A 197,175-nucleotide genomic window follows, 5' to 3' on the forward strand; every position below is an offset into this window, starting at 1 on the left:
GAGGCTTCTTCTTCCCCATGCTCTCCATGATGGACATCCTCCCCAAGGGACCGCAGCCCCTCAGCCAGGGTGTCCGTCAAAACGGATCAAGCCCAGTTCCAGGACCGCGAGCCACCACTTGAGGCGGTCCGACGAGGTTGTCGGCATCAGGAGCCGGGTCAGCCTCAGCAGGAACCAGCTCGTGACGACTACGAGGGCCAACAAGAGCCTGCCCCACCATGGCGCGTCGATCAAAGGATCGGTGAAGTTGCCGAACATGTCACACCTGCCAGCGGCGGATGTGGAGACACGCCGTCCCGAGACGGACGTCGTAACTGTCGCGGTAGGTGATGCTTGTTGCGTTCGCCAGTCCTGCGACCGGATCGGTCAAAGCCGCGACGACGTCAGCGGTGTGCGGATACCCCGTCCACACCAATTCCCACTCATCGCCGGCGCCCCAGAGTCTCCGCACGGGACCGTGAGCGTAGTTCCCTTTCGGCCGAGGGAGGTTGCGTCGAAGAGGGTCCCAGTGCCAGTTGCCGGTAGCCCACCGGCCGAACCGGTCCTTAACGGAAAGTCGCACGAACAGGCCTGCGAGCAAGCGACGCATGTCGTCGCTCATGGGGGGAATTTCTGTGAAGGCCCTGGATTCTGTGGTACCCATGGTCTCGCCGAGGAATGGCCGGACGCACGCGTCCGATACGTGTTTCGCTTTGAGTCCGCGTGGCCTCAGCTGCTCGGGCCAGATCCCGGCGAGGGTCAAGCGGGCCCCGGTGTGGAGGTGGATCCCACCGATCCACCACTCGCCCACGCTTACCGATTCGGAGTCCATAAGGCGAATGCCGGGCATACCGAAACCGCCACGAGGGTCCATGCGATCCGCGACGTTGTCAGGGGCGTTCGTATGCAGGAAGAGATAGTCCCAACCCGGTGAGACGGTGATGGTGTACCAGGTCAGAGCACTGAGATCCCAGGCGCTCGGCCACGCCGCGATTGGTCCGCGGTTGAAGAATCCCAAGGCAAGGAGCGCGCGAAACTCCGTCTGCTCCGGCGTGCAGTGGTCCAGGCCGACACTGTCCAGTCCACGGGGTGTGCCCGCCTTGGCGGCGGATGCAGACTCCTCGGTGTACCGAGCGCGTTCTTTCCCCTGGCGGTCACGCTTTTTAGAATTGGACACACTGCACCCATCTGGCCATCCCGGTCTGGCTGACGAGGCGTTGCATCCTTGGCGTTCCCGTGCCGGCGCGATCCGCTCTGCGGATCTTGCTGCGAAGTGGTGCTCCACACCCATGGAATGTGCGCGCCGCAGAATACCGGGATCTGCGGTCGCAGCAGAAACCAAGCTTCGCTGCCGACGGCATCAAGCATACCCAACGGTCCTTCGTATCGCCCGTACCGACGCCGAGGGTGCTGACTTCGATGCTCCGCAGCGCAGAGGGATGGCCCAAATACGTTGTGGAGGAGCCGCGTTGGGCCATATTCCGCTTCCGTCTCCGATGGCTGATTACCCTGAGACCTGGCAGCTACCCCACTGACCAACGAGTGTGCGACGCTCCGGGATAGAGTGCCTCGGCCACGCACCGGGGTGCCCAGTGGTCGAAGTGAGCCGCTGGATGACCGTTGCCGCGGCGATGACGAACCGGCGGACGAACAGGCCGCGGTGAACTGCTCGATGAAGGCGCCTGCCGCCAACTGTGCTTTGGTGTAGGTGACTGTGCCCTGGGTGTCGTGTCCGAAGTGAGCCGCAGTGAAGTGCGTCAGCCGCGAGCGAGGTTTCGTAGCTGTGTGGTCTGGGCTTCGGTCTCCTCGTCGCTCAACTGTGCGTGGTTCGTGGCCGGTTCGGGTTGACGGTGGAGCCGGGCGAGTTCTGCCGGATCCGCAGGTGGCGCGTCCGGCCCGTCGGCGGTGGCGAGGCTCTCAAGAGCGAGTCCGTCGTGGAGTTTGACTTTGCACGAGGCGACCGCCCAGTCTTCCAACTCTTCGCCGGCTTCGAAGATTTGCTCTCCAGAACCTCGTGGGCCACCCCTTCGGCGAACCCCAGCACGGGGCGTCGAGGACGAGGAGTACCAAGGCACCTCAGGGTGAGAGCCGACTCGAAACTCGTCGAGTTGGACGCTCGTGTCGTCCGGACCGGTGATCCCCTCCAAACGTTCCAGCGCTTCGGCGAGCGAGCGCCACACCCACCCGCTGGAGGGCGTCCGGCGGCAGCCGCGACGCAGACGGGGCCGGCAGAGCAGAGGGGCAGGGGCGGAAGGGCTGATGATCCGGCGGTTGGAGGCTCTGGGCACGGGTCATCGGTGGTGTGGGGGACGTTGCCCGACGCTGGTCTGGCGCCGACTGCGGGTCATAGCGCACTTGACTGGCGGTCAAATGGCCTACGGGGAAGCACTTCTCCGAAGCACAGGGTGATGAACATCTGCCGGAGCGTGTCAGAATTGATTGCCAAATCCGACTAAACGGTCAATTCTCGCGGTCTGAAATCTGACCAAGAGGGCTCCTCCAGCCGCATTTGGTCCACAGCTGGTCCACGGCGACTCGGAATGCTTCGCCAGCCTATCCAATGGTCTAAACCAGCAAAAGGCGCTGACCTGGGCTTTCGCCCACGTCAGCGCCTCTTGAACACCGTCGGGACGACAGGATTTGAACCTGCGACCCCTTGACCCCCAGTCAAGTGCGCTACCAAGCTGCGCCACGTCCCGGTGTTCGGCTGGCCGAACACGGAAACCATATCGCACATTGGGGGGTGGTCCGCCACGTGGTTGTTCGGTGGTGTCGGGGGTCGGGAAGGGGGTGGGGTCCGGGAAGATCTTGGGGTGGCTTATCCGGTGAATGTCGATGTCGTGCCGCTCGAGACCTATCCCGATCTGGATGAACTCCAGCGGCTCGGGGTCGGGGCGTTGCTGAGTGATGGGCTCGATTCCGTGGAGGGGTTCGAGGAGGCGGATGGGGTCGGGGTGGACCTCGTGGACTATCGGGTGACGCCTCGGTCGGATGGGGCCGGGGTGTTGTTGTCGGTGGACGCGCCGACGTTGGAGGTGGCCGAGCGGAGCGCGCGGCAGATCGTGTCGGCCGTGTTGGAGGCCAGTGTGCTGCTCGCGGATTGGCGGGTGGTGCGCAGCGAGGTGCAGCTGCACGAGGAGTTGGTGTACGAGAGTCTGCTGGCGGCCGACGGGCCGGATGCGCCGGCGGTGGATCCGGCGTTGCGGGCGCGTCGGCCGATGCCCGAGGAGCGGCTGCGGATCGAGCGGGAGGCCGGGCAGGTGCGGGCGTTCGGCCTCGAGGCGTTCGGCTGCGAGCCGGATACCGCGCAGCCGGACGTACCGGAGGAGAAGGCGCGGCTCGCGGCCGGGGCGGTGGCGAGTTCGATCCCGGTGCTGGTGGACCTGCTGTTCACCGATCTGGTCAATCTTCGGGACGCGGACGGGGCCTCGTTCTTCGTGCTCGACGCGTTGCCGCTGACCGAGGAGGGCTTCGTCCGGCGGTTCGTGGTGGCCGCGGTCACCGTGACCGGGCGGCTCGCCGGGACCGAGTGGGCGCCGCCCGCGTGCTTCGCCGAGGAGATGGCCTTGCGGTTGTTGGTGGATCAGGCGGCGTCGCTGCTCGAGCGGCACGGGCTCTACGACGACGACGTCGAGGCGGCGTTCGTCACCTTCAGCGACGCGGCCTCCGACGATCCGGAGTCGGTCGAGCTGCGGTTGTCCGACCCCGGGCCGGAGGAGTGGTTCGAGCCGATCGTGCCCGGGCGGCCGGTGCACGGATACGTGAGAGCGCATCGACATGAGTGGTGACGCGCGCGTGGGGTGCAAGCGCTCGGGATGCCGGGCCGGGACCACCCTCGCCGAGACCACCCCTGCCGACTCCGCCCCAGCCGACTCCATCCCAGCCGACTCCATCCCAGCCGACTCCATCCCAGCCGACTCCGCCCCAGCCGACTCCATCCCAGCCGACTCCATCCCAGCCGACTCCACCCCAGCCGACTCCATCCCCGCCGTCACCACCCCAGCCGACTCCATCCCCGCCGACTCCACCCCCGCCGACACCGCCGTGTGGACCCGAGTGCACGGTGTCCAGGACGCCCCCCTCGACCTGATGACCGCGCACTTTCGGCGGCACCGATACGCGCCGCACGCGCATGAGGAATACGCGATAGGGGTGTGCGTCGAGGGCATCGAGCAGATCAACTACCGGGGCGCCGTGCACCGCTCCGGGCCCGGGGCCCTGGTGGTCGCCGAGCCGGGGGAGACGCACACCGGCGGGCCGGGCATCCCCGAGGGGTACGCCTACCGGGTCCTCTACCCCTCGGCCACGCTGGTCGGCGAGGACCTGCCCGGCCCCGCTCCGCACTTCCCGTCGCTGATCGTGGCCGACCCGACGCTCGCCGCGGAACTGGTCGCCGTACACGTCCACCTGACCGCGGGCGGTGACGCCTTCGAGGGCGAGTCCCGCGTCGTCGAGGTCCTTCGCGCGCTCGTCGCGCGCCACGCGGTACCCGAACGGGCCCGCCGGACCGGCTCGCCGGACGCCGCCCGGGTGGCCCGCGCGGTCCGCGACCGGCTCGCCGACCAGCTCGTCGAGCCGCCCTCGCTCGGCGAGTTGGCCGCCGGGATCGGCCTGTCCCGCTACCAGACCCTGCGCGCCTTCCGCGACGTCGCCGGGCTGCCCCCGTACGCCTGGCTCGCCCAGCACCGGGTCACCCGCGCCAAGGTCCTGCTCGCCCGCGGCATGACGCCCGCCCAGGCCGCGCTCGCCGTCGGCTTCGCCGACCAGGCGCACCTGGGCCGCTGGTTTCGCCGGGTGCTCGGGGTCACCCCGGCCGGCTACCGCAACAGTGTGCTGCGCCACAACGTCAGCGTGCTGCGCAACAACGTTCTAGACCGATCGGCCACGCGTGGTTGATCATCCTCTTCGATCAAGAGATTGAGGGGACACGGCCGTGAGTCGTCGTGGAGCGTTGTTGTTCGGGTGCATGTGCGTGATCTGGGGGATCCCGTACCTGCTGATCAAGGTTGCGGTGGACGAGGTGTCGCCCGGCGTGCTGGTGTTCGCCCGTACCGGGATCGGCGCCCTGTTGTTGCTGCCGTTCGCGCTGCGCGGCGGCGGGATGCGGGGGCTGACCCCGTACAAGTGGCCACTGATGGTGTTCGCGGTGACCGAGTTCGTCGGGCCGTGGTGGATGCTCTCGGACGCCGAGCGGCGACTGTCCAGCTCGACCACCGGGCTGCTGATCGCGTCCGTACCGATCTTCGGCGCGGTGCTGGTGTACCTCACCGGCGGTACCGAGCGGATGGGGCCGGTGCGCTGGGCCGGCCTGGCGATCGGCTTCGGCGGGGTCGCGGTACTGGCCGGGCCCACCCTCGGCGGCGGGGACCCGTGGGCGGCGGTCGAGGTGCTGGCCACCGCGCTGTGCTACGCCGGAGCGGCGCTGGTGGCCGAACGCCGGCTCAAGGACGTGCCGAGCCTGCCGATGACCGTGGTGTGCCTGGGCTTCACCGCGCTGGTGTACATACCCCTCGCCGCCGCGCAGTGGCCCGCCCACGTGCCGGGCGGCAAGGCGCTGGGCGCGATCGGCGTACTGGCCCTGGTCTGCACCGCGATCGCGATGGTGATCTTCTTCGAACTGGTCCGCGAGGTGGGCGCGGCGCGCGCCACGGTGATCACCTACGTCAACCCGGCCGTCGCGGTCGCCGCCGGGGTGCTGATCCTGGACGAGAGGTTCACCGTGGCGATCGGCGCCTCGTTCGTGCTCATCCTCGGCGGCGCGGTACTGGCCACCCGGCGCAACCCGACACCGGCCGCACCGCCTGCGTCCGCCGCCGACGGACTGCCCGGGCCGGTGGACGCCCACACGTAGCGGTCGGCCGCCGGCCCGGGCCCGAACCCCCGTCGGTCTATGCGAAAAGTGCCTCGGTGTCCTTGTAGGCCACCCCGTCCTTCAACACCGCCAGGATGTTCTCCGGCTCCGCGAGCGCGCCGATGTCGGTCAGCGGGTTGCCCCGCGCGATCACCACGTCGGCGCGCTTGCTCGCCGCCAGGGTGCCGATCTCGTCCGCCAGGCCCAGGAGTTCGGCCGCGTTTGCGGTACCGGCCGAGATCGCCGCCAGCGGGGAGAGGCCGCAGTCGACCAGGTGGGCCAACTCGCGCAGGTTCGTGCCGTGTTCGGCGATGCCGCAGTCGGTACCCATCGCCACCCGCACCCCACGTTCGATCGCGCGCGGGATGTGCGTGCGGGCGATCGTCTGCCAGTGCTTCTTCTTCGCGTACGCCCAGCTCGCCGCCTTGGTCGGGTCCGGGTCGGTGTTGGCCGTGGTCAACGTCGGGACCAGGAACGTGTCGTGCTCCAGCATCAGGTCGATGATCTCGTCGTCGATCGCGTAGCCGTGCTCGACGCTGGCCACGCCGGCCCGTACCGCGTTCAGGATCCCCCCGCGGCCCTGTGCGTGCGCGGCGACCTTCTTGCCCCGGTGACCGCCCGCGATCTCGACGATCGTGCGGATCTCGTCCTCGAGGAAGCCGTCGTCGTCGGGCTGATCGCTCGGGCTCCACACGCCGCCCGTGGCCGCGACCTTGATCACGTCCGCGCCGACCCGCAACACCTCGCGCACCGCCCGGCGGCACGCGTCCGGCCCGTCCGCGAGCCGGCCCATCGTCGGGTCCACCTCGCCGTGCTGGGTCGGCAGCCGGAAGTCGCCGTGCCCACCGGTCGGGCTCAGCATCGCCACCGCGATCTGCAGCCGAGGCCCGACCAACAGCCCCTGCTCGACCGCCAGTTTGTGGCCCATGTCCGCGCCGCCGAGATCGCGCACCGTGGTCACGCCCGCCTCCAGCGTCGCGCGCAGCCGGGGCGCGGCCAGGAACGTCCGCAACGTCGGCGGCAACGCGGCGATCTCGGCGTGACTGAACGCCCCGCCGGGCGCGGCGACATGCACGTGGCAGTCGATGAACCCGGGCAGGATCGTCCGCCCACGCACATCCACGCGCCGCGTACCGACCGGCAGTTCGGCCGGCACGTCCGAGCCCGCCCCCGCCCAAACCACCCGCCCGTCCGCGAGCAGCACCGCGCCCGCGCGGATCGGCTCGCCGCCGCGACCGTCGAACAGCAGGCCGTTGTGCAGGAGTACCGGGGTCTGCCGATCTGACATAACGTCAAATCCCTTCTCTGAATGGATGAATGGGTGAATGGGTGAATGGGTGAATGGATGGATCAATGAATGAACGGGAAAGGGGAAACCGGCCGTCAAGCCGCCGCGGAAACCGCGCCGACCCGCGGCACGGCCACCTCCGTACGCGGCCCCCGGACGAGCATCGCGAACACCGCGATCAGCACGGAAACCCCGGCGCAGCACCACCACACCGCCACATACGCATGCTCCGTCGGCACCTTCGAGTGGCCGATCGTCAACGACGTGAGCAGCGCCGCGAACACCGCGCCCGCCACGCTGCCGCCCAGGGTCTTGGTGGTGTTGTAGACGCCGGTCGCGATCCCGGTACGGTCGGCCGGCGACGCGTCCAGGACCAACCCCGGCAGCGCGCCCAGGGCCAGGCCGGTGCCGAGCCCGATCACCGAGTTGGCGACCAGGAACTGCCACGGCGCACCGTGCCCGAGGGTCAGGAACACATATCCGACGGTCATCGCCGCGCCGCCGAGGCCGAGCACCACCCGTCCGCCGAGCGCCTTCGCCAGACGGGCCACCACGGTCGCCGCCGCGAACGCGAACACCCCGGACGGCAACATCATCCAGCCGATGCCGAGCGTGTCGTAGCCGAACCCGTACCCGACCTTCTCGCGCGGCGACGACAGGAACAACGACGCCGCCGTCTGCGACCCGAACAGCGCCGCGCCCAGGAAGAAGCTCGCCACGTACACCGGCAGCAGGTTGCGTCGCGCACTCAGCCGAATGTCCACGATCGGGTGGTCGACCCGCAGTTCGACGAACACCCACGCCACCAACACCACCGCGCCGAGCGCGAACAGCGCGTACACCGGGCCCGACGTCCATCCCCACTTGGGCCCGCGCGCGATGGCGAGCAACAGCGCGGACAGGCCGACGCTGAGCATCGCCGCGCCGATCCAGTCGACCGTGCCGCCGGCCCGCGTCCGCGACTCGGGGACCAGGAAGAACGCGACCGGTACGCACAGGATGGTCACCACCGCCGGGATCCACAACACGCCGTGCACGTTCGAGATCCACTTGCCGAGCAGGCCGGCCACGATCAGCCCGGCGCTGGCGCCGAACGTCAACGAGCCGACCAGCATGCCGATCGCGGACTTCGCGCCCTGCGCGTCGAGTCGGTCCCGGACGATGCCGATCTCCAGCGGCAGCAGCGCCGCCAGCGGACCCTGCAGCACGCGCCCGAGCAACAACACGCCGAACGAGGGCGACCAGGCGACCAACACCGAGCCGATCGCCAGCGACACCACCGCCACCCGCAACAGCCGGCGGTGGCCGTACATGTCGCCGAGCCGGCCGAAGACGGGCACCGACACGGCGGCGGACAGGAGTTGCAGGCTGCTCACCCAGTTCAGGTCGCCGGCGTCGACCCGCAGGTCGGCGCCGATCTCGGGGAGCAGTACCGGCATCAGACCCTGCAGCACGCCGCTGGTCAGTTCGAGGAACACCAGGAATCCGACGACCGCGGCGACACTGACACCGGTAACGGGGCCGGTTGCCCCGGAGCCCGCCGGGGGCTTGAGGTGGGACACGATGAACTCCAGGGGACGGGACGGGGACGTACCGGGCAGGACGGCGGTACGTGCTGGCACGTGCGGGAGTACGTCAGCCCGCGGGCCGCGGCAGCGGCTCCTCGCGGTCGTACGCGTCCAGGACGGGCACGATCGCGCGCAACCCGGCGGTGAGGGCGGTGACGGCGGCGAGGTCGGCGGGGGTGGGGGTGACGCCGAGTTCCGCCAGGGCCGCGGCGATCCGGTCGGGATCGGCGGCGGGCGCGGGCGGTGCGGCGACGGCGTGGGCGCCGGCGGTGGCCGGCGTCGGGTGGGCGGCGGGTGCCGGGCGGTCGGGGTCGGGGAGCGGGGCCGGTCGGCCGTGCTCGTCGACGGTCGGGCGGCGCAGGTGCCATCGGGTCGCGTGCTGGTACACGTCGCCGACGGCCAGCAGCCGGTCGTCCGCGCCCGCGGGGCCGACGAGCTGCAGCGACAGCGGCAGGCCCGCGTCGTCCACGCCCATCGGCAGGGCCAGCGCGGGGAATCCGGTCGGGTTCCACGCCGCGGTCAGGTTCGGCTCGCGGCCGGGCAGGTTGGCCTCGTCGGCGTAGCGCTGCGCGCCCGAGGGCCAGGTCGGGGTGGCGAGTACGTCGACGCCGTGCTCGACCAGGCGCGTGCCGATCATGTGCGTCGCGGCCGAGCGGGCTCGCCGGGCGCGCAGGTACAGGTGCGCCGGGAGCAACCCGCCGGCCACCGCGAGTCGGCGGAACGAGCGGCCGTGCGCGGCGAATTCCTCGACCAGCCGGCGGCGGTGCGCGGCGAACGCCTCGGCGAGCATGGTCACCGCGTTCACCGCGAGCAGCGCGTCGACCTCCGGCAATGCGAACGGCCGTACCTCCGCGCCCAGTTCGCGCAGCGCGTCGAGCGCCGTCGCGAACGCGGCGGCACACGCGGGGTCGACGCCGGGTCGATCGAGCAACTCGTAGGGCACCCCGACGCGGACGCCGGCCAGATCGCCGAGCCAGGTGCGCGCGGCGAAGTCGGTACCGCGCACGGCGTCCAGGAGCAGCGCGCAGTCGCGGGCGTCGATGCCCATCGGGCCGAGCACGTCCTGCGAGGGGCTCAGCGGTACGCAGCCGGCGATCGGTAGCGCGCCGTACGTGGTCTTGAGGCCGGTGACCCCGCACAGCGCGGCGGGCAGTCGTACGCTGCCGGCGGTGTCCGAGCCGAGCGCGCCCAGGAACAGTCCGGCCGCGAGGCCGGCGCCGTTGCCGGTGCTGGAACCGCCGGTCCAGCGCTCGGGGTCCCACGGGTTGCGCGGGACGGGGAAGGGATGCGCGGGATCGGGCCGGCCCATCGCGTACTCGACCATCGTGGTCTTGCCGAGCACGATCGCACCGGCCGCGCGCAGCCGGGCCACCGCGTCGGCGTCGCGGCCGCGCCACCAGGCCGGGTCGTGGGTGGGGCTCTGCGCGGTGGTCGGGCCCTCGATCGTGGCCAGATTGTCCTTGATCGCGATCGGCAGACCGGCGAGCGGGGGGAGTGGGGCGAGCGGAGTGGCGCCCGCCGCCGCGCGGGTCTCGTCGGCGCGCTTGGCGGCCAGGGCGGCCGGCTCGTCGAACCTGGCCACGTAGACACCGAGCACCGGGTCGAGCGCGTCCGCGGCGGCGAACGCGTCGGCGACCAGCTCGCGACTGCTGATCTCGCCCGTACGCAGGGCGTGCGCGGTGTCGGTGAGAGTGGCGAACGGTGCGGTCATGGCGCGGCCTTCGGGTCGTACGGTCGGGGTCCATGCGAGCGCCGCACCAGGACGAGAGCACTGATCACGGTTCGGATCAACGCTCTCGGTAGAGCGAGAGCATCGGTCACGATCCGGGTCGGTGCCCTCGGCAGAGCGAGAGCACTGATCACGGTTCGGATCAACGCTCTCGGTAGAGCGAGAGCACCGATCACGATCCGGATCAACGCTCCCGCCGGAACGAGAGCACCGATCGCGCTTCGGATCAACGCTCTCGCCGAAGCGAGAGCACCGATCGCGCTTCAGGTCAACGCTCTCGCCGAGGCGAGAGCACTGATCTCGTTTCGGATCGGTGCTCGACCCGAAACGCCGGCCACAGCGGCCGGAACCGGTGCACTTCGTCAGGAGTGGCGCGGCCTTCGCAAGACGCCCGATGGAGTACGCCGATGCTAGGGTTCACCCAGATGTTCGCCTCGGAATGCAGGTTTTTCCCATGACCATCCAAACCACGCAGGAAATTGACGAGCTGGATCTGGCTCTCGTCAACGCGCTCCAGATCAACCCGCGCGCCTCCTGGGCCGTGCTCGGCCGCACGCTCGACATCGACCCCGCCACGGTGGCCCGCCGCTGGGAACGCCTGCGCGCCGCCGGACACGCGTGGGTGACCGCCTACCCCTTCGACCGCAACGGAGCAGGCGTCGGCGCGATCGTCGAGATCGACTGCGAGCCCGGCCACAACGCGGCCGTCGCCCGCGCGCTCTCCGCCGACCCCCAGGCCATCACCGTCGAACACACCGCCGGCGGCCGGGACCTGCTGCTCACCCTGATGGCGCCGAGCTTCGCCGACCTGTCCGCGTACATCCTGGAACGGCTCTCGGTCCTGCCCGGGATCCGGGCCACCCGCAGCCACCTCACCACCCGCAGCTACACCGAGGGCAGCTCGTGGCGCCTGCGCAGCCTGGACCCCGCGCAGCAACACACCGTCGGCGACTCGCGCCGCCCCGCGCCGTCCCCCGGCACCGCCGGCACCGTCGACGCGCTCGAACACCGCGACCTGATCCTCGCCCTCGGCGAGGACGGGCGCATGTCGCTCACCGACCTCGCCGCCGCGATCGGCACCAGTGTGAACACCGCCGGCCGCCGGCTGACCAAACTGATCGACTCGGGCGCGCTGGTGCTGCGTTGCGAGCTGGCCCGGTCGTTGTCCGGATCACCGGTGTCCGCGACGTTCTGGGCCCAGGTGCCGCCGGAACACCTCGACGCCACCGCCCGCGAACTGGCCCAACTCCCGGAGATCCGGATGATCATGGGCATCGCCGGACCACACAACCTGGTGATGACCCTCTGGCTGCGTTCGGTCGCCGAGGCACAGACCCTGGAGACACGCCTGGCCGAACGACTCCTGCACCTGCGCACCGTGGACCGGGCCATCGCGCTGCGCGCGGTCAAGCTGATGGGCCGGCTGCTCGACCCCGAGGGCCGGGCGATCGGCTTCGTGCCCCTGGACATCTGGGCCGACCCGACCGCACCGGGATCCGGGCCGGCGCGCCACTCGGCCGACCCGACCGGCGAGTAACAAAACTCGCCCACGTTACGGACAGACCGCACGCCCCCGTGGCATCGTTACGGGATGACGAGCCGTGGTCGACCCGACGCGCACCCGGGCCCGGGCCCGGGCGAAGCCAAACGTTCGCGCCGACCCGACGAAGCCGAACTGCGGGCCGTGATCGAGCCGTTGGCCGCGATCGAACGACTGCCCACCTCGGCCGGGGAACACGAGGCCGCCGAGCGGATCGCCGAACTGCTGCGCGGCCTCGGCGCATCGGACGCGGCGGTCGAGGAAGAGCCCGCCTACGCCTCCTACGCCCGCCCGATCGGCACCCTCACGGCGCTCGCGACCGTCGCCGGGCTGCTCGCCGGCCGGGCCCGCACGGCGGCCACGGTGGTCGCGACCGCCGCCACCCTGGGCATCGCCGACGACATCTCCTACCGCCGCCAATACGCACGCCGAGCCTTCGGCGGCCGGCGCCGCAGCGTGTCCAACGTGGTCGCCTCCGTCGGCGATCCGAACGCGCCGCGCACCCTGGTGGTGACCGCCCATCACGACGCGGCGCCCACCGGCGCGGTGTTCGACGAGCGCGCCGCCCGCTGGTTCGCCACCCGCTACCCACACCTGCTCGACAAGGTCAGCGAGAACCCGCCGATCTGGTGGCCGGTGGTCGCCGGCCCCGCGCTGATCGCACTCGGCGCGGCCACCGGCGCAACGGCCGTACGCCGGGCCGGGATCGGCCTGGCCGCAGTGTCCACCGCCGCGTTCACCCAGATCGGCCGCAGCCGCGCGGTACCCGGCGCCAACGACAACCTCTCCGGCGTCGCCGTACTGGTTGCGCTCGCCGCCACCCTGCGCGACGAACCGGTGGACGGCATAAGGGTGTTGCTCGTGTCGGCCGGCGCCGAGGAGGCGCTCCAGGAGGGCATCCGCGGCTTCGCCCGCCGACACTTCCCCGAACTCGACCGCGAGCGTACGTGGTTCCTCAACGTGGACACGGTCGGCTCGGGCAACCTCGTACTCCTGGACGCCGAGGGCCCGTTGCGCATGGAGCCCTACGACGTCCCGTTCAACAACCTGCTCTCGGAGTGCGCCACCCGCAACGACATCGCACTGCTGACCGGGCTGCGCTCGCGCAGTTCCACCGACGGTGTGGTGCCCAACCGGCACGGCTATCCCACCGCCACGCTGGTCTCGATCGACGACCAGAAGCTGATCCCGCACTACCACCTGCACACCGACCTGCCCGAACACGTCGACTACGACTGCGTCGCGGACGCGTGCGCGCTCGCCGAGGCGGCGGCCCGGGCGCTGGCTGCGACTCCGGCCGGATAATCCGCGCACCCCCCGGACAACCTGCGCACGCCGGTCAGCCCCCACACCCCGGTCAGCCATCACACCCCTGGACAGCCCTCGCGCCCTGGACAGCCCTCGCGCCCAACGCCGGCGAACCGACATCGGGCGCGAGGTGACGCTACGTCAAACCTTGCCTGACGCTACGTCAGGAGCGCTCGAACAACTCGTCCCACAACTGCTCCAGGCAGTCCAGGAAGTCGTTGCCCGTGCTCGGACGCACCCGCAACACCTGCGGATCGTGATCGCTCGCCTGGTCCGCGAAGGCCGCGTTCACGTGCACGATGTCGTACTCGAACCGGGTCAGCCGCGGGCTGGTCAGGATGTGGTCCAACATCTGGCTGTTGCCGTTGTACACGTACCCCCAACGCTCGTTCGCGGGCAACGTGTCGACCATCGTGCGCAGCGCGCCGCCGTCGGTGAGGGTCTTGACCGTCGGCGAGAAGGCAAAGTCGTTCAGGTCGCCGAGCACCACCAGGTTGGCCCGGGGGTCGGAGCCGAGCAACTGGTCGACGAAGCCGCGCAACACCTTCGCCTGCGCCACCCGCTGCACCTCGGAACCGCGCGTCGGCGGCTGGAACCGGCTGTCCAAGGCCTGGTCGCCGCCCTTGGAGGCGAAGTGGTTCGCGATCACGAACACCGTCCTGCCGCGGAAGCGGAACTCGCCCGCGAGCGGCTTGCGGCTGCTCTGCCAGGCCGGGTCCGCCGGTGCCACCCGGCCCGGGGACTGGGTCAGTTGGGTACGCCCGAGCCAGTCCTTGCGCACCCCCACCGCGCTGGTGGAACCGCCGCCGGGACGGTCGACGAACTCGACGCGCGCAGCGTCGAACAGGAACGCGGTACGAATGTTGCCGCCCGGCTGGCCGCCATCCCGGCCGTCGACCGGGTCGATCGAGCGCCACGAATAGGTCGGGCCACCGGCCGCCGTGATCGCCGCGACGAGCTGGTTCAACGTCTGATCGGCGGCCACCACACCGTCGTTGGTGGGTCCGCTGTTGTCCTGGATCTCTTCCAGGGCCACCACGTCCGGCGTGGACAGGTTGGTGACGATGCCCTTGGCCAGTCGATCGAACTTGGCCTGCGGGTCCTTGGGGGAGAGGTTCTCCACGTTGTAGGTGGCGACCGCGAGTTCGGTCTTCTTCTGGTCGCGCGTGATCTCCGGGGTCAGCGAGCCCTTGACCGGTTTGCCGAGTTTGGTCGCGGCCACCGAGTAGCCGCCGAACTGGTCGTACGTCAGCGGGCCGACGGTCTCCCCACTGAGCGTGTCGCCGACGTTCGCCTGCGGGAACGGCTCCTGGGAGAAGGGGATCAGCGAAGAGACCTTGAGCCGGCCGCCGTTCTGCGCGTCGTAGCCGCCATAGAGCGTGCCGCCCTGCGCGGTCGGGTTCTGCGTCGGCTCGACGGTGACCCACAGTTCGCCGTGCGAGTTGCTCGGGCCGACCACGCGCGTGTCCACCACGCGCGTCAACTGGCCTTCCAGCGACTCGTAAAGGTCCAGCGCGTACTTGGTCGGTTCGAGCGGCAACCCCTCGATGGACGGGTTGCCGGTGGGCGCGTACGCGGCCGGCACGGTCGCCGCGTCGATCAGCACCGGGGCCGGCAACGGCTGCCCAGAGGCGCCGATCACCCAGGTGGCGTCGGCGAGTTGGGTCAGCGACTGGGCGCCGTTCTGGACACCGCCCGGGTAGTACTCCTCGACCCGACCGGTCACCTTGACCGCGTCGCCGACCGCGACCTTCGGGGTGACCGTGCCGGTGAACACGAACAGCCCCTCGGATGTGCGGGGATCGTCGTCCGGCTGGGTGTCCTGGAACCAGAAGCCGCGCGCGGCCCCAAAACTGCGGATGCCGGTGACCACACCCGGCACAGCGGTCACCCGGGTGCCGTTCTTGGGCGACACCCGCGTGGTGCCCTGGATGTCGTGGATCCGCGCACTGGTCGGCTCCGGATCGGTACCGGGACCCGGGTCGGTGGGACCCTGTCCACGCGCGTTGAGCGGCGTCGGGGCGCCCGCGGTGAAGTCCGCGCCGTTGTCGTCGGTGTCGGCGAGCGCGGAACCGCGGGCCACCGAGGCCGAGTTCGAGGCGCCGCTCGCCGGGGTGCCCTCGCGGACCACCGCATCGCCGTAGCCGACCACATCGACGACCCGACCGTCGGCAAGGCAGTCCGCGGCGGTCAGGCAGGTGAGCGCGGTGCTGCCGCGGACCAGGGCCACGGTGCCGCCGGTGCCGGACAGGTTGATCGTGCCCGACGCATCCGGGGCGGGCAGTGCGACGGTGCCGCCGGCGCCCTTGGCCTCACCGATCAGATACCGCCCGCCGGGCGCCACCGCGCCGGTCAGCGGGGTGACCTGCCACGTCGAGGTCGGCTTGGGTGCGGCCGGGAGGTACTGCACGGTCCAACCGTCGATCGCGACCGCGGCCGAACCCTTGTTGGCCAACTCGATGAAGTCGTTGGTCAACGTCGCGCCGCTGTTGCCGCCACCGCCGTACACCTCGGCGAGCAGGACATCCGCGGCCGGGGCGGCGACGGCGGGAGCGGGGGCGAGGACGAGCGCGCTGCCGGCGAGGGCGCCGGCCACGGTCGTGGCCACCACACCGATCCGGCGTCGCCGTGCACCCGGCACGGATCGTCGGCGCGAGGATTTTTGCTGACGGAATGTCACCCGGGGCCTCCGGAAAGCGAAAGGGACAGGTTCGGGACATTCTCGGGACTCCGGGTGAACGGCGTCCATCCTTTGGGCGGCCCGAAAGGGGCCAGGCTTCCCCCGGCGTCCGAATCTTTCCGACGAATCTTTTCCGACGAATCTTTTCCGAGCCGAAACCGCACGTCCCGGACCCGCCGTCGCCCCCGGCACAGGTCGCGGCGGCCCGAGGGCTCCCGGAGGTGGTGATGATTCGCGATCCCGGAGCACGGATGAGCACCTGGACCAACTACCCGACGCTGCGCGCCGTTTCGGAGATGGAGGCGGGATTCGAACCCGCGTACACGGTTTTGCGGACCGGTGCCTATCCTCTCGGCCACTCCATCATTTCCCCCGCACCCGGACCAACGGCCCGGGTTCCTTTCCCCCTTCGAGGTGGAGACGGGATTCGAACCCGCGTGAACGGCTTTGCAGGCCGCTGCCTAACCTCTCGGCCACTCCACCACGTACTGCGTGTCGCGTTCCGCGGGTCGGGTGTGTCCCGGCCAACGGCCCGTGTCTTCTTCCCCTTTCGAGGTGGAGACGGGATTCGAACCCGCGTGAACGGCTTTGCAGGCCGCTGCCTAACCTCTCGGCCACTCCACCACGTACCACCTCGACCGTGCCCCGGGGCCCGGGCGAACCGGTGGGCCTCAGCACCGGATCGCCCGGCCCCGGGATGTGCGTCGCCGGTCCCCTCCGTCCGACGACGCACCCCCGGACCGGACCTACACCTCGGGATCCCCGGCGACACACACGCGTCCCAACGTGTGCGCGCCGCGCCCGAGTGCGGCGGGTTCAGCCCAGCGTCGCGCGGTCCTGCGGCTCGGCCCACTGCTCGGCGGTCGGGGCCGCCGGCAGTTCGGGGCCGCGCCGCAGTCGGTTCTCCGCCAGGACCCCCAGTTCGGTGGTCTCGCGGAACTCCGGCCGGGTATACAGATCCCGCGCGTACGCCCACAGGTTCGGGTAGTCCACCAGGGTCCGCCCGTCCTCGGTGAGCGCCGCCCGGTAGGTCTCCGGGAAACGCACCAGCTTCACCCAGAACCGGATGTCCGAGATGGTCAGCCGATCCCCGAACAGGTAGCGCTTGTCCGCCAGATGCGCGTCGGAGCGCTCCAGCGTGTTGATCGTCTCGCCCTCCTCCGACGTCCACAGTCCGCCCTTGCGCGCGGCGGTCGCGAAGTCGGTGTCGGTGATGTCGATCGCCTCGCGCAGGTCCTCCGGATACAGGTCCGCGGCCTGCTCGCCGACCAGGCCGACGAAGGCCGTGGCCAGGTTGTTCGGGATCGTGTTGTACGCGTTCGCCACGATCCGGCTCGTCGCCCGGTCCCACAGGGTCGGTACCGAGATGTGCCCCGCGTAACCCGGCGCCGTCGCCTCGTACGCCTCGCGCAGCAGGGTGAACCCGTTTACCGGGTCCGGCCCGAACCGCTCCCGGAACGCCCACCCCCGCGCGTCACGTTCCTCGTCCACGTACGACGCCCCGACGATCCCGGTGAGACCGCGCGCATGTCGCACGATCGCCGCGATGTGCGCCCACGGGCAGCCGTGCGACAGATACAGGTGGTAACGCCCGGCCTCCTCGGGGAAATCGGGATCGCCGATCCGGCCGACGAACGGGTAATCCGGGTTCGTGACCGCGTACGGACCGTACGTGTCGACGTCCACGGGGCTCGCGTATCCGAGTTGCGTGGTCACTGGGTGGCTCCTGTCACGAGTGTCGCGTGGGTCGAACGTGGCGCGTGTGTCGTGCGTGCCGCGTGTGGCACGACTTCCGGCCGATCGGCAGCCCGATCGGCGGCGGGTCCGATGTCCCGCAAATGATCCAATACGCCCCGAACCAGCGCGTCGTTGACGCGGAACGACGGCGCGTCGAAGCGGGGCCGGGAGAACCCCGCGCTCCCGGCACCACCCGACACGCCGTGCCCCACCGCGAACCGGGCGGGATGCGCGTCGCCCCGCACGTCGACCAATCGCCGGTCGCCGGCCCGGGTGTACAGCCGACCCGCCGAGTCCGGGGACGCGTCGCCGCGCGCGGCCAACCGGCGCAGCAGCGCGTCCCGGGTGCGGTTGAGCGACGGCTCGGGCAACCGCGCCTCCACCAGCGCCCGAGCGCGTATTCGCACCCCCGGCAGGGTCGGACTGGTCGCCCGCCACCCGCCCGCCGCCTCGTCGGCCTCGATCGCCACGTCCTCGCCGACGAAGCGGACCACCCCGGCCCGGGCCAACGCCAACATCTCCGCCAGCCTCGGCCCCGGCGGACCACTGGCCAGATAGCTGAAGAAGCCGTGCAGGCGCGGCAGATCCGGCACGGTATGACCCGCGTCCTGGAGCCGCAGGACCACCCCGTACACGCTGAGCAACGCGTATATCACGGCCAGATCCTGGCTGTACGCGGCATCGTGACGGCGCCTCAGATCCGCCTCCAGGTGCGCGTGCATCCATTCCTGAAACTCCTGAAACTCCTGGATGCCCTGGAGGCCCTGGAGGCCCTGCAGCTCCTTGAACCCCTGACCTCCCTGAAGTCCCTGCTCGGCCTCCCTGTCGGCGAACTCCCGCCCCCACACCGGTCGATCGAGCCGGGCCAGATCGAACCGGTCGGCCGGATCCGGCACCGCCCGGGCGACCAACTCGCTTACCTCGCCCGGATCGGCCGCCGCCGCGAACGCCGGGTCGAACTCGGCCCAGTCCATCGTGGTGCGCTCGCGATGCGCGGTGAACAACCGGTGATAGTGCGCGCCCGCCAACTCCTTGCCGAGCAACGGCCGGATGTCCGCCGCTTCCCGGGCCGCCTCGACCGTGAAGTAGCGGGGGAGCGGCGGGCGTTCGCCGGTCCAGGCATAACCGGTCTTGGATCGGTACGGCACTCCGCGCCGCGAGGCGGCCAGGAGCAACGGCTCGCGCCCCGACGCCCGATAGCGCAGTACACCCGCCGAATCCCGCTCGAACGTGCCACCCCGGCCATGGCTGAGCCGCACCATCAGGTCGACGAACGCCAACCCGATGCCGCGCACCAACACCGGCTCGCCCGGGCGCAACGCGTCCAGGTCCAGGTCGGCGGTGTACCCGGTGGGAAGGTACGCCAGCCCGTGTCGGCGCGCGAACCGGATCTGCTCGCGCTCCTCCGGCGTCGGCTCGGCGTCCAGATGGCCCTGGGCCAGGATCACCGCGTCCACCTGGAGCGGCGCCCGACGCCCGGCCAACTGCACCCGCTGCCGCCGCGGCCCGTCGGTGACGTCCACGACCGTGGTCTGATGCACGATCACCCGCACGTTCGCCGGCGCCCGCGCCACCGCGGCCCGAAAGAACCAGGACAGGTAGGCGCTCAGCAACGGCCTGGTCGGGAACGAGGTGGGTCCGCACGCGGCCAACTCGTCGGCGAACGGCTCCAGTTCGGCCGAACCCCGACCCGCGCGCAACTCCTCGGCGCGGGCCGCCGCCCACTCGGCAAGCGAGGGCCCCGGTCGGATCGGTCCCTCGATCGTGGACACCTCGTCGGTGAACAGGGTGATGTCGGCGGCCAACGAGTTCGCCCACAACAGCGGCGACTGGGCCCGCCGCCACACCCGGCCCGCACCCGGCGGGTAGGGGTCGACGACGTGCACGTGCAACGGACGGTCACCGAGCAGCTCGGGGACGTTGGCCAACAGGCGTTCGAGGACGGACGTACCGCCTGGACCGGCGCCGACGATGCAGACGGCGACGGGGCGGAGGTGGCCGGACGGATGGTCGGGCATGGCTCTCCCCTCGTGGGGATACTGCGGGAGTGCGCGAACCGGCCCGCCGGCGCCCGGATATCGGGACACCATGCGAGAGCGATTCGACGGATGGAAAGGGCCTTGCGCCACAAGGCCGGGTGCGCAACCCGAGCGGAAGCTCGGGATTCCTCGGCTCGGGATCCTCAGTTCGGGATCCCCGGCTCGGGATTCCTCGGGGTGGCTCAGGATTCCTCTGGGTGGACAACGAACACCGAGGAGCGCGGCGGCGAGATCAGCCGCAGGTACGACACAGCCCGCCGGCCACACGACACAGGTCGATGGGGCGGCACGACACGAGGAAGAGGTCGGGGCTCACGACGTCGACGCTACGGAGCAGCCTGACGAATTGTCAACGTCGAACCTTCCCGGTCGCCTTCGAGCAATTGACCGAGCGCGGCCCGGCGGGTTAAGTTCCGGAACATCTCGCCGTGGCGTTCCGTCACGGCCCAGCGAGGGGATCCCGGTGGCGCACTACGCGCGACACAGCGACGGGGCGGCCGTGTCCGCCGCCGGTTGGCTGCTGTCCGCCCGCCTCCACATCGACCTCGGGCGCGTCACCAGCGCCGCCTGTTGTAGCTGACCGCAGTACGCGGGCGCGGCCCGCGTCGCGCCGTCGGCGCCGTCCCACTCGGGACCCACCCACACCGTCCGGCCGCCACGCCGCGCGTCACGGCCTCCGGGTAGGCGCATCCCACCCCACCCGAGTCCGGACCCGGACCCGGATGCGGACGCGGAACCGGACGCGGACCCGGACGCAGGTGGGACGAATCACCCTTCCACCGGCCGACAACCGCCGCTCCCGACCTCCGCCGAGATCGCTCCGGCGGTGACCCGGACCACGCCCGCGCCACCACCGGACCGGCGCCGGTACCGCACCGGCCAGAGCCCGGCCAGACCCCGGGAAACCCCCCGGGGCAACCCCGGCACCACCCCGGCACCACCCCGGCACAACCCCAGAACCACCCCAGAACCACCCCCGAACCGAGGTAATCCCATGGCAACCGTCCTGACCATATGGGGCAGCCCCTCCGCGACCTCGCGCACCGGCGTCGTGGCCCGTCACCTCGCCGCCCGGCTGACCGCCGACGGACACGACGTGTCCACCCTCGCGGTGCGCGACCTGCCCGCCCGGGCGCTGCTGCACGCCGACTTCGCCGACCCCGAACTGCGCGCCGCACTGGCCCGGGTGGCCGAGGCCGACGCGCTGGTGATCGCCAGCCCGGTGTACAAGGCGGCCTACAGCGGCGTACTCAAGACATTCCTGGACGTGCTCCCGCAGTTCGCGCTGCGTGGCAAGGAGATCCTGCCGGTGCTCACCGGCGGCACCCCCGCACACGTACTCGCCCTCGACTACGCGCTGCGCCCGGTGCTCACCTCGCTCGGCGCCGACCATGTCGCCCAGGGCTGGTTCGTGCACGAGCGGTACGTCGACGCGGACGGTGCGATCGAGGCCGAGGGCGTGGCGCCGCTGGAAGAACTCGCCGACGCGTTCTCCGCCCGGTTGCGCCGCCCGGCCGCCGTGGCCTGACCAGGGCCACCGGCCCCAGGCGCCCCGGCGCCCCGAACCGCGGCCCGACCCGGTACCGATCCGCCGGACCGGCCCCGCACCCCAAGGGAGTTCGCATGACCACCGGCCACCTCCACCTCGGTGTCGCGCTCGACGGCGCGGGCCGCCACCCCGCCGCGTGGCGTTCGCCGCACGCCCGCCCCGCCGAGCTGTTCGAGCCGGGCTACTGGGTCGAGCTGGCGCGGACCGCCGAGGCCGGGCTGCTCGACTTCATACGACTGGACGATTCGCTCGGACCACCCTCCGTACGGATCCCGGGTCGACTCGACGCGGTCTCGGTGGCCGCACGGGTGGCCCCCGCGACCGCGTCGATCGGCCTGATCCCGGCCGCGACCACCACGCATACCGAGCCGTTCCACGTGTCCACCGCGATCGCCACCCTCGACTACGTCGGGCGCGGCCGCGCGGGCTGGTGGCCCAAGCCGTCCCGAACCGCCGCCGAGGCCCGCCACTTCGGCCGCAAACCCGTCGCCCCGGCCGGCGAACTGGCGGACGAACAAGCCGAGTTCGTCGACGTGGTGAGCCGCCTGTGGGACAGCTGGGAGGACGACGCGGTGATCCGCGACGTGGCCACGAGCCGCTTCCTGGACCGGGAGAAGCTGCACTACGTCGACTTCGAGGGCACCTACTTCGACGTCCGCGGCCCCTCCATCACCCCGCGCCCCCCGCAGGGCCGCCCGGTGATCGGGATCACCGTGGACGGCCCCGACACGCTGGAGATCGCCGCACGGTTCGCCGACGTGCTCTTCATCGACGCATCCGGCCCGGACGAGGCCCGCCGACTGCGCGAGCGGGCGCACACGATCGCCGAGGGCAACGACCGCGACCCGGGCGAACTGCGCGTACTCGCCGACATCACCGTGCACCTGGCCGACAGCGAGGCGCAGGCGCGCCGCGAACGCACCGCCCTCGACGCCCGCTCGGACGTCCCGGTGGCCGGCGGACTCAGCTTCACCGGCACCGCGGCGGCCCTCGCGGACCGACTCGCCGGCTGGTACACCGGCGGCGCCGTCGACGGCTTCACGCTGCTCCCCGGCGTGCTGCCGTACGACCTGGACCACGTGGTCGAGGACCTGATCCCGATCCTGCGCGCACACGGCCACACCCGCGACGCGTACACCGCCGACACGCTGCGCGGACACCTGGGCCTGCCGCTGCCCGCCAACCGCTACGCCCGGATCCGAGGAGGGATCACCGATGCCCGAGTCTCGTAATGCCGCGCACCGCACGCGCATCCACCTCGCCGCGCACTTCCCCGGCGTCAACAGCGCCACCATCTGGAGCGACCCGCGCTCGGGCAGCCAGATCGACTTCGCCTCGTTCGAATACCTGGCCCGCACCGCCGAACGCGGCAGGTTCGACTTCTTCTTCCTGGCCGAGGGCCAACGGCTGCGCGAACACCAGGGCCGGATCTTCGAGTTGGACGTGGCCGGCCGCCCGGACGCGCTCACCGTCCTGGCCGCACTGGCCGCGGTCACCGACCGACTCGGACTGGCCGCGACCGCCACCGCCACCTACAACGAACCCTACGAACTGGCCCGCCGAATCGCCTCGTTGGACCACCTGAGCACCGGTCGGGCGGGGTGGAACGTGGTCACCTCGCCGGACGCCTGGACCGGCGAGAACTTCCGCCGGGGTGGCTTCCTGCCGCGCGAGGAACGCTACGAACGGGCCATCGAGTTCGTCGAGGCGGCCCGCACCCTGTGGGACAGCTGGGCGCCGGACGCGCACGTCGCGGACCCCGAGGCCGGCGTGTTCGCCGCCCCGGAGGCCGGGCGATTCGACTATCACGGACGGCACTTCGCCATCGAGGGCCGATTCACCGTGCCGCGCAGCCGGCAACAGCGGCCGGTGCTGATCCAGGCGGGAGACTCCGAGGACGGGCGCGAGTTCGGCGCCGCGCATGCGGACGTGATCTTCTCCCGGCACGGCGAGTACGACCCGGGCCGGGCGTTCTACGCGGACATGAAGGGCCGCGCGGCCCGGCACGGCCGTTCCCCGGACGAGCTGAAGATCCTGCCCGCGGTAACCGCGGTGCTCGGCGCCACCGCCGAGGAGGCCCGGGACAAGGCGGCCTGGATCCGCCGGCAGCAGGTCAGCCCGAAGAACGCGATCCAGTTCGCCGAACAGGTCTGGGGCCGCGACCTGTCCGAACTCGACCCCGACGGCCCGCTGCCGGACTTCGACCCGGTCACCGACGGCGCCTCGATCAGCCGGGGCCGGGTCCGCCCCGGCGGCAACCCCCTTGAGGTGGCCCGCGCCTGGCGCGAACTCGCGGCGGCCAAGGGCGGGTTGAGCCTGCGCGAGGTGGTGATCGAGGTGGCCGCGCACCAGACGTTCATCGGCACCGCGGCGCAGGTCGCCGAGCGGATGGAGGTACACGTACGCGACGGCGCGAGCGACGGCTTCATCCTGGTCCCACACCTGACCCCCACCGGCCTGGACGAGTTCGTCGACCAGGTGGTGCCGATCCTCCAGGAACGCGGCGTCTTCCGGACCGAATACGAGGGCACCACGCTGCGCGAACACCTGAACCTGCCCGCGCCGCGTCCGGCCGCCGTACGACCCGCCGACGTCGCGGTGTGAACCCGGCCGCGCACCCGGGCGCACACCGCCGCCGCGGGCTCAGCTCCAGTCGTTGAGCGCGATCGACACCCCCGAGGCCGCCGGACCACGACAGTGGCTCCGGTGGTTTCGGGCGATGTGGTCCAGACGCAGGTTGTCGCGGAACGCCGGGATCAGGTTGAGCCGCCGGGCGTAGGACCACAGATGCGGATGTGCGGCCAGGCGATGTACGTCCACGGCGTCCAGGTGCCGCTTGTGTACCGCGTCCAGGTGCACCAGCGTGGTCCACAGCTGTACATCGGCCGCGGTCAGCGTGTCGCCCAGCAGGAACGGCCGGGCCGCGAGCCGCCGTTCGGCCACCGCCAGGGTGGCCAGCACGATCTCCATCGCCTCCGCGCGGCGCGGCCCGGCGGGCGCGCGCCCGGCGCGCTGCGCGGCGTCGGTGACGTCCTCCTCGAACAGCGTGTCGAGCGCGCACAGTTCCTCGCGCCGATCGGCGGGATACAACTCGTGCCCGCCGCCGAAGCCGGTGGCCAGATCGCGCAGGATGTGCGGCGCGTGATTACTGACGATCCGTCCGCTCCAGCGGTCCCACAACACCGGTACGGTCACCGGCCCGTCGTAGTGGTACTCGGTGGCCTCGTACGCCTCGCGCAGGAACGCGAACCCGGCGATCGGGTCCAGGCCGTGGCCGTCCCCGTCACGAAACGCCCAGCCACGCCCGTCCCGGACCGGATCCACCAGCGAGGTGCCCATCACCCGGCCCAGGCCCGCCAGATCACGGGTGATGGCCACCCGCAACGAACGCGGGCAGGCCAGGCACAGGTAGAGGTGGTAGCGATTCGGCCCGGCCCGGAAGCCGGCGCCGATCCGGCCGCGAAAGCGCTGCATCGGCGGGCGAATGGTCTCCAGGCCCGGCAGCGGCGAGCCGGGGTGGCGGACGCGGTAGCGCCCGTGGGCGCGGAAGTCGATCGGTCCGGCGGCCCTGGGGGTGGTCATCGACATACGGGTCTCCCTCGCGCGGGTCGTGAGTGTGGCAACGGTCGAGGCGGCACGGCACGGCGTGGTCCGACCCGGATGCGGGCGGACCGGTGGCGTGGAACTCAGACCGCGCGACAGCTCGCGCTGCACACGCGCAGGAAGTCGATGTGACGACGAATCAGCAGGTGGACGGCGATCAGGACCCGCGCCCTCGGCAATCCCGGGCGGGGGCCCACGTGACACACGCAGCCGTCCACGGCTCGAATTATTCGCGCTACGCCCAGTCCCCGCAAGGGGTTCCGCCTCACTCGCCGGCCTGGCCGAATGGCTCGGCGCGCCCTCTGCGCCCGGCTGGCACACTCGCTCCGGGCCGTCCTCAAACGCCGGACGGGCTGTTCGTCGCGCACCGAGCCAAACTCAGCCCGGCCGGAACGGCTCGCCGTGGGTGGCCAGGGTGAACACCGCGAACTTCACGACACCGCTCCCAACAGTTGTGGACGCCGGCGCCCGGGTATCGCCGCGATCAACTCGCGCGTGTACGGGTGCGTGGGCGCCGCCAGCACCTGTTCGCACGTACCCTTCTCGACCAGACGCCCGGCCCGCAGCACGCCCACCCGGTCGGCGATCCGGCGCACCACGGCCAGATCGTGCGAGATGAAGAGGTAGCTGATGCCCAACTCCTCCTGAAGCCGGGAGAGCAGATCCAGGATCTGCGCCTGGACCGACACATCCAGTGCGGACACCGGTTCGTCGCACACCACCAGATCCGGCTCCAGGGCCAACGCGCGGGCGATCGCCACCCGTTGCCGCTGCCCACCGGACAACTCGGCGGGTTTGCGCCGCAGTACGTCCCCCGGCAGAGCGACCTGCTCGATCAACGCCGCCGCCCGGGCCCGCTGTTCGGCCCGGCTGCCGACCCGATACGCGCGCAGCGGCTCCTCGACGATCTCGGACACCGTGAAGCGCGGATCCAGCGAGGCGTACGGGTTCTGGTACACCAACTGCATCCGCCGCCGCAGTGCGCGCAACTCGGCCCGCCCGGGGCGCGTGGTGTCCCGGCCCTCGATCAGGATCCGCCCGGCGGTAGGCGTCTCCAGGCCCAGGATCATCCGCGCCGTGGTCGACTTGCCCGACCCCGACTCGCCGACCAGCGCGAATGTCTCGCCCCGGCGGACGGTGAACGACACGTCGTCCACCGCTCGCACGCTGCGCGGCCCCTCCTTGCTCCGGGGCAGCGCGAACTCCTTGACCAGGCCGGTCACGGTGAGCAACGGCTCGGTACGCGGCACCGGTTCGCGCGCCGGCCGGGTCCGGGCCCGGCGGGCGGTCGGGCCCGCGGCCAGGCTCGGCGCGGCGGCGATCAACTGCCGGGTGTACGGGTGTTCGGGGTCGGTCAGGATCCGCTCGGCGGGCCCCTGCTCGACCACCTCGCCGCGCGACATCACCACGACCCGCTGGGCCCGGTCGGCGGCCACCCCCAGGTCGTGGGTGATCAGCAACATCGCGGTGCCGTGCGCGTGGGTGAGTTCCTCGATGTGGTCGAGGATCTGCCGCTGTACGGTCACGTCCAGCGCGCTGGTCGGCTCGTCGGCGATCACCAGCGCGGGCCGGCAGGCGAGGGCGATGGCGATCAGTACACGCTGGCGCATCCCGCCGGACAACTCGTGCGGGAACTGCCGTGCCCGGGTCGCTGGTTCGGGCAGACCCGCCTCGCCGAGCGCGGCCACGGCGCGTTCGGCGGCCTCCTTGCCGCTCGCGAGCCCGTGCACGATCAGCGCCTCGGCGACCTGATCGCCGACCCGGCGTACCGGGTTGAGCGAGACCAGCGGGTCCTGCGGGATCAGCCCGATCGATCGGCCGCGCACCTCGCGCAGTTCGCGCTCGCGCAGGGTCAACAGATCGCGGCCCCGGAAGAGCACCCGACCCGCGCCGACCCGACCGCCGGCGGGCAACAGCCCGACGATCGCATGCGCGGTGGTGCTCTTGCCCGACCCCGACTCGCCCACCACGGCGACCACTTCACCCGCCCGCACACTCAGATCGGCGGCGGTCACCGCGTGCACCGGACCATTCGAGGTCCGATACGACACCCGCAGTCCCTGAATCTCCAACAACGGCCCGTCCGCCGGCCCCGACGCCGCACCCGCACCCACGACGGCATCCGGCCCGGCCTCTGCGGCTGCCCCGGGCCCCACATACGCCTCGGACACCCCGGACCCCACGTACGCCTCGGACCCCACGTACACCTCGGATCCCGAGGTTGCCGAGACCGCCGCGGCCACCGAAGCCATCGCCGTCACCGCCACCGCCACCGGCGGGTGCGCAGGCCCCTTCGTGCGTCGATTCCGCGTACCGCCGCTCATCGATCCTGCCTCCGTTCTCCGTCCAGGGCCCGGGAGATGCGGTTCGCGGACAACACCGTCGCCGCGATCACCAGGCCGGGAAATGTGGTCAGCCACCACGCGGTGGCCACGAAGTTGCGTCCGTCGGAGACCAGTACGCCCCACTCCGGCGTCGGCGGCGCCGCCCCGTAGCCGAGGAAGCTCAGCGCGGACACGGCCAGGATCGCGATGCCGAACTCCAGCGCGGCCATCACCAACACCGGCCCGGACGCGTTCGGCAGCACATGCCGCACCAGGATCGGCCCCGAGCGCACCCCGCTCGCCCGAGCCGCCTCCACGTACACCGACGAGCGCACCCGCAACACCTCGGCGCGCATCACCCGGGCGAAGCTCGCCACACTGGCCACCCCCACCGCGATCGCCACCTTCGTGGTCCCGAAGCCCAACGCGCTGACCAGCGCCAACGAGAGCAACAAGCGAGGGATGGCCTGCAACACGTCGATCACGCGCATCAGCACGTCGTCCAGCCACCCACCGAAGAACCCGGCCGACAACCCGAGCGCGGAGCCGACCACCAGCGCCACCGCCACCGCGACGACCGTCGCCCGCAACGAGAGCGAACTGCCGTGCACCACTCGGGTGAACAGATCGCGGCCGAGCTGGTCCGTGCCGAACAGGTGGGCCGCGCTGGGCCCTTGCAGCTTGTCCCGAGGTGTGCCGACGAGCGGATCGCCGGCCGCGAACAGGTTCGGGAACAGCGCCGCGAGCAACACCAGTGCGAACACCACCAGGGACAGCGCCAGTCCGGGCCGGCGCAGCACGAACCGCGCGTGTCCGCGCGCGGCGGGCAACACCTGCGCGGTGAAGGCGATCGCCATCGTCACACCGTCCTTCCCACCCGCGGATCCAGCAGCGGATACAGCAGATCGGTGACCAGGGCGACCACGACGAAGACCACCGCCGCGAGCAACACCACGCCCTGCACCATCGCCACGTCCTGGTTGTCCACGGCCGCGGCGGTCAACCGACCGACGCCGGCCCGGGAGAACACCGTCTCCACCACCGTCGCCTCGACCAGCAGGTTCCCGGACACCACCGCGGCCAGCGTCAGCGCGGGCAGCGAGGCGTTGCGCAGCGCGTGCCGCAGATGGATCCGCACCCGGCCGACGCCCTTGGCCCGCGCGGTCTCCACGTAGGGCTCGGCCAGCGCGGTGGTCATGCTCTTGGCCAGCACCTGCGCGATCAGCGCCCCGGCGGGCAGCGCGAGGGTGATCGCGGGCAACACCAGGCTCTCGAAGCCGTCGTTGCCCATCGCGGGCAACAACCGCCACTGGAAGGACACCACCTGGACCAGCAGCAGCCCCACCCAGAAGCCCGGCATGGATATCCCGAGCGCGGGCAACGAAAGCAACACCTGACGCAGCGCCCGCAACCGGGTGAAGGTGGCCGCGAGCGCCACCGCCGTGCCGCCGAGGACGGCCGCCAACATCGCGCATCCGGTCAGCGCGAGCGTCTGCGGCAGGGCGTCCGCGATGGTGCGGGCCACCGGCGCCCCGGTCTGCGCGGACCGACCCAGGTCGCCGGTGAGCACATCGCCCAGGGCGTGCGCGTACTGCACGTAGACCGGGTCGTCCAGCCCGTTCGCCGCGCGTACCGCGTCGATCTGCTGCGGCGTCGCGGTGCCCTCCAGGCCGCCCAGCCGGATCGAGAGCGCATCGCCCGGCAGCAGGTGGAGCACCACGAACGAGACGGTGAACGCCGCCCACAACACCACCACCGCCTGCAACAACCGGCGGATCAGATAGCCGCGCATCAGTTGCCCACCCACGTGTCGTGGAACTGCAACCGCGAGGACGCCTCGAAGGTCAGCCCGTGCACCTTGGGCCCGAGCCCGTGCACCTGGGACAGCTCGAACAGCGGGATCACATAGGCACGTTCGGTGACGATCCGCTGCGCCTCGGCGACCTTCGCGGGCCGCTGCGTCGGATCCAGGTTCTGCGCCTGGTCGTCGAGTACGGTGTCCAACTCCGTGGCCGGCAGCCTGAGTCGGTTGACCGTCTTGGTGCTGAACAGCGTACGCAGGATGTCCGGGTCGGCGCGGGTGACGTTGTAGTAGGCGAAGTCGTAGTCGGCCGCGTTCTGTACCTGGTTCTGCTCACCGGCGGCGAGCTTGCGCAGCCGCAGCTCCACGCCGACCTTGCGCAACTGCTGCTGGACCAGTTCGAGGACGGACTGGCTGGCGTTGAACGCGGGTACGAAGATCACGTCCACGCTCAGCCGGCGGCCGTCCTTGACCCGTACGCCGTCCGAACCGACCCGCCAACCCGCCTCCTCCAGCAGCCGCTTGGCGCCCTCGGGATCGTGGCCCAACTGCGCGGACAGGTCGACGTAGCCGGGGGTGACCGAGGCCAGCGGCGAAGTAGCGGCCCGATACTTGGGGGTGAGCACGGTCTGCGCCAACTCCGGTCGGTTCACCGCCTTTTGGATCGCCCGCCGAACCGGCTCCTCGTTCAGGATCGGCCGCGACACGTTGGCCTGGAGGTTGAACACGACGCCCGGATTGGGCCGGGTCAGCACGGTGTAGCCGGTGGCGAACCGGGCCTCGTCCTGCGGCTGTACGTCGCTGATCGCGTCCACCTGGCCGGACTCCAGGCTGCCCGCCCGCACCCCGGACTCGGGCACGATCTTGAACACCAACCGGTCCAGGTAGGCCTCGCCCGGGTGGGCGAACAACGACGAACCCCAGCCGTAGCCCGCCCGCTTGGCCAACTCCACGCTCTGGTTCGCCTTGTAGGCGCGCAGCGTGAACGGCCCCGAGCCGACCAGGTCGCCCTGGCAGCGCTGCTCGGCGGTCTTGGCCAGTGTCGCGGGGGAGAGCAGGCCGAGCGACATGGTCGAGGTGGCCTGGAGGAACTGGGCACTGGGCGCCGCGAATTCCACCCGCACGGTGGTGGGGTCGAGGACCGTGGTGCCCCGGTACCCGGTCAGGTAGCTGCTCGCGATGGTGGCCTTGGCGCCGAGCGCGACCACGCCGTCCAGGTTGGCCTTGACCGCCGCGCCGTCGACCGGCGTGCCGTCGGAGAAGGTCGCGCCCGGGCGCAGGTGGAAGGTGAAGTGGGTGGCCTGCGGGTCCACCTCCCAGGAGGTGGCCAGCCACGGCTTGATCTCGCCGGTACGCCCGTCCTGGTCGGTCAGCGAATCGACCAGCTGGCGGCCCACGTTCAGGCTCGCGTTCAGCCCGTACTGCTGCGGGTCCAGGCAGGTCGGGTCGGTGGCCAGGGCGAAGGTGAGCGTGCCGCCGGCCTTCGGCGGGCCCGCCTCGGCGGAGTTCGCGGCCGGGTCGCCGCCGGCGCCGTTGCAGGCGCCGGCCAGGAGCGCGAGAGCGAGCGCGGCGGAGCCGGTGCCGATGGTGCGGCGCACTCTTCGGGAATGGGCGAGGACGGCGAATATCGGAACGCGCATGTCGATCTCCGGGCATGGCGAATTCACGCGGCGGCGCGCGTGATTTCGGGCAGGGGATATTCATCGATTCACGCGCGCGGGCGGCGGCGCGGGCGATCCCGTGGGAAATCGCGCCGGCGCGGCACGCGACGAATCGAGAGGAGGGGTCGTGAAACGGCGGGCGGCGGTCCGACCGGTGCGCAGCGCGCTCGATCGGGACCGGCCGGCGGCGGAACAGCCCGGTCCGCGGCGGTCAGCGGGTGCGACAGGCGGAACTGTGCACGCGGCCGAAATCGACATGGCGGCGCGTACACAAGGGAGTTCGCGGACGGCGCACGGCCGCGCCGCAGGGCGCGACGGCCTCGACACGCCGGGAGGAGACCCCGGGCGTGGAGGCGGTGACCGGCACCACGAGCGTCATGACGTCCTTCGACAACAATGGATCGATATCTGCGACGTCGAGAGCCTATCGAGTCGGTCGCGGAGACAACAAGTGGCTATTCCGCTTTTCGGTCGAGTCGGCCGGAAAGCGCCGCCCGGACCGCCGGCCGGAAATCCCGCGCGGCCCGCGGTATTTCCGGCCGATGGCGCGGGGGAGGGGTCTACGGTACGTCCGAGGAATGTCCGGGAAACACGTGCGCCGAGGGATCGACCACGGTCATCGCGTTGTTGACCGCGGTGGCCGCCTCGCCGAACCCGGTGGCGATCAGCTTGACCTTGCCGTCGTAGTCGACGATGTCGCCGGCCGCGAACACCCGGGCCAGATTGGTGCGCATCGCCTGGTCCACCACGATGTGCCGCTTGCGCTGCTCGAGGCCCCAGTGCGTCATCGGCCCCAGGTCGGCGACGAAGCCGAGCGCGGCCACCACCGCCTGGACCGGGAGGGTGCGCAGCGCGCCGTCGGCCTTGGCCACCACGTCGGCCGCACTGACCTGCCCGTTGCCGCGGAGCGCGGTGACCTCGGCGGAGGTGATCACCTCGGCGGTGGAGGCCAACACCCGTTGCACGGTGTGCTCGTGCGCGCGGAACTTGTCCCGGCGGTGCACCAGGGTGATCGACTTGGCGACCGGCTCCAGGCTGGTCGCCCAGTCGAACGCCGAGTCGCCGCCGCCCACGATCAGCACGTCGAGACCGGCCAGATCGGCCAGGCGCGGTACGAAGTAGCGCACCCCCTCGCCCACGTACGCGTCCGCCGCGGGCAGCGCTCGAGGGCTGAACGTGCCGATCCCGCCGCTGATCAGCACCACCTTGGCGCGCACCACCAGGCCGCTCGCGCAGGTGATCGTCACGCCCTCGTCGTCCTGGGCCAACTCCTCGGCGCGGTGGCCGAGCAGGTAGTTCGGCGCGAACGGCGCGGCCTGTTCGACCAGGGCGTCCACCAGGTCCTGGCCCTTGATCGCCGGGAAGCCCGCGACGTCGTAGATCAGCTTCTCCGGGTACATCGCGGAGATCTGTCCACCGGGTTCGGGGAGCGAGTCCAAAAGCGCCGTGCGCAGGCCCCGAAAACCCGCGTAGTAGGCGGCGTACAGGCCCGTCGGGCCCGCACCGATGACGAGCAGGTCGGTGTCGACGGTGGAGGACACGCGCGCTCCTTCCCGAGCCGGATGCCCGGACCCTAACCCAACGCGCCGCGGCCTTTTCCGACTTCGTGCCCCGCGTCACACGAATGGCAGCAGCACGACGGTGCCACGAGCTCGCCCAACCGCGGTCAAATGTCCGTACGCAACCGTATGGGAAGGATGAAACTTGTTCTCATCCGGCTCGCCGATGGTTAGGGTCCGGTTCATGGAGTTCTCCCGCGCCCCGGCCCGCTCGGCGCCCGCCGTGCCGATCGCGGTCGCCGAGGACCCCGGCCACGCCCGGGGCCGGCACCCGACCGTACGCCCCGCCCGGGCCCGAGCGCGGCGCGCGCGGACCGCTCGACTCACCCTCGCCGCCGACCCCGCACCCGGGTGCGGCACACTGGCGGCGCGCGCGAACCGGCGCGGCACCGAGCTCGCCCGCCGGCTCGGTCCCGACCCGGTGTGCGTGCCCGCCGTGCCCGCCGCGGCCGGCGTACCGATCTGATCCACACCCCACCGACCCGTACCGACCCGCCCCGATCCGCTTCGACCCCGTTCGAATCCCGCACGACCGCGAGGACGCACCATGACCCTGTTCCCCGGCAGGGACACCGACGTCACCACCGCCGTCGCCGCTCTGCTGGCGAAGTGCCGACTGTCGATACCCCGCAACTGGATACTCACGGCGCTCGACTACGCGTGGCACGACGAGCGCCCGGTGGTGGTGTTGCGCCACCAGCCCGCGACCCACCCGCGTCCCGGCGGCCCGCACGCCAGCGTGGTGGTCGATCGCGCCGACGGCACGCTGCTCGGCTGGACCCGACTGGATGGGCCGCGCCCGGGCCCGCTGCCCGGCACCGAGGAGGCGCACGCCGCCGCGGAGGCGTTCTGGCACCACGTGGATCCGCTGCACGCCGAGGGGCTGACCGTGCAGTGGGTCGCGCAGCACGACGAGACCATCGGCACCGCCGCCGGCCGGGCCGCGTCGGTGAGCGGCATGCGCGTCAACGCGCGTCACATCAACGGGCTCTACACGTGGGCGGTGCTGGCGGGGGACCTGTCCGTGCTGACCTACGAACGCGACGTGCAGTGGGACGAGCGGGCCGCCCGGCGGCGTACCCAGATGTGGCTGCACGATCGCTGGCGGGCCGCCGTGGACGGCACCGCGCCCGCGCCCGGCGCGCCGTACGCGCCCGCCCGGCGCTGACCCGGATCCGGCTCAAGTCCGGGAAAACTTCGGCAAGTTCGGGAAATCCCCTGCTCACGCGGGTCCTTCGGGGCCCGCGTGCGGCTTTTCCGGCGCCGAGCGTGGCGGTTGGTCCAGACCATTTTGGTACAGACCATTGACCCCTGGTCCAGACCTTTCCTACTCTCACTGGGACCCGCGGTGGGGTGCCGTCGAATCGTTTCCCCACCGGGAGGTGCCACGTCCCCGCATGTCTGGCCCCACTCGAGGAGCACCCTTGAGCACAGGAACCAAACAACGCACCACCCTGTCCCGACGCACCCTGATCGCCCTGATGAGTGCCCTGCTGCTCCCCCTGGCAGCGATGGTCGGCCTCGCGTCCCCCGCACAGGCCGCCGGCACCACCGCCACGTTCGTCAAGACCTCCGACTGGGGCTCCGGCTTCGGCGGCAGCTGGACCGTCAAGAACACCGGCACGGCCGCGATCACCTCGTGGACCCTGGAATGGGACTTCCCCGCCGGCACCGCCGTCGGCTCGTCCTGGGACGCCGTCGTCACCCGCACCGGCGACCACTACACCGCGAAGAACGTCGGCTGGAACGGCACCGTCGGCCCCGGCGCCACGGTCACCTTCGGCTTCAACGGCACCGGCCCCGGCAACCCGACCGGGTGCAAGATCAACGGCGGCTCCTGCGACGGCGGCCCCACCACCCCCGGCGACAACCCGCCCGGCGCCCCCGGCACACCCGTCGCGAGCAACGTCACCGACACCGGCGTCACGCTGACCTGGGCCGCGGCAACCGACGACCACGGCATCAAGAACTACGACGTACTGCGCGGCGGCAGCAGGATCGCCACCGTCACCACGCCCACCTACACGGACAGCGGCCTGGTCGCGGGCACCGACTACACGTACACCGTGGTCGCCCGGGACACCGCCGACCAGACCGGCCCGGCCAGTGCCGCGGTCACCGTGCACACCACCGGTGGCGGCGGAGGCAACCCCGGCGGCGGCAGCACCGTCAAGCTCGGCTACTTCACCGAGTGGGGCATCTACGGCCGCAACTACAACGTGAAGAACATCGTCACCTCCGGCTCGGCCGCCAAGATCACCCACATCAACTACGCCTTCGGCAACGTCCAGGGCGGCAAGTGCACCATCGGCGACGCCTACGCCGACTACGACAAGGCGTTCACTGCCGACCAGAGCGTCAGCGGCGTGGCCGACAACTGGGACCAGCCGCTGCGCGGCAACTTCAACCAACTGCGCCAGCTCAAGGCCAAGTACCCGAACATCAAGATCCTGTGGTCGTTCGGCGGCTGGACCTGGTCCGGCGGCTTCGGCCAGGCCGCGGCCAACCCCGCCGCGTTCGCCGAGTCCTGCTACAACCTGGTCGAAGACCCGCGCTGGGCCGACGTGTTCGACGGCATCGACCTGGACTGGGAATACCCCAACGCGTGCGGCCTCACCTGCGACACCAGCGGCGCGGCGTCGCTCAAGACGCTGCTCGCCGCCACCCGGGCCAAGTTCGGCGCGAACAACCTGGTCACCGCGGCGATCACGGCCGACGCCTCGGGCGCGGGCAAGATGGACGCGGCCGACTACGGCGGCGCCTCCGCCTACGTCGACTGGTACAACGTGATGACATACGACTTCTTCGGCGCCTGGGACGCCAAGGGCCCCACCGCCCCACACTCGCCGCTGACCTCGTACCCCGGCATCCCCAAGGACGGCTTCAACTCCGCCGACGCGATCGCCAAGCTCAAGACCAAGGGCGTCCCGGCGAACAAGCTGCTCCTCGGCATCGGCTTCTACGGCCGAGGCTGGACCGGAGTCACCCAGGACACCCCCGGCGGCACCGCCACCGGCGCCGCGCCGGGCACCTACGAGGCGGGCAACGAGGACTACAAGGTGCTCAAGGTCAGTTGCCCCAGCACCGGCACCGTGGCGGGCACCGCCTACGCCAAGTGCGGCACCAACTGGTGGAGCTACGACACCCCCGCCACCGTCAACGCCAAGATGAGCTGGGCCAAGGCGCAGAACCTGCGCGGCGCGTTCTTCTGGGAGTTCAGCGGCGACACCGCCAACGGCGAACTCGCGGCCGCGGTACACAGCGGCCTGAGCTAGCCCCCCCGAACGCGGCCACGAACGCGGCTGCCTTCACCGCCTCGTGACCGCACGGTCGTGGCCGGGCCCACCGGGGTGCCCGGCCACGACACCCACAAGCGGGCCCGCCGTCCACCGGCGCGGACGACGGACCCGGCACAAACCGAGCGGGCGCGGACCCACGGGTCCCGCCCGCTCGGGCCATTCGACACCCGATGCCTAGTCTGGTGGGCGTGAACGGCGACGAGCGGCAACGACCGATGAACCTCACGAGCCGAGCGCTACCGGACCCGGACCCGGACCCGCAGCCCATCGGCCTCGGCCCCGACCCGCGTTTCGACATCGCCACCCGGGCCGACCTCGAGGCGCTGCTCCGCCGGTTCTACGGCGCGGCCTTCGCCGACCCGGTGATCGGCGCCTTCTTCACCGAGATCGCCGGCACCGACCTGGAAGCACACCTGCCCCGAATCACCGACTTCTGGGAGCGCGCCCTGCTGCGCACCGCCGACTACCGGGGCGACGCCTTCGCCGTACACCACGACCTGCACCGCGCCGCGCCGCTGACCGCCCGACACTTCGGCCGCTGGGTCCAGCTGTGGCGGGCCGGCATCGACGGCGCCCACACCGGACCACGCGCCGAACGCGCCAAGGCCCAGGGCGAACGCATCGCCCGAGCCATGCTCCGCCGCCTATCCGGCCCCGAGGCCCACACCGAACCGGGCACAGGCGGCTTCATCCCCTTGACCACCCTGACCCTGCGCCACCACCCGACCTGAGCCCCCGAACCCACCCAGACCCGTCCGGCGCCCGAGGCCACCCAGGCCGACCATCGCCAAACGGCAGTCAACACGCCCGGGGCAACCGAAATCACCCAGTGCGGCGATCGAAAACACCCAAGCCGGCCACCGGCAAACCGCAGCGAGCATGGTCGGGCCAGCCGAAATCAGCCCGTCCGGCGCTTGAGGACACCCCAGCCAGTCACCGCCAAACTGCAGCCACCACGCCGAGGCAACCAAACTCAGCCCGTCCGGCGCTTGAGGACGCCCAAGGCCGCCACCACCAATCCGCAGCGACCAGATCCACCATCCCCAAATCAGCCCGTCCGGCGCTTGAGGACAACCGGGCCGGAGGCCGCCCGCCACAACCACCCGGCGACCACCCGTCCGCAGCCCGGTCCCTAGGCCCCAGCCCCGCCTCAGGGCCATGCGGCCCGAGCACCGTCCCGTTACCCCTCGCCCTGATCGCCCTTCCGCTTCAGATACCGCTCGAACTCCGCCGCGATCGCGTCGCCCGACGCCTCCGGGAGGTCCTCGGTGTCGCGTGCGGCCTCCAGCGAGCGGACGTACTCGGCGACCTCGGTGTCCTCGGCCGCCAACTGGTCCACGCCCACCTGCCAGGCCCGGGCGTCCTCGGCCAGCTCGCCCATCGGCACGCTCACGTCCAGGAAGTCCTCCAACTTGCGCAGCAGCGCCAGCGTGGCCTTGGGGGAGGGCGGCTGCGCGACGTAGTGCGGCACCGAGGCCCAGAACGTCAGCGCCGGCATCCCCGCGTGCGCGCACGCCTCCTGGAACACGCCCACGATGCCCGTCGGCCCCTCGTACCGGGACTGTTCCAGGCCCACGTTCTGCGCCACCACCGGGTCCGACGTGGTCCCGTTCACCGGCACCGGCCGCGAGTGCGGTGCATCGCCCAGCATCGCGCCAAGGACCACCACCGTCTCCACGCCCAACTCGTGCGCGAAGCCCAACAGTTCGTTGCAGAACGAGCGCCAGCGCAGGTTCGGCTCTATGCCGTGCACCAGCACCAGATCGCGGCGCGGCTCGGTGAGTCGGACCACGGAGAGCCGGGTGGTGGGCCAGGTGATCCGCCGGGTGTCCCCGTCCAGCCATATCGTCGGCCGGTTCACCTGGAAGTCGTAGTAGTCCTCGGCGTCGAGCGCCGCGAACACCTCGCCCTTCCAGACCCGGTCGAGGTGCTCGATCGCGGCGGAAGCGGCATCGCCCGCGTCGTTCCACCCCTCGAATGCGGCCACCATGACCGGGTCGATCAGCTCGGGCAGGTCGTCGAGCTCGATCACCCAGTGCCTCCTTCCGGCCGGGGCCGGGATCCGTGCGCCGCGGGCACCCGTCCCCGGGGCCGCGAGAGCTGTACGGTCCCCACATTACGGGTTGAGGCACGCTCGGCCAGACCCGCCGGCGTCGACTTCGCCCACAGTGAAATCCGGGCCGCACCCGGGAGCGGGACGGCAAACGCGCGCCATACGGCCCGGTGAACGCCGGTGAGCACCAGGTAACCAGTGGGCCACGTCACCCGCGAGTCCCCCAGGTCGGCGTCCTTCGCGCATTAAGCTGGCGCTCTGGCCCGAGCCGTCGAGGCGGCCCCGGGCAAGCCGACAGCCGTCGCACCCATCGGAGACGCATTCTCATGACAGCCACCCCGCAGCAACTTCGCGAAGCACTCGCCACCCGCGTCGTCGTCGCCGATGGAGCGATGGGAACCATGCTCCAGGCTCAGGACCCCAGCCTGGACGACTTCCAAGGCCACGAAGGTTGCAACGAGGTCCTCAACGTCACGCGTCCCGACATCGTGCGCAACGTGCACAAGGAATACTTCGACGTCGGCGTGGACTGCGTCGAGACCAACACCTTCGGCGCCAACCTCGGCAACCTGGGCGAGTACGACATCCAGGACCGGATCTACGAACTCGCCGAAGCCGGCGCCCGGATCGCCCGCGAAGTGGCCGACGGCTACTCCACCCCCGACCGCCCGCGCTGGGTGCTCGGCTCGATCGGCCCCGGCACCAAACTGCCCAGCCTGGGCCACGTGCCCTTCGCCGTGCTGCGCGACGCGTTCGAGGTCAACGCGGCCGGCCTGATCGACGGCGGCGCGCACGCCCTGCTCATCGAGACCAGCCAGGACCTGCTCCAGACCAAAGCCTCGATCATCGGCTCGCAGCGCGCGCTCGCGAAGGCCGGCGTCGACCTGCCGATCTTCGCCCAGGTCACCGTCGAGACCACCGGCGCGATGTTGATGGGCTCCGAGATCGGCGCCGCGCTGACCGCGCTCGAGCCGCTGGGCATCGACTTCATCGGGCTCAACTGCGCCACCGGCCCGGTCGAGATGAGCGAACACCTGCGCCACCTGGCCAAGCACGCCGGCATCGGGGTCACCGCGATGCCCAACGCCGGCCTGCCGATCCTGACCAAGGACGGCGCACACTACCCGCTGTCCGCCGAGGAACTGGCCGACGCACACGACACGTTCACCCGCGAATACGGCCTGGCCCTGGTCGGCGGCTGCTGCGGCACCACCCCCGCGCACCTCAAGGCCGTGGTCGAGCGCGTACACGGGCGCGAGCTGACTCCCCGCCACCCCCGACACGAGCCCGCCGCCGCGTCGCTGTACCAGTCGGTGCCCTTCCGCCAGGACCTGTCCTACCTGTCCATCGGCGAGCGCACCAACGCCAACGGCTCCAAGGCGTTTCGCGAGGCGATGCTCGAAGGCCGCTACGACGACTGCCTCGACATCGCCCGCGACCAGACCCGCGACGGCGCGCACATGCTCGACCTGAACATCGACTACGTCGGCCGGGACGGCGTCGCGGACATGAAGGCGCTGGCCGGCCGGTTGGCCACCGCGTCCACCTTGCCGATCATGCTCGACTCCACCGAGCCCGAGGTACTCGAAGCCGGCCTCGAACTGCTCGGCGGGCGGGCCGTGGTCAACTCGGTCAACTACGAGGACGGCGACGGCCCCACCTCGCGCTTTCGCCGGATCATGCCGCTGGTGAAGGAACACGGCGCGGCCGTGGTCGCACTGACCATCGACGAGGACGGCCAGGCCCGCACCGCCGAATGGAAGGTCCGGGTGGCCGAGCGGCTGATCGGCGCGCTCACCGGCGAGTGGGGGATCAAGGTCTCCGACATCATCATCGACGCGCTCACCTTCCCGATCGGCACCGGCCAGGAGGAGACCCGCCGGGACGGCATCGAGACCATCGACGCGATTCGCGAGATCAAGCGCCGCCACCCCGATGTACAAACCACCCTGGGCCTGTCCAACGTCTCCTTCGGCCTCAATCCGGCCGCGCGCATCGTGCTCAACTCGGTCTTCCTCAACGAGTGCATCGAAGCCGGCCTGGACTCGGCGATCGTGCACGCCAGCAAGATCCTGCCGATGGCGCGCATCCCCGAGGAGCAGCGCGAGGTCGCCCTGGACATGGTCTACGACCGCCGCCGCGAGGGCTACGACCCGCTCCAGCGCTTCCTGGAACTGTTCGAGGGCGTCGACGCCAAGTCCGTACGCGCCACCCGCGCCCAGGAGTTGGCCGCACTGCCGCTCAACGAACGGCTCGAGCGACGGATCATCGACGGCGAGCGGGCCGGCCTGGAGGACGACCTCGACCAGGCGCTGCGCGAGCGCAGCGCGCTGGTGATCATCAACGACACCCTGCTCGCGGGCATGAAGGTGGTCGGCGAACTGTTCGGCTCCGGCCAGATGCAACTGCCCTTCGTGCTCCAGTCCGCCGAGGTGATGAAGTCCGCCGTCGCGCACCTGGAACCGCACATCGAAAAGGTCGAGGGCGAGGACGGCAAGGGCACCATCGTGCTCGCCACCGTCAAGGGCGACGTGCACGACATCGGGAAGAACCTGGTCGACATCATCCTGTCCAACAACGGCTACAACGTGGTCAACATCGGCATCAAGCAGCCGGTCTCGGCCATCCTGGACGCCGCCGAGGAACACCGCGCCGACGTGATCGGGATGTCCGGCCTGCTGGTCAAGTCCACGGTGATCATGAAGGAAAACCTCCAGGAGCTGAACACCCGAGGACTGGCCGCCGGCTACCCGGTCATCCTCGGCGGCGCCGCGCTCACCCGCGCCTACGTCGAGGAGGACCTCTACGACATCTACGCCGGCGAGGTCCGCTACGCCCGCGACGCGTTCGAGGGCCTGCGCCTGATGGACGCCCTGATGGGGGTCAAGCGCGGCGTGCCCGGCGTGGAACTGCCCGCGCTGCGCCGGCGCAAGGTGGCCGCCGCCAAGGTGATCGAGACCGCACCCGAGGAGATGCCCGCCCGCTCCGACGTGGCGATCGACAACCCGGTGCCCACCCCGCCGTTTTGGGGCGACCGCGTGGTCAAGGGCATCCAGCTCAACGACTACGCGTCCTGGCTGGACGAGCGCGCCACCTTCATGGGCCAGTGGGGCCTCAAGCCCACCCGGGGCGGCGACGGACCCTCCTACGAGGAACTGGTCGAGACCGAGGGCCGGCCCCGGCTGCGCTACTGGCTGGACCGGATCGTCACCGACAACCTGCTCGACGCCGGCGTGGTCTACGGCTACTTCCCGTGCGTGTCCAAGGGCGACGACCTGATCGTGCTCGACGACGCGGGCAACGAACGCACCCGGTTCACCTTCCCGCGCCAGCGCCGCGACCGGCACCTGTGCCTGGCCGACTTCTTCCGCCCGGAGGAATCCGGCGAGATCGACGTGGTCGGCTTCCAGATCGCCACCATGGGCCCGCGCCTGTCGGATGCCACCGCCAAGCTGTTCGCCGACAACGCCTACCGCGACTACCTCGAACTGCACGGCCTGTCCGTACAACTCGCCGAGGCGCTCGCCGAATACTGGCACGCCCGGGTGCGCGCCGAACTCGGCTTCGCCGGCGAGGACCCCAACGACCTGGACGGCATGCTCAAGCTGCACTACCGCGGCGCGCGCTTCTCGCTCGGCTACGGCGCCTGCCCCGACCTGGAGGACCGGGCCAAGATCACCGAGTTGCTCAGGCCCGAGCGGATCGGCGTCGAGCTCTCCGAGGAGTTCCAACTGCACCCGGAACAATCCACCGACGCGATCGTGCTGCACCACCCCGAGGCGAACTACTTCAACGCCCGCTGAGGGCCCCGGCCCGGGGACCTGTTCCGGACCCACCCGCACCAAGAACGAGGCACATGCTCGGCGACGTCGTGGAAACCCTCGCCTGCCCGCACTGCGGCGCGGACCTGGCGGGGGACGCCGCCGGGCTGCGCTGCACCGCCGGACACAGCTTCGACGTGGCCCGCCAGGGCTACGTCAACCTGCTCACCGGAACCGGCTCGACCGGCACCGCGGACACCGCCGCCATGGTCGCGGCCCGTGTCGACTTCCTCGGCGCGGGCCACTACGACCGGCTCGGCGACACGCTGGCCGCCGCGTGTGCGGGCGAGGTGCCCGGGGTGCTGGTCGACGTCGGCGCGGGCACCGGACACCACCTCGCGCGCGTCCTGGACGCCCTCGCGGAGCGCCGCGGGCTGGCCCTGGACATCTCCAAGTACGCGCTGCGCCGGGCCGCCCGCGCACACCCCAGGATGGGCGCCGCCGTCTGCGACGCCTGGCGACCACTGCCGGTGCGCGGCGGCGCCGCCGCCCGGGTGCTCAACGTGTTCGCCCCGCGCAACCCGCCCGAACTGCACCGGATCCTGGCCGCCGACGGCACCCTGATCGTCGCCGCCCCCACCCCCCGACACCTGGGCGAACTGGTGCCCGCGCTCGACCTGCTCCAGGTCGACCCGGACAAACAGGAACGGATCGACGCCAAGCTCGCCCCCTGGTTCACCGTCCGCGCGCGCGAGACGGTCACCTGGACGATGGCCCTGGACCACGCCGCCGTCGCCGGCGTGGTGGCGATGGGGCCCAGCGCCTGGCACACCGACCCCGACCTGCTGCGCGCGCGGATCGCGGCACTGGCCGACCCGCTCGCCGTCACGGCTTCGATCAGCGTTTCCGTGTACGACCCCGTCCGGCGGTTGCCCAATTGCTGACGGCGCCGCACAATCGAGGACCCGCCGGACCCAACCGGCGGACGCACCCCCCTGGAGAACCCGCGTGAGGAGATTCACCCACCCCATCCACACCACGATTTCCCCTGCCGGGAGAGAGGCGGCCACGCGATGACGGCAGCGCTGACGACCACCACCGGAGCCCGCCCGGGCCACGGCCTGCGAGCAGTCCTGTTCGACATGGACGGCACCCTGGTCGACACCGAACGCAACTGGTTCGCCACCGAGACCGCGGTGATGGCCGACCTCGGTTTCACCCTCACCGCGCAGCACGCCGAACACCTGCTCGGCAGCCCGATGGACCGCGCCGTCGCCTACCTGCTCGCGGTCTCCGGCCTGGACGTGCCGCCCGCCGAGCTGGAACGCCGAATCAACGCCGGCATGGTCGCCCAACTGCGCGACGGCGTGGACCTGCGCCCCGGCGCCAAGCGCCTGCTCGCCGAGGTCGACGAAGCCGGCGTGCCGTGCGCCCTGGTCACCGCCTCGCAGCGGGTGATCGTGGACGCCGTGCTGCCCTCGATCGGCGCCCACCACTTCCGCTTCACCCTGGCCGGCGACGAGATCGCCCGCACCAAGCCGCACCCCGACCCGTACCTGACCGCGGCCCGCCGGCTCGACGCCGAGCCGTGGGCCTGCGTGGTCGTCGAGGACTCGCCCACCGGCATCGCCTCCGCCGAGGCGGCCGGCTGCGTGGTGCTCGCGGTGCCCAGCATGACGCCGATCCCGCCCGCCCCGACGCGCACCGTGGTGGACTCCCTAGACGACGTCGACCTGACCTTCCTGCGCGACCTGGTCCGGGCCCGCGTCGCCCGCTGACCCGCCCCCCGCGCGCGGCACCCACCGGGCGCATACGGGTGGGAGCGGACGGGCCCGAAGGCCCGCCCGCTCCCACATCCCCGTGTTTCCCCCGTACCGGTACTGCTTTTCCCCGTGTCACTGCTTGTGCTGCCGGTCCTGCTTCCCCCGTGCCGGAGCCCCCGCGCTCCGGCCCGTATTGCTTCCCCGTCGGTCCTGTCGACCTCCCGGCGGCGGTTTCCCCCGTCCCCGTGACCGCCGAGAGGTCTCTCGGTCGTGCTCCGTCCGAACCCCTGAAGGATCGGATCCCCGTACTACCCCCGTAGTACAGCCCCGTGGTTCCCGCTGCCGGGTTCCCCGTGTGGTGTCCAGTGTTGGTGATCGACAAGACCAGGGCTTCAGGGAAGTCCCTCGCGTTGTCCGCACTCCCGCGCCCGCCCCGCCAGAGCGTTGAGTACGGGACCACGACTCCGCCCGGAGGAGGAGATCGCCGCACCACTCCTCCCAGGGGACGAGACCCGGGCCCCAGGGGGTCAAAACCCCCGGCCAGGGGCCCTACGGTAAGAGGCGTGCGCGCCGTGACCCCCGACCCGGACACCCCCGCCGGGACAGCAGTCCGATCCGACCCGAGCGAAGCCGTGCCCCGGGTCGCCCGAGCACGCTCGGCCCTCGCCGACATCGTCGACGAACTCGGCCGCGACGCCCGACAACCATGGCCGCGCCCCACCGTGCTCGACCTGGCCCTGGTGGTACTGCTCTCGGTCTGCGCGGTGGGCGGCCTGTACTTTCGCGAACTGGGCCTGCGCGACGTGCGCGACCCGGACGTGTGGGGCGTCCTGCTCGCACTGCTCACCGCCGTGCCGCTGCTGTGGCGCGGCGCGCAGTCGCTGCGCGTGCTGATCGCGGTCAGCGCCGCCGGACTGCTCCTGGCCGGCGCGCACTACGAATCCGCCGGCGCCGGCATCGGCCAACTCGTCGCGCTCTACGCGGTCGCCGTCGGCCGCTCCCGCGTGCCCGCCGCCTTCGCGCTCGCCTTCACCGAGAGCGCCACCATCGTCTGGTTGGCGCTGCGCGACAGCGACATCGTCTTCCTCGACGTGGTGGCCAACCTGGCCGCGATGTTCGCGGTCTGGGCGTTCGCCCGCAGTGTCGGCTTCCGCCGCGCCTACACCGCCGAACTCGAGGCCCGCGCCGACCGCCTGGAGCGCACCCGCGAGGCGGACACCCGGGCCGCGATCGCCGAGGAACGCGGCCGGATCGCCCGCGAACTGCACGACGTGATCGCCCACCACGTCTCGGTGATGACCGTGCAGGCCTCCGCCGCACAGCGGATGGTCGCGCGCAACCCCGACCGGGCCAAGGAGGCGATGGCCGCGGTCGAACAGACCGGCCGCGGCGCACTGGTCGAGATGCGCCGCCTGGTCGGCATCCTGCGCGACACCACCGACGCGGTGGGCGGCCCCAACGAGGGCCACAACGCCCCCCAGCCCGGCCTGGACCAACTCGACACCCTCGTCACCCAGGTCCGCGAGGCCGGGCTGCCGGTCGAGCTGTCCCTGGAAGGCGCCCCCTGCGCGCTGCCGCCCGGCATCGACCTGGCGGCCTACCGGATCGTCCAGGAAGCGCTCACGAACACGCTCAAGCACGCCGGCCCCGCCGAGGCCCGGGTGCTGCTCCGCTACAGCCGCACCGAGCTGCTGGTGCGCGTCGCCGACGACGGCCGCGGCGGCAGCACCGTACCCACCGGCGACCGCACCGGACACGGCCTGCTCGGGATGCGTGAGAGGGTCTCCCTCTACGGTGGACGCCTGTACGCGGGACCCCGGACCCAGGACGGCTTCGAGGTCCTCGCCCGCATTCCGCTGTCCGCCCCGAACCCCACCGACACCGCCGCGCCGCCGGACGGTGTCGCCCCCGACCGACTGGAGCAGACCCGCCCATGACGATCCGCGTCATCCTGGTCGACGATCAGCCACTGCTGCGCACCGGCTTCCGGATGATCCTGGAGGCCGAGCCCGACATCGCCGTGGTCGGCGAGGCCGCCGACGGCGAACAGGCCGTCGAACAGGTCCGCGCCCTACAGCCCGACGTGGTGCTGATGGACATCCGCATGCCCCGGATGGACGGCGTCGAGGCCACCCGCCGGATCGCCGGCTCCGGCCGCGACGGGGAGAACACCGCCCGGGTACTCGTACTCACCACGTTCGACCTCGACGAATACGTGGTCGAGGCACTGCGCGCGGGAGCCAGCGGCTTCCTGCTCAAGGACGTGCCCGCCGACGACCTGGTCACCGCGATCCGGGTGATCGCCGAGGGCGAGGCACTGCTCGCGCCCAGCATCACCCGGCGACTCCTGGACATGTACGCCGCCCGGCTGCCCTCCGCCGAGGACCCCACCCCCGACACGCTCGCGATGCTCACCGAACGTGAGGTGGAGGTGCTGCGCCTGGTCGCGCGCGGGATGTCCAACGCGGAGATCGCCGCCGAGCTCTACGTCAGCGAGACCACGGTCAAGACGCACGTCGGCCACGTACTGACCAAACTCGGCCTGCGCGACCGGGTCCAGGCCGCGGTCTACGCCTACGAGAGCGGCCTGGTCCGCCCCGGCGCGATCTAGCCCCCGGCCGCGGCCGGGGGCTGCGCCGGCACCACGGGCAGCGGATACACCGGGGGTGTGCCACCGAACTCGGGGCACACCTCCCGGTGGTCGCACCACCCGCACAACTTCGACTTCCTCGGCAGCCACTCGCCGGTCCGGGTGGCCACCTCGATCGCCTGCCACAGCGCCCGCAACTTGCGCTCGACCGCGAGCAGTTCGCTCTCGTCCGGGTCGTAGGTGAGCAGCTCCCCGCTGCCGAGGTAGACCAACTGCAACCGCCGCGGCACGCGCCCGTGTTGCCGCCACAACACCAGCGCGTAGAACTTCATCTGGAACAGCGGCTTGTCCTGGAACATCGGCGACGGCGCCTTGCCCGTCTTGTAGTCCACCACCCGCAGATCACCCGCCGGCGCCACATCGAGCCGGTCCACGATCCCGCGCAGCACCAGGCCGTCGTCCAGCGTCGTCTCGACGTAGAGCTCGCGCCGAGCCGGCTCCAGCCGGTTGGGATCCTCCAGCGTGAAGTAACGCTCGACCAACGTGTCCGCGTCCTGCAACCAGGTGCCGAGCCCCGCGACATCCTCGCCGAACAACTCGGCCAGCTCCGGCCGCTCGGCCAACAACTCGGCCCAGGCCGGCCGCACCAGCGCCACCGCCCGCTCCGGCGTCCGCTCCCCGCTGGGCAGATCGAACAGCCGCTCGAGCACGGTATGCACCACGGTCCCGCGCGTGGCCGCCGCACTCGGCTTCTCCGGCAACTTGTCGATCACCCGAAGCCGATACAACAGCGGACACTGCATGAAGTCCGCGGCCCGAGACGGCGACAACGAAACCGGCGGCCGAGGCACACGTTCCGCGCCGGGCGCGGGAACGGAAGCAGCCTCCGAGGCACTCAAACTCATGCCGCCCACCCTAAGCGCCCACAACGACACCGAGAGCACACCATCCACAGGGCGACAAGGCCCACCAACGCGGCACGTCAGCCGAGTCACCCAATCCGGCCCGGCCGGCGCCCGAGGCCACCCAGCCAAGCCGGCAAGTGCGGCCGACCCCCCGCCCTCAACCCCGCATCATGGCCAAGAACGCATGCTCGACATCCGTCCGGGAAAGCACCCCGTACACCCGGCCGTCCGGCTCCACCACCAGGTACTCGCTCGCCGGCACCGCCCGCATCGCCACCAACAGGTCCTCGCCCGCCAGATCCGCCCGGACCTGCATCCCCGGTACGAGATCCCGCGCCAGCGGCCCCACCGCCACCCACGGCCGCCGATGCTCCGGCGTCGCCAACACCGCGGACTCGCGCACCAGCCCGACCGGATCCCCACCCCGATCCACCACGACCAGCCCGCGCGCGCCCTCCTCGTGCGCCCGCCGCAGCGCCTCCGACAGCGGCACATCCGCCGCCACCGGAATCGCCCGCCGGGTCAACAACCGCACCCGCAACTCCGGCAACCGCTCCCGCAACCGCTCCGCGCGCAGCGACTGGACCGCGCCCGCCCACATGAATCCGGCCACCAGCGCGCCGAAGATCAACGTGTACGTCCGGGCCCCCGAGTCCGCGCCCAGCGACCACGCGAGGGCGGCGACCAGCACCACCACCGCCAGCGCCCGCCCGGCCCAGGACGCCGCGATCGTGCCGGTCAACGGCCGCCCGCTGACCCGCCACACCACCGCCCGCAACATCCGACCACCGTCCAGCGGCAACCCCGGCAGCAGATTGAACGCCGCCACCAGCAGATTGGACACCGCGAGCAACGCGATCATCCGCCCGGCCAGAGTGTCCACGTCCAGCGCGAGCCCGATCACCCAGAACCCGCCGCCCAGCACCAACGAAAGCGCCGGCCCGGCCGCCGACACCAAAAACTCGTGCCGAGCCGTCTCCGGCTTGTCGATCTCGGACACCCCGCCCAGGAACTGGATGGTGATCCGCCGCACCGGCAGCCCGAGCCGCAGGGCCGTCACCGCGTGCGCCAACTCGTGCACCAGCACCGACACGTACAACAACACCGCGAAGCCGAACGACAACACGAACCGCCACGGACCCAGATCCGGGAACAGGCTCTCGAACGTCGGCGCGAACAACACCGTGATCACCGCGGCGATCACAAACCACGTCGGCGCCACATAGACCGGCACCCCGAACGGGCGCCCCATGAGCAGGCCACGCCTCGGCTCCCGACGCGGGGCGTCGTCCTGCCGCATCCGGCGTCCCTGCGGCCTGCTCGATTCAGTCACGTCCAAGATGCTATGCAACCCGGCGCGACTTTGACCCCCACGGGCCCACGACCCACGCGTCGGAGCGTCCCCCGCGACCGACTAGGCTGACCCCCATGTCCGAACCGACCGGTGCCGCGCGCAGGCGCGGACCCTTCCAGGTCGGGGACCAGGTACAGCTGACCGATCCCAAGGGCCGCCACCACACCTTCACGCTCGAAGCGGGCAAGGCGTTCCACACCCACAAGGGCTCGTTTCAACACGACGCGCTGATCGGCGCTCCCGAAGGGACCGTCGTCCGGTCCACCGGGAACACCGACTACCTCGCGCTGCGACCTCTGCTCCCCGACTTCGTCCTGTCCATGCCCCGCGGCGCCGCGGTGATCTACCCGAAGGACGCCGGCCAGATCCTCGCGATGGCCGACATCTTCGCCGGCGCCCGCGTCGTCGAGGCCGGCGTCGGCTCCGGCGCGCTGAGCACGTTCCTGCTCCGCGCCATCGGCGACACCGGGCAGCTCGCGTCCTACGAACGCCGCCAGGACTTCGCGGACATCGCCCGCAAGAACGTCGAACGCTACTTCGGCGCCCCGCACCCCGCGTGGAAGCTCACCGTCGGCGACCTCCAGGACAACCTGGTGGAGACCGACGTCGACCGGGTCATCCTCGACATGCTCGCCCCCTGGGAATGCCTGGACGCGGTCTACAAGGCGCTCGCCCCCGGCGGCCTGGTGTGCTGCTACGTGGCCACCACCACGCAGCTCTCGCGCACCGTGGAGACCATGCGCGTGATGAACTGCTTCACCGAGCCGCAGCCGTTCGAGTCGATGGTGCGCTCGTGGCACGTCGAGGGCCTCGCGGTCCGCCCCGACCACCGGATGATCGGCCACACCGGCTTCCTGGTCACCGCCCGGCGGCTGGCCGACGGGGTGGAACCGCCGCTGCGCCGGCGCCGCCCGTCCAAGGGCTCCTACGGCGACGACTACGCCGGCCCCGGCGCGGAGGCAGGCACCCCGCCGGACTCCTGACCCACCGTCAGGCCGGCGTCCGGCCGGCAGGCAACGGTTGAGACAAGGCGGGCCGGAACCCTATCCCGGGGACCGGCCCGCCGCATATCGTCATCCTCCGTGGCGGACGATCACTCTGAGACCCGGCCCGCGCGCGGCGACAGTACCCGCGGGCTCGCGACCACCGACGGACCACCCACGATCCCCTTCGCGCAGCGCCAGGTTCCCGATGTGCGCAACGGCGTCGCCTACGCCGCCGCGGCCATCGTCTTTTTCCTCATCGTCGTCTCCGGCCTGGTGATCTGGGCCGCGGCCTCGCGTGACGGCGGCATACCGGGGGTCACCGCACCGGCCCGACACCGGGTCAACCAACAGGACCCACCGGCCGCGCCGCGCACCCTGAAGCCGGGGGAGAGCGACACCACCGACCAGGGGCAGCCGGCCCCGCCCGGGCCCGAGGTCGCGCGGACCGTGCCGCTCGCCGGCAGCCGCGGCCGACCCGCCGCCGGCCCCACCGAGGCCGAACTGGCCGCCGTCGCCTTCCCGGTCGACTGCCCCGGGGCGGGCACCCGGCTCAAGGCCGTGCTCGTCGACCCCGACGGCCCCACCGTGGTCCAGGTCCAGTGCGCGGCCGGCTCCGGCAGCCCGCCCGCCGCGCTGCTCGGCTACGTCCGGGACGCCGGCGCGCCTCGCCTGGTGGCCACCCTGCTCGGCACCGGTGAGGGACTCCTTGTCGACGACCTCACCCGGGACGGCGACACGATCACCGCACACACCCTGGGCTGGTCCGCGCCGACCGTCCCGCGCTGCTGCCCGGATTCGACCGGAACGCTCCGCTGGCGACTCACTGCGCTCGGTGCCCAACGGATCTGACACGTCGCCAGACAACGCCGCACAAAGCGCAATTCAGGCCGTATCCGGCCCATATACCTCGACGCCGTCGGAAACCCGACGCATGTGGATGCATTCGCCCGGACACTTGCGTGTGGCGTCGATCACTTCCACCAGGAGCGGCGCGGGCACCGGAACCACCGCGCCGGGGTCGGTGCGCAACTCGTCGTCGGCACCCTTGACGTAGGCCAGCCCATCGATGTCCAGCTCGAAGACCTCTCGCGCGTATTGGACGCAGATGCCGTCCCCGGTGCAGAGATCCTGATCGATCCACACCTCGAGGGGTTCGTTTTCCGCGGACATGCGGCCTCTCTCTTCACCGATTCGTATCGACACGCGACCAACAGACCCTACTCGCGCCTGCTTCCCGACGTGGTCAGGTGGGTATCTGATCCTCACAAGCGTGGGGGCAATCGCACGGGTGAAGATCGGACACGCCCGGACAGTCTTGCTGATCAAGGGGTTTCAACCCCTCCTGCCGTAGGTAGGGTCGGAGACGTCGCAGCTCCCAGGAGGAGGTGAGGGCCGTGGCAGTCCACGACGACGACATGAACCGTGGTGGGAGGCCGGCTCGGGGTACGGACGACCTCGTAAGCCAGGTTTCTTTTCTAGAGCAGGAAGTCGCCGTCCTGCGTCGCAAGCTCGCCGACTCACCGCGCCAGAGCCGTTTGCTCGAGGAGCGGGTCGTCGATCTTCAGACGTCCTTGGCCGGCATGACCACACAGAACGAGCGACTGGTCGCGACCTTGCGAGAGGCCCGCGACCAGATCGTGGCCCTCAAGGAGGAAGTGGACCGACTCGCCCAACCCCCCTCGGGGTTCGGCGTGTTCCTACAGGCCAACGAGGACGGCACGGCGGACATCTTCACCGGCGGGCGCAAGCTCCGGGTGAACGTCAGCCCCAACATCGAGCTCGACGAACTTCGGCGTGGCCAGGAGGTCATGCTCAACGAGGCCATGAACGTGGTCGACGCGATGGAGTTCGAGCGGGTCGGCGACGTGGTGATGCTCAAGGAACTGCTCGAGGACGGCGAGCGTGCCCTGGTCATCGGGCACACCGACGAGGAGCGCGTGGTGCGCCTCGCCGAGCCGCTGCTCGACTCCCCGCTGCGCGCGGGGGACTCGCTGCTGCTCGACTCCCGCTCGGGCTACGTCTACGAGCGGGTGCCCAAGAGCGAGGTCGAGGAACTGGTCCTCGAAGAGGTCCCGGACATCGACTACACCAAGATCGGCGGCCTGCGGAACCAGATCGAGATGATCCGCGACGCGGTGGAGCTGCCCTATCTCCACCCCGACCTGTTCAAGGAACACGAGCTGCGCCCGCCCAAGGGCATCCTGCTCTACGGCCCCCCCGGCTGCGGCAAGACGCTGATCGCCAAGGCGGTGGCCAACTCGCTCGCGAAGAAGGTCGCCGAGGCCCAGGGCAACGAACAGGGCAAGAGCTACTTCCTCAACATCAAGGGCCCCGAGCTGCTCAACAAGTACGTCGGCGAGACCGAGCGGCACATCCGCCTGGTCTTCCAACGGGCCCGGGAGAAGGCCAGCGAGGGCACCCCCGTCATCGTCTTCTTCGACGAGATGGACTCGCTCTTCCGCACCCGGGGATCCGGCGTCAGCTCGGACGTGGAGAACACCATCGTCCCGCAGCTGCTGTCCGAGATCGACGGCGTGGAGGGCCTGGAGAACGTCATCGTGATCGGCGCCTCCAACCGCGAGGACATGATCGACCCGGCCATCCTGCGGCCGGGCCGGCTCGACGTGAAGATCAAGATCGAGCGTCCGGACGCCGAGGCGGCCAAGGACATCTTCGCCAAGTACCTCAAGGTCTCGCTGCCGCTGCACGACGACGACCTGGTCGAGCACGGCGGCAACCGCGATGCCACGGTGACCGGGATGATCCAGGTCGCGGTCGAGCGGATGTACTCGGAGAGCGACGAGAACCGCTTCCTGGAGGTCACCTACGCCAACGGTGACAAGGAGACCCTCTACTTCAAGGACTTCAACTCCGGCGCGATGATCGAGAACATCGTCGGTCGCGCGAAGAAGATGGCGATCAAGGACTTCCTGGAGCACCGGCAGAAGGGCATCCGGGTGGCCCACCTGCTCGCCGCGTGCGTCGACGAGTTCAAGGAGAACGAGGACCTGCCCAACACCACCAACCCCGACGACTGGGCGCGGATCTCCGGCAAGAAGGGCGAGCGGATCGTCTACATCCGCACGCTGGTCTCGGGCAAGCAGGGCGACGAGGCCGGGCGCTCCATCGACACCGTGGCCAACACCGGCCAGTACCTCTGATCCCCATCGAGCACCGATTGACCACCGACGCCGCGGCCCGTGTTCAGGTCGAACACGGGCCGCGGCGCCGTGCCGGGACGACATTTCCGCACAGGGCAATAGTTCCGGCCGTATCCCCAAGGCAATCCAACGGCAATAGGCTCGGCAGCATGACCAGGGTGTACCCGGACCACGGTGAGTGTGGCTCGGGTACCGGCCGGGTGAGGGACGAGGGGGTCGCATGACCGTCCGGCGTGTGATGGGCATTGAGACCGAGTACGGGATCTCCGTACCCGGACATCCGAACGCCAACGCGATGTTGACGTCTTCCCAGATCGTGAACGCGTACGCCGCAGCGATGCAGCGGGCCCGCCGGGCCCGCTGGGACTTCGAGGAGGAGAATCCGCTGCGCGACGCGCGCGGGTTCGACCTCGCGCGCGAGCTGGCCGACTCGAGCCAGCTGACCGACGAGGACGTCGGTCTGGCCAACGTCATCCTGACCAACGGCGCTCGGCTCTACGTCGACCACGCCCACCCGGAGTACAGCGCGCCCGAGACCACCAACCCGCGCGACGCGGTGATCTGGGACAAGGCCGGCGAGCGGATCATGGCCGAGGCGGCGCGCCGGGCCGGCGAGCTGCCCGGCGGACAGCAGATCCTGCTCTACAAGAACAACACCGACAACAAGGGCGCGTCCTACGGCACGCACGAGAACTACCTCATGCAGCGCGCCACGCCGTTCGCCGACATCGTCCGGCACCTGACCCCGTTCTTCGTCTCCCGCCAGGTGATCTGCGGCGCGGGCCGGGTCGGCATCGGCCAGGACGGCTCCGCGCACGGCTTCCAGATCAGCCAGCGCGCCGACTACTTCGAGGTCGAGGTCGGCCTGGAGACCACGCTCAAGCGGCCGATCATCAACACCCGCGACGAGCCGCACGCGGACGCGGAGAAGTATCGCCGGCTGCACGTGATCATCGGCGACGCGAACCTGTCCGAGGTCTCCACCTACCTCAAGCTCGGCACCACCGCGCTGGTCCTGTCGATGATCGAGGACCGCTTCCTCGGCAACGACCTGACCGTGGACCAGCCCGTGCGCACGCTGCACGAGGTCTCCCACGACCCCACCCTCAAGCAGCTGATCACACTGCGCAACGGCCGCAAACTGACCGCGATCCAGCTTCAGCTCGAATACCTGGAACTGGCCCGCAAGTACGTCGAGAACCGATTCGGCAAGGACGTCGACGCGGACACCACCGACGTGCTCGACCGCTGGGAGTCGGTGCTGGCCCGGCTTGAGACCGACCCGATGTCGCTGGCGCGCGAGCTGGACTGGGTGGCCAAGCTGCAGCTCCTGGAGGGCTACCGGCAGCGGGACGCGCTGGAGTGGGACGCGCCGAGGCTGCACCTGGTCGACCTCCAGTACGCGGACGTACGGCCCGACAAGGGGCTGTACAACAAGCTGGAGGACCGCTTCGAGCGGATCGCCGGCGAGGCCGAGGTGCAGCGCGCGGTGCACCTGCCGCCGGAGGACACCCGGGCCTACTTCCGCGGCCGATGTCTGGAGCAGTACGCCGATGAGGTCGCCGCGGCCTCCTGGGACTCGGTGATCTTCGACGTGGCCGGTCACGACTCGCTGCAGCGGGTGCCCACCCTGGAGCCGCTGCGCGGGACCAAGGCCCACGTGAAGGACCTGCTCGACCGCTGCCGCACGGCCGAGGATCTGGTCCGCGCCCTCACGGGTGGGTGACCCCGCTCGTTCGCGGGAACAAAGCGAACGAACGGATAAATCCCCTTCCGGAACACCTGGCATCCGACACTCGTTGGCACTTACACCCCCGATCCTTCGGGATCGGGGGTGTGGATCCTCCGGGGAATGGATAAGCACCGGTTCAAGGAAATGATCACAAGGTGGGGTGAGCGACATGGCCACTAAGGACAGCGGCGGTCAACAGCGCGCGACAAAGCGTTCGGAAGAGGTCGACGAGACCACTGCCGAGGCCCAGTCCGACGTGCAGGAACGGCATGAGAAGTTGACCGATGATGTCGACGCGGTATTGGACGAAATCGACGAGGTGCTCGAGGAGAACGCCGAGGAATTCGTGCGGGGATTTGTTCAGAAAGGTGGGGAATAGCACTAAATGTCCGATTTGAAATCGGGCAAGAACTGCCCTGACTGTAAGGAGTGGAAGCCCGCTCCGGACTTCGGTTCCAATGCGTCGAGTCCCGACGGGCTTTCATTCTATTGCCGTGAGTGCAACCGCAGGCGTAGTGCGGATTCCTATCGGGCCCGGCGCGAGCGCGCGGGTTTCAAGGTCCGGCCCAAGATTGATGTACCGGACGGTCATAAGCGCTGTCCCAAATGTGAGCAGATCAAACCGCATTCCGAATGGCATAAAAGCAGGCGGCAATGGGACGGCCTGGCGGCAAACTGTAAAGCATGTCGTAAAGTCGACGGCCGAGCCGGCTACTTCATGCGCAAATACGGCCTCACCGAGGCAGACCTGCAGCGCATGCGTGCGGATCAAATGGGCGTATGTCCGATCTGTCAGTCCACCAAGCCCGAACACGTCGATCATGATCACGAAAGCGGTAGGGTCCGAGCCGTACTCTGCTTCAACTGCAATGCCGCACTGGGCATGTTCAAGGATCGACCCGACGCGTTGCGCCGGGCCGCAACCTACGTGGAAGGGATCGTGTGGAAGCCAACACTCGTGGCACCGGGCGTCTACCGGCTGCCTTCCTGACCCCCGGGTCGTCCTCGTTCGCCGAATTTCTCGACGCCTACCGGCCCGAACTGTTGCCCGCGCGCCGCACGCCGCCGGTGCAGCCGGTGACGATCGAGGCGCCGCACGGCACCACGATCGTGACCGCGACGTTCGACGCGGGCGTGGTGATGGCCGGCGACCGGCGGGCCACGATGGGGAACCTGATCGCGCAGCGGGACATGGAGAAGGTGTTCCCGGCCGACGAGTACTCGGTCGTGGGCATCGCCGGCACCGCCGGGCTCGCGGTCGAGATGATCCGGCTCTTCCAGGTCGAGCTGGAGCACTACGAGAAGATCGAGGGCACCACGCTGTCCCTCGAGGGCAAGGCCAACCGGCTGTCGCAGATGATCCGGGGCAACCTCGGGATGGCCATGCAGGGGCTAGCCGTGGTGCCGCTGTTCGCCGGCTACGACGTGGACGGCGGGTTCGGGCGGATCTTCAGCTACGACATCACCGGCGGCCGGGCCGAGAAGTACGGCTTCCACGCGGTGGGTTCGGGCTCGATGTTCGCCCAGGGCGCGCTGAAGAAGCTCTACCGCCCCGGCCTGGACGCCGAGGGCATCGCGGCGGTGTGCATCCAGGCGCTCTACGACGCGGCCGACGACGACTCCGGCACCGGTGGGCCGGACCTGACCCGAGGGATCTTCCCGACGATCACCCTGGTGACCGAGGACGGGATCCGGCAGCTCACCTCCGACGAGGTCGGCGACATCGTCCGCGGCGTGGTCGATGCCCGGATGGCCGACCCCGACGGCCCGCACGCGTCGCTGAGCTGACGTCGATGTCGACGACTCCACCAGCCGAACCTTCGGGGCCGGCTTCGACGAAAAGGACTCCACGGTGACGACGCCCTTCTATGTGTCGCCGCAGCAGGCCATGGCGGACCGGGCCGACTATGCCCGCAAGGGCATCGCCCGGGGCCGCAGTGTGGTCGTGCTGACCTATGCGGACGGCATCCTGTTCGTGGCGGAGAACTACTCTCGCGCCCTGCACAAGATCAGTGAGATCTACGACCGGATCGCGTTCGCCGCGGTCGGCAAGTACAACGAGTTCGAGAACCTGCGGATCGGCGGCGTGCGCTACGCCGACATCCGCGGCTACTCGTACGCGCGCGACGACGTCACCGCCCGCGGGCTGGCGAACGTGTACGCGCAGACCCTCGGCACCATCTTCTCCAGCGGTGGGGAGAAGCCCTACGAGGTGGAGCTGATCGTCGCCGAGGTGGGCAGCGCGCCCGAGGACGACCAGATCTATCGACTCACCTACGACGGCTCGGTGGCCGACGAGCACAACTACGTCGCGATGGGTGGCAACGTCGAGCAGATCACCGAGCAGCTCAAGCGCGCGCACCGCGAGGGGTTGTCCCTGGAAGCGGCGCTCAAGGTCGCGGTCGACGCGCTCTCGCGCGACGGCGTCGGCGAGAAGCGCTCGATCACGGCCTCGCAGTTGGAGGTCGCCACGCTGGACCGGACCCGGCCGCAGCAGCGCAAGTTCAAGCGCCTGGTGGGTGGTCAGCTGACCCGCCTGCTCGGCGAGGCGGAGCCGGAGGCCGAGGCGGCGGCGGGCGCCGAATCGGCCGCCGACGCGGCGGCGGAGGGGGCGGCCGAGACCGCGCCCGAGGTCACCCCGGAGACCGACGAGAAGTAGTTGCGCCCGCACGTCACAGGGCCCGTACACCGCCTCGGTGTGCGGGCCCTGACGCGTTTCAGCCCGTTGCCGGCGGCGCGGTGGAGCCGCGGACCAGCAGTTCGCCGGGCAGCACCAGGTCCGGGCCCGCGGTGCCGGTGTCCAGCAGGTCGAGCAGCGTGGTCATCCCGCGCGCGCCCAGTTCGACGGCGGGCAGCCGTACGGTGGTCAGTTCGGGCTCGACCACCCGCGCGTAGCGCAGGTCGCCGAAGCCGGTGATCGACACGTCCGTCGGCACCCGGCGGCCCAGTGCGCGGGCCGCTTTGTAGGCGCCGGCCGCCTGGAGGTCGTCGTCGCAGACGAGCACGGTGGGCCGGGTCGGTCCGGCGAGCAGGGTCAGCGCCGCCTCGCGCCCGCCGTCCAGGGTCAGCGGCGCGGCGGCCTCGGCGACCACCTCGGCGGGGCCGAGCGCGGCCCGGAAGGCGGCGTCGCGCACCTGGAAGGTCCAGGTCTGTACGGCGGAGCGCAGCCGGCCGATCCGGCGGTGGCCGAGGCCGACCAGATACTGGGTCAGCGCGCGCATCCCGTCGGCCACGTCGTCGTTGACGGTCGGCACGCCGCGGCCCGGTTCGCTGTCCAGCATCACCAGCGGCAGGTCGTCGGTGCCGGGGCCGGCCGAGCGCAGCACGTCCAGCGGTTCGGCGGCCATCGAGGAGGCGAGCACGCCGTCGATGGCGGCCGAGGAGAACGAGTTCGGGGCCAGGTCGATGCCGTCGCGGGTGGGGTAGACCACCACGCCGAAGTCGCGTTCGGCGGCCACTCGCGCGGCCCCGGTGTGCACGGCGCCGAAGAACGGCGAGGTGAGCACCGGCACGACCAGCATCACCGTGTGGGTGCGGCCCAGGCGCAACGACCGCGCCGAGCTGTTGGGCCGGTAGCCGAGCGCCGCCGCCGCGCCGCGCACGCTCTCGACGGTCGCGGGGGAGACCCGGCCGCGCCATTTGTCGGCCAGGACCAGGGACACGGTGGACTGCGACACGCCGGCGTGTCTGGCGACGTCCTTGCTGGTCGGACGGCCGGCGGGAGGTGGGGGCGAGGGCACGGCAACCTCGGGCGGGGTGGGGGACGGGGCGGGCCCAGCGTAGAACCCGCTTGCCACGGTGTGCGGCCGGCGGGCACAGTGATACGCGATAGTCATACGTATGACGTGATGACGAGCAGATGTGTCGGATACGGCACGGGAGGGTGGTACCCGCGGATGCGGACCTATCTGGAGCTGCTGCGGGTGCCGTACGCGGCGCGCCTGCTCGGGGGCACGCTGTTCGGCCGATTGCCCAACGGGATGGGTGCGTTGGCGGTGCTGCTCCTGGTTCGCGCGGACGGCGGCGGCTACGGGCTCGCGGGCGCGCTGTCCGCGATCCACGGCCTGGCCGGTGCGGCCGGGCAGCCGGTGCTCGGGCGGTGGATGGATCGGCGCGGGCAGACCGGCGTGTTGCTCGGCTCGGCGGTGGTGTCCGCGCTGGCCTATGCCGTCTTCGCGGTGGTGGGCGCCGCCCCGCTACCGCTCGCGGTCGCCTCGGTGCTGGTCGCGGGCTTCAGCACGCCGCCCCTGGAGGCGGGACTGCGCGCGCTGTGGCCCTCGGTGCTCACCCCCGAGCGGGTGCAGGCGGCCTACGCGCTGGACGCCGCCGCGCAGGAGATCCTGTTCACCGTGGGGCCGCTGATCGTGGTGGTCGTGGTGCAACTGGCCTCGGCGCAGGCCGCGGTGCTGCTGACCGGGCTGATCGGCGTCGCGGGCACCTCGATCGTGGCCACGGCGCGGCCCTCGCGGGAGTGGCGCGGCGAGTCGCACGCCCCGCACTGGGCGGGCGCGCTGCGCTCGGCGGGCCTGCGGGTGGTCCTGGTCGCCTTCACGCTGGCCGGGATCGCCCTGGGGGTGCTCAGCGTCGCGGCGGTCGCGTACGCCGACCACGAGGGCTCCGGCGCGCTGTCCGGGGTGTTCCTGGCGGCGATGTCGTTCGGCGCGTTGCTCGGCGGTCTCGTGCACGGGGTGCGCGCCTGGCGGACCCCGCCGGCCCGCCGACTGTTGTGGTTCACGCTGTGGTTGACGGTGTGTTATCTGCCGCTGATCGCGGTGCCCGGGCCGTGGTTGATGATGCCGCTCGCGGTGTTGTCCGGGGTGTTCCTGGCGCCGGCCATCGCGTGTGTGTTCACACTGATCGACGAGTTGGCGCCGCGCGGCACGGTGACCGAGGCGTTCGCGTGGCTGGTGGCGGCGATCGGGGCCGGTTCCGCGCTCGGCATGGGGCTGGCCGGTTGGGCCGGCGAACTGGCCGGTGCGCGGGGCGCGTTCGCCGTCGCGAGCATCGGCGCCGGGCTCGGTTCGCTGGTATTGCTGGCCGGTCGGGGCCGGCTGATTTCAAACGTGATCCATTTGCTGGAAACCACCGACGCGGAGTTGTCCCGTAACGGCACGTCGTCGGCGTAATGTTGCCGCATGGACCGCCGCATCTTCGGGCTGGAGAACGAGTACGGCGTCACCTGTACGTTCCGGGGGCAGCGCAGGCTCTCCCCGGACGAGGTGGCGCGGTACCTCTTCCGCCGAGTCGTTTCGTGGGGCCGAAGCAGCAATGTCTTCCTACGCAATGGGGCCCGGCTGTATCTGGACGTGGGCAGCCACCCCGAATACGCGACGCCCGAGTGCGACTCGGTGCCGGAACTTGTCGTGCACGACAAGGCCGGTGAGCGCATTCTCGAAGGTCTCCTCGTCGACGCCGAACGGCGGCTGCACGAAGAGGGCATCGCGGGCGACGTGTATCTGTTCAAGAACAACACCGACTCCGCCGGCAACTCCTACGGTTGCCACGAGAACTATCTGGTGGCGCGGCACGGGGAATTCTCCCGGCTCGCCGATGTGCTCATCCCGTTCCTGGTGACCCGTCAGATGTTGTGCGGCGCGGGCAAGGTGCTGCAGACGCCGCGTGGTGCGGTGTACTGCGTGAGCCAGCGCGCCGAACACATTTGGGAGGGCGTCAGCTCCGCCACGACCCGTTCTCGTCCGATAATCAACACGCGCGACGAACCGCATGCCGACGCCGAGCGTTATCGGCGACTGCACGTGATCGTCGGCGACTCCAACATGGCCGAGCCCACCACGCTGCTCAAGGTCGGGTCCACCGATCTGGTGCTGCGGATGATCGAGGCCGGGATCGTCATGCGGGACCTGACCCTGGAGAACCCGATCCGGGCGATCCGCGAGGTCAGCCACGACATGACCGGCTCGCGCAAGGTCCGGCTCGCCAACGGCCGCGAGGCCAGCGCGCTGGACATCCAGCGGGAATACCTGACCAAGGCGCAGGAGTTCGCCGATCGCCGGGGCATCCGCACCGGCACCGTCGAGAAGGTGCTCGACCTGTGGGAGCGCACCCTCGACGCGATCGACTCCGGCAACCTGGATCTGGTCGGGCGCGAGATCGACTGGGTGATCAAGTATCAGCTGATCGAGCGCTACCGGACCAAGCACAACCTGCCCATGTCCTCGCCGCGGGTCGCCCAGATCGACCTCGCCTACCACGACATCCATCGCCGCCGAGGGCTCTACTACCTGATGGAGCGACGCGGCCAGATCGAGCGGATCGGCAACGATCTGAAGATCTTCGAGGCCAAGTCGCTGCCGCCGCAGACCACCCGGGCCCGGCTGCGCGGCGAGTTCATCAAGAAGGCCCAGGAGCAGCGGCGGGACTTCACCGTCGACTGGGTGCATCTCAAGCTCAACGACCAGGCGCAGCGCACCGTGCTGTGCAAGGACCCCTTCCGGTCGGTGGACGACCGCGTGGAGAAGCTGATCGCCAGCATGTGAGCGCCGGGAGCGCCCGATCACCCGACGGCCGGCGGGCTCGACCCGCGCCGGCCGACAGGTGATCGGTGGGTGACCGGCATGTGAGACGAAGTGGCCGCCCGCCCCCTCCCGACGTCGGATGGGGGCGGCTGGCCGGCATGCTGGCTCGATGGTCGATACACCTACATGGGACATCGCTCCACCCGTCTTCGAACTCGACGCGGTGGATGTATGGGCACACGGGCCCGCCGGGCGCACGGACATGCTCGTCGGCGTGGACTGGACGGTGCGCGAGGGTGAGCGCTGGGCGCTGCTCGGGCACAACGGCGCGGGCAAGAGCACGATCCTGGCCCTGGCCGGCGCGCTGCGCTTCCCGGGCAACGGCGCGGTCACCGTGCTGGGCAAGCAGCTCGGCCGGGTGGACGTACGCGAGGTGCGGGCGCAGGTGGGCGCGGTGAACGCGGCGCTGCGCATCCCCGAATACCTGACGGTCACCGACTACGTGCTCACCGGGGCCAGCGGCACCGTACAGCCGCTGTACGGCAAGTACGGACCGGCCGAGCGGGCCCGGGCCGCCGAGCTGATCGCCCTCCTCGGCCTGGAGCGGCTGGCGGCGCGCGAGATCGCGGTGTGCTCGCAGGGCGAGCGCGGCCGGGCCCGGATCGCCCGCGCGCTGATGCCCGATCCGCGCCTGCTGCTCCTGGACGAGCCGGCCAACGCGCTGGACCTGCCCAGCCGCGAGGAACTGCTCGAGGCGATCGACTCGCTCACGCGCGAGTATCCGCGGCTGACCCTGGTGATCGTCACTCACCACCTGGAGGAGCTGCCCAGCGCGGTCACCCACGCGCTGCTGCTGCGCCGCGGTGCGACGGTGGCCGCGGGGCCGGCCCGCGAGGTGATGACCGACGCCAACCTGAGCGAGTGCTTCGGCATCCCGCTGTCGGTGCGCAGCGAGGACGGCCGCTGGGCCGCGCGGCTCAAGCGGCCCGGTCGCGAGGTGGCCTGAGGCGGTGCGGCGACACCGGTTCGACACCGGTTGTCGTCTTCACGTCGTCCACACATCGAGACCCCATAGAGTGTCCCGGTCCTTGTCCATCTCAGTAGAGGAACATCGTGCGCCGTCTCGCTGCGCTCCTTCTGGTCCCCGCACTGGCCTTCACCGCGGTCGCGTGTGGCAGTGACGACGGAGGAAAAACCGTTACACCCATCGTGACCGGGGCCTTCGGCCAGAAGCCGGACATCAAGATCCCCAAGGGGAAGTCCGGCGACACGACGACGTCGAAGGTCCTCATCGAGGGCACCGGTGACGTGATCAAGAAGGACGACTACGTCATCGCGGACACCGTCGGCAAGAACTGGGACGGCACGGACGCGGGCAACTCCTACGACACGAAGACCCCCGAGGTCTTCCAGGCCGGCGACCAGCAGCTCCTGAAGGAGATCGGCCAGGGGATAATCGGCAAGAAGGTCGGTACCCGGCTGCTCGTGGTGGTGCCGGCCAAGGTCACCCAGGAGAAGAACGCCGTCGTGCTGACGGTGGACCTGAAGGCGACCAAGCAGATCGACCCCAAGTCCGAGGCCAAGGGCGCCGCGGTGACCCCGCCGGCCGGTCTGCCGGTGGCCAAGGTCGAGTCCGGCAAGGCCGCGGAGATCTCGATCCCGCCGGGCACCGCCGCGCCGACCAAGCTGACCGTGCAGCCGCTGATCGAAGGCACCGGTCCGGTCGTGCAAAAGGGCCAGACGCTGGTCGCGCAGTACACCGGCGCGCTGTTCGACAAGGGCACCAAGTTCGACTCGTCGTGGGACCACGGCGGCGCGACCGCGTTCAAGATCGGCGTCGGTCAGGTGGTGACCGGGTGGGACGAGGGCCTGGTGGGGCAGAAGGTGGGCAGTCGCGTACTGCTCGTGCTGCCGGCCGACAAGGGCTACGGCGCCGAGGGCAAGCCGCCGACCATCCCGGCCAACTCGCCGCTGGTGTTCGTGGTGGACATCGTCGACGCGCTCGGTGGCCCGGCGGCGTGACGCCGGATCGGGCCGGCGGCCCGGTACGTTGGTCTCGCATTCGGCACTCGAACGGATACGGAAAACGTTGTGAACAAGCTTACGAAGCCCGAGATCGACTTCCCCGAGGGCGGCGTTCCGGCCGACCTGGAGATCACCGAGATCTGGGAGGGTGACGGCGAGGTCGCCCGGGCGGGTCAAACCGTCAGCGTGCACTACGTCGGCGTGTCCTTCTCCACCGGCGAGGAGTTCGACGCGTCCTGGAACCGCAACTCGACGCTGGACTTCCAACTCGGCGTGGGGGAGGTCATCGAGGGCTGGGACCGCGGCGTCCAGGGCATGAAGGTGGGCGGGCGGCGCAAGCTGACCATCCCGCCGCACCTGGCCTACGGCGATCGTGGATCGCGCGGTGCGATCGCGCCCGGCGAGACGCTGATCTTCGTGGTCGACCTGGTGAAGGTGGGCTGACGGTAGCTTCGCCAGGCGCTTGGCGCTTGGCGCTTGGCATTCGGCCTCGGTTCGCGCATCTTGGCGCGGGCCGGGGCCGTCGTCGTTCCCTGGCCGGGCTGGTTGGTCCGGTCCGGTTGTCCTCAAGCGCCGGACGGGCTGGGGCGGTCGGTTGGTCGTTCGGCCAGGCTGAGGGGTCGGCAGTCGCTGGATGCCGAGTGGGCGATTACAGCCCGTCCGGCGTTTGAGGACGAATGGACGGGGCCGATCGATTCGGCTTGTTCGGCGGCGGACCAGGCCGAATCGATCAGCCTGTCCGGCGCTTGAGGACAACCGGACCGGGCCGCCCCCGCCAGCCTGTCCGGCGCCTGAGGACACGCGGGCCGGAGGCCGACTAGCGGGGGAGTAGGTCCGCCGCGAAGAGGCCGGCTGCGGCGGCGGCCAGGAAGTAGGCGTGGTCGGCGTCGAGGGGGCGGCCCATCGTGGAGAGGCGGGCCGGCGACGTGCGTAGGGCGGCGTCCAGGCCGGTCGTGGGCACCACGTGGACTCGGTGTTTGGCGCGGAGGGGTTCGATGTCCGCGGCGACCCGGCCGGCGAGGGGCTCGGGGAGGGTCGGGACGATGACGTCCGCCGGTGCCAGGGCCACTCGGCCGTAGGCGGTCAGGCTGTGGTGCGAGACGCCCCGGTGGCGCTCCCTCGGGTCGGCGTCGGAGATGCGCAACGAGGCCACCGCCCGCCCGCCGAGTGTGGCGATCGTGTTCACCGCCTCGCCGGCCGCGACCCCCGAGAAGCCCCATCGGGTGCCGGTGCCCAGGTTGCCGGGACCCTGCGCGACGATCGCCACGTCCGCCCGCAGCACATGGCGCGCCGCCAGGAGACCCGTGTGCAGCGTGACCGCCTCCAGGTCGCCGCCGAGCGCCTGACCCACCGTCACCGAACCGGCCAGCCGGCCGTGTTCGCGCAGCGTGTCGACCGTCATCGAGAACCACAGCGGCAGGGTGCCGCCGTCGGTCATCACGTAGACCACCCGCGCGTCCGGCCGCACCGCCCGGATCCCCGCGCAGATCGCGGGCAGCGCCGAGTGCAGATCGGCGACCACCACCGGCATCCCGTCCAGGGAATCCGCGTCCCGCAGTGTCGCGTGGTGCGGCGAGTCCTGCTCGTCCACGCCGAGTACGACCGCCTGCATCGGCGTATACCGCGCCTTGACCACGTGTCCCGGCCCCGGCGGCGGATCCGCGGGCAGCCGCTCGGGCAGTGCGACCACCAGCGCGTAGCCGCCGGTGCCCAGGCCCATGTCCTGCGCGGTGGTGTTGAGCAGCACCACGTCGCCGACCACCGGTGTGCCGGTCAGGTGCGGATAGGCGATCGCGCGCAACTCGCGCGCGGGTTCGGGTTCGGGCACCGCCACGGTCAGTTCGACCGCCCCGCGCCAGGCCCGTCGGATCGCCGTCACTTCGCCGCGTCGCCAGGTGATCACGGTCCGGGAGCCTAGCGCCGGCGTCCCGCGCCGGGCCAACCCGGCAGGTAGCCGGCAGGTAGATCGACGGGCGGGACCAACCGATGCGCCGAACGCGGTACGGTCGGGGCTGCGCCTTGTGGGAGGGACTGGGATCTGATGGCGATTCCGAAGCAGGAGCGGTTGGTGAGCCTGGTGATGTGTCTGCTCGCCGCCCGTCGCTACGTCACGAAGGAAGAGCTGCGGCAGTCGATCGAGTCGTATCGGCTGTGCACGTCCGACGAAGCCTTCGACCGCATGTTCGAGCGGGACAAGGACGACGTACGCGAGCTCGGCTTCATCGTCGAGACCGGGGCCAACGACCCGCTGATCGAGTCCGCCGACGGCTACCGCATCCGCCCCGAGATGAACGCGCTGCCGCCGGTCGAGTTGGACCCCGAGGAGGCCGCCGCGCTCGCCCTGGCCGCCGGTGCCTGGCAGCAGTCCGCGCTGGCCGGCGCCGCCACCGGCGCGCTGTACAAGCTCAAGGCCGCCGGCGTGGAGATCGACTCGGCCCCGCTGACCAGCGTTGAGCCCAGGGTGACCGCCCGCGAGCCGGCCTTCGGACCGCTGCTCGACGCGCTGCGCACCCGGCGGCCGATCCAGTTCGCCTACCGCCGCTCCGGCGCCGCCGAGGCCACCGCGCGGGTCGTGGAGCCGTGGGGGATGAGCTGCTGGCGGGGGCGCTGGTATCTGGTGGGCTACTCCCGCGACCGCGGCGAGCAGCGGGTGTTCCGACTCGACCGGATCGCCGACAAGCCCAAGCCGAAGCCGCTCAAGGAGCAGTTCCAGGCCCAGGTGCCGGCGAAGGTGGACGTACGCGGCCAGGTCGCCCGGTTCGCCGGCGAGGGCGGTGAGGGCATCGCCCGGATCCGGGTCCGCACCGGGGCCGGCTTCCCGCTGCGCGCGCGAGCGAGCGCGGTGATTCCCGCCGGCGAGGGCTGGGACGAGCTGGAGCTGAGCCACGGACACGGACTGCACCACTGGCTGGCCGAGTTCGGCCCCGACGTGGTCGTCCTCGAACCCCCGCACCTGCGTGCCGCCGTGGTCGCGCAGCTGCGCGAGGCCGCCGGGGAGACGAGTGCACACGCGAGCGGACAGGTGAAGGTCGGATGAGCAACGCGATCGACGACACCCGGCGGCTGCTGTCCCTCGTGGCCTATCTGCGCGAGCGCCCGGGCACCCAACTCGACGACGTCGCACGCGCGTTCGGGTTGCCGGTCGCGCAGGTCGAGGCGGACCTGGGCACCCTGCACATGTGCGGCACCAGCTTCATGGCCGACGATCTGCTCGAGCCGCACGTCGACTTCGAGGGCCGGGTCTTCCTGGACAACGCGGACGCCCCCGTGCGCCCGGTACGGCTCGCCCCGCACGAGGCGCTGGCGCTGCTTGTGGCCCTGCGGGCGCTGGCCGGCCTGTCCGGGCTGCGCGAGCGGGACAAGGTCGCGCTGAGCCGGGTGACCGCCAAGCTGGAGGACGCGGCCGGCGAGGCGGCGCGCGCCGCCGAGGGGGTCACCGTCGAGTTCGAGGGCGACGACGCCGCCCAGGAATCGGCGTTCGCCACGATGGACCGCGCGGTGAGCGAGAAGCGCCGGCTGCGGCTGCGCTACTACGTGCCGCGTCGGGACGAGATCACCGAGCGCGAGGTGGACCCGATCCGGCTGGTCCTGGTCGACGGGCACACCTACCTGGTGGCGTGGTGTCGACAGGCCGAGGGCCGCCGGTTGTTCCGGCTGGACCGGGTCGCCGAGGCGGTGCTGCTCGACGAGCCGTCCGAGCCGCAGCCGATCGAACCGCTGGACCTGGCGGACGGCTTCGCGCCGACCGCGGCCGACGGCATCGAGGTGGTGCTCGAACTGGGCCCCGGCGGGCGCTGGGTTACCGAGTACTACCGCTACGACAAGGTCGAGGAGCTGGCCGACGGCGGCCTGCGGCTGACCCTGCGCACGCCCGACCCGGCCGGGATCCGGCGGCTCGCGCTGCGCCTGGGCGGGCACGGCAGGGTGATCTCCCCGCCGGAGCTCGTGGACGACGTACGACGGACCGCCTCGGCCGCGCTCGCGGCCTACGCGGATCCGGCCGGCTGAACCGCCGCGGTCGCGGGCGATCGGCCAAAAACGGCACACGCCCCCGATCGCGGCCCGCCGGCACCCTTCCGGTACCACCGACGACAACCTTCCCGACCTTGCGAGGAGGCCCACGGTGTCGACGTTCACGGCGCGCTGCCCGGTTTGCGGACGCGTTGAGCTGACGGCGGATCAGCTACGGCTGGTGGTCCGACCGAACAAGTCCTTCTATCTCTTCCGCTGCCCCACATGCGCGGACTCGGTACGCCGGCCGGCGGGCGAGCGGATCGTCGAACTGCTCACCGACGGCGGCGTGTCGTCCATGCAGGTGGCACGCTGATCGACCGCCCCGCGCAGCCTGTTAGGGTCGCCGCATGTTGCCGTGGGTCCTCGTCTTCATCGTGTTGGTCCTCGCCGGACTCGGTGTCCTCGCCGGGCCGGTCTGGCGGTTGTTCGGTGACGTGCGTCACCTGGGCGCGACGGTCGCGGACGCCTCCGCCCGGCTGTCGCGGGCCGCGGCCGACTTGCAGGCGGCCGGTGACCCGACCCCGCCACCCGCGCCCGAACCCGTATCCGTATCCGTCCCGCGCCCGCGCTCCGCGACGGCCCACCGCCCCTGACCCGCACCCGTGACCCCTGGGGGTTACGCCCGGTGCAGTTGTTCGCCACCATTGCGTTGCACGTGTGTAACACGCACCGGCGTACGATCAACCCCATAACCCCCCGGCCCCGGCAATGAGGTACTGACTATGTTTGGCAAGCTCGGTTGGCCCGAGATCATCCTGATCCTGGTTGTCGTCGTGATCTTGTTCGGCGCCAAGCGTCTGCCGGACACGGCGCGGGCGCTGGGTCGTTCGTTGCGCATCCTCAAGAGCGAGACCAAGGCGATGAAGGAGGACGGGGCGGCCGAGGCCCCCGCGTCCACGCAGAGCGCCCAGCCCGCCGCCGAGGCGCCGCCGCGGACCATCTCGGCCGCTCCGGGCGACGTGAGCGCGCGGCCGGTCGGCGAGCCCGACCACAACCGCCGCTGATATCCGTACGCGCCTTTTAGGAGTCGGCCCTCGAGGTGCTTGACAAGCCAGGGCGCGGACGAGAGTCCGGCCCGAAAAAGAAGAAGATCAAGGACGCCGAGGGGCGCATGCCCCTGATGGAGCACTTGCGCGAACTGCGCAACCGGCTCGTCAAGGCGCTCCTGGCCATCATCGTGGTGACCATCGTCGCCGCGATCTACTACCGGCAGATCGGCGCCTTCCTGGTCCAGCCGGTCTGCGGGCTGGACTCGATCAAGGGCACCGGCACCACCGAGTGTGGGCACGGTGCCCTGGTGCAGTCCGGCGTGCTCTCGCCGTTCTCCACCGCGCTCAAGATCTCGGTGGCCACCGGTGTGGTCTGTGCCGCGCCGGTGTGGCTCTACCAGCTGTGGGCGTTCCTGGCCCCGGGCCTGCACAAGAACGAGAAGAAGTACACGTTGGCGTTCGTCGGCGTCGGCTTCCCGCTGTTCGCGGGCGGCGGCTACTTCGCGTACTGGATCCTGCCGCACGCGCTCAAGGTGCTCACCGACTTCACCCTCGACGACGCCAGTACGCAGATCCAGGTCGACGACTATCTCAGCTTCGTGCTGCGGATGATCGTGGTCTTCGGCGTGGCCTGCGAGTTGCCGCTGGTGCTGATCATGCTCAACGTCGGCGGCATCGTCACCGCCAAGACGCTGGCGAGTTGGTGGCGCTGGGTGGTGATGGGCATCTTCATCTTCGGCGCGGTGGCCACCCCCACCACCGACCCGGTGACGATGATCCTGCTGTCCATCCCGATCACCATCCTGTACGCGATCGCGCTGCTGGTCGCATGGGCCAACGACCGACGCCGCGGCAAGCGGCACGACCGGATCTACGGCCGCGACCTCGACGACGACGAGGCGTCCGTGCTCGACACCTCGGTCGCCCCGGTGGAGCGACCGAGCCGGGTCAGTGCGGAGGAACCGGTGAACCGGGTGGACGACATCACCTGAGCCCGGGTGGGCTACTCTCGCGCCTTGTGTCTCGGGAGATCGCAGTATTCGTCAACCCCACCGCAGGCCGCGGGCGCGGCCTGAAGGCCGCCTCGACCGCGGCCGATCTGCTGCGCGAACGGGGGCTGACACCGCATCAGGTGTCCGCCCCCGACGCCGCGGCGGGCATCGCCCGGCTGCGTACGGTGGTGCGCTCGGGCGTGGCGGCGGTGGTCGCGGTGGGCGGCGACGGCACGGTGGCCGCCGCGCTCCAGGCGGTGGCCGGGACGGACACCCCGCTGGGTGTGGTGCCGATCGGCTCGGGCAACGACTTCGCTCGCGCGCTCGACCTGCCGCTGGGCGACGTGGCCGCGGCCGCGCACGTGGTCGCCGACGCGCACACCCGGCCGGTGGACCTGGGCCGGGTCGGCGAGCGCTGGTTCGGCACCATCCTGTGCACCGGCTTCGACTCGCGCGTCAACGAGCGGGCCAACACGATGACCTGGGCGCGCGGGCGGACCCGGTACAACGCCGCGCTGCTGGCCGAACTGGGCGCCCTGCGCCCGGTCGAGTACGAGCTGGAGCTGGACGGCAAGCCGCACTACGTCGAGGCCACCCTGATCGCGGTGGGCAACGGCCGCTCCTACGGCGGCGGCATGCGGATGTGCCCGGACGCCGACCTCGCCGACGGCCGGTTCGACATAACCGTGGTGGCCGGCTGCGGGCGGGCCGAGTTGTTGCGGGTGTTCCCCAAGGTCTACAGCGGGCGGCACATAAACCATCCGCTGGTCACCGTGCACCGCGCCGCGACCGTGTCGCTGACCGCGCGCGGGCTCAGCGGGTGGGCCGACGGCGAGCGGCTCGGCGCACTGCCGCTGACCGCGGACTGCGAGCCGGCCGCGATACGGGTGCTGGTGCCCGCCGCGTCCGCGCCGGGCGGGCCGCCGGGCAAGATCGAAAAAAGGTGATCACAGCCGTCGGTCCCGGCCGGTAGTCTGCTTGACGAGATGCCTCTCGATCCCGCACGCGGCCCGGACCGCGATACCCAGTTGTCCCCCGCCGAGCGCTACGCGGCCTCGCGCCGCCGAACCGCCGACGAACGGACGAGTCTGCACACGTTCCGCGAGCGATACCCCTTCGGTCTCGACCCCTTCCAGGTCGAGGCCTGCCGCGCGCTGGAAAGCGGCAAGGGCGTCCTGGTCGCGGCGCCGACCGGCTCGGGCAAGACGGTGGTCGGCGAGTTCGCCGTGCACCTCGCGCTCGAACAGGGCCGCAAGTGCTTCTACACCACACCGATCAAGGCGCTGTCGAACCAGAAGTTCGCCGACTTCCAAAGGCTCTACGGAGCCGAGAACGTCGGCCTGCTCACCGGGGACAACTCGGTCAACGGCGACGCCCCGGTGATCGTGATGACCACCGAGGTCCTGCGCAACATGCTCTACGCGTCCTCGAACGCGCTCAGCGGCCTGGGCTACGTGGTGATGGACGAGGTGCACTACCTCTCCGACCGCTTCCGCGGCGCGGTGTGGGAGGAGGTGATCATCCACCTCCCCGAATCGGTCACCCTGGTCTCGCTGTCCGCGACGGTCAGCAACGCCGAGGAGTTCGGCGACTGGCTGGGCACCGTGCGCGGGGACACCACCGTCGTGGTCTCCGAGCACCGCCCGGTCCCGCTGTGGCAACACGTGATCGCCGGAAACCGTACGTACGACCTGTTCACCGACGAGAACCACACCGAGGTCAACCCCGAGCTGATCCGGCTCGGCCGGATGGACAGCGAGCGGGCCGGCCGCCCGCAGGACCGCTACCGGCGCAACCGCGGCCAGGAGGCCCGACCGGTGCGCAGCCGGATCTGGACGCCCAGCCGCGCGGACGTGATCGACCGGCTCGACGCCGAGGGCCTGCTGCCCGCGATCACCTTCATCTTCAGTCGCAAGGGCTGCGAGGCCGCCGTCCAGCAGTGCCTGCACGCGGGCCTGCGGCTCAACGGCGAGGCCGAACGGGCCGAGGTGCGCACGATCGTCGAGGCGCGCACCACCGGCATCCCCGACGAGGACCGGCACGTCCTCGGCTACCACTCCTGGGTCGAGGCGCTCCAGCGCGGCATCGCCGCGCACCACGCGGGCATGCTGCCGACCTTCAAGGAGGTCGTCGAGGAGCTGTTCGTCAAGGGCCTGGTCAAGGCGGTCTTCGCGACCGAGACCCTGGCCCTCGGGATCAACATGCCGGCCCGTTCGGTGGTGTTGGAGAAGCTGGTCAAGTGGAACGGCGAGACGCACGCCGACCTGACCGCGGGCGAGTACACCCAGCTCACCGGCCGGGCCGGGCGGCGCGGCATCGACGTCGAGGGCCACGCCGTGGTGTTGTGGCACCAGGGCTTCGACGCGGCCCATCTGGCGGGCCTGGCGGGCACCCGTACCTATCCGCTGCGGTCCTCCTTCTCGCCGTCCTACAACATGGCGGTCAACCTGGTCGGCCAGGTCGGCCGGCATCGCTCGCGCGAGCTCCTGGAGACCTCGTTCGCGCAGTTCCAGGCGGACCGCTCGGTGGTCGGGCTGACCCGCCAGGTGCAGCGCAACGAGGAGGGGCTGGCCGGCTACCACGAGGCGATGACCTGCCACCTGGGCGACTTCGCCGAATACGGGCGACTGCGCCGCGCGCTCAAGGACCGCGAGACCGAACTGGCCCGCGAGGGCGTCTCGCAGCGCCGGGCCGCCGCCGCCGCGTCGCTGGAGAAGCTCAAGCCCGGCGACATCATCATGGTGCCCACCGGGAAGTACGCCGGCCTCGCGGTGGTCCTGGACCCGGGCACCGACCAGGGCCCGGAGGGGCCGCGCCCGTTCGTGCTGACCTCGGACCGCCAGGCGCGCCGGTTGGCCGGCATCGACTTCCCCGTCCCGGTCACCGCCCTCGACCGGCTGCGCATCCCGCGCTCGTTCAACGCCCGCAACCCGCAGGCCCGCCGCGATCTGGCTGCCTCGCTGCGCACCAAGGCCGGCCACGTGGACCGACCCCGCGCCCGCAAGCAGCGCTCGCCCGGTGCCGACGACCCCGAGATCGCCCGGCTGCGGCAGGAGATCCGGCAACACCCGTGCCACGGCTGCGACGACCGCGAGGAGCACGCGCGCTGGGCCGAGCGCTACTACCGGCTGCTGCGCGACACCCAGGTGATCGAGAGCCGGATGAAGGGCCGCACGCACACCATCGCGCGCACCTTCGACCGGGTCTGCGCGATGCTCACCGACCTGGACTACCTCTCCGGTGACACGGTCACCGAGGACGGGCGCCGACTCGCCCGGATCTACGCCGAGTTGGACCTGCTCACCGCCGAATGCCTGCGCGAGGGCCTGTGGGAGGAGCTGACCCCGGCCGAACTGGCCGCCTGCGCCTCCGCGTTGGTCTACGAGTCACGCCAGCCCGACGACGCGATGGCGCCCAAGCTGCCGGGCGGCGCGGCGACGAGCGCGCTGGCCGACATGGTCCGGCTGTGGGGCCACCTGGACGCGCTGGAGGGGCAGCACCACCTCGACTTCCTGCGCGAGCCGGACCTGGGCTTCGCCTGGACCGCCTACTCGTGGGCCTCGGGGATGAGCCTGGACGCGGTGCTCGGCGACGCCGACCTGCCGGCCGGCGACTTCGTCCGCTGGATCAAGCAACTGGTGGACGTCCTGGGCCAGATCGCCGCCGCCGCGCCGGCGGACAGCAAGGTCGCCGGCACCGCGCGCAAGGCGATCGAGGGGCTGCGCCGAGGGGTCGTCTCGTACTCGTCGGTGGGCTGATCCGGCCCGTCCGGGCGCGGCGGCGCGGTTCGTCCGGGCCGCCGCGCGCCGGAATTTGCCGATCGGTCGACGGGCCGAGGACGGCCGGGTCCGGTCGCGTACGGTGCGGGGCGGACGTGTTTCACCAGCGCTGGAGGTCGTGCCGTGCGGATCGACGAGTATCAGTCCTATGACGCCACCGGGCTCGCGGGCCTGATCGCCCGCGGGGAGGTGACCGCGGACGAGGTGCTCGACGTCACCTACGCGGCGATCAAGGAGCGCGAGCCGGCGCTCGGTGCGGTGGTCGCGCTGTGCGAGGAACAGGCCCGGGCCGGGGTCGCGGATCTGCTGCCCGGAGTGCTCGCGGGGGTGCCGTACCTGATCAAGGACCTGGAGTGCGACGTGGCCGGGATGACCACGAGCAACGGCTCGCGGCTGTTCGCGGACACCGTCGCCACCCGGGACAGCACGCTGGTGACCCGGCTGCGCGCGGCGGGCCTGTTGATCGCGGGCAAGACCAACACCCCCGAGTTCGGCCTGGGTACCACCACCGAGTCGGGCCGGTTCGGGCCGGCGCGCAACCCGTGGCATCGCGAGCGCAGCGCGGGCGGCTCCAGCGGCGGCTCGGCGGCGGCGGTCGCGGCGGGCATGGTGCCGGTCGCGCACGCCACCGACGGCGGCGGTTCGATCCGGATCCCGGCGTCCTGCTGTGGGGTGTTCGGCCTCAAGCCCAGTCGCGGTCGGGTCACCCCGGGCCCCGAGCACGGCGAGTCGTGGGCGGGATTGGGGGTGGCACACGCGATCACCCGCACGGTGCGGGACAGCGCGACGCTCCTGGACATCACCGGTACGCCGGAGCCGGGCGACCCGTACCACGCCCCGCCGCCGGTGCGCCCGTACGCGGCGGAGGTGGGCGCGGATCCGGGGCGACTGCGGATCGGGCTGATCCTGACCCCGGTGGACGCGGACGTATCGGTGGACACCGAGTGTGTCCGGGCCGCGGAGGAGGCCGCGGCGTTGTGTGTGGCCCTGGGGCACGACGTGGAGCCGGTGGGCTGGCCGGACACGCTGACCCGGCCGGGAGAGGTGATCGCGCCGATCAGCGCGGCGCACCTGACCCGGTTGGTGGACCTGCGACTGGCCGAGCTGGGGCGTGAGTTGGCCCCCGGTGACCTGGACGGGGCGACCGCGTTGATCGTGGACAAGGGCCGCCGGTTGTCGCTGGCGCGCTATCTGGCCGCGATCGACACGATGCACACGATCGGGCGGACGGTGACCCGGTTGACCGGGCGCTTCGACGTGCTGCTGACGCCGACGATGGCGGTGGTGCCGCCGATGCTGGGTGAACTCGACCCGAACCGTGACCCGAAGGGCGCGCTGGCCGGGATGCGCGGGATGGCCGCGTTCACGAACCTGTTCAACGTCACCGGCCAGCCGGCCATGTCGGTACCGCTGGGCCGCACCGCGGACGGCCTGCCCGTCGGCGTGCAGTTCGCCGCGCGCTATGGCGACGAGGCGACCTTGTTCCGGCTGGCGGGCCAACTGGAGTCGGCGGCGCCGTGGGCGGGGACCGCGCGGGTGGCGCCGTAGCGGGTGCGCTCGCCGGGCGAGCCGGGTGGGTTGGTCCGGTCCGTTTGTCCTCCAGCGCCGGACGGGCTGGGTGGGTCGGCCCGGTCCGTTTGTCCTCAAACGTCGGACGGCCTGGGTGGGTCGCCCCGGTCCCGTTGTCCTCAGGCACCGGGCGGGCGGGGTGTGGTCAGCGGCGGCACAGGGTGTAGTGGCTGTTGTTCTTGCCCTTGATTTCGGCGCATTCGGCGGTGGTGCCGGGTGGCATCAGTTGGGCGGCGACCGCGCTGGGGACGGTGATGGTCGGGTTTTCGCACCATTTGCCGCCGCCGTTGGCGCACTTGAAGCCCACCTTGTTGTCGTCGGCGCGGAACTCCTTGTTGTCGGCGATCAGCGTCGGTCCGGCCCGGGTGGGCTTGGCCGAGGTCGGCGTGGGGCGGGGCGAGGCGTACTTGGTGGGTGGCGGCTCGGGCGCCGGGGGTGACGCGGGCGGTTCGACGTCGGCGGGTTTGGGCGGTGAGGGCTGCGTCTCGGTGGTGGGCGGCGGCGGTGGTGGCGGCAGCGGGGCCGGCGCCGAGGCGGCCACCGGCGGGGCCGGGCGCCGGGGCTTGGGCTTGTCCGTATCCACCAGGGCGAACGCGGCCACCGCGACGGCGACCACCACGCCGCCGGCGATCAGCGAGGAGCGCCCGGCGTGCTGCCCCGCCGCGCCCGCTCCCTTGGCCGCCGCGCCGCCCACCCCGGCGCCCGCCGCCGCGCCGCCGGCCGCTGCGGCTCCCGCGGCCACCCCGCTCGCCACGCCGCCCGCGCCGGTGGCGCCGACCGCCAGACCCATGCCGCCCGCCACCGCGCCGGCCGCCGCGGCGGTACCTGCGGCGACTGCGGTGCCACTGAGGAAGATCGGCGCGGTGATGCCGATCAGAGCCAGCGCGATCGGCCCGTACCGGTCGCGCACGTCGACCATTTCCGCGTAGGTGTCGTTGCACCTGCTGCACTTCTTCAGATGCGCGTCGATGCTCTCCCGGCGCTTCTCGGAGTCCATCCGGTTGCGGATGTGCCGGCCGTAGTGCCGGGTGAACTTCTTGCAGTTCTCGTCCTTGACCCCGCCGGTGGCGAATGCCACGAAGTAGTTGTCGCGCAACTCCTGCCGGGCCCGCTCCAGGATCTTGCGCACGTTGTCCGGGTTCTCGCCGAGCAACGGGGCGACCTGGACCGCCTGTTCGCCCTCGATGTCCACATGCCACAACACCGTCCGGGAGCGCTCGGGCAGGTCCTGGAACGCCTGCAGCGCAAGGCGCGCGTCGTCGGCCCTCACCACGCGGTCCTGGTTCTCCCATGCGGACTCGAAGACGGTGAAGTCCTCGGTGAGCCACTCGCGGCGATCGCTCCTGGTCCAGTCGCCCGCCACGTGCCGCACGGTGGTGAGCAGGTAGGCCCGGAACGCCTCCTTGGGCCCACGGCCCGAGCGCAGCGCCTGGAGGGTGCGGGCGAACGACTCGGCGCACAGGTCGTCGGCGGCCTCGGGGGTGCGGGTGCAGGTGCGGGCGAAGCGGCGGACCGAGACCACGTGTCGCTGGTAGAGCAGGCCGTACGCGTCGCCGTCGCCGGCCCGCACCAGGTCGGCCAACTCGCCGTCCGCGGGGCCCTCGATCGCCGGCGCGGGCCGGTGCTCGGCGGCCGGGTGGGCGGCCGATTCGGCGGCCTGGTCGAGCCCGGCCCCGACACCGCCCGGGTCGGCCGTGAGGGGGTGGGCCGCTGCGGTGTCGGCCGGCCGGGGTTGGGCCGATTCGGCTGCGGCCGACTCGGGCCCGAGGTCGCCGTCGTAGACCCGAGGGTGATGCACGCCGCGCTGGCCGGGGACGAACGGGGCGCCGGAGCCGGTCGCCTCGGCGGCGCCGCCGGACCCGTCGCCGCCCGGGTCCGGGGTCGCCGCGTCGTCCTCGCGTGCCACCGATTGCCCCCTTGTGCCCGTGCCGTACCCGATCGTCCGGACAGCATCGTGACCATCCGACCACGGTCTGTCCAGAAGCGGTGGGGCCCGGCGAGGCACCCGGAGTGCGCTCCGGCGTGGGTGGTGCGGTGCGGGCGCGGACGGGTGGCATCCGCGCCGGGGTCGATCGGGGGTTCGCGGCGGACGTGACGCTGCGTCATTCGGGTGACGAATGCGTGTACGAAGGGCTGGTTCATCGTGCGCTACCGGCCCGTCGTACCCGGCGCGGTGGTCAAACGTACGCTCGAACGGGGGATCCGCGGCGCGCCACCGGGCGCCCCACCGGGACCGTCCAGCGGGTCCACCGGGGCGCGGCACAACCGATCGAGCCGATCCGGCAGGTCCGGGTCGTCGCCGTCGAGCAGCGCCATCAACCGCCCCGGCGGGACCGCGTAGGCCGGCTCGCCAAGCGCCCGCTCCAGATGCCGGGCGGTCAGCAGCAGGTGGCGCAGATGCCCCCAGATCAGCGATTCGGGCACCTCGAGCCGTACCACCGCGATCCGCACGTGCTCGCCGGTCGCGGCCCGTTCGACCAGCCGCTCCTGGAGCAGCGCGGCCGAGGGCAGTTCGGTGATCGGGTCGGTGCCGGGGGGCAGGGTGCCGGGCGGGTTGGCTCGGGCCCGGGTGTGCAGATAGGCCTGGACCAGCGGGCCGGGCGCGCTGTGCGCGAGGCCGCACAGGAACAGCGCGTCCAGTTCGGCCAGGGCCACGTCCAGCGGGATCTCGGCGGCGGCCCGGTCGCGGGCCAGGGCCAGGCACGCGGAGTGCAGATGGCCGGTGCGGACGAACGCGTCCAGGCACTGTTCGACGGCGTTGCTGTGCCAGGCCACCCGGGAGGGCCAGCCGGCCCGGAAGGTCACACGTCGCCACTCGCCTCGCAGCCAGTCGCGGTCGGGTTGGGCGGTGATGGGGGTGTCACACTCGGTACGCATGCCTGGGAAGAGCCGGATTCCCGGTGAGCGTGACAGATTCCGCCGAACTTTCCGATGTGACCTGGGTCACATTGAACCTCGTGCGCCCGGCGCGTTCGGGAGCGACCCTTTCGAGTGGCCGGCCACCGTCCTTAGGTGGAGATTCCGGGCATCACCGACGGGGGGTGAGCACGTCGAGCAACCGGTGCACGGGACCGCTCAGCCCCCACCGCCGGCGCAGCGCGTCCAGCGCCTCGGGGTCGGCCGGCGCCGTGGGCAGCGGCCGATCCCACCCGGCCGGCGGCGGCAGCGGGACATCCCGCACCACTCGCACCACGCCCGGCGCCACGTCCAGATACGCGCCCGCCTCGACGATTCGCGCCCGCCGCGCCGGGGTCAGCTTCGCGGTCGGATCGGCCGCGGCCCGCCGCACCCCGGCCAGGTCGCCGTACTCGCCGATCAGCTGCGCCGCGGTCTTGTCCCCGATGCCCTTGACCCCCGGCAGCCCGTCGCTGGCGTCGCCGCGCAGGGTGGCGAAGTCGGCGTAGGCCGCCGCGGGCACCCCGTAGCGGGCCAGCACCGCGGCCTCGTCGATCACCTCGTGCGCGGCCACCCCCTTGACCGTGTAGAGCACCCGGACCGCGCGCTTGTCGTCGACGAGCTGGAACAGGTCGCGGTCGCCGGTGACGATGTCCACCGGGATCGTGCTGCGGGTGGCCAGCGTCGCGATCACATCGTCGGCCTCGAAGCCCGCGACGCCCACGCGCGGGATGCCCAGCGCGTCCAGTACGTCCTCGATCACCGGGACCTGCGGGGCGAGGGTGTCCGGGATCTCCTCCTCGTCCGGACCGGCCGCCTCGGCGACCCGGTGCGCCTTGTACGAGGGGATCGCGTCGACCCGGAACTGCGGGCGCCAGTCCGCGTCCATGCAGGCCACCAGGCGGGTGGGCGGGCGGTCCTCGACCAGGCGGGTGATGAAGTCGAGCAGGCCGCGCACCGCGTTGACCGGGGTGCCGTCGGGAGCCTTGACCGACTCCGGGACGCCGAAGTAGGCACGGAAGTAAAGGGACGCGGTGTCGAGGAGCATCAGACGTTCGGTCACGGACTCGATCATGCCGCACCGGACCGACGCGGGCGGGGCGCCGGATCGCCCGCTCAGTCGGCGAACTCGTCCAGTACTTCCTGGAGCGTGTCGCGCACGCCCAGCACGTCGATCAGTCCCGTCATCCGCAACGTCGCACGCACGTTGCGGTCCGGGGCGGCCAGCCGCAGTTCGCCGGAGACGGCGTGCATCGACTTGAACGCGTCTATCAACACACCCAGGCCGACCGAGTCGCAGAAGTTCAGCCCGGTGGCGTCCACCACCACCCGACGACACCCACCGTCGATCAACTCGATCAGCGTGCGATGCAGCAACGGGGCGTTGTGCAGGTCCAATTCGCCGGCCAGGTGGACGACCGCACAACCGCGCCAGATCGTCACCCCGGTGACGGGATGTTCCTGCCCGAGGGTGCCCAAGCGCGCGATCATGGCTGCGACCTTTCACCGGCCGGACGTACCGCCGCGCCGATACGGCACTGGCAATGGGCATTGTGGGCCATCCGGCGTGGTGCCGGACAGCCCCTCAACGAGTCGTTTTTTGCGCGGTGGGCCGAACGGGTGGGTCTTGTCCGATTAAGGACCGGTTCCGTTCGCGCGCGGTCGACCGTGGTCGGCGATACCCCGTCACAGGAATGTGTGACCCTCGCCGCGATAGGTGGGCACGGTGCGTACGATACGATCCCCGTCCACCAGGTGCAGCGCGTCGAAGCGCTCGCACAGCTCACCGGCCTTGGCGTGGCGGAACCACACCGTGTCGCCGATCCGCAGATCGTCGGCCGCCGCGCCGCGCAGCGGGGTCTGCACCTCGCCCGCCGCCTCCTGCGCGTGGTACGACAGGCCCGCCGGCAGGTACGGCTGGGGCAGTCGGTCGGCCCCCGGCACCCCGGACGCGGGGTAGCCGCCGCCGAGTACGGTCACGCAGCCGTGTCCGGGGCGGCGCACCACGGGCAGCGCGAACAGCGCCGCCGGGCGCCCCCGGAAGGCGGTGTAGTGGTCGAACAGGCGCGGTTGGAACAGCCCCGAACCGGCCGCGACCTCGGTGATCGAGGACTCCGCGGCGGTGTGCTCCACACTGCCGGTGCCGCCGCCGTTGACGAACTCCAGCGGCCCGATCGTGGTCACCGCGCGGACGATCGCCGCGCGGCGGCACGCCAGTTCGGCGCCCGACCGGGCCTGCATCGCGCGCAACACCCGGGCGTAGAGTGCGCGGCCCGGCGGCGCGTCGCCGACACCGGCGATGTGCGCCTCGTAGGCCATCAGCCCCACCAGCCGAAACCCCGGCCGCCCGGTGACCGCCTCGGCCACCGCGGCCACCTGGTCCGGGGTGCGCAGCGGCGAGCGGTGCGCGCCGATGTGCACCCGGCCGCCGAACGGTTGCCAGGAGGTGTCGATGTCCACACACACCCGCAACTCGGCCCGGGGGTGTACGTCGGCGATCGCCCGGTCGATCAGGTCCAACTGCGCCGGGTCGTCGACCATGACCGTCACCCGCGCGGCGAGCGTGGCATCCGCCGCGAGTCGGCGATACGCCGCCCGGTCCGCCGAGGGGTAGGCGACCAGTACGTCGGTGACCCCCTCGCCGGCCAACCACAACCCCTCGGGCAGGGTGAAGGCCATCACGCCGCGGAAGCCGTCCAGTTCGAGCACCTCGCGCAGCAGCGGCAGGCAGCGCACCGACTTGCTGGCCACCCGCACCGGCGTGCCCGCCGCGCGCCGCACCAGATCCGCCGCGTTGGCCCGGAACGCGGCCAGGTCCACGATCGCGAACGGCGCGTCCAACTGCGCGGTGGCCCGGTCGTAGCGGGCCCGATCCGCGCTCGCGGTCGGCGTCGGAACGGGAGCGGACATGGGGGGCGCGGCGGTGAGAGGGGCCATTCCCGCAGCCTGCCAGATCGGCGTACCGACCGGTAGGACTCTCCGGGACGCAGGTCGGGCACATCCGCCGGGTCGCGCTGACGGTGCGTTAGCTTGACCGGATGAGTCACCCCGAGCGAGTGCGGGCGCTCGATCTGATCGACGGCGTCCTGGACCCGGGCAGCTTCCGTGCCTGGAACGATCCGCTGCCCACGCTCGCCGCCCCGGACCCGGACTACGCGGCCGAGTTGGCCGCGGCCCGGGCGCGGACCGGCCTGGACGAGGCGCTGGTCACCGGGGAGGGTCTGATCCACGGACGCCGGGTCGCGGTGGTCGCCTGCGAGTTCGACTTCCTGGCCGGCTCGATCGGCGTCGCGGGCGCGGAACGGCTGACCCGGGCGGTGGAGCGGGCCACCGCCGAGGGCCTACCGCTGGTCGCCTCGCCCACCTCCGGCGGCACCCGGATGCAGGAGGGCACGGTCGCCTTCCTCCAGATGGTCAAGATCTCCGCGGCGGTGGCCACGCACCGCGCCGCGGGTCTGCCGTACCTGGTCTACCTGCGCCACCCCACCACCGGCGGGGTGTTCGCCTCGTGGGGCTCGCTGGGCCATGTCACCGCCGCGCAACCGGGGGCGCTGATCGGGTTCCTGGGGCCGCGGGTCTACGAGGCGCTGCACGATCGCCCGTTCCCGGCCGGGGTCCAGGTCGCCGAGAACCTCTACGAGCACGGCCTGATCGACGCGGTGGTGCCGGCGGCGGAACTGCGCGAGGTGGTGATCAAGGTCCTCGACGTGCTCGATCCGGGGCCGGTGCCGACGGCGCCCGCGGTGTTGCCCGCCGCCGCGCCGCCGCCGGACGTGCCGGCCTGGACCTCGGTGCGGCGCTCGCGCGATCCGGGTCGGCCGGGGCTGCGCACGCTGCTGCGCTACGGGGCGCGGTCGGTGACGCCGCTGCGGGGGACCGGCGAGGGGGAGAGCGAACCGGCGCTGCGCCTGGTGCTGGCCCGGTTCGGGACCGGACCGGGTCCCGGCGCGCCGTGTGTGGTGCTGGGGCACGACCGCACGCGGCAGAGCGAACACGGGCCGTTCGGTCCGGCGGGGTTGCGGCAGGCGCGGCGGGGGATGCGGTTGGCCGCCGAGCTGGGGCTGCCGCTGGTGACCGTGGTGGACACCGCCGGTGCGGCGCTTTCGCGCGAGGCGGAGGAGGGCGGATTGGCCGGCGAGATCGCCCGCTGCCTGGCCGAGTTGGTGCTGTTGCCCGCGCCGACGGTGTGCCTGCTGCTCGGACAGGGGTCGGGCGGGGGCGCGCTCGCGCTGCTGCCGGCGGATCGGGTGATCTGCGCGCAGCACGGGTGGTTGTCGCCGCTGCCGCCGGAGGGCGCGGCGGCGATCCTGTACCGGAGCACCGAGCGCGCCGCGGAACTCGCCGGGCGGCAGCGGATTCGGGCCGCCGACCTGTACCGGGACGGGATCGTGGACCGGGTGGTGCCCGAGCAGCCGGACGCGGCGGCCGAACCCGAGGCGTTCGTGCGTCGGGTCGCGGCGGTCCTGGAGTACGAACTGACCGCGTTGCGGGTGCCGGCGGCCGAGGAGCGACTGGCCGCGCGAAGGGCGCGATATCGGCGTTTGGGCCTCTCCTGAGTGACCCGGCTGTCACTCGAATGGGTGAGTCCGCTGGGAGTCCCGGACGGCAAATCCCGCCGGTTCTACGCTGAACCCGGTTCGGGTACCGGACCGGCTACAGCCCGACCCGTCCGAGCACGGGCCAGGACGGGCCGGCTCGGCCCGGCACCTCGGCCGGCCGCCCGCCTCTCGGGCACGGTCCGACCGAGCCGGACCTCGGAAGGAGGTCGCGGGCCGGCAGGTGGTCGCCGACCCGCGACGCTCCCAACGGGGGCGGTTCCGTCGGGTCGAGGCGTCGTGCGGTGGGGAACGGCCGGGATGAGCGACGGGCGCCGCGCGCCGGACCCGCGACGACGCGGGCTCGCTCGGCTGCGACCGCGCCGTGGCCGGGGTGGGTGGCGGTGGGTGTGTCGGCTCGGCCGCGGGCCGGCTTTCGGGGGGCGGCGCGCGGGGTGTGTGGGCGGGGCGGTGGGGGCGTGCGGGGGGATGGTGTCGGTGGAGGCGGGGCTAGAGTCGGTGGGTGGATTTCAGCGGCAAGAGCATCCCGAACACCGGTTTCCCCGACGACGACGGCAGCGCGCATCCGGCGCTGGCCGAGGCCCTGGCGGCCCCGGAGGTGGACGACGAGGCGGTATCGCGGGCGCTGTGCGAGGCGCGTCTGCTGGTACCGGTCGTGGCGATCCTGACCGAGGAGGAGGACGTGGCGCCCGGGGAGTTGCGCCGGGAGAAGTCCAGCGACATGGCGGTGCCCACGATCCAGGGGCCGGACGGGCGACGGGCGTTGCCCGCGTTCACCTCGGTCGAGGCGTTGGCGCGGTGGCGCTCGGACGCGCGGCCGATTCCGGTCGAGGCCGCGCGCGCCGCGCACGCCGCGTACGCGGAGGAGGCGGACACGCTGTTGCTGGACCTGGCCGGGCCGCATCCGTACGAGGTGTCCGGTAGTCGGTTGCGGGCGGTGGCCGAGGGGCGCGTGCATGTTGCTCCGCATCGGGATCCGGAGATCCTTGGCGCGGTGCGGGAGGCGGTGCGGGTCGAGGGGGCGGTGTCGGCGGTCTACCTGACCGAGGGCGGCGGCAACGATCTGACCCTGAGTCTGGTGGCCGCGGCGCCGCCGATGGAGGTCACCGAGGCCGCGCGGCGGATCGTCGGGCGGTTGGCCGAGGACGACGTGGTTCGGGCGCGGCTGGATCGGGGGCTGGACCTGGCGATGCTGGCACCGGGCGCCTCGTTGGACGCGGAGCCGCTGTTCGTGCGGTAGGGGTGGGCCGGGGTTGCTCTTTGGCCGTCCTCAGGCGCCGGACGGGCTGGGTTTGCTTGGCCCGGGCTGGTGGGCTGCGGTCCCACGTGTCCTCAAACGCCGGACAGGCTGGTTTCGGCGGCCCGCGTTGGTTGTCCTCAAACGCCGGACAGGCTGGTTTCGGCGGCCCGCGTTGGTTGTCCTCAAACGCCGGACGGGCTGGATTGGTCTGGCCTGGGCTGGTGGGCTGCGGTTTCGCGTGTCCTCAAACGCCGGACGGGCTGGTTTCGGTGGCCCGGGTCGGTTGTCCTCAAACGCCGGACGGGCTGGGTTTGCCTGGCCTGGGCTGGTGGGCTGCGGTCCTACGTGTCCTCAAACGCCGGACGGGCTGGATTTGCCTGGCCCGGGCTGGTGGGCTGCGGTCCGCGTGTTCTTGGGCGCCGGGCGGGCTGGGTTTCCTGGCCTGGCTGGTGGGCTGCGGTCCGCGTGTTCTTGGGCGCCGGGCGGGCTGGGTTTCCTGGCCTGGCTGGTGGGCCGCGGTCCACGTGTTCTCGGGCGCCGGGCGGGCTGGGTTTCCTGATCCGGGTGGTGGGCTGCGGTCCGTGTCTCCTCGGATGCCGGACGGGCTGGGCTCCCTGGCCTGGGGTGGCGGGCTGCGGTCCGCGTGTTTTCGGGCGCCGGGCGGGCCGGGTTGCTTGGTTCGGGGGCGGTGGGCTGCGGTCCCGGTGTGCTCAAGCGTCGGGCGGCCGGATTTGGCTGGATGCGGGGTGTGCTCGGCTGGGGGCGTTTGGGGGGCCGGGTCGGCCGGCCCCCTTGGGCCTATGCGTAGACCGGGCCGGTCAGGTTTTCGCCGGGGCCCTTGCCGGCTTGGTCGGGGTAGGTGGAGGCCTCTCGGAAGGCCAGTTGCAGGGTTTTCAGGCCGTCGCGCAGGGGGGCCGCGTGGTGGGAGCCGATTTCCGGGGCGGCCGAGGTGACCAGGCCGGCCAGGGCGGTGATCAGCTTGCGGGCCTCGTCGAGGTCTTTGTGCGCCTCGCCGTCCTCGGCCAGGCCGAGTTTGACCGCCGCGGCGCTCATCAGGTGCACGGACAGCGTGGTGATGACCTCGACGGCCGGCACGTCCGCGATGTCGCGGGTCAGCACCTCGACATCGTCGGCTCGGCCGGGTGAAATGGGTGGGGCGCTCTCGCTCATGTGCCCAGTCTCGGGTATGCCCCGGAATCGGGGAACAACGGGGCCCTTCGGCATGTTCGAGCCAGTGGTAGAGTGGTGTATCGACCGACCGGGCATCTGCATGCCCGGCCTGCAAGCGGAGGCTCCGTCTCCCACCCGATCGACCTCACGGACGACGGGTACCGGTCCGGTGCGACGCACTTCGTGTGCGTCCGTTCCACGTTTGCCACCCCGAGGGTGGCTTCGTCAGCCGGTGGTGGAGCCTCGCATGCAACCGTGCGAGGCTTTTTCGCGTTGTCTGGATGGCTCCGTGAAGGCCTGGCCCGGGGGAAGTCACACCGAGACACATGTGGCCGCTTCGCCCGCGGTCGCTTCAGGTATGAGGAGGCCCCATCAGCGCCGAGCCCCGCATCAACGACCGGATTCGCGTCCCCGAGGTGCGACTCGTTGGTCCTGGCGGCGAGCAGGTCGGAATCGTCCCGCTGGCCAAGGCCATGGAACTTGCCCAGGAGTACGACCTCGACCTCGTCGAGGTCGCGGCCAACGCCCGGCCGCCGGTCTGCAAGCTCATGGACTACGGCAAGTTCAAGTACGAGTCGGCCATGAAGGCCCGTGAAGCGCGCAAGAACCAGGCGCACACGGTCATCAAGGAGATGAAGCTCCGGCCGAAGATCGACCCGCACGACTACGACACCAAGAAGGGTCACGTCGAGCGGTTCCTGAAGCAGGGCGACAAGGTCAAGATCACGATCATGTTCCGTGGTCGCGAGCAGTCTCGGCCCGAACTGGGCTACCGACTGCTGCAGCGCCTCGCGACGGACGTCCAGGACCTCGGGTTCATCGAGTCGAACCCGAAGCAGGACGGCCGCAACATGATCATGGTTCTCGGCCCGCACAAGAAGAAGACCGAGGCCATGGCCGAGGCTCGCGAGGCCCAGGCGGCTCGCAAGGACGCGCGCCGTGTGGCCGTCGAGGCCGGGGACGATCACCCCGACGAGACGGACGCTCCCGAGGCCACTCTGGCCGAGGCCGCTCCGGCAGCCGAGGCCCCCGTCGCGAGCGACGCGGAGCCGAAGGCCGAAGAGCAGGTCTGACCCGGAACGGGTCGCCCCGCGCCCGATTTGCAAACACACCTGTGCCTGCCCGGTCTCATGCCGGGCGGGTACGGCACGACGAGGAGACTGCGGCGACATGCCGAAGAACAAGACCCACAGCGGTGCCAGCAAGCGCTTCCGTATCACCGGCTCCGGCAAGGTGCTGCGCCAGCGTGCGGGTCGCCGTCACCTTCTCGAACACAAGCCCTCGACGGTGACCCGGCGCCTCGCCGGTGTCGTCGAGGTGGCCCCGGCCGACGCCAAGAAGATCAAGAAGCTGCTCAAGAAGTAGTTCGGCAGCAAGTCGTCGCACCGGCTGACGAGAACCCACCGGTCGGCGACCGGCGACGGTCCCAGACTTACCCGGGCCGCGGTCGACACACCGCGGTCTGACATCAAGGAGTTCATCAAGTGGCACGCGTCAAGCGGTCAGTCAACGCCCACAAGAAGCGCCGCGTCATCCTCGAGCGGGCGTCCGGCTACCGCGGCCAGCGGTCCCGTCTGTACAGGAAGGCCAAGGAGCAGGTCACCCACTCCATGGTCTACAACTACAACGACCGCAAGAAGCGGAAGGGGGACTTCCGTCAGCTGTGGATCCAGCGCATCAATGCCGCTGCCCGCCTGAACGGGATGACCTACAACCGCTTCGTGCAGGGCCTCAAGGCCGCCGGTGTGGAGATCGACCGCAAGATGCTCGCCGAGCTCGCGGTCAACGACGCCCCGGCGTTCGCCGCCCTCGTCGAGGTGGCGCAGAAGGCCCTCCCGGCCGATGTCAACGCGAAGAAGGAAGACGCCGCGGCCTGATCGTCGACTTGCGTCGTCGATGTGTCGCAGTGATTCCTCTGTCGTTACAGGCCGAGAAGCGCCGAGAAGCAAAGAACGGTAACGCGATGGCGAGCCCCGAGCTGACCTCCACCCGATCACCACGAGTGGCGGCGGCCCGGCGGCTCGCCAAACGCGCTTTCCGGGCCCGGGAGCGGCTGTTCCTGGCCGAGGGGCCGCAGGCGGTCCGCGAGGCGGTGGCGCTGCCGGGCACGCTGCGTGAGCTGTACATCACGCCCGAGGTCGCCGAGCGCTACCCCGATCTGGTCACCGGCGCATATGACGCCCGGGTCCCGGTGTTCACCGCCACCGACGAGGTGGTCGCGGCGATCAGCCAGACCGTCACTCCGCAGGGTGTGGTCGCGCTGTGCCGGTTCGTGGACGTACCGCTGGCGCAGGCGATGGCCGCGCGGCCGGCCCTGGTCGCGGTGTTGGCGAACGTACGCGATCCCGGCAACGCGGGCACCGTGTTGCGCGCGGCGGACGCGGCCGGCGCCGAGGCGGTCGTGCTCACCGACGCCTCGGTGGACCCGTACAACCCCAAGGCCGTGCGCGCCTCGGTGGGCAGCCTCTTTCATCTCCCTGTCGTCACCGGCGCCCGGATCGAGGACACCGTCGCCGCGTTGCGCGCCGCCGGATTGCGGATTCTGGCCGCCGACGGCGCCGGGGACGCCGACCTGGACGACGAGTTGGACGTGGGCGGGCTGAGCGGGCCCACCGCGTGGATCTTCGGCAACGAGGCGTGGGGATTGCCCGCGGAGACCCGGGCTTTGGCGGATGCCGTGGTCCGGGTGCCGATCCACGGGCGGGCCGAGAGTTTGAACCTGGCGACCGCGGCGGCCGTGTGTCTGTACGCGTCCGCCCGCGCGCAGCGCGGATCCGGGGGCTGCCGCTCCGGCGCGCGAAGCGAGCGATGAGCCCGTCGTACCCGGCTTGACCACGGGCTGCGGGGAACGGGTCGGTTGCGTTCGGCGCACCCCGGACGGCACGCTGCGCGTTGGGATAGTGTGTCCGGCCCGGAACTCCCTCGGGCCCGAAACGGGAAGGGGGCCGATGGACGCCGACATGCTGCCCGACGGCCTGGTGGTCGCGGACGAGAGCGGCACGGTGGTCACGTTCAACACCGCCGCCGCCCGGATCACCGGGACGCGTCCCGAGGACGCGCTCGGCAAACACATCGCGGACGCGCTGCCGCTGGAGGATCTCGACGGCCGGCGCTGGTGGGTGTGCACCGACCCGTACGGGGGCCCGGCCATCCGGACCCGGCAACCCGAGCGCAATCTGCTGCTCGCCGGGCGGGAGATCCTGGTCACCGCGACCTATGTGCGCGCCGACGGCCCGCGCGGCCCGCTGAGCAAACTTGTGGTGTCGCTGCGCTGCACCGACGCGCGTAGGCGAATCGAGCGCGGCCACTCCGATCTGATCGCCACCGTCGCGCACGAACTGCGTTCGCCGCTCACCTCGGTCAAGGGCTTCACCGCGACGCTGCTGGCCAAGTGGGAGCGGTTCACCGACGAGCAGAAGCGGCTGATGCTGGAGACCGTCGACGCGGACGCGGACCGGGTCACCCGGCTGATCACCGAACTTCTGGACATCTCCCGGATCGACGCCGGCCGGCTGCAACTGAACCGGCAGGTCGTGGACATGGAGGAGGCGGTCCACCGGCACCTGCGCGCGATGGAGTGCAACGGGCTGCCGGACGAGCGGTTCGTGGTGGTGGTCGACGGGCCGCTGCCGAGCATGTGGCTGGACCCGGACAAGCTGGACCAGATCCTGGGCAACCTGCTGGAAAACGCGGTGCGCCACGGCGCCGGAACGGTCACCATCGAGATGCGCGCGGTCTCCATCGGGGCCGCGCCCGGTGCGCACGGAACGGAGATCACGGTGAGCGACGAGGGCCCGGGCATCCCGGACGAGCTCCTCGATCGTGTCTTCACCCGTTTCTGGCGCGGCAACCGCCGCGGTGGTACCGGCCTGGGGCTCTACATCGTCAAGGGCCTGGTCCAGGCACACGCGGGCAACATCGGCGTGGAGCGCGCCGAGTGCGGCGGGGCCCGATTTCGATTTACCCTGCCGGCCGCGATGCCGGACGTCCTGATGTAGGTATGACGGACGCTCCACCCACGTCGTCGCGGTCCGGCCTATGACCCGCACGCCCATCGGGCGTCAGTAAACTCGGAGCGCGGACGTCGTAGGACGTCATTGCCGCCTCCACCACCGGCGGATCCCCCACAGGAGCACTGGACACAGATGTCGGCACCGAACAAGTCGTACGACCCGGTCGAGGTCGAGGCGTTGAAACCAGAGGAAGTCGAGCGGGCCCGCGACGCGGCGCTCGCGGCGGTGGCCGCCGCCGGCGACCTCGCCGAGTTGCAGGAGGCCAAGGTCGCGCACACCGGCGACCGCTCGCCGCTCGCGCTCGCCAACCGCGAGATCGGCGCCCTCCCGCCGCAGGCCAAGGCCGAGGCCGGCAAGCGTGTCGGGCAGGCGCGCGGCGCGGTCAAGCAGGCGCTCGAGCGGCGGCAGGTCGAGCTGGAGGCCGAGCGTGACGCCCGGGTCCTGGTCGAGGAGGCGGTCGACGTCACGCTGCCGTGGGACCGCGCCCCGCGCGGCGCCCGGCATCCGCTGACCACGCTGTCCGAGCGGATCGAGGATCTGTTCGTCGCGATGGGCTACGAGGTCGCCGAGGGCCCGCAGGTCGAGGCCGAGTGGTACAACTTCGACGCGCTCAACATCCTGCCGGACCACCCCGCGCGGACCATGCAGGACACCTTCTTCGTGCGTGCCGAGGACGGCTCCGCGGACTCCGGCGTGGTGCTGCGCACGCACACCTCGCCGGTGCAGATCCGCACCATGCTGACCCGGACCCCGCCGATCTACGTGATCTGCCCGGGGCGGGTCTACCGCACCGACGAACTCGACGCGACGCACACCCCGGTGTTCGGCCAGATCGAGGGCCTGGCCGTGGACAAGGGCCTGACCATGGGCGACCTCAAGGGCACCCTGGACCACTTCGTCGAGGCGATGTTCGGCGAGGGCATCGTGACCCGGCTGCGCCCGTCGTACTTCCCCTTCACCGAGCCGTCCGCCGAGCTCGACCTCAAGTGCTTCGTCTGCCGGGGCGCGTCGGTGGGCGACCCGGAGCATCCGTGCCGGACCTGCCGGTCCGAGGGCTGGATCGAATGGGGTGGTTGCGGCATGGTCAACCCGCGCGTGCTGATCGCGTGCGGCATCGACCCCGAGGTGTACAGCGGTTTCGCGTTCGGCGTGGGCCTGGAGCGCGCGCTGATGTTCCGGCACAACGTCGAGGACATGCGAGACATGGTCGAGGGTGACGTCCGGTTCACCCTTCCGTTCGGGATGGAGATCTGATGCGGGTCCCGCTTTCCTGGCTGCGGGAGTACGTCGATCTCCCCGCCGGCGAGTCCGGGCGCGACGTCGCCGACAAGCTCGTGGCGCTCGGCCTCGAGGTCGAGACGGTCGAGCAGCTCGGCGCGGACCTCAAGGGTCCGCTCGTGGTCGGACAGGTCCTGGAGATCGAGGAACTGGCGGGCTTCAAGAAGCCGATCCGGTTCTGCCGGGTCGACGTGGGCGATGCCAACGGCACCGGTGAGCCGCAGGAGATCGTCTGCGGCGCGCGCAACTTCGAGGTCGGCGACAAGGTCGTGGTGATCCTGCCGGGCGGCGTGTTGCCCGGTCCGTTCGAGATCGCCGAGCGCAAGACGTACGGCCGGGTCTCGCGCGGGATGATCTGCTCGGCCCGCGAACTGGGCATGGGCGACGACCACGACGGCATCATCGTGCTGCCGATCGAGGCGCAGATCGGCGCGGACGCGATCGAGTTGCTCGGCCTGGTCGACGAGGTGCTCGACATCGCGGTGACCCCGGACCGGGGCTACTGCCTGTCGATGCGCGGCGTGGCCCGCGAGGCGGCGATCGCCTACGGGCAGCCGCTGCGCGACCCGGCGCTGCTCGATGTGCCGGACGCCAACTCGTACGGCTATCCGGTGCTGGTCGAGGACCCGGCCGGTTGTGACCGCTTCGTCGCGCGCACCGTGGTCGGCATCGACCCCGAGGCGCCGTCGCCGCTGTGGTTGCAGCGGCGGGTGCAGATGAGCGGCATGCGGCCGATCTCGCTGGTCGTGGACGTCACCAACTATGTGATGCTCGAACTGGGCCAGCCGCTGCACGCCTACGACCGGGCGCTGCTGCAGGGTTCGATCGTGGTGCGCCGGGCGCGGGCGGGCGAGACGTTGACCACGCTGGATGACGTCGAGCGGACGTTGGACCCGGAGGATCTGCTGATCTGTGACAACCGCGGGCCGATCGGGCTCGCGGGGGTGATGGGCGGGGAGAGCACCGAGATCGGCGCGGACACCGCCGACATCGTGATCGAGGCCGCGCACTTCGACCCGATCGCGATCGCCCGCACCGCGCGCCGGCACAAGCTGGGTTCGGAGGCGTCGCGCCGGTTCGAGCGTGGCGTGGACCCGGAGGCGGCTCGGGCCGCGGCGCAGCGTGCGGTGGACCTGCTGGCCGCGCTCGGCGGCGAGCGGGCGCAGGCCGAGGCGGGTGTGACCGAGGTGGACGCGCCGCGCGAGGTGGTGCGGATCGTGCTCGCGGCGGACCACGCGGCGAAGGTCGCGGGGGTCCCGTACACCCGCGAGACGGTCGCCCAGCGGTTGCAGGAGGTGGGCTGCTCGGTCGAGGGCATCGACGAGTTGACCGTGCTGCCGCCGACCTGGCGGCCGGACCTGACCGACCCGAACGACCTGGCCGAAGAGGTCATCCGGTTGGAGGGCTACGAGCAGGTGCCCTCGACGTTGCCCCAGGTGCCGGCCGGTCGCGGGCTGACCGCCGACCAGCGGCGTCGGCGGCGGCTCGGACGGGCGCTGGCCGGTGCGGGTTACACCGAGGTGCTCAACTACCCGTTCCTGGGGCAGAGCGCGTTCGACGAGCTCGGGCTGGCTGCGGACGACGCGCGGCGGCGCACCGTGGTGCTGGTCAATCCGATCTCCGAGGAGGAGCCGGCGCTGCGTACCACGCTGTTGCCGGGGCTGCTCGGGACGTTGCGGCGCAACCTCGGCCGGGGCAACGGCGATCTGGCGCTGTTCGAGTCGGGTGTGGTGTTCCGGCCGAACGTGTCCACCCCGCCGGCCCCGCAGCTCGCCGTGGACCGGCGGCCGACCGAGGACGAACTGGCCGCGCTGGCCGCGGCGTTGCCGCAGCAGCCGCAGCGGGTGGCGGTCGTGTTGGCCGGGGAGCGCGAGCACTCCGGCTGGTGGGGCAAGGGCCGGCCGCAGTGCTGGGCGGACGCGGTCGAGGCCGCGCGTGTGGTCGCGGACGCGGCGGGCGTTGAACTGACGGTGCGTCAGGATCAGCACGAGCCGTGGCATCCCGGGCGCTGCGCGGCGCTCGTGGTGACCGCGCCGGACGGCACCGAGCGGGTCGTCGGGCACGCGGGTGAACTGCATCCGCGGGTGCTCAAGACGCTGCACCTGCCGGAGCGGGTCGGTGCGATGGAGCTGGACCTGGATCTGCTGACCGCCGATCTGGACGGGGAACACCTGCCGCAGGCCGGGCACATCTCGTCCTACCCGGTGGCCACGCAGGACGTCGCGCTGGTCGTGGACGGGTCGGTGCCGGCGGCGCGCGTGCAGGCGGCGTTGGTCGACGGGGCCGGGGAACTGCTGGAGTCGGTGCGGCTGTTCGACGTCTACACCGGGTCGCAGGTCGCCGAGGGCAGTAAGTCGCTGGCCTACGCGCTGCGGTTCCGGGCGGCGGATCGCACGTTGACGGTCGAGGAGGCGACGGCGGCGCGGGACGCGGCGGTCGCGCTTGCGGCGGAGCGGACCGGGGCGGTGCTGCGAGGGGCGTGATGGGGCGTCTTCGGCGTCTTTTGGTGCCTTTAGGGCCTTTAGGGCCTTTAGTGGTGAACGTGTGGGGCCGCACATCCTTTTGGGTGTGCGGCCCCACACGTTCTCGGGCGTGTGGGTTCGGCGTGCGGGTTCAGGGCCGCGGGAGGACGCCTGGGGCGGGGGCGGGGGCGTCGGTGCCGCAGATTTCCTTGGCGGCGGCCACCGGGTCGTTGGGGAAGCGGAAGGACGTGCGGTCGACGGCGCCGAGGAGGTTGGTGGTGAAGCGGCTCCAGGTCATGGGGGCGCGGACCGAGTCACGGAGTTCCTTCAGTTTGCCGCTGTTGGTGTTGCCGCAGGTCAGGGCGTAGCGGGCGGCGGCGACCCGGATCGGGTCGATCCCGGGGGGCAGTGGGGCGGCCGGGTCGGCGTATTCGGCGAGTACCCAGGCCGGGTCGAGCTGCTTCTCGTGGCCGGGGCGGCCCCTGGCGGTGAGTCGGATGTGCGCGGCCAGCGGGTAGGCCAGGCCCAGTTCGTCGAGCGAGACGCCGGTCAGGGGGGCGGCGACGCCGTTTACGCCCAGGGAGTTCGAGATGGCCACGATCGGGGTGGGCAGGTCCGGGCGCAGCGGGACGACGAAGGAGTGGGCCGCGGTACGGGCGACCAGGGTGTGTCGGTAGGCCGGGCGCGGGCCGCGGATCGACACCGCGAAGTCGGGGGAGTGGTTGATGAAGGCGTCGGCGGTGACGGGGTTGGCCACGCCCATGACGGTGGTGTAGAAGCCGCGCTCGTCGGCGATGCCCTGCGGGCCGATGAGGGCGTAGGGGACGCGGAAGGTGGTCGCGCAGAGCACGGCCCAGGCGGCGAGGGCGGTGACGGCGGGCACGGCGAGCCGGTTCGCGGGGATCAGGAGGATTGGGAGGAGGAGGACGAACAGGCCGGGGAGGAGCATGCGGGCGTGCATGAAGTCGCCGCCGACGCGGATCACGTAGAGGAGCATGGCCGACCCGCAGAGGGTGGGGACGGCGAAGACGGTGATTCGGGTTCGGGCGGCTCGGTCGATGGCGCGTGGGTGAAGGCCGCCGTTGGGTGCCCGCGTGCGCAGGCGTAGGGCGAGGGTGGTTGCGCCGACGGCGGTGAGGATCAGGGTCGGGAGCCATAGGTGGTAGGGGTCGGTGAGGTCGCGGAGGTAGGTCCAGCCTCTGGGCCAGTCGGCGGCGGAGGCTTCCTTGGTGACGGCGGGGAGGGGGAGGAGGACGCCGTAGTAGCCCATCCGGAAGATCTCGTAGGCGAGGGGGATGGCGCCCGCGGCGGCCAGGAGGGTGGCGGCACGTCGGGGGCGTGGCGGGTGGATGATCGCCAGGGCGGCCAGGAAGCCGAGGGTGGCGATGGTCAGGTCGGGGCGGACCATCGGGCCGAGGCCGGCGAGCAGGGCCAGCGCGTGGGCGGTACGGGCGCGCGGGTCGTGCGGGAGGCGGACCAGGAGCCACCAGCAGCCGGCGGTCCACAGTGTGGTGAGGCCGGTTTCCAGGCCGGAGGTGGCGAAGTCCCAGACCGGGGGCAGCGCGAGCAGGACGAGGGCGCCGCAGGGGAGGAGGAGGTTGGTTCGGGGCTGGGGCTGGGGCTGGGGCTGGGGCTGGGGCTGGGGCTGGGGCTGGGGTCGGGGTCGGGGTTGGGGTTGGGGTTGGGTTTCGGGTTTGGGTGAATGTTTGGGTGAATGCAGTCGGCGGGTGGCGTCGGTGGCCAGGAACCAGCCGATGACGGTGCACAACAGGCCGAGGCGGACCGCGAGGGGTGCGGGTTCCTGGCCGGTGAGTTTGGTTGCGGCGACCAGGAGCCACTGCCAGAGGGTGCTGGTGGTGGCCTCGGCGCGGTCGCCGGGGTTGAATACCGGGCCGTGGCCGGCCAGGATCTGGCGTACCGGGCGGGTGAAGATCAGGCCGTCGTCGGACATCCAGCTGCGCCGGCCGCCGAGGACGGCGATGAACACCGCGGGCAGCAGCACCATTGCGAGGTTCCAGCGTGCGACCGGGCGGCTTCGTGGGGCGTGGGTGCGGGCGGGGCCGGCCGGGTCGGTGGGCGAGGGTCCCTGCTCGGGCAGTGTGCTGGTCAGGGTCATCGTCGGCGGGCTCCGGGTGGGCCGGGCGAGGTCGTGGGTCGCGCCGGGCACGCACCTCATAGGGTGGCGACATGAGTACTTATGTGATCACTGGCGCGGGCAGCGGTATCGGTGCGGAGATCGCCCGGCAGTTGCGTGAGCAGGGCCACGACCTGGTCGCGATCGTACGTTCGCAGCGGCGCGCCGAGGCGTTGGCGGGGCCGGGAGTGCGCACGGTGATCGCCGATTTGGAGCAGCCGGAGACGATCGCGGCGGCGTTGGCGCCGTTGGTCGACGAGACGTTCGCGGGGCTGGTGCACAGTGCGGGGGTCGCCGAGCTGGGCACGGTGGCGGAGACGGCGGCGGCCGTGTGGTCGCGCACGCTGAGCGTCAATGTGGTCGCGGTGGCGGAGGTCACACGGGTGTTGTTGCCGGCGTTGCGGCGGGGGCGCGGTGATTTGGTGTTGCTCAACAGCGGGGCGGGGCTGCGGGCGAGCGCGGGGTGGGCGGCCTATGCGGCGAGCAAGCACGCGTTGAAGGCGCTGGCGGACGCGTTGCGGGAGGAGGAGCCGGAGTTGCGGGTGACGAGTGTGTATCCGGGGCGGACGGCTACGGCGATGCAGCGGGCGGTGCGGGAGCAGGAGGGTGGGGCTTTCGAGACTTCGCGGTACAGCGATCCCGGGACGGTGGCGGGGGTCGTGGTGTCGGCGCTGTTGCTTCCGGGGGATTCGCGGATCAACGACGTGACGGTGCGGTCGAAGGGGTGAGGGGGTTGGTCCTCAGTCGCCGGACGGGCTGATTTTGGTTGCGTTGGGCTTGGTCGCTGCGGGTTGGTGGTGGGCGGCTTGGGTGTCCTCAAACGCCGGACGGGCTGAGTTTGGTTGCCTCGGGGTTTGGTGGTTGCGGGTTGGTGGTGGGCGGCTTGGGTGTCCTCAAACGCCGGACGGGCTGAGTTTGGTTGCCTCGGGGTTTGGTGGTTGCGGGTTGGTGGTGGGCGGCTTGGGTGTCCTCAAACGCCGGACGGGCTGAGTTTGGTTGCCTCGGGGCTTGGTGGTTGCGGGTTGGTGGTGGGCGGCTTGGGCGTCCTCAAGCGCCGGACGGGCTGGGGTGGTTGGCCCGGGCTTGGTGGTTGTGGGTTGCCGGTTAGTGGTTCGGGGTGTCCTGGGGGAGGACGTGGGGGGCCAGGACGTCTACGCCGCAGATTTCTTTTGCCGCCGTTACCGGGTTGTTGGGGAAGCGGAATTCGGTGCGGGAGAAGGCGCCGGTGAAGTTTTTCTTGAAGCGGGACCAGGACATGGGTTCTTGGACCGAGTCTTGGAGTTCCTTCAGTTTGCCGCTGTTGGTGTTGCCGCAGGTCAGGGCGTAGCGGGCGGCCTTTACCCGGATCGGGTCGATGCCTGGGGGGAGGATGGCGTCGGGGGCCGCGTATTGGGCGAAGACCCAGGCGATGTCGATTTCCTTTTCGTGGCCCGGGCGGCCTCGGGTGGTGAGTTCGACGTGTGCGGCCAGCGGATAGGCCAGGCCCAGGATGTCGACGGAGACGCCGTCGAGGGGGGTGTTGGCGCCGTTCATGCCCAGGTTGGTCCAGACCGTGGCGACCGGGGCGGGGACGTTCGGGTTGAGCGGCGTGACGTAGAAGCTGTCGTACCAGGGGTAGACGATCACGTGCCTTTGGTCGGCGCGGGCGGCCTGGGCGGCGGCGGGGAAGCGTGGGTAGTTGGCCACGTAGGAGTACGCGGTGACCGGGTTGGCGACCTTGAGCGCGCCGATGTAGAAGGCACGTTCGTCGGCGATGCCCTTGGGGCCGATGCCGTCGTAGGGGACGCGGAAGGCGATCGCGCAGACCACGGCCCAGGCGGTCAGGGCGGTGACGGCGGGCACGGCGAGCCGGTTCGCGGGGATCAGCAGGATTGGGAGCAGGAGGACGAACAGGCCCGGGAGGAGCATGCGGGCGTGCATGAAGTCGCCGCCGACGCGGATCACGTAGAGGAGCATGGCCGACCCGCAGAGGGTGGGGACGGCGAAGACGGTGATTCGGGTCCAGGCGGCTCGGTCGATGGCGCGTGGGTGTAGGCCGTTGGGTGCCCGTGTGCGTACGCGTAGGGCGAGGGCGGTCGCGCCGCAGGCGGCCAGCACGGCGAACGGGATCCACAGGTGGTACGGGCCGGTCAGGTCGCGGACGTAGTCCCAGCCTCTGGGCCAGTCGGCGGCGGAGGCTTCCTTGGTGACGGCGGGGAGGGGGAGGAGGACGCCGTAGTAGCCCATCCGGAAGATCTCGTAGGCGAGGGGGATGGCGCCCGCGGTGGCCAGCAGGGCGGTGGCGTGGAGGGGTCTCGGGCGGCGGATGACGGCGAGGGCGGCCAGGAAGCCGAGGGTGGCGATGGCCAGGTCGGGGCGCACCATCGGGCCCAGTCCGGCGAGCAGGGCCAGGGAGTAGCCGACTCGGGCGCGTGGGTCGTACGGGAGGCGGACCAGGAGCCACCAGCAGCCGGCGGTCCACAGTGTGGTGAGGCCGGTTTCCAGGCCGGAGGTGGCGAAGTCCCAGACCGGGGGCAGCGCGAGCAGGGTGATCACGCCGAGGGGGACCAGGTAGGGCGCCTCGGCGGTGGTGGTGCGGGTGTACAGCCGGCGGGTGGCGTGCAGGGCCAGGGCGTAGCCGAGGACGGTGCACAGCAGGCCGAGGTAGACGGCGAGCCGGCCGACGTCGCTTTGGGTGATCCACGAGGCAAGGACCAGGAGCCACTGCCACAGTGTGCTGGTGGAGGACTCGGCGCGTTCGCCCACGTTGAACACGGGGCCGTGGCCGGCCAGGATCTGCCGCACGGTGCGGGTGAAGATCAGGCCGTCGTCGCTGATCCAGCGTCGATGCCAGCCCAGGATCAGCACGATCAGTGCGGGCAGCAGCACCATCGCGGTGTTCCAGCGGGCGACGCCGCGCGGGCGCGGGCCGTTCGCCGGGGGATCGGCCCGTCGCCCGGAGCGCGAGCGCCCGGACAGCACACTCACGAGGCTCATGGTTCGTTGACTCCAGTCGGGGCGGGCGGGCCGTCCACACCATAACCACTGATGATCGCCTGCCGGGCCGATGGCGGGCTCAGGAGGGGGAGCAGAATTTCTTCTCGGCCTCGATCGGATTGGCGGGGATCCGCAGGTTGGTCCGATCCACGGCACCGGTCAGGTTCTTCCAGAAGCGCGACGCGGACATCGGCTCGGTGACCGAGTCGACCAGCTCCTTGAGATCGCCACATTGCAGCGCGGCCCGGGCGGCCCGGATCTGCGCGGCGGGCGCGGCCTCCTCGGGGACCAGCGCGTCGGCGGCGGGGTCGACGTAGAGCGCGACGTTCCAGGCGAAGGGGAGCAGCTTCTTGTGGCCGGCGGCGACGTGCGCGGTCTCGGTGATGTGTGCGCCGACGGTGTTGGACAGGCCCCACACGTCGACCACGATGCCACCGAGCGGGGTGATCGCGCCGCCCACCCCGAGTCGGCCGATCACCAGACCCCGGTCGTAGGGCAGGTCGCGGCGCAGCGGTAGCGGCGGGAGTTGCTTGATGTAGTTCGGGTCCACGAACAACAAACGCTCTCCGGTCGCCTTTTCGTGACGGAAGGCCTCTTCTATGGTCGGCAGCGTGCGGATGTGCGCGGCCTCGGTGGTGGGGTTGTCGGTTCGGGTCCAGGCCGCGTAGGTGTCGCGTTCGTTCCAGACCTGGTTGCCGTGGCCGTCCGGGGCGGGTGTGGTGAACACGCCCGAGCGCAGGGTGCTGCCGCAGACCACGGCCCATACCGCGACCAGCACGATGGCCGGGGTGACCAGTCGGTCCAGCGGCGCGAGCAGCAGCGGGAGCAGTACCAGGAGCAGTACGGGCAGCCACATCCGGCCGTGCATGAAGTCGCCGCCGACCTTGAGCACGTAGACGGTCTGGCCGAGCGCCGCGACCAGCGGGGCGGCGATGACGATCCAGGTGCGGTGGTCGGCCGGGCGGCGTCGGGTGAGCGCGAGGGCGACCGCGACCAGGATCAGGATCATCGGGATCCACAGGTAGTACGGCCGCATGTAGTCGGTCAGGTAGTCCCAACCGCGGCCCCACAGGGATCCGGATGCCTCCTTGGTGAGTGCGGGCATCGGGAAGATCAGGCCGTAGTAGCCGAGCCGGAAGATCTCGTACGCGGCGGGCAGCAGGCCCGCGCAGACCAGCATCAGCAGGGCCTTGGGCCAGCGGGCCTTGATCAGCAGGAACTGGGCCAGGAGCAGGACCGCCATGGTCAGGCCCAGGTCCGGGCGGACCAGCGGGCCCAGGCCGAACCAGAAGGAGACGGCGAGGGTGCGGCGGGTGGTGTGGGTGCCGACCGGGTGCAGCCAGGTGCCGACCAGGAGCCACCAGGACAGGCCGATCCAGAACAGGATCAGGCCGGTCTCCATGCCGGCGGTGGCGAAGTCCCACACGGACGGGACGGCGATGAACACGAGTACGCCGGCGGGCAGCAGCAGTCGGGTGACCGCCATGCCGCGGAAGAGTCGCCGGGTGCCGTCCAGGGACAACCACAGGCCGGCGACGGCCAGGACCAGGCCGGTGTAGACGGCGGTGGGCGCGTAGTCGAACGGGGTGATCGCGCCGAGCAGCGTCAGCAGCCACTGCCACAGGGTGCTGGTGGAGGTCTCCACGCGTTCGCCGACGCTGTAGACGGGTCCGTTGCCGGCCAGGATCTCGCGTACCGCGCGGGTGAAGATCAGGCCGTCGTCGGTGATCCAGCGCTGGTGCCAGCCCATCACCGCGAACACCAGGGTCGGCAGTCCCAGGGCGAGCAGGTCCGGCAGCGGGACGTGCGGGCGCCGACGGGGGGCCGAGGGGTGGCTGGGCGCGTCGGGAGGGTTCGTGGTGTCCGTCGCGCCGGCCGGGTGCGGCTCGCCGGTGGGGGCCGACGGGTCCGGGTCGGCGGCGGGCGAGGCGTCGGCGGGCCCGGAGGTGCCGGGGGGAGAGGTCACGTGGTCTCGTTCGTTTCCTGGGCGGGGGCGGCCCGCCGTCTGCTGCGCGTCGGTGCCGTCCCGCCGGCGGTCGACCGCCCCGATGGGGGCGCGTATCCGAAGTCGGCTGATCCTAACGCACCGCGCATGCGCCCTTCTGGGGTGGAGGGCGACGCGTCAGGCTTGGCCGCGGCGGCCCGGGACGACTCCCGAATCGGTCGTTACGGAACGTACTTGCATATAGATTCGATCTTCCGTATAGTCATGCTTCTCACGAGGAGGCGGTAATGGGGGCCAAGGCGGCACTGGCCGGGGCGAGCGGTTACGCGGGCGGGGAGATCCTGCGCCTGCTGCTCGCACACCCGGAGATCGAGATCGGCACGCTCACGGCGGGGTCCAACGCGGGCCGACGCCTGGGCGAGCTCCAGCCGCACCTGCTGCCGCTGGCCGATCGGGTTCTCGCCGAGACCACGGCGGAGAACCTCGCGGGGCACGACGTGGTCTTCCTCGCCCTGCCGCACGGACAGTCCGGCGCGCTCGCCGCGCAGCTGGGCGCGGACGTGCTCGTGGTGGACTGCGGTGCGGATTATCGGCTCCGGAAGGCGGCGGACTGGGAGGAGTTCTACGGATCCTCCCATGCCGGGACATGGCCGTACGGACTGCCCGAGCTGCCGGGCGGCCGGGCCGCGCTGGCCGGCACCCGGCGGATCGCGGTGCCCGGGTGCTACCCGACCGTGTCGCTGCTGTGCACGGTGCCCGCGCTGGCCGCCGGCCTGGTCGAGCCGGACTGGGTCGTGGTCGCCGCCTCCGGCACCTCCGGCGCGGGCAAGGCGCCCAAGCCGCACCTGCTCGGCAGCGAGGTGATGGGCTCCGCGAGCGCCTACGGCGTCGGCGGCGTGCATCGGCACACCCCGGAGATCCTGCAGGGGCTGCGCGCGGTCACCGACGACGAGGTCACGGTGTCCTTCACGCCGACCCTGGTGCCGATGTCGCGCGGCATCCTGGCCACCTGCACGGCCAGACTCAAGCCGGGCGTCGGCGCCGAGACGGTGCGCGCCGCCTATGCCGCGGCCTACGCCGACGAGCCTTTCGTACACCTGCTGGCCCAGGGCCAGTGGCCCGCGACTGCCATGGTCTACGGCGCGAACACCGCCGTGTTGCAGGTCACCGTCGACGAGCGGGCCGGCCGGGTCGTCGTGGTCGGCGCGATCGACAACCTCGCCAAGGGCACCGCCGGCGGCGCGATCCAGAGCACCAACATCGCCCTCGGGCTGGCCGAGGACCTGGGACTGAGCAAGACGGGGGTAGCACCGTGAGCGTCACCGCGGCACAGGGATTCCGGGCCTCGGGCGTGGCCGCCGGGCTCAAGAGCACCGGTCTGCCGGACGTGGCCCTGGTGGTCAACGACGGCCCCTCGATCGCCGGGGCGGCGGTGTTCACCTCGAACCGGGTCAAGGCGGCGCCGGTGGTGTGGTCCGAGCAGGTGGTCAAGGCCGGGCAGGTGCAGGCGGTGGTGCTCAACTCCGGCGGCGCCAACGCGTGCACCGGCAGCGAGGGCTTTCGCAACACGCACGCCACCGCCGAGAAGGTGGCCGAGCTGCTCGGGCTCAACGCGGGCGAGATCGTGGTGGCCTCCACCGGCCTGATCGGCCTGCAACTGCCGATGGACAAGCTGCTGCCGGGCGTGGACAAGGCGGTCGCGGCGCTGCGCCCGGACGGCGGCGAGGACGCGGCGATCGCGATCAAGACCACCGACACGGTGCACAAGCAGGCCGCGGTCACCGACCCGGCGGGCTGGACGGTCGGCGGCATGGCCAAGGGCGCGGGCATGCTCGCCCCCGGCCTGGCCACCATGCTGGTCGTGCTCACCACGGATGCCGTGGTGCACGCCGAGACGCTGGACGCGGTGCTGCGCGGCGCCACGCACACCACGTTCGACCGGATCGACTCCGACGGCTGTATGTCCACCAACGACACGGTGCTGCTGATGGCCTCCGGCGCCTCCGGCATCGAGCCCGACCTCGCCGTGTTCGCCGAGGCCGTGCGCACCGTCAGCGGCGACCTGGCGCGGCAGCTGATCGGCGACGCGGAGGGCGCGAGCAAGGACATCCGGATCGACGTGGTGGGCGCCGCCGACGAGGCGGACGCGCTCGAGGTGGCCCGCTCGATCGCCCGGAACAACCTGTTCAAGTGCGCGGTGCACGGCGAGGACGCGAACTGGGGTCGGGTGCTCTCCGCGATCGGCACCACCGCCGCCGCGTTCGACCCCGATTGGCTCGACGTCGCGTTCAACGGCGTGTGGGTGTGCCGGGACGGCTTCGTGGGCGAGGACCGCGAACTGGTCGACATGAGCCCGCGCGAGACGCATATCGTGGCGAATCTGAACGCGGGCGAGGCCGCCGTGACCGTATGGACCAACGACCTCACGGCCGACTACGTCCACGAGAACTCGGCCTACTCGTCATGACCGTCACCGACAGCACGACGAGGGGGAGCGGGATGCAGACGGAATCGGTCGGCAAACAGGGGCGCAACAACGCGGCACTGACCAAGGCGCGCACGCTGATCGAGGCGCTGCCGTGGTTGGCGCGCTTCTACGGCAAGACCGTGGTGATCAAGTTCGGCGGCAACGCCATGGTCGACGACGCGCTCAAGCGGGCCTTCGCCCAGGACCTGGTCTTCCTGCGGTTCGCCGGGCTTCGTCCGGTGATCGTGCACGGCGGCGGCCCGCAGATCAGCGCCCAGCTCGACCGGCTCGGCATCGAGTCCTCGTTCGCGGGCGGCCTGCGGGTGACCACGCCCGAGGCGATGGACGTGGTGCGCATGGTGTTGGCCGGCCAGGTGCAGCGGGAGATCGTCGGGCTGATCAACCAGCACGGCCCGTTCGCCGTCGGGATGACCGGCGAGGACGCGCACACGATGACCGCGGAGAAGCGGCACGCGATCGTCGACGGCGAGGCGATCGACATCGGCCTGGTCGGCGACATCGTCGAGGTCGACCCGGGCGCGATCAAGGCGCTGCTGCACGACAACCGCATACCGGTGATCTCCTCGATCGCGCGCGGCGCCGACGGGCACGTCTACAACGTCAACGCGGACACCGCCGCCTCGGCGCTCGCAGTCGCGCTCGGCGCGGAGAAGCTGGTGGTGCTCACCGACGTCGAGGGGCTCTATGCCGACTGGCCGGTCAGCGACGAGGTGATATCGCGCCTGGACGCCGAGGAGTTGGCGGCGCTGCTGCCGACGTTGTCCACCGGCATGTTGCCCAAGATGGAGGCGTGCCTGCGGGCCGTGCAGGCCGGCGTGCCCGCCGCACATGTCCTGGACGGGCGGGTGGCGCACTCGCTGCTGCTCGAGGTGTTCACCGACGAGGGGATCGGGACCATGGTGGTCCCGGCCCGGGGCAAGTCCGGCGCGTTCGCCGAAGCCGGCCACGACGACCACGACGACCACGACGACCACGCGGAGGGGGCGGCATGACGATCACCGGAACCGGTGCGCTGACGCAGCGGTGGAACCAGTCGCTGATGAACAACTACGGCACACCCGCGATCGAACTGGCCAGTGGTTCCGGCGCCCACGTCGTGGACACCGCCGGCAACACCTACGTCGACTTCCTCGGCGGCATCGCGGTCAACTCGCTCGGCCACGCGCACCCGGCGATCGCCGCCGCGGTCACCGCGCAGCTGGGCCGGCTGGGCCACGTGTCCAACCTCTACATCGCCGAACCGCCGGTCGCCCTCGCGGAGCGGCTGCTCGCCCTGTTCGGCCGCCCCGGCCGGGTCTACTTCGGCAACTCGGGCGCCGAGGCCAACGAGGCCGCGTTCAAGCTCGCCCGGCGCACCGGCCGGCCGCAGCTCATCGCCGCCGAGGGCAGCTTCCACGGGCGCACCATGGGCGCGCTCGCGATGACCGGACAGCCCGTCAAGCGCGAGCCGTTCGCCCCGCTGCCCGGCGGGGTGGACTTCGTGCCCTACGGCGACATCGAGGCGCTGCGCGCCGCGGTCGGCCCGCAGACCGCGGCGGTGATCCTGGAACCCATCCAGGGCGAGAGCGGCGTGGTCACCCCGACCGAGGGCTACCTGGTCGCGGCCCGGGAGATCACCGCCGCGCACGGCGCGTTGCTGATCCTGGACGAGATCCAGACCGGGATCGCCCGCACCGGCACGTGGTTCGCACACCAGCCGCTGGGCATCGAGCCGGACGTGGTCACCCTGGCCAAGGGCCTGGGCGGCGGGCTGCCGATCGGGGCCTGTGTCGCCTTCGGCGCGGCGGCCGAGCTGTTCCAACCGGGCCAACACGGCGCCACGTTCGGCGGCAACCCGGTGTGCTGCGCCGCGGCGCTCGCGGTCCTGGACACCATCGAGAACGACGACCTGTGCACCCGTTCGGCCCGCCTGGGCGAGCGGTTGCGCACCGGCATCGAGAAGATCGCCCATCCGCTGGTCGAGCAGGTGAGCGGAGCGGGCCTGTTGATCGGTATCGTGCTCACCGCACCGGTGGCGCAGGCCGTGCAAAAGGCGGCGCAGGACGCGGGCTTCCTCGTCAACGCCGCCGTGCCCACCCGGGTCAGACTCGCCCCGCCGCTCGTCGTCGACGACGCGGACGTGGACGCGCTGCTCGGGGCCCTGCCCGCCATCCTGGACGCCGGCCTCGCCGCCGCACCCGCCGGAGGAACACCGTGACCCAGATCCGACGACGAGTCCGAGGTTAGGCGAGGTCGTCCCATGAGCAGCGAGCAGAGCAGCGAAGCGACCCCGGCCGAGGGCGTATACGCGGTGCCCAGCACCCGGATCGCCCGGCACCGGCGGATCGTCGACATCCTGACCCGGCACCGGGTCCGGTCGCAGAACCAACTCGCCCGACTGCTCGCCGAGGACGGCCTCGCCGTCACCCAGGCCACGCTCTCCCGGGACCTCGACGAGCTCGGCGCGGTGAAGATCCGCGACGGCGAGGGCTCGCTGATCTACGCCGTACCGGCGGAGGGCGGCGACCGCACCCCCCGCGCGCCGCTCGAGGAGTCCGCGGTCGAGGGCCGGCTCTCGCGCCTGGCCGGCGAACTGCTCGTGTCGGCCGAGGCGTCGGGCAACCTCGTGGTGGTGCGCACACCGCCCGGGGCGGCCCAGTTCCTGGCCTCGGCCATGGACCACGCCGACTCCCGACTGATCCTGGGCACCATCGCCGGCGACGACACCATCCTGATGGTCTCGCGAGACCCCGAGGGCGGCGCGGCACTGGCCGCCCACCTCCTGGCCCTCGCCGAACACAAGGGATAGCCGGGGCAGACCCGGCGGCACACACTTTCGTACCCCGCTAGAGCGCTCGGCTCGGGCGAACCACCGCAGCACATCTGCCCAACCACTCATCCGAAGGAGAACGCTCGTGACCGAGCGCGTAGTACTCGCCTATTCCGGAGGTCTCGATACCTCCGTGTGCATCCAATGGATCGCGGAGGAAACCGGCGCCGAGGTCATCGCGGTGGCCGTCGACGTCGGCCAGAACGGCGAGGACCTGGAGATCATCCGCAAGCGGGCACTGGCCTGCGGCGCGGTCGAGGCCGAGGTCGCCGACGCCCGCGACGAGTTCGCCGACGGCTACTGCCTGCCCGCGATCCGGGCCAACGCCCTCTACATGGACCGCTACCCGCTGGTCTCCTCGCTCTCGCGCCCGGTGATCGTCAAGCACCTGGTCGCCGCCGCCGAGAAGCACGGCGCCGGCACGGTCGCGCACGGCTGCACCGGCAAGGGCAACGACCAGGTCCGCTTCGAGGTCGGCATCTCCTCGCTCGCGCCCGACCTCAAGTGCATCGCCCCGGTTCGCGACTACGCGATGACCCGGGACAAGGCGATCGCGTTCGCCGAGGCGAAGAACCTGCCGATCGCCACCACCAGGAAGTCGCCCTACTCGATCGACCAGAACGTCTTCGGGCGGGCCGTGGAGACCGGCTTCCTGGAGGACATCTGGAACGCGCCGATCGAGGACGTGTACGAGTACACGCAGAACCCGGCCACCCCCCGCGACGCGGACGAGGTCGTGATCACCTTCGAGCGCGGCGTGCCGGTGGCCGTCGACGGCCGCAAGGTCAGCGTGCTCCAGGCGATAGAGGAGCTGAACCGGCGGGCCGGCGCCCAGGGCATCGGCCGGATCGACATGGTCGAGGACCGGCTGGTGGGGATCAAGAGCCGCGAGGTCTACGAGGCCCCGGGTGCGATTGCGCTGATCACCGCCCACCAGGAGCTGGAGAACGTCACCGTCGAGCGCGAACTGGCCCGCTACAAGCGCACCGTCGAGCAGCGCTGGGCCGAACTGGTCTACGACGGCCTGTGGTTCTCCCCGCTCAAGCGGGCCCTGGACGGCTTCATCGCCGAGGCCAACCGGCACGTCTCCGGTGACATCCGGATGACCCTGCACGGCGGTCGGGCCGTGGTCACCGGTCGGCGCAGCGACGAGTCGCTCTACGACTTCAACCTGGCCACCTACGACACCGGCGACACCTTCGACCAGTCGCAGGCCAAGGGCTTCATCGAGCTGTTCGGGCTCTCCAGCAAGATCGCCGCGCGGCGGGAGAACGGCCAATGGTGACCAACAACCCCGACCGGGTGAGCCTGTGGGGTGGCCGCTTCTCCGGCGGCCCCTCCGAGGCGCTGGCCCGGCTCTCCGCCAGCGTGCACTTCGACTGGCGGCTCGCGCCGTACGACATCGCCGGCTCCCGGGCGCACGCCCGGGTGCTGCACGCGGCCGGGCTGCTCACCGACGACGAACTGACCCGCATGCTCGCCGGCCTGGACACGCTCGCCAAGCACGTCGAGTCCGGTGACCTGGTCGCCACCATCGCCGACGAGGACGTGCACACCGCGCTCGAGCGCGGGCTGCTCGAGATCCTCGGCCCCGACCTGGGCGGCAAGTTGCGCGCGGGCCGCTCGCGCAACGACCAGATCGCCACGCTCGGGCGGATGTACCTGCGCGACCACGCGCGGATCCTGGGCCGGCTGCTCGCCGACCTCCAGGAGGCGCTGGTCGAGCAGGCCGCCGCGCACCTGGACGTGGTGATGCCGGGTCGTACCCACCTCCAGCACGCCCAGCCGGTGCTGCTCGCACACCATCTGCTCGCCCACGTACAGGCGTTCGCGCGCGACGCGGACCGGCTGCGCGACTGGGACAAGCGGGCGGACGTGTCGGCCTACGGGTCCGGCGCGCTCGCCGGTTCCTCGCTCGGGCTCAGCCCCGAGTCGGTGGCCCGCGACCTGGGCTTCTCCGCGTCCGCGGCGAACTCGATCGACGGCACCGCCTCGCGCGACTTCGCGGCCGAGTTCGCGTTCGTCACCGCGATGCTCGGGGTGAACCTGTCCCGGCTCGCGGAGGAGATCATCATCTGGAACACGAAGGAGTTCTCCTTCGTGACGCTGGACGACGCGTTCTCCACCGGCTCCTCGATCATGCCGCAGAAGAAGAACCCGGACATCGCGGAGCTGGCGCGCGGCAAGTCGGGCCGGCTGATCGGCAACCTGACCGGGCTGATGGCCACCCTCAAGGCGCTGCCGCTGGCCTACAACCGCGACCTCCAGGAGGACAAGGAGCCGGTCTTCGACTCGTGCGACACGCTCGAAGTCCTGCTCCCCGCGTTCACCGGGATGATCGCCACGCTCACCTTCCACCGCGCGCGCCTGGAGGAGTTGGCCCCGGCCGGCTTCTCCCTGGCCACCGACATCGCCGAATGGCTGGTCCGTCAGGGCACGCCGTTTCGGGTCGCGCACGACGTGGCCGGCGCGTGTGTCAAGTACTGCGAGCCGCGCGGGCTCGAACTGTGGGACCTGACCGACGAGCAACTCGCGGAGATCTCGCCCGAGTTGACCCCCGAGGTGCGCTCGGTGCTGACCGTGCTCGGCTCGGTGGCCTCGCGCGACGGGCGCGGCGGCACCGCGCCGGTGCGTGTGGCCGAGCAACTCGCGGACGTGCGCGCGGATCTGGCCGACCAGCGCACGTGGGCCGGCAGGTAACGGCGCACGGCAACACGTTCGAGCTGAGACGATGGGCCCGCGTCCCCCGGGGGGAGGACGCGGGCCCTTTGTCGCGCCCGCAGCCAGGTCGAGGGGAGGCATCGGATGCTCGATCACCTGCGCCGAATACGAGCCGAGGGGGCAAACTCGGCCGCTCTGCTCTCCGATCTGCCGATCGGCGAACTGCTGCGCGGTGTCCCGCGGTCCGTGGGCCTGGGCGTGCGGTCCTATCTGCGCTCCTCGCGCGCCGAGCAGCGCCGCCACCCGGACCTGCCGACCGGCCGGCCCACCCCGGGACTGGTCACCGCCGCCTTCCTCGACGAGATCGTGGTCGCGCTGCTCGCGGGCGGCCGACTGTCCCCGAACCCCCGGGACGCCGCGCGCATCCGCGACGAGGTCCGCGAAGCGGTGCAGACCCTCCGCACCCGGACCCACCTCGACGACCCGACCCTGTTCCACCCCGCGCCGCCGGCCCTGGTCGAACCGGCGCTGCGCGCGCGGACATACGGCACGATCGGCTACGAACAACTGGCCTTCGACAGCGGCTACCGGCCCTGGGCCGGCCTCCCGGGCGCCACCCGCCGGCAGGCGGCCGGCGCGAATCAGCGGGTGTGGGCGTACGTACTGCGCCACCCCGGTGAGCCGCGCCCGTGGCTGGTGAACCTGCACGGCTTCGGCATGGGCCGCCCCGCCGACCTGGTCGCGTTCCGCGGCCGGCGACTGCACCGCGAACTCGGCGTCAACATCCTGCACCCGGTGTTGCCGATGCACGGGCCGCGCAAGGGCGTCCGGGCCCAGGACACGCCGTTCATCTCGTTCGACTACCTCGGCAACGTGCACGGCCTGGGCCAGGCGGTGTGGGACGTCCGGCGCTGTCTGGACTGGATTCGCCGGCAGGGGCGGGCGCCGATCGCGGTGCACGGGGTCTCGCTCGGCGGCTATGTCGCCGCGCTGCTCGCCGGCCTCGAGGAACTCGACTGCGTGATAGTCGGCGTGCCCTCGGTCGACCTGGCCTGGGTGATGGCGCACCACGCGCCCGAGGACATCCGACGCCGGGTGCGCGCGGCGGGCCTGCTCGGCGCCGAGGCCGAACTGGTGCACCGGGTGGTCTCGCCGCCGGCGGTGACCCCTCGGCTGCCGGTGGAGCGCCGCTTCGTCTACGCCGGCCTGGCCGACCGCATGGCCACGCCGCAGCAGGCGTATCGGCTCTGGAAGCACTGGGCGGAACCATCCGTCTGCTGGTACCGCGGCTCGCATCTGGGAGCCATGTGGAACCGGCAGGCGCGCCGCTTCATCGAGGATGCCCTGACCTCGTCGGGCATCGGGAGGAGGAACACCTGGTGAAGCTCTCCGGTCTGGATTCGGCCTTCCTGGCCCTGGAGGCGCAGGAGTGGCCGGCGCACGTCGTGTGCCTGACCGTCGTCGACGCCTCCACCACCGGGGGCCGGGTCGATCACGCCGCGTTCAAGCGCACGTTGGCCGCCCGGCTGCCGCGGCTGCCGCTGCTGCGCCGCAAACTGGTGCAGAGCCCGTGGGGGCTGGCCCGGCCGTACTGGGTCGAGGATCCCGAGTTCGACCTGGACGCGCACCTGCGCCGGGCCACCGTGGCCGCGCCGGGCGGTCGGCGCGAACTCGCCGCGCTGGCCGAGGAGATCTACCGACATCGGCTCGACCGCGACCGGCCGCTGTGGGAGTGGTGGATCGTCGACGGCCTGGAGCACGGGCGGATCGCGCACCTGTGGAAGGTGCACCACGCGTGCATCGACGGCCGCTCCGGCGCGGCGATGCAGGAGATCTTCTTCGACCCGGACCCGGACCTCGGCCCGGCCCCTGACCCCGACGCTTCGGCCGGGGAGGCGGCGCGGCGGCCGTTGCCCGCGCCGGTCGAGCCGCCCGCCGTGCCCACCGCCTTGGCCGCGCTCCGGGACGGTGCGTTGTCGTTGGCCGGCACCCCGATGCGGGTCGGCCGGCAGCTCGGCCGCCTGGGCCAGGGCATGGCGCAGGCCGCGCTGACCGGACGGTTCGGGCGGGCGCTGCCGCTGAACGTGCCCAGGACGCGCTACAACGCGCCGGTCGGCAAGCACCGGTCGTACGGCTTCTGCACCGTTTCGCTGTCCGACGTCAAGCGGGTCAAGAAGGTGTTCGGGGTCAAGGTCAACGACGTGGTGCTCGCCATCGTGGCCGGCGCGCTGCGCGAACAACTGGGCGCGTTGGGCGAGTTGCCCGCCCGGGAACTGGTCGCCACGGTACCGGTGGACGCCACGCGCGGCGGCGAGCGGGCCGGCGGCAACCTGATCACCGGGATGCTGGTGGGATTGGCCACCGATGTGGCCGAGCCCGCCGAGCGGTTGTTGTGCGTGCATGAGAACTCCAACGCGGCCAAGGCCGTGCAGAGCGCGATGGGCAGCGAGTTGCTCACCGGCCTGGCCGAGACACCGCCACCGGCGCTGCTCGGCTTCCTCGGCGGGCTCTACCGCGACGCGCGGCTCGCGGCCGTGTTGCCCGCGCTGTGCAATGTCACGGTGTCGAACGTGCCGGGCCCGCGCACGCTCCTGTACGCGCACGGGCAGAAGGTGGAGGCGTTCCACTCGATGGGGATCATCGCCGACGGCTTCGGTCTGTTCATCGGCGGCATGAGCTACCACGACCGGATCGACATCGGCGTGCTGGCCGACCGCGACGCGCTGCCGGACCCGTTCGCGCTCGCGGACGGCATCGTCGAACAGCTCGACCTGCTCCTGAAGGCCGGCGACGAGCTTGCTTCGCCCGGGCCGAAACGGGCGTCGGCGTCGAGGGTCGGCGTACCGGCGCTCCGGGTGCCCGCGCCGCGCCGGGCCCGCAGTCCCCGGGCGCCGGGCGGCACTTGGGCCGGCCGATCGGGCCGGCCCGGCGGGACCGAGGCGGGTCGCGCATGAGCAGAACAGCGCTGGTCACCGGGGCCAACTCCGGCCTGGGCCTGGCCACCGTGCTTGCCCTGGCCGGCGCCGGGATCGACACGGTGGGCAGCGTGCGCTCGGCGGCCAAGGCGCAGCGGGTCGCCGAGGCGGCGCAGGCGGCCGGCGTCGAGGTGCGCACGGTGTTGCTCGACGTCACCGACCCGGCCGGCGGCCGGGACGTGATCGACCGGATCCGCCCGGACATCCTGGTCAACAATGCCGGTCGCGCGTCGTTCGCGCCGGTCCTGGAGGTGTCCGAGGAGGACGCCCGGCACCAGTTGGAGACCGCGCTGTTCGCGCCGCTGCGGCTGGCCCGGTTGGCGATCCCGCACATGCGCGAGCGGGGTTGGGGGCGAGTGGTACAGATCTCCTCGCTCGCCGGGCAGCTCACCTACCCGCTCCTGGGCTGGTATCAGGCCGGGAAGCACGCGATGGAGGCGGTCTCCGACGCGCTGCGCGTAGAGGTGGCCGGCGCCGGGGTCGACGTGGTGGTGGTCGCGCCCGGGGGCTTTCGCAGCGGCGCCACCGAGGAGTTGGCCGAGGCGGTCGAGCGCCATCGCGGCGGCGCGTTCGCGACCGCGTTCCAGCGGATGGACCTGGGCTTTTCGATGATGAAGCCGCTGTGGAGCGAACCGGCCACGGTGGCCGAGACGATTGTCACGGCGGCCACCGCCAAGTCGCCCAAATCGCGCTACGTGGTGGGCTACGACGCACACCTGACGCTGCTCGTCCATCGGGTCACCGAACCGTTCTCGGCGGTCCGCGCGCTCAAGGAGGGGGTGGTCCGGCGGGTGACCGGATTGTAGGGGACAAACACGCATACGGGGGCCGGGAATGCGCTCGATCGCCCCGGATCGCCGGATGCGGGACCAGGATTCACGCGATCGGCCGCATCCTGTCGAACGGGTTGTCTGAACAACGGATTGCGCGTAGGTGAGGGCCGGGTAGAAGTCCGGGAAAAGCCGTGTGGAACAGTGACGAATGCAGTGCTCATGCGAGTGTTCGAGAAGGGGACAACCCTCCCCCTTTCGCGGCGGCACTGTGATCAGGCACTGCGGACACCATCCGCACACGGTGATCAGGGCGATCAGGGGAGCAATCCGATGGGGCAGAACGTAGGCATCGGCACGGCGGACGTATCCGACGCCGAGCAGATCCTCAAGCTTCAGTACCTGTGCTACCAGGGCGAAGCCGCCCTGTACAACGACTACGGCATCGAGCCGCTGACGCAGAGCCTGGAGAGTCTGCGCGGCGAGTTCGCCACGCACACCATCCTGGTGGCCCGCCTCGGCGACGAGGTCGTCGGCTCGGTGCGCGGCACCATCGAGGACGGCGTGGCCCGGATCGGCAAGCTGATCGTGCACCCCCGGCTCCAGCGGCACATGCTGGGCACCCGGCTGCTGCGCGCGATCGAGGAGAAGCTGGCCGACGCGGTCGAGTACGAGCTGTTCACCGGCCACCGCAGCGAGCACAATCTGCGGCTCTACGAGCGTCTGGGCTACGTCTCCGGCCGGATCGAGAAGGTCAGTCCCCGGTTGAGCCTGGTCTACCTGCGCAAGACGGCCGTCCTCGCGGCCTGATCGACGACCCGCACCCCGCGAGGCGGCTGCCCGGTAGTTTCGAAGCAGTCCCGAAGCGGTCCCAGGCCCCGGCGACCATGGAATCCATGGTCGCCGGGGCCTCGTCGGTTCCGGTCGCAGGCGGCTTGGCGGGCTGACATTTCCATTGCGGGGTGTGTGTCTGCTTTAATCGGATCATGTTCACGACGGCTCACACATCCGGCACCGCGGCTACCGCCACGGGTTGTCGTCGCATGTGCCGTTCGTGTCAGCTCTGTCGAATGTGTGGCTGTTGAGGATTTGAGGGCCTGACCCCTCTCCCGGGCCGTGCGCTCCGCGCCCCCGGTGTCATCCCCGCCACACCCCCCGTGTGACCGAATTCGCGCGGCCCCTCGCCGGGCCCGATTCGGCGCGCACCCCCAACCGAGGACTTCACGGTGATCCGTACCACTGCCCTGAGCAAGGTCTATCGCAGCCGAGAACGGCAGGTGACCGCGCTCGACCAGGTAGACCTGCACGTGCGCGAAGGCGAGATCTTCGGCGTGCTCGGCCGCAGCGGCGCCGGCAAAAGCACCCTGATCCGCTGCCTCAACCTCCTCGAGCGCCCCACGTCGGGCACCGTCGAGGTGGGCGGACGCGAGCTGACCTCGCTGTCCGCGAGCGCGCTGCGCGCCGAGCGGCGCGGCATCGGGATGATCTTCCAGCACTTCAACCTGCTCTCCAGCCGCACCGTCGCGGGCAACGTCGCGGTCCCGCTGGAGATCGCCGGCGTCCCGCGCCGGGACCGCAACCGTCGGGTCGCCGAACTCCTGGACCTGGTCGGCCTGAGCGAGCACGCCAAGGCGTACCCCGCGCAACTGTCCGGCGGGCAGAAGCAGCGGGTGGGCATCGCCCGCGCGCTGGCCGCCGAACCCCGCGTACTGCTGTCCGACGAGGCCACTTCGGCGCTCGACCCGGAGACCACCCGGTCGATCCTGGCGCTGCTGCGCGACCTGCGCGACCGACTCGGGCTGACCATCCTGCTGATCACCCACGAGATGGACGTGGTCAAGAACATCTGCGACTCGGCCGCGCTGATGGAGGGTGGTCGCATCATCGAGTCCGGCACGGTGGCCGAGTTGCTCGGCCGGTCCGAGTCGCGGCTGGCCCGGGAGATGTTCCCGCTCGGCACGCCCGGCGTGCTGGCGGGCCGCACGGTGGTGGACATCACCTTCCGCGGCGAGGAGACCGCGCAGCCGTTCATCTCCACGCTCGCGCGCACCTACAACGTGGACGTCAACGTGCTGGGCGCGGCGGTGGAGAACGTCGGCGGCCGGCAGATCGGCCGGATGCGGATCGCGCTGGACGGCACCTTCGAGAACAACGTGGTGCCGATCGGCTACCTGCGCGAACAAGGGCTCCAGGTCGACGTGATCGACGAGGCGGCCCCGGCGGCGCCGGGCGCGGACACCGAAAGCGACACCGAAACCGACACCGTTGACGATGCCGGGGCCGGCGTGGCGCTCACGGGCAAGGAGAACTGACCATGACCTGGTCCGAGATGCGGCCGCTGCTGGAGACCGCGACCCAGGAGACGTTGTACATGGTCGGCGTCGCGACGCTGATCACCGTGCTGATCGGGCTGCCGATCGGGCTCCTGCTGGTACTCACCGACCGCGGCGCGCCGTTGGCCTTCGCGCCGGCGAACAAGCTGCTCGGGCTGGTGGTCAACGTGGGCCGCTCGGTCCCGTTCCTGATCCTGCTCGTCGCGCTGATCCCGTTCACCCGCTGGGTGACCGGGACCACGATCGGCACCGACGCGGCGATCGTGCCGCTCACCGTGGGCGCCATCCCGTTCTTCGCGCGCCTGGTGGAAACCGCCGTGCGCGAGGTGGACAAGGGACTGATCGAGGCCGCCCAGTCGATGGGCGCGAGCACGGTCACCGTCGTGCGCAAGGTGTTGGTCCCCGAGGCGGTGCCCTCGATCATCTCCGCGATCACGGTGACCATCGTCGCCATCGTCGGCTACTCCGCGATGGCGGGTGTCGTCGGCGGCGGCGGGCTCGGCGACCTGGCGATCCGCTACGGCTACCAGCGCTTCGAGACGAATCTGATGCTCGTCACCATCGCGGTCCTGGTCGTCCTGGTCCAACTCGTGCAATTCCTCGGCGATCTGCTCTCCCGCAGGCTCGCCCACCGTTAGCCCGCGCGGCGATTCCCGCCCGCGTACCGCACCACCAGGAAAGGCACTCTTCGTGCGTATCAACAAGTTCGTCGCGCTCTCCGCCGTTGCCGCCCTCGGACTCGGTCTCGCCGCCTGCGGCAGCGACGACAAGGGCTCCTCCGCCTCCGACCCGCTGAAGGTCGCCGCCTCGGCGGTGCCGCACGCGGAGATCCTGAAGTACATCAAGGACAACCTCGCCGCGAAGGAGGGCCTGAAGCTGGAGATCAAGGAGTTCTCGGACTACACCCAGCAGAATCCGGCCCTGGACGAGGGCGCGGTGGATGCCAACTACTTCCAGCACAAGCCATATCTGGAAGAGTTCAACAAGGAGAAGAAGACCAGCCTGGTCCCGGTCGTGCCGGTGCACCTGGAGCCGCTGGCGCTCTACTCCAAGAACGTCAAGTCGCTGCCCGAGCTCAAGGAGGGCGCGACCATCGCGTTCCCCAACGACGCCACCAACGGCGGCCGTGCGCTCAAGCTGCTCGCCGACAACGGCCTGATCAAGCTCAAGGACGGCGCGACCACCACGGCCACCGAGAAGGACGTGGTGGACAACCCGAAGAAGCTCAAGTTCAAGGCGATCGAGGCGGCCCAGCTGCCCCGCGCGCTGGACGACGTGGACGGCGCGGTGATCAACGGGAACTACGCGCTGGACGCGGGGCTGACCCCCGGCAAGAACGGCATCGCGGTCGAGAAGGCCGAGAACAACCCGTACGCGAACGTCCTGGTGGTCAAGAAGGGCAAGGAGAACGACGCGCGCGTGCAAAAGCTCGCCAAGCTGCTGAACTCGCCCGAGGTGAAGAAGTTCATCGCGGACAAGTACAAGGGCAACGTGCTCGCCGCGTTCTGATCGGCAGCAGTGGTTGTCGGTCCAGGCACGGCCCCCGTCGGTTTCGGCGGGGGCCGTGGTGCGTTTTCGGGGGTGTGAGAGGCTGTGGGCGACAGCAGGGAAGGAATCCGGCGGATCGCGCGGAGCACCTTCGGGCCCGGTGTCGAGGTGTGTTCGCGTGCTCGGGAAGGGTGCGGGCGTACCTCGACACCGGTACGACCGAGGGCGGCGGCGCGGTGCGGCGAACCGGAGCGGTCCCGCCACTGTGAGCACGCGCCGTTCGGCGGGTGTGAGCCAGAGACTTGCCGCTGTCCGGGATCCGGGTCACGGGTCCCGCCACCGACCAGGGCGTGGACACCCGAGGGAGGCCGACGGCGCATGCCTGCGTGCTTTGGTTTTGTCGAGATATCCGGTGGCGTTTCGGCGTTTTCGGTGCCTGTGGTGCCTGTGGTGCCTGTGGTGCTTTCGGGGCAACACCGGTGAGCGCCGCCTATCCGTTCTCCGCGATCGTCGGACTGGCCGAACTGCGGCTGGCGCTGGTGCTGAACGCGGTCTCTCCCGCGGTCGGCGGGGTGCTGGTGCGCGGCGAGAAGGGCACCGCCAAGTCGACCATGGTGCGGGCGCTGGCGAGCCAGTTGCCGGCGGTCGCGGTGTTGCCCGGGTGTCGCTTCTCGTGTGATCCGGCCGCGCCGGACGGGCAGTGCCCGGACGGGCCGCACGATCCGACGGTGGCGGGGACGACGCGGGCCGCGCGGCTGGTGGAACTGCCGGTGGGGGCCAGCGAGGACCGGCTGGCCGGGTCGCTGGACATCGAACGGGCACTGACCGAGGGCGTCAAGGCGTACGAGCCGGGGTTGTTGGCCGCCGCGCATCGTGGCGTGTTGTACGTCGACGAGGTCAACCTGCTGCACGACCACCTGGTGGACCTGCTGCTCGATGCCGCCGCGATGGGTACGTCCCATGTCGAGCGCGAAGGGGTGTCCGTGCGGCACGCCGCGCGGTTCTTGCTGGTCGGCACGATGAACCCCGAAGAGGGCGAGCTGCGCCCGCAGTTGCTCGACCGGTTCGGGCTGACCGTGGAGGTCGCGGCGAGCCGGGAGCCTCGGGAGCGGGCCGAGGTGGTGCGCCGGCGGTTGGCGTACGAGGCCGACCCCGACGCGTTCGCGGCGCGCTGGGCGGAGCAGGACGCCGAATTGGCCGAACGGATCCTGCGGGCCCGGAAGTTGCTGGCCGACGTGGTGTTGCCGGACGCCGAGCTGGAGCGGATCGCGCGAGTGTGCGCGTCGTTCGAGGTGGACGGGATGCGCGCGGACCTGGTCACGGCGCGTACCTCGATCGCGCTGGCGGCCTGGCATGGGCGGACCGAGGTGCTGGCCGAGGACGTCCGGCAGGCCGCGCTGTTGGCGCTGCCGCATCGGCGGCGGCGGAATCCGTTCGATGCGCCCGGGTTGGACGAGGAGCATCTGGACGAGGCGTTGCGGGATCCGGAGGAGCCGCAGGGGGAGCCGGAACCCGAGCCGGAGCCGGAGGGGGACGGTCCCGACGGGGGTGGGGCGCCGCCGCCTTCCGCCGACGGGGATCCCTCGGATGGGTCCGGGAGCGCGGGTGAGGCGCCCGAGTCGACGCGGGCCGCGCCGAGTTCGGCGGCCGGGACCGAGGACGCGCCGGTCGAGGGGGCGCCGGCCGCTGCGGGGGGCGGGCGCGAGCAGGCCGCCGTGGCGGCGGCCGAGCCGTATCGGACCCGGCTGTTCGCGGTACCCGGGGTTGGCCAGGGCGCGGCCGGGCGCCGTTCGCGGGCGCGGACCGCGAATGGGCGGACCACCGGCGCGCAGGTCGCGGCGGGTCGGGTGACCCGGCTGCATGTCGCGGCCACGGTGCGCGCGGCGGCGCTGCACCAGCGGGCGCGCGGGCGGACCGGTGCGGGGTTGGTGTTGCGGCGGGCGGATCTGCGCGAGGCGGTCCGGGAGGGCCGTGAGGGCAATCTGGTGTTGTTCGTGGTGGACGCGTCCGGGTCGATGGCGGCGCGCAAGCGGATGCGGGCGGTCAAGGGCGCGGTGCTCTCGTTGCTCCTGGACGCCTACCAGCGGCGGGACAAGGTCGGCCTGGTCACCTTCCGGGGCGCGGACGCCTCGTTGGTACTGCCGCCCACGTCGTCGGTGGAGATCGGCGCGGCGCGGTTGGCGGCGTTGCCAACGGGTGGGCGTACGCCCGTGGGGGCCGGACTGCTGCGGGCGCACGAGACGTTGCGGGTGGAGCGGCTGCGTGATCCGCAGCGCCGGCCGCTGGTGGTCGTGGTCACCGACGGTCGGGCCACCGGTGGCCCCGATGCGCTGGGCGAGAGCCGGCGGGCGGCGCGGTTGCTGGCGGCGACGGGGGTCGCGTCGTTGGTGGTGGATTGCGAAAGCGGGCCGGTACGACTGGGGTTGGCCGCGCGGCTCGCCGAGGATCTGGGCGGCGGGCCGGTGGTGACGCTGGACGAGCTGGCGGCGGACGGGCTGGCGGGATTGGTTCGGGACACCCGTTCGGCGGCTTGATTCGGTGGGCCGACGACGGGTGGGCGGTGGTCGGCCGGGCCGGCCTGGGTCGATTGCGCACCGGCCTGCGGCCCGCTTGTCCTCAAGCGCCGGACGGGCTGGGGTCGGCTGGGTTTGCGGTGTTGGCTGCGGCACGCCGGACGCTTGTCCTCAAGCGCCGGACGGCCTGGATTTGGCTCGGTTCGCGGTGCCGGCCGGGGGAGGCCGGCCGGGTTGAGTTCGGCTCGGTCTCCCGGTTCGGCTGCGGGAGGTCGGACCGGCTGGGTTCGGCTCGGTTGGTGGTTGTCCGAGAGTTGGCTTGACGTTCCTACAGACACAGGGAGTTCACCATGCCGCAAGGCGTTCCCACGCAGGTGCCCGATGATGGGCTGACCACTCGGCAGCGGCGTAATCGGGCGTTGGTCGTCGTGCATACCGGGGCGGGCAAGGGGAAGTCCACCGCCGCGTTCGGGCTTGCGCTGCGTGGGTGGAATCAGGGGTGGGCGGTCGGGGTGTTCCAGTTCGTGAAGTCGGCGAAGTGGAAGGTCGGGGAGGAGACCGTGCTGCGCACCCTCGGGCGCGTGCACGCGGAGACCGGCGAGGGTGGGCCGGTCACCTGGCACAAGATGGGCGAGGGGTGGTCCTGGATCCAGCGCGAGGGCACTCAGGACGACCATGCCGAGGCGGCCCGTCAGGGGTGGGAGCAGATCAAGCGGGATCTGGCCGCCGAGACGTATCGGGTTTACGTACTCGACGAGTTCACCTACCCGATGAAGTGGGGCTGGGTGGACGTGGACGAGGTGGTCGCGGTGTTGCGGGATCGGCCCGGCAGCCAGCATGTGGTGATCACCGGCCGGGACGCCGACCCTCGGCTGATCGAGGCGGCCGATCTGGTCACCGAGATGACCAAGGTCAAGCACCCGATGGACGCCGGCCAAAAGGGCCAGCGGGGTATCGAGTGGTGAGTGGTTCGGCGCTGCCGCGCGTGGTGATCGCGGCGCCGGCCTCCGGGCATGGCAAGACCACCGTCGCCACCGGCCTGATCGCGGCGTTCACCCGACGCGGCGACACGGTCTCGCCGCACAAGGTCGGGCCGGACTACATCGATCCCGGCTATCACGCGCTCGCGGCCGGTCGGCCCGGGCGCAACCTGGATCCGTTCCTGGTCGGCGAGGAGCGGATCGGGCCGCTGTTCGCGCACGGTGCGCGCGGTGCGGATCTGGCCGTGGTCGAGGGCGTGATGGGCATGTTCGACGGCGCGGCGGGGCGCGGGGGCTACGCCTCCACCGCGCATGTCGCGCGGCTGCTCGCGGCGCCGGTGGTGCTGGTCGTCGACGCCCGGGCGCAGAGCCGCTCGGTGGCCGCGCTGGTACGGGGGTTCGATGCTTTCGAGCCGGCCGTGGGGGTGGCCGGGGTGATCCTGAACCGGGTCGGCTCGGACCGGCACGAGAGCATGTTGCGCGAGGCGCTGGACGAGATCGGCATGCCGGTTCTGGGTGTGCTGCGCCGGCATGACGCGATCGCCAAGCCGGCTCGGCATCTGGGCCTGGTACCGGTCGCCGAGCGGCACGCGGACGCGCTGCGTACGGTGGACGCGCTCGGCGAACTGATCGCGCGCAGCGTGGACTTGGCCGCGGTGCGCCGGATCGCGGCGAGCGCGGGCCCGCTGCCGGGCGCGGCGTGGGATCCGGTGCGCGAGGTGGCCGGCGCCGGCGCCGGGCGGCCGACGATCGCGGTCGCGGGCGGGTCGGCGTTCACCTTCGCCTACGCGGAGACCGCCGAACTGCTCGGCGCGGCCGGGGCCGAGGTGGTCACCGTGGACCCGTTGCGCGACGAGCGGTTGCCGGCGGGCACGGCCGGACTGGTGGTGGGCGGCGGCTTCCCCGAGGTGTACGCGGCCGAGTTGTCGGCCAATGCGACATTGCGCGCGGATGTGGCGGCGCTGGCCGCGCGCGGCGGCCCGATCGCGGCGGAGTGTGCCGGGCTGCTGTACCTGGCCCGGAGTCTGGACGGTGCGCCGATGTGCGACGTGCTGCCCGCCGACGCGCGGATGACCGAGCGGCTGACCCTGGGCTATCGCGAGGCGACCGCGGTGCACGACTCGGTGCTGGCCGAGACCGGACGGGTGGTCCGGGGACACGAGTTCCACCGCACCACGCTGACCCCTCGGGCCGGGGCGCGGGCGGCGTGGAGCCTGGGCGAGACCGGCCTGGAGGGGCACATCGCCGGCTCGGTACACGCGTCCTACCTGCACACCCACTGGGCGGGCGCACCGGACCTGGCCCGCCGGTTCACCCACGCGTGCGCGGCGGCGGGGATGCCGGGCGCGGGCGGGCGCCCGAAGGGGGGATCCGGTCCCGGTCGGTGATCGGCGCGATCCGCCGGGCCGGGCGCGCCTGTTCGCGGGTGTGCCGCCGGGTGGGGCGGGGCGGCTGGGGCCCGTTGGGGATTGGCGCAACCTCCGGTGGGGGAGCCGACGTCGTGTCGGGTACGGGCGCCCGTTCGTGGGCGTCGTCGCATGACCACGCGCGGAACCTCCCCCCGGGGTTCGGCACGGCGAGGGGGATGGCCATGGCTGATCGGGTGACCGTGATCGGGTACGACGGCGGGCCGCTGTCGGCACCGGCCGTGGAGGCACTGCGCACCGCGACGTTGGTCGCCGGTTCGGAGCGGTTGTTGGCCGCCGTGGCGGTGCCCGAGGGCGCCGAACGGGTGGTTCTCGGCAACGTACACGTGGCCGCGCAGCGGATCGGCGCGCATCGCGGCATCGCGGTGGTGCTCGCGGTCGGCGACCCCGGCTTCTTCGGCATCGTGCGGTTGTTGCGCCGGCCGGAATACGGCCTCGAGTTGGAGATCGTGCCCGCGGTGTCCTCGGTCGCCCAGGCGTTCGCCCGGGCGTCCATGCCGTGGGACGACGCGCGTGTGGTCAGTGCGCTGGGCCGGGACGTACGGCGCGCGGCCAATGTGTGTCGGGCGTTCGGCAAGGTCGCGGTGCTCACCGGCTCCGGCGCGGGACCGGCCGAACTGGCCGCGCTGCTCACCGATGTGCCGCGCACATTCGTGGTGTGCGAACACCTGGGCACCGAGCGGGAGGAGATCTCGATGGTCTCCGCCGAACATGCGATCGAGCACGAGTGGTCCGAGGTGGACGTGGTGATCGTGATCGGCCCGGCGCCGCGCGCGGGTGCGGCGGCGGGCTGGCTGGCGGGCGAACGCCCGGGCTTCCCCGGCCCGGTGCGCGGCTGGGCACTGCCGGAGGACGCCTACGCACACCGCGCGGGCACGATCACCCGGGCCGAGGTGCGCGCCCTCGCGGTGGCCCGCCTCGGGCCGCGCCTGGGCGATCTGGTCTGGGACATCGGCGCGGGCAGCGGTTCGGTCGGTGTCGAGTGCGCACGCCACGGCGCGGCGGTGGTCGCGGTCGAGCAGGAGGCGTTCGGGTGCGATCTGATCGCGGAGAACGCGACCCGGTTCGGCGTCGAGGTGCACGTGGTGCACGGCAGGGCGCCCGAGGTGTTGTCCCGACTGCCGCTGCCGGACGTGGTGTTCGTCGGTGGTGGTGGGCCGTCGACGGTGGCCGCGTGTGCGGCGCGGCGGCCGGAGCGGATCGTGACGGCGCTGGCCGAGGTGGACCGGATGACCGAGGCGCGCGCGGTCCTGGAGCGGGCGGGCTACACGGTGGACGGATGCCTGCTGCAGGCCTCGCGGTTGGCGGCGGAGAGCGGCGGCGGACGGCGGTTGGCCGCGGCGCATCCGGTGTTCGTGTTGTGGGGGGATCGGGCCTGATGGGGGAGCGGGCGGGGGGCGGCGGGCGCGTGGCGGAGTCCGGCACTCGGGAGCCGGACGGGGCCGTGTGGGTGGTCGGCATCGGGGTGGCGCGCGGGGTGGGCGCGGCGGAGGTGCGGGCGAGTGTGCGTGCCGTGTTGGCGCGGGCCGGACTGGAGCAGGTGCGGCCGGTGGCGCTGGTGACCGTGGCGGCGCGGGCGGCGGAGCCGGGCCTGGTGGCGGGCGCGGCGTTGCTCGGGCTGCCGCTGATCGCGCGTTCGGCGGCGGACCTCGCCGAGGTGCCGGTGCCCAATCCGGCGGCGCGGACCCTGGCGGCGGTGGGTACGCCGGGCGTGGCCGAGCCGGCCGCCCGGCTCGGACCGGTATCGGGCGGGCCGCTGGGCGAGTTGGTGGTGGCCAAGACGCGCGGCGTGGGGGCGCGTCCGCGCTGTACGGTCGCGGTGGCGCGACACTCGCGGCCGGATCCGACGGTGGATTCGGCGGCGGACTCGACGGTGGGTCGGGTCGATCCGATGGTGGACCCGACGGCGGGTCGGGTGGAGTCGGTGGTCGATCCGGCAGTGGGTCGACAAACGCCATGATCGGTGGGTTATCGGGCCGACTCGGGTGCCACCCGGTCGAGTTCGGCCGGCGAAGCGATCGGGAAGTGTCCGCTCACGGTCAACGCCGGGACCCCGGCCATCGGAGCGGGCACCATCACCACCATCATGGACCCGAACGACACGGGCGGGCCGGCGACACCGGGCAGGGGTACGGGAACCACGGACATGGGCAGTGACGCGATGACGGGACTCGACGGGCCCACTCCCGACGATCGGTACGCCGACCAGGGCGCCCGCCGCGCACCGGACGTGGATCTGCGCCATCACGGTGACGCGGAACTCGGGCCGGGCCTGGTCGATCTCGCGGTCAACGTACGGCTGACGGCTCCGCCGGCCTGGCTGCTGCACCGCCTCACCGCGAGCCTGGGCGAGCTGGCCGCCTACCCCGACCCGCGCCGGGCCCGCGCCGCGATCGCCGCGCGGCATGGGCGGTCGATCGCCGAGGTGTTGCCGACGGCGGGCGCCGCCGAGGCGTTCGTACTCCTGGCCCGGACCCTGAACCCTCGGCACGCGGTGGTCGTACACCCACAATTCACCGAGCCCGAGGCCGCGTTGCGGGCCGCCGGGCACACCGTGCACCGGCTGGTCCTCGACGAGCGCGACGGCTTCGAACTGGACCCGGCGCGGGTGCCGGACCAGGCCGATCTGGTGGTACTGGGCAACCCCACCAACCCGACGTCGGTGCTCCATTCGGCGGACACGATCGCCGCGCTGGCCCGGCCCGGCCGGATCCTGGTGGTCGACGAGGCGTTCGCCGACACCGTTCCGGGCGAACCCGAAAGTGTGGCCGGGCGAGCCGATCTGCCCGGCCTCGTGGTTGTGCGAAGTCTCACGAAAACCTGGGCGTTGGCCGGGCTGCGGATCGGTTACGTCCTGGCTTCCCCGGATCTGGTGCGCATCCTCACGGACGCTCAGCCGTTGTGGTCGGTGTCGACACCGGCGCTGATCGCCGCCGAGGCGTGCTGCACGCCGGAGGCGCTCGCGCAGGCGGAGGCGTTGGCCGTTACGCTCGCGGCTGACCGTTCGTACCTCGTGGAGAGACTGCGCACGGTTTCGGGGATGCGGCTACCGGTCGTTCCCCGGTCCTCGTTCGTGCTCGCGCGGATCGAGGGGGGCCCAGAGATCCGCGAGCAGCTGAGGGAGCGAGGCTACGCGGTTCGGCGGGCCGACACTTTTCCGGGCCTGGGCCCGGATTGGCTTCGGATCGCGGTGCGGGATCGTGCCACGACGCTGGCCTTCGCGGCTGCCCTGGAAGGAGTAGTTACATGAGCGAAGCCGACGAGCGCCGACCTGCTGGGGAGGGCGTGGGCCCTGCCCCCGCCAGGCACGCCGCCGGCACCGGTCCGGTCGGGGAACCGGCCGGTCCGTACCCGTACGACGATCTGGACGACGAGGACTCGCTGTTGATGCCGGGGCCGCAGGCGGGGTGGGCGGACCCGAACGCGGCCGTGTCGGTCGCGCCGGGGATGTCCCTGGCCGATCGGATGGCGGCGGCCGGCGACGATGCCGCGGGACAGGTCTCGGTGCCGCCGATCGAGCAGGCGTACGACGCCGTGCCCGGGCCGCAGTCCGGCATGTTCGCCGCGATGATCATCGACGAGCCGGAGCAGGCGGAGACGTACATCGCGCCGCCGACGCCGATGACGGGCGGTCAGATTCCGTATCCGCCCGGTCCCATGACGCCACATCAGGAGGTCCCGCAGCCCGTGCAGGGCTTCGGGCCGGGGGAGTACGGGGTGGCGCCGCAGGGGGTGGCGGAGCCGTATCCGGCTCCGGTGCACTCCGGCCCGGGGGGCGCGGGAGGGCCGGGTGCCGGGCCGGTGGGTCCGGCTTCGCCGGCTTCGGTGGGTGCTGCGGGTCCGGTGGATCCGGCAGGTCCGGTGGGTCCCGGGAATGCTTTTGCGGGTGCTCAGGCGGGGCCTGTGGTGCCGCCGCCGGCGGCGCCGCAGTTCGTGGCGCCGGTGGCCCCGGTTGCTCCGGTCGTGTCCGCGATGCCGGTGGCCGAAGCGGTGTCGGGGGCGTTTGTCGAGCAGCCGCCGGGGATCACCGGTGGTCGGTTGCGGCAGCGGGTGCGGGCGGCGCAGGGTGCGGAGCAGCCGGTGTCGCAGCCGGCGCAGGCGCAGCAGTCGCAGCAGTCGCAGCAGTCGCCACCATCGCAGGTGCCGCAGCAGTCGGCCGGTGGCAATCCGGCGGATCCGCCGCCGTTCCCGGTCGCCGCTGCCGTGCCGCAGCGCACCACGCTGCCGCCGCGACGTCAGCGTCGGGTGGGGCGTGGTCCGGTGCCGCCACAGCCCGGGCCGCACAGTGGTGCGCATCCCGTCGGTGACGCCGTGAACACGGGTATTCCCGCGCAGGCTTCGCCGCCGGTGGCCGGCGCCGGGCCGGGGGTGACCGCGCCGGCCATACCGCAGCCGTTGCCCGGTGTGCCGCCGCAGCCGGCGCCGCCGAGGTTCGTTCAGGCCGCGCCGGACGCGGTGGTCGACGCTTTGGCGGAGTCGGGGGTGGCCGGCACGCAGCCGGCGGAGGCCGCGCGAGTGGCCACGACCGCGCCCGGACCGGACGTCGCGGACGCGGCTGCGCCGCAGGTGGCCGAGGCGCAGGCCGCGCAGGGTGCGCAGGGCGCTGTTGCGCCGCCGGTGGCACCGGTGGTGCCGGAGGGTACCGGGGCTCGACGGCGTCGACCGGCGGCCCGGTCCGGCTCGGCCGGTTCCGCCGAGCAGGACACAACTGCCGCTACCACTCCGCCGATTAGCCCGGTAGCGCCGCCCGAGCAGGCGCCGGGGACGGTGCCGGCGACGGCGCCTGCCGTGGTGCAGTTGGTGGCCGTGACGACCGAGGCCGTCGAGGCGACCGGGCAACCGGGAAGCGCGGCGCCTGCTTCGGACCGGGCGGCTGTGCCGACACCGGCCACGGCGGGACCGAACACGCAGGCTGCGGCGAGTGCTTCGGCGGAATCCAACACCCGGACCGACCCGAACATGCAGACCGCCTCGAACCCGCAGACCGCCCCGAGCGGCCAGGCGGCTGCGGCTGCGGCTGCCCCGGCGGGGCCGAATGAGCAGACCGCTTCGGGTACGCAGAGCGCATCGAACGGGCAGGCGACGGTGAGCGATCCGGTGGGCCCGAACGGGCAGGTGGCCGGCGCCACTTCGGTGGCTTCGGACGTGCCGGGTGCGCCGGGTGCGCAATCCGAGCCGAATTCGCAGGCCGTTCCAGGTGAGCAGGCGGTTGCGGCTGCTGTGGTGGACTCGAACACGCAGGCTGCTCGGGCCGGGCAGCCGACCGGAGGTGATCCGGTGGGTTCGAACGGGCAGGTGGCCGGGACCACTTCGGTGGGCTCGGACGTACCGGGTGTGCCGGGTACGCAGGCCGACCCGAACCCGCAGGTCGATCCGGGTGAGCAGGCGGCTGCGGCTGCTGTGGTGGACTCGAACACGCAGGCTGCTCCGGCCGGGCAGCCGACCGGAGGTGATCCGGTGGGTTCGAACGGGCAGGTGGCCGGCGCCACTTCGGTGGGCTCGGACGTGCCGGGTACGCAGGCCGACCCGAACCCGCAGGCCGACCCGGGTGAGCAGGCGGCTGCGGCTGCTGCGGTGGGATCGGACGCGCAGGCCGGTTCGAACACGCAGGCGGCCGTGGCTACTTCGGTGGGGCTCAACGTGCCGGACGCGCAGGGTGCCCCGACCGGAACCGACGCGCCGGCAGGCCCGGTCGGGCCGGCGACGGCTGCTCCGGTGGCGTTCGATCCGCAGGCGGCCGACGCCGCTTCGGTGGGGTCGAACGTGCCGGGTACACAGGGCGCCCCGAACGTGCAGGCAGCGATGAACGCCCCGACTGGATCGACCGCGCCGGCAGGCTCGGAAGGACCGGCGGCCGGCACCCCTTCGGCGGCGCCGAACGGGCCCGATACGCAGGTCGACTCGAACACGCGGGCGGCCGTGACCACTTCGGTGGCCTCGGACGCGCCGGGCGCTTCGGGTGCACAGGCCGGTCCGGCCGGCCAGGCGGCTGCGGTTGCTTCGGCGGAACCGGATGCGCAGGCAGCCGGAATCGCCCCGATGGCGGCGAACACGCAGGACCCGCCCGGCACGCACGCGGTGGTAAATGCTCCGGTGGGAGCGGAGGCACCCGTCGGCCCGGCGGGCCAGGCGGCCGGAGCCGTCCCGGTGGGAACGGCCGTGCAGGCCGAGCCCGATGGGCAGGCGGCGGTGGGTGTTCCGGTGGGATCGACTGCTCAGGTCGGCCCCGGTGGGCAGGCGGCAGAGGCTGCTTCGGCTGAGCCGAACGTGCAGGCCGGCCCGGCTGGGCAGGTGACTGCGATCGCTCCGACCGCGGAGGACGCTCGGGCCGGTGCGGCCGGCCAGGTGGCCGATGCCGCTCCGGTGGGGGCGAACAACGCGCAGGTCGGGCCGCAGACGCCGGGCGGCTCGGCGGCGTCGGCAGCGAGTGCTCCGGCGGCATCGAGCGGGCAGGTCGCGCCGAATGCGCAGGCCGCGGTGGACTCTTCGGCTACGCCGAACATGGCTCCCGGGCCGGATGCGCAGGCTGCGGGGACTGCGTCGAACACGCCCGGCGGGCAGGACGCGCCCGCTGCTGCGGGGGCTACGGTAACCGCACCGAGCGCGCCTGACTTGCCGGGTGAGCAGGCTGTTGTGACCGCCTCGAACGTACCTGCGGCGGACGCGCCCGCTGTGGGGAACACGGCGGGCGCATCGAGTACGCCAGGCGTGTCGGATGCCCCGGCCGCAGGGGTCATTTCGGCCGCGCTGAGCGGGCAGGCTCCGGAGAACGCGGGGGCCGTGCCGAATGCGCAGGCCGTACCGGTTGTACCGACCGCACAGGCCGCGGCGGCGCCGAAGGCACCTGCCGGGTCGACCGTGCCGGATACCGCGCAGGTTGCGGGGACCACGGCTGCCCCATCGAGCGCGCCCGGCGCGCCGAACGGGCAGGGGGGTGCGGCTGCGGCGGTTGCGCAGACCGTACCCGCTGCGCCGAACGTGCAGGCCACGGTGGCGTCTTCCGGTGCGCCGGGTGCGCCGGGTGCGTCTGACGGGTCGGATCCGCAGGTTGCGGGTGGCCCGGCGACTGCGGCGAGTGCGCCCGACGTACCGGACGCGCAGGCTGCGGGAGCTACGGCGACCGCGTCGAACGGACCGGATGCTTCGGGTGTGCCGGCGTCCGACGCGTCCGCTGCGTCGACCTCGCAGGTGGTGGGGAATGTGGCAACCGCGCCCGACACCTCCACTGCGCCGACGGCGCAGGCCGTTGGTACCACGACCGGTGCATCGCAGGCCGCCGAAAGCGCGCCGGTCGAGCCGGTGGTTGGTGCGGTATCCGCCCCGGCCGCTGCCTCCGTACCTGCACCCCTACCGGGCCAGGCCGCAGCCGCCGACGTCCCGCCCGCCGATGCCGCGAGTGTGCCTCGGGAGGCCGGGCCGACCACGCAGTCCATTGCGGCCGAGCTGCTCGCCGAGGAGATCCCCGTCGAGTCCGCCGGCCGGCCGCCCGCGACGGCCCCCGAGCCCGTCGCGGAATCGGTCCAAGTCGATTCCGCAACGTCCGCCGGGGAACCGGCAGTTCCACGTACGTCCGACGAAGGCACCGCGATGCACGTCCCCCAGGTCACACCCATTGCCCAGCCCGGGGAGTCCGCGCCGCCCGCGCCGGTCCCCCAGGCCACACCCGTAGCCGCGTCCGGCGAGCAGGCGCCGCCCGCACCGGTCACCGAGCCCGATGACCAGGCGCAGCCCACCCCGGTCGCCGAGGTCGAGGGGCAGGCGCCGCCCGCGCCCACCCCCCAGGTCGCGCCCGCCGCGTCCGAGGCACAACCCGCGAGTGGTCCGGGGACCGGTGAGATTCCCCGGATTCCGCCGCCCCCGGCCGAGCCGGTCGGTGTCGTCGTCGACGGGTTGCCGCACAGTGGTTCGGGCGGTTCGGGCGAGGGGGCCGGTGGTGACGCGGACGCGGTTACCGTGTTGTTGCCGGCCGGCCCGGATCCGGCGGAGGACGTCGAGGTCGATCGTGGCCCCGCCGCGCCCGGTTACGACGACGCGGCGCGTGAGGCCGTGCATCGGGTGATGCGGGAGCGGCGGGACGTACGGGCCGGGTTCCGGCCCGATCCGGTGCCGGACGATGTGCTCGTCCGGGTGCTGGAGGCCGCGCACGCCGCGCCGAGCGTCGGCTACTCGCAACCGTGGGACTTCGTGGTGATCCGCTCCGAGGAGACCCGGGTCACCGTGCAGGAACTGGCCCAGCGGCAGCGCGAGGCGTACGCCACCTCGCTGCCCAAGGCCCGGGCCAAGCAGTTCCTGGAGATAAAGGTCGAGGCGATCCTGGAGACCCCGGTCAACATCGTGGTCACCGTGGACGCGACGCGCGGCGGTCGGCACACCCTCGGGCGGCACACCCAACCGCAGATGGGCCCCTACTCCAGTGCGCTCGCGGTGGAGAACCTGTGGCTGGCGGCGCGGGCCGAGGGCCTGGGCGTGGGCTGGGTGAGCTTCTTCGACGAGCGTGAGCTGGCCAAGGCGCTCGGTCTGCCGGATCACATCGACGTGGTCGCCTACCTGTGCGTCGGCTACGTGGATGCGTTCCCGGACGAGCCGGAGCTGGCCACCTCGGGCTGGGCCAAGGCCCGCCCGCTGTCGTGGGTGGTCCACGAGGAGACCTACGGTCGGCGCGGCCTGCCCGGCGAGGAGCCGGTCAGCCTGCTCGACGAGACGCTCCAGTCGGTACGTCCGCTGGATGCCAAGGCGCTCGGCGCGGCCTGGGAGCACCAGCGCATGATGACCAAGCCGCCGGGTTCGCTCGGCATCCTGGAGACGATCGGCGCGCAACTGTCCGGCCTGGCCCGGACGTTCCCGCCGCCGATCCCGGAGCCGGCCGCCGTCGCGGTGTTCGCCGCCGACCACGGGGTGCACGCGCAGGGCGTGTCGCCGTGGCCGCAGGAGGTCACCGCCCAGATGGTGGGCAACTTCCTGGCGGGCGGCGCGGTGGTCAACGCGTTCGCCAAGCAGATCGGCGTCGAGGTGTGCGTCGTGGATGTCGGCGTCGCGACCGAACTGCCGGATGCCACCGGGTTGTTGCCGCGCCGGATCCGGCCGGGCACGGGGGACATGACCCAGGGTCCGGCGATGACCCGGGACGAGGCGATCGCGGCGATCGAGGTCGGCATCGAGACCGCCCGCGATCTGATCACGGCCGGCAACAAGGGCCTGCTCACCGGCGATATGGGGATCGCCAACACGACCGCTTCCGCCGCGCTGATCTCGGTGTTCACCGGGGTCGAGCCGGCCGAGGTGACCGGGCGGGGCACGGGCATCGACGATGCCACCCACCGGCGCAAGGTCGAGGTGATCCGGGCGGCGCTCGCGCGGCACGAACCCGATCCGGCCGACCCGATCGGCGTACTGGCCGCGGTCGGCGGTCTGGAGCACGCGGCGATCGCGGGCTACATCATCGGCGCGGCGGCGCTGCGCGTACCGGTGGTCCTCGACGGCGTGATCGCGGGCGCCGCGGCGCTGGTCGCGCAGGCGATCGCGCCGGAGGCGATCCAGGCGTGCGTCGCGGGCCACCGCTCGGCCGAACCGGGCCATGCGGCGGCGCTGGCGAAGTTGTCGCTGCGTCCGTTGGTCGAGCTGGAGATGCGGCTCGGCGAGGGTACGGGCGCGGTGTTGGCGTTGCCGCTGGTGCAGAGCGCGGTACGTGTGCTGCACGAGGTGGCCACGTTCGACTCGGCGGGGGTCAGCGGCAAAACCGACTGATCCCGACCTCGGCGCGCTCCCGCGCCCCTGCGTTTCTGCCCGCGGCAGTCGGAGGGCACCTTGGCCACGATGGGGTGGCGGAGGTGCCCTCTCCCGCGCGTGGCGCGCGCGTCGCTCCGCTGGGGGCGGGGTGTCGTGGCCGAGTCTGGGAAGGTCGCCGAATACCGAGAACGCCCGAATCCGTACCCTGCCCTGAGCACCAGTCCCACCCGGAAATGTGAGAACGATGTCCCGACTTCCTGGTCCCCCCGCGTACCTCGCCGGCCTGCGCCTGGAGGGGCGGCGCGTCGTCGTGGTCGGCGCCGGTACGGTCGCCCAGCGTCGACTGCCCGCGCTGCTCGACGCCGGTGCGGATGTACTGGTGGTCGCGCCCGAGGCGACGCCGGCGGTGGAGGGCATGGCGACCGGCGGCGAACTGCGCTGGGCGCGGCGGGCCTATGCGCCCGGTGACCTGGAGGGTGCCTGGTACGCGCTGGCCGCGACCGAGCTGGCCGAGGTCAACGAGGCGGTGGCGGCCGACGCGGAGGCGCTGCGGGTGTTCTGCGTACGGTGCGACGACGCGTCGCAGGCCAGTGCGTGGACACCGGCGAGCGGGCGGCACGACGGTCTTTCCGTGGCCGTACTGGCCGGCGGCGACCCTCGGCGGGCGGCGGGGGTGCGTGATCGCATCGTCGAGGGGCTGCACGACGGGTCGTTGGCCGCGCGCAAGGAGCGGCCGAGCGGAGTGCTGCCCGGGGTGGCGCTGGTCGGTGGCGGGCCGGGCGATCCGGATCTGATCACGGTGCGCGGTCGGCGGCTGCTCGCCGAGGCCGACGTGGTGATCGCCGACCGGCTCGGGCCGCGGGCGCTGCTCGGCGAGTTGCCGCCGCACGTGGAGGTGGTCGACGCGGCGAAGATCCCGTACGGGCGGGCGATGGCGCAGGAGGCGATCAACGACGCGATGATCTCGCACGCCAAGGCGGGGCGGTTCGTGGTGCGGCTCAAGGGCGGCGACAACTACGTGTTCGGGCGGGGCTTCGAGGAGGCGCTGGCCTGTGCGGAGGCGGGCGTGCCGTGTCAGGTGGTGCCGGGGATCACCAGTGCGATCTCGGTGCCGGCGATCGCGGGCATCCCGGTCACCCACCGGGGGGTCGCACACGAGTTCGCGGTGGTGTCGGGGCATGTCGCGCCGGAGGACCCGAGGTCGCTGGTGGACTGGGCGGCGCTCGCGCGGTTGCGCGGGACGTTGGTGTTGCTGATGGCGGTGGAGCGACTCGGGCCGATCACGGCGGCATTGGAGGCGCATGGGCGGGCGGCCTCGACTCCGGTGGCGGTGATCCAGGAGGGCACGATGGCCACGCAGCGGGTGTTGCGGACGACACTTTCCTCGGCGGCGGCGGATGTGGTCGCGGAGGGGATCCGGCCGCCGGCCATCGTGGTTGTGGGTGACGTGGTGTCCCTGGCCGGTGAGTAGGGGCGGGGTCGGGTTTGTCCTCAGGCGCCGGACGGGCTGTCGGTCTGCATACCGGCAGCCCGTCCGGCGTCTGCGGACAAAGCCGGCCGCAGGCCAGGCTCGGCCGGCCCGCTCGGAGTGGGTTCGACGTCATTTGTCGCGTATATTCTTGCGGGTTTGCTTATTTTCATGTCTACAAGGAGATGCGTGATGGTGCTCGGGCTCGGGTGGACGTTGCACGGGGACGGGGGGACTCCCGGGCCCGGTGAGGTGGTTCGGCCCGGGGAGCGGTTGTCTTGGGGGCGGACCGCGGGGCTTGGGGCTCAACATGTGGTGTCGATGTTCGGGGCGACCTTTATCGCACCCGTTTTGATGGGACTCGATCCCAATCTCGCGGTGATGTTGTCCGGCATTGCCACGATTTTGTTTCTGTTGATCACCCGAGGGGCGGTGCCCAGCTATCTCGGCAGCAGCCTGTCGTTCGTGGGAGTTGCGGCTTCCATCGCGGCGGCCGGTGGGAGTGTCGCCGAGCTGACCGGGGCGATGCTCGTGGTCGGTGCGGTGCTCGCGTTGGTCGGGCTTGCGATTCATGTGCTCGGGGCCCGGGTCGTGCACGCGGCGTTGCCGCCGGTGGTCACCGGGGGTGTGGTGATGATCATCGGGTTCAACCTCGCGCCGGTGGTGGCCAGGTCCTACTGGCCGCAGGATCAGTGGATCGCGCTGATCACGATGGGCTTCACGCTGGTCGCGATGGTGGTGATGCGTGGGTTCTGGTCGCGGATCGCGGTGTTTCTCGGGCTGGTCTTCGGCTACTTCGCGTCCTGGGTGGCGGACCGGGCGTTCGGGCGGATTCATTCCGCGGACGGGTCCGGCAAGGTGGTGGAGCACTGGCGGGTGAACTTCGACGGGGTGTCGGCTGCCGACTGGGTCGGGGTTCCGTCCCTGCACGGGCCGGACTTCAAGATGTCCGCGATCCTGCTCGCGTTGCCCGTCGTGGTCGCGTTGGTCGCGGAGAACGCCGGGCATGTCAAGGCGGTCGCCGAGATGACCGGTGACGATCTGGATCCGCTGATGGGTCGGGCGATCGCCGCGGACGGGGTGACCACCATGCTCTCCACCGCCGTGGGCGGGCCCGCCACCACGACCTACGCGGAGAACATCGGCGTGATGGCGGCCACCCGGGTCTACTCCACGGCCGCCTACTACGCCGCCGCGCTGTTTGCGATCCTGTGCGGCCTGTGCCCCAAGTTCGGCGCCATCGTGGCGGCCGTCCCCGGTGGTGTGCTGGGCGGGATCACGGTGATCCTGTACGGCATGATCGGCCTGCTCGGGGCCAAGATCTGGGCCGAGAACCGGGTCGACCTGGGCAATCCGCTCAACCTGGTGCCGGTCGCGGCCGGGGTGATCATCGGGATCGGCAACGTGTCGGTGGAGTTCACCGACGACTTCAAGCTGGACGGCATCCCACTCGGGACGCTCGTGGTGATCATCGCCTACCACGGTCTGCGGCTGCTCGCGCCGCCGCATCTCAAGGGTGCGCAGCCGCTGTTGAACGCGGCGGCGGTGGCCGACGACGAGCCGCGCTCGACCGGCCTGGGACACTGATCCGATGCCCGTGATCCCGCTCGACGACCCCGCCGACCCGCGCCTCGTCGACTACACCGACCTGACCGACGTGGAACTGCGCCGCCGCCGCGAGCCGGCCGAGGGGCTGTTCATGGCGGAGGGGGAGAAGGTGATCCGGCGCGCGCTCGGGGCGGGTTACCCGATGCGGTCGATGTTGCTCTCGGAGCGCTGGATCGAGACGATGGCGGAGGTGATCGAGGCCGCGGACGTGCCGGTCTACGTGGGCAGTCCGGAGATCGTCGAGCGGGTGACGGGCTATCAGGTACATCGTGGAGCGCTCGCCTCGATGGGCCGCAAGCCGCTGCCGGCGGCGGCCGACGTGGTGGCCGGGGCGCGTCGGGTCGCGGTGCTCGAGGGGGTCAACGATCACACCAACGTCGGAGCGATCTTCCGTGGTGCGGCGGCGCTCGGGATGGACGCCGTGTTGTTGTCGCCGGACTGCGCGGATCCGCTGTACCGGCGCTCGGTGAAGGTGTCGATGGGCGCGGTGTTCTCGGTGCCGTACGCCCGCCTCGACCCGTGGCCCGGCGGCCTGGACGTGCTGCGCGGGGCCGGGCTCACGCTGCTGGCGCTGACCCCGGCCGAGGGGTCGGTGGCGCTGAACGAACTGCCGCCGGCGGACACCGAGCGGTGTGCGCTCATGCTCGGCGCCGAGGGCCCCGGGCTGACCGCGAAGGCGCTCGCGGCGGCGGATCGGCTGGTCCGGATCCCGATGTCGCACGGGGTGGATTCGCTGAACGTGGGCGCGGCGGCGGCGGTCGCCTTCTACGCGGTGGCATACGGCTGAGGTCGCGGACGATCGAGATCGGGTGCGGGTGCGGGTGAGGTGTCGGCTCAGTCCGGCGACCGGGCGTACGTGTGGCGTTGGTTGGGGGTATCGCCCAAACGTTCGATCTCGTTGATCGTCCGGGTCTGGTACATGGCCGGCCGCTCCGCCACCCGCCGTCCGCGCATCCGCAGCTCGCGGATCTCGGTACCGCGCGCCCAGATGTGCCGCCGGATCACGTCGCCCTCGTGGTAACCCGGGCCGGTGATCCGGTCCGGCGGCACCGGCAGGGCCCGGATCTCGCGGCGTGCGGTGACCGCCGCGCTGACCCGGCGGCGGTAGTCGTGGAAGACCTGGAACTCGTAGTGGTGCAGGAACTCGTAGGCCATCGGCGTCGAGACGGACACCTTCAGGTTTGCGATCAGCACCGCGTTGCGCAGCAACTCGTCGGTGCTGCCCGGCAGTACCAACAGACCGTCGCGCACCGTGTGCCGGCGTTGCCGTTCGAAGTGCCGCTCCCGCTTCCGGTCCCAGGGCGGCAGTGGATGTTCCGCCCACCATGCGTCGAGATCGGCGAGCGCGGCGTCGAGTCCGTGGGTGTGCCGGCGCACCGTGCCGTGCGGTCGGCCGAGCGTGGGCAGCACCCGGCGCAACTCGCGGGCGGCCCGACCGCCGAACGGCGTGCGCTCGCCGGCGAACAACACGATCGGTACCGACGGTTCGGCCTCGAACGGGGTCGGATCCAGGAAGCGTCGGTCGATCACCACGAGGGTGTTCTCGTGTCGGTCGTAGGCGAGACCCCACAACAGCCGGCCGAACAGCCGGGCGCCGGCCCGGTCGGAGAGCACGTGCCAGGTGTCGTGGAAGTGGTTGACGGCGAACCGGACCTCGACGGACGGTCGCAAAGTGATCAGCGTGTAGGGCCGTCCGTCCAGGTAAGTCATGGTCCGATGCAGTTTCATCCGATCGTCGGCAGCCGGATTCGCGTCCGAATGGGATCGTTTGTGTGATTGGTTGATAGTGATCCGCTTCTCGCTTTCTTGTGTTTCTTGAGATGTTTCTTCCGATCGAGGGGAATTGAGCGTCGAAACCTTCCCTGATTTGCTCATGGACATGCCGATCGTGTCATGCCAATTTCGATCGAATGTGATCTTGGACTAGCGTGTGCGCGGAAGTGCAGTACGGTCGAGCGTCGCCCCAATTGGCGCAGTGGCCTGTTGGGGTCGCACGGGCGGCCGAAAAATGGGTTGTGCAGGGGAATGTCCTGTCACCCACACGCGGGATATTCGGTGGATTCGACCCGCACCAGGCGAAATTCCGCCAGTATGGGGCGCCGCGCAATCGGATCAGGAACGGGAAGCGAGGCAAAGCTCGTTGGAGATCATGGGTGTACCCCTGGCCTGGGCCCTCGTCGGCTTGGCGGAACTGGTCGCCCTTATGGCGCTTGTGGCGTATCTCGTCGTCCGACGCCGCAAGGTGGACGCGACCGATACCGGGGAAGGATCCGACAACTGGGAGCGTGAGCAGGACCGCCGACGGCGCAAGGAGCTGATGTACGGGGTCGCCTCGTACACCCTGCTGTTCGTCTGCGCCGGCGTCGCCGCCGCACTGTCGTTCCACGGCCTCGTCGGCTTCGGCCGGGAGAACCTCGGGCTGGCCAACGGCTGGGAATACCTGGTGCCGTTCGGGCTGGACGGGGCTGCGATGTTCTGCTCCGTACTCGCGGTGCGCGAGGCCAGCCACGGTGACGCGGCGCTCGGCTCGCGGATACTGGTGTGGACCTTCGCCGGCGCCTCGGCCTGGTTCAACTGGGTGCACGCGCCGCGCGGCGACATGCACGCCGGCGCGCCGCAGTTCTTCGCGGGCATGTCGCTCTCCGCGGCCGTCCTGTTCGACCGCGCGCTCAAGCAGACCCGGCGGGCCGCGCTGCGCGAACAGGGCCTGGTACCACGGCCCTTGCCGCAGATCCGGATCGTGCGCTGGCTGCGCGCCCCGCACGAGACGTTCAACGCGTGGTCGCTCATGCTGCTCGAAGGCGTCCGCACCCTGGACGAGGCCGTCGAGGAGGTCCGCGAGGACAAGCGCGCGAAGCAGGACGATCGCGAGCGTCGGCGGATCGACGGCAAGCGGGAGCGGGCGCAGCTCAAGGCGCTCAGTCGTGGCGAGAGCGGTGGCGGGCACTTCGGCCGTCGCGGCGCCGCGCGTCAGGAAATGGCTGCTCTGCCGGGAGGTGGCGGCTCCGAAGCACTCTCGGAGCCTGCTATAGCCGGAAACGACGTTTCCGGCCACGGCGGCTCAGCCGACTCGAACAACCCTGCCGGCCGTCCGGCTCTTGCCTCCACCGCGCGAGCGAGCGAACTCCCGGCGGCGGGCCAGACCGGCACTGGCGAGCGGCGCGACGTCATCGACCTCACCGCCGAGGACGACACCATGACGCTGCCCCGGCTCGACTCGTTGGAGCGCAAACTGAAGGACCTGGAGCGCCAGTTCGGCTGAAGCGGGCCGAACGTCGCGATCCGACACATCCGTTGCGCGTGAGGTTCGCGGTACGAAGGGCACCCGGTCGAACCGGGTGCCCTTCGTCGTGTGCGGCGACGGGTGGGTACGCGAGGGTGCGGCGGGTACGCGTGCGGAGGGGTACGCGTCGCGGCAACCGGCCCCGGGCGGCGGGCCGTTCGGCTCAGCCGCAGGCGGGGCCGGCTCAGCCGCCGGCGGGCACCAGGACACCGGCGGGGCCGACCACGTAGCGGGTCGTCACGTCCGGGACGTCCAGGTAGGACTGGATCCGGGCCACGGCGCCGTCGACCACGGTCCAACGGGTGGCCACCGCCTGCGGGTCGGCGGTCGCGGCCAGCGCGGCCACCGCCGTGGGCGTGCCGTCGGCGAACCGGAACAGCTCGACGAGGTGCGTCGGCGCGCCACCGCTGCCGGGGGAGCGGGTGAGCACCACGACCACGGCGGGCGCGCCGTCCAGGCTCGCGGGGAGCACGTCGCCGAGGGTGACCCGGTCGCTGCCGACCACGGCCACGCCGTCGGCCAGGGTCACCGTGGCGCCGCCGGCCGAGGGGTCGGAGTAGGTACGGTCGGACCAGGCGGCGATCGGGATCGAGCCGCGCGCCGGGCCGATCCGGAACGCGCCGGGCCCGGCCGGTTGCGGCCGGTTCGGCTCGGCGGCCGGCGCGGCGGACTTGGCGTCGTCGCCGCCCCCGTCGTCGCTCTGGAACGCGGCGATGGCGAACGCGGCGATCGCGGTGACCACGACGAAGATGATCAACTGCTGGATCAGCAGCCGCCGTCGGTCCTCGGGCCGGCGCCGACGCGGGGTGGTGGACCCGGCGGCGGTGGACCCGGCGCGCGAGCGGGGCCCGTGGTCGATCCGCGCGACCCGCTTGGGGTCCGCCCGCTCCGCCCGCTCCGCCCGCTCGGCCGCGGCGCCCCGTGCGGCCTCGGCCCGCTCCGCCCGGTCGCCCCGCTCGCCGCGGGTGGGGTCGGGCCGGCCGAAATCGTGCCGGGCGTCGGGCCGACCCGCCTCCGGTCGGGCCTCGTGCCGCCCGTCGTGCCGAAGATCGTGTCGCCCGGCCTCGCCGCGTCCCGGCTCCTGCCGCACCACGTCGTGCCGCCCGTCCGCCGCGGCCCGCGCGTCGTGCGCCCGCGCGTCGGGCCCGCGCCCGTCGTGCGCCCGCCCGTCGGCTCGGCCCGCGTCGGCCCGACCGGCCTCGGGTCGTCCCGCCTCGTGCCGAGTCGGCTCGTGCCGCGTCGGCTCCGGACGCGTCGCCCCGTGGCCCTCGGCCGCCGTCCGACCCGCCTCGGCGCGTCCCTCGGCCCGATGTCCCGACGACCGCTCCACCGAGGGCCGTTCCGCCGCCGACCGATCCGCCCGGGTGTCCTCGTCCCGCCGCGACCCTTCGCGCCGAGCCGCCTCGCGTCCGGCCCGCTCCCGATTCCGGTCACGCTCACGATCGCGCGGCGGCGTGGCCGGTGCGGTCGCCGGCCCCTCGGCGCGGGTCGCGCCGGCGGGCCGAGCGGCCGGGGACGTCGGCGCCAACCCCCGTACGGGCGTGCCGCGTTCGGCCTCGCGTCGGCGGGCGATCGTGGCCAGCCGTTCGCGCACCTGTTCGGCGGACGGTCGCATCCGGGGGTCCTTGGACAGGCACGCCGAGATCAACGGCACCACCTGCTCCGGCACTCCCTCCAGATCCGGCTCCTCGTGCACCACGCGATACAGCAGTGCGTCCACCGGCCCGGACCCGAACGGCGGTGCCCCGCGCCCCGCGTAGGCCAGCGTGACGCCGAGCGCGAAGATGTCGGTGGCCGGCGTCACGGTCTGTCCGCGCACCTGTTCGGGGGCCAGAAATCCCGGTGAGCCGACCGCCGTTCCGGTGACCGTGAGGGTGCCCGCGCCGTCCGCGTAGGCGATGCCGAAGTCGATGATCTGCGGACCGTCGGGGGACAGCAGGATGTTGGACGGCTTCACGTCGCGGTGCACCACGCCGACCGCGTGTACCGACACCAGGCCGTCGGCCACCGCCGAACCGACCCGAGCCAGGTCCAGACAGCCCAGCGGGCCACGTTCGCCGACCCGGCGCTGGAGCGAGGGGCCGGGGACGTAGACCGTGGCCAGCCACGGGCGATCGGCGCTCGCGTCGGCGTCCACCAGGGCGGCGGTGCGATTGCCGCGCACCATCCGGGCGGCGTCCACCTCGCGGGCGAACCGCGAGCGGAACTCCGGGTTCCCGGCCAGCTCTTGGCGGATCAGCTTGAGCGCGACCCGGGTGCCGTGCCGGTCCACGCCGAGGTAGACCACGCCCATGCCGCCGGCCCCCAGACGGCGCAGCAACCGATAGGACCCGACGATGCGCGGATCCTGCCGTCGCAGCCGCACCATCGTCATGTGTGCCCGATCCCCTCGCGTGGCGTCGTCGTCCGGGCGTCGTAGCTCCGGAGCCCCTGTGCGAGACACGTTAGAGGAACCCCGGCGCCCGGCGCGGTAAGGCGCCCCGGAGTCGGCCCGGGACCACCCCACCGATGACCCGGGCGAGGTCGGATCCGTGGGAGAAGACGGAGTCAATCGGTCGAAGGGGGTACGGACGGGGTACGGACGGGGTGCGGACGGGGGTGCGGACGAAGGGCGATCGGGTCGAGACGCCGGATGGCGCGGAGCCCGACGGGGGTTTGAAGACACGTCCCGGTGCCGGTCGCACACCCGTTGCACGGCCCCGGGGCGGACCGACTCCGGGTCGACCGGGGCGCCTTCGGGCCGGCCCGCACCGGTAGCCTGTCCGGTCGAAGATCCGGACATGCCGGTGCGGGAACGGAACGGGGTGCGCCGAGGTGACGAGCCGTCAGGGCAGCGTGGGACCCATCGCGCGGCGACTCGCGGACACGTTCACCTGGCGGGAAACCCCGTGGGGCACCTTCGCCGACGCGTCCGGCTGGTGGCACGACCCCGAACTGCTGGCCCTGCTCGGGCCCGGCCTCGGCGCGTTGCACGCGGACCTCGGCGCGACCGTGGTGGTCGGCATCGAGACGCGCGGCCTGCTGCTCGGGCCGATCACCGCACTGGCCCTGGGCGTCGGCTTCGTGGAGATCCGCAAGGACCGGCGGATCCCGGGCGACGGCCGAGGTCCGGCCGGCGACCCGATGTTGCGCGCCGCCACCCCACCCGAATACCAGGACGGCGGCCTCACCTTGGTGGTCCCGGGTCGGCTGTTCCGGCCGGGCGACCGGGTGTTGCTCGTGGACGAGTGGCTGGAGACCGGCGCGCAGGCCAGTGCCGTGCGGCGGATGGTCACCGAGGCCGGCGCCGAATGGATCGGCGCGGCGGTCGTGGTGGACGCGTGCGCGCCGCACACGCGGGCCCGGCTCGACGTGCGCGGGCTGCTCACCGAGGACGAGTTGCCGGCCTGACCGGCGCCGCCCCGTCGATCAGGCCGCCGTCGTGGTCTTCTCCCGTTCCCGCCCGTGTTCGTGTTCGTGCTCGCGGCCCTGCTCCTGCTCCTGTTCGCGCAGCAGCGCGGCGCGTTCGGTCTCGCCCAGACCCGCCCACACACCTCGGCGTTCCGGGACCGACATCGCGTGCTCGTGGCAGCGCCGCCGCACGGGGCACGAAATGCAGACCTTCTTGGCGACCCGCTCGCGGGCCCGGCGCTCGCCGGGCCGCTCCTGGTCGTCACCGAAGAAGAGCCCGGCGTCCAGGCCCCTGCATGCCGCGTCCTCCTGCCACCCGTAACGCGGTGGTGTCGGTATGGCGATCCGTGTGGTCCCCATCGCCCCGTTCTCCTCCTGCTCGACGGTGCCAACGGTCAACTCGGGGTCCCCGACCCGGCGGACCCTCATGCTCCTACCGACGCATCGGATGGGAGAGCGGTTTCCTCCCGCCGCGAATTCGGCCCCGCCGCGCCCAGGGTTGAGGGCGATCCCTCACCCGGGTGGCCGGCGATCCCTCGTTCGGCGCGTTTCGAGCACCTCGACAACCACGTCACAAGTGGGTCGTAGCCGTGCCCGATGGGCCGACCGGGGCGGTCGGCCGGGTAGCGTGACCGGAGACCTCCGGCGGTTGTCGGGGGTTCGTGGACGTTCGGGAGGAATCTGGTGGGCAGCAAGATGCGGCGGTTCCCGTCGGCCGTGCCCTTGGCGTTGTCCGTTGTCGTGGTGGCCGCACTGACCTCGTGCAGCGGCGGCGGCGACGAGAAGAAGGACACGTCCGAGACAACGGCCAGGGACTTCCTGACCGCGTGGCAGAGCGGTGATCTGCCCAAGGCCGCGAACCTCACGGACAACCCCACGTCGGCCCAGCAGGGTCTGGACACCACGGGCAAACAACTGGGGATCGTCAAGGCCGAGTACAAGCCCGGTGCCTACACCAAGGGCAAGGACAACGCGCCCGCCACGCTCGCCTACGACGCGACGTTGACCCTCAAGGGTGTGGCCGACCCGGTCAAGATCGCCTCGACGGTGCCGATCGTCACCAAGAACGGCCGGACCGCCGTGCACTGGACGCAGACCATCGTGCATCCGCAGCTCGCGGACAACGGGAAGATCAAGCGCGATCGTTCGTTGCCCAAGCGTGGCGAGATCCTGGACCGCTCGGGCAAGGCGCTGGCCACCTCGACGCCGGTGGTCGCGCTGTCCCTGTGGCCGGCCAAGATCACCAACGCGGATGCGCTCTACGCGGCGCTCGCGGACCCGATGTTCGATCTGGACGTGGCCAAGCTCAAGTCCCGCGTCGCGGCGGCGGATCCGAACCAGTCGTTGCCGCTGGTGACGCTGCGCAAGGACAAGTGGGACGGCGGCGGCCAGGTCAAGCTGGCCGGCCTGGGCGGCATCCAGGTCAAGGAGGGTGTGCAACAGACCAGCGACGTGGCCAAGCAGATCGTCGGCACGGTCGCCTCGGGCGACAATGCCGACCTGCTCAAGAACGCCGACCCGAGCGCGTCCTCGGCGGACTCGGTGGGCGCGTCCGGGTTGCAGTACCGCTACGAGAAGAAGCTGGCCGGCACCGCCGATCTGAAGATCACCATCGTGGACGCGGGCGGTTCGGAGAAGGCGAGCCTGGTCGACGTCAAGGGCAAACCGGGCCAGCCGCTCAAGACCACCCTCGACCCGGGCACGCAGAAGCAGGCCGAGGACGCGCTCAAGTCGGCTCCCGGTGGCCTCAACGCCTCGATCGTGGTGCTCGACGCCAAGACCGGCGGGATCATGGGCGCCGCGAACACCCCCAACACCGGCGACAATCGTGCGTTCACCGGTCGCTACCCACCGGGCTCGACGTTCAAGACGGTCTCCTCCGGCGCGCTGCTCAAGGCCGGCGTCAAGCCGACCGACAAGGTGCCGTGCGAGAACACGCTGGTGGTCAACGGTCAGACGTTCAAGAACTACGACGGTCTCCAGCCGATGCCGGACGCGCTCTTCCAGGACGACTTCGCCAAGTCCTGCAACACGGCGTTCATCGGCAACCGGGCCAAGATCGACAACGACACGCTGAACAAGCTGGCCGGCGAGCAGTTCGGGATCGGCGCCAAGTGGGACGTGGGCACGGTCACCTTCGACGGCTCGGCGCCGGTGGCCACCAGCGAGAACGACAAGGCCGCGTCGATGATCGGCCAGGGTCGGGTGCTGGCCAGCCCGCTGGTGATGGCCTCGGTGGCGGCGACGATCGCCTCCGGCAAGTTCAACCAGCCGGTGCTCGCGCCGGACGACGTGCCGGGCCGGGTGCCCTCGCACGACCTGGACCCCGCGATCGCCGGTCAGCTCAAGACGCTGATGCAGGGCGTGGTGGCCAACGGCTCGGGCAAGATCCTCCAGGGCATCCCGGGCACGGTGGGCGCCAAGACCGGTACTGCCGAGTTCGACGAGAAGGGTGAGACCCTCACCCACGGCTGGATGATCGCGTTCAAGGACGACATCGCGGTCGCGGTCCTGGTGGAGAAGGGCAAGTCCGGTGGCTCGGCGGCGGGTCCGGTGGTGAAGGCCTTCTTCGGCTAGAAGGCCGTCTTCGGCGGGTGCCGCACCCGGTGAGCGGGCGCGGGATCGGCTCGACGCCGCACCGCCGGCACCCTTCGAGCCACCGGTACGAGACCCCGGCGCACGGTGTGCGCCGGGGTTTTTCGCTGCGGCGGGACGCGCCTCGCGCGCTCCTTGTGACACCGGAGACACCTGGACACGGTCCGTAGGCGATGCGAGCGTGGGTGGTGACCGGCAATGACAGCAGCGATCGTTTTCGCTCGCCGAAGGGAGTCGACGTCATGTCGAACAATGTCACCCTGGTGGCCCGGGTTCCGGTGCTGCCGTCCGCCGACGCCGATCGTCCGATCGAGCTGAGGTTCGGCCCGCACACCGACGAACACGGCCGCCCCACCGACGAGTGGACGGTCGAACGACTGACCCCGGACCAGGCCGCCAATCTGGTCGAGGACCTGGCCGCGCTGCTCGGGCTGAGCGTGGTCGGCCCGGTCGAACTCCGGGTGGTGTCCTGACCGAACCGCAACCACAACCGCAACCACCCACACGTCCCATCCGCCGGGCGCCCCGTGCGCCGTACGGGTGGGACGTGTGCGTGCGGCGGCGCTTTCGGACCGGCGAGCCCGGCACACCCCCGGCGGCGGGCGGTCGAACACGGTCGGTACAGTTCATAGCTTCCGGTGACGAAACAGCAACGCGGTTTCGCCGAAACAACGGGCAACGGGTACATGTGTCCTAAATCCTGTTGCTCAAGGGTTGCCGGCCACCGATGCTTGCGGCATGTTCGATCCGGTCATCACCTCGCATGACGCCCTCCTTGGCCTGCTTCGCAGCGGCCACGGTCAGGGCGCCCGGCGGGCCCTCGTCGCCGACCGCGTCGCTGTGCTCGACGCGCTCGACGGCTGTGTGGTCCGCGATCCCCGTGCCGTTCCGGCCACCGAGTCGCGCTCGCTCTATTACGCGCGGCTCTACGCGGACCTCGACGCCGGCCTCGACGGCCTCTCCCGACACCTGTTGTGTGACGACGACTGGACCGACGAGGACGCGGACCGTACCGCGCTCCCGCTCGCCGTCCTCGGCACCCTCGCCCGACTCGGCCGCGCCGACGCGACCGAACTGCTGCGCGACTACGTCAAGGACGGCCGCGACTGGCCGGAGGCCCTTGACCGGCTCGCCGCGCTCGGGCACGACGCGGCGTTGGCGGGGCTGCGCGAGGTGGTCCTGGACCGCGGCGAGGACGACGAGCTCTACGACTGCGTCAAGCGCTCCACCGGCATGCGGCCCTGGCGGGTCTGGGCGGCCGAGGACGAGCGGGTGCGCGCCGTCGTCGAACAGGTCGACCTGGACTGGTGGCGCTGGGAGTTGACCCGCTCGGTCAAGCCGTCGGCCAACCCGATCGCCCCCGCGCAGACCGTCGACCAGGTGCTCGCCGAGGCCGCCGACGGCCCCCGACAATCACTCGCGTGCGGCCGAAGGCTGAGCGCCGTGGCCGGACCCGAGCATCGCGGCGCGATCCTGGCCGCCGCCTGGGCCGGACCCGACGGAGCCAGAGCCGCCGCGCTCAGATACCTGGGCGAACAGGGCGACGGCGCGCTCCTGGACCTGGCCGAGGGCGCGCTCGCGCCGGACGCGCCCGCCGGGGTGCGGCTCGCCGCCGCGCAGGCCATCGGCGGGTTGCGCACTCCCGCCGCGGTGCGTCGGGCCCGCACCTGGGCCGGCCGCGAGGATCTGCTCGGCGAGGTCGCCGTCCGGATACTGGCCGGCGCGGGGGAGCGCGTGGACGGACCGATTCTGCTGAACGCGCTGCGCACCCGGGTGGCCGAACCCGCCTCCGCCGGCGACCCGCGCGCCGACCAGGCCGACCACTTCCGGCTCTGCGACCTGGTCACCGGGATCGGCCGACTCGCCCTGGTCGACGCGCTCGACCTGGTCCGCGACGTCTACCGGGACTCCGCCTCCGCCGGACTGCGCAACTGCGCGGTGCGCACCCTGGCCCGGATAGAGCCCTCGTTCGCCGCCGGAACCGCCGTGGAAGCCCTGTGGGACTGCCAGGCCGACACCCGGCTGATCGCCGCGCGCCACGTGGACGCGCGCCGCCCCGAGGCCGTGACGCGACTGCGCCGGCTCGCGGGCGACCCGGCCGAGCACGACGAGGTCCGCACCGCCGCGCTGGCCAGGCTGAGCGAGATGTAGCCGCTCCCGCCGACTCCCCGCCGCCCCCGTTCGGCCCCCTCTCCGCCGGCCGGGCGCCGAAGCTGTCGGCCGAACGTCCTAGGCTCTACTCTCATGACCGTTTCCGCCCGAGCCGCCCTGCCCGGGGAGCCGCCGCCGATTCCCGGCCCGGCGCTGCCCCCGGGCGCGGCGTATCCGCGCTCCGGGGTGACCGAGGAGGGGCTCGCCCGTCGCCTCAAGGCCCTCGCCTGCACCGCGCCGCTGCACGACCTGGAAGCGCGCAAGGCCAACCTGGCGGGCGAGTACACCGTCTACGCGATGGCCGAGCTCGGGCTGACCGCGATCGACCTGGTCACGATCACCATGGACTTCGACACCGGCGCCGACCACGACGAGATCGTCGCCCGACTCCGCCCGCGCGTGGCCGCGCAGGCCCCGGGCCGTGATCCGGCCGAATACGAGCGGGTCGCGCGCTGGGTGCTGGAGAACCTGATCAACGTCGGCAGCGTGGACCGAGGCTTTCGCGCGGTCTACGGCATGTGGACCCGTGAGGGTGAATACATCCGCCGCGACTACGACTTCAAACTGCTCGAAGAGGTCCCCGGACCCGACGGGCACATCTTCCTGCGCGCCACCGACGAGGCGATCAACGTCCTGGTCGGCGCGCTGGACACCGATGTCACCAGCGCGCAGATCGCCGCCGACGTCAAACTCGACCACCTGATCCGGCGCGGCCGACTCGCCGAGGCCCGCTTCGCCGCCGAACAGGCCCGCTACCGCACCGTGCAATACGCCGAATCGTTGCGCCGCGCACTCGACGCGACCCGGCGCAACGTGCGCGCGGTGGACTGGCTCCAGGCGGTGCCCGACCTGATCGACGAGGCGTTCGAGCACGTCGCCGACCGCTACCGGCACGAGAACGCGATCCTGATCAACATCCGCCGGGCCCGGGACGAGGCCGAGGAGAGCGAACGCAAGCGCGGCGCCGCCGAACTGGTCGACATCGTGCAGGACTGCATCCGCCGGCACACCCAGTTGCAGACCCGGCTGATGGAGGCCGGACCGCTCTTCCGCGCCGAACAGGACCGGCAGGCGTTCGCCGCGCCCGGCACCCGCACCGGGCTCGACCTCTACGGGCAACTGCTGCGCCCGCTCCTGGAATTGCCGGTCGGCGACGCCCGCCGGGTGACCGACCGGTTCTTCGCCGGCGGCACCGGGTTGCGTACCCCGGTCGCGGTCCGGCTGCACGATCTGACCGAACTGCTGCTCACCCCACCCGCGCCACGCGACCACCTCGGTGCCGAACTGCCCGAGCCGGACGTGTCGCTCACCCCCGACGACAGTCGCTACACCGAGCGCCAACACGACGCGGCGGCGCTGCTCCTGGACATCCCCCCGGAGACCCCGCGCCGGTTGTCCGGGCTGCTGGCCGAGGCCCGCGAGGCGGACCCCGACCTCGGCTACCTGGTCGCGCTGCTCGCCTTCCACGCGGCCTCGCCGCCGGTGGGCACCGCGTTGCGCCAGGGCGACCGCACCCTCCTGGTCGCCGTCGACGACGGCACCGAACTCGACGACCCCGAGGTCGGCGGCGCCGACCTGATCATCGGCACGGCGGTTCTGACCGGCGCGCGACCCGAGCCGGAAGGGCCCACCCCCGGATGAACCACGATCTGGCCACCGACACCGCGCCGATCACCTCGGCCGACGTCGGCGACGCGGCACGGCTGGTCGCCTTCGGCCTCCAGCCCAAGCTGCTGCCCGCGCGCGACGCGGAATACGCCGACCTGATCCGCCGACACCGCGAGGACCCGCGGTTCGCCGCGCTGGCCGCGGCCGTCGCGGCCGGCCTGGGCCTGGTGGTGTTGGAGGTGTCGCCGCGCGCCGGGATGGCGGTGACCGCCGGCGAGGACTCGGTGTTCGCGGTCCGGATGGGCGACTACGCACGCCGCGCCGGTACCGAGTCGGCCGACCGCTTCCTGCACGGCCTGGCCCACCTCGCGGTGGCCGTGATGGCCTTCCCGCGCCCCGAGGACCTCGCCGACGACGCCTATGTCGGCCGGCTCAGCGTGCACGGCGTGGACGCCTTCGTCCGCCAGGCCTGCCGGCGTCTGGAGGAACGCGCCGAGCAGCGCGGCGAGATCAGCGACCCCGAGGTGGCCGGCCCCGGCCTGGAGGCGGCCTGGCGGGTCTACGCCCGGCGCAGCGCCACCGGCGCGACCAAGGACGCCCGCCGGCTGGCCGCGTCCACCGTGGGCATCGTGGCCAAGGCGGTCGCATTCCTGGTCGACTCGGGCTTCCTGCAGCGGGTCTCCGACGACGGGGGCGGTACGTACCGCACCACCGCGCGCTATCAGCTCCAGGTGCGCGACACGGCGGGCTCTGCGGCAATGTCCGAACTCCTGGACCTGGGCGTGGTCGCGGTCACCGACGGCAGCCCGAGCCTGCTGGCCGCCGCGACCGACGGCGGCGAGCTGGCGCCGGGGGCCGGGTTGCCCTTCCACGGGGTCTGAGCCGGGGGCGGGCCCGAGGGCCCGTCGGGTGCCGGGTGGTTCGGCTGTTGTGTGTTGTTCTTCGTGCTGTGCTTCGACCAGAGAGATTTGACCGCCGATGTACGAGCTGTCCCGGGTCCGCCTGTTCTCCATCGGGCCCGCCGGTGCGCGTTACGCCGACACCGTGCTCGACCTGCGCGGGGTCGGTGCGCCCGTGCCCGACCCCGCGCCCAGGCAGGCGCAGTTGTTCGAGGGCGAGCCGGTCGGGCCGCCGCGCCGGCCCGCGCCGGCGGGCGTGTTGTTCCTGGAGAACGGCGGCGGCAAGTCGGTCCTGCTCAAGCTGATCTTCTCGGTGATGTTGCCCGGCCACCGCAACACCCTCGGTGGGGCCAGCTCCGGTGTGCTGCGCAAGTTCCTGCTCGCCGACGACTGCGGGCACGTCGCGCTCGAGTGGCAGCACGTGCTCACCGGCGAGACGGTCGTGGTCGGCAAGGTCAGCGAGTGGCGCGGTCGGCAGGTCTCCTCCGACCCGCGCAAGTTCGCCGAGAGCTGGTACTCGTTCCGACCCGGGCCCGGACTCACCCTGGACGGGCTGCCGGTCCGAGTCGGCGGCCGGCGGCGGACCATGCGCGGTTTCCGGGACGCGATGAGCGAACTGCACAAGGTCTATCCGGACGTGGACGTGGTCTGGGAGGAGATCCACGACCGGTGGATCGACCACCTGAACGTGCTCGGCCTGGATCCGGAACTGTTTCGCTACCAGCGCGAGATGAACGCCGACGAGGGCGAGGCGGCCGGGCTGTTCGCGGTCAAGAACGACGCGGACTTCGTCGACCTGCTGCTGCGCGCGGTCTCCGACCCGGCCGACACCGACGGACTGGCCGACCTGGTCGACGGGTTCGCGGTCAAGCTGGCCCAGCGGGCCGAGCTGACCGCCGAGCGGGACTTCGTCGAGGGCGCGGTCGAACTGCTGGACGCGGTGGCCGAGGCGGCCGGCCGGCGGACCCGGGTGCGGGCGGTGCACCGCGGCGCCGAGGAGGCCGCGCGCGGGCTCGGCCGCGAACTGGGCGCCCGGGCCGAGCGCGAGCGCGAGCGGGCCGGCGAACTGGCCCGCCGGATGGCCGATTCGGCCGCCGCGGTGGACGCCGCCGAGCGGGCCCGGGCACACGCCGCGCTGGTCACCGCCGAGATCACCCACCGGCACGCGGGCATGCGGCTGACCGCCGCGGAGAAGGACGCCGCGCGGGTCAAGCGCGAACTGGGCGACGCCCGCGGCCTGCACGCGGCCTGGCTGGCCACCGAAGCGGTACTGCGGCACCGGGCGGCGGTGGACCGGGCCGAGCGGGTGGATGTGGCGATCCGGGCCGCCGAACGGGACGCGGCGCCCGCGCTGGCCGCGCGTCAGGAGGCCGCGTCGGCCCTGGTCCGCGCGCTGCACGCGGCCGCCGCCGGCGCCGAGGGCCGGGCGGACACCGAGGAACGCCGGGCGCTCGGCCTGCAGGAGACGGGCGAGCGGGCCCAGCGGGCGGCCACCACCGCCGCGACCGAGGCGCAGCGCACCCGCAGCGAGGCGACCCACCTGCGCGGCCGGCTCGCCGAGGTGGGCGCCGAACTCGATCTCGCGGTCGAGGCGGGCTGGTTGGCCGACGACGGCGACCCGGCCGAATCCGCCGCGCGGGCCGCGGACGAGGAGAAGGCCGCCGGCGCCGCGTGGGCCGAGGCCCGGGCGAGCGCCGAGCAGCTCGCGGCCGGCGTGCGCGAGGCCGAGGCGGCGCGCGGCCGGGCCGAGTTGGCCGCGGCCCGCGCGGCGGACCGGCTCGGGGTGGCCGAGGCCGACCTGGCCGCCGTGCACGCGGGCGCGGCGGCCCTTGCGGCCGAGCCGAGGGTGCGCGAACTGCTCGGCCCGGACGCCGAGTCGGCGGTCGGCGAGCAGGCCGCGCGCGGCTTCGACCGGGCCGCGGACGTGCTGCGCGAACTGCTCGCCGAGGCGATCACCGACGGGGAGCGCACGCTGTTCCAGCTGCGTACGGGGGCCGCCGACGACTCGCGGATCCTGGCCGCGCTCGGCGACGGCGGCCTGCTGCCCGCCGGGCCGGACGTGCTGGCCGCCGTCGAGGTGCTCGGCGAGCACGGCATCCCGGCGTTGCCGGGCTGGCGCTATCTGGCCCAGTCGGTGCCCGCCGAGCGGCACGCGGCGGTGCTGGCCGCCCGGCCCGAGTTGGTCGACGGCGTGATCGTGACCATGCACAACGCGATGGACCGGGCCGGGGACGTGCTCGCCGAGGCCGCGTTGTTGCCCCGCTCGGCGGTGGCGGTGGGCACCCCGGAGGCACTGTTGGCGGCCGGCCCCGAGCGGCCGGACACCTTCCTGGTGCCGCCGAACCCGGCGATGCACGACGAACGTGCCGCCGACACCGAGCGGGACGCGCTGCGCACCCGGGCCGGCGAACGACAGGAGGCGATCCGGGTCCGGGCCGCGCGCCTGGAGGCCGACCGGGGGTTGGCCGGCCGGTTGGCGACCTGGCGGGCCGCGTGTCCGGCGGGCCGGCTGGACGCGCTGTTCACGGCGGTTACCGACGCTCAGGTGGAACTGGCCGCCGCGCAGGCCGCCGGGGAGGCCGCGGAGATCGCCGCGGTGACCGCCGAGCAGGCCCGCGCGCAGGCCGTGGACCGCCGCGATCGGCGGATGGACGCCGCGCAGACCGCGCGCCGCCGGGCCGACGCGCTGGCCGGGCTGGCCTTTCGGCTGCGCGAGCGGGCCGGCTGGGCGCGCCGGATCCGCGAGTTGGACCAGGAGAGCGCCGAGCACGAGGCGGGCGTCGAGGCGGACCGGATGTTGGCCCGCACCGCCGACGAGGATCGCCGCCAGGCGCAGCGCTCCGCCGACGATGCCCGGCGTACCGCCCGCGCGCTGCGCGAGGAACGGGCCGAGATCACCGGCGCGTCGGAGGAGCCGGTCGCCGACGCGGCGGCGGACGAGGCTGCCGCGCGTGCGTCGTTGCCCGCGCTGCGCGAGGCGTACCGCACCGCCCGCGCGCTGTACGAGAAGGTCGGCGTGGGCGCCGACCTGCGGGCCGAGCAGGCCCGTGCGGAGAGCGAGGAATCGACCGCGCAGGGCACCCTCGACCGGCTCACCGCGAAGGTACGCCGGCAGGCCGCCGAACTCCTGGACGGCTTCGACGGTTCGGACGGCCCCTCCCGGCTCGCCGCCGCCGGCCGCGCCGAGGACCACGTGCGCACCCTGGAGGGTCGGGCCGACGCGGCCAACGAGCTGCTCGGCCGGTTGCGCGGCGAGGTCGAGCGGCACGCGCCCGCCGAGGGCCGCGAACACCACCTGGACCTGCCCGAGGAACAGCGCCCCAGGGACGGCGCCCACGCGCACGAACTGCTGCGCGCGGCGGGCGCCGAGCACTCGGCGCGCACCGAGGAGGTGACCTCGGCGCGCGAGACGCACGGCCGACTGGTGCGCGAGCACACCGACGCGGAACACGCGGCCGGCGCGTTCGGCGAGGTGGCCGGCTCGCTCACGGACACCCTGCCCGCAGTGCCGGTGGACCCCGAGCAGCCGCCCGCCGTGCCGTTCGCCGGTCCCGTCGCCGACGCCCGGGACGCGGCCGGCACCTGTCGGCGTACCCTGCGCGCCGCGGCGGCCGACCTGTCCGCCGCCGAGGGCCGGGTCCGGGACCGGACCGAGACCCTGGTCCGACACGCCGGCGCGACCCGCTTCGAGCAGGTCCGGATGCCCGCCCGGCAGCAGATCCGGGAACTGCCCCCGGCCGCGCTCGCCGAGCACGCCGCCGCCTGGTCCGCCGCGTTCGCCCCCCGACTGCGGGTGCTCACCGACGAGTTGCGCCAGATCGAACGCAACCGGGACAGCATCGTGGACCGGATGCGCGGCATGGTCGAGGCCGCGCTGACCACGCTGCGTGCGGCCCAGCGGCTGTCCCGGCTGCCCGAGGAACTCGGCGAGTGGTCCGGCCAGGAGTTCCTGCGCATCCGCTTCGACGAACCGGACGCGGCGGCGCTGGTCGAGGCGCTCGGCGAGGTGGTCGACGAGGCGACGCGCACCATCAAACGCGGCCGGGACGGCACGGTCGGCGGGGTGCGCCGGGACGGGATGACGCTGCTCCTGCGCGGGGTGCACGCGGCGCTGCGCCCGCGCGGGGTGCAGGTGGAAATCCTCAAGCCGGACTCGGTGTTGCGCGCCGAGCGGGTGCCGGTGGGGCAGATGGGCGACGTGTTCTCCGGCGGCCAGCTGCTCACCGCCGCGATCGCGCTCTACTGCACGATGGCCGCGCTGCGCAGCAACGATCGGGGCCGGGCCCGGCACCGGCACGCCGGGACGTTGTTCCTGGACAACCCGATCGGCCGGGCCAACGCGTCGTATCTGCTGGAGCTGCAACGCGCGGTCGCCGACGCGCTGGGCGTGCAACTCGTGTACACCACGGGTCTGTTCGACACCACCGCGCTGGCCGAGTTTCCGCTGGTGGTACGGCTGCGCAACGACGCGGACCTGCGAGCCGGGCTGAAGTACATCTCGGTCGAGGAGCACCTGCGACCCGGGCTGCCGGTGCCGCAGGAGCCGGACGCGCCGCAGATCGTCGGCGAGATCCACGCGACCCGGGTGTTCCGCCGGCCGGTGGAGGAGCCCGTGGAGTCGCTCGCCTAGGGGTGCGGCGGCGGGTCGGCGGGGAACGGCGCGTAGACCGCGTCGGTGCGATCGCGTCGGCCGGTCCGCATCCCGTCCGGGATGGGCCACTGCCCGGCCGGGTCGTCGACCCGGACCCACTCGGTGGTGGCCACCCGCCGGGCGATCCGCCAGACGCCGGCGCGTCGGGCGAAGTCGTCGATGTAGCGGAAGCCGATGATCAGATTGCCGCGCGGTGCCGGGTCGGCGCTGCGGTGGAAGGCCGTGCCGTAGGTCTCCGAACGGGCGAGATCGGGCGTGTCGTCGCGGAATTCCACCAGGTGGTTGCCGGTCAGATGCATGGTCGAGGTGTACCGGGGGAGCAATCGCCCGATCCACGCGAGGTATTCGTCCACCGTCCCGGTGAAACCGCCGTGCTCGTCGGTGGCGTCGGGGTGGTAGCACGCGCGGACGGCGTCGAGGTCCATCCGGTCGATCCCCCGGCAGTAGCGCAGTACCACGTCGTGGATGGCCTGACGGTCGATGAGTCTGCGCAGCTCCCGGTCCCCGCCGAAGTCGTTCATGACCGATGACACTACGGTCGGGAGGCATACATCTCCGCGGTCGGGGGACACCGAACAACTCCGGCAGCGACGACGTGCGACGACAAGGGTGATGGGATGGAACCGGCTCTGCGGGAACACGCGGGCACCGTGCGGGAGCTGGCCTCGCGCTGGCTCGACTCGATGCTGAGCGATCCCGGGGTACGGGCGGCCGGGGGCGACGTGGTGTGTTCACCGACCGGCCTGTGGCTGGCCCTGGCGGCGGTGGCCACCGGCGCCGAGGGGGACACCGCGGAGGAACTGGCCGATCTGGTCGGCGTGGCGTGGCGCGAATCGGCGCCGGTGGTCACCGCGGTGGCGCGCGAGCTGGCCGACACCGAGGCGCTCGCGGTGGCCACCGGGGTGTGGAGCGCGATGCCGCTGGACGCGGGATTTCGCGCCGCGCTGCCGGACCTCGGGTTCGGCTCGCTGGGGGATCGGCCGGCGCTGGACGCGTGGGTGGCGCGGGCCACCGACGGGCTGATCGACCGGATACCCGTAGTGGTGGACGCCTCGACTCGGGTCGTGTTGGTGACCGCGCTCGCGCTGCGGGCGCGCTGGCGTACGCAGTTCGCCGCCGCCGAGACGCACGACGCGCAGTTCCGGGCCGCCGACGGTACGCGCGGCCCGGTGCCGACGATGCGGCGCGAGGTGCCGGCGGGCGACGTGTGGACGATCGCCGGCCGGGACGGCGAGGTCACCGTGGTCGAACTGCCGTGTGTGGGCGAGCAGTCCGCACGGGTGCGGTTCGCCCTCGGCCCGGAGCAGGCGCCGCCGGCGTCGGTGATCACCGCGGCCTGGGCGCCGCGCGACACCGGCAAGGCGTACGCGGGCGAGGACGTCGAGCTTCGGCTGCCGCGCTTCGAACTGCGCACCCGGCTCGACGTACTGCCGCATCTGCGCGACCTGGGGGTGACGCTGGCCGGCACCGACGCGGCGGACTTTCGTGGGATGACGGACGAGCCGGTCCGGATCGACGCGGTGGTCCAGGAGTCGCTGCTGCGGATCGCCGAGGAGGGAGTGGAGGCGGCGTCGGTCACCGCGACGTCGATGACGTTGGCGAGCTTCCGGTCGAGGCCGACCCGGCGGGTGTCCTTCGACCGGCCGTTCGCGTGTGTGGTGATGGACGCGTCGGGCTATGTACCGCTGTTCGCGGCGTATCAGGCGACGCGGCCGGCGTACCGGGGCTGATCGGCCGGCCCGCTGCCGAACCACCGCCGCGTGCCGGTCGGTTGTGCTAGTCCTGATGGACCATCAGGATCGTGGAGGAGTACGCATGAGCCAGGCCCGATATGGCATCACCGTGCCGCTGAACGCTCCGCTCGCGGAGCATCCACGGCTGATCCGCGAGTTGTGCGCGGCCGGCTACACCGACATCTGGTCGGCCGAGGTGGACGGCCTGGACGGCTTCACCCCGTTGACCGTGGCCGGCCTGGCCGACCCGGAGGTGCGCCTGGGTACCGCGATCGTCTCGCCCTACACGCGGGGGCCGGCCACGCTGGCGATGAGCGCGGCGGCGCTGGCCGAGGTGGCGCCGGGGCGAGTGCAATTGGGCATCGGCGCGGGGTCGGCGCCGATCGTCGAGGGCTGGAACGGGGCACGGTTCGAGCGGCCGTACCAGCGGGTGCGCGACACCGTGCGGTTCCTGCGGGCGGCGTTCGCCGGGGAGAAGGTGACCGAGGACTACGAGACCTTCGCGGTGCACGGCTTCCGGCTGTCCCGGCCGCCGCAGAGCCCGCCGCCGATCCTGGTCGCGGCGCTGCGCGAGGGGATGTTGCGGCTGGCCGGGCGGGAGGCGGACGGCGCGATCTTGAACTGGCTCTCCGCCGAGGACGTCGAACGGGTGGTGCCGTACGTGCACGAGGGCGGGCCGGACAAGGAGATCGTCGCGCGGATCTTCGTGGTGCCGAGCGAGGACCGGGACACGGTGCGGGCGATCGGGCGACGGCTGATCACGAGCTACCTGACCGTGCCGGTCTACGCCGAGTTCCACCGGTGGTTGGGCCGCGCCGAGGAGTTGGCCCCGATGTGGGCGGCCTGGGCCGGGGGCGACCGCAAGCGTGCCCTCGACCTGGTCCCGGACGCGGTACTGGACGCCTTGATCGTGCACGGCGGCCCGGATCGTTGCCGGGCACGGATCGCCCGCTACGTCGAGGCGGGCGTCACCGTCCCGGTACTGGCGGTGCTCGACCCGCGCCCGGGCGCCGATCCGCTCGAGGCGGCGCTGGCATTGGCCCCGGCGGCGGGCTGATCGGCGGGTCGGCCGAGGATGCGCAGCGCGTTGGTGCGCAGGAATTTCGGCCAGACCTCCGGCTTGAACCCGACGTCCGGGAGTTCGGCGAAGATGCGGTCCAGGGTGAGGCCGTAGGGGAAGTAGCCCGCGTACATGATCTTGTCGGCCCCACGCGTGTTCGCGTAGTCGACGATCGCCCGCGGGTAGTGCTTCGGTGCGAACGCCGAGGAGGACCAGTGCAGCCCCGGCCACTTGAGCATCAGCTTGACCGCCAATTCGCACCAGGGCTCGCCGCCGTGTCGCAGTACCACGGTCAGCTCGGGGAAGTCGTAGCAGACCCGGTCGAAGCGGATCACCTCCTGCGCGGCGGCGGGCACCCGGGGGCCGGGGATGCCCGCGTTGACGAACACCGGCAGGCCCAGTTCCACGCAGGTCGCGTAGAGGGGATAGGCGAGCCGGTCGTCGATCGGCACCGGCGGAGTGCACCCGCACGGGAAGAAGGTCGCGGCCAGCACCCCCGCCTCCTCGCGCGCCCGGCGCAGTGCGCGTACGCCCGCCATCACGTTCGTCGGGTCCACCTGGAAGCTGCCGAGGAGTCGGTCCGGATACCGGCGTACCGCGTCGAGCGTGTCCGCGTCCTCGAAGGAGACCGGGATCAGCGCCTGCGCCACGCCGAACCGGTCCATCTCGCGCAGCAGATCCTCGGCCGAGGAATCGGTCCGCGCCAGGTCCGGGAGGTCCTTGAACATGTAGCCGGCCGGATGGGTCATCGCGGTCCGGCTGTCCTCGTCCCGCAGGGTGCCCGCCATGGCGGTCGCCCACCAGCGCCGATCACGATTCGGCAGCCCCATCAGCAGGTCGACCACACCGATGCCGGCCGGAAAACTCATATACAACCCTCCGCGGAAACGGAAACGGACCCGGAAACGGGACCGACGCTGGAGCCGACGGCGGGTCCTCGGTACGGCCGAGGACCCGCCGAGGACCCACCCGGCCGAGCTACCGGGTGACGATGATCGACGAACCGTGCCCGAACAGGCCCTGGTTGGCGGTGATCCCCACCCTCGCCCCCGCCACCTGACGCTCGCCCGCCGCGCCGCGCAGCTGCCAGGTGAGTTCGCAGACCTGGGCGATCGCCTGGGCCGGGACCGCCTCGCCGAAGGAGGCCAGGCCACCCGAGGCGTTGACCGGGATGCGGCCGGTGATCTCGGTCGCGCCGTCGCGCAGCAACTTCTCCGCCTCGCCCGGCGCGCAGATGCCCAGGTCCTCGATCCAGTCCGATTCCAGCGCGGTGGACAGGTCGTAGACCTCGGCCAGGCTCAGGTCCTCGGGGCCGATGCCGGCCTCCTGATAGGCCGCGTGGGCCAGCGAGGCGCGGAAGGACAGCTCGTTGGGGGCCACCGCCGCCGAGGAGTCGGTGGCGATGTCGGGCAGTTCGATCAGCGCGCTCGGGAAGGTCGGGGTGACCGTGGAGACCGCCGCGATGCGGACCGGGTTCGTGGTGTGCCGGGCGGCGAACTCCTTGCTGCACAGCACCACCGCGGCGGCGCCGTCGGAGGTGGCGCAGATGTCCATCAGGCGCAGCGGGTCGCACACGATCGGCGAGGCGGCGACGTCGGCGAGGGTGAATGCCTTGCGGTAGCGCGCGTTCGGGTTGGCCAGCCCGTTGCGGGCGTTCTTCACCTTGACTCGGGCGAAGTCCTCGACGGTGGCGCCGTACAGGTCGATCCGGCGCCTGGCGTACATCCCGAAGTAGGCCGGGTTGGTCGCACCCAGGACGTGGAAGCGCACCCAGTCCGGGTCGTCCGGGCGGTCGCCGCCGACCGGCGCGAAGAAGCCCTTGGGGGCCGCGTCCGCGCCGACCACGAGGGCCACGTCGCACAGGCCGGCGAGGATCTGCGCGCGGGCGCTCGCGATGGCGTGCGACCCGGAGGCGCAGGCCGCGTACGAGCTGGAGATCCGCGCACCGGTCCAGCCGAGCGCCTGGGCGAAGGTGGCGCCGGCGACGAAGCCCGGGTAGCCGTTGCGGATGGTGTCGGCGCCGGCCACGAACTGGATGTCGGTCCAGGCCAGGCCCGCGTCCTGCAGCGCGTCCCGGGCGGCCTTGACGCCGTACTCGACGAAGTTGCGGCCCCACTTGCCCCACGGGTGCATGCCCGCGCCCAGGACGACGATCTCGCGGTCGGTGCTCATGCCCGGACCTCCACGGGGCGCACGTTCCACGTGGTGTGCACGTGCTCGTCGCTCTCGTACAACACGCCGGGCACGATCTCGACCTCGGCGCCGACGGTCAGGTCGTCGACGCCGACCCCGGGCGCGCCCTGGCCGAGCACGATCAGGCCCTCGGCCGCCAGGCGTACCGCGACGATCGTGAACGGTTGCCATTCGACGTCCGGGTCGGACACGAACGGGGCCGGCGGCCGGTAGCCGGCGTTGGTGTACGACCACACCGTGCCGCGCCGGGACAGCGGTACCTCGGCGAACTCGGCGCCGGCGCAGGCCGGGTTGCCGCAGAACGTCTCCCGGCGGGGGAAGAACACGGTCCCACAGGCGGTACACCGGGTGCCGAGGAGGGAGAAGTCCTCCCCGGACGTGGTGAACCAACCGGGGACCACAGGCTTGTGGTCCTTCGTCACGGGGCCCTCCAACTCGTCTGGCACGTCTCGTCCGATGTGTGTCCGAACGACAGTCTGACGGATCGTCAGTTCCGCGCGCCAACCCGGGCCGGGGTATTTGCCGTCACACCCGTCCGCTATACCTGACGTCCCATCAGCCCCGAGGCCCGCCACAACCGCAGCCCCGGCCCGCCGAGCAGACCGTGCTCGTCGTAGAACGCGATCAGCCGCCGCGACCAGTGCCCCAGCGTGTCGAGCCGCTGTGGATTGGCCCGCGCGGCCCGGTACGCCTCTGCCGAATCCAGGCCCACCGCCGCGTAGACGCCCGGGTGCACCAGGCGGGTCGCGATGATGTGCGCGGCCCGGGCCAGCGCGAGTCGGGTGATCGCCCGCTCGGCGCGGGACATGTCCGGGGCGCCCCGGGCCACCTCGTCGCGGGCGTAGCGCACATGCCGAGCCTCCTCGATCACGTGGATCCGCGCGGTCTGCCGGGTGATCGGCTGCAGCGACTCGTCGGCCATCAGCTCCCGCTGCATCGTGTCCAGGACCTCCTCGGCGATCAGCGCCATCGCGAACGCCTGCACGCCGGAGCCCAGCGTCTTCATCGCCCGCGCCGCGGTGTGCGCGTAGGGGCCGGGGCCGTATTCCGGGCAGTCCAACTTGTCGATCAACCGGCCGAACATGGTCGAGTGCCGGCACTCCTCGGCGATCTCCATGAACGCGTACTGCACGTGTCGCGAGGTCAGCGGCCGGTCGTAGACGTGCCGGATGAGCAACTGCATCAGCACCACCTCGAACCAGATGCCGACACCGGCCATCGAGGCCACCTCGTGCCGGGACAGGTCGATCCGCTGCCGTTCGCTCATCCGCGCCCAGATCGGCGTGCCGTACAGACTGACCCGGTGCGCGGGCAGGAAGTAGGCGCCGTCGACCAGCGGCGCGTCCCAGTCGACGTCGGTGATCGGGTCGAACGCGTGTGTGTGCGACGCGGCGAGCAGCCGCTCGGCGACATGTTCGCGATCGGTGACGGTGGTGGTTCCGGTGCCGTGCGTGGTGGGCATGTGAAGCCTCCTCGGCCGGACTTGTTTCCCGTCGGTAACATCCCGCGATCCGCCCGCCGCGTCCAGAGTCCGCACGAAGATCCTTTTCGACCCGCCCGGGGGATGCGCGCCGGGGCGCGAGATGGCAGGGTCGTGGGGCACACCGCGCGGAGGGGGCTTACGACATGACGGAATCGAGCGAGCGGGCCGAGCTGCTGTGGCAGCCGTCGGCCGAGCGGGTCGCCGCCGCGGCGGTCACCCGCTATCGCGAGTGGCTCGGCGCCGAACGCGGCGTCCGAGCCGAGGACTACGCCCAACTGTGGGCGTGGTCGACCACCGAACCCGAGGCGTTCTGGGCCTCGTTGTGCGACTGGTTCGAGCTGGACCTGGGCGACCGGGAGGTGGTGCTCGCCGAGCGGACCATGCCCGGCGCCCACTGGTTCCCCAACGCCCGGCTCAACTACACGCAGCAGGTGCTGCGGCACGCCGGCGACGGCGACCCGGAGCGGGCCGCGATCGTCTACCTGGACGAGGAGTCGACCCCGCGCGAGATCTCCTGGACCGAGCTGCGCCGCCAGGTCGCCTCCTGCGCGGCCACCCTGCGCGAGTTGGGCGTGCGGCCGGGCGACCGGGTCGCGGCGTATGTGCCCAACACCCCGCACGCGGTGATCGGGCTGCTCGGCTGCGCGGCGATCGGCGCGGTGTGGTCGGCCTGCGCGCCGGACTTCGGCGCGCGCAGCGTGCTGGACCGGTTCCAGCAGATCGAGCCGGTGGTGCTGATCGCGGTGGACGGCTACCGCTACGGCGGCAAGGAGATCCGCCGCGCGGACGTGGTCGCCGAACTGCGCGAGGGCCTGCCCACCGTGCGACACGTGCTGCACGTCCCGCTGCTCGACGAGCCGGCCCCGGCCGACGTGCTGCCGTGGGCCGAGGTGATCGGGCGCAAGGACGCCGGGCTCGAGTTCGAGCAGGTCGCGTTCGAGCACCCGCTGTGGATCCTGTACTCCTCCGGCACCACCGGCCTGCCCAAGGCGATCGTCCAGGGCCACGGCGGGATCGTGTTGGAGCACCTGAAGCAGGCCGCGTTCCAGCTCGACCTGGGCCCGACCGACCGGTTCTTCTGGTACACCTCCACCGGCTGGATGATGTGGAACATGCTGGTCGGCGGCCTGCTCGCGGGCAGCACGATCGTGCTCTACGACGGCAGCCCCGGCTACCCGGGCCCGGACGCGCAGTGGACCGTGGTCGAGCGGGCCGAGGTGACCTGGTTCGGCACCTCCGCCGCCTACGTGATGGCCTGCCGCAAGAACGAGCTGACGCCGCGGCTGAGCCAGGACCTGAGCCGGGTCCGGGCGATCGGCACCACCGGATCGCCGCTGCCGCCGGACGGCTTCCGCTGGGTCTACGACGCGGTCGGCGCGGACATGTGGCTGGCCTCGGTCAGCGGCGGCACCGACGTGTGCAGCGCGTTCGTCGGCGGCAGCCCCGATCTGCCGGTGTACCTCGGCGAGATCCAGTGTCGCGCGCTCGGCTGCGCGGTCGAGGCGTGGGACGAGGACGGCCGGCCGGTGGTGGACGAGGTCGGCGAGTTGGTGCTCACCCAGCCGATGCCCTCGATGCCGGTGCACTTCTGGAACGACCCCGGCGACGAGCGCTACCGGGCGAGCTACTTCGACACCTACCCCGGGGTGTGGCGACACGGCGACTGGATCACCCTCACCGAGCGCGGCACGATCGTCGTACACGGCCGCTCCGACTCGACGCTCAACCGGCAGGGCGTGCGGATGGGCTCCAGCGACATCTACGAGGCGGTCGAGCGCCTCCCCGAGGTGCGCGAGTCGCTCGTGGTGGGTCTGGAACTGCCCGACGGCGGCTACTGGATGCCGCTGTTCGTGGTCACCGCACCCGGACACACGCTGGACGCGGCGCTGGTGGCCAAGATTCGTACGGTGATTCGCGAGGAGGTCTCGCCGCGACACGTGCCGGACGAGATCATCGCGGCGCCGGGCGTGCCGCACACGCTCACCGGCAAGCGGATCGAGATCCCGGTCAAGAAGTTGCTCCAGGGCCGGCGCCTCGAGGACGCGGTCAACCCCGGCTCGGTGGACGACCTCGACGTGCTGCGCTTCTACGCGGAGGTGGGCCGCTCGCGAGCGCGCGCCCAGGCCGCGCAGAAGTCGGGGGAGAAGCCGGCGGAGAAATCCGGAGAAAAGCCCGCCTAGGCGCACGAACCCGGACCAATGGTTCGGAAATATCCGATGAACACACCAATATGACGCGCACGGAGTAGAACGGAGTATTGGGCGCGTCCGATGGCACGATCAGGTGCATGCCCGAGACGTCACGTCGCACCCAGCGCTTCCTCGGACGTCTCCCGGCGCTGGCCATGGCCTCGATCGTGGCATCGGTCGCTGCCTACCTCGCACTCGCGCTGACCCGCCCGGCGACCATGTGGTGGCTCGGCGATCTGCGGGTCTACCAGGCGGGCGGGCGCGCGATCCTGGACGGTCGGGGCCGGCTCTACACGATGTCCGTCGGCATGGCGCACCTGCCGTTCACCTACACCCCGTGCGCCGCGCTGCTGTTCACACCGCTGGCCTGGCTGCCCTGGGGGGTGCTGCGCTGGGTCTCGGTCGGCGGCAACCTGGCGCTGCTCACCCTCGGCGCGTACCTGGCCTGGGGCATGGTCGGCCTGCGCGGGGCGGGCCGGCGGGCCGCGGCGGCGGGCAGCGCCGCCGTACTGCTTTGGACCGAACCGGTCCAGGAGACGCTGCGGTTCGGCCAGATCAACCTGTTCCTGCTCACCCTGATCCTGGCCGACCTCTCCCGCCCGCCCGGCGCCCGGCTGCGTGGTTGCGGGGTGGGCCTGGCCGCCGGACTCAAGCTCACCCCGGCGATCCTGATCCCCTATCTCTTCCTGACCGGGCGCGTGCGCGAGGGCCGCAACGCCGTCCTCGCCCTCGCCGGCGGGCTGTTCGTCGCGTTCGCGGTACTCCCGCGCGAATCGGTGCGCTACTGGGGCGGCCTGTTCTACGACGACACCCGAGTGGGCCCGGTCCAGGTGCCGGGCAACCAGTCGCTGCGCGGGATACTGATCCGACTCACCCACCAGATGCCCCCCTCGAACGCGGTCTGGCTGCTGTGCGCAGGCGCGGTCGGGGTCGGCGGCCTCGCCCTGGCCGCGGTGATCGGGCGGGGCCGATCGGGTGATTCGCGCCGTGAGCTGGCCGGGCTGTGCGTCACCGGGCTGACCGGACTGCTCGTGTCGCCGATCTCCTGGACCCACCACTGGGTGTGGATCGTGCCGGGCAGTGTGCTCCTGGTCGACGCCGCGCGGCGCCGGACCGGCCCGATCCGGGTCCCGGCCGCGCTGGCCGCGTTCGCCCTGGTCGCGCTGACCGCCGCGGTGCCCGGCCGCCGAGTCGAACTGCCGGTGCCGGTGCCCACCGGGCTGATCTGGCAGGTGCCCTATCGCGAAGGCCGGGAACTGCGCCTGGCCGGGTGGGACTTGGTCGTCGCCGACGCGTACACTCTCGCCGGGCTCGCCGCGCTGATCACGATCGCGGTGGGCCTCGCGGCGACCCGGCGAAAGTGGGCGAGCCGACCGCCGGAAGCCGTTACGCTCGACCCGCCGGAACCGGTGGGCCGACGGGCCCCGGGCAGTTCCACTCCCACCCCGGCCAGGGTCTAGCTCGCTGCCCGAGTCGGATCGGGAGCTCTCGGCGCCGGTACTGGACGCCGGGCCCTACCGGACGTGTGGATATCCTGACCCGGCGCCAATCCGGCCAGGCACCCCTTGAACCGTGCAGTTGTGGAGTCCCCGACCGACATGTCCTTCCCCCGCGTGCTCGTTGCCTCCTGCCGCGAGTTGTTCACGCTCGCGCCCCGCGTCCCGTTCGGGCACGAGCGCCGCCGGGACCTCCGCAACCCGAGGCGAATCACGCTCGGCGGCGGCCTGCTGCTGGTGCTCTCGCTCGTCCTGTGGGCGGTGTGGACCTACCTGGGCCGCCGCGACATGTGGCACATGTTCGACCTGAACGTCTACTACGGCGCCGTTCATCGGCTCCGCGACGGCGACGCGATCTACAACAATCCCTTCGGCGGCTGGAACGACGGCGGCGGACTGCCGTTCATCTACCCGCCGTTCTCCGGCCTGCTGTTCTACCTGCTGCTCCCGCTGGGCTTCGCCGGCCTCAAGTGGTTCATGGCGATCGTGAATCTGCTCTCGCTGTTCGCCGTGGTCTGGGCCACGTGGGGGATGCTCGGCTATCGCCGGGGCCTGGCCCGGCTCGGGATCAGCGCGGGCACCTTCGCCGTGGTGCTGTGGCTGGAGCCGGTCGAATGGACCCTGGTATGGGGGCAGATCAACCTGCTGCTCCTGGCGCTGATCGTGCTCGACCTCGGGCTCCCGGACAGCCGCCGATACAAGGGTATCGGGGTGGGCCTCGCGGCCGGCCTCAAGCTGACCCCCGCGATCTTCATCGTCTACCTGCTGATCACCCGCAGGTTCCGGGCCGCCGCGGTGGCCGGCGGCGCGTTCGCCGGGACCGTGCTGGTGGGCCTGGTCTGCGCGCCGTCCGCGTCCCTCTACTACTGGTCGCACCTGGTGTCGATCAGCGGCAAGGTCAACAGCAAACTCAGCGTCGGCACCCTCAACAACCAATCCGTGCAGGGCATGTTCACCCGCATGCTGGGCGACGGCGGCGCGACCTCGGTGTTGTGGTTCCTGCTCTGCCTGCTCATCGGCGCCCTCGGCCTGCTCGCCGCCGCCCGTGCCTCGCTGCGCGGCCAAGAGCTCGTCGGCGTGGTGATCACCGGCGGCCTGTCGTTGTTCGTGTCGCCCATCTCCTGGTCGCACCACTGGGTGTGGGCGGTGCCCGCGTTCGTCCTGCTCGCGCACACCGCGCTGACCCGGGCCCGGCCGCTGTGGTGGTGGCTGACCGGAACCTTCTTCGTCTTCTTCGCCGCCTGGCCGCTGCGGCTGAACGTGCTCGGCAACTGGGACGGCGCGCAGACCCTCCAGCCCTGGGGGCTGATCTGGCTCGCCCCCCGGGACCTCGACCGGGAACGGCACTGGACGCCGATCGAGTTCCTGCTCGGCAACGGCTACCTCTTCGCCGGCATCGCGCTGACCCTGATCCTGGTCTGGCACATCCTGCGCGACCCCACCCCGCTGCCCGTGCCAACCGCCTCGATCCCCGCGCCCACCGCTCCGGAGCCGGACCCGGTGCGCAGCGGATCCGCCCGTCACTAGGCTGGATACCGGTATACCGACCGAAAAGACCCACCGGCAGAAAGCAGAGGCCCCGTGGAGGCCCACGTGGACGCGGCCCCGCCGCACACCCGAGACGGCGGCGTGGACGCTCCCAGCGACCGGGTCCTGACCATCCCCAACGCGCTCAGCTTCGCGCGCCTGCTCGGTGTCCCGGTCTTCCTGTGGCTCATCCTGTCGCCCGAGTTCGGCGGCCCCAAGCACGATCTGTGGGCCCTGGCGCTGCTGATGGCGAGCGGGATCAGCGACTACCTCGACGGCAAACTGGCCCGCCGGTGGAACCAGGTCAGCAAGGTCGGCGCGATCCTGGACCCGGCCGCCGACCGGCTCTACGTGCTGGCCACCCTGGTCGGCCTGACCTGGCGCGAGATCCTGCCGATCTGGCTGACCGGGATCATCCTGGCCCGCGAACTGTTCATGGGCGTGGTGCTGCTGATCCTGCGCCGGCATCGTTATGGGGCACTTTCGGTCAGTTTTGTGGGCAAGGCCGCGACCTTCAATCTGATGTACGCCTTCCCGCTGCTCCTGCTGAGCGACGGCACCGGACGTGTCGCAACTCTCGCCGCGATCTTCGGATGGGCGTTCGCGTGGTGGGGTACCGCGCTGTACTGGTGGGCAGGAGTCCTCTACGCAGCCCAGGCCAAGCGCCTCGTGGCCGCGGACAAGGCGGATCGCGCGGCGAGCGCCGGGTAGCGCGGGAGAGCCCGGTGGCGCGGCGATCACCACGTACTCAAGGCACGCCACCCGGCCCCGGCAATTCAGCCGTGCGCGCGGGTGGTGTGACGCGATAGGAGGACGAGACCGATGAAGGCCGTCGTCATGGCCGGAGGCGAGGGCACCCGCCTGCGCCCGATGACCTCCAGCATGCCCAAACCGCTTCTGCCGGTGGTCAACCGGCCGATCATGGAGCACGTACTGCGGCTCCTCAAGCGCCACGGGCTTTCCGAGACCGTCGTCACCGTCCAGTTCCTCGCCTCGCTGGTACGCAACTACTTCGGCGACGGCGAAGAGCTCGGGATGACCCTCACCTACGCGAACGAGGAGACCCCGCTCGGCACCGCGGGCAGCGTCAAGAACGCCGAGGAAGCGCTCAAGGACGACACGTTCCTGGTCATCTCCGGCGACGCGCTCACCGACTTCGACCTCACCGCCCTGGTGGACTACCACCGGGCCAAGGGCGCGCTGGTCACCGTGTGTCTGACCCGGGTGCCCGACCCACTCGAGTTCGGCATCACCATCATCGACGACGAGGGTCGGGTCGACCGGTTCCTGGAGAAGCCGACCTGGGGTCAGGTCTTCTCGGACACCGTCAACACCGGGATCTACGTGATGGAACCCGAGGTCTTCGACTACGTCGCGGCCGGCGTCTCGGTGGACTGGTCGGCGGACGTGTTCCCCAAGCTGCTCAAGGAGGGCAAGCCGATCTACGGCTACGTCGCCGAGGGCTACTGGGAGGACGTGGGCACCCACGAGAGCTACCTCAAGGCCCAGGCCGACGTGCTCACCGGCAAGGTCGACGTGGACATCGACGGCTTCGAACTCTCCCCGGGCGTATGGGTGGCCGAGGGCGCCGAGGTGGACCGCGAGGCGATCCTGAAGGGGCCGCTCTACATCGGCGACTACGCCAAGGTCGAGGGCGGCGTGGAAATCCGCGAGCACACCGTGCTCGGCTCCAACGTGGTGGTCAAGCGCGGCGCCTTCCTGCACAAGGCGGTGGTGCACGACAACGTCTACATCGGCCCGCAGACGAACCTGCGTGGTTGCGTGATCGGCAAGAACACCGACGTGATGCGCGCCGCCCGGATCGAGGAGGGGGCGGTGATCGGCGACGAGTGCCTGATCGAGGAGGAGTCCCTGGTCGCCGGGGGCGTGCGGATCTACCCGTTCAAGACCATCGAGGCCGGCGCCGTGGTCAACACCTCGGTGATCTGGGAGTCGCGCGGCCAGAAGTACCTGTTCGGCCCGCGCGGGGTCTCCGGCATCCTCAACGTGGAGATCACCCCGGAGCTGGCGGTCCGGCTCGCCGGCGCCTACGCCACCACGCTCAAGAAGGGCGCCACCGTCACCACCGCGCGCGACCACTCGCGCGGTGCCCGGGCGCTCAAGCGCGCGGTCATCTCCGCGCTCCAGGCCAGCGCGATCAACGTGCGCGACCTGGAGAACGTGCCGATGCCGGTGGCCCGCCAGGAGACCGCGCGCGGCTCGGCCGGCGGGATCATGATCCGGACCACCCCCGGGGTGCCGGACTCGGTGGACATCATGTTCTTCGACGAGCGCGGCGCCGACCTCTCGCAGGCCGCGCAGCGCAAGCTGGACCGGGTCTTCTCGCGCCAGGAGTATCGCCGTGCGTTCCCCGGCGAGATCGGCGAACTGACCTTCCCGGCACGGCCGTTCGACAGCTACTCGGGGTCGCTGCTGAAGGCGTTGGACATCACCGGGGTGCCCGAGTCCGGGCTCAAGGTGGTCGTCGACGCTGCGCACGGCAACGCCGCCCTGCTGCTGCCCAGCATCCTGGGCCGGCTGGGCATCGACGCGCTCACCGTCAACTCCGGCCTCGACGACGCCCGGCCCACCGAGACCGCCGCCGAGCGGCACGAGGGGCTGCTGCGGCTCGGCGAGATCGTGGCCTCCTCCAGGGCCGCGTTCGGCGTGCGGTTCGACCCGGTCGGCGAGCGCATGTCGCTGGTGGACGAGCGCGGCCGACTGATCGACGACCATCGCGCGCTGCTCGTCCTGCTCGACTGCGTGGCGGCCGAGCGCGGCGGCGGCAAGATCGCGCTCCCGGTGACCACGACCCGGATCGCCGAGCAGGTGGCCGCCTATCACGGGGTCCAGGTGCAGTGGACCACCACGTCGCCGGACGATCTGGCGCGAGTCGCCCAGTCCGACGACACGATCTTCGGCGGCGACGGGCGCGGCGGGTTCGTCATCCCCGAGTTCAGTACCGTCTTCGACGGCACCGCCGCGTTCGTCCGGCTGATCGGCCTGGTCGCCCGAACCCAGCTGACGCTGAGCCAGATCGACGCCCGGATCCCGCGCGCGCACGTGCGCCGCCGGGACGTGGCGACGCCGTGGGCGGCCAAGGGCATGGTGATGCGCCGCGTGGTGGAGGCGGCGAGCGACCGCGAGATCGACACCACCGACGGGGTGCGCGTGGTGGAGACCGACGGCCGTTGGGCACTGGTGCTGCCGGACCCGGCCGAGGCGGTCACCCACGTGTGGGCCGAGGGCCCCGACGACGCGGCGGCGGACGAACTCCTCGACGAATGGAGCCGAGTCGTCGAGCACGCCGGTGACTGACGCCCCGTCGGGGGCGCCGAGGACAGCGGCGCCGGCAGGCGTCTTGTAGGGTCTTCCCCGGCCGTGGATCGTGTCCACGATCCGCGGCCGGATCCCGGATCGGACCCTGCATCGAGCACTCCGTCGGTCATGGAACGATGGGGCGCATGTCATCGCGGGAGACACCAGGAACGAGTCGCTATCGGCGACCCGACGCCTCGATGTCGCTGCTCGTGGACATGATGACGAACAGCCTGGACGCGGGCTACGCGGAGGCCACCGCACGACGCGCGGTGCGCGGCGACACCGGGATGAACAAGGGCCCCGCGGCGCGCGTGCTGGCCGTGGTGGGCGTCGCGCTGATCGCGATGATCTTGCTGGTCGCCGCGATGAAGGTGCACGCCGCCGCGCCGCAGGCCGAGCGCGAGCGCCATCAGCTGGTGGACCGGATCCACACCGACGAGGCCGAGGTGGACGCCCTCCAGAGCACGGTCGAGCGGCTGCGCGACGAGGTGGACGCGATCCAGGAGGTCTCGCTGCCCAAGGGCGCCAAGGACCGGGTCGAACTGCTCGCGCTGCTCACCGGATCCGAACCGGTCGAGGGCCCGGGCCTGAAGGTGATCGCGGACGACGCCAAGGGCTCGGACAACACCAATGGCAGCGGCGATCCGCGCCAGGCCGAGGCGGCGGCGAACGGCCGGATCATGGACCGCGACCTGCAGCGCCTGGTCAACGGCCTGTGGAAGGCCGGCGCCGAGGCGATCTCGATCAACAACCAGCGGCTGACCGCGCTGTCCGCGATCCGCGCCGCCGGGGCCTCGATCCTGGTCGACAACCGGCCGCTCGCGCCGCCCTACACGGTCCTGGCGATCGGCGACGCGAAGCCGATGCAGGTCGAGTTCATGGTCGGCGCGGACGGGCGTTACTGGCGCGGCCTGGAGGAGAACTACGGGATCCGGGTCAACCTGAGCGCGCAGAAGAAGCTGAAGTTGCCCGCGGCGCTGGGTACTTCGCTGCGCTACGCGCAGGTCCCCGGCAGTGCGCCGCCGACTGCTTCGGGCAAGCCGACCACCGGCAGCCCCACCCCCGGCACGCCGCCCGCGACGCCCTCGGGCCGGAGCGGGCAGCCGAGCGGTTCGGCCCAGCCGACCGCCGCATCGACAGCGTCGCAGAAGCCGACCGAACGAAAGGGTAAACAGTGATCGCGGTCCTCGGCCTGGTCCTCGGGGTCGTGGTCGGGTATATCGCCCGACCCGTGATCCCGCACGAGCTGGAGCCGTACCTGCCCATCGCGGTCGTGGCCGCGCTGGACGCGGTGTTCGGCGGACTGCGCGCGCTGCTCGACGGCATCTTCGACGACAAGGTCTTCGTGGTCTCGTTCCTGTCGAACGTGGTCGTCGCGGCCCTGATCGTCTTCCTCGGCGACAAGCTGGGCGTCGGCGCCCAGTTGTCCACCGGCGTGGTGGTCGTGCTCGGCATCCGGATCTTCTCCAACGCGGCGGCCATCCGGCGGCACGTCTTCCGGGCCTGACGGGGAGTCACACATGGCCGACGAAACGGACGAGACCCGCGGGCGGCATGCCCGGCACGACGAGGATCCGCGCGATCTGGGCATCCCGCGCGCCGCCGAGCCCGAGTCCCGACCCGAGCCCGAGGAGCCGGCGGCGCCCGAGGCGGCGGCGACCCCGGAGCCCGAACCGGAACCGGACGCGCCGACCTCCGCCCGCAAGCCCACGATCGAGACGCGGCGCCCGGTCGACCTCTACCACGAGGGCCGGCACATCCGGGAGCGGATCCGCGAGCAGGCCGCCGAGGTGACCTCGGAGATCGCGCCGATCACCGCGCCGGTGCGCGAATCGGCGCACGAGGCACGATCCGCGCCCCCGGCGCGGCAGCCACCGCCGGGGCGCGAGCCGGGCGGGCGGCCCACGCCGGGCGCCGGGCCCGCGCCCAGGCCCCTGGTCGAGGCCCGCGCCGGGATCGAGCCCCCGCACGCCGGGGCGCACCCGGCGCGCGACACGCCCGGACCGGAAACGGATTCGGCCGCACCCGAGCAGCCGCACACCGGCGAGCCGCCCGCCGCCGAACGGCACACCGGCGAGCCGCACGTCGCCGAGCCGGTCGACGATCAACCCGGCCGCCGCCGACTGCTCGACGCGTTCTGGCCACCACGGGTGAGTCGGGCCCAACTCGTGGGCGCCGTCCTGTTGTTCGCGCTCGGCGCGGGGCTGGCCATCCAGGTCCGATCGAATACCGAGTCCGATCCGCTGCGCGGCGCGCGACAGGAGGACCTGGTCCGGGTGCTCGACGAACTCAACTCGCGGACAAGGCGGTTGGAGGACGAGAAGCACCGCCTGGAGAACAGCCGCACCCAGCTGCAGAGCAGCAACGACCGGGTCCAGGAGGCCCGGCAGCAGAACGCCGCCAAGGCGGACGCGCTGGGCGTGCTCGCGGGCACCGTCAAGGCCACCGGGCCCGGCATCACGCTGACCATCACCGACCCGCAGCGCACGGTCAACGGCGACGTGCTGCTCGACACGCTCCAGGAACTGCGCGCCGCGGGCGCCGAGGTGATCCAGATCAACGACGTACGCGTGGTGGCCGGCACCTGGTTCAACGGCACGCCGCCCGGCGACATCATGATCGACGGCACCAAGGTGCTGCCGCCGTACGTGTTCAAGGTGATCGGCAACCCGCAGGATCTCCAGCCCGCGCTGAACATCCCCGGGGGCGTGGTGAAGACCCTGGAGAAGAAGCAGGCGGGGGCCATCGTCACCCCCTCGCAGGAGGTGCTGATCGACGCCTTGCGGCCTGCGAACAAGCCTGGTTACGCTCGCTCGGCACCGGGCGCCGGTAACGGGTGAGCACACCTGACAGAATCAGTCCGCCGGTCGCCGTCGGTGCGTCACCCATCAGGCAACATCAGGCAAGAAGGGCAGGCTGTCCGCATGTACCCCGCAGATCTCGCGTACACGACGGAGCACGAATGGGTGCGCGTCATGGAAGAGATCTCCGGCACGGTGCGGATCGGCATCACCGAATTCGCGCAGGACGCGCTCGGTGACATCGTCTACGTCACGCTGCCGCCGGTCGGCACCCGCGTCGTGGCCGGCGAGCCCTGCGGCGAACTGGAATCGACCAAGAGTGTCAGCGACCTCTTCGCGCCGTTCGACGGCGTCGTGACCACCGTCAACGACGTCCTCGACGGTGCACCGGAGTTGGTCAACTCCGATCCCTACGGCGACGGTTGGATGTTCGAGGTACGCCTCGACGACCCCGCCGCACCGGCCGCGCTCTTGGACGCGGTCGCCTATCAGAACAGCCTGGGCTCCTGACGGCCCGGCGAAGCGGTAGGCAGTCCATCACCACGACCCACTCCTCCTGCCCCACGGGCGGGCCAGGTTCTCTCGGGGAGGTTCGCCCGTGAAGTTGTTCGCGAAATTGTTCGGTCGTTCCCGTCGCTCCGGCGACGCGCCGGCTGCCGATGCGGGGAGGTCCGGCAATCCGCCGGCCGCTCCGCCGACGATGCCCCCGGGCACCCCGTTCGGGGCGTCCGCGGGTTCACCTCCCGCGCCCGCGCCGCGGCTCGGCGACGCCGACTCGACTGCCGGGCATGTCGCTGTTGACCAGGAACACACGGCGCGCATAAGTTTCGGACAACTCTCGACCGAAGGTCGAGGTTCGACCGGAACCGGTCAGGAGGCCGACGTGCTGGTGTGCAGCGCCTGCGGGCATCACAACCCGCCCGGCGGCCGGTTCTGTTCCAACTGCGGCGCGCGCCTGGGCGCGGGCGCCGAGCGGGCCTCCGAGCAGACCTCGACCATCTCGATCAGCGGCATCGAGGCGCTGGACGCGGAACCCGCGCCCCGCGAGATCCTCACCCCCGAGGCGCAGGCCGCGGTGGACGCGCTGCCCCCGGGCACCGCACTGCTCGTGGTTCGGCGCGGGCCCAACTCGGGCAGCCGCTTCCTGCTCGACTCGGACCGCACCACGGCCGGTCGCCATCCGCAGAGCGACATCTTCCTCGACGACGTGACGGTCTCCAGGAAGCACGCCGAGTTCCGGCGCACGACCGGCGGCTTCGCGGTCGCCGACGTGGGCAGCCTGAACGGCACCTACGTGGGCCGCGAACGGATCGACGAGGTGCCGCTGGCGCCCGGGGACGAGGTACAGATCGGCAAGTATCGGCTGGTCTTCTTCCCCAGCCGGCAAGGACAGATCGGGTGAGTCCGGCGGCGGCCGGCACGGTCTCCATGAGCATCGGCGGGGTGTTGACCCTGCTGCGTCCCGAGTTCCCGGACATCAGCATCTCCAAGATCCGGTTCCTCGAGGCGGAAGGGCTCATCGAGCCGCAGCGGAGCCCGTCGGGCTACCGCAAGTTCGGCCCCGCCGACATCGAACGGCTGCGCTACGTACTGCGGGTGCAGCGCGATCGGTATCTGCCGCTTCGGGTGATCAAGGATCAGCTCGAGGCGATGGATCGAGGGCTCGAACCGGCCGGCCCGACCCCGGCCGAAGCCGAGCACTGCGAGGACCCGGACGGCGATCCGGGATCGGCCGGTCGGGACGGCGCCACGGTGCTGCTCGACCGGCCCGGCCTGATCGCCGCGGCCGGCATCCAGGACGCGGATCTGGCCCGGCTGGAGGAGTTCGGCCTGATCCAGCCGCACCGCCCGCGGCCGGGCGAGCCGGCCGCCGAGGCGGTGGTCTACGACGGCGACGCGCTGGTGGTGGCCCGGTTGGTGGCCGCCCTGGGTCGCTACGGCGTGGAGCCGCGCCACCTGCGCCAGACCAAGGCCGCCGCGGACCGCGAGGCGGCCCTGGTCGAACAGATCGTCGCGCCGCTGCTGCACCGCAGGGGCGCCCGGGCGAAGGCCGGTGCCGAGGAGACCGTGCGCGACCTGCTCGCGCTCACCTCGCGGCTGCACACGGTGCTGGTCACCACGGCGCTCGCGCCGCGGCTCGGCCGCTGATCGGGCACGCGCCGGCGGCCCGCGAAGAAAAAACGACGAATCCCCGACCTATTCGGCCCCCGGGGATCGGTGACCGACAGTCGGGCGCGCTAGTGTGGCGATGTGAACGAGCTAGAGGTTGTGGGCGTCCGGGTGGAGATGCCCTCTAACCAGCCGATCGTGCTCCTGCGGGAGACGGGGGGCGATCGTTATCTCCCCATCTGGATCGGTCCGGTAGAGGCGACGGCCATCGCGTTCGCCCAACAGGGCGTGGTACCCGCGCGTCCTCTGACGCACGATCTCTTCCGGGACGTGCTGGAGGCGTTGGGGCAGGAATTGACCCAGATCCGGATCACCGACCTGCGCGAGGGCGTGTTCTACGCCGAGCTGGTCTTCTCCGGCGGCGTGGAGGTCAGCGCGCGCCCGTCGGACGCGATCGCGCTCGCGCTGCGCACGGGGACGTCGATCGTCGGGAGCGACGCGGTCCTGGACGAGGCCGGCATCGTGATCCCCAACGAGCAGGAGGACGAGATCGAGAAGTTCAGGGAGTTCCTGAACGACATCTCGCCCGAGGATTTCGGCACCACGAGCCAATAGACCGACCCGTCTCGGCCCGGCGCACCCCGAAGCCGTCGACCAAGCGCTCGCCGCTCAGGCGGCGGGCCCAGGTCGGCGGCTTCGTACATCCGCCCGTTGGCGGCCCGTGTGACGATTCGGCACCCGCCGCCCGTTGGCGGCCCGTGAGTCGATTCGGCCCCCGCCGCCCGTTGGCGGCCCGTGTGACGACTCGGCACCCGCGCCCGGGACGCTCCGCCTCCGGGCGTTGGCCCGGTCCGTCCTTGGCGCCGGCGTTTGGTCCCGGCCCAGTCTCGGCTCGACCTCCACGCGGGTGTTCGGTCCCGGCCCCGGTCCGGCTCCCGCTCGGGTGTTCGGTCGGGCTCCCGCTCCGGCCCCGTTCCGGCGTTCCGTCCCGCGCGGGCGTTCGGTCCCGGCCCGGGCCCCCGCTCCGGCGTTCGACCCGGGCCTGGCCCCGGCCCCCTGCTCGGGTGTTCGGCCCGCCCCCGCCCCGCCTCCGCTCCTCCCCGGCTCCGGCGTTCGTCCCGGTCCGGCCACCGCTCGCGCGTTCGCCCGCGGCGTGGCCTTGGCCCGGCCCCGGCCCGGTATCCCGCCCCGGGCACCCGCCCCGGCCCTCGGCCCCGCCCTCGCCCTCGGCCCCGCCCTCGGCCCCGGCCCCGGCCTCGGCCCCGGCCCCGGCCTCGGCCCCGCCCTCGCCCTCGGCCCCGCCCTCGGCCCCGGCCCCGGCCTCGGCCCCGGCCCCGGCCTCGGCCCCGGCCCCGCCCTCGGCCCCGCCCTCGGCCCCGGCCTCGGCATCCGGCCCGGTCCTGGTGTCCGCCTTTGGGGTTCGGCTGCGGGTTCGTTGGGGATGGGTTGCCTTCCGGCCGGGGGCGTTCGGGGTGGCTCGGCCGCTGGCCGACGGTCGTTTGCTCGGCAGGCGGTTCGGGTGCGCCGAGGGTGGTTGTTCGGGGTCGGTCGGGTCTTTGGGTGCCCGATCAGAGGTGGTCTGGGTCGGTCTGTTTCGATCAGTGGCGAAGCGGCCAGACTTACCCGTGTCCGGCAGGTTCAAACCACTCGTGCGAGCAGCGTCACTCGGCGTGCCGAACGGCCCGGTCGTTGACGCGCTGTTGGTGACTGCCTACCGTCGAAATCGACAGTTCCGGGATGACCCCTGCGCGTTGCACCTCGCCGCCTGCGGCCCGGGACTGAAAGAGACTCTCCGCGCCGTACTCGGGCGCGGGGAGACGAAAGGGAGGTCGGCGTGAGCAGCACCGGCGACATCACGGCGGCGGAACGCGCCCGCACGGCACGTCCTCTGCCCGCGACCGACCCCGGTACGGGCCCGCGTCGGCAGGACGTCACGCCCCCCGGCACCCCGTCGGAGGACATCGGCTACCGCGGCCCCACCGCCTGCGCGGCGGCCGGCATCACCTATCGCCAACTCGACTACTGGGCCCGCACCGGCCTGGTCGAGCCGACCGTGCGCCCGGCCCACGGCTCGGGCACACAACGGCTGTACGGCTTCCGCGACATCCTGGTGCTGAAGATCGTCAAGCGGCTCCTGGACACCGGCGTCTCGCTGCAGAACATCCGGATCGCGGTGGCCCACCTGCGCGGTCGCGGCATCGGCGACCTGGCCGGGATGACCCTGATGAGCGACGGGGCCAGCGTCTACGAGTGCACCTCCTACGACGAGGTGATCGACCTGGTCCAGGGCGGTCAGGGGGTCTTCGGGATCGCCGTGGGGGCGGTCTGGCGCGAGGTCGAGGGCTCGCTGGCACAACTCCAGGGCGAGCACACCGGCGCCGGCGAGGCGATCGTTCAGGTTCATCCGGGCGATGAATTGGCCCGCCGCCGGCGCGACAAGGCGGTCTGACCGCCCGCCCGGCCCGCCCGGGAACGGGTGGGAACCGGGCCCTCGGGCAGAACGTCCCCATGGACGTGATCCTTCGACGGCCGACCCTGCCCCGTTCCCGGCGGGCCCAGCGGCGCGGCTACCAGGCCGCCGTCCTGCTCACCGTGGCCGGCCTGGCCCCGATCACGTGGCTGCACCTCTACGTCGGGAACCGGGTCCGCTCGGTCGCCGACGTGCCGCCCCGGGACGTGACGATGGTGCTCGGCGCCGGCGTACACGGCGACCGTCCCTCGGACCTGCTGGCCCGCCGGCTCGACATCGCGCTGGACCTGTACCGCGGCCACAAGACCCGGGTGATCCTGGTCAGCGGGGACGGCGGCGGCAACCGCTACGACGAGACCCGGGTGATGCGGCGCTACCTCGCCGACCGGGGAATCCCGCCGCACCGGATCGTCACCGACGAATCGGGATTCTCCACCTGGGAGTCCTGCATACGCGCGAAGCGGGTCTACGGCGTCGACCGGATGATCGTGGTCACGCAGAGCTTCCACCTGCGCCGTGCGCTCGGCCTGTGCAGGGCCGCCGGGATAGACGCGTACGGCGTCGCCGACCAGTCCCTGACGTGGGGCCACCTCGGTCCCACCCTGTACGGCACCGGGCGCGAGGTGCTCGCCGCGGTCAAGGCGACCGGGACGATCGTGCTCAAGCCGGATCCGCGCGCGAGCGATCCGGAAAGCGACGAGATCCGACGCGCCCTGAGCGAGTGAACGCCGACGATGTCGGACCCGTACGTCATCATTGCCCGGTGTGAGACAGGCACCGGGCATCCTTCATCTCGACATGGACGCGTTCTACGCGTCGGTCGAGCAGGTGGCCAAGCCCAGCCTGGCCGGCAAGGCGGTGATCGTCGGCGGCATCGGTGCCCGCGGCGTGGTGGCCACCGCCTCCTATGAGGCCCGGGTCTTCGGCGTCCGCTCCGCGATGTCCATCGGTGAGGCCCGCCGACGCTGCCCCAACGCCGCCTACCTGAGCCCGCGTTTCGCGCTCTACCGGCAGGTCAGCGACACCGTGATGGAGCTGCTGCACCGGCTGTCCCCGCTGGTCGAACCGCTCAGCCTGGACGAGGCGTTCATCGATCTCGAGGCCGGCCCGCACGGCGGCGGGTTGGACACCGCGCGGGTCACCGAGATCGCCGTCCGGCTGCGCGCCGACATCCATGCCGCCACCGGCCTGACCTGCTCGGTCGGCGCGGCCACCTCCAAGCTCCTGGCCAAGATCGCCTCCGAGGCGGACAAGCCCGACGGGCTGTGCGTGGTGACCCCCGGGGCGGAGCGGGCGATGCTCGACCCGCTCCCGGTGCGCGCGCTGCCCGGGGTGGGCCCGGCCACCGGCGACGTGCTGCGCCGGGCCGGCCTGGACACCGTCGCCGACCTGGCCGCCGTGGACGAGAGCGAACTGGTGCGACTGCTCGGCAAGGCACACGGGCACGGCCTGCACGTGCTGGCGGCCGGGCTCGACGCGCGCCCGGTGGTGGCCGACCGGGACGCGAAGTCGGTGTCGGTGGAGGACACCTTCGCCACCGACCTGGTCGATCGCGAACGAATCACCCGCGAGTTGGACCGGCTCACGATCCGGTGCGTGGAGCGGCTGCGCGCCGCCGGGCGCTCCGGGCGCACGATCGTGCTCAAGCTGCGCCGCTACGACTTCAGCACGCTGACCCGCTCGGAGACGCTGCGCGGGCCCACCGACGACCCGACCGTGGTGCGCGAGACGATCCGCCGGCTGGCCGCGCAGGTGGACGTCACCGGCGGGGTGCGGCTGCTCGGGGTGGGGGTGAGCGGGCTGGCCGACTTCGCCCAGCAGGACCTGTTCGGCGGTGTGGGGGAGGGGCTCGAGGAGTCGATCGAGGAGGCCGCCGAGCCGGCCGAGGAGCAGGCCGCCGAGGCCGCCCCGGACCGGATCTCCTGGTCGCCCGGGCAGGACGTGGTGCACGCGCAGTTCGGGCCCGGCTGGGTGCAGGGCAGCGGGCTCGGGCGGGTCACCGTGCGGTTCGAGGTCCCCGGCGGCCCGCGCGGCCGGGTGCGCACGTTCGCGATCGACGACCCCGCGCTGCGCCCCGGCGAACCGATTCCGTTGCCGGCGCTGAACGACGGCGCACCGCCACGATGATCCGCGCCCGGTGCGCGGGCCTGGACGGATGCTGCGCTGCTACCGTTGAACCGCCCATTACGTTCGCGCGGGAGAGCCCCCGTGTCGTGCACACGAGGCGCCGAAGGAGCAACTCCTCCCCGGAATCTCTCAGGCACCCGTACCGCGTGGTCGTGGGCACTCTGGAAAGCAGGATCCGCGCATGGCTCGCCGAGTCGGGGTGGATGCTCGCCGACGGTGCAAATCGCGCTCGCGGGACCGGTGGGACCGGTGCCACGGGCGCGGTGAAGCTCTCAGGCAAAGATGACAGAGGGGGAGGCCGGTGGACGCGCGACCCGCGTGTCCGTCCAGGAGCGATCCAGGAGGCCTTTCGCGATGACCCCGCGCACCCCCGCCCCCACGCGTGCTCATGCCGTACTCCCCTCCGGGCCCGGCTCGTTGACCGGTCTGGAGGCCGCGTCGCCGTTCACCGGCCGGCATATCGGTCCGGACACCGACGAGGAGGCGAAGATGCTCGCCGCGATCGGCTACGGATCCCTGGACGAGCTGACCGACGCGGCGGTGCCGGCCGCGATCCGGGCGCTCGAGGGCTTCGAACTGCCCGCCGCGCGCAGCGAGGCCGAGGTGCTCGCCGAACTGCGTGAACTCGCCGCCCGGAACAGCGTGCTGACCTCGATGATCGGGCTCGGCTACCACGGCACCTTCACCCCGCCGGTGATCACCCGCAACGTGTTGGAGAACCCCGCCTGGTACACGGCCTATACGCCCTACCAGCCGGAGATCTCGCAGGGCCGCCTGGAGGCGCTGCTCAACTTCCAGACCGTGGTCACCGACCTGACCGGCCTCGATGTGGCCGGCGCCTCGCTCCTGGACGAGGCGACCGCCGCCGCCGAGGCGATGACCCTGGCCCGCCGGGCCGGGCGGGCCAAGAGCGACGTCTTCGTCGTGGACGCGGCCACCCTGCCGCAGACCATCGCGGTGGTCCGCACCCGCGCGGCGGCCCTCGGCATCGAGGTCGTGGTCGCCGACACCGCCGAGGGGCTGCCCGAGGGCGGCTGCTTCGGCGTGCTGCTGCAATACCCGGGCGCCGACGGGCGGGTTCGCGACCTCACCCCCGTGATCGAGACCGCACACGCGCAGGGTGCGCTGGTCGCGGTCGCCGCCGACCTGCTCGCGCTCACCGTGCTGCGCGCGCCGGGCGCGATGGGCGCCGACATCGCGGTGGGCACCAGCCAGCGGTTCGGCGTGCCGATGGCCTTCGGCGGCCCGCACGCCGGCTACCTCGCCGTACGCGACAAGCTCACCCGCAGCATGCCCGGTCGCCTGGTCGGGGTCTCCGTGGACGCCGACGGCGCACCCGCCTACCGGCTCGCGCTGCAGACCCGCGAACAGCACATCCGCCGGGAGAAGGCGACCAGCAACATCTGCACCGCGCAGGTGCTGCTCGCCGTGATGGCCGGGATGTACGCGGTCTACCACGGCCCGGACGGGCTCACCGCGATCGCGCGGCGCACCCACCGCTACGCCGCGGTGCTCGCCGCCGGGCTGCGCGCGGGCGGCGTCGAGGTCGTGCCCGGCGACTTCTTCGACACGCTCACCGTGCGGGTGCCGGGTCGGGCCGAGCAGGTGCTCGCCGCGGCCCGCGCGGCCGGGATCAACCTGCGCCCGGTGGACGCCGACCACGTCGGCATCACCTGCGACGAGACCACCACGCGGGCCCATCTGGACGCGGTCTGGGGCGCGTTCGGGGTGACCGGCGACGTGGCCGCGGTGGACGCCGAGACCGCCGACGCGCTGCCCGCGGGGCTGCTGCGGGACACCGAGTTCCTGACCCACCCGGTCTTCCACACGCACCGCTCCGAGACCGACATGCTGCGCTACCTCAAGCGGCTCGCGGACAAGGACTACGCGCTCGACCGGGGGATGATCCCGCTCGGCTCGTGCACGATGAAGCTCAACGCCACGGTCGAGATGGAGCCGATCACCTGGCCCGAGTTCGCCAACCTGCACCCGTTCGCGCCGGTGGACCAGGCGGCGGGCTACCTCGAACTGATCGACGGGCTGGCCGATTCGCTGGCCCGGATCACCGGCTACGCCAAGGTCTCGCTCCAGCCCAACGCCGGCTCGCAGGGCGAACTGGCCGGGCTGCTCGCGGTCCGCGCCTACCACCACGCCAACGGCGACACCGCGCGCGACGTGTGTCTGATCCCCTCCTCGGCGCACGGGACCAACGCGGCCAGCGCGGTGATGGCCGGGATGCGCGTGGTGGTGGTCAAGACCGGCGAGAACGGCGACGTGGACCTGGCCGACCTGCACGCGAAGATCGAGCAGCACCGGGACACCCTCGCGGTGCTGATGGTGACCTACCCGTCCACGCACGGCGTGTTCGAGGAGGGCATCGAGCAGGTGTGCGCGGCGATCCACGAGGCCGGCGGCCAGGTGTACGTGGACGGTGCGAACCTGAACGCGCTGGTCGGCCTGGCCCAGCCGGGCGGCGCGATCGGCGCCGACGTATCGCACCTGAACCTGCACAAGACCTTCTGCATCCCGCACGGCGGCGGCGGTCCGGGCGTGGGCCCGGTCGCGGTGCGCGCGCACCTGGCGCCGTACCTGCCCAACCACCCGCTCCAGCCCACCGCCGGTCCGCAGACCGGTGTGGGACCGATCTCGGCGGCCCCGTGGGGCTCCGCGGCGATCCTGCCGATCCCGTGGACCTACCTGCGCCTGATGGGCCCGGACGGGCTCAAGGAGGCCACGCAGGTCGCGGTGCTCGGCGCCAACTACATCGCCAAGCGCCTCGCGCCGCACTTCCCGGTGCTCTACACCGGCCCCAACGGCCTGGTGGCGCACGAGTGCATCATCGACCTGCGCGGGATTTCCAAGGCGACGGGGGTCAGTGTCGACGACGTGGCCAAGCGGCTGATCGACTACGGGTTCCACGCGCCGACCATGTCGTTCCCGGTGCCCGGCACGCTGATGATCGAGCCGACGGAGAGCGAGAACCTGCGCGAGATCGACCGGTTCTGCGACGCGATGATCGCGATAAAGGGCGAGATCGACCGGGTCGCCTCGGGTGACCTGCCCGCCGAGGACAACCCGCTGGCCAACGCGCCGCACACCGCCGCGCTGCTCGGCGGCGAGTGGACGCACGCGTACACCCGCGAGGAGGCGGTCTTCCCGGCCGGCGTGGTGCCGGCCGAGAAGTACTGGCCGCCGGTGCGCCGGATCGACGGCGCGCAGGGCGACCGCAACCTGGTCTGCTCGTGCCCGCCGATCGAGGCGTACGGCGCCAACTGACCCCGCGCGCGGCCCGTCCCGATCAGGGGCGGGCCGCGCCGTAGGTCAACAACTGCGCCACCGACGCGGCGAAGTCGGGCTCGGCGGCCAGGTCGCTGCCCAGGACGCCGAACAGCAGCGCGCCGCTGAGCGATTCGAACAGCAGGTCCGCGTCCAGCTCCGGACGGGCCCGGCCGCGCACGATCGCGTCCGCGACGAAGGCCCGGAAGACCGCCCGGACCGGATCCATCCGGGCCACGAGCAGTTCCTTGAGTTCGGGCTGATCGCGATACTCGGCCAGCAGTCCCGGCACCGCGGCGGCGCTCTCCGGCCGGCGGAAGGACTCCAGGGCGGCCTCGGCGAAACGCCGCACGCCGGCGGCGAAGTCCTCGTGCGGCAGCGGCCGGAAGGTCGGCTCGCGGGCCGGGAAGACCGCCTCGTGCACCAGATGCGCCTTGGACGGCCAACGGCGATAGACGGTCGGCCTGGTCACCCCCGCGCGGCGGGCCACCGCGTCGATGGTGACCCGGTTGTAGCCCTGCTCGGCGACCAGTTCGCGGGCCGCGGCCAGGATCAGTTCGTCGGTGCGCGGGTCACGCGGGCGACCGGGCCGGGGGGTGCCGCCAGTGCGCATGGGGGTGGGACTCCGAGTCGTCGCGCCAACATCGTGCCGCCGGCACTGTACCGGGCCGGCGACCGGCCCCACCCCGGACAGGTGAGAGCCGGAGGTCGGTCCGAGGTGACCTCCGGCTCGTCAGGGCCGTGCGAACGGATCAGGCCGCCGAAACCAACCCCACTCGGGGCCGGTGCGGGGCGATGGTGCGTCCGTCCGGCAGCAGTTCGCCCGTGTCCTCGAACAGGACGACGCCATTGCACAGCAGGCTCCATCCCTGTTCGAAATGGGCGGCCACGACGGCGGCGGCCTCACGATCGGGACTGTCCGCCGGCGGGCATTGCGGTCGGTGCTGGCACATCCTCGTACCTTCTCGGTGTCTGCGCGGAGCGCGTCGGGCAGCCTTGCCCGGCAGATCACAGTGTCCGCCTCGAAACGCCCCCGCGCAGGACTTCTCACGGTTCTCACCCGACTGCGCCCAAGATGTGACCACACGTGTGAACCGAGGGGTGTGATCAGCTGTCCGGAGCCCCCACGGCGGCCGGCCGGCGGGTGCGCGCGGCCAGTACCTCGGCGAGTTCGGCCGCGGTGTAGCCGCGCAGCGCCTGCACGCCGCACGGCGCCGGTGCGAGCGGGATCAGCAGGTCCACGCCGCCCGCCTCGTCGGCCAGCCACAGCGCGACCATGTACATCCCGGGCACGTTCAGCAGGCGCGCCTCGTCGCGCCGGAGCATGGTCTGCGGCAGCGCGCGGGCCGCGGCGGCGGCCGGCGCGGTGGCGACGGTGAACGGGCCCTCGACGAACCGGCCGACGCCGTGGCCGGACGGGCCGGTGCGCACCTCGATGCCGCCGACGACCACGTCGCCGGACCACATGAGCCAGCGCCAACCCACCGGGCGGGCGCTGCGCACGCCGCGCTCGGCGACCAGGTCGAGCAGGTCGATCTCGAAGACGCGGTGCGGGAATCCGGCCGTGAGCGCGGCTTGATCGGCGCGGCAGTCGACCGGGAGCGACTCGCGGGATTCGAGCACGGCTCGGGCCGCTCGCCGGGCCGACTCGGGAGCCTCGGGCACACGCAGGACCATGAGACCGCCTCATTTCGATGCAGAGTCCAAAAACCCGGAGCGAATCCGGGGCGAGGAAAGCGGCGCTGTGCTGTGGGGAGCCGGGTATCCGGCCGGGGACGACCCGGCGGCGTACAGAGGGACCCGGCAGGGCCGGTCAGCGCATTGTACCGAAACGGCTCCGAAAAGTAACGGTGTATTGCGAACTGACACCCGTTTGAAGCCCTTTTGGAACGGTCTTGATCAGGGGAACAGCGAGGACATCACGTCATCGAGGGTGACCAGGCCGAGTGGGACCGCGCCCGGGGTGCCGACCAGGGCCAGATGGGTCCGGGAGCCGCGCATCCGGGCCAGCAGGGTGGTCAGCGTGACGTCCGGGTCGACCGTCACGAGCGGGTACACCGGTACCGAACCGTCCGGTTCGGGGGCCAGTACGTCGAGGACGTGCACGTAGCCCACGGGGCGCTCGGCGGGATCCAGGACCGGGAAGCGGGACAGGCCGGTGCGTACCGCGGCCTCCTCGAGCGCGGCGGCGGTCACCGGGCGGGGCAGCGCGACCACCTCGGCCCACGGACGCAGGACGTCGGCGGCGGGGCTCGAGTGCAGCGCGAGCACGCCGGAAAGGCGCTCGTGCTCGTGCACGTCGAGCAGGTCGTGCTCGCGCGACTCGGCGAGCAGCGCCGGGAGTTCCTCGGCGGTGTACACGCTGCGCACCTCGTCCACCGGGCGGACCCGGAAGGCGCGCAGGAACAGGTTGGCCACGTGGTTGAGCAGCCACAGGATCGGTGCGGTGAGCCGGGCGAACAGGAGCAGCGGCGGGGTCAACCACAGTGCGCACTCCTCGGGCCCGGCGAGTGCGATGTTCTTGGGGACCATCTCGCCGAGCACCATGTGGCAGAAGACCACCACGGCCAGCGCCAGGACGAAGGCGATCGGGTGGGTCGCGCCGGCGGGCAGACCGACGGCCCGGATCGGCCCGCCCACGGCGTGCGCGAGCGCGGGTTCGGCGACCGCGCCCAGGCCGAGCGAGGCGACGGTGATGCCCAGTTGGGCGGCGGCGAGCATGGTGGACAGCCGGCTCATCGCGGTGAGCACCATCGCGGCGCGGCGCGAACCGGCCTCGGCCTGTGGGGCGATCCGGGTGCGGCGGGCGGAGATCACCGAGAACTCGGCGCCGACGAAGAACGCGTTGGCGGCGAGCAGGACCAGGGACAGCAGCAGGTCGCCCATCAGGACTCGGCCTCCGGGCGCAGTTCGACCTCGTCGATCCGGTGCCGGTCCATGGCCACCACGGTGAGCCGGCGGCCGGCCACGTCGACGTGGTCGCCGACCCGGGGCAGTCGGCCGAGGCGGGCCAGGATCAGGCCGGCCAGGGTGCTGTAGTCGCCCTCGGGCAGCCGCCAGCCGGTGGCCTCCTCGACCTCGTCCGCGCGCAGCAGGCCGGACAGGCGCAACACCGGGGAGTCGGCGGTGTGTTGCGGCGGCGCGTCCGGCTCGTCCGCCGGGTCGTGTTCGTCGGCGAGGTCGCCGACCAGCTCCTCGGCCAGGTCCTCGGCGGTCAGCACGCCGGCCGTGCCGCCGTATTCGTCGACCACCACGGCCAGCTGGGTGCGGCCCTCGCGCAGGCGCTCGACGGCGCGTCTGAGGTCGAGCGAGGTGGGGATCAGCACGGGGGCGCGGGCGATGTCGGTGAGCGGGGTGCGGGCCCGGTCGGCGGCGGGTACGCGCAGCGCGTCGCGGACCACGGCGACGCCGACGATCTCGTCCAGGTCCTGGCCGCGGACCGGGATCCGGCTGTGGCCGCACATGTGGGCGGTGGCCAGGAGTCGGGCCACCGACGCGGTCGCGGGCAGGGTGACCAGTTCGGTGCGCGGGGTCATCGCCTCGGCGGCCTGCTTGTCGGCGAAGCGCAGGGCCCGGTGCAGGGTCCTGGCAGTGCCTGCGGGGAGTACGCCGGCGCGGGCCGAATGGCGGACGAGTTGGGCCAGTTCGTCGGGTGAGCGGGCCGAGCCGAGTTCCTCCTGCGGCTCGATGCCAAGGCGGCGGACGAATCGGTTGGCGGAGCCGTTGAGGAAGACGATCAGCGGTCGGCAGACCCGGGAGAAGCCGACCTGGAACGGGCCGGCGACCCGGGCGACGCCCAGGGGGCGGGCGATCGCGGCGTTCTTCGGGACGAGTTCGCCGAGCACCATCTGCAAAGTGGAGGCGAGCAGGAGGGCGGCGAACCTGGGCAGCCGGAAGGCGGCCTCGGCCAGGTAGCCGGTGATCAGCGAGGTCAGGGTGATGCCCAACTGGGCGCCGGAGAGCTGGAAGGACAGGGTGCGCAGGGCGTGCAGCACCCGGCCGGCGCCTCGATCGCCGGCGGCGGCGCGGGCGGCGACGTCGCTGCGCTCGACGGTGACGAGGGAGAACTCGGCGGCGACGAACATGCCGTTGCCGGCGATCAGCAGCGCGAGCAGGCCGAGGGCGGGGGCGGCGTCGATGGGGCGGCCTCCCGGTGTGCGCGGGGTGGTTTTCGGCCCGGGCCGTGCGGTTGTCCTCAAGCGCCGGACGGGCTGGGGTTGGTGCGGGCGTTGGGTGTTGGTTGCCGTTGGGCGGTGTCCTCAAACGCCGGACGGGCCGGCGTTGGCTCGGACGGGCGTGGGGGTGCGTTGCGTGTTGGGCGGCTTGGGTGCCGTCCTCAAGCGCCGGACGGGCTGGATGTGATGGCCCGGGCACGGAGTCGGGCTCGGACGGGTGTGCGGGGTGGCGTTGCGGTTCGGGTCGCGTTGGGCGTTGTCCTCAAACGCCGGACGGGCTGGGTTTGGTTGGCCCGGGCGAGTGGGGCGGGTGGTCTTGCGCCTGCGGCGGCGTCGTTCGGGGTCGGTTACGGGAGGACGAAGGTGTAGCCGGCGGACTTCAGTTCGGGGAGTAGGCGTTCGAGCATGGCCATGGTCTGGGTGCGGTCGCCGCCGCCGTCGTGGCACAGGATGATGCCTCGGGGGCCCACCTGGCTGTGGACCGTTTGGAGCATTTTCGGGACGCCCGGCTTCTGCCAGTCGTTGGTGTCCACCGACCAGTGCAGCGAGCCCATGTTCAAGGACGCGGCGGTCTGCCGGATCTCGTCGGACCAGTTGCCCGCGGGGGCGCGGAACCAGTGCACGGGGGTGCCGGGGGAGGCCGCGTGGATCCAGTCCAGGGTCTGCTGCATCTGGTTGCGCATCTCTTCGGGAGAGCGCTTCTTCAGGTTGGAGTCGTGGGTCATGGTGTGGTTGCACAGGGCGTGGCCGCCCGCGACCACCTTGCGCACCAGGTCGGGGTGGTCCTTGGCCTGTTGGCCCACCATGCAGAAGGTGGCCTTGACGTCGTAACGGGCGAGCAGCGTCAGGGCCTTGTCGGTCCACTCCGGCCACGGCCCGTCGTCCAGGGTCAGCGCGACCACCTTGCCCTCGCCCTTGACCCGGCTCACCAGCGTCGGGTCCGTCGAGAGCGGCGGCGCGGCCGGCGGCGTGGCCGGCTCCTGGGCGTCCGGGGTGCCCGACTGCGGCTGCAGCGGGGCCTGAATCTCCTTGGGCGCTTCGGCCGCCGTGGCGGCGGACGCCCGCGACCAGCGGCCGGCACTGCCGACATTCCAGATCAACGCACCGCACACGAGTATCGACAACACCGCGATCACGGCCTGGAAACGCAGACCCCGTATGGGCAGTGCCCCGATCAACTCCCGCACCACAAACCCCCATTGAACTCGCCACGCCGGCACGGCAGAGGCCACCCTAGGTGATCGTCGACAAGGCTTGAAGATCGACCACCGGATACCGCCTCGATGTGATCAGTGACGTGCTTCCCGGTCGTGCGGTTCCCCTGTGTTTCGTCACGGTCGCTCGGTAATGTTCCCAATGTCGGCCCGATGCATCGCTTTGGCAGAACGTCGCGTCCACACCACCGGCCGCTCGGGAGCCGGGTTCCTGGGGGAGGGCATTCATGGGCGAAAAGGTCGAGGTCACCGAGTTCAGCCGGTCCGATCGGCAGCGCTACCGGCACAAATTGCGCCGGTGTCTGGAAACGCTGGAGCGCATGCTCGCGGAGAATCGCTTCGAGAGCGCCCGCAAGCTCATGGGCGTGGAGATCGAACTCAACCTGGCGGACGGCGCGGGTCGGCCGCGGATGAGCAATGCCGAGGTGCTGCGCCGGATAGCCAGCCCCGATTTCCAGACCGAGTTGGGTTTGTTCAACATCGAGGTCAACATTCCGCCGCATCGGCTGACCGGACCGGTGTTCTCCGAATTGGTCGAGGAACTGCGCACGAGCCTGGACTACGCGGACCGCAAGGCCGCCGAACTCGAGTCGCGGATCGTGATGATCGGGATTCTGCCGACCCTGACCGACGCGCACATGGCGTTCGAGACGATTTCCGACAACGCCCGCTACACCCTGCTCAACGACCAGATCCTGAACGCGCGCGGCGAGGACATCCGACTGCACATCGAGGGCGTCGAGCGACTGGACACCACGTCGACCACGATCGTCTCCGAAGCGGCGTGTACGTCCGTGCAGTTCCATCTCCAGGTCACCCCGCGCAACTTCGGGCCGCTGTGGAACGCGGCGCAGTCGATCACCGGGGTGCAGTGCGGGATCGGCGCGAACTCGCCCTTCCTGTTCGGCCGCGAACTGTGGTGCGAGACCCGGCCCATCCTGTTCGAGCAGGCCTGCGACACCCGGCCCGAGGAGCTGATCGCGCAGGGCGTGCGGCCGCTGACCTGGTTCGGCGAGCGCTGGATCGGCTCGGTCGTCGACCTGTTCGAGGAGAACCTCAGGTATTTCCCGTCGTTGTTGCCGATCTGCGACGACGAGGACCCGATCGAGGCGCTGGACCGGGGCGACGTACCGCATCTGCGCGAGCTCAGGCTGCACAACGGGACGATCTATCGGTGGAACCGGCCGGTCTACGACGTGGCCCGGGGCAAGCCGCATCTGCGGGTGGAGAACCGGGTGTTGCCCGCCGGGCCGACCGTGGCGGACATCATGGCCAACGCCGCGTTCTACTACGGTGTGGTGCGCTCGCTGGTGGACGACGAACAGCCGGTGTGGGAGCGGATGCCGTTCTCCGTGGCGGCGGCGAACTTCCACGCCGGCGCCCGCTACGGCATCGACGCGCTGCTGAACTGGCCCGGCCACGGCACCGTCTCGGTCACCCGCCTGGTCCTGGAGGATCTGCTGCCGCGCGCCTACGTGGGCCTGGACCGGTGGGGGATCGATCCGCGCGAGCGGGACGAATACCTGGGCATCATCGAGCAGCGCTGCCTGTCGCGGGTCAACGGGGCGAGTTGGCAGAGCGCGCAGTACCACCACTACCGCGACGCCAAGGGCATGGACCGCCTCGAGGCGTTGCGCGCGATGACGCTGCGCTACGCCGAGCACATGCGCGGCGGGGACCCGGTGCACACCTGGCCCGTGGGCTGACGGCGGGCTCAGCCGCGCTCGGTACCGTGTGCGAGTGATCATCGAGTCCGACTCCGCATCCGTCGAGAAGCCCACCCGGTCCCGGCGGCACGTGCTGCGCGCCGAAGTGGTGCTGGTCCTGGCGCTGTCCCTGGGCGCCTCCGGGGTCTCCTCGCTGATCTCCTTTCTCGGCTCGCTCACCGCGCCGGGCGGGCTGACCCACAAGGCCGCGGTGCTCAACGGCTCGCGGGCGGTGGACCGCCCCTGGCTGGATCTGGCCTGGCAGCTGTTCGGGATCGCCACCGCGCTGGTCCCGGTGTTCCTGGTGGCCCACCTGCTGATGCGCGAGGGCAGCTCGTTGCGGGTGCTGGGGGTGGACCGGACCCGGCCGTGGTGGGACCTGGGCCGCGGGACCGCGGTCGCGGCCACGATCGGCGGGGCGGGCCTGGCGCTGTATCTGGGCGCGCACGCGGCCGGCGCGAATCTGACCGTGGTGCCCACCACGCTGCCGGACGTGTGGTGGCGGATCCCGGTCCTGGTGTTGTCCGCGATCGAGAACGCGGCACTGGAGGAGGTGATCGTCCTCGGCTATCTGCTGCGCCGGCTGGGCCAGTTGGAGGTGCCGTGGGTCAGGGCGGTGGCGATCAGCTCGGTGGTGCGCGGTTCCTACCACCTCTACCAGGGCGTCGGCGGGTTCTTCGGCAACGTGGTGATGGGCGTGATCTTCTGTGTGCTGTACCGGCGTTGGGGTCGGGTGATGCCGCTCCTGGTGGCACACGCGCTGATCGACATCGTGGCCTTCGTCGGTTATGTGCTGCTCGCCGGCCGGGTGGACTGGCTGCCCACGCCGTAGCCGTAGCCGTCGCCGTCCCCGTCGCCCCGGGTCCACGATCGATCGATTTATGGACTCGTTGGTACGTCTTGCCGGCCTCGTTGGTGTCTGATGGTCATTGTGGGCACACCTCCTTCGAACGGGGTTTGCCGGCGACAGATGTATATCGGGCGACACGGGGACGCAGGGGGTCGTATGGACATCCGGAGGCGGGCGGAGTTCTTCTCCGCGCCGACGCCCATCGGCGGGCCGCGGCGCGGGCGGTTCGGGCTGAGCGGGCTGAGTCGGCATCCGGTGCGGATCCTGATGGTGGTCGGTGGGCTGATTCTGCTGGTGATCGTCTTCTTCGTGGCGCTGCTCACCCTGGGCGGCGGCGGTTCGAGCGACAAGAAGAAGGCCGACGCGAGCGCGAGCAAGAGCGGGTCCGCCTCGGCGAGCGCGAGCAAGTCCGCCGGTGCGGCGGGTGCTTCCGGCGGCGGGGACAGTGCGGCCGGGCCCAAGCCGGGGTCGATCGCGGCGACCGTGCACACCGGGGGCTGGCTGGCGCTGTACAAGACCACCAATTACCAGTCGGAGAAGATCATCCAGATCAAGACCGGCACCGAGGTGCGGGCGAACTGCCACGCGGAGGGCTCGATCGCCTACTACGCGGGCGCCTCCAGTCGGACCTGGGCGCAGGTCGACGTCGAGGGCAAGACCGGCTTCGTGCCCGCGATATTCCTGAGCACCGGCGGCGATGTGAGCAAGCAGGTCCCCGCCTGTTCGAGTTGACGGATCGTCACGAGCAGGGTGTGCGGGCGGAATCCGTCGATCGGGGGGCGGCGTTCGGCGGCGCGGCGGCGCCCGTGTGGGGTGCGCCGATCGGCGCGGCCGGACCGCCGGAGCGTGCCGGGCCGCCGGCTTCGCCCTGCCCACGACCGGGCCGACGACCGGGCCGGGCGCGGGACGTGGGCAGAACGAGGGGCTCGACGGGATCACATCGAACGTTCGCGGGGAACAACCGAATCCGGTACCACCGAACCGCTCGGAGACCGGTGTCCCACGCACAGGAGGGCCCACGTGAACGCGACCGACCGAGCCGACCGTCCCCGGGAGACCGCGGGCACGTTGCGGGCGCACTGGGCCTGGTACCGCGACGGCGTGGTGCCGGCGTGCAGCGCGGGGCCCGAACGGCGGGAACACTTCGAACGGTTGGTCCGGCCCACGCTGGACGACTACGCCCCGCCCGGCTGGGTCGGGGTGACCAGCACCGGGCGCGAGGATCCGTTCGTGGCGATGACCCTGCGCGACCCGGAGGGGGTCCGCTACTTCACCGCGCCCTACGCCGAGATCGCCGCGGGCGCCGCCGGCTACACCGCGCTGTGGCTGGCCTTTCGCGGCATCGAACTGCCCACCGACCGGGAACGACCGCTGCGCGTGCGACTGCCCGGGCCGCCGCCGGCCGTCGCGGTCCGGGCGAGCGACTTCGAATGGCTCGCGGGTGTCGCGGCCGCGGTCCTGGCCGGCCCGGTCGTGCTCACCGGCGCGGACCGCCTGGACACCCGGGCCCGACTCGAACTCCTGGACCGGGTCGCCGCGTTGCTCCCCTACGGCTGCCGCGCCGGGCTGCGCTTCGCCACCTCGATGGGCGCCACCGGGCGGCTGCGGCCGCGGCTGGCGTTCGGCCGGGTGCCCGCGCCGGGCACGGTACGGGTGGCCCTGGACGGTGTCCCGGCGCTGCCCGAGCTGCCGGCCGCGCGGGCCTACCTGGGCGAACTGACCACGCTGCGCCGCCGGATCGGCCTGGACGCGCTGCTCGCCGGGCTGGCCACGCTGCGCGAGCCGGGCATGCCGGCCGCCGGGGACCACCTGCTCGGGCTGCTCGCCGAGGCGGGCGCGCGGGCCGAAGCCGGTGCGGGCGCCGGCCCGGGCGTGGGCGCGGGGGCCTCGGCCGACCCCCGGCGGGCCGCCGCCGGGTCCGCCGGTGCCGCTGCCACCGGACCGCGGGCGTCGGCGGCCGAGCCGCGTCCCGAGTCGATGCCGGCCCGGCTGCTCGGCGGCGACACCTCGCTGGCCGGGCCGATCGCCGAGCGCTGGCGGGCCGAGGACGGCGACGCGGTGACCCGGGACATGGCCGCCGCCCTGCGCGCCCACCCGGCCGGCCTGGTGCTCGGGTGGCACACCGCGGTGGCGGCGGGGCGGGGCGATCGGCTCGTACACGTCCTGCTCGGCCCGGTGCCACCGCTCCTGGCCGGCGCCACCCCGCCCGCCGGGGTCGACGGCCGGGCGCTGCGGGCCGAGCACCCGACGCCGGCCGACGGCGCGGCCCGGTCCGACGCCGACGGGGTCTCCCCGGAGGCGCTGGTCGCCGACCTGTGCCGGTTCCTGGGGCCGGTGCCGACCACCGACGTGCCCGCGCTCTACGACGCGTTGTGGAACCACCCGGTGGTGCTGCGCCGACTCCTGGACACCGCCGGCGGCGACCTACGCGCGTGGCTGGAGGTGATCCGGCCGTGGGACGACCGCGCGCCCGAATGGCTCGCGCCGTACGCGCTGCTCGCCGGCGAGCGGCTGCGGCCGGCCGAGATCCCGCCCGCCGAGGCGGTGTTCACCCTGCGGGTGGCCGGGCGCACCGACCCGGATACGACCGCCTCGGTGCTGCACGACCTGTGGCCGACCCTGGTCCCGCTCACCGAACGCCCGGCGGATCCGGCCGCACGGGGACTGGCCGCGCTGCTCGGCACCCCGCTGGGCGCACGGGCCCCGGTGGCCGCCCGGGTACGCGCGGACGTGCTGCGCCTGGCCCTCGGCGGGGCGCCGACGGACGGGCCCTACGTCGCGGCGGACCTGCTCGCGTTGCGCCACGAGCCGGTGGCCGAGGGGCGGTTCGCCGGTTGGATCGCGGCACTGCTGCGGGCGGTCCCGGTCACTGCCGAGTTACTCGGCGAGCTGGCCCGGGCGGGTGATCCGGCGGTCACCGCCGCGCTCGCGGACGCGGTGCTCGCGGACGCACGCCTGGCCGAGCTGCCCGGCCTGGACAACGCGTGGTGGGGGGCGATCGCCCGAGCCCGACCGGAGCTGGCCGAGCGCGCGGCGAGCGGTTGGTTTCGAGCCGCGCTGCGCGGGCTGGACGCGCCCGAGGTGGCCCGGATGTGGGCGGGCGAGATCGTCGACGGGCCGGCCGGGCCGCGTCGCGAGTTGTACGTACACGAGGTCGGGCGCTGGTGGCACGACGCCCCCGAGCACGAGCGCGAGTCGCTGCTGCCCGGCCTGGAACGCGAACTGGTGCTCGAGGGACTGACCTCGGCCCGGGCACGCGAGGAACTGCGGGCGATCCGGGCGTTGATCGCCGCGCACAGCTGGGGACCCGAGGCCGCGGCGGCGATCGTCGAGCGGGAACAGGACGAGTTCGACGCGTTCCGGCGCCATCTCAAGCAACTTCGCGCCGCGCTCAAACACGGCGACGGACCACGCGTGCTGGCGATCCCGGCGATCCTCGCGCTGATCGCGCTCCTGGCGGCGGTACCGCCGCACCGCGCCGCGGCGGCGCCACGACCGGCGGCGAGCGCCACCGCACCGGTGCATTTCTCGGTCGACCCGGCCGCGCGCCCGCCTCGTACGGGCGGCATGTGGGGGGACGCCGGCCACTACGCCGCGCGGGCGCACGGGGCGGGGACGGTACGCATCCCGTCGGCCGAGTCGATCATGGCGCGACTCCCGGACACCCGGATCGCCCCGGTGCCGTAGGTGTCCGGCGACGAGCCGCGCGGGCGGCGGGCTCGGCCGGCTCGGGTGCTCGTGGGTACACCCGCGCGTTCGACGTCGTTGGGTACGGTGAGCCGCATGCGCATTTACGTCGTGGACGCGTTCACCGACCGGCGGTTCCGGGGCAATCCGGCGGGGGTGTGCCTGCCCGATCCCGGGCACGCCGAGGACGTCGCCTGGATGCAGTCGGTCGCGGCCGAACTGAACCACTCCGAAACCGCGTTCGTGGTGCCCGGCGCGGGCGTGGACACGGATTTCGGGCTGCGCTGGTTCACCCCGCAGACCGAGGTGGACCTGTGCGGGCACGCCACCCTGGCCGCCGCACACGTCCTGTTCGAACAGGGCCTGACCAGCAGCGCGTCGCGGATCCGCTTCGCGACCCGCAGCGGGGTGCTGACCGCGTCCCGGGACAGCGCCGGCGTGTTGCTCGACTTCCCGGCCCTGCCGCCGCGCGAGGTGCCGATCCCCGCCGAGTTGGGCCTGGCCCTGGGGGTGGAGCCGATCCGGGTGGCCGCCGGCGGCGAGGACCTGCTGGTGGAGGTGGCGTCGGTGGCGGTGGTGCGGGCGGTGGCGCCGGACCCGGAGCTGATCGCGGCGCTGCCGTACCGGGCGGTGATCGTGACCGCAGCGGGGGAGGGGCGGGCCGACTTCGTCTCGCGCGTGTTCGCGCCCTCGGTGGGCATCCCGGAGGACCCGGTCACCGGCTCGGCGCACTGTGTGCTCGGCCCCTACTGGGCGCCGCGCCTGGACCGGCGCCGGATGACGGGCACGCAGTTGTCCCCGCGCGGCGGCACGGTCGGCGTGGAACCGGCCGGCGACCGGGTCCGGCTGACCGGGCAGGCGATCACCGTGCTGGCGGGCGAACTGCTCTGAACCGGATCGCACTCGGGCGCCTCGACGGCTGATCCGACGCCCGCCCTCACCGGATGGCCGGCGCCAACACGTCGCGCACACACTGCCGCAACCACGCGTGCCCCGGATCGGCGTCGTTGCGCGGATGCCAGGCCAATCCCATCGGCAGCGCGGGCAGCGCCAGCGGGACCTCGAACGTACGCAGCCCCATCCCCTCGACCAGCGTGGTGAGTTGCCCGGCGACCAAGCCGACCAGATCGCTCGCCTGGAGCAGGAACAGCGAGGACGGGAACGTCGGTACGGTGCCCACCACCCGCCGGGTCAGGCCCAGTTCGGCCAGCGCGGCGTCCACCGGGCCGGCCGGCCTGCCGCGCCGGGACACGATCAGATGCTCGGCGGCGGCGAACCGCTCGGGCGTGCACCGTCCGCGCAGGAGCGGATGACCGGCCCGGACGCAGGCCACCATCCGATCGTCGAACAGATGCTCGGTGAGCACCTCGGGCGAGATGGTGTCGATCACGCCCACCTCCAGGTCGGCGATCCCCTCACGCAGCGCCGGCGTGTCGACGTGCGCCTCGGCGAGGAATTTCAGCCGCACCTCCGGCGCCTCGCGCGCGGCCCGGGCGAACAACGCCGCGCCGCACGCCGCGGTGAACGCGTCGTGCGAGAGCAGCGTGAAGGTGCGCGACAGGGTGCGCAGGTCCAGCTCGCCGGCACCGACGAACAACGTGCGGGCGCGCTCCACGATCACCCGCACCTCGGCCCGGATCGCCAACGCGTGCGGCGTGGGCACCATCGTGTGACCGGCCCGGACCAGGATCGGATCGCCGAGCGCCCGGCGGATCCGGCCCAGCGTGCGGCTCATCGCCGGCTCCGACAGATGCATCCGCTGGGCCGCGCCGGAGACGCTGCACTCGTCCAGGAGCGCGTCGAGCGCGGTGAGCAGGTTGAGGTCCATTCCGGATTGCGTCACGCGCATTACTTTCATGCAGAACATGCACTGGAGTCAATCGGCGTCCCGGCCTACGGTGAACGAGTCCGGACCCGACGTTCCCTGCGCAGGACCACTTCCATCCGTTCGCGCTATTTGCTTTATGGGGGACCCATGTCCATGCCCGTCTCCGCCGCGCCGCCGGCTCCGGCCGCCGGCCCCGATCAGGCCGGGGCCGCCGCGCCGCGCGCCGTACTGCTCGCGATGTGTGCGTGTGTGCTGGTCGCACAGAGCATGGTCGCCGCGATCAACCTGTCCATTCCGCAACTGGCCGCATCCGGGCTGCATCCGTCCGCGACCGGCATCCTGTGGATCGTCGACGCGTACGTGATCGTCTTCGCCGGCCTGCTCATTCCCGCCGGCGCGCTCGGTGACCGCTATGGCCGCAAGGGCGCGCTGCTCGCCGGACTCGGCGTGTTCGCCGCCGGTGCCACGGTCAGCGCGCTCGCCACCAACACCGCGACGCTGATCGTCGGTCGGGGGATCTCCGGCGCGGGCGCCGCGCTGATCATGCCCGCGACGATGTCGATCCTGATGCACGTCTTCCCGGCCGAGCAACGGCCGAAGGCGATGGCCTCGTGGACCCTGGCGGTCGGCCTGGGCGGCCTGCTCGGCAACGTGGGTGGCGGCCTGGTCCAGGAATACCTGCCCTGGCAGGGCCTGTTCTGGATCATGGTCCCGCTCGCCGCCGGACTCGCCGCGTTCGTCCGGCGGGTCACCCCGCGCACCGCCACCCACCCGGCCGCGCTCGACCCGATCGGGTCGGCACTGCTGATCAGCGGTCTGGTCGCGGTGCTCTACGGGATCATCGAGGGCCCGAACTTCGGCTGGGGTTCGAGCCACGTGCTCGGCGGCTTCGGGCTCGGCGCGGTGTTGCTCGCCGGCTTCGGGTGGCACGCGCTGCGCGCCGAGCACCCGCTCCTGGACCCGCGCGTGTTCCGCTCGGGCAAGCTGCGGGCGGGGGTACTCGGGATCGGCGCGAGCTTCTTCGGGCTGTTCGCGCTGTTCTTCATCAATGCCCAATATCTGCAATACGTGAAGGGCTTCTCGGCGCTGCGTACCGGCTTCGCCATCATCCCGCTCACGGTCGGCATGGCGCTTGCGCCCCGGGTCGCGGTCAGGGTGCAGCAGCGGTACGGTCCCCGGCCGTTGGTGGTGTTCGGGCTCGGCCTGATCGGGATCGGCCTGCTGTGCATGTCGACCGTGGACGTGGCCACGCCCTACCCGGTCTATGCGGGATTCCTGCTCGTCCTGTCGGCCGGGATCGGGCTGTGCGCCCCCGCGCTGTCCTTCGGCGTGGTCACCGAACTGCCCGCGCATCAGGCGGGGTTGGGCTCCGGGCTGAACACCGCCGCCCGCGAGGTCGGGGCGGCGCTCGGGGTCGCGGTGTTCGGCACGGTCCTGGCCGGCCGGTTCTCCGGTCAGCCGGCCGTGGAACTCTCCCGCACCCGAGGCGCGGAACACGCGCGCGTGGTGGACTCGTTCACCGAAGCGATGTCGGTCGGCTTCCTGGTGGTCGGCGCGGTCCTGCTGCTGGCCACCGCGGTGGTCGCGGCGGGCTACCGGGACCGCACCGCGACCTCGTGACCGGGCCCGCCGGCGCGGCCGACGGTGCCGGCGGCTGCCAGACTGTTCCGATGATCGTCAGACCCGGGTACGAGGCGGACCGGTCGGGATTCGTGGCCCTGGCCGCCGAGGTGGAGCATTGGTTCGGACCGATGGTCGAGGAGCCCGGCTTCCACGCCGCGCTGGACGAGCATCTGCGCGAGGGCCGGGCGCTCGTGGTGCCCGCCGACGTCGGCCGCCCACCGCTCGGCGGCCTGCTGTTCGGCAGCGCGCCGCCGGTCCACCACGTGCACTGGCTCGTGGTGTCCGAACGTGCTCGGGGGCGCGGTGTGGGCCGTGCGCTGATGGCCGAGGCGACCCGCCGATTCGGACCCGGGCCCGGCACCGTCGAGTTGATCACCTTCGGGATCGACCACCCGGGCGCGATCGAGGGCGGCTCCCGGGCGTTCTACGCGTCGCTCGGCTTCACCGCCGCCGAGGCCGCCGAGCCGGGGCCGGAGGGTGGTTCGCGGCAGGTGTTTCGGCGGGTCCTGGAGTGAGCGGGTCGCCCGACCGGTGGGGGCCGGTCGGGCGGTGGTGCGGGATCCGGTGGGTCACACCACGCCGAAGGCGGTCATCGCCTCGGCCACCCGCAGGAAGCCGGCCACGTTCGCGCCCAGTACGTAGTCGCCCTCGTGGCCGTATTCGGCGGCGGTGGCCAGGCACGTGCCGTGGATGTCGCGCATGATCGCGCCGAGCCGGGCGTCGGTGTCGGCGAAGCTCCACGACGTGCGGGCCGCGTTCTGCGCCATTTCCAGGGCCGAGGTGGCCACGCCGCCCGCGTTGGCCGCCTTGCCCGGCGCGAACGCCACGCCCGCCGCCCGGAAGACGTGTACCGCCTCCGGGGTGCACGGCATGTTGGCGCCCTCCGCGACTGCCGTCAGACCGTGCTTGACCAGGTGCGCGGCGGCCGGGCCGGACAGTTCGTTCTGGGTCGCGCAGGGCAGCGCGACATCGCACGGGACCTCCCAGACCGAACCGCCCGGCACATAGCGGGCGTGCGCGACCCGGTCGGCGTATTCGGCGATCCGGCCGCGCCGATCCAGCTTGATCTCCTTGAGCAGGTCCAGGTCCAGGCCCTTGTCGTCGACGAGGTAGCCGGCCGAGTCGGAGGCCGCCACGACGCGCGCGCCGAGTTCGCGGGCCTTGTCGATCGCGAAGATCGACACGTTGCCCGAACCGGAGACCACCGCGCGGCGATCGCTCAGGTCGTCGCCGCGGACCCGCAACATCTCGGCGAGGAAGTAGGCACAGCCGTAGCCGGTCGCCTCGGTACGCACCTGCGAGCCGCCCCAGCCCAGCCCCTTGCCGGTGAGCACGCCGGACTCGTAGCGGTTGGTGATCCGCCGGTACTGGCCGAACAGATAGCCGATCTCGCGCCCGCCGACCCCGATGTCCCCGGCCGGCACATCGGTGTGCTCGCCCAGGTGTCGGTAGAGCTCGGTCATGAACGACTGGCAGAAGCGCATCACTTCGGCGTCCGAGCGACCCTTCGGGTCGAAGTCCGAACCGCCCTTGCCGCCGCCGATGCCCAACCCGGTGAGCGCGTTCTTGAAGATCTGTTCGAAACCGAGGAACTTGACCACGCTCAGGTTCACCGACGGATGAAAGCGCAACCCGCCCTTGTACGGCCCGAGCGCACCGTTGAACTCGATCCGAAAGCCCCGGTTGACCCGGACCCGGCCGGAGTCGTCGGTCCACGGCACCCGGAAGAGCACCTGCCGTTCCGGCTCCACCAGTCGCTCCAGGAGCGCCGCGTCGGCCAGTTCGGGGCGCCGGGTCAGCGCGGTGCCCAGGCTCTCCAACACCTCGTGCACGGCCTGGTGGAACTCGGGCTCGCCGGGATTGCGGCGCAACACCTCGGCGAAGGTCGCCGCGGCCGGGCCGGTCAGCTCGGCGAATGCCTGGGGACTCATGGGTGGTTGTCCTTCCGTCGACGTCGACGCCGGCTCGTCGCGGGCGATCGCGTGCGGTCACGCTATCGATCAGTGGCCGTTCGGCGAGGTACCGGTCGATATTCGGACCCGTCCGAGGGAACGCCCTCGGTTACCGCGCACCCATACCTGAGATGCTGCGTCCCGTGCGGCCGAAAAGAATTGATGCAGCGTCACTTCGGGTGGCGGCCCTGGCCATGGTGCTCCTGGCGTCCGCGTGCGGGACGGGCGGCGGCGACAGCGCCGCCGCGTCGCCCGTCGCGCCGTCGGCACACGTCCCGATCGAGGTCGGGGTGCCCGATCCGAAGTTGCCGCCTCCGGTGTCGGCGCCGCCGTGCGACCCGAGCCGGAGCCTGACCCCGAGCACCTCGGCCCGGGCCGGCGCGATGCCGGCCGGGACGACGATGCGGGCCATCCAGGACCGCGGCAAACTCGTGGTGGGCGTCGACCAGAACACCCGGATGTTCGCCGCGCGCAATTCGAACACGGGGCAGTTGGAGGGCTTCGACATCGATCTGGCCCGGGAGGTGGCGAAGGCGATCTTCGGCGATCCGGATCGGATCCAGTTCCGGACCATCCCACCCGGTCGCCGGATCGACGTGCTGGTCGAGCAGCAGGTCGACATGGTGGTGGACGCGATGACGATCACCTGTGAGCGCCGCCAACAGGTGGACTTCTCCGCCGTCTACCTGGAGGACGCGCTGCGCTTCCTGGTGCCGAAGGGTTCGCAGGTCAACGAGCTGGCCGACCTGGCCGGCCGCTATGTGTGCGTGTCCTCGAACACCACGCCGGAACGGCGGGTGGCCGAGTCCAAGGCCAAGGTCTACGCGGTGGCGGACCGCACGGACTGCCTGGTCGCGCTCCAGGAGGGCCGGGTCGCGGCGGCCTACACCAACGCCTCGCTCCTGGAGAGCCTGCGCGAGCAGGACCCGTGGCTGGAGGTACGCGGGCCGACCGCGGTGGAGGAGGTCAAGGGCATCGCGGTGCCCAAGGGCCAGACCGACTTCGTACGCTTCCTGAACGGGGTGCTCGAGCGGCTGCGGACCGAGCACCGGTGGCAGGAGCTGTACAACAACTGGCTGGCCAAGGCGCTCGGGCCGGCCGGCCAGCCGACCACCACCTACGGCGGATGACCGCTGTGGCAGCGGTTACTGACGATGCGTCAGGCCGCTGCTACGGTGCCGCCATGTTCCTTTCGCTCGGACTGCCCACACACCTGGTCGAGGCCGGCGCCGATCTGATCAGCGCCGACGCCGTGATGGAGATGTCCCGGGCGGCCGAGTCCGCCGGGTTCGACGCGGTCTTCACCACCGACCACCCGTTCCCCGACGACCGGTGGCTGGCGCACGGCGGCCATCACACGCTGGACCCGATGGTCACGCTGTCCTTCGCGGCGGCGGCCACCACCCGCTTGCGGCTGCACACCAACCTGTTCGTCCCGGCGTACCGCAATCCGTACGTGTCGGCGAAAATGATCTCCTCGCTGGACGCGCTGTCCGGCGGCCGGGTGATCCTGGGGGTGGGCGCGGGCTACCTGGAGCCGGAGTTCGCCGCGCTGGGCGCGGACTACGCGAACCGCAACGACGTGCTCGACGACGCGCTGCGGGCGATGCGCGCGGCCTGGACCGGGGAGAGCGTCGCCGGCAACACCATGCGACCGCGGCCGGCCCAGGCCCGGATCCCGGTCTGGGTGGGCGGCAACAGCCGGCGGGCGATCCGACGGGTGGTGGACCTGTGCGACGGCTGGTTGCCGATGCCGGCCCCGGCGGGCGCCGCGAAGCACCTCAAGACCCCCGGCCTGGAGACGCTGGCCGAGTTGACCGCCCGGCTCGACTACGCCCGGGAATACGCGGCCTCGGTCGGTCGGACCGAGCCGATCCAGGTGACCTTCATGCCGCGCGGGATGAACATGTTCGACGGCGATGCCATCGACCACGAGGCGATCGTCGCGGATCTGACCGAGCAGGCCGAGGCGGGGGTCACCGGGGTGACCGTGACACTGCCGGCCGGCACCCGCGCGCAGTACCTCGAACAGGTGGCCGGATTCGCCGAACTGGTGGTGCCGCGGGTCAAGCGGCTGCGCGTACGGCCGCTGCTCGGCTGAACACCCGGCCGGCGCCGACCCGTCGCGGGTCGGCGCCGGCCGGTGTGCCGTCACCGCCCCGGTGCCCGCAAAAGCGGTTGGAGCCCATATAAAAGCCG

152 protein-coding genes, 4 tRNA genes, 1 pseudogene and 1 riboswitch are annotated in these 197,175 nt (G+C 71.9%); of the genes and pseudogenes, 108 read left to right on the top strand and 49 right to left on the bottom strand.

All coding sequences use genetic code 11. From position 1 onward, the window contains the following. Positions 1–60: 60 nt before the first annotated feature. From ABIA38_RS29010 to ABIA38_RS29020, 3 genes are all read right to left on the bottom strand, one after another. Complete coding sequence (locus ABIA38_RS29010; RefSeq protein WP_424641818.1) at positions 61–258, bottom strand: hypothetical protein; 198 nt, start codon at positions 256–258, stop codon at positions 61–63. A 1-nt stretch (position 259) separates the two neighbouring features. Next, positions 260–1,156, bottom strand: a complete 897-nt coding sequence (locus tag ABIA38_RS29015; RefSeq protein WP_424641819.1) for a hypothetical protein — start codon at positions 1,154–1,156, stop codon at positions 260–262. 1,448 nt (positions 1,157–2,604) lie between these two features. Then, a tRNA-Pro gene (locus ABIA38_RS29020) sits at positions 2,605–2,678 on the bottom strand. Positions 2,679–2,804: 126 nt separating this feature from the next. Here ABIA38_RS29020 and ABIA38_RS29025 point away from each other — a divergent pair. The 3 genes from ABIA38_RS29025 (at position 2,805) to ABIA38_RS29035 (ending at position 5,830) form a co-directional block, all read left to right on the top strand. Continuing rightward, positions 2,805–3,767, top strand: a complete 963-nt coding sequence (locus tag ABIA38_RS29025) for a hypothetical protein (RefSeq protein ID WP_424641820.1) — start codon at positions 2,805–2,807, stop codon at positions 3,765–3,767. Positions 3,768–4,068: 301 nt separating this feature from the next. Then, positions 4,069–4,875 (top strand): AraC family transcriptional regulator, encoded by an 807-nt coding sequence (locus ABIA38_RS29030; protein WP_424641957.1) that lies wholly within the window; start codon positions 4,069–4,071, stop codon positions 4,873–4,875. Between the two features lie 37 nt (positions 4,876–4,912). Further along, positions 4,913–5,830, top strand: coding sequence for a DMT family transporter (locus ABIA38_RS29035; protein ID WP_424641821.1), 918 nt, complete (start codon positions 4,913–4,915; stop codon positions 5,828–5,830). A gap of 37 nt (positions 5,831–5,867) precedes the next feature. Here ABIA38_RS29035 and ABIA38_RS29040 read toward each other — a convergent pair whose 3' ends face one another. From ABIA38_RS29040 to ABIA38_RS29050, 3 genes are all read right to left on the bottom strand, one after another. Beyond that, the gene (locus tag ABIA38_RS29040; RefSeq protein ID WP_424641822.1) at positions 5,868–7,118 is read right to left on the bottom strand and encodes an amidohydrolase family protein; all 1,251 of its coding nucleotides are present in this window, start codon (positions 7,116–7,118) and stop codon (positions 5,868–5,870) included. A 95-nt stretch (positions 7,119–7,213) separates the two neighbouring features. Beyond that, complete coding sequence (locus ABIA38_RS29045) at positions 7,214–8,740, bottom strand: MFS transporter (RefSeq protein WP_424641823.1); 1,527 nt, start codon at positions 8,738–8,740, stop codon at positions 7,214–7,216. 13 nt (positions 8,741–8,753) lie between these two features. Continuing rightward, positions 8,754–10,397 carry an amidase gene (locus tag ABIA38_RS29050; protein ID WP_424641824.1) on the bottom strand — a complete coding sequence of 548 codons (1,644 nt, stop codon included), beginning with the start codon at positions 10,395–10,397 and terminating at the stop codon, positions 8,754–8,756. 472 nt (positions 10,398–10,869) lie between these two features. Between ABIA38_RS29050 and ABIA38_RS29055 the strand changes: the two genes are divergently transcribed. Both ABIA38_RS29055 and ABIA38_RS29060 read left to right on the top strand, forming a co-directional pair. Beyond that, positions 10,870–11,952, top strand: coding sequence for an Lrp/AsnC family transcriptional regulator (locus ABIA38_RS29055; protein ID WP_424641825.1), 1,083 nt, complete (start codon positions 10,870–10,872; stop codon positions 11,950–11,952). Between the two features lie 54 nt (positions 11,953–12,006). After that, a complete protein-coding gene (locus ABIA38_RS29060; protein WP_424641826.1) occupies positions 12,007–13,260 on the top strand; it encodes a M28 family peptidase in 1,254 nt (417 codons plus the stop codon). 166 nt (positions 13,261–13,426) lie between these two features. On the opposite strand, the gene ABIA38_RS29065 is transcribed toward ABIA38_RS29060, so the two are convergent. The 6 genes from ABIA38_RS29065 to ABIA38_RS29090 all read right to left on the bottom strand — a co-directional run bounded on the left by ABIA38_RS29065 (position 13,427) and on the right by ABIA38_RS29090 (position 19,698). Beyond that, positions 13,427–15,871: an endonuclease/exonuclease/phosphatase family protein gene (locus ABIA38_RS29065; protein ID WP_424641827.1), complete on the bottom strand. Its 2,445-nt coding sequence runs from the start codon at positions 15,869–15,871 to the stop codon at positions 13,427–13,429. Positions 15,872–16,237: 366 nt separating this feature from the next. After that, positions 16,238–16,308, bottom strand: a tRNA-Cys gene (locus ABIA38_RS29070). A 47-nt stretch (positions 16,309–16,355) separates the two neighbouring features. Next, a tRNA-Cys gene (locus ABIA38_RS29075) sits at positions 16,356–16,426 on the bottom strand. A gap of 70 nt (positions 16,427–16,496) precedes the next feature. Then, positions 16,497–16,567: transfer RNA gene (locus ABIA38_RS29080), tRNA-Cys, on the bottom strand. A 192-nt stretch (positions 16,568–16,759) separates the two neighbouring features. Continuing rightward, the gene (locus ABIA38_RS29085; protein ID WP_424641828.1) at positions 16,760–17,659 is read right to left on the bottom strand and encodes a glutathione S-transferase C-terminal domain-containing protein; all 900 of its coding nucleotides are present in this window, start codon (positions 17,657–17,659) and stop codon (positions 16,760–16,762) included. After that, the gene (locus ABIA38_RS29090; RefSeq protein WP_424641829.1) at positions 17,656–19,698 is read right to left on the bottom strand and encodes an FAD/NAD(P)-binding protein; all 2,043 of its coding nucleotides are present in this window, start codon (positions 19,696–19,698) and stop codon (positions 17,656–17,658) included. Before ABIA38_RS29090 ends, ABIA38_RS29085 begins: the two co-directional genes overlap by 4 nt. A 1,015-nt stretch (positions 19,699–20,713) precedes the next feature. Between ABIA38_RS29090 and ssuE the strand changes: the two genes are divergently transcribed. The 3 genes from ssuE to ABIA38_RS29105 all read left to right on the top strand — a co-directional run bounded on the left by ssuE (position 20,714) and on the right by ABIA38_RS29105 (position 23,872). Further along, positions 20,714–21,247 (top strand): NADPH-dependent FMN reductase, encoded by a 534-nt coding sequence (gene ssuE, locus ABIA38_RS29095; RefSeq protein ID WP_424641830.1) that lies wholly within the window; start codon positions 20,714–20,716, stop codon positions 21,245–21,247. A 95-nt stretch (positions 21,248–21,342) separates the two neighbouring features. Continuing rightward, entirely contained in the window at positions 21,343–22,500 is a 1,158-nt protein-coding gene (locus ABIA38_RS29100) for an LLM class flavin-dependent oxidoreductase (protein ID WP_424641831.1), read from the top strand. After that, a complete protein-coding gene (locus ABIA38_RS29105; RefSeq protein WP_424641832.1) occupies positions 22,484–23,872 on the top strand; it encodes an NtaA/DmoA family FMN-dependent monooxygenase in 1,389 nt (462 codons plus the stop codon). The genes ABIA38_RS29100 and ABIA38_RS29105 overlap by 17 nt, the downstream gene beginning before the upstream one ends. 39 nt (positions 23,873–23,911) lie before the next feature. On the opposite strand, the gene ABIA38_RS29110 is transcribed toward ABIA38_RS29105, so the two are convergent. The 6 genes from ABIA38_RS29110 to ABIA38_RS29135 all read right to left on the bottom strand — a co-directional run bounded on the left by ABIA38_RS29110 (position 23,912) and on the right by ABIA38_RS29135 (position 32,198). Further along, positions 23,912–24,856, bottom strand: coding sequence for a glutathione S-transferase C-terminal domain-containing protein (locus ABIA38_RS29110; protein WP_424641833.1), 945 nt, complete (start codon positions 24,854–24,856; stop codon positions 23,912–23,914). A 446-nt stretch (positions 24,857–25,302) separates the two neighbouring features. Then, positions 25,303–27,195 carry a dipeptide ABC transporter ATP-binding protein gene (locus ABIA38_RS29115; RefSeq protein WP_424641834.1) on the bottom strand — a complete coding sequence of 631 codons (1,893 nt, stop codon included), beginning with the start codon at positions 27,193–27,195 and terminating at the stop codon, positions 25,303–25,305. Further along, positions 27,192–28,052: an ABC transporter permease gene (locus tag ABIA38_RS29120; RefSeq protein ID WP_424641835.1), complete on the bottom strand. Its 861-nt coding sequence runs from the start codon at positions 28,050–28,052 to the stop codon at positions 27,192–27,194. The genes ABIA38_RS29115 and ABIA38_RS29120 overlap by 4 nt, the downstream gene beginning before the upstream one ends. A gap of 2 nt (positions 28,053–28,054) precedes the next feature. Beyond that, the gene (locus tag ABIA38_RS29125) at positions 28,055–28,987 is read right to left on the bottom strand and encodes an ABC transporter permease (RefSeq protein WP_424641836.1); all 933 of its coding nucleotides are present in this window, start codon (positions 28,985–28,987) and stop codon (positions 28,055–28,057) included. Then, entirely contained in the window at positions 28,987–30,636 is a 1,650-nt protein-coding gene (locus tag ABIA38_RS29130) for an ABC transporter substrate-binding protein (protein ID WP_424641837.1), read from the bottom strand. Before ABIA38_RS29130 ends, ABIA38_RS29125 begins: the two co-directional genes overlap by 1 nt. Positions 30,637–31,217: 581 nt before the next feature. Next, positions 31,218–32,198, bottom strand: coding sequence for an NAD(P)/FAD-dependent oxidoreductase (locus ABIA38_RS29135; RefSeq protein WP_424641838.1), 981 nt, complete (start codon positions 32,196–32,198; stop codon positions 31,218–31,220). Between the two features lie 202 nt (positions 32,199–32,400). Here ABIA38_RS29135 and ABIA38_RS29140 point away from each other — a divergent pair, with 202 nt between their 5' ends. The 4 genes from ABIA38_RS29140 to ABIA38_RS29155 all read left to right on the top strand — a co-directional run bounded on the left by ABIA38_RS29140 (position 32,401) and on the right by ABIA38_RS29155 (position 36,246). Further along, on the top strand, positions 32,401–32,682 hold the full coding sequence (locus ABIA38_RS29140) for a hypothetical protein (RefSeq protein ID WP_424641839.1): 282 nt from the start codon (positions 32,401–32,403) through the stop codon (positions 32,680–32,682). An 81-nt stretch (positions 32,683–32,763) separates the two neighbouring features. Then, positions 32,764–33,384, top strand: a complete 621-nt coding sequence (locus ABIA38_RS29145) for a hypothetical protein (RefSeq protein ID WP_424641840.1) — start codon at positions 32,764–32,766, stop codon at positions 33,382–33,384. Positions 33,385–33,697: 313 nt separating this feature from the next. Then, positions 33,698–35,491, top strand: a complete 1,794-nt coding sequence (locus tag ABIA38_RS29150; RefSeq protein WP_424641958.1) for a glycosyl hydrolase family 18 protein — start codon at positions 33,698–33,700, stop codon at positions 35,489–35,491. A 212-nt stretch (positions 35,492–35,703) separates the two neighbouring features. Beyond that, positions 35,704–36,246 carry a group III truncated hemoglobin gene (locus tag ABIA38_RS29155; RefSeq protein WP_424641841.1) on the top strand — a complete coding sequence of 181 codons (543 nt, stop codon included), beginning with the start codon at positions 35,704–35,706 and terminating at the stop codon, positions 36,244–36,246. A 449-nt stretch (positions 36,247–36,695) separates the two neighbouring features. Here ABIA38_RS29155 and ABIA38_RS29160 read toward each other — a convergent pair whose 3' ends face one another. Then, positions 36,696–37,547 (bottom strand): PAC2 family protein, encoded by an 852-nt coding sequence (locus ABIA38_RS29160; protein ID WP_424641842.1) that lies wholly within the window; start codon positions 37,545–37,547, stop codon positions 36,696–36,698. Positions 37,548–37,894: 347 nt separating this feature from the next. On the opposite strand from ABIA38_RS29160, the gene metH reads away from it, so the two are divergent. From metH to ABIA38_RS29185, 5 genes are all read left to right on the top strand, one after another. Beyond that, positions 37,895–41,371, top strand: a complete 3,477-nt coding sequence (metH, locus tag ABIA38_RS29165; RefSeq protein WP_424641843.1) for a methionine synthase — start codon at positions 37,895–37,897, stop codon at positions 41,369–41,371. A gap of 53 nt (positions 41,372–41,424) precedes the next feature. Continuing rightward, the gene (locus ABIA38_RS29170; RefSeq protein WP_424641844.1) at positions 41,425–42,273 is read left to right on the top strand and encodes a putative RNA methyltransferase; all 849 of its coding nucleotides are present in this window, start codon (positions 41,425–41,427) and stop codon (positions 42,271–42,273) included. 129 nt (positions 42,274–42,402) lie between these two features. Further along, positions 42,403–43,107 carry an HAD family hydrolase gene (locus tag ABIA38_RS29175; RefSeq protein WP_424641845.1) on the top strand — a complete coding sequence of 235 codons (705 nt, stop codon included), beginning with the start codon at positions 42,403–42,405 and terminating at the stop codon, positions 43,105–43,107. Between the two features lie 548 nt (positions 43,108–43,655). After that, the gene (locus ABIA38_RS29180; RefSeq protein ID WP_424641846.1) at positions 43,656–45,029 is read left to right on the top strand and encodes a sensor histidine kinase; all 1,374 of its coding nucleotides are present in this window, start codon (positions 43,656–43,658) and stop codon (positions 45,027–45,029) included. Continuing rightward, entirely contained in the window at positions 45,026–45,703 is a 678-nt protein-coding gene (locus tag ABIA38_RS29185; RefSeq protein WP_020552051.1) for a response regulator, read from the top strand. The genes ABIA38_RS29180 and ABIA38_RS29185 overlap by 4 nt, the downstream gene beginning before the upstream one ends. On the opposite strand, the gene ABIA38_RS29190 is transcribed toward ABIA38_RS29185, so the two are convergent. Both ABIA38_RS29190 and ABIA38_RS29195 read right to left on the bottom strand, forming a co-directional pair. Then, entirely contained in the window at positions 45,700–46,587 is an 888-nt protein-coding gene (locus ABIA38_RS29190; RefSeq protein WP_424641847.1) for a RecB family exonuclease, read from the bottom strand. The genes ABIA38_RS29185 and ABIA38_RS29190 overlap by 4 nt on opposite strands. 157 nt (positions 46,588–46,744) lie before the next feature. After that, positions 46,745–47,920: a M50 family metallopeptidase gene (locus ABIA38_RS29195; protein ID WP_424641848.1), complete on the bottom strand. Its 1,176-nt coding sequence runs from the start codon at positions 47,918–47,920 to the stop codon at positions 46,745–46,747. 95 nt (positions 47,921–48,015) lie between these two features. Between ABIA38_RS29195 and ABIA38_RS29200 the strand changes: the two genes are divergently transcribed. Further along, a complete protein-coding gene (locus ABIA38_RS29200) occupies positions 48,016–48,924 on the top strand; it encodes a tRNA (adenine-N1)-methyltransferase (protein WP_424641849.1) in 909 nt (302 codons plus the stop codon). A 99-nt stretch (positions 48,925–49,023) separates the two neighbouring features. Next, positions 49,024–49,776, top strand: coding sequence for a hypothetical protein (locus tag ABIA38_RS29205; RefSeq protein WP_424641850.1), 753 nt, complete (start codon positions 49,024–49,026; stop codon positions 49,774–49,776). 33 nt (positions 49,777–49,809) lie between these two features. Here ABIA38_RS29205 and ABIA38_RS29210 read toward each other — a convergent pair whose 3' ends face one another. Then, the gene (locus tag ABIA38_RS29210) at positions 49,810–50,097 is read right to left on the bottom strand and encodes a ferredoxin (protein WP_424641851.1); all 288 of its coding nucleotides are present in this window, start codon (positions 50,095–50,097) and stop codon (positions 49,810–49,812) included. Positions 50,098–50,321: 224 nt separating this feature from the next. Here ABIA38_RS29210 and arc point away from each other — a divergent pair, with 224 nt between their 5' ends. The 6 genes from arc to prcA all read left to right on the top strand — a co-directional run bounded on the left by arc (position 50,322) and on the right by prcA (position 56,479). Continuing rightward, positions 50,322–52,088 (top strand): proteasome ATPase, encoded by a 1,767-nt coding sequence (arc, locus tag ABIA38_RS29215; RefSeq protein ID WP_424641852.1) that lies wholly within the window; start codon positions 50,322–50,324, stop codon positions 52,086–52,088. Between the two features lie 220 nt (positions 52,089–52,308). Beyond that, positions 52,309–53,814, top strand: coding sequence for a depupylase/deamidase Dop (dop, locus tag ABIA38_RS29220; protein ID WP_424641853.1), 1,506 nt, complete (start codon positions 52,309–52,311; stop codon positions 53,812–53,814). Positions 53,815–53,989: 175 nt separating this feature from the next. Then, positions 53,990–54,199, top strand: a complete 210-nt coding sequence (locus ABIA38_RS29225; RefSeq protein WP_424641854.1) for a ubiquitin-like protein Pup — start codon at positions 53,990–53,992, stop codon at positions 54,197–54,199. A 6-nt stretch (positions 54,200–54,205) separates the two neighbouring features. After that, positions 54,206–54,811: an endonuclease VII domain-containing protein gene (locus ABIA38_RS29230; RefSeq protein ID WP_424641855.1), complete on the top strand. Its 606-nt coding sequence runs from the start codon at positions 54,206–54,208 to the stop codon at positions 54,809–54,811. After that, positions 54,763–55,608, top strand: a complete 846-nt coding sequence (gene prcB / locus ABIA38_RS29235) for a proteasome subunit beta (RefSeq protein ID WP_424641856.1) — start codon at positions 54,763–54,765, stop codon at positions 55,606–55,608. Before ABIA38_RS29230 ends, prcB begins: the two co-directional genes overlap by 49 nt. 64 nt (positions 55,609–55,672) lie before the next feature. Next, positions 55,673–56,479, top strand: a complete 807-nt coding sequence (gene prcA / locus ABIA38_RS29240; protein WP_424641857.1) for a proteasome subunit alpha — start codon at positions 55,673–55,675, stop codon at positions 56,477–56,479. Between the two features lie 58 nt (positions 56,480–56,537). Here the strand turns inward: prcA and ABIA38_RS29245 are convergent, their stop codons facing one another. After that, the gene (locus ABIA38_RS29245; protein ID WP_424641959.1) at positions 56,538–57,560 is read right to left on the bottom strand and encodes a LacI family DNA-binding transcriptional regulator; all 1,023 of its coding nucleotides are present in this window, start codon (positions 57,558–57,560) and stop codon (positions 56,538–56,540) included. A 156-nt stretch (positions 57,561–57,716) separates the two neighbouring features. Between ABIA38_RS29245 and ABIA38_RS29250 the strand changes: the two genes are divergently transcribed. From ABIA38_RS29250 to ABIA38_RS29270, 5 genes are all read left to right on the top strand, one after another. Then, entirely contained in the window at positions 57,717–58,946 is a 1,230-nt protein-coding gene (locus ABIA38_RS29250) for an MFS transporter (protein WP_424641858.1), read from the top strand. Positions 58,947–58,955: 9 nt separating this feature from the next. Next, positions 58,956–60,317, top strand: coding sequence for a Pup--protein ligase (gene pafA, locus ABIA38_RS29255; RefSeq protein WP_424641859.1), 1,362 nt, complete (start codon positions 58,956–58,958; stop codon positions 60,315–60,317). Between the two features lie 148 nt (positions 60,318–60,465). After that, on the top strand, positions 60,466–61,302 hold the full coding sequence (locus ABIA38_RS29260) for an ABC transporter ATP-binding protein (RefSeq protein WP_424641860.1): 837 nt from the start codon (positions 60,466–60,468) through the stop codon (positions 61,300–61,302). Between the two features lie 107 nt (positions 61,303–61,409). Then, complete coding sequence (locus ABIA38_RS29265; protein ID WP_424641861.1) at positions 61,410–62,318, top strand: FKBP-type peptidyl-prolyl cis-trans isomerase; 909 nt, start codon at positions 61,410–61,412, stop codon at positions 62,316–62,318. A 69-nt stretch (positions 62,319–62,387) separates the two neighbouring features. Then, the gene (locus ABIA38_RS29270) at positions 62,388–62,765 is read left to right on the top strand and encodes an FKBP-type peptidyl-prolyl cis-trans isomerase (RefSeq protein ID WP_424641862.1); all 378 of its coding nucleotides are present in this window, start codon (positions 62,388–62,390) and stop codon (positions 62,763–62,765) included. A gap of 373 nt (positions 62,766–63,138) precedes the next feature. Here the strand turns inward: ABIA38_RS29270 and ABIA38_RS29275 are convergent, their stop codons facing one another. After that, positions 63,139–64,224, bottom strand: coding sequence for a DUF3866 family protein (locus ABIA38_RS29275; protein WP_424641863.1), 1,086 nt, complete (start codon positions 64,222–64,224; stop codon positions 63,139–63,141). Positions 64,225–64,362: 138 nt separating this feature from the next. On the opposite strand from ABIA38_RS29275, the gene ABIA38_RS29280 reads away from it, so the two are divergent. The 9 genes from ABIA38_RS29280 to ABIA38_RS29320 all read left to right on the top strand — a co-directional run bounded on the left by ABIA38_RS29280 (position 64,363) and on the right by ABIA38_RS29320 (position 73,643). Then, a complete protein-coding gene (locus ABIA38_RS29280) occupies positions 64,363–65,358 on the top strand; it encodes a helix-turn-helix transcriptional regulator (protein ID WP_424641864.1) in 996 nt (331 codons plus the stop codon). Next, the gene (locus tag ABIA38_RS29285) at positions 65,355–66,329 is read left to right on the top strand and encodes a helix-turn-helix transcriptional regulator (RefSeq protein ID WP_424641865.1); all 975 of its coding nucleotides are present in this window, start codon (positions 65,355–65,357) and stop codon (positions 66,327–66,329) included. The genes ABIA38_RS29280 and ABIA38_RS29285 overlap by 4 nt, the downstream gene beginning before the upstream one ends. 115 nt (positions 66,330–66,444) lie before the next feature. Continuing rightward, positions 66,445–66,648, top strand: a complete 204-nt coding sequence (locus ABIA38_RS29290) for a hypothetical protein (RefSeq protein ID WP_020552029.1) — start codon at positions 66,445–66,447, stop codon at positions 66,646–66,648. A 34-nt stretch (positions 66,649–66,682) separates the two neighbouring features. After that, positions 66,683–66,928 carry a hypothetical protein gene (locus ABIA38_RS29295; RefSeq protein ID WP_424641866.1) on the top strand — a complete coding sequence of 82 codons (246 nt, stop codon included), beginning with the start codon at positions 66,683–66,685 and terminating at the stop codon, positions 66,926–66,928. Between the two features lie 129 nt (positions 66,929–67,057). Next, positions 67,058–67,339, top strand: a complete 282-nt coding sequence (tatA, locus tag ABIA38_RS29300) for a Sec-independent protein translocase subunit TatA (RefSeq protein ID WP_424641867.1) — start codon at positions 67,058–67,060, stop codon at positions 67,337–67,339. Positions 67,340–67,374: 35 nt separating this feature from the next. Next, the gene (gene tatC / locus ABIA38_RS29305) at positions 67,375–68,316 is read left to right on the top strand and encodes a twin-arginine translocase subunit TatC (protein ID WP_424641868.1); all 942 of its coding nucleotides are present in this window, start codon (positions 67,375–67,377) and stop codon (positions 68,314–68,316) included. A gap of 26 nt (positions 68,317–68,342) precedes the next feature. Continuing rightward, positions 68,343–69,263, top strand: a complete 921-nt coding sequence (locus ABIA38_RS29310; protein ID WP_424641869.1) for a diacylglycerol kinase — start codon at positions 68,343–68,345, stop codon at positions 69,261–69,263. A 39-nt stretch (positions 69,264–69,302) separates the two neighbouring features. Continuing rightward, entirely contained in the window at positions 69,303–72,074 is a 2,772-nt protein-coding gene (locus ABIA38_RS29315; protein ID WP_424641870.1) for a DEAD/DEAH box helicase, read from the top strand. Between the two features lie 144 nt (positions 72,075–72,218). Then, entirely contained in the window at positions 72,219–73,643 is a 1,425-nt protein-coding gene (locus ABIA38_RS29320) for an amidase (protein WP_424641871.1), read from the top strand. Positions 73,644–73,809: 166 nt separating this feature from the next. On the opposite strand, the gene ABIA38_RS29325 is transcribed toward ABIA38_RS29320, so the two are convergent. The 5 genes from ABIA38_RS29325 to ABIA38_RS29345 form a co-directional block, all read right to left on the bottom strand. After that, positions 73,810–75,570: an RNA polymerase sigma factor gene (locus tag ABIA38_RS29325; protein WP_424641872.1), complete on the bottom strand. Its 1,761-nt coding sequence runs from the start codon at positions 75,568–75,570 to the stop codon at positions 73,810–73,812. A 242-nt stretch (positions 75,571–75,812) separates the two neighbouring features. Further along, complete coding sequence (locus ABIA38_RS29330; RefSeq protein ID WP_424641873.1) at positions 75,813–76,541, bottom strand: hypothetical protein; 729 nt, start codon at positions 76,539–76,541, stop codon at positions 75,813–75,815. A 151-nt stretch (positions 76,542–76,692) separates the two neighbouring features. Beyond that, positions 76,693–77,634 carry a 5'-3' exonuclease gene (locus tag ABIA38_RS29335; protein ID WP_424641874.1) on the bottom strand — a complete coding sequence of 314 codons (942 nt, stop codon included), beginning with the start codon at positions 77,632–77,634 and terminating at the stop codon, positions 76,693–76,695. Between the two features lie 41 nt (positions 77,635–77,675). After that, entirely contained in the window at positions 77,676–78,050 is a 375-nt protein-coding gene (locus tag ABIA38_RS29340; RefSeq protein ID WP_424641875.1) for an STAS domain-containing protein, read from the bottom strand. A gap of 195 nt (positions 78,051–78,245) precedes the next feature. Continuing rightward, positions 78,246–79,496 carry an amino acid deaminase/aldolase gene (locus tag ABIA38_RS29345; protein WP_424641876.1) on the bottom strand — a complete coding sequence of 417 codons (1,251 nt, stop codon included), beginning with the start codon at positions 79,494–79,496 and terminating at the stop codon, positions 78,246–78,248. A 101-nt stretch (positions 79,497–79,597) separates the two neighbouring features. On the opposite strand from ABIA38_RS29345, the gene ABIA38_RS29350 reads away from it, so the two are divergent. After that, positions 79,598–81,115, top strand: a complete 1,518-nt coding sequence (locus ABIA38_RS29350; RefSeq protein WP_424641877.1) for a carboxyl transferase domain-containing protein — start codon at positions 79,598–79,600, stop codon at positions 81,113–81,115. A gap of 502 nt (positions 81,116–81,617) precedes the next feature. After that, positions 81,618–82,355, top strand: coding sequence for an SseB family protein (locus tag ABIA38_RS29355; protein ID WP_424641878.1), 738 nt, complete (start codon positions 81,618–81,620; stop codon positions 82,353–82,355). A 798-nt stretch (positions 82,356–83,153) separates the two neighbouring features. Here ABIA38_RS29355 and ABIA38_RS29360 read toward each other — a convergent pair. Continuing rightward, on the bottom strand, positions 83,154–83,525 hold the full coding sequence (locus tag ABIA38_RS29360; RefSeq protein ID WP_424641879.1) for a DUF1844 domain-containing protein: 372 nt from the start codon (positions 83,523–83,525) through the stop codon (positions 83,154–83,156). Between the two features lie 371 nt (positions 83,526–83,896). On the opposite strand from ABIA38_RS29360, the gene infC reads away from it, so the two are divergent. The 7 genes from infC (at position 83,897) to pheT (ending at position 91,299) form a co-directional block, all read left to right on the top strand. After that, positions 83,897–84,598, top strand: a complete 702-nt coding sequence (gene infC / locus ABIA38_RS29365) for a translation initiation factor IF-3 (RefSeq protein WP_424641960.1) — start codon at positions 83,897–83,899, stop codon at positions 84,596–84,598. 97 nt (positions 84,599–84,695) lie between these two features. Beyond that, positions 84,696–84,890 carry a 50S ribosomal protein L35 gene (gene rpmI, locus ABIA38_RS29370; protein ID WP_020552014.1) on the top strand — a complete coding sequence of 65 codons (195 nt, stop codon included), beginning with the start codon at positions 84,696–84,698 and terminating at the stop codon, positions 84,888–84,890. Between the two features lie 119 nt (positions 84,891–85,009). After that, positions 85,010–85,402 carry a 50S ribosomal protein L20 gene (rplT, locus tag ABIA38_RS29375; protein WP_020552013.1) on the top strand — a complete coding sequence of 131 codons (393 nt, stop codon included), beginning with the start codon at positions 85,010–85,012 and terminating at the stop codon, positions 85,400–85,402. Positions 85,403–85,488: 86 nt separating this feature from the next. Beyond that, complete coding sequence (locus ABIA38_RS29380; RefSeq protein WP_424641880.1) at positions 85,489–86,337, top strand: TrmH family RNA methyltransferase; 849 nt, start codon at positions 85,489–85,491, stop codon at positions 86,335–86,337. A 136-nt stretch (positions 86,338–86,473) separates the two neighbouring features. After that, positions 86,474–87,523, top strand: a complete 1,050-nt coding sequence (locus ABIA38_RS29385; RefSeq protein WP_424641881.1) for an ATP-binding protein — start codon at positions 86,474–86,476, stop codon at positions 87,521–87,523. 147 nt (positions 87,524–87,670) lie between these two features. Continuing rightward, positions 87,671–88,792 (top strand): phenylalanine--tRNA ligase subunit alpha, encoded by a 1,122-nt coding sequence (pheS, locus tag ABIA38_RS29390; protein ID WP_424641882.1) that lies wholly within the window; start codon positions 87,671–87,673, stop codon positions 88,790–88,792. Then, positions 88,792–91,299 (top strand): phenylalanine--tRNA ligase subunit beta, encoded by a 2,508-nt coding sequence (gene pheT, locus ABIA38_RS29395; protein ID WP_424641883.1) that lies wholly within the window; start codon positions 88,792–88,794, stop codon positions 91,297–91,299. Before pheS ends, pheT begins: the two co-directional genes overlap by 1 nt. Positions 91,300–91,429: 130 nt before the next feature. Here pheT and ABIA38_RS29400 read toward each other — a convergent pair whose 3' ends face one another. Further along, entirely contained in the window at positions 91,430–93,445 is a 2,016-nt protein-coding gene (locus ABIA38_RS29400; RefSeq protein ID WP_424641884.1) for a hypothetical protein, read from the bottom strand. Between the two features lie 20 nt (positions 93,446–93,465). Between ABIA38_RS29400 and ABIA38_RS29405 the strand changes: the two genes are divergently transcribed. Beyond that, positions 93,466–94,140: an SDR family oxidoreductase gene (locus ABIA38_RS29405; protein ID WP_424641885.1), complete on the top strand. Its 675-nt coding sequence runs from the start codon at positions 93,466–93,468 to the stop codon at positions 94,138–94,140. Between the two features lie 376 nt (positions 94,141–94,516). Here the strand turns inward: ABIA38_RS29405 and ABIA38_RS29410 are convergent, their stop codons facing one another. Beyond that, positions 94,517–96,388, bottom strand: coding sequence for a hypothetical protein (locus ABIA38_RS29410; RefSeq protein WP_424641886.1), 1,872 nt, complete (start codon positions 96,386–96,388; stop codon positions 94,517–94,519). 79 nt (positions 96,389–96,467) lie between these two features. After that, complete coding sequence (locus ABIA38_RS29415; RefSeq protein WP_424641887.1) at positions 96,468–98,354, bottom strand: hypothetical protein; 1,887 nt, start codon at positions 98,352–98,354, stop codon at positions 96,468–96,470. A 266-nt stretch (positions 98,355–98,620) separates the two neighbouring features. Here ABIA38_RS29415 and argC point away from each other — a divergent pair, with 266 nt between their 5' ends. The 24 genes and pseudogenes from argC (at position 98,621) to ABIA38_RS29535 (ending at position 132,366) form a co-directional block, all read left to right on the top strand. After that, positions 98,621–99,649, top strand: a complete 1,029-nt coding sequence (gene argC / locus ABIA38_RS29420) for an N-acetyl-gamma-glutamyl-phosphate reductase (protein WP_424641888.1) — start codon at positions 98,621–98,623, stop codon at positions 99,647–99,649. Beyond that, a complete protein-coding gene (gene argJ, locus ABIA38_RS29425) occupies positions 99,646–100,800 on the top strand; it encodes a bifunctional glutamate N-acetyltransferase/amino-acid acetyltransferase ArgJ (RefSeq protein ID WP_424641889.1) in 1,155 nt (384 codons plus the stop codon). Before argC ends, argJ begins: the two co-directional genes overlap by 4 nt. Positions 100,801–100,832: 32 nt before the next feature. Further along, a complete protein-coding gene (gene argB / locus ABIA38_RS29430; protein ID WP_424641890.1) occupies positions 100,833–101,813 on the top strand; it encodes an acetylglutamate kinase in 981 nt (326 codons plus the stop codon). Next, positions 101,810–103,018, top strand: coding sequence for an acetylornithine transaminase (locus ABIA38_RS29435; protein ID WP_424641891.1), 1,209 nt, complete (start codon positions 101,810–101,812; stop codon positions 103,016–103,018). The genes argB and ABIA38_RS29435 overlap by 4 nt, the downstream gene beginning before the upstream one ends. Positions 103,019–103,060: 42 nt before the next feature. Continuing rightward, the gene (locus ABIA38_RS29440) at positions 103,061–103,609 is read left to right on the top strand and encodes an arginine repressor (RefSeq protein ID WP_424641892.1); all 549 of its coding nucleotides are present in this window, start codon (positions 103,061–103,063) and stop codon (positions 103,607–103,609) included. A 106-nt stretch (positions 103,610–103,715) separates the two neighbouring features. Then, entirely contained in the window at positions 103,716–104,915 is a 1,200-nt protein-coding gene (locus ABIA38_RS29445; protein ID WP_424641893.1) for an argininosuccinate synthase, read from the top strand. Continuing rightward, the gene (gene argH, locus ABIA38_RS29450) at positions 104,909–106,330 is read left to right on the top strand and encodes an argininosuccinate lyase (protein WP_424641894.1); all 1,422 of its coding nucleotides are present in this window, start codon (positions 104,909–104,911) and stop codon (positions 106,328–106,330) included. Before ABIA38_RS29445 ends, argH begins: the two co-directional genes overlap by 7 nt. A gap of 105 nt (positions 106,331–106,435) precedes the next feature. Continuing rightward, a complete protein-coding gene (locus ABIA38_RS29455; RefSeq protein ID WP_424641895.1) occupies positions 106,436–107,674 on the top strand; it encodes an alpha/beta hydrolase family protein in 1,239 nt (412 codons plus the stop codon). Next, complete coding sequence (locus ABIA38_RS29460; protein ID WP_424641896.1) at positions 107,671–109,245, top strand: wax ester/triacylglycerol synthase family O-acyltransferase; 1,575 nt, start codon at positions 107,671–107,673, stop codon at positions 109,243–109,245. The genes ABIA38_RS29455 and ABIA38_RS29460 overlap by 4 nt, the downstream gene beginning before the upstream one ends. Then, positions 109,242–110,072 (top strand): SDR family NAD(P)-dependent oxidoreductase, encoded by an 831-nt coding sequence (locus tag ABIA38_RS29465; RefSeq protein ID WP_424641897.1) that lies wholly within the window; start codon positions 109,242–109,244, stop codon positions 110,070–110,072. The genes ABIA38_RS29460 and ABIA38_RS29465 overlap by 4 nt, the downstream gene beginning before the upstream one ends. Before the next feature lie 297 nt (positions 110,073–110,369). Continuing rightward, complete coding sequence (locus tag ABIA38_RS29470; RefSeq protein ID WP_424641898.1) at positions 110,370–110,846, top strand: GNAT family N-acetyltransferase; 477 nt, start codon at positions 110,370–110,372, stop codon at positions 110,844–110,846. A 416-nt stretch (positions 110,847–111,262) separates the two neighbouring features. Further along, positions 111,263–112,348: a methionine ABC transporter ATP-binding protein gene (locus ABIA38_RS29475; protein WP_424641899.1), complete on the top strand. Its 1,086-nt coding sequence runs from the start codon at positions 111,263–111,265 to the stop codon at positions 112,346–112,348. Between the two features lie 2 nt (positions 112,349–112,350). After that, positions 112,351–113,007, top strand: coding sequence for a methionine ABC transporter permease (locus ABIA38_RS29480; RefSeq protein ID WP_424641900.1), 657 nt, complete (start codon positions 112,351–112,353; stop codon positions 113,005–113,007). A gap of 52 nt (positions 113,008–113,059) precedes the next feature. Next, positions 113,060–113,878: a MetQ/NlpA family ABC transporter substrate-binding protein gene (locus ABIA38_RS29485; RefSeq protein WP_424641901.1), complete on the top strand. Its 819-nt coding sequence runs from the start codon at positions 113,060–113,062 to the stop codon at positions 113,876–113,878. Between the two features lie 458 nt (positions 113,879–114,336). Next, positions 114,337–116,391, top strand: coding sequence for a putative cobaltochelatase (locus ABIA38_RS29490; protein WP_424641902.1), 2,055 nt, complete (start codon positions 114,337–114,339; stop codon positions 116,389–116,391). A gap of 329 nt (positions 116,392–116,720) precedes the next feature. Continuing rightward, complete coding sequence (cobO, locus tag ABIA38_RS29495) at positions 116,721–117,335, top strand: cob(I)yrinic acid a,c-diamide adenosyltransferase (protein WP_424641903.1); 615 nt, start codon at positions 116,721–116,723, stop codon at positions 117,333–117,335. Then, entirely contained in the window at positions 117,332–118,738 is a 1,407-nt protein-coding gene (locus ABIA38_RS29500) for a cobyrinate a,c-diamide synthase (protein WP_424641904.1), read from the top strand. Before cobO ends, ABIA38_RS29500 begins: the two co-directional genes overlap by 4 nt. A 203-nt stretch (positions 118,739–118,941) precedes the next feature. Further along, positions 118,942–120,156: a precorrin-6y C5,15-methyltransferase (decarboxylating) subunit CbiE gene (gene cbiE / locus ABIA38_RS29505; RefSeq protein ID WP_424641905.1), complete on the top strand. Its 1,215-nt coding sequence runs from the start codon at positions 118,942–118,944 to the stop codon at positions 120,154–120,156. Further along, positions 120,156–120,737, top strand: a complete 582-nt coding sequence (locus ABIA38_RS29510; RefSeq protein ID WP_424641906.1) for a cobalamin biosynthesis protein — start codon at positions 120,156–120,158, stop codon at positions 120,735–120,737. The genes cbiE and ABIA38_RS29510 overlap by 1 nt, the downstream gene beginning before the upstream one ends. A 186-nt stretch (positions 120,738–120,923) precedes the next feature. Then, on the top strand, positions 120,924–122,027 hold the full coding sequence (gene cobC / locus ABIA38_RS29515; protein ID WP_424641907.1) for an Rv2231c family pyridoxal phosphate-dependent protein CobC: 1,104 nt from the start codon (positions 120,924–120,926) through the stop codon (positions 122,025–122,027). Positions 122,028–126,310: 4,283 nt separating this feature from the next. Then, a pseudogene (gene cobT, locus ABIA38_RS29520) lies at positions 126,311–128,521 on the top strand (nicotinate-nucleotide--dimethylbenzimidazole phosphoribosyltransferase); the annotation flags it as partial. 226 nt (positions 128,522–128,747) lie between these two features. Beyond that, entirely contained in the window at positions 128,748–129,974 is a 1,227-nt protein-coding gene (gene cobA, locus ABIA38_RS29525; protein WP_424641908.1) for a uroporphyrinogen-III C-methyltransferase, read from the top strand. 189 nt (positions 129,975–130,163) lie between these two features. After that, positions 130,164–131,558 (top strand): uracil-xanthine permease family protein, encoded by a 1,395-nt coding sequence (locus ABIA38_RS29530; protein WP_424641909.1) that lies wholly within the window; start codon positions 130,164–130,166, stop codon positions 131,556–131,558. Positions 131,559–131,562: 4 nt separating this feature from the next. Further along, on the top strand, positions 131,563–132,366 hold the full coding sequence (locus tag ABIA38_RS29535; RefSeq protein WP_424641910.1) for a TrmH family RNA methyltransferase: 804 nt from the start codon (positions 131,563–131,565) through the stop codon (positions 132,364–132,366). A 47-nt stretch (positions 132,367–132,413) separates the two neighbouring features. Here the strand turns inward: ABIA38_RS29535 and ABIA38_RS29540 are convergent, their stop codons facing one another. Beyond that, a complete protein-coding gene (locus ABIA38_RS29540) occupies positions 132,414–133,289 on the bottom strand; it encodes a hypothetical protein (RefSeq protein ID WP_424641911.1) in 876 nt (291 codons plus the stop codon). Positions 133,290–133,719: 430 nt separating this feature from the next. On the opposite strand from ABIA38_RS29540, the gene ABIA38_RS29545 reads away from it, so the two are divergent. Next, entirely contained in the window at positions 133,720–134,841 is a 1,122-nt protein-coding gene (locus ABIA38_RS29545; RefSeq protein ID WP_424641912.1) for a DUF2637 domain-containing protein, read from the top strand. 205 nt (positions 134,842–135,046) lie between these two features. Here ABIA38_RS29545 and ABIA38_RS29550 read toward each other — a convergent pair whose 3' ends face one another. Further along, the gene (locus tag ABIA38_RS29550) at positions 135,047–137,236 is read right to left on the bottom strand and encodes a protein kinase domain-containing protein (RefSeq protein WP_424641913.1); all 2,190 of its coding nucleotides are present in this window, start codon (positions 137,234–137,236) and stop codon (positions 135,047–135,049) included. 440 nt (positions 137,237–137,676) lie between these two features. Here ABIA38_RS29550 and ABIA38_RS29555 point away from each other — a divergent pair, with 440 nt between their 5' ends. After that, the gene (locus tag ABIA38_RS29555; protein WP_424641914.1) at positions 137,677–138,252 is read left to right on the top strand and encodes a phosphoribosyltransferase family protein; all 576 of its coding nucleotides are present in this window, start codon (positions 137,677–137,679) and stop codon (positions 138,250–138,252) included. An 18-nt stretch (positions 138,253–138,270) separates the two neighbouring features. Here ABIA38_RS29555 and ABIA38_RS29560 read toward each other — a convergent pair whose 3' ends face one another. Further along, a complete protein-coding gene (locus ABIA38_RS29560) occupies positions 138,271–138,651 on the bottom strand; it encodes a WhiB family transcriptional regulator (RefSeq protein WP_424641915.1) in 381 nt (126 codons plus the stop codon). Between the two features lie 285 nt (positions 138,652–138,936). Between ABIA38_RS29560 and ABIA38_RS29565 the strand changes: the two genes are divergently transcribed. The 6 genes from ABIA38_RS29565 to ABIA38_RS29590 all read left to right on the top strand — a co-directional run bounded on the left by ABIA38_RS29565 (position 138,937) and on the right by ABIA38_RS29590 (position 150,135). Next, on the top strand, positions 138,937–140,829 hold the full coding sequence (locus ABIA38_RS29565; protein WP_424641916.1) for a penicillin-binding transpeptidase domain-containing protein: 1,893 nt from the start codon (positions 138,937–138,939) through the stop codon (positions 140,827–140,829). A gap of 260 nt (positions 140,830–141,089) precedes the next feature. Then, positions 141,090–141,320, top strand: a complete 231-nt coding sequence (locus tag ABIA38_RS29570) for a hypothetical protein (protein ID WP_424641917.1) — start codon at positions 141,090–141,092, stop codon at positions 141,318–141,320. Positions 141,321–141,585: 265 nt separating this feature from the next. Next, complete coding sequence (locus tag ABIA38_RS29575) at positions 141,586–142,998, top strand: HEAT repeat domain-containing protein (protein WP_424641918.1); 1,413 nt, start codon at positions 141,586–141,588, stop codon at positions 142,996–142,998. A 93-nt stretch (positions 142,999–143,091) separates the two neighbouring features. Next, positions 143,092–144,639: a hypothetical protein gene (locus ABIA38_RS29580; RefSeq protein WP_424641919.1), complete on the top strand. Its 1,548-nt coding sequence runs from the start codon at positions 143,092–143,094 to the stop codon at positions 144,637–144,639. Next, complete coding sequence (locus tag ABIA38_RS29585) at positions 144,636–145,487, top strand: hypothetical protein (protein WP_424641920.1); 852 nt, start codon at positions 144,636–144,638, stop codon at positions 145,485–145,487. The genes ABIA38_RS29580 and ABIA38_RS29585 overlap by 4 nt, the downstream gene beginning before the upstream one ends. Before the next feature lie 97 nt (positions 145,488–145,584). After that, positions 145,585–150,135 (top strand): hypothetical protein, encoded by a 4,551-nt coding sequence (locus tag ABIA38_RS29590; protein ID WP_424641921.1) that lies wholly within the window; start codon positions 145,585–145,587, stop codon positions 150,133–150,135. Here ABIA38_RS29590 and ABIA38_RS29595 read toward each other — a convergent pair. After that, the gene (locus tag ABIA38_RS29595; protein WP_424641922.1) at positions 150,132–150,677 is read right to left on the bottom strand and encodes a nuclear transport factor 2 family protein; all 546 of its coding nucleotides are present in this window, start codon (positions 150,675–150,677) and stop codon (positions 150,132–150,134) included. The genes ABIA38_RS29590 and ABIA38_RS29595 overlap by 4 nt on opposite strands. Positions 150,678–150,773: 96 nt before the next feature. Here ABIA38_RS29595 and ABIA38_RS29600 point away from each other — a divergent pair, with 96 nt between their 5' ends. After that, positions 150,774–151,886: a serpin family protein gene (locus ABIA38_RS29600; RefSeq protein WP_424641923.1), complete on the top strand. Its 1,113-nt coding sequence runs from the start codon at positions 150,774–150,776 to the stop codon at positions 151,884–151,886. 85 nt (positions 151,887–151,971) lie between these two features. Then, positions 151,972–152,946, top strand: coding sequence for an LLM class F420-dependent oxidoreductase (locus tag ABIA38_RS29605; RefSeq protein WP_424641924.1), 975 nt, complete (start codon positions 151,972–151,974; stop codon positions 152,944–152,946). Here the strand turns inward: ABIA38_RS29605 and ABIA38_RS29610 are convergent. From ABIA38_RS29610 to ABIA38_RS29625, 4 genes are all read right to left on the bottom strand, one after another. Then, positions 152,841–153,818 carry an amidohydrolase family protein gene (locus ABIA38_RS29610; RefSeq protein ID WP_424641925.1) on the bottom strand — a complete coding sequence of 326 codons (978 nt, stop codon included), beginning with the start codon at positions 153,816–153,818 and terminating at the stop codon, positions 152,841–152,843. The two genes, ABIA38_RS29605 and ABIA38_RS29610, sit on opposite strands and share 106 nt — an antisense overlap. Positions 153,819–153,927: 109 nt before the next feature. After that, positions 153,928–155,121 (bottom strand): lipid-transfer protein, encoded by a 1,194-nt coding sequence (locus ABIA38_RS29615; protein ID WP_424641926.1) that lies wholly within the window; start codon positions 155,119–155,121, stop codon positions 153,928–153,930. Further along, positions 155,118–155,564 carry a Zn-ribbon domain-containing OB-fold protein gene (locus ABIA38_RS29620; RefSeq protein ID WP_424641927.1) on the bottom strand — a complete coding sequence of 149 codons (447 nt, stop codon included), beginning with the start codon at positions 155,562–155,564 and terminating at the stop codon, positions 155,118–155,120. Before ABIA38_RS29620 ends, ABIA38_RS29615 begins: the two co-directional genes overlap by 4 nt. 116 nt (positions 155,565–155,680) lie before the next feature. Then, positions 155,681–156,604 carry an AurF N-oxygenase family protein gene (locus tag ABIA38_RS29625; RefSeq protein ID WP_424641928.1) on the bottom strand — a complete coding sequence of 308 codons (924 nt, stop codon included), beginning with the start codon at positions 156,602–156,604 and terminating at the stop codon, positions 155,681–155,683. Between the two features lie 164 nt (positions 156,605–156,768). Between ABIA38_RS29625 and ABIA38_RS29630 the strand changes: the two genes are divergently transcribed. The 16 genes from ABIA38_RS29630 to gcvP all read left to right on the top strand — a co-directional run bounded on the left by ABIA38_RS29630 (position 156,769) and on the right by gcvP (position 177,941). Continuing rightward, positions 156,769–158,805 carry an acetoacetate--CoA ligase gene (locus tag ABIA38_RS29630; protein WP_424641929.1) on the top strand — a complete coding sequence of 679 codons (2,037 nt, stop codon included), beginning with the start codon at positions 156,769–156,771 and terminating at the stop codon, positions 158,803–158,805. Positions 158,806–158,912: 107 nt separating this feature from the next. Continuing rightward, the gene (locus ABIA38_RS29635) at positions 158,913–160,274 is read left to right on the top strand and encodes a glycosyltransferase 87 family protein (RefSeq protein WP_424641930.1); all 1,362 of its coding nucleotides are present in this window, start codon (positions 158,913–158,915) and stop codon (positions 160,272–160,274) included. A gap of 120 nt (positions 160,275–160,394) precedes the next feature. Next, a complete protein-coding gene (locus ABIA38_RS29640) occupies positions 160,395–161,837 on the top strand; it encodes a glycosyltransferase 87 family protein (protein ID WP_424641931.1) in 1,443 nt (480 codons plus the stop codon). Between the two features lie 54 nt (positions 161,838–161,891). Beyond that, the gene (locus ABIA38_RS29645) at positions 161,892–162,548 is read left to right on the top strand and encodes a CDP-alcohol phosphatidyltransferase family protein (protein WP_424641932.1); all 657 of its coding nucleotides are present in this window, start codon (positions 161,892–161,894) and stop codon (positions 162,546–162,548) included. 111 nt (positions 162,549–162,659) lie between these two features. Next, positions 162,660–165,155: a sugar phosphate nucleotidyltransferase gene (locus ABIA38_RS29650; RefSeq protein WP_424641933.1), complete on the top strand. Its 2,496-nt coding sequence runs from the start codon at positions 162,660–162,662 to the stop codon at positions 165,153–165,155. A 146-nt stretch (positions 165,156–165,301) separates the two neighbouring features. Beyond that, the gene (locus ABIA38_RS29655; RefSeq protein ID WP_424641934.1) at positions 165,302–166,336 is read left to right on the top strand and encodes a DUF881 domain-containing protein; all 1,035 of its coding nucleotides are present in this window, start codon (positions 165,302–165,304) and stop codon (positions 166,334–166,336) included. Next, positions 166,333–166,665, top strand: a complete 333-nt coding sequence (locus ABIA38_RS29660; protein WP_161359440.1) for a DUF1290 domain-containing protein — start codon at positions 166,333–166,335, stop codon at positions 166,663–166,665. The genes ABIA38_RS29655 and ABIA38_RS29660 overlap by 4 nt, the downstream gene beginning before the upstream one ends. Before the next feature lie 448 nt (positions 166,666–167,113). After that, on the top strand, positions 167,114–167,998 hold the full coding sequence (locus ABIA38_RS29665) for a DUF881 domain-containing protein (RefSeq protein ID WP_424641961.1): 885 nt from the start codon (positions 167,114–167,116) through the stop codon (positions 167,996–167,998). 84 nt (positions 167,999–168,082) lie between these two features. Continuing rightward, a complete protein-coding gene (gene gcvH, locus ABIA38_RS29670; protein WP_424641935.1) occupies positions 168,083–168,469 on the top strand; it encodes a glycine cleavage system protein GcvH in 387 nt (128 codons plus the stop codon). A 373-nt stretch (positions 168,470–168,842) separates the two neighbouring features. Then, on the top strand, positions 168,843–169,361 hold the full coding sequence (locus ABIA38_RS29675; protein ID WP_424641936.1) for an FHA domain-containing protein: 519 nt from the start codon (positions 168,843–168,845) through the stop codon (positions 169,359–169,361). Then, positions 169,358–170,107 (top strand): MerR family transcriptional regulator, encoded by a 750-nt coding sequence (locus ABIA38_RS29680; RefSeq protein ID WP_424641937.1) that lies wholly within the window; start codon positions 169,358–169,360, stop codon positions 170,105–170,107. Before ABIA38_RS29675 ends, ABIA38_RS29680 begins: the two co-directional genes overlap by 4 nt. Positions 170,108–170,209: 102 nt before the next feature. Continuing rightward, on the top strand, positions 170,210–170,683 hold the full coding sequence (locus ABIA38_RS29685) for a bifunctional nuclease family protein (RefSeq protein WP_020548711.1): 474 nt from the start codon (positions 170,210–170,212) through the stop codon (positions 170,681–170,683). 1,345 nt (positions 170,684–172,028) lie between these two features. After that, on the top strand, positions 172,029–172,517 hold the full coding sequence (locus ABIA38_RS29690) for a MerR family transcriptional regulator (RefSeq protein ID WP_424641962.1): 489 nt from the start codon (positions 172,029–172,031) through the stop codon (positions 172,515–172,517). Between the two features lie 59 nt (positions 172,518–172,576). Then, positions 172,577–173,263 (top strand): SanA/YdcF family protein, encoded by a 687-nt coding sequence (locus ABIA38_RS29695; RefSeq protein WP_424641938.1) that lies wholly within the window; start codon positions 172,577–172,579, stop codon positions 173,261–173,263. A 40-nt stretch (positions 173,264–173,303) separates the two neighbouring features. Next, a complete protein-coding gene (locus ABIA38_RS29700; RefSeq protein ID WP_424641939.1) occupies positions 173,304–174,665 on the top strand; it encodes a DNA polymerase IV in 1,362 nt (453 codons plus the stop codon). Positions 174,666–174,723: 58 nt separating this feature from the next. Further along, positions 174,724–174,820, top strand: a riboswitch (glycine riboswitch). 199 nt (positions 174,821–175,019) lie between these two features. Further along, positions 175,020–177,941 (top strand): aminomethyl-transferring glycine dehydrogenase, encoded by a 2,922-nt coding sequence (gcvP, locus tag ABIA38_RS29705; protein ID WP_424641940.1) that lies wholly within the window; start codon positions 175,020–175,022, stop codon positions 177,939–177,941. A gap of 22 nt (positions 177,942–177,963) precedes the next feature. Here the strand turns inward: gcvP and ABIA38_RS29710 are convergent, their stop codons facing one another. From ABIA38_RS29710 to ABIA38_RS29735, 6 genes are all read right to left on the bottom strand, one after another. Beyond that, a complete protein-coding gene (locus ABIA38_RS29710; RefSeq protein WP_424641941.1) occupies positions 177,964–178,554 on the bottom strand; it encodes a TetR/AcrR family transcriptional regulator in 591 nt (196 codons plus the stop codon). A gap of 139 nt (positions 178,555–178,693) precedes the next feature. Beyond that, entirely contained in the window at positions 178,694–178,894 is a 201-nt protein-coding gene (locus tag ABIA38_RS29715; protein ID WP_424641942.1) for a DUF5999 family protein, read from the bottom strand. A gap of 154 nt (positions 178,895–179,048) precedes the next feature. Then, entirely contained in the window at positions 179,049–179,618 is a 570-nt protein-coding gene (locus ABIA38_RS29720; protein ID WP_424641943.1) for a hypothetical protein, read from the bottom strand. 222 nt (positions 179,619–179,840) lie between these two features. Continuing rightward, positions 179,841–180,827, bottom strand: coding sequence for a hemolysin family protein (locus tag ABIA38_RS29725; RefSeq protein WP_424641944.1), 987 nt, complete (start codon positions 180,825–180,827; stop codon positions 179,841–179,843). After that, on the bottom strand, positions 180,827–182,140 hold the full coding sequence (locus ABIA38_RS29730; RefSeq protein WP_424641945.1) for a hemolysin family protein: 1,314 nt from the start codon (positions 182,138–182,140) through the stop codon (positions 180,827–180,829). Before ABIA38_RS29730 ends, ABIA38_RS29725 begins: the two co-directional genes overlap by 1 nt. A 323-nt stretch (positions 182,141–182,463) precedes the next feature. After that, entirely contained in the window at positions 182,464–183,303 is an 840-nt protein-coding gene (locus ABIA38_RS29735) for a polysaccharide deacetylase family protein (RefSeq protein WP_424641946.1), read from the bottom strand. Between the two features lie 254 nt (positions 183,304–183,557). Here ABIA38_RS29735 and ABIA38_RS29740 point away from each other — a divergent pair, with 254 nt between their 5' ends. From ABIA38_RS29740 to ABIA38_RS29760, 5 genes are all read left to right on the top strand, one after another. After that, positions 183,558–185,036, top strand: coding sequence for a glutamate--cysteine ligase (locus ABIA38_RS29740; RefSeq protein ID WP_424641947.1), 1,479 nt, complete (start codon positions 183,558–183,560; stop codon positions 185,034–185,036). Positions 185,037–185,076: 40 nt separating this feature from the next. After that, positions 185,077–185,868: a CPBP family intramembrane glutamic endopeptidase gene (locus tag ABIA38_RS29745; RefSeq protein ID WP_424641963.1), complete on the top strand. Its 792-nt coding sequence runs from the start codon at positions 185,077–185,079 to the stop codon at positions 185,866–185,868. Between the two features lie 174 nt (positions 185,869–186,042). Continuing rightward, positions 186,043–186,618, top strand: a complete 576-nt coding sequence (locus ABIA38_RS29750) for a hypothetical protein (RefSeq protein WP_424641948.1) — start codon at positions 186,043–186,045, stop codon at positions 186,616–186,618. Between the two features lie 288 nt (positions 186,619–186,906). Beyond that, positions 186,907–189,573 (top strand): hypothetical protein, encoded by a 2,667-nt coding sequence (locus tag ABIA38_RS29755; protein ID WP_424641949.1) that lies wholly within the window; start codon positions 186,907–186,909, stop codon positions 189,571–189,573. Between the two features lie 96 nt (positions 189,574–189,669). Further along, positions 189,670–190,464 (top strand): PhzF family phenazine biosynthesis protein, encoded by a 795-nt coding sequence (locus tag ABIA38_RS29760; protein ID WP_424641950.1) that lies wholly within the window; start codon positions 189,670–189,672, stop codon positions 190,462–190,464. Positions 190,465–190,510: 46 nt separating this feature from the next. Here the strand turns inward: ABIA38_RS29760 and ABIA38_RS29765 are convergent, their stop codons facing one another. Then, a complete protein-coding gene (locus ABIA38_RS29765) occupies positions 190,511–191,422 on the bottom strand; it encodes a LysR family transcriptional regulator (protein ID WP_424641951.1) in 912 nt (303 codons plus the stop codon). 126 nt (positions 191,423–191,548) lie between these two features. Here ABIA38_RS29765 and ABIA38_RS29770 point away from each other — a divergent pair, with 126 nt between their 5' ends. Both ABIA38_RS29770 and ABIA38_RS29775 read left to right on the top strand, forming a co-directional pair. Continuing rightward, positions 191,549–193,021, top strand: a complete 1,473-nt coding sequence (locus ABIA38_RS29770; RefSeq protein ID WP_424641952.1) for an MFS transporter — start codon at positions 191,549–191,551, stop codon at positions 193,019–193,021. A gap of 50 nt (positions 193,022–193,071) precedes the next feature. Beyond that, positions 193,072–193,539, top strand: coding sequence for an N-acetyltransferase family protein (locus tag ABIA38_RS29775; protein WP_424641953.1), 468 nt, complete (start codon positions 193,072–193,074; stop codon positions 193,537–193,539). Between the two features lie 54 nt (positions 193,540–193,593). Here the strand turns inward: ABIA38_RS29775 and gdhA are convergent, their stop codons facing one another. Continuing rightward, the gene (gdhA, locus tag ABIA38_RS29780; RefSeq protein ID WP_424641954.1) at positions 193,594–194,955 is read right to left on the bottom strand and encodes an NADP-specific glutamate dehydrogenase; all 1,362 of its coding nucleotides are present in this window, start codon (positions 194,953–194,955) and stop codon (positions 193,594–193,596) included. Positions 194,956–195,155: 200 nt separating this feature from the next. Between gdhA and ABIA38_RS29785 the strand changes: the two genes are divergently transcribed. Both ABIA38_RS29785 and ABIA38_RS29790 read left to right on the top strand, forming a co-directional pair. Next, positions 195,156–196,106, top strand: coding sequence for a glutamate ABC transporter substrate-binding protein (locus ABIA38_RS29785; RefSeq protein WP_424641955.1), 951 nt, complete (start codon positions 195,156–195,158; stop codon positions 196,104–196,106). Between the two features lie 53 nt (positions 196,107–196,159). Continuing rightward, positions 196,160–197,077: a TIGR03619 family F420-dependent LLM class oxidoreductase gene (locus ABIA38_RS29790; RefSeq protein WP_424641956.1), complete on the top strand. Its 918-nt coding sequence runs from the start codon at positions 196,160–196,162 to the stop codon at positions 197,075–197,077. Positions 197,078–197,175: the final 98 nt, after the last annotated feature.

It is taken from the genome of Embleya sp. AB8, assembly GCF_049739465.1.
In the GTDB taxonomy this organism is placed as follows: domain Bacteria; phylum Actinomycetota; class Actinomycetes; order Streptomycetales; family Streptomycetaceae; genus Embleya.

Coding starts and splice junctions, on each gene's coding strand:
- ABIA38_RS29105 (WP_424641832.1), top strand. CDS start 22,484: ATGCCCGAGTCTCGTAATGCCGCGCACCGCACGCGCATCCACCTCGCC.
- ABIA38_RS29540 (WP_424641911.1), bottom strand. CDS start 133,289: ATGACTTACCTGGACGGACGGCCCTACACGCTGATCACTTTGCGACCG.
- ABIA38_RS29455 (WP_424641895.1), top strand. CDS start 106,436: ATGCTCGATCACCTGCGCCGAATACGAGCCGAGGGGGCAAACTCGGCC.
- ABIA38_RS29260 (WP_424641860.1), top strand. CDS start 60,466: ATGGTCGATACACCTACATGGGACATCGCTCCACCCGTCTTCGAACTC.
- cobA (WP_424641908.1), top strand. CDS start 128,748: ATGTCCCGACTTCCTGGTCCCCCCGCGTACCTCGCCGGCCTGCGCCTG.
- ABIA38_RS29140 (WP_424641839.1), top strand. CDS start 32,401: ATGGAGTTCTCCCGCGCCCCGGCCCGCTCGGCGCCCGCCGTGCCGATC.
- argC (WP_424641888.1), top strand. CDS start 98,621: ATGGGGGCCAAGGCGGCACTGGCCGGGGCGAGCGGTTACGCGGGCGGG.
- metH (WP_424641843.1), top strand. CDS start 37,895: ATGACAGCCACCCCGCAGCAACTTCGCGAAGCACTCGCCACCCGCGTC.
- ABIA38_RS29130 (WP_424641837.1), bottom strand. CDS start 30,636: ATGCGCGTTCCGATATTCGCCGTCCTCGCCCATTCCCGAAGAGTGCGC.
- ABIA38_RS29435 (WP_424641891.1), top strand. CDS start 101,810: ATGACGATCACCGGAACCGGTGCGCTGACGCAGCGGTGGAACCAGTCG.
- ABIA38_RS29250 (WP_424641858.1), top strand. CDS start 57,717: ATGCGGACCTATCTGGAGCTGCTGCGGGTGCCGTACGCGGCGCGCCTG.
- ABIA38_RS29725 (WP_424641944.1), bottom strand. CDS start 180,827: ATGGGCGACCTGCTGCTGTCCCTGGTCCTGCTCGCCGCCAACGCGTTC.
- ABIA38_RS29595 (WP_424641922.1), bottom strand. CDS start 150,677: ATGAACGACTTCGGCGGGGACCGGGAGCTGCGCAGACTCATCGACCGT.
- ABIA38_RS29125 (WP_424641836.1), bottom strand. CDS start 28,987: ATGCGCGGCTATCTGATCCGCCGGTTGTTGCAGGCGGTGGTGGTGTTG.
- ABIA38_RS29610 (WP_424641925.1), bottom strand. CDS start 153,818: ATGAGTTTTCCGGCCGGCATCGGTGTGGTCGACCTGCTGATGGGGCTG.
- ABIA38_RS29470 (WP_424641898.1), top strand. CDS start 110,370: ATGGGGCAGAACGTAGGCATCGGCACGGCGGACGTATCCGACGCCGAG.
- ABIA38_RS29585 (WP_424641920.1), top strand. CDS start 144,636: ATGAACCACGATCTGGCCACCGACACCGCGCCGATCACCTCGGCCGAC.
- ABIA38_RS29120 (WP_424641835.1), bottom strand. CDS start 28,052: ATGGCGATCGCCTTCACCGCGCAGGTGTTGCCCGCCGCGCGCGGACAC.
- ABIA38_RS29655 (WP_424641934.1), top strand. CDS start 165,302: ATGTCATCGCGGGAGACACCAGGAACGAGTCGCTATCGGCGACCCGAC.
- ABIA38_RS29775 (WP_424641953.1), top strand. CDS start 193,072: ATGATCGTCAGACCCGGGTACGAGGCGGACCGGTCGGGATTCGTGGCC.
- ABIA38_RS29695 (WP_424641938.1), top strand. CDS start 172,577: ATGGACGTGATCCTTCGACGGCCGACCCTGCCCCGTTCCCGGCGGGCC.
- ABIA38_RS29550 (WP_424641913.1), bottom strand. CDS start 137,236: ATGACGATGGTGCGGCTGCGACGGCAGGATCCGCGCATCGTCGGGTCC.
- ABIA38_RS29405 (WP_424641885.1), top strand. CDS start 93,466: ATGAGTACTTATGTGATCACTGGCGCGGGCAGCGGTATCGGTGCGGAG.
- ABIA38_RS29280 (WP_424641864.1), top strand. CDS start 64,363: ATGGCGATTCCGAAGCAGGAGCGGTTGGTGAGCCTGGTGATGTGTCTG.
- ABIA38_RS29100 (WP_424641831.1), top strand. CDS start 21,343: ATGACCACCGGCCACCTCCACCTCGGTGTCGCGCTCGACGGCGCGGGC.
- ABIA38_RS29605 (WP_424641924.1), top strand. CDS start 151,972: ATGAGCCAGGCCCGATATGGCATCACCGTGCCGCTGAACGCTCCGCTC.
- ABIA38_RS29110 (WP_424641833.1), bottom strand. CDS start 24,856: ATGTCGATGACCACCCCCAGGGCCGCCGGACCGATCGACTTCCGCGCC.
- ABIA38_RS29770 (WP_424641952.1), top strand. CDS start 191,549: ATGTCCATGCCCGTCTCCGCCGCGCCGCCGGCTCCGGCCGCCGGCCCC.
- ABIA38_RS29090 (WP_424641829.1), bottom strand. CDS start 19,698: ATGCCCGACCATCCGTCCGGCCACCTCCGCCCCGTCGCCGTCTGCATC.
- ABIA38_RS29190 (WP_424641847.1), bottom strand. CDS start 46,587: ATGAGTTTGAGTGCCTCGGAGGCTGCTTCCGTTCCCGCGCCCGGCGCG.
- ABIA38_RS29175 (WP_424641845.1), top strand. CDS start 42,403: ATGACGGCAGCGCTGACGACCACCACCGGAGCCCGCCCGGGCCACGGC.
- ABIA38_RS29590 (WP_424641921.1), top strand. CDS start 145,585: ATGTACGAGCTGTCCCGGGTCCGCCTGTTCTCCATCGGGCCCGCCGGT.
- ABIA38_RS29055 (WP_424641825.1), top strand. CDS start 10,870: ATGACCATCCAAACCACGCAGGAAATTGACGAGCTGGATCTGGCTCTC.
- ABIA38_RS29720 (WP_424641943.1), bottom strand. CDS start 179,618: ATGGTCCTGCGTGTGCCCGAGGCTCCCGAGTCGGCCCGGCGAGCGGCC.
- pafA (WP_424641859.1), top strand. CDS start 58,956: ATGGACCGCCGCATCTTCGGGCTGGAGAACGAGTACGGCGTCACCTGT.
- ABIA38_RS29615 (WP_424641926.1), bottom strand. CDS start 155,121: ATGAGCACCGACCGCGAGATCGTCGTCCTGGGCGCGGGCATGCACCCG.
- ABIA38_RS29635 (WP_424641930.1), top strand. CDS start 158,913: ATGCCCGAGACGTCACGTCGCACCCAGCGCTTCCTCGGACGTCTCCCG.
- ABIA38_RS29510 (WP_424641906.1), top strand. CDS start 120,156: ATGGGGGAGCGGGCGGGGGGCGGCGGGCGCGTGGCGGAGTCCGGCACT.
- ABIA38_RS29580 (WP_424641919.1), top strand. CDS start 143,092: ATGACCGTTTCCGCCCGAGCCGCCCTGCCCGGGGAGCCGCCGCCGATT.
- ABIA38_RS29575 (WP_424641918.1), top strand. CDS start 141,586: ATGTTCGATCCGGTCATCACCTCGCATGACGCCCTCCTTGGCCTGCTT.
- ssuE (WP_424641830.1), top strand. CDS start 20,714: ATGGCAACCGTCCTGACCATATGGGGCAGCCCCTCCGCGACCTCGCGC.
- ABIA38_RS29170 (WP_424641844.1), top strand. CDS start 41,425: ATGCTCGGCGACGTCGTGGAAACCCTCGCCTGCCCGCACTGCGGCGCG.
- ABIA38_RS29230 (WP_424641855.1), top strand. CDS start 54,206: ATGTCCGATTTGAAATCGGGCAAGAACTGCCCTGACTGTAAGGAGTGG.
- ABIA38_RS29050 (WP_424641824.1), bottom strand. CDS start 10,397: ATGACCGCACCGTTCGCCACTCTCACCGACACCGCGCACGCCCTGCGT.
- ABIA38_RS29765 (WP_424641951.1), bottom strand. CDS start 191,422: ATGCGCGTGACGCAATCCGGAATGGACCTCAACCTGCTCACCGCGCTC.
- tatA (WP_424641867.1), top strand. CDS start 67,058: ATGTTTGGCAAGCTCGGTTGGCCCGAGATCATCCTGATCCTGGTTGTC.
- ABIA38_RS29330 (WP_424641873.1), bottom strand. CDS start 76,541: ATGCGTACCGAGTGTGACACCCCCATCACCGCCCAACCCGACCGCGAC.
- ABIA38_RS29350 (WP_424641877.1), top strand. CDS start 79,598: ATGAGTCACCCCGAGCGAGTGCGGGCGCTCGATCTGATCGACGGCGTC.
- pheS (WP_424641882.1), top strand. CDS start 87,671: ATGTCGGCACCGAACAAGTCGTACGACCCGGTCGAGGTCGAGGCGTTG.
- ABIA38_RS29790 (WP_424641956.1), top strand. CDS start 196,160: ATGTTCCTTTCGCTCGGACTGCCCACACACCTGGTCGAGGCCGGCGCC.
- ABIA38_RS29570 (WP_424641917.1), top strand. CDS start 141,090: ATGTCGAACAATGTCACCCTGGTGGCCCGGGTTCCGGTGCTGCCGTCC.
- ABIA38_RS29360 (WP_424641879.1), bottom strand. CDS start 83,525: ATGAGCGAGAGCGCCCCACCCATTTCACCCGGCCGAGCCGACGATGTC.
- ABIA38_RS29145 (WP_424641840.1), top strand. CDS start 32,764: ATGACCCTGTTCCCCGGCAGGGACACCGACGTCACCACCGCCGTCGCC.
- ABIA38_RS29750 (WP_424641948.1), top strand. CDS start 186,043: ATGGACATCCGGAGGCGGGCGGAGTTCTTCTCCGCGCCGACGCCCATC.
- ABIA38_RS29335 (WP_424641874.1), bottom strand. CDS start 77,634: ATGATCGAGTCCGTGACCGAACGTCTGATGCTCCTCGACACCGCGTCC.
- ABIA38_RS29465 (WP_424641897.1), top strand. CDS start 109,242: ATGAGCAGAACAGCGCTGGTCACCGGGGCCAACTCCGGCCTGGGCCTG.
- ABIA38_RS29625 (WP_424641928.1), bottom strand. CDS start 156,604: ATGCCCACCACGCACGGCACCGGAACCACCACCGTCACCGATCGCGAA.
- ABIA38_RS29315 (WP_424641870.1), top strand. CDS start 69,303: ATGCCTCTCGATCCCGCACGCGGCCCGGACCGCGATACCCAGTTGTCC.
- ABIA38_RS29715 (WP_424641942.1), bottom strand. CDS start 178,894: ATGTGCCAGCACCGACCGCAATGCCCGCCGGCGGACAGTCCCGATCGT.
- ABIA38_RS29150 (WP_424641958.1), top strand. CDS start 33,698: ATGAGTGCCCTGCTGCTCCCCCTGGCAGCGATGGTCGGCCTCGCGTCC.
- gdhA (WP_424641954.1), bottom strand. CDS start 194,955: ATGAGTCCCCAGGCATTCGCCGAGCTGACCGGCCCGGCCGCGGCGACC.
- pheT (WP_424641883.1), top strand. CDS start 88,792: ATGCGGGTCCCGCTTTCCTGGCTGCGGGAGTACGTCGATCTCCCCGCC.
- argH (WP_424641894.1), top strand. CDS start 104,909: ATGGTGACCAACAACCCCGACCGGGTGAGCCTGTGGGGTGGCCGCTTC.
- cbiE (WP_424641905.1), top strand. CDS start 118,942: ATGGCTGATCGGGTGACCGTGATCGGGTACGACGGCGGGCCGCTGTCG.
- ABIA38_RS29385 (WP_424641881.1), top strand. CDS start 86,474: ATGGACGCCGACATGCTGCCCGACGGCCTGGTGGTCGCGGACGAGAGC.
- ABIA38_RS29530 (WP_424641909.1), top strand. CDS start 130,164: ATGGTGCTCGGGCTCGGGTGGACGTTGCACGGGGACGGGGGGACTCCC.
- ABIA38_RS29740 (WP_424641947.1), top strand. CDS start 183,558: ATGGGCGAAAAGGTCGAGGTCACCGAGTTCAGCCGGTCCGATCGGCAG.
- ABIA38_RS29295 (WP_424641866.1), top strand. CDS start 66,683: ATGTTGCCGTGGGTCCTCGTCTTCATCGTGTTGGTCCTCGCCGGACTC.
- ABIA38_RS29210 (WP_424641851.1), bottom strand. CDS start 50,097: ATGTCCGCGGAAAACGAACCCCTCGAGGTGTGGATCGATCAGGATCTC.
- ABIA38_RS29030 (WP_424641957.1), top strand. CDS start 4,069: ATGACCGCGCACTTTCGGCGGCACCGATACGCGCCGCACGCGCATGAG.
- rpmI (WP_020552014.1), top strand. CDS start 84,696: ATGCCGAAGAACAAGACCCACAGCGGTGCCAGCAAGCGCTTCCGTATC.
- ABIA38_RS29480 (WP_424641900.1), top strand. CDS start 112,351: ATGACCTGGTCCGAGATGCGGCCGCTGCTGGAGACCGCGACCCAGGAG.
- ABIA38_RS29345 (WP_424641876.1), bottom strand. CDS start 79,496: ATGGCCCCTCTCACCGCCGCGCCCCCCATGTCCGCTCCCGTTCCGACG.
- ABIA38_RS29185 (WP_020552051.1), top strand. CDS start 45,026: ATGACGATCCGCGTCATCCTGGTCGACGATCAGCCACTGCTGCGCACC.
- ABIA38_RS29380 (WP_424641880.1), top strand. CDS start 85,489: ATGGCGAGCCCCGAGCTGACCTCCACCCGATCACCACGAGTGGCGGCG.
- ABIA38_RS29440 (WP_424641892.1), top strand. CDS start 103,061: ATGAGCAGCGAGCAGAGCAGCGAAGCGACCCCGGCCGAGGGCGTATAC.
- argB (WP_424641890.1), top strand. CDS start 100,833: ATGCAGACGGAATCGGTCGGCAAACAGGGGCGCAACAACGCGGCACTG.
- ABIA38_RS29650 (WP_424641933.1), top strand. CDS start 162,660: ATGAAGGCCGTCGTCATGGCCGGAGGCGAGGGCACCCGCCTGCGCCCG.
- ABIA38_RS29535 (WP_424641910.1), top strand. CDS start 131,563: ATGCCCGTGATCCCGCTCGACGACCCCGCCGACCCGCGCCTCGTCGAC.
- ABIA38_RS29630 (WP_424641929.1), top strand. CDS start 156,769: ATGACGGAATCGAGCGAGCGGGCCGAGCTGCTGTGGCAGCCGTCGGCC.
- ABIA38_RS29010 (WP_424641818.1), bottom strand. CDS start 258: ATGTTCGGCAACTTCACCGATCCTTTGATCGACGCGCCATGGTGGGGC.
- dop (WP_424641853.1), top strand. CDS start 52,309: ATGACCGTCCGGCGTGTGATGGGCATTGAGACCGAGTACGGGATCTCC.
- ABIA38_RS29710 (WP_424641941.1), bottom strand. CDS start 178,554: ATGCGCACTGGCGGCACCCCCCGGCCCGGTCGCCCGCGTGACCCGCGC.
- cobC (WP_424641907.1), top strand. CDS start 120,924: ATGGGCAGTGACGCGATGACGGGACTCGACGGGCCCACTCCCGACGAT.
- ABIA38_RS29340 (WP_424641875.1), bottom strand. CDS start 78,050: ATGATCGCGCGCTTGGGCACCCTCGGGCAGGAACATCCCGTCACCGGG.
- ABIA38_RS29115 (WP_424641834.1), bottom strand. CDS start 27,195: ATGAGCGGCGGTACGCGGAATCGACGCACGAAGGGGCCTGCGCACCCG.
- ABIA38_RS29040 (WP_424641822.1), bottom strand. CDS start 7,118: ATGTCAGATCGGCAGACCCCGGTACTCCTGCACAACGGCCTGCTGTTC.
- cobO (WP_424641903.1), top strand. CDS start 116,721: ATGCCGCAAGGCGTTCCCACGCAGGTGCCCGATGATGGGCTGACCACT.
- ABIA38_RS29760 (WP_424641950.1), top strand. CDS start 189,670: ATGCGCATTTACGTCGTGGACGCGTTCACCGACCGGCGGTTCCGGGGC.
- gcvH (WP_424641935.1), top strand. CDS start 168,083: ATGTACCCCGCAGATCTCGCGTACACGACGGAGCACGAATGGGTGCGC.
- ABIA38_RS29200 (WP_424641849.1), top strand. CDS start 48,016: ATGTCCGAACCGACCGGTGCCGCGCGCAGGCGCGGACCCTTCCAGGTC.
- gcvP (WP_424641940.1), top strand. CDS start 175,020: ATGACCCCGCGCACCCCCGCCCCCACGCGTGCTCATGCCGTACTCCCC.
- ABIA38_RS29060 (WP_424641826.1), top strand. CDS start 12,007: ATGACGAGCCGTGGTCGACCCGACGCGCACCCGGGCCCGGGCCCGGGC.
- ABIA38_RS29225 (WP_424641854.1), top strand. CDS start 53,990: ATGGCCACTAAGGACAGCGGCGGTCAACAGCGCGCGACAAAGCGTTCG.
- ABIA38_RS29600 (WP_424641923.1), top strand. CDS start 150,774: ATGGAACCGGCTCTGCGGGAACACGCGGGCACCGTGCGGGAGCTGGCC.
- ABIA38_RS29410 (WP_424641886.1), bottom strand. CDS start 96,388: ATGAGCCTCGTGAGTGTGCTGTCCGGGCGCTCGCGCTCCGGGCGACGG.
- ABIA38_RS29285 (WP_424641865.1), top strand. CDS start 65,355: ATGAGCAACGCGATCGACGACACCCGGCGGCTGCTGTCCCTCGTGGCC.